Annotated in this window: 241 protein-coding genes, 4 pseudogenes, 4 riboswitches and 1 other annotated feature (2 of these 250 only partly in view); of the genes and pseudogenes, 55 read left to right on the top strand and 190 right to left on the bottom strand. The window is 41.4% G+C overall.

The window, feature by feature from the left end:
• The 7 genes from AC0VZ9_RS17010 to AC0VZ9_RS17040 form a co-directional block, all read right to left on the bottom strand.
• Nucleotides 1-663 carry the 5' portion of an MFS transporter gene (locus AC0VZ9_RS17010; protein ID WP_475396522.1) on the bottom strand. The gene continues 588 nt to the left of window position 1, outside the view, so only the first 663 of its 1,251 coding nucleotides appear in the window; its start codon is at nt 661-663; the stop codon falls past the left edge of the window.
• A 23-nt stretch (nt 664-686) separates the two neighbouring features.
• Complete coding sequence (locus tag AC0VZ9_RS17015) at nt 687-896, bottom strand: hypothetical protein (protein ID WP_034296789.1); 210 nt, start codon at nt 894-896, stop codon at nt 687-689.
• Between the two features lie 39 nt (nt 897-935).
• Nucleotides 936-2,315 (bottom strand): FAD-dependent oxidoreductase, encoded by a 1,380-nt coding sequence (locus AC0VZ9_RS17020; RefSeq protein ID WP_475396523.1) that lies wholly within the window; start codon nt 2,313-2,315, stop codon nt 936-938.
• A gap of 72 nt (nt 2,316-2,387) precedes the next feature.
• Nucleotides 2,388-2,837: a MarR family winged helix-turn-helix transcriptional regulator gene (locus AC0VZ9_RS17025; protein ID WP_009333752.1), complete on the bottom strand. Its 450-nt coding sequence runs from the start codon at nt 2,835-2,837 to the stop codon at nt 2,388-2,390.
• A 121-nt stretch (nt 2,838-2,958) separates the two neighbouring features.
• On the bottom strand, nt 2,959-3,273 hold the full coding sequence (locus AC0VZ9_RS17030; protein ID WP_009333751.1) for a DMT family transporter: 315 nt from the start codon (nt 3,271-3,273) through the stop codon (nt 2,959-2,961).
• Entirely contained in the window at nt 3,273-3,608 is a 336-nt protein-coding gene (locus AC0VZ9_RS17035) for a DMT family transporter (protein WP_009333750.1), read from the bottom strand. The genes AC0VZ9_RS17030 and AC0VZ9_RS17035 overlap by 1 nt, the downstream gene beginning before the upstream one ends.
• 75 nt (nt 3,609-3,683) lie before the next feature.
• Nucleotides 3,684-4,268, bottom strand: coding sequence for a TetR/AcrR family transcriptional regulator (locus AC0VZ9_RS17040; RefSeq protein ID WP_009333749.1), 585 nt, complete (start codon nt 4,266-4,268; stop codon nt 3,684-3,686).
• Between the two features lie 192 nt (nt 4,269-4,460).
• Between AC0VZ9_RS17040 and AC0VZ9_RS17045 the strand changes: the two genes are divergently transcribed.
• Nucleotides 4,461-5,195: an SDR family NAD(P)-dependent oxidoreductase gene (locus AC0VZ9_RS17045; RefSeq protein ID WP_475396524.1), complete on the top strand. Its 735-nt coding sequence runs from the start codon at nt 4,461-4,463 to the stop codon at nt 5,193-5,195.
• 97 nt (nt 5,196-5,292) lie between these two features.
• On the opposite strand, the gene AC0VZ9_RS17050 is transcribed toward AC0VZ9_RS17045, so the two are convergent.
• Nucleotides 5,293-6,042, bottom strand: a complete 750-nt coding sequence (locus AC0VZ9_RS17050; protein ID WP_475396525.1) for an SDR family NAD(P)-dependent oxidoreductase — start codon at nt 6,040-6,042, stop codon at nt 5,293-5,295.
• 75 nt (nt 6,043-6,117) lie between these two features.
• Here AC0VZ9_RS17050 and AC0VZ9_RS17055 point away from each other — a divergent pair, with 75 nt between their 5' ends.
• The 5 genes from AC0VZ9_RS17055 to AC0VZ9_RS17075 all read left to right on the top strand — a co-directional run bounded on the left by AC0VZ9_RS17055 (nt 6,118) and on the right by AC0VZ9_RS17075 (nt 10,291).
• Complete coding sequence (locus tag AC0VZ9_RS17055) at nt 6,118-6,630, top strand: PadR family transcriptional regulator (RefSeq protein ID WP_475396526.1); 513 nt, start codon at nt 6,118-6,120, stop codon at nt 6,628-6,630.
• A gap of 238 nt (nt 6,631-6,868) precedes the next feature.
• Nucleotides 6,869-8,059: a CynX/NimT family MFS transporter gene (locus AC0VZ9_RS17060; protein WP_475397512.1), complete on the top strand. Its 1,191-nt coding sequence runs from the start codon at nt 6,869-6,871 to the stop codon at nt 8,057-8,059.
• A 269-nt stretch (nt 8,060-8,328) separates the two neighbouring features.
• A complete protein-coding gene (locus AC0VZ9_RS17065) occupies nt 8,329-8,838 on the top strand; it encodes a COG4315 family predicted lipoprotein (protein ID WP_475396527.1) in 510 nt (169 codons plus the stop codon).
• 129 nt (nt 8,839-8,967) lie between these two features.
• Nucleotides 8,968-9,552 carry an RNA polymerase sigma factor gene (locus AC0VZ9_RS17070; RefSeq protein WP_009333743.1) on the top strand — a complete coding sequence of 195 codons (585 nt, stop codon included), beginning with the start codon at nt 8,968-8,970 and terminating at the stop codon, nt 9,550-9,552.
• Nucleotides 9,542-10,291, top strand: coding sequence for an anti-sigma factor (locus AC0VZ9_RS17075; protein ID WP_009333742.1), 750 nt, complete (start codon nt 9,542-9,544; stop codon nt 10,289-10,291). The genes AC0VZ9_RS17070 and AC0VZ9_RS17075 overlap by 11 nt, the downstream gene beginning before the upstream one ends.
• Before the next feature lie 49 nt (nt 10,292-10,340).
• Here AC0VZ9_RS17075 and AC0VZ9_RS17080 read toward each other — a convergent pair whose 3' ends face one another.
• From AC0VZ9_RS17080 to pdxR, 3 genes are all read right to left on the bottom strand, one after another.
• A complete protein-coding gene (locus tag AC0VZ9_RS17080) occupies nt 10,341-10,784 on the bottom strand; it encodes an outer membrane protein assembly factor BamD (RefSeq protein WP_019382361.1) in 444 nt (147 codons plus the stop codon).
• 115 nt (nt 10,785-10,899) lie between these two features.
• Nucleotides 10,900-11,694 carry an extracellular solute-binding protein gene (locus AC0VZ9_RS17085; protein ID WP_475396528.1) on the bottom strand — a complete coding sequence of 265 codons (795 nt, stop codon included), beginning with the start codon at nt 11,692-11,694 and terminating at the stop codon, nt 10,900-10,902.
• Nucleotides 11,695-11,877: 183 nt separating this feature from the next.
• A complete protein-coding gene (gene pdxR, locus AC0VZ9_RS17090) occupies nt 11,878-13,269 on the bottom strand; it encodes a MocR-like pyridoxine biosynthesis transcription factor PdxR (protein WP_009333739.1) in 1,392 nt (463 codons plus the stop codon).
• Between the two features lie 101 nt (nt 13,270-13,370).
• Here pdxR and AC0VZ9_RS17095 point away from each other — a divergent pair, with 101 nt between their 5' ends.
• The 3 genes from AC0VZ9_RS17095 to AC0VZ9_RS17105 all read left to right on the top strand — a co-directional run bounded on the left by AC0VZ9_RS17095 (nt 13,371) and on the right by AC0VZ9_RS17105 (nt 16,405).
• On the top strand, nt 13,371-14,300 hold the full coding sequence (locus AC0VZ9_RS17095) for a DMT family transporter (protein ID WP_009333738.1): 930 nt from the start codon (nt 13,371-13,373) through the stop codon (nt 14,298-14,300).
• A 116-nt stretch (nt 14,301-14,416) separates the two neighbouring features.
• Complete coding sequence (locus AC0VZ9_RS17100) at nt 14,417-15,460, top strand: YeiH family protein (RefSeq protein ID WP_019382364.1); 1,044 nt, start codon at nt 14,417-14,419, stop codon at nt 15,458-15,460.
• 57 nt (nt 15,461-15,517) lie between these two features.
• Nucleotides 15,518-16,405, top strand: a complete 888-nt coding sequence (locus AC0VZ9_RS17105; protein WP_009333736.1) for a selenium metabolism-associated LysR family transcriptional regulator — start codon at nt 15,518-15,520, stop codon at nt 16,403-16,405.
• Between the two features lie 656 nt (nt 16,406-17,061).
• Here AC0VZ9_RS17105 and AC0VZ9_RS17110 read toward each other — a convergent pair.
• The 7 genes from AC0VZ9_RS17110 to AC0VZ9_RS17140 all read right to left on the bottom strand — a co-directional run bounded on the left by AC0VZ9_RS17110 (nt 17,062) and on the right by AC0VZ9_RS17140 (nt 27,452).
• Nucleotides 17,062-18,549, bottom strand: a complete 1,488-nt coding sequence (locus AC0VZ9_RS17110) for an APC family permease (RefSeq protein WP_475396529.1) — start codon at nt 18,547-18,549, stop codon at nt 17,062-17,064.
• 143 nt (nt 18,550-18,692) lie between these two features.
• Nucleotides 18,693-20,357 (bottom strand): amidohydrolase, encoded by a 1,665-nt coding sequence (locus AC0VZ9_RS17115; RefSeq protein WP_475396530.1) that lies wholly within the window; start codon nt 20,355-20,357, stop codon nt 18,693-18,695.
• Between the two features lie 16 nt (nt 20,358-20,373).
• Nucleotides 20,374-21,834 (bottom strand): sodium:solute symporter family protein, encoded by a 1,461-nt coding sequence (locus tag AC0VZ9_RS17120; RefSeq protein WP_019382714.1) that lies wholly within the window; start codon nt 21,832-21,834, stop codon nt 20,374-20,376.
• 277 nt (nt 21,835-22,111) lie between these two features.
• Complete coding sequence (xsc, locus tag AC0VZ9_RS17125; RefSeq protein ID WP_475396531.1) at nt 22,112-23,881, bottom strand: sulfoacetaldehyde acetyltransferase; 1,770 nt, start codon at nt 23,879-23,881, stop codon at nt 22,112-22,114.
• Nucleotides 23,882-23,975: 94 nt separating this feature from the next.
• On the bottom strand, nt 23,976-25,337 hold the full coding sequence (locus AC0VZ9_RS17130; protein ID WP_475396532.1) for an aminotransferase: 1,362 nt from the start codon (nt 25,335-25,337) through the stop codon (nt 23,976-23,978).
• Nucleotides 25,338-25,400: 63 nt separating this feature from the next.
• Nucleotides 25,401-26,534 (bottom strand): alanine dehydrogenase, encoded by a 1,134-nt coding sequence (gene ald, locus AC0VZ9_RS17135; RefSeq protein ID WP_009333730.1) that lies wholly within the window; start codon nt 26,532-26,534, stop codon nt 25,401-25,403.
• A 192-nt stretch (nt 26,535-26,726) separates the two neighbouring features.
• Nucleotides 26,727-27,452 (bottom strand): GntR family transcriptional regulator, encoded by a 726-nt coding sequence (locus tag AC0VZ9_RS17140; protein ID WP_071155675.1) that lies wholly within the window; start codon nt 27,450-27,452, stop codon nt 26,727-26,729.
• 212 nt (nt 27,453-27,664) lie between these two features.
• On the opposite strand from AC0VZ9_RS17140, the gene AC0VZ9_RS17145 reads away from it, so the two are divergent.
• Nucleotides 27,665-28,117, top strand: a complete 453-nt coding sequence (locus AC0VZ9_RS17145; protein ID WP_475396533.1) for a nucleoside deaminase — start codon at nt 27,665-27,667, stop codon at nt 28,115-28,117.
• A gap of 44 nt (nt 28,118-28,161) precedes the next feature.
• Here the strand turns inward: AC0VZ9_RS17145 and AC0VZ9_RS17150 are convergent, their stop codons facing one another.
• From AC0VZ9_RS17150 to AC0VZ9_RS17170, 5 genes are all read right to left on the bottom strand, one after another.
• Nucleotides 28,162-28,728, bottom strand: coding sequence for a hypothetical protein (locus AC0VZ9_RS17150; protein WP_009333727.1), 567 nt, complete (start codon nt 28,726-28,728; stop codon nt 28,162-28,164).
• A 38-nt stretch (nt 28,729-28,766) separates the two neighbouring features.
• Entirely contained in the window at nt 28,767-29,129 is a 363-nt protein-coding gene (locus AC0VZ9_RS17155) for a MarR family winged helix-turn-helix transcriptional regulator (protein WP_475396534.1), read from the bottom strand.
• Nucleotides 29,116-29,259, bottom strand: a complete 144-nt coding sequence (locus AC0VZ9_RS17160) for a hypothetical protein (protein ID WP_475396535.1) — start codon at nt 29,257-29,259, stop codon at nt 29,116-29,118. The genes AC0VZ9_RS17155 and AC0VZ9_RS17160 overlap by 14 nt, the downstream gene beginning before the upstream one ends.
• A gap of 98 nt (nt 29,260-29,357) precedes the next feature.
• Nucleotides 29,358-29,594, bottom strand: coding sequence for a hypothetical protein (locus AC0VZ9_RS17165; protein ID WP_009333725.1), 237 nt, complete (start codon nt 29,592-29,594; stop codon nt 29,358-29,360).
• A gap of 66 nt (nt 29,595-29,660) precedes the next feature.
• Nucleotides 29,661-30,281, bottom strand: coding sequence for a YitT family protein (locus AC0VZ9_RS17170; protein ID WP_251156123.1), 621 nt, complete (start codon nt 30,279-30,281; stop codon nt 29,661-29,663).
• Nucleotides 30,282-30,553: 272 nt separating this feature from the next.
• Between AC0VZ9_RS17170 and AC0VZ9_RS17175 the strand changes: the two genes are divergently transcribed.
• Complete coding sequence (locus AC0VZ9_RS17175) at nt 30,554-31,198, top strand: 2OG-Fe(II) oxygenase (protein ID WP_071155686.1); 645 nt, start codon at nt 30,554-30,556, stop codon at nt 31,196-31,198.
• A 133-nt stretch (nt 31,199-31,331) separates the two neighbouring features.
• Here AC0VZ9_RS17175 and AC0VZ9_RS17180 read toward each other — a convergent pair whose 3' ends face one another.
• The 3 genes from AC0VZ9_RS17180 to AC0VZ9_RS17190 form a co-directional block, all read right to left on the bottom strand.
• Nucleotides 31,332-31,463, bottom strand: a complete 132-nt coding sequence (locus AC0VZ9_RS17180; RefSeq protein WP_256815916.1) for a hypothetical protein — start codon at nt 31,461-31,463, stop codon at nt 31,332-31,334.
• Nucleotides 31,464-31,623: 160 nt separating this feature from the next.
• The gene (locus AC0VZ9_RS17185; RefSeq protein WP_217025545.1) at nt 31,624-33,102 is read right to left on the bottom strand and encodes a flavin monoamine oxidase family protein; all 1,479 of its coding nucleotides are present in this window, start codon (nt 33,100-33,102) and stop codon (nt 31,624-31,626) included.
• A 197-nt stretch (nt 33,103-33,299) separates the two neighbouring features.
• Nucleotides 33,300-34,061 (bottom strand): SDR family oxidoreductase, encoded by a 762-nt coding sequence (locus AC0VZ9_RS17190; protein ID WP_251267099.1) that lies wholly within the window; start codon nt 34,059-34,061, stop codon nt 33,300-33,302.
• A 182-nt stretch (nt 34,062-34,243) separates the two neighbouring features.
• Here AC0VZ9_RS17190 and AC0VZ9_RS17195 point away from each other — a divergent pair, with 182 nt between their 5' ends.
• Both AC0VZ9_RS17195 and AC0VZ9_RS17200 read left to right on the top strand, forming a co-directional pair.
• Nucleotides 34,244-34,846 (top strand): TetR/AcrR family transcriptional regulator, encoded by a 603-nt coding sequence (locus AC0VZ9_RS17195; protein ID WP_009333715.1) that lies wholly within the window; start codon nt 34,244-34,246, stop codon nt 34,844-34,846.
• A gap of 230 nt (nt 34,847-35,076) precedes the next feature.
• Nucleotides 35,077-38,766: a polysaccharide deacetylase family protein gene (locus AC0VZ9_RS17200; protein WP_475396536.1), complete on the top strand. Its 3,690-nt coding sequence runs from the start codon at nt 35,077-35,079 to the stop codon at nt 38,764-38,766.
• A gap of 100 nt (nt 38,767-38,866) precedes the next feature.
• Here the strand turns inward: AC0VZ9_RS17200 and AC0VZ9_RS17205 are convergent, their stop codons facing one another.
• The 3 genes from AC0VZ9_RS17205 to AC0VZ9_RS17215 form a co-directional block, all read right to left on the bottom strand.
• Complete coding sequence (locus AC0VZ9_RS17205) at nt 38,867-39,484, bottom strand: hypothetical protein (protein WP_071155687.1); 618 nt, start codon at nt 39,482-39,484, stop codon at nt 38,867-38,869.
• A 270-nt stretch (nt 39,485-39,754) separates the two neighbouring features.
• The gene (locus tag AC0VZ9_RS17210; protein ID WP_009333711.1) at nt 39,755-40,282 is read right to left on the bottom strand and encodes a DUF3189 family protein; all 528 of its coding nucleotides are present in this window, start codon (nt 40,280-40,282) and stop codon (nt 39,755-39,757) included.
• Nucleotides 40,283-40,466: 184 nt separating this feature from the next.
• The gene (locus tag AC0VZ9_RS17215; RefSeq protein WP_341001556.1) at nt 40,467-41,903 is read right to left on the bottom strand and encodes a glycoside hydrolase family 1 protein; all 1,437 of its coding nucleotides are present in this window, start codon (nt 41,901-41,903) and stop codon (nt 40,467-40,469) included.
• A gap of 231 nt (nt 41,904-42,134) precedes the next feature.
• Here AC0VZ9_RS17215 and AC0VZ9_RS17220 point away from each other — a divergent pair, with 231 nt between their 5' ends.
• From AC0VZ9_RS17220 to AC0VZ9_RS17230, 3 genes are all read left to right on the top strand, one after another.
• The gene (locus tag AC0VZ9_RS17220) at nt 42,135-42,860 is read left to right on the top strand and encodes a MurR/RpiR family transcriptional regulator (protein ID WP_009333709.1); all 726 of its coding nucleotides are present in this window, start codon (nt 42,135-42,137) and stop codon (nt 42,858-42,860) included.
• A gap of 63 nt (nt 42,861-42,923) precedes the next feature.
• Nucleotides 42,924-43,307, top strand: a complete 384-nt coding sequence (locus AC0VZ9_RS17225; RefSeq protein ID WP_282139473.1) for a VOC family protein — start codon at nt 42,924-42,926, stop codon at nt 43,305-43,307.
• Nucleotides 43,308-43,443: 136 nt separating this feature from the next.
• Nucleotides 43,444-44,679 (top strand): Bcr/CflA family efflux MFS transporter, encoded by a 1,236-nt coding sequence (locus AC0VZ9_RS17230; protein ID WP_217032027.1) that lies wholly within the window; start codon nt 43,444-43,446, stop codon nt 44,677-44,679.
• Nucleotides 44,680-44,711: 32 nt separating this feature from the next.
• On the opposite strand, the gene AC0VZ9_RS17235 is transcribed toward AC0VZ9_RS17230, so the two are convergent.
• Together AC0VZ9_RS17235 and AC0VZ9_RS17240 are read right to left on the bottom strand one after the other, a co-directional pair.
• Nucleotides 44,712-45,053 carry an avidin-fold protein gene (locus tag AC0VZ9_RS17235; RefSeq protein WP_475396537.1) on the bottom strand — a complete coding sequence of 114 codons (342 nt, stop codon included), beginning with the start codon at nt 45,051-45,053 and terminating at the stop codon, nt 44,712-44,714.
• A gap of 68 nt (nt 45,054-45,121) precedes the next feature.
• The gene (locus AC0VZ9_RS17240; protein WP_009333705.1) at nt 45,122-45,664 is read right to left on the bottom strand and encodes a GNAT family N-acetyltransferase; all 543 of its coding nucleotides are present in this window, start codon (nt 45,662-45,664) and stop codon (nt 45,122-45,124) included.
• Nucleotides 45,665-45,809: 145 nt separating this feature from the next.
• On the opposite strand from AC0VZ9_RS17240, the gene AC0VZ9_RS17245 reads away from it, so the two are divergent.
• Together AC0VZ9_RS17245 and AC0VZ9_RS17250 are read left to right on the top strand one after the other, a co-directional pair.
• Nucleotides 45,810-47,231 carry a vWA domain-containing protein gene (locus AC0VZ9_RS17245; protein WP_475396538.1) on the top strand — a complete coding sequence of 474 codons (1,422 nt, stop codon included), beginning with the start codon at nt 45,810-45,812 and terminating at the stop codon, nt 47,229-47,231.
• Nucleotides 47,232-47,377: 146 nt separating this feature from the next.
• On the top strand, nt 47,378-48,334 hold the full coding sequence (locus tag AC0VZ9_RS17250; RefSeq protein WP_217025535.1) for a 3-oxoacyl-ACP synthase III family protein: 957 nt from the start codon (nt 47,378-47,380) through the stop codon (nt 48,332-48,334).
• A 53-nt stretch (nt 48,335-48,387) separates the two neighbouring features.
• Here the strand turns inward: AC0VZ9_RS17250 and AC0VZ9_RS17255 are convergent, their stop codons facing one another.
• The 4 genes from AC0VZ9_RS17255 to AC0VZ9_RS17270 form a co-directional block, all read right to left on the bottom strand.
• On the bottom strand, nt 48,388-48,588 hold the full coding sequence (locus tag AC0VZ9_RS17255; RefSeq protein ID WP_475396539.1) for a hypothetical protein: 201 nt from the start codon (nt 48,586-48,588) through the stop codon (nt 48,388-48,390).
• A 413-nt stretch (nt 48,589-49,001) separates the two neighbouring features.
• Entirely contained in the window at nt 49,002-49,511 is a 510-nt protein-coding gene (locus AC0VZ9_RS17260) for a hypothetical protein (RefSeq protein WP_009333701.1), read from the bottom strand.
• Nucleotides 49,508-49,981: a hypothetical protein gene (locus AC0VZ9_RS17265; protein WP_019382701.1), complete on the bottom strand. Its 474-nt coding sequence runs from the start codon at nt 49,979-49,981 to the stop codon at nt 49,508-49,510. The genes AC0VZ9_RS17260 and AC0VZ9_RS17265 overlap by 4 nt, the downstream gene beginning before the upstream one ends.
• A gap of 367 nt (nt 49,982-50,348) precedes the next feature.
• Nucleotides 50,349-51,311, bottom strand: coding sequence for a LacI family DNA-binding transcriptional regulator (locus tag AC0VZ9_RS17270; protein ID WP_019382698.1), 963 nt, complete (start codon nt 51,309-51,311; stop codon nt 50,349-50,351).
• An 89-nt stretch (nt 51,312-51,400) separates the two neighbouring features.
• On the opposite strand from AC0VZ9_RS17270, the gene AC0VZ9_RS17275 reads away from it, so the two are divergent.
• Entirely contained in the window at nt 51,401-51,577 is a 177-nt protein-coding gene (locus AC0VZ9_RS17275; RefSeq protein ID WP_157380214.1) for a hypothetical protein, read from the top strand.
• Between the two features lie 117 nt (nt 51,578-51,694).
• A complete protein-coding gene (locus AC0VZ9_RS17280; RefSeq protein WP_019382696.1) occupies nt 51,695-51,937 on the top strand; it encodes a DUF2164 domain-containing protein in 243 nt (80 codons plus the stop codon).
• Between the two features lie 149 nt (nt 51,938-52,086).
• Here AC0VZ9_RS17280 and AC0VZ9_RS17285 read toward each other — a convergent pair whose 3' ends face one another.
• Nucleotides 52,087-52,215: a hypothetical protein gene (locus AC0VZ9_RS17285; RefSeq protein WP_256815919.1), complete on the bottom strand. Its 129-nt coding sequence runs from the start codon at nt 52,213-52,215 to the stop codon at nt 52,087-52,089.
• 207 nt (nt 52,216-52,422) lie between these two features.
• Between AC0VZ9_RS17285 and AC0VZ9_RS17290 the strand changes: the two genes are divergently transcribed.
• Nucleotides 52,423-52,911, top strand: coding sequence for a J domain-containing protein (locus AC0VZ9_RS17290; protein WP_282139463.1), 489 nt, complete (start codon nt 52,423-52,425; stop codon nt 52,909-52,911).
• A gap of 4 nt (nt 52,912-52,915) precedes the next feature.
• Here the strand turns inward: AC0VZ9_RS17290 and AC0VZ9_RS17295 are convergent, their stop codons facing one another.
• The 6 genes and pseudogenes from AC0VZ9_RS17295 to AC0VZ9_RS17320 form a co-directional block, all read right to left on the bottom strand.
• On the bottom strand, nt 52,916-53,242 hold the full coding sequence (locus AC0VZ9_RS17295; protein WP_475396540.1) for a GNAT family N-acetyltransferase: 327 nt from the start codon (nt 53,240-53,242) through the stop codon (nt 52,916-52,918).
• Nucleotides 53,242-53,379: pseudogene (locus AC0VZ9_RS17300) on the bottom strand (GNAT family N-acetyltransferase); the annotation flags it as partial. The gene AC0VZ9_RS17295 and the pseudogene AC0VZ9_RS17300, both read right to left, overlap by 1 nt.
• Nucleotides 53,380-53,446: 67 nt before the next feature.
• Nucleotides 53,447-53,893: a hypothetical protein gene (locus tag AC0VZ9_RS17305; protein WP_475396541.1), complete on the bottom strand. Its 447-nt coding sequence runs from the start codon at nt 53,891-53,893 to the stop codon at nt 53,447-53,449.
• A 370-nt stretch (nt 53,894-54,263) separates the two neighbouring features.
• Nucleotides 54,264-54,713 carry a hypothetical protein gene (locus tag AC0VZ9_RS17310; RefSeq protein ID WP_475396542.1) on the bottom strand — a complete coding sequence of 150 codons (450 nt, stop codon included), beginning with the start codon at nt 54,711-54,713 and terminating at the stop codon, nt 54,264-54,266.
• Between the two features lie 100 nt (nt 54,714-54,813).
• Nucleotides 54,814-55,554 carry a class I SAM-dependent methyltransferase gene (locus tag AC0VZ9_RS17315; protein WP_475396543.1) on the bottom strand — a complete coding sequence of 247 codons (741 nt, stop codon included), beginning with the start codon at nt 55,552-55,554 and terminating at the stop codon, nt 54,814-54,816.
• Nucleotides 55,551-56,009, bottom strand: coding sequence for an NUDIX hydrolase (locus AC0VZ9_RS17320; RefSeq protein ID WP_475396544.1), 459 nt, complete (start codon nt 56,007-56,009; stop codon nt 55,551-55,553). The genes AC0VZ9_RS17315 and AC0VZ9_RS17320 overlap by 4 nt, the downstream gene beginning before the upstream one ends.
• Nucleotides 56,010-56,213: 204 nt before the next feature.
• Between AC0VZ9_RS17320 and AC0VZ9_RS17325 the strand changes: the two genes are divergently transcribed.
• A complete protein-coding gene (locus tag AC0VZ9_RS17325) occupies nt 56,214-57,431 on the top strand; it encodes an MFS transporter (RefSeq protein ID WP_475396545.1) in 1,218 nt (405 codons plus the stop codon).
• 52 nt (nt 57,432-57,483) lie between these two features.
• On the opposite strand, the gene AC0VZ9_RS17330 is transcribed toward AC0VZ9_RS17325, so the two are convergent.
• From AC0VZ9_RS17330 to AC0VZ9_RS17370, 9 genes and pseudogenes are all read right to left on the bottom strand, one after another.
• Entirely contained in the window at nt 57,484-58,395 is a 912-nt protein-coding gene (locus AC0VZ9_RS17330; RefSeq protein WP_258752563.1) for an SDR family oxidoreductase, read from the bottom strand.
• Nucleotides 58,396-58,613: 218 nt separating this feature from the next.
• Nucleotides 58,614-59,015, bottom strand: a pseudogene (locus AC0VZ9_RS17335) (YnfA family protein); the annotation flags it as partial.
• Nucleotides 59,016-59,070: 55 nt separating this feature from the next.
• A complete protein-coding gene (locus AC0VZ9_RS17340) occupies nt 59,071-59,796 on the bottom strand; it encodes an MOSC domain-containing protein (protein WP_009333688.1) in 726 nt (241 codons plus the stop codon).
• 198 nt (nt 59,797-59,994) lie between these two features.
• Nucleotides 59,995-60,204 (bottom strand): DUF2187 family protein, encoded by a 210-nt coding sequence (locus AC0VZ9_RS17345; protein WP_009333687.1) that lies wholly within the window; start codon nt 60,202-60,204, stop codon nt 59,995-59,997.
• Nucleotides 60,205-60,307: 103 nt separating this feature from the next.
• The gene (locus tag AC0VZ9_RS17350) at nt 60,308-60,592 is read right to left on the bottom strand and encodes a YrhK family protein (protein ID WP_009333686.1); all 285 of its coding nucleotides are present in this window, start codon (nt 60,590-60,592) and stop codon (nt 60,308-60,310) included.
• Between the two features lie 76 nt (nt 60,593-60,668).
• Entirely contained in the window at nt 60,669-61,397 is a 729-nt protein-coding gene (locus AC0VZ9_RS17355) for a ZIP family metal transporter (protein WP_475397513.1), read from the bottom strand.
• Between the two features lie 119 nt (nt 61,398-61,516).
• Nucleotides 61,517-62,107, bottom strand: a complete 591-nt coding sequence (locus tag AC0VZ9_RS17360; RefSeq protein WP_009333684.1) for an NADPH-dependent FMN reductase — start codon at nt 62,105-62,107, stop codon at nt 61,517-61,519.
• Nucleotides 62,108-62,130: 23 nt separating this feature from the next.
• On the bottom strand, nt 62,131-62,979 hold the full coding sequence (locus AC0VZ9_RS17365) for a VOC family protein (RefSeq protein ID WP_475396546.1): 849 nt from the start codon (nt 62,977-62,979) through the stop codon (nt 62,131-62,133).
• Between the two features lie 17 nt (nt 62,980-62,996).
• Nucleotides 62,997-63,402 (bottom strand): annotated as a pseudogene (locus tag AC0VZ9_RS17370) (DoxX family protein).
• 147 nt (nt 63,403-63,549) lie between these two features.
• Here AC0VZ9_RS17370 and AC0VZ9_RS17375 point away from each other — a divergent pair.
• Nucleotides 63,550-63,855, top strand: coding sequence for a winged helix-turn-helix transcriptional regulator (locus AC0VZ9_RS17375; RefSeq protein ID WP_475396547.1), 306 nt, complete (start codon nt 63,550-63,552; stop codon nt 63,853-63,855).
• A gap of 424 nt (nt 63,856-64,279) precedes the next feature.
• Here the strand turns inward: AC0VZ9_RS17375 and AC0VZ9_RS17380 are convergent, their stop codons facing one another.
• Together AC0VZ9_RS17380 and brnQ are read right to left on the bottom strand one after the other, a co-directional pair.
• Complete coding sequence (locus tag AC0VZ9_RS17380; RefSeq protein ID WP_475396548.1) at nt 64,280-65,149, bottom strand: 5'-methylthioadenosine/S-adenosylhomocysteine nucleosidase; 870 nt, start codon at nt 65,147-65,149, stop codon at nt 64,280-64,282.
• Between the two features lie 129 nt (nt 65,150-65,278).
• Nucleotides 65,279-65,382: riboswitch (purine riboswitch) on the bottom strand.
• 140 nt (nt 65,383-65,522) lie between these two features.
• Nucleotides 65,523-66,875, bottom strand: coding sequence for a branched-chain amino acid transport system II carrier protein (gene brnQ, locus AC0VZ9_RS17385; protein ID WP_009333679.1), 1,353 nt, complete (start codon nt 66,873-66,875; stop codon nt 65,523-65,525).
• 294 nt (nt 66,876-67,169) lie between these two features.
• Between brnQ and AC0VZ9_RS17390 the strand changes: the two genes are divergently transcribed.
• Nucleotides 67,170-67,829: a GntR family transcriptional regulator gene (locus AC0VZ9_RS17390; RefSeq protein ID WP_009333678.1), complete on the top strand. Its 660-nt coding sequence runs from the start codon at nt 67,170-67,172 to the stop codon at nt 67,827-67,829.
• Nucleotides 67,830-67,874: 45 nt separating this feature from the next.
• On the opposite strand, the gene clpP is transcribed toward AC0VZ9_RS17390, so the two are convergent.
• The 9 genes from clpP to AC0VZ9_RS17435 form a co-directional block, all read right to left on the bottom strand.
• Nucleotides 67,875-68,456 (bottom strand): ATP-dependent Clp endopeptidase proteolytic subunit ClpP, encoded by a 582-nt coding sequence (clpP, locus tag AC0VZ9_RS17395; protein ID WP_071155714.1) that lies wholly within the window; start codon nt 68,454-68,456, stop codon nt 67,875-67,877.
• A gap of 26 nt (nt 68,457-68,482) precedes the next feature.
• Nucleotides 68,483-69,157 (bottom strand): sigma-70 family RNA polymerase sigma factor, encoded by a 675-nt coding sequence (locus AC0VZ9_RS17400; RefSeq protein ID WP_071155715.1) that lies wholly within the window; start codon nt 69,155-69,157, stop codon nt 68,483-68,485.
• 193 nt (nt 69,158-69,350) lie between these two features.
• Complete coding sequence (locus AC0VZ9_RS17405) at nt 69,351-70,550, bottom strand: phosphoglycerate dehydrogenase (protein WP_019382676.1); 1,200 nt, start codon at nt 70,548-70,550, stop codon at nt 69,351-69,353.
• A gap of 67 nt (nt 70,551-70,617) precedes the next feature.
• Nucleotides 70,618-70,696: riboswitch (ZMP/ZTP riboswitch) on the bottom strand.
• Between the two features lie 282 nt (nt 70,697-70,978).
• Nucleotides 70,979-71,209, bottom strand: a complete 231-nt coding sequence (locus AC0VZ9_RS17410; RefSeq protein ID WP_475396549.1) for a hypothetical protein — start codon at nt 71,207-71,209, stop codon at nt 70,979-70,981.
• A gap of 132 nt (nt 71,210-71,341) precedes the next feature.
• Nucleotides 71,342-71,698, bottom strand: a complete 357-nt coding sequence (locus tag AC0VZ9_RS17415) for a hypothetical protein (RefSeq protein WP_475396550.1) — start codon at nt 71,696-71,698, stop codon at nt 71,342-71,344.
• A 13-nt stretch (nt 71,699-71,711) separates the two neighbouring features.
• Complete coding sequence (locus tag AC0VZ9_RS17420; RefSeq protein WP_009333673.1) at nt 71,712-72,335, bottom strand: YhbD family protein; 624 nt, start codon at nt 72,333-72,335, stop codon at nt 71,712-71,714.
• A gap of 199 nt (nt 72,336-72,534) precedes the next feature.
• A complete protein-coding gene (locus AC0VZ9_RS17425; RefSeq protein ID WP_475396551.1) occupies nt 72,535-73,293 on the bottom strand; it encodes a GNAT family N-acetyltransferase in 759 nt (252 codons plus the stop codon).
• A gap of 428 nt (nt 73,294-73,721) precedes the next feature.
• On the bottom strand, nt 73,722-74,213 hold the full coding sequence (locus AC0VZ9_RS17430; protein WP_475396552.1) for a tetratricopeptide repeat protein: 492 nt from the start codon (nt 74,211-74,213) through the stop codon (nt 73,722-73,724).
• 106 nt (nt 74,214-74,319) lie between these two features.
• Entirely contained in the window at nt 74,320-74,658 is a 339-nt protein-coding gene (locus tag AC0VZ9_RS17435; RefSeq protein ID WP_019382671.1) for a YolD-like family protein, read from the bottom strand.
• Nucleotides 74,659-74,799: 141 nt separating this feature from the next.
• Between AC0VZ9_RS17435 and AC0VZ9_RS17440 the strand changes: the two genes are divergently transcribed.
• Nucleotides 74,800-76,980 (top strand): FUSC family protein, encoded by a 2,181-nt coding sequence (locus AC0VZ9_RS17440; RefSeq protein WP_475396553.1) that lies wholly within the window; start codon nt 74,800-74,802, stop codon nt 76,978-76,980.
• Nucleotides 76,981-77,112: 132 nt separating this feature from the next.
• On the opposite strand, the gene AC0VZ9_RS17445 is transcribed toward AC0VZ9_RS17440, so the two are convergent.
• The 9 genes from AC0VZ9_RS17445 to AC0VZ9_RS17485 form a co-directional block, all read right to left on the bottom strand.
• Nucleotides 77,113-77,382: a DUF1450 domain-containing protein gene (locus AC0VZ9_RS17445; protein WP_009333667.1), complete on the bottom strand. Its 270-nt coding sequence runs from the start codon at nt 77,380-77,382 to the stop codon at nt 77,113-77,115.
• A 36-nt stretch (nt 77,383-77,418) separates the two neighbouring features.
• Nucleotides 77,419-78,270 (bottom strand): 2OG-Fe(II) oxygenase, encoded by an 852-nt coding sequence (locus AC0VZ9_RS17450; RefSeq protein WP_009333666.1) that lies wholly within the window; start codon nt 78,268-78,270, stop codon nt 77,419-77,421.
• 788 nt (nt 78,271-79,058) lie between these two features.
• Nucleotides 79,059-79,490, bottom strand: a complete 432-nt coding sequence (locus tag AC0VZ9_RS17455; RefSeq protein WP_009333665.1) for a MarR family winged helix-turn-helix transcriptional regulator — start codon at nt 79,488-79,490, stop codon at nt 79,059-79,061.
• Between the two features lie 84 nt (nt 79,491-79,574).
• Entirely contained in the window at nt 79,575-80,924 is a 1,350-nt protein-coding gene (locus tag AC0VZ9_RS17460) for a TrkH family potassium uptake protein (protein WP_019382667.1), read from the bottom strand.
• A gap of 64 nt (nt 80,925-80,988) precedes the next feature.
• Complete coding sequence (locus AC0VZ9_RS17465; protein WP_026041776.1) at nt 80,989-81,645, bottom strand: potassium channel family protein; 657 nt, start codon at nt 81,643-81,645, stop codon at nt 80,989-80,991.
• A 78-nt stretch (nt 81,646-81,723) separates the two neighbouring features.
• Nucleotides 81,724-81,874: riboswitch (cyclic di-AMP (ydaO/yuaA leader) on the bottom strand.
• 111 nt (nt 81,875-81,985) lie between these two features.
• On the bottom strand, nt 81,986-83,149 hold the full coding sequence (locus AC0VZ9_RS17470) for an endonuclease (protein WP_475396554.1): 1,164 nt from the start codon (nt 83,147-83,149) through the stop codon (nt 81,986-81,988).
• 167 nt (nt 83,150-83,316) lie between these two features.
• Nucleotides 83,317-83,841 (bottom strand): DinB family protein, encoded by a 525-nt coding sequence (locus AC0VZ9_RS17475; protein ID WP_019382664.1) that lies wholly within the window; start codon nt 83,839-83,841, stop codon nt 83,317-83,319.
• A gap of 64 nt (nt 83,842-83,905) precedes the next feature.
• Nucleotides 83,906-84,925, bottom strand: a complete 1,020-nt coding sequence (locus tag AC0VZ9_RS17480; protein ID WP_475396555.1) for a serine hydrolase domain-containing protein — start codon at nt 84,923-84,925, stop codon at nt 83,906-83,908.
• Between the two features lie 137 nt (nt 84,926-85,062).
• Nucleotides 85,063-85,512 (bottom strand): GNAT family N-acetyltransferase, encoded by a 450-nt coding sequence (locus tag AC0VZ9_RS17485; RefSeq protein WP_475396556.1) that lies wholly within the window; start codon nt 85,510-85,512, stop codon nt 85,063-85,065.
• A 115-nt stretch (nt 85,513-85,627) separates the two neighbouring features.
• On the opposite strand from AC0VZ9_RS17485, the gene AC0VZ9_RS17490 reads away from it, so the two are divergent.
• From AC0VZ9_RS17490 to AC0VZ9_RS17515, 6 genes are all read left to right on the top strand, one after another.
• Nucleotides 85,628-85,993 (top strand): hypothetical protein, encoded by a 366-nt coding sequence (locus tag AC0VZ9_RS17490; RefSeq protein ID WP_475396557.1) that lies wholly within the window; start codon nt 85,628-85,630, stop codon nt 85,991-85,993.
• A 404-nt stretch (nt 85,994-86,397) separates the two neighbouring features.
• Complete coding sequence (locus AC0VZ9_RS17495) at nt 86,398-86,583, top strand: hypothetical protein (protein ID WP_009333656.1); 186 nt, start codon at nt 86,398-86,400, stop codon at nt 86,581-86,583.
• Nucleotides 86,584-86,717: 134 nt separating this feature from the next.
• Nucleotides 86,718-86,863: riboswitch (cyclic di-AMP (ydaO/yuaA leader) on the top strand.
• A gap of 152 nt (nt 86,864-87,015) precedes the next feature.
• Nucleotides 87,016-88,239 (top strand): dicarboxylate/amino acid:cation symporter, encoded by a 1,224-nt coding sequence (locus AC0VZ9_RS17500; RefSeq protein WP_475396558.1) that lies wholly within the window; start codon nt 87,016-87,018, stop codon nt 88,237-88,239.
• A 176-nt stretch (nt 88,240-88,415) separates the two neighbouring features.
• Nucleotides 88,416-88,787 (top strand): MerR family transcriptional regulator, encoded by a 372-nt coding sequence (locus AC0VZ9_RS17505; protein WP_009333654.1) that lies wholly within the window; start codon nt 88,416-88,418, stop codon nt 88,785-88,787.
• 134 nt (nt 88,788-88,921) lie between these two features.
• On the top strand, nt 88,922-90,232 hold the full coding sequence (locus AC0VZ9_RS17510) for a hemolysin family protein (protein WP_009333653.1): 1,311 nt from the start codon (nt 88,922-88,924) through the stop codon (nt 90,230-90,232).
• A 338-nt stretch (nt 90,233-90,570) separates the two neighbouring features.
• Nucleotides 90,571-91,176, top strand: coding sequence for a DedA family protein (locus tag AC0VZ9_RS17515; RefSeq protein ID WP_009333652.1), 606 nt, complete (start codon nt 90,571-90,573; stop codon nt 91,174-91,176).
• Nucleotides 91,177-91,225: 49 nt separating this feature from the next.
• On the opposite strand, the gene AC0VZ9_RS17520 is transcribed toward AC0VZ9_RS17515, so the two are convergent.
• From AC0VZ9_RS17520 to AC0VZ9_RS17595, 16 genes and pseudogenes are all read right to left on the bottom strand, one after another.
• The gene (locus AC0VZ9_RS17520) at nt 91,226-92,041 is read right to left on the bottom strand and encodes a lipid II flippase Amj family protein (RefSeq protein WP_034296771.1); all 816 of its coding nucleotides are present in this window, start codon (nt 92,039-92,041) and stop codon (nt 91,226-91,228) included.
• Between the two features lie 45 nt (nt 92,042-92,086).
• On the bottom strand, nt 92,087-92,272 hold the full coding sequence (locus AC0VZ9_RS17525) for a hypothetical protein (protein WP_009333650.1): 186 nt from the start codon (nt 92,270-92,272) through the stop codon (nt 92,087-92,089).
• A 39-nt stretch (nt 92,273-92,311) separates the two neighbouring features.
• Entirely contained in the window at nt 92,312-92,854 is a 543-nt protein-coding gene (locus tag AC0VZ9_RS17530; protein ID WP_009333649.1) for a DUF1572 family protein, read from the bottom strand.
• Between the two features lie 587 nt (nt 92,855-93,441).
• Nucleotides 93,442-93,651 (bottom strand): hypothetical protein, encoded by a 210-nt coding sequence (locus AC0VZ9_RS17535; protein ID WP_159345725.1) that lies wholly within the window; start codon nt 93,649-93,651, stop codon nt 93,442-93,444.
• A gap of 13 nt (nt 93,652-93,664) precedes the next feature.
• Complete coding sequence (locus AC0VZ9_RS17540) at nt 93,665-94,018, bottom strand: VOC family protein (RefSeq protein ID WP_475396559.1); 354 nt, start codon at nt 94,016-94,018, stop codon at nt 93,665-93,667.
• Nucleotides 94,006-94,875 (bottom strand): aminoglycoside 6-adenylyltransferase, encoded by an 870-nt coding sequence (locus AC0VZ9_RS17545; protein WP_159345723.1) that lies wholly within the window; start codon nt 94,873-94,875, stop codon nt 94,006-94,008. The genes AC0VZ9_RS17540 and AC0VZ9_RS17545 overlap by 13 nt, the downstream gene beginning before the upstream one ends.
• Nucleotides 94,876-94,914: 39 nt before the next feature.
• A pseudogene (locus AC0VZ9_RS17550) lies at nt 94,915-95,285 on the bottom strand (cytidine deaminase).
• Nucleotides 95,286-95,305: 20 nt separating this feature from the next.
• Nucleotides 95,306-95,788 (bottom strand): general stress protein, encoded by a 483-nt coding sequence (locus AC0VZ9_RS17555; protein ID WP_396116531.1) that lies wholly within the window; start codon nt 95,786-95,788, stop codon nt 95,306-95,308.
• A 168-nt stretch (nt 95,789-95,956) separates the two neighbouring features.
• Nucleotides 95,957-96,322 carry a DUF805 domain-containing protein gene (locus AC0VZ9_RS17560; RefSeq protein WP_475396560.1) on the bottom strand — a complete coding sequence of 122 codons (366 nt, stop codon included), beginning with the start codon at nt 96,320-96,322 and terminating at the stop codon, nt 95,957-95,959.
• Nucleotides 96,323-97,098: 776 nt separating this feature from the next.
• Nucleotides 97,099-97,578, bottom strand: a complete 480-nt coding sequence (locus tag AC0VZ9_RS17565; RefSeq protein ID WP_251156836.1) for a hypothetical protein — start codon at nt 97,576-97,578, stop codon at nt 97,099-97,101.
• Nucleotides 97,579-97,790: 212 nt separating this feature from the next.
• Nucleotides 97,791-98,291, bottom strand: coding sequence for an RNA polymerase sigma factor (locus tag AC0VZ9_RS17570; RefSeq protein WP_019382559.1), 501 nt, complete (start codon nt 98,289-98,291; stop codon nt 97,791-97,793).
• A gap of 16 nt (nt 98,292-98,307) precedes the next feature.
• Entirely contained in the window at nt 98,308-100,527 is a 2,220-nt protein-coding gene (locus AC0VZ9_RS17575) for a sensor histidine kinase (protein WP_019382558.1), read from the bottom strand.
• On the bottom strand, nt 100,505-101,197 hold the full coding sequence (locus tag AC0VZ9_RS17580) for a response regulator transcription factor (RefSeq protein WP_009333640.1): 693 nt from the start codon (nt 101,195-101,197) through the stop codon (nt 100,505-100,507). The genes AC0VZ9_RS17575 and AC0VZ9_RS17580 overlap by 23 nt, the downstream gene beginning before the upstream one ends.
• A 266-nt stretch (nt 101,198-101,463) precedes the next feature.
• On the bottom strand, nt 101,464-102,591 hold the full coding sequence (gene dnaN / locus AC0VZ9_RS17585) for a DNA polymerase III subunit beta (RefSeq protein WP_475396561.1): 1,128 nt from the start codon (nt 102,589-102,591) through the stop codon (nt 101,464-101,466).
• Nucleotides 102,592-102,955: 364 nt separating this feature from the next.
• Nucleotides 102,956-103,111 carry an NUDIX hydrolase gene (locus AC0VZ9_RS17590; protein WP_252245155.1) on the bottom strand — a complete coding sequence of 52 codons (156 nt, stop codon included), beginning with the start codon at nt 103,109-103,111 and terminating at the stop codon, nt 102,956-102,958.
• 20 nt (nt 103,112-103,131) lie between these two features.
• Nucleotides 103,132-103,944 (bottom strand): pentapeptide repeat-containing protein, encoded by an 813-nt coding sequence (locus tag AC0VZ9_RS17595; RefSeq protein ID WP_252246547.1) that lies wholly within the window; start codon nt 103,942-103,944, stop codon nt 103,132-103,134.
• Between the two features lie 159 nt (nt 103,945-104,103).
• Between AC0VZ9_RS17595 and AC0VZ9_RS17600 the strand changes: the two genes are divergently transcribed.
• Nucleotides 104,104-104,445: a hypothetical protein gene (locus AC0VZ9_RS17600; protein WP_009333636.1), complete on the top strand. Its 342-nt coding sequence runs from the start codon at nt 104,104-104,106 to the stop codon at nt 104,443-104,445.
• Nucleotides 104,446-104,482: 37 nt separating this feature from the next.
• Here AC0VZ9_RS17600 and AC0VZ9_RS17605 read toward each other — a convergent pair whose 3' ends face one another.
• The gene (locus tag AC0VZ9_RS17605; RefSeq protein ID WP_252245156.1) at nt 104,483-105,271 is read right to left on the bottom strand and encodes an aminoglycoside adenylyltransferase domain-containing protein; all 789 of its coding nucleotides are present in this window, start codon (nt 105,269-105,271) and stop codon (nt 104,483-104,485) included.
• Nucleotides 105,272-105,495: 224 nt separating this feature from the next.
• On the opposite strand from AC0VZ9_RS17605, the gene AC0VZ9_RS17610 reads away from it, so the two are divergent.
• Both AC0VZ9_RS17610 and AC0VZ9_RS17615 read left to right on the top strand, forming a co-directional pair.
• Nucleotides 105,496-106,425: an ABC transporter ATP-binding protein gene (locus AC0VZ9_RS17610; RefSeq protein ID WP_009333634.1), complete on the top strand. Its 930-nt coding sequence runs from the start codon at nt 105,496-105,498 to the stop codon at nt 106,423-106,425.
• Entirely contained in the window at nt 106,385-107,548 is a 1,164-nt protein-coding gene (locus AC0VZ9_RS17615; RefSeq protein ID WP_251264771.1) for an ABC transporter permease, read from the top strand. Before AC0VZ9_RS17610 ends, AC0VZ9_RS17615 begins: the two co-directional genes overlap by 41 nt.
• Before the next feature lie 107 nt (nt 107,549-107,655).
• Here AC0VZ9_RS17615 and AC0VZ9_RS17620 read toward each other — a convergent pair whose 3' ends face one another.
• Nucleotides 107,656-108,822, bottom strand: coding sequence for a TraB/GumN family protein (locus AC0VZ9_RS17620; protein ID WP_251156831.1), 1,167 nt, complete (start codon nt 108,820-108,822; stop codon nt 107,656-107,658).
• Nucleotides 108,823-109,045: 223 nt separating this feature from the next.
• Between AC0VZ9_RS17620 and AC0VZ9_RS17625 the strand changes: the two genes are divergently transcribed.
• Nucleotides 109,046-109,672, top strand: coding sequence for a metal-dependent hydrolase (locus AC0VZ9_RS17625; protein ID WP_475396562.1), 627 nt, complete (start codon nt 109,046-109,048; stop codon nt 109,670-109,672).
• A 28-nt stretch (nt 109,673-109,700) separates the two neighbouring features.
• On the opposite strand, the gene AC0VZ9_RS17630 is transcribed toward AC0VZ9_RS17625, so the two are convergent.
• From AC0VZ9_RS17630 to AC0VZ9_RS17645, 4 genes are all read right to left on the bottom strand, one after another.
• Entirely contained in the window at nt 109,701-110,147 is a 447-nt protein-coding gene (locus tag AC0VZ9_RS17630) for a GyrI-like domain-containing protein (RefSeq protein WP_475396563.1), read from the bottom strand.
• 349 nt (nt 110,148-110,496) lie between these two features.
• Nucleotides 110,497-110,706, bottom strand: coding sequence for a helix-hairpin-helix domain-containing protein (locus tag AC0VZ9_RS17635; protein WP_475396564.1), 210 nt, complete (start codon nt 110,704-110,706; stop codon nt 110,497-110,499).
• Between the two features lie 13 nt (nt 110,707-110,719).
• Nucleotides 110,720-113,938: a DEAD/DEAH box helicase gene (locus AC0VZ9_RS17640; RefSeq protein WP_475396565.1), complete on the bottom strand. Its 3,219-nt coding sequence runs from the start codon at nt 113,936-113,938 to the stop codon at nt 110,720-110,722.
• Nucleotides 113,939-114,057: 119 nt separating this feature from the next.
• Nucleotides 114,058-114,522, bottom strand: coding sequence for a hypothetical protein (locus AC0VZ9_RS17645; RefSeq protein WP_009333627.1), 465 nt, complete (start codon nt 114,520-114,522; stop codon nt 114,058-114,060).
• A 102-nt stretch (nt 114,523-114,624) separates the two neighbouring features.
• On the opposite strand from AC0VZ9_RS17645, the gene AC0VZ9_RS17650 reads away from it, so the two are divergent.
• Nucleotides 114,625-115,371, top strand: a complete 747-nt coding sequence (locus AC0VZ9_RS17650) for a uracil-DNA glycosylase family protein (protein WP_251174957.1) — start codon at nt 114,625-114,627, stop codon at nt 115,369-115,371.
• Between the two features lie 75 nt (nt 115,372-115,446).
• Here the strand turns inward: AC0VZ9_RS17650 and AC0VZ9_RS17655 are convergent, their stop codons facing one another.
• The 4 genes from AC0VZ9_RS17655 to AC0VZ9_RS17670 all read right to left on the bottom strand — a co-directional run bounded on the left by AC0VZ9_RS17655 (nt 115,447) and on the right by AC0VZ9_RS17670 (nt 118,857).
• Complete coding sequence (locus tag AC0VZ9_RS17655; protein ID WP_071159460.1) at nt 115,447-116,067, bottom strand: LysE family translocator; 621 nt, start codon at nt 116,065-116,067, stop codon at nt 115,447-115,449.
• A 100-nt stretch (nt 116,068-116,167) separates the two neighbouring features.
• Nucleotides 116,168-117,118, bottom strand: a complete 951-nt coding sequence (gene trhO, locus AC0VZ9_RS17660) for an oxygen-dependent tRNA uridine(34) hydroxylase TrhO (protein ID WP_251174958.1) — start codon at nt 117,116-117,118, stop codon at nt 116,168-116,170.
• A gap of 134 nt (nt 117,119-117,252) precedes the next feature.
• Nucleotides 117,253-118,278, bottom strand: coding sequence for a DUF2332 domain-containing protein (locus AC0VZ9_RS17665; protein ID WP_217025520.1), 1,026 nt, complete (start codon nt 118,276-118,278; stop codon nt 117,253-117,255).
• A 15-nt stretch (nt 118,279-118,293) separates the two neighbouring features.
• Complete coding sequence (locus AC0VZ9_RS17670; RefSeq protein WP_019382547.1) at nt 118,294-118,857, bottom strand: histidine phosphatase family protein; 564 nt, start codon at nt 118,855-118,857, stop codon at nt 118,294-118,296.
• Between the two features lie 68 nt (nt 118,858-118,925).
• On the opposite strand from AC0VZ9_RS17670, the gene AC0VZ9_RS17675 reads away from it, so the two are divergent.
• Complete coding sequence (locus AC0VZ9_RS17675; RefSeq protein ID WP_019382546.1) at nt 118,926-119,066, top strand: hypothetical protein; 141 nt, start codon at nt 118,926-118,928, stop codon at nt 119,064-119,066.
• Between the two features lie 18 nt (nt 119,067-119,084).
• Here AC0VZ9_RS17675 and AC0VZ9_RS17680 read toward each other — a convergent pair whose 3' ends face one another.
• The 12 genes from AC0VZ9_RS17680 to AC0VZ9_RS17735 form a co-directional block, all read right to left on the bottom strand.
• The gene (locus tag AC0VZ9_RS17680) at nt 119,085-119,690 is read right to left on the bottom strand and encodes a GNAT family N-acetyltransferase (protein WP_251174960.1); all 606 of its coding nucleotides are present in this window, start codon (nt 119,688-119,690) and stop codon (nt 119,085-119,087) included.
• Nucleotides 119,687-120,175, bottom strand: coding sequence for an NUDIX domain-containing protein (locus tag AC0VZ9_RS17685; RefSeq protein ID WP_251156823.1), 489 nt, complete (start codon nt 120,173-120,175; stop codon nt 119,687-119,689). Before AC0VZ9_RS17685 ends, AC0VZ9_RS17680 begins: the two co-directional genes overlap by 4 nt.
• Nucleotides 120,176-120,197: 22 nt before the next feature.
• Complete coding sequence (locus AC0VZ9_RS17690) at nt 120,198-120,944, bottom strand: class I SAM-dependent methyltransferase (protein ID WP_019382543.1); 747 nt, start codon at nt 120,942-120,944, stop codon at nt 120,198-120,200.
• Nucleotides 120,937-121,413 carry a GNAT family N-acetyltransferase gene (locus AC0VZ9_RS17695; RefSeq protein WP_019382542.1) on the bottom strand — a complete coding sequence of 159 codons (477 nt, stop codon included), beginning with the start codon at nt 121,411-121,413 and terminating at the stop codon, nt 120,937-120,939. Before AC0VZ9_RS17695 ends, AC0VZ9_RS17690 begins: the two co-directional genes overlap by 8 nt.
• Nucleotides 121,414-121,428: 15 nt before the next feature.
• A complete protein-coding gene (locus AC0VZ9_RS17700) occupies nt 121,429-122,088 on the bottom strand; it encodes a hypothetical protein (protein ID WP_475396566.1) in 660 nt (219 codons plus the stop codon).
• 13 nt (nt 122,089-122,101) lie between these two features.
• A complete protein-coding gene (locus AC0VZ9_RS17705) occupies nt 122,102-122,254 on the bottom strand; it encodes a glycine zipper domain-containing protein (protein WP_019382541.1) in 153 nt (50 codons plus the stop codon).
• Between the two features lie 90 nt (nt 122,255-122,344).
• Complete coding sequence (locus AC0VZ9_RS17710; RefSeq protein WP_026041765.1) at nt 122,345-122,866, bottom strand: DinB family protein; 522 nt, start codon at nt 122,864-122,866, stop codon at nt 122,345-122,347.
• Nucleotides 122,867-122,928: 62 nt separating this feature from the next.
• Nucleotides 122,929-123,402 (bottom strand): GyrI-like domain-containing protein, encoded by a 474-nt coding sequence (locus AC0VZ9_RS17715; protein ID WP_019382539.1) that lies wholly within the window; start codon nt 123,400-123,402, stop codon nt 122,929-122,931.
• 14 nt (nt 123,403-123,416) lie between these two features.
• On the bottom strand, nt 123,417-124,577 hold the full coding sequence (locus AC0VZ9_RS17720; RefSeq protein WP_475396567.1) for a pyridoxal-phosphate-dependent aminotransferase family protein: 1,161 nt from the start codon (nt 124,575-124,577) through the stop codon (nt 123,417-123,419).
• A 53-nt stretch (nt 124,578-124,630) separates the two neighbouring features.
• Nucleotides 124,631-125,635 (bottom strand): nuclease-related domain-containing protein, encoded by a 1,005-nt coding sequence (locus tag AC0VZ9_RS17725; protein WP_009333611.1) that lies wholly within the window; start codon nt 125,633-125,635, stop codon nt 124,631-124,633.
• 229 nt (nt 125,636-125,864) lie between these two features.
• Entirely contained in the window at nt 125,865-127,586 is a 1,722-nt protein-coding gene (gene cysI, locus AC0VZ9_RS17730; protein ID WP_475396568.1) for an assimilatory sulfite reductase (NADPH) hemoprotein subunit, read from the bottom strand.
• Between the two features lie 25 nt (nt 127,587-127,611).
• Nucleotides 127,612-129,423 (bottom strand): assimilatory sulfite reductase (NADPH) flavoprotein subunit, encoded by a 1,812-nt coding sequence (locus tag AC0VZ9_RS17735; RefSeq protein ID WP_475397514.1) that lies wholly within the window; start codon nt 129,421-129,423, stop codon nt 127,612-127,614.
• A gap of 195 nt (nt 129,424-129,618) precedes the next feature.
• On the opposite strand from AC0VZ9_RS17735, the gene AC0VZ9_RS17740 reads away from it, so the two are divergent.
• Together AC0VZ9_RS17740 and AC0VZ9_RS17745 are read left to right on the top strand one after the other, a co-directional pair.
• Entirely contained in the window at nt 129,619-130,518 is a 900-nt protein-coding gene (locus AC0VZ9_RS17740; protein WP_019382535.1) for a LysR family transcriptional regulator, read from the top strand.
• Nucleotides 130,519-130,639: 121 nt separating this feature from the next.
• Nucleotides 130,640-130,849: a hypothetical protein gene (locus AC0VZ9_RS17745; protein ID WP_009333607.1), complete on the top strand. Its 210-nt coding sequence runs from the start codon at nt 130,640-130,642 to the stop codon at nt 130,847-130,849.
• A 53-nt stretch (nt 130,850-130,902) separates the two neighbouring features.
• On the opposite strand, the gene AC0VZ9_RS17750 is transcribed toward AC0VZ9_RS17745, so the two are convergent.
• Both AC0VZ9_RS17750 and AC0VZ9_RS17755 read right to left on the bottom strand, forming a co-directional pair.
• Nucleotides 130,903-132,081, bottom strand: coding sequence for a M20 family metallopeptidase (locus tag AC0VZ9_RS17750; RefSeq protein ID WP_251264785.1), 1,179 nt, complete (start codon nt 132,079-132,081; stop codon nt 130,903-130,905).
• 97 nt (nt 132,082-132,178) lie between these two features.
• Complete coding sequence (locus tag AC0VZ9_RS17755) at nt 132,179-132,694, bottom strand: YbaK/EbsC family protein (RefSeq protein WP_009333605.1); 516 nt, start codon at nt 132,692-132,694, stop codon at nt 132,179-132,181.
• 200 nt (nt 132,695-132,894) lie between these two features.
• Between AC0VZ9_RS17755 and AC0VZ9_RS17760 the strand changes: the two genes are divergently transcribed.
• A complete protein-coding gene (locus AC0VZ9_RS17760; RefSeq protein ID WP_475396569.1) occupies nt 132,895-133,998 on the top strand; it encodes an aromatic acid exporter family protein in 1,104 nt (367 codons plus the stop codon).
• Between the two features lie 44 nt (nt 133,999-134,042).
• Here AC0VZ9_RS17760 and AC0VZ9_RS17765 read toward each other — a convergent pair whose 3' ends face one another.
• The 3 genes from AC0VZ9_RS17765 to AC0VZ9_RS17775 all read right to left on the bottom strand — a co-directional run bounded on the left by AC0VZ9_RS17765 (nt 134,043) and on the right by AC0VZ9_RS17775 (nt 136,479).
• Entirely contained in the window at nt 134,043-135,104 is a 1,062-nt protein-coding gene (locus AC0VZ9_RS17765; RefSeq protein ID WP_475396570.1) for an SDR family NAD(P)-dependent oxidoreductase, read from the bottom strand.
• Nucleotides 135,105-135,249: 145 nt separating this feature from the next.
• A complete protein-coding gene (locus AC0VZ9_RS17770) occupies nt 135,250-136,017 on the bottom strand; it encodes a hypothetical protein (protein WP_251156813.1) in 768 nt (255 codons plus the stop codon).
• 255 nt (nt 136,018-136,272) lie between these two features.
• Nucleotides 136,273-136,479 (bottom strand): response regulator, encoded by a 207-nt coding sequence (locus tag AC0VZ9_RS17775; RefSeq protein WP_475396571.1) that lies wholly within the window; start codon nt 136,477-136,479, stop codon nt 136,273-136,275.
• A gap of 189 nt (nt 136,480-136,668) precedes the next feature.
• Here AC0VZ9_RS17775 and AC0VZ9_RS17780 point away from each other — a divergent pair, with 189 nt between their 5' ends.
• Nucleotides 136,669-138,717: a molybdopterin-containing oxidoreductase family protein gene (locus AC0VZ9_RS17780; RefSeq protein WP_475396572.1), complete on the top strand. Its 2,049-nt coding sequence runs from the start codon at nt 136,669-136,671 to the stop codon at nt 138,715-138,717.
• Between the two features lie 30 nt (nt 138,718-138,747).
• On the opposite strand, the gene AC0VZ9_RS17785 is transcribed toward AC0VZ9_RS17780, so the two are convergent.
• The gene (locus AC0VZ9_RS17785) at nt 138,748-139,281 is read right to left on the bottom strand and encodes a DNA topology modulation protein (protein ID WP_019382527.1); all 534 of its coding nucleotides are present in this window, start codon (nt 139,279-139,281) and stop codon (nt 138,748-138,750) included.
• 116 nt (nt 139,282-139,397) lie between these two features.
• Here AC0VZ9_RS17785 and AC0VZ9_RS17790 point away from each other — a divergent pair, with 116 nt between their 5' ends.
• Nucleotides 139,398-140,417: a DUF3231 family protein gene (locus AC0VZ9_RS17790; RefSeq protein WP_475396573.1), complete on the top strand. Its 1,020-nt coding sequence runs from the start codon at nt 139,398-139,400 to the stop codon at nt 140,415-140,417.
• A 37-nt stretch (nt 140,418-140,454) separates the two neighbouring features.
• Here AC0VZ9_RS17790 and AC0VZ9_RS17795 read toward each other — a convergent pair whose 3' ends face one another.
• Nucleotides 140,455-140,958 carry an NUDIX hydrolase gene (locus AC0VZ9_RS17795; RefSeq protein ID WP_009333596.1) on the bottom strand — a complete coding sequence of 168 codons (504 nt, stop codon included), beginning with the start codon at nt 140,956-140,958 and terminating at the stop codon, nt 140,455-140,457.
• A gap of 156 nt (nt 140,959-141,114) precedes the next feature.
• Here AC0VZ9_RS17795 and AC0VZ9_RS17800 point away from each other — a divergent pair, with 156 nt between their 5' ends.
• The gene (locus AC0VZ9_RS17800; protein ID WP_051005566.1) at nt 141,115-141,975 is read left to right on the top strand and encodes a YitT family protein; all 861 of its coding nucleotides are present in this window, start codon (nt 141,115-141,117) and stop codon (nt 141,973-141,975) included.
• Nucleotides 141,976-142,026: 51 nt separating this feature from the next.
• Here the strand turns inward: AC0VZ9_RS17800 and zupT are convergent, their stop codons facing one another.
• From zupT to AC0VZ9_RS17840, 8 genes are all read right to left on the bottom strand, one after another.
• The gene (gene zupT / locus AC0VZ9_RS17805; RefSeq protein ID WP_009333594.1) at nt 142,027-142,836 is read right to left on the bottom strand and encodes a zinc transporter ZupT; all 810 of its coding nucleotides are present in this window, start codon (nt 142,834-142,836) and stop codon (nt 142,027-142,029) included.
• Between the two features lie 257 nt (nt 142,837-143,093).
• Complete coding sequence (locus AC0VZ9_RS17810) at nt 143,094-144,446, bottom strand: glycosyltransferase family 2 protein (RefSeq protein WP_019382523.1); 1,353 nt, start codon at nt 144,444-144,446, stop codon at nt 143,094-143,096.
• 146 nt (nt 144,447-144,592) lie between these two features.
• A complete protein-coding gene (locus AC0VZ9_RS17815) occupies nt 144,593-145,012 on the bottom strand; it encodes a DUF1801 domain-containing protein (RefSeq protein ID WP_475396574.1) in 420 nt (139 codons plus the stop codon).
• A 121-nt stretch (nt 145,013-145,133) separates the two neighbouring features.
• Nucleotides 145,134-145,979 carry a pirin family protein gene (locus AC0VZ9_RS17820; protein ID WP_019382521.1) on the bottom strand — a complete coding sequence of 282 codons (846 nt, stop codon included), beginning with the start codon at nt 145,977-145,979 and terminating at the stop codon, nt 145,134-145,136.
• A 64-nt stretch (nt 145,980-146,043) separates the two neighbouring features.
• A complete protein-coding gene (gene wrbA / locus AC0VZ9_RS17825) occupies nt 146,044-146,655 on the bottom strand; it encodes an NAD(P)H:quinone oxidoreductase (RefSeq protein WP_019382520.1) in 612 nt (203 codons plus the stop codon).
• 111 nt (nt 146,656-146,766) lie between these two features.
• Nucleotides 146,767-147,369, bottom strand: coding sequence for an alpha/beta hydrolase (locus AC0VZ9_RS17830; RefSeq protein WP_009333589.1), 603 nt, complete (start codon nt 147,367-147,369; stop codon nt 146,767-146,769).
• Between the two features lie 20 nt (nt 147,370-147,389).
• Nucleotides 147,390-148,328 (bottom strand): ring-cleaving dioxygenase, encoded by a 939-nt coding sequence (locus AC0VZ9_RS17835; RefSeq protein WP_475396575.1) that lies wholly within the window; start codon nt 148,326-148,328, stop codon nt 147,390-147,392.
• An 87-nt stretch (nt 148,329-148,415) separates the two neighbouring features.
• Nucleotides 148,416-148,844, bottom strand: a complete 429-nt coding sequence (locus AC0VZ9_RS17840) for a MarR family winged helix-turn-helix transcriptional regulator (protein WP_252245171.1) — start codon at nt 148,842-148,844, stop codon at nt 148,416-148,418.
• A 278-nt stretch (nt 148,845-149,122) separates the two neighbouring features.
• Here AC0VZ9_RS17840 and AC0VZ9_RS17845 point away from each other — a divergent pair, with 278 nt between their 5' ends.
• On the top strand, nt 149,123-150,322 hold the full coding sequence (locus AC0VZ9_RS17845) for an iron-containing alcohol dehydrogenase (RefSeq protein ID WP_475396576.1): 1,200 nt from the start codon (nt 149,123-149,125) through the stop codon (nt 150,320-150,322).
• Between the two features lie 55 nt (nt 150,323-150,377).
• On the opposite strand, the gene AC0VZ9_RS17850 is transcribed toward AC0VZ9_RS17845, so the two are convergent.
• From AC0VZ9_RS17850 to AC0VZ9_RS17900, 11 genes are all read right to left on the bottom strand, one after another.
• Nucleotides 150,378-150,512: a hypothetical protein gene (locus AC0VZ9_RS17850; protein WP_019382515.1), complete on the bottom strand. Its 135-nt coding sequence runs from the start codon at nt 150,510-150,512 to the stop codon at nt 150,378-150,380.
• Between the two features lie 340 nt (nt 150,513-150,852).
• Nucleotides 150,853-151,521, bottom strand: coding sequence for a molybdate ABC transporter permease subunit (gene modB / locus AC0VZ9_RS17855; RefSeq protein WP_009333585.1), 669 nt, complete (start codon nt 151,519-151,521; stop codon nt 150,853-150,855).
• Between the two features lie 216 nt (nt 151,522-151,737).
• Nucleotides 151,738-152,265 carry a GNAT family N-acetyltransferase gene (locus AC0VZ9_RS17860; protein WP_009333584.1) on the bottom strand — a complete coding sequence of 176 codons (528 nt, stop codon included), beginning with the start codon at nt 152,263-152,265 and terminating at the stop codon, nt 151,738-151,740.
• Between the two features lie 158 nt (nt 152,266-152,423).
• Nucleotides 152,424-153,380, bottom strand: coding sequence for a magnesium/cobalt transporter CorA (gene corA / locus AC0VZ9_RS17865; protein ID WP_009333583.1), 957 nt, complete (start codon nt 153,378-153,380; stop codon nt 152,424-152,426).
• A gap of 262 nt (nt 153,381-153,642) precedes the next feature.
• Nucleotides 153,643-153,883 (top strand) — a binding site (T-box leader).
• Between the two features lie 88 nt (nt 153,884-153,971).
• On the bottom strand, nt 153,972-154,415 hold the full coding sequence (locus AC0VZ9_RS17870; RefSeq protein WP_009333582.1) for a GNAT family N-acetyltransferase: 444 nt from the start codon (nt 154,413-154,415) through the stop codon (nt 153,972-153,974).
• 27 nt (nt 154,416-154,442) lie between these two features.
• On the bottom strand, nt 154,443-155,252 hold the full coding sequence (locus AC0VZ9_RS17875) for a GNAT family N-acetyltransferase (protein WP_251156804.1): 810 nt from the start codon (nt 155,250-155,252) through the stop codon (nt 154,443-154,445).
• Between the two features lie 17 nt (nt 155,253-155,269).
• Complete coding sequence (locus tag AC0VZ9_RS17880; protein WP_019382510.1) at nt 155,270-156,211, bottom strand: hypothetical protein; 942 nt, start codon at nt 156,209-156,211, stop codon at nt 155,270-155,272.
• Nucleotides 156,212-156,322: 111 nt separating this feature from the next.
• On the bottom strand, nt 156,323-157,000 hold the full coding sequence (locus AC0VZ9_RS17885; RefSeq protein ID WP_019382509.1) for an NAD(P)H-dependent oxidoreductase: 678 nt from the start codon (nt 156,998-157,000) through the stop codon (nt 156,323-156,325).
• Between the two features lie 104 nt (nt 157,001-157,104).
• Complete coding sequence (locus tag AC0VZ9_RS17890) at nt 157,105-157,575, bottom strand: GNAT family N-acetyltransferase (RefSeq protein ID WP_475396577.1); 471 nt, start codon at nt 157,573-157,575, stop codon at nt 157,105-157,107.
• A complete protein-coding gene (locus AC0VZ9_RS17895) occupies nt 157,575-158,429 on the bottom strand; it encodes an alpha/beta fold hydrolase (protein WP_009333577.1) in 855 nt (284 codons plus the stop codon). Before AC0VZ9_RS17895 ends, AC0VZ9_RS17890 begins: the two co-directional genes overlap by 1 nt.
• Before the next feature lie 5 nt (nt 158,430-158,434).
• A complete protein-coding gene (locus tag AC0VZ9_RS17900) occupies nt 158,435-158,836 on the bottom strand; it encodes a VOC family protein (RefSeq protein ID WP_475396578.1) in 402 nt (133 codons plus the stop codon).
• 130 nt (nt 158,837-158,966) lie between these two features.
• On the opposite strand from AC0VZ9_RS17900, the gene AC0VZ9_RS17905 reads away from it, so the two are divergent.
• A complete protein-coding gene (locus AC0VZ9_RS17905) occupies nt 158,967-159,596 on the top strand; it encodes a flavodoxin family protein (RefSeq protein WP_009333575.1) in 630 nt (209 codons plus the stop codon).
• 56 nt (nt 159,597-159,652) lie between these two features.
• Here AC0VZ9_RS17905 and AC0VZ9_RS17910 read toward each other — a convergent pair whose 3' ends face one another.
• From AC0VZ9_RS17910 to AC0VZ9_RS17940, 7 genes are all read right to left on the bottom strand, one after another.
• Nucleotides 159,653-160,684: an STAS domain-containing protein gene (locus AC0VZ9_RS17910; protein ID WP_475396579.1), complete on the bottom strand. Its 1,032-nt coding sequence runs from the start codon at nt 160,682-160,684 to the stop codon at nt 159,653-159,655.
• Nucleotides 160,685-160,938: 254 nt separating this feature from the next.
• On the bottom strand, nt 160,939-162,360 hold the full coding sequence (locus AC0VZ9_RS17915) for a sensor histidine kinase (RefSeq protein ID WP_475396580.1): 1,422 nt from the start codon (nt 162,358-162,360) through the stop codon (nt 160,939-160,941).
• Nucleotides 162,344-163,030 (bottom strand): response regulator transcription factor, encoded by a 687-nt coding sequence (locus AC0VZ9_RS17920; protein ID WP_019382505.1) that lies wholly within the window; start codon nt 163,028-163,030, stop codon nt 162,344-162,346. Before AC0VZ9_RS17920 ends, AC0VZ9_RS17915 begins: the two co-directional genes overlap by 17 nt.
• A gap of 72 nt (nt 163,031-163,102) precedes the next feature.
• Nucleotides 163,103-164,116: a hypothetical protein gene (locus AC0VZ9_RS17925; protein ID WP_475396581.1), complete on the bottom strand. Its 1,014-nt coding sequence runs from the start codon at nt 164,114-164,116 to the stop codon at nt 163,103-163,105.
• A gap of 141 nt (nt 164,117-164,257) precedes the next feature.
• A complete protein-coding gene (locus AC0VZ9_RS17930) occupies nt 164,258-165,628 on the bottom strand; it encodes an MATE family efflux transporter (protein ID WP_009333570.1) in 1,371 nt (456 codons plus the stop codon).
• A gap of 118 nt (nt 165,629-165,746) precedes the next feature.
• Complete coding sequence (locus AC0VZ9_RS17935) at nt 165,747-166,073, bottom strand: ArsR/SmtB family transcription factor (RefSeq protein ID WP_019382502.1); 327 nt, start codon at nt 166,071-166,073, stop codon at nt 165,747-165,749.
• Complete coding sequence (locus tag AC0VZ9_RS17940; protein WP_475396582.1) at nt 166,073-166,489, bottom strand: SRPBCC family protein; 417 nt, start codon at nt 166,487-166,489, stop codon at nt 166,073-166,075. Before AC0VZ9_RS17940 ends, AC0VZ9_RS17935 begins: the two co-directional genes overlap by 1 nt.
• 172 nt (nt 166,490-166,661) lie before the next feature.
• Here AC0VZ9_RS17940 and AC0VZ9_RS17945 point away from each other — a divergent pair, with 172 nt between their 5' ends.
• Nucleotides 166,662-167,462: a DUF169 domain-containing protein gene (locus AC0VZ9_RS17945; RefSeq protein ID WP_033196598.1), complete on the top strand. Its 801-nt coding sequence runs from the start codon at nt 166,662-166,664 to the stop codon at nt 167,460-167,462.
• Between the two features lie 99 nt (nt 167,463-167,561).
• On the top strand, nt 167,562-168,164 hold the full coding sequence (locus tag AC0VZ9_RS17950; protein ID WP_475396583.1) for a class I SAM-dependent methyltransferase: 603 nt from the start codon (nt 167,562-167,564) through the stop codon (nt 168,162-168,164).
• Nucleotides 168,165-169,008: 844 nt separating this feature from the next.
• Here AC0VZ9_RS17950 and AC0VZ9_RS17955 read toward each other — a convergent pair.
• The 7 genes from AC0VZ9_RS17955 to AC0VZ9_RS17985 all read right to left on the bottom strand — a co-directional run bounded on the left by AC0VZ9_RS17955 (nt 169,009) and on the right by AC0VZ9_RS17985 (nt 177,155).
• The gene (locus tag AC0VZ9_RS17955; protein ID WP_019382498.1) at nt 169,009-170,181 is read right to left on the bottom strand and encodes a phenylacetate--CoA ligase family protein; all 1,173 of its coding nucleotides are present in this window, start codon (nt 170,179-170,181) and stop codon (nt 169,009-169,011) included.
• Nucleotides 170,181-170,969: an ABC transporter ATP-binding protein gene (locus AC0VZ9_RS17960; protein ID WP_009333564.1), complete on the bottom strand. Its 789-nt coding sequence runs from the start codon at nt 170,967-170,969 to the stop codon at nt 170,181-170,183. Before AC0VZ9_RS17960 ends, AC0VZ9_RS17955 begins: the two co-directional genes overlap by 1 nt.
• Before the next feature lie 241 nt (nt 170,970-171,210).
• On the bottom strand, nt 171,211-172,389 hold the full coding sequence (locus AC0VZ9_RS17965) for an ABC transporter substrate-binding protein (protein WP_251174985.1): 1,179 nt from the start codon (nt 172,387-172,389) through the stop codon (nt 171,211-171,213).
• Nucleotides 172,390-172,472: 83 nt separating this feature from the next.
• Nucleotides 172,473-173,534 carry a branched-chain amino acid ABC transporter permease gene (locus AC0VZ9_RS17970; protein ID WP_019382495.1) on the bottom strand — a complete coding sequence of 354 codons (1,062 nt, stop codon included), beginning with the start codon at nt 173,532-173,534 and terminating at the stop codon, nt 172,473-172,475.
• 4 nt (nt 173,535-173,538) lie between these two features.
• Nucleotides 173,539-174,423, bottom strand: coding sequence for a branched-chain amino acid ABC transporter permease (locus AC0VZ9_RS17975; protein ID WP_009333561.1), 885 nt, complete (start codon nt 174,421-174,423; stop codon nt 173,539-173,541).
• Nucleotides 174,423-176,324, bottom strand: coding sequence for an AMP-binding protein (locus AC0VZ9_RS17980; RefSeq protein ID WP_192908963.1), 1,902 nt, complete (start codon nt 176,322-176,324; stop codon nt 174,423-174,425). The genes AC0VZ9_RS17975 and AC0VZ9_RS17980 overlap by 1 nt, the downstream gene beginning before the upstream one ends.
• Nucleotides 176,325-176,384: 60 nt before the next feature.
• A complete protein-coding gene (locus tag AC0VZ9_RS17985) occupies nt 176,385-177,155 on the bottom strand; it encodes an ABC transporter ATP-binding protein (protein WP_009333559.1) in 771 nt (256 codons plus the stop codon).
• Nucleotides 177,156-177,828: 673 nt separating this feature from the next.
• Between AC0VZ9_RS17985 and AC0VZ9_RS17990 the strand changes: the two genes are divergently transcribed.
• Both AC0VZ9_RS17990 and AC0VZ9_RS17995 read left to right on the top strand, forming a co-directional pair.
• Nucleotides 177,829-178,293 (top strand): hypothetical protein, encoded by a 465-nt coding sequence (locus AC0VZ9_RS17990; protein ID WP_009333558.1) that lies wholly within the window; start codon nt 177,829-177,831, stop codon nt 178,291-178,293.
• 99 nt (nt 178,294-178,392) lie between these two features.
• On the top strand, nt 178,393-178,767 hold the full coding sequence (locus AC0VZ9_RS17995) for a nucleotide excision repair endonuclease (protein WP_019382492.1): 375 nt from the start codon (nt 178,393-178,395) through the stop codon (nt 178,765-178,767).
• Nucleotides 178,768-178,968: 201 nt separating this feature from the next.
• On the opposite strand, the gene pssA is transcribed toward AC0VZ9_RS17995, so the two are convergent.
• The 20 genes from pssA to AC0VZ9_RS18095 form a co-directional block, all read right to left on the bottom strand.
• A complete protein-coding gene (gene pssA / locus AC0VZ9_RS18000) occupies nt 178,969-179,664 on the bottom strand; it encodes a CDP-diacylglycerol--serine O-phosphatidyltransferase (RefSeq protein WP_009333556.1) in 696 nt (231 codons plus the stop codon).
• A gap of 223 nt (nt 179,665-179,887) precedes the next feature.
• A complete protein-coding gene (locus AC0VZ9_RS18005; protein WP_217025707.1) occupies nt 179,888-181,006 on the bottom strand; it encodes a CaiB/BaiF CoA transferase family protein in 1,119 nt (372 codons plus the stop codon).
• 20 nt (nt 181,007-181,026) lie between these two features.
• Complete coding sequence (locus AC0VZ9_RS18010; RefSeq protein ID WP_251264807.1) at nt 181,027-182,595, bottom strand: fatty acid--CoA ligase; 1,569 nt, start codon at nt 182,593-182,595, stop codon at nt 181,027-181,029.
• A gap of 19 nt (nt 182,596-182,614) precedes the next feature.
• A complete protein-coding gene (locus tag AC0VZ9_RS18015; protein WP_475396584.1) occupies nt 182,615-183,766 on the bottom strand; it encodes a thiolase family protein in 1,152 nt (383 codons plus the stop codon).
• A gap of 12 nt (nt 183,767-183,778) precedes the next feature.
• Entirely contained in the window at nt 183,779-184,924 is a 1,146-nt protein-coding gene (locus AC0VZ9_RS18020; protein ID WP_009333552.1) for an acyl-CoA dehydrogenase family protein, read from the bottom strand.
• Nucleotides 184,925-185,092: 168 nt separating this feature from the next.
• The gene (locus tag AC0VZ9_RS18025) at nt 185,093-185,860 is read right to left on the bottom strand and encodes a 3-hydroxyacyl-CoA dehydrogenase (protein WP_251174987.1); all 768 of its coding nucleotides are present in this window, start codon (nt 185,858-185,860) and stop codon (nt 185,093-185,095) included.
• Nucleotides 185,861-186,010: 150 nt separating this feature from the next.
• On the bottom strand, nt 186,011-186,532 hold the full coding sequence (locus AC0VZ9_RS18030; RefSeq protein ID WP_019382486.1) for an RNA polymerase sigma factor: 522 nt from the start codon (nt 186,530-186,532) through the stop codon (nt 186,011-186,013).
• Between the two features lie 33 nt (nt 186,533-186,565).
• Nucleotides 186,566-188,542: a DUF6449 domain-containing protein gene (locus AC0VZ9_RS18035; protein WP_251156796.1), complete on the bottom strand. Its 1,977-nt coding sequence runs from the start codon at nt 188,540-188,542 to the stop codon at nt 186,566-186,568.
• Nucleotides 188,496-189,392 carry an ABC transporter ATP-binding protein gene (locus AC0VZ9_RS18040; RefSeq protein ID WP_252245181.1) on the bottom strand — a complete coding sequence of 299 codons (897 nt, stop codon included), beginning with the start codon at nt 189,390-189,392 and terminating at the stop codon, nt 188,496-188,498. The genes AC0VZ9_RS18035 and AC0VZ9_RS18040 overlap by 47 nt, the downstream gene beginning before the upstream one ends.
• Nucleotides 189,376-189,774, bottom strand: coding sequence for a GntR family transcriptional regulator (locus AC0VZ9_RS18045; protein WP_009333547.1), 399 nt, complete (start codon nt 189,772-189,774; stop codon nt 189,376-189,378). Before AC0VZ9_RS18045 ends, AC0VZ9_RS18040 begins: the two co-directional genes overlap by 17 nt.
• 156 nt (nt 189,775-189,930) lie before the next feature.
• Nucleotides 189,931-191,721, bottom strand: a complete 1,791-nt coding sequence (locus tag AC0VZ9_RS18050) for an L-lactate permease (protein ID WP_475396585.1) — start codon at nt 191,719-191,721, stop codon at nt 189,931-189,933.
• A 255-nt stretch (nt 191,722-191,976) separates the two neighbouring features.
• Nucleotides 191,977-192,753, bottom strand: coding sequence for an IclR family transcriptional regulator (locus AC0VZ9_RS18055; RefSeq protein ID WP_009333545.1), 777 nt, complete (start codon nt 192,751-192,753; stop codon nt 191,977-191,979).
• 44 nt (nt 192,754-192,797) lie between these two features.
• Entirely contained in the window at nt 192,798-193,577 is a 780-nt protein-coding gene (locus tag AC0VZ9_RS18060) for a fumarylacetoacetate hydrolase family protein (protein WP_019382483.1), read from the bottom strand.
• 81 nt (nt 193,578-193,658) lie between these two features.
• Nucleotides 193,659-195,836: a malate synthase G gene (locus AC0VZ9_RS18065; RefSeq protein WP_019382482.1), complete on the bottom strand. Its 2,178-nt coding sequence runs from the start codon at nt 195,834-195,836 to the stop codon at nt 193,659-193,661.
• 235 nt (nt 195,837-196,071) lie between these two features.
• Nucleotides 196,072-197,532, bottom strand: coding sequence for an FAD-linked oxidase C-terminal domain-containing protein (locus AC0VZ9_RS18070; RefSeq protein WP_475396586.1), 1,461 nt, complete (start codon nt 197,530-197,532; stop codon nt 196,072-196,074).
• Nucleotides 197,529-198,887, bottom strand: coding sequence for a (Fe-S)-binding protein (locus AC0VZ9_RS18075; RefSeq protein WP_009333541.1), 1,359 nt, complete (start codon nt 198,885-198,887; stop codon nt 197,529-197,531). Before AC0VZ9_RS18075 ends, AC0VZ9_RS18070 begins: the two co-directional genes overlap by 4 nt.
• Nucleotides 198,888-200,210: an FAD-binding oxidoreductase gene (locus AC0VZ9_RS18080; RefSeq protein ID WP_427037076.1), complete on the bottom strand. Its 1,323-nt coding sequence runs from the start codon at nt 200,208-200,210 to the stop codon at nt 198,888-198,890.
• 61 nt (nt 200,211-200,271) lie between these two features.
• Nucleotides 200,272-200,964: a FadR/GntR family transcriptional regulator gene (locus tag AC0VZ9_RS18085; protein ID WP_475396587.1), complete on the bottom strand. Its 693-nt coding sequence runs from the start codon at nt 200,962-200,964 to the stop codon at nt 200,272-200,274.
• An 840-nt stretch (nt 200,965-201,804) separates the two neighbouring features.
• Complete coding sequence (locus tag AC0VZ9_RS18090) at nt 201,805-203,130, bottom strand: C40 family peptidase (RefSeq protein WP_217025496.1); 1,326 nt, start codon at nt 203,128-203,130, stop codon at nt 201,805-201,807.
• Nucleotides 203,131-203,461: 331 nt separating this feature from the next.
• A complete protein-coding gene (locus AC0VZ9_RS18095; RefSeq protein WP_009333537.1) occupies nt 203,462-203,821 on the bottom strand; it encodes a Na-translocating system protein MpsC family protein in 360 nt (119 codons plus the stop codon).
• A 181-nt stretch (nt 203,822-204,002) separates the two neighbouring features.
• Between AC0VZ9_RS18095 and fdhD the strand changes: the two genes are divergently transcribed.
• Nucleotides 204,003-204,800: a formate dehydrogenase accessory sulfurtransferase FdhD gene (gene fdhD / locus AC0VZ9_RS18100; RefSeq protein WP_251264813.1), complete on the top strand. Its 798-nt coding sequence runs from the start codon at nt 204,003-204,005 to the stop codon at nt 204,798-204,800.
• Between the two features lie 138 nt (nt 204,801-204,938).
• On the opposite strand, the gene AC0VZ9_RS18105 is transcribed toward fdhD, so the two are convergent.
• The 5 genes from AC0VZ9_RS18105 to AC0VZ9_RS18125 form a co-directional block, all read right to left on the bottom strand.
• Nucleotides 204,939-205,262 carry a hypothetical protein gene (locus AC0VZ9_RS18105; RefSeq protein WP_019381201.1) on the bottom strand — a complete coding sequence of 108 codons (324 nt, stop codon included), beginning with the start codon at nt 205,260-205,262 and terminating at the stop codon, nt 204,939-204,941.
• A gap of 17 nt (nt 205,263-205,279) precedes the next feature.
• A complete protein-coding gene (locus AC0VZ9_RS18110; protein ID WP_019381200.1) occupies nt 205,280-206,176 on the bottom strand; it encodes an HD domain-containing phosphohydrolase in 897 nt (298 codons plus the stop codon).
• Nucleotides 206,177-206,401: 225 nt separating this feature from the next.
• Nucleotides 206,402-206,968, bottom strand: coding sequence for a helical membrane plugin domain-containing protein (locus AC0VZ9_RS18115; RefSeq protein WP_019381199.1), 567 nt, complete (start codon nt 206,966-206,968; stop codon nt 206,402-206,404).
• Nucleotides 206,961-209,927: a formate dehydrogenase subunit alpha gene (fdhF, locus tag AC0VZ9_RS18120; protein ID WP_475396588.1), complete on the bottom strand. Its 2,967-nt coding sequence runs from the start codon at nt 209,925-209,927 to the stop codon at nt 206,961-206,963. Before fdhF ends, AC0VZ9_RS18115 begins: the two co-directional genes overlap by 8 nt.
• A 158-nt stretch (nt 209,928-210,085) precedes the next feature.
• Nucleotides 210,086-210,679: a TetR/AcrR family transcriptional regulator gene (locus AC0VZ9_RS18125; RefSeq protein ID WP_019381197.1), complete on the bottom strand. Its 594-nt coding sequence runs from the start codon at nt 210,677-210,679 to the stop codon at nt 210,086-210,088.
• Between the two features lie 89 nt (nt 210,680-210,768).
• Here AC0VZ9_RS18125 and AC0VZ9_RS18130 point away from each other — a divergent pair, with 89 nt between their 5' ends.
• On the top strand, nt 210,769-211,326 hold the full coding sequence (locus AC0VZ9_RS18130) for a membrane protein (protein WP_026041657.1): 558 nt from the start codon (nt 210,769-210,771) through the stop codon (nt 211,324-211,326).
• A 110-nt stretch (nt 211,327-211,436) separates the two neighbouring features.
• Here the strand turns inward: AC0VZ9_RS18130 and AC0VZ9_RS18135 are convergent, their stop codons facing one another.
• The 15 genes from AC0VZ9_RS18135 to AC0VZ9_RS18205 all read right to left on the bottom strand — a co-directional run bounded on the left by AC0VZ9_RS18135 (nt 211,437) and on the right by AC0VZ9_RS18205 (nt 228,048).
• Nucleotides 211,437-212,795 (bottom strand): LVIVD repeat-containing protein, encoded by a 1,359-nt coding sequence (locus tag AC0VZ9_RS18135; RefSeq protein WP_217025491.1) that lies wholly within the window; start codon nt 212,793-212,795, stop codon nt 211,437-211,439.
• A gap of 494 nt (nt 212,796-213,289) precedes the next feature.
• Nucleotides 213,290-213,961: a hypothetical protein gene (locus AC0VZ9_RS18140; RefSeq protein ID WP_009333528.1), complete on the bottom strand. Its 672-nt coding sequence runs from the start codon at nt 213,959-213,961 to the stop codon at nt 213,290-213,292.
• Between the two features lie 20 nt (nt 213,962-213,981).
• The gene (locus tag AC0VZ9_RS18145) at nt 213,982-214,650 is read right to left on the bottom strand and encodes a GNAT family N-acetyltransferase (RefSeq protein ID WP_009333527.1); all 669 of its coding nucleotides are present in this window, start codon (nt 214,648-214,650) and stop codon (nt 213,982-213,984) included.
• A gap of 3 nt (nt 214,651-214,653) precedes the next feature.
• The gene (locus AC0VZ9_RS18150; protein WP_009333526.1) at nt 214,654-215,529 is read right to left on the bottom strand and encodes a carbon-nitrogen hydrolase family protein; all 876 of its coding nucleotides are present in this window, start codon (nt 215,527-215,529) and stop codon (nt 214,654-214,656) included.
• 126 nt (nt 215,530-215,655) lie between these two features.
• Nucleotides 215,656-216,006 (bottom strand): nuclear transport factor 2 family protein, encoded by a 351-nt coding sequence (locus AC0VZ9_RS18155; RefSeq protein WP_226280783.1) that lies wholly within the window; start codon nt 216,004-216,006, stop codon nt 215,656-215,658.
• 103 nt (nt 216,007-216,109) lie between these two features.
• The gene (locus AC0VZ9_RS18160) at nt 216,110-216,565 is read right to left on the bottom strand and encodes a hypothetical protein (RefSeq protein ID WP_251174992.1); all 456 of its coding nucleotides are present in this window, start codon (nt 216,563-216,565) and stop codon (nt 216,110-216,112) included.
• A 142-nt stretch (nt 216,566-216,707) separates the two neighbouring features.
• Complete coding sequence (locus AC0VZ9_RS18165; RefSeq protein WP_019381191.1) at nt 216,708-216,848, bottom strand: hypothetical protein; 141 nt, start codon at nt 216,846-216,848, stop codon at nt 216,708-216,710.
• A gap of 330 nt (nt 216,849-217,178) precedes the next feature.
• On the bottom strand, nt 217,179-218,555 hold the full coding sequence (nagE, locus tag AC0VZ9_RS18170; RefSeq protein WP_192908902.1) for an N-acetylglucosamine-specific PTS transporter subunit IIBC: 1,377 nt from the start codon (nt 218,553-218,555) through the stop codon (nt 217,179-217,181).
• Between the two features lie 146 nt (nt 218,556-218,701).
• Nucleotides 218,702-219,961, bottom strand: a complete 1,260-nt coding sequence (locus AC0VZ9_RS18175) for an exo-beta-N-acetylmuramidase NamZ family protein (protein ID WP_192908903.1) — start codon at nt 219,959-219,961, stop codon at nt 218,702-218,704.
• Between the two features lie 188 nt (nt 219,962-220,149).
• Nucleotides 220,150-222,264 carry a glycoside hydrolase family 3 protein gene (locus tag AC0VZ9_RS18180; protein ID WP_251267129.1) on the bottom strand — a complete coding sequence of 705 codons (2,115 nt, stop codon included), beginning with the start codon at nt 222,262-222,264 and terminating at the stop codon, nt 220,150-220,152.
• A gap of 69 nt (nt 222,265-222,333) precedes the next feature.
• Entirely contained in the window at nt 222,334-224,073 is a 1,740-nt protein-coding gene (locus tag AC0VZ9_RS18185) for a serine hydrolase domain-containing protein (RefSeq protein WP_475396589.1), read from the bottom strand.
• A gap of 337 nt (nt 224,074-224,410) precedes the next feature.
• Nucleotides 224,411-226,126, bottom strand: a complete 1,716-nt coding sequence (locus AC0VZ9_RS18190; protein WP_034296753.1) for an ABC transporter ATP-binding protein — start codon at nt 226,124-226,126, stop codon at nt 224,411-224,413.
• Nucleotides 226,127-226,298: 172 nt separating this feature from the next.
• Nucleotides 226,299-226,742: a threonine/serine exporter family protein gene (locus AC0VZ9_RS18195; protein ID WP_009333516.1), complete on the bottom strand. Its 444-nt coding sequence runs from the start codon at nt 226,740-226,742 to the stop codon at nt 226,299-226,301.
• A gap of 29 nt (nt 226,743-226,771) precedes the next feature.
• On the bottom strand, nt 226,772-227,524 hold the full coding sequence (locus tag AC0VZ9_RS18200) for a threonine/serine exporter family protein (protein ID WP_475396590.1): 753 nt from the start codon (nt 227,522-227,524) through the stop codon (nt 226,772-226,774).
• Nucleotides 227,525-227,724: 200 nt separating this feature from the next.
• Nucleotides 227,725-228,048 carry a MerR family transcriptional regulator gene (locus AC0VZ9_RS18205; protein ID WP_009333514.1) on the bottom strand — a complete coding sequence of 108 codons (324 nt, stop codon included), beginning with the start codon at nt 228,046-228,048 and terminating at the stop codon, nt 227,725-227,727.
• A gap of 182 nt (nt 228,049-228,230) precedes the next feature.
• Between AC0VZ9_RS18205 and fbpA the strand changes: the two genes are divergently transcribed.
• The 4 genes from fbpA (at nt 228,231) to AC0VZ9_RS18225 (ending at nt 230,207) form a co-directional block, all read left to right on the top strand.
• Nucleotides 228,231-228,395 (top strand): Fur-regulated basic protein FbpA, encoded by a 165-nt coding sequence (gene fbpA, locus AC0VZ9_RS18210; protein WP_009333513.1) that lies wholly within the window; start codon nt 228,231-228,233, stop codon nt 228,393-228,395.
• Between the two features lie 13 nt (nt 228,396-228,408).
• Nucleotides 228,409-228,546, top strand: coding sequence for a hypothetical protein (locus AC0VZ9_RS18215; RefSeq protein WP_019381184.1), 138 nt, complete (start codon nt 228,409-228,411; stop codon nt 228,544-228,546).
• 150 nt (nt 228,547-228,696) lie between these two features.
• Complete coding sequence (locus tag AC0VZ9_RS18220) at nt 228,697-229,005, top strand: PadR family transcriptional regulator (protein ID WP_019381183.1); 309 nt, start codon at nt 228,697-228,699, stop codon at nt 229,003-229,005.
• 11 nt (nt 229,006-229,016) lie between these two features.
• Complete coding sequence (locus AC0VZ9_RS18225; protein ID WP_475396591.1) at nt 229,017-230,207, top strand: chromate transporter; 1,191 nt, start codon at nt 229,017-229,019, stop codon at nt 230,205-230,207.
• Between the two features lie 45 nt (nt 230,208-230,252).
• Here AC0VZ9_RS18225 and AC0VZ9_RS18230 read toward each other — a convergent pair whose 3' ends face one another.
• On the bottom strand, nt 230,253-230,686 hold the end of the coding sequence (locus AC0VZ9_RS18230; RefSeq protein ID WP_475396592.1) for a PAS domain-containing sensor histidine kinase. The gene runs 1,294 nt beyond the window's last position; only the last 434 of its 1,728 coding nucleotides appear in the window; the start codon falls outside the window, past its right edge; the stop codon is at nt 230,253-230,255.

The following is a 230,686-nucleotide window of genomic DNA, read 5'->3' on the forward strand; positions in this document are numbered from 1 at the left end:
GCCTGAAACAATTATCGATGCTTTATATCCGGCCTTTCCAATGAAAGGCGTCTCTTTAGCCATTCTATCTTTCTTTTCAGGAGTTTTAACATCCTGATTTATTTTAGAAATCAGCATTAAAGGCAGCCCCAATAGGGACAAAAACCCAAATGCAATTGAAACCGTGCTCAAACCTATAACCGGAACGAACAAGCCCCCAATCAGCATTCCAACCAGGCTTCCAGTACGGTAAAGCCCGTTATATAACCCCATGGAACTTCCCCGCTTATTGTTATCCGCATATACGGCAACAGCTGATAATCCGCCTATTCGAAAAAATGACCAGGCAATCCCCCATAATGCACGGAGGATCACCCATGCCGCAAATCCTTCGAAAACACCATAACCAATCGTTGTGAATCCGCCTAACAGAACAGCAACGATCAGGCCAGCCTTTAATGAAATATGTTTATATATCCAGCCTGCTATTGGATTAAAAGGCAATCGTATGAAACGGTTTATGGATAGGAGCACACCCACTTGCCAAATTGAATCAAGGCCTGCAGTTTCCCAATAGACAGGCAAGGCAATATAAAGGATGGAATCTCCTAATAGACTTAAAGCTGTGACGACGGCGACTATTATAATAGGCTTTGAAGATAATTGATCTTTAATAGTCACCATGATTCATCCTCTCCGGAGTTTTCTTAATCATTGGGATGTTTCATTAAATCCCGATAAGCCAAAAGAAATTGTGTATACGTTTCCTGCCCCATTTCACTTTCGCGCAATCGAAACAGCCTTTCAAAGGTTCTATCTTTGGCTTCCTCAACAGAACATCCAAATGCATTCATGAGTAATTTCATATATGAAATAAAATATTCTTTTTTGAGCGATCCAGCATGATTGATGGTCATTGGCATCACCTTTATTAGGGAACTAATTCTCCCCTTTATTTAATTGCAGCAAGTAGAAGCAGGTTCATCACAGGAACTTTTTAGATTAACGCTGCAAACACCCGTTTCCGGCAAATCGAGTTCCACTTTTTCAGCAGCGGCGAAATCACCGCTTAGATAAGCTGCCACTGACCTAACCTGCTCATAGCCTGTCGCCATCAAGAAGGTTGGAGCACGGCCATAGCTTTTTGAACCCACGATATAAAAATTCTTCTCAGGCTGTCTTAACTCCTTTTCTCCATGGGGGCGAACTGTACCGCAGCTATGAATATTAGGATCAATTAATGGTGCCAAAGCTTCTACACTTTCAGTTGCAGAATCTATAGAAGTACGGAGTTCGTTTATCATTGCAAAATCCGGACGGCTTCCTGTATTGACAATCATTTCATCGATTCCTTCCAGGCTGCCCGGCTTGCCGTTTTGGCTGCCTATTAACTCGATTCCCGTTTCTGACTTTTTGACCAGCTGGATGCGAAATGGAGTAATGGCCTCCACTTGGCCGTTATCAACCAATTGGCGGATTCTGCTTCCGAGGCGGCCGCGTGCTTCAAGTGCATCTTTTTCTTCTCCTCTGTAGGAATCCTCAACCTGATTCCTTCTCATAATCCATAGAATCTCTGTTTCAGGATAGGTCTCTTTCAATTCGGCTAAATCCAGCAAGGCATTAATGGCTGAATGGCCACCCCCGACAACTGCTATCCGTTTATTCCTATAGCGCTGCTGCTCACTCCCTAATATATCGGGTATTCCATAATATATTTTCTCCTTCAGCTGCTGTTCTTCTGCCAGCCAAATTCCGCTTGACGAAGCTGGATTAGGATTTCCCCAGGTGCCTGCAGCATCTATTACTGCTTTTGATTCGTATGTTTTGTACTCTCCATTCTCCTCAGCATGGATAACAAAGGGAATATTTTCCCGGTTTGCGGTTTTCATTTTATCGGTGTCTTTTCTGCCAACTGACAAAACTTTCGTATTTAGGTGAATGAAAGGCTTTATTTCAGGTAACCTGGACAGCGGCTTGAGATAGTGTTCAACAAGCTCTTCCCCTGTAGGCAAAGCTTCCAGCTGCGGCTGTACCCAGCCATTGGCGCTTAATAACCTGGCAGCCGCTTTATCAATATTGTACCGCCATGGTGAGAATAACCGAATATGACCCCAGCTTTTAATATTGGCTCCTGCTTGCTTCCCTGACTCCAGCAAAATAAATGATTGCCCCCTGCTTGCCAGATGTGCAGCTGCTGCCAGCCCAACCGGCCCCGCGCCAATTATAGCCACAGGCAACTCTCTTCCATCATCCCTATTTAGCGACGCCTTTTCTGATACATCTTTCTTAGACGTGCAGCACCCTTTGACAACAAAAAGATCATTCTGATTCGTCATGCTCTCTCCTCTTTCTCCAAATTAGGATTGATTGCTTTTACTTGCAATATACAAGTATTATACCCAGGGGATTCACCCCTGTATTGGCTTACAGCATGCACTGGACTTTGCCATTGCATTATTTAACAAATGAATCGAGCGGATGACTGTTTCTTTTTCAAACTCATTCATTTGTGAAAAAACCTCATGTAAAAATGAATTCATCTGCTGATCTATTGAACCTGCAATATATTTGCCTTCTGCAGTCAGCGAAAGAATACTGATTCTCTTATCAGCAGGATCCGGTGTTTTCTTAACTAAGTTCATCTTGACTAAAGATTGAACCTGCCTGCTGAAAGTAGTAATATCCGTCCCTAACGTATCTGCAATCTGCTGCATGGAGGGGTTATGCTGATTGTCAATCTCATAAAGAATATGGCTTTGAATGAGGGAAATATCGCAACCGCCGACATTGCAGCAATTTTTATTGAGTAAGCCAAAACGGCGCGTCATTACTTGAAACAAACTGCGAAGATTTTCCATTATTTTCACCTCTTGGTTACAGTATAGTTCTTTTAGTTGTATTTTGCAACTAATTTCTTTTTCAAAAAAACAGACCATCACTTTTAAGGTCTGCTTCTGATATTAATAGCCTAAGGAGTTCTTAAGATGTCATCCCCAGTCCAATAACACCAACTAAGATGAATGCCAGGGATAAATATTGCTTATAACCAAATTTTTCTTTAAACCAAAACAAACCAGCCAGCGTAATGCCAATGCTCCCCACTCCTGTCCAAATAGCATAGGCCACACCGGCTGGAATCCTTTGCATGGCCATAGATAAACAGAAGAAAGAGAAAATAAAACCAACTGCCATTATAACGATCGGCCATTTCTTTCTCGTTCCATCCATGTATTTCATGGCAATTGTAGCGACCACTTCTTCTATGCCCGCCAGAATCAATAATCCCCAAGCCATTATAATTCACCTCTCACTTCAGTGTTTTCCTGTTTCGTAAAAGTCTTCATGCCAATGATCCCTGCCAATAATATCACCAGAAAAAATACTTGAGTTACCGAAAAAGGCTCCCCCATGATCACACCTAAAATATAAGTGCCTACAGTTCCAATCCCGACAAATACGGTATAAGCTGCCGCAACAGGAATTACTTTATATGAGCGAATCAATAGTATAAAGCTTGCTGCTATCAGTACAGTGGTAATCGTCCATTCCAGAAATGAATCTGCATATTTTAAACCTGAAGCCCACATCACTTCAAGGATGCCGGCTGTAAATACTAACATCCATTTCATTTGCTCTCAACTCCTTATGAATGACAGTCAGTCATTTTTCTTTAAAGAAAAATTATTGGAAGCAGTCCAATAATTTTAGTCCGTGATTAATGATTTCCTGATAAATTTAAAAAGCTCTTCCTTATAAACAGTCAGGGACTCATCCCGCTCGCCGCCAATATAATATCTTTCAGCAGCATTTTCGATAAGGTTAATGATGGTCCTTGAGGTCCACTTCACATTAATGTCTGGTAAAATTTCTTCTTTTTGAACCGCCTTGCTGATTTCAACCTCAAGCCATTCGTAATATGGCCGGTATACCTCTTCCCATTTTTCCAGGGAATGGTTGACAGCAAGCCCTGAGTATACAAGTACGATGATATCTTTATGTTCATCTGTAACCTTAAAGGTCTCATCAATGACGGCATCTAAAGTGCTCCAGAAGCTTTCTGCTCCCTGCACCTTCCTCTTCATCCGATCCAGTATTTTGGTGAGAAGTGAATTGGCGATCGCAGGAACCAAATCACTTTTTGAAGAAAAATATAAATAGAACGTTCCCTGAGCAATGCCTGCTTTCTTAACGATCTCTGATACCGAGGATTTTTCAAGGCCTTTTTCAGAAATAACCTCAATAGAAGCGTTCAGTATTCTACTGTATTTATCATCCGGCCGATCCTGCATGTATATATCCTCCTTGTTCAAAGTGACTGACTGTCATTCATTATACCAATCCTTTCCCTTTCTATCAAGAATAATGAAATGTCCCTTAAAACTTGTTATTTTCCCAGAACTAATTACTTTGCGCAAAGTATATTTTCGATTATACTTAATTTGCAAACGCATTTTAAAAAGATACATCAAGGGGGAATTGTAATGGGGAAATTTGATAATAAAATTGTATTGGTTACTGGCGGAGCATCTGGAATGGGAAAACGAATGACTGAGCTTTTAGTCGAAGAAGGCGCTTATGTTATTGCAGCGGACATTAATAAAGAGCTCTTGAACGCTGTCAGCCAAAATGCCTCAGTGGAAGGCAAATTGCTGAATGTCATGTCAGAGGATGATTGGAAAAAGGCAGTGGAAGAAATCGTTGCCGATCATGGAAGAATCGATGTTCTTATTAATAATGCCGGCATTTCAAGCGAGAAGCATATGGATGATGTGACCATTGAAGATTGGGATCTAATGATGCGCATAAATGGTTTCGGGCCATTTGCAGGAATGAAGCATGTATTGCCGCAGATGGTCAAACAGCAAAGCGGTGCAGTTGTGAATATTTCAAGCTACACAGCCATGGTGGGGATGGGGACAAACACGTACACTGCTTCAAAAGGTGCTGTCAGAGCCATCTCCAGAGCGGCAAGCACACAGTATGGCCGTTTCGGTATCAGGGTTAACGCCGTCTTCCCTGGCGTCATTAAAACGCCAATGACAGAAAACCTGTCAGAATCCAGTGAAGTGCTGCAAAGATTAATTCAGGCCACTCCGCTCCAAAGACTTGGTGAAGCGGATGACGTGGCACGCGCTGTATTGTTCCTTGCTTCAGATGATTCTTCATATATTACAGGAGCAGAATTAGTTATTGACGGCGGCTTTTCTGCACAATAGAAAAGCGGAAGGGTCTTTAAGCCAGACAATTAACTAACTTCAGAGCAGGTAAGCCTATCTCAAACAAAGAAACTGTCCAAGGAGACAGTTTCTTTGTTTATGTTAACTTTTGCGTTCCGCCGTCTACCATTATTGTCTGTCCGGTAATATAAGAGCTGCTTTCGCTGCTTAAGAATACAGCCGTTTCCCCAATATCCTTTTCCGGATCCCCCATGCGGCCAAGCGGAATTCCATTGAGTACCTGCTCATATTGATCAGGGAAGTTCTCGCTCCAATTTTTCACGCCTTCAGTATAAGCGATTGGTGAGATTAAATTCACATTAATCTGATCCTTAGCCCACTCATTTGCAACGGTTCGCGTCAAACCGCGAATCGCTTCTTTTGCAGATCCATAGGAAGCCTGGTTAACCTGGCCCGAAATACCGGCACCTGAAGCAAAGTTAATCACGAATCCTTTATTTTTCTTAAGCTGTTCGTATGAGGCTTGCATTAAATGGACAGTAGGGTAAAATCCTGTATTAAAGGATAATTCAAAGTCTTCCAGTGTTGTATTCACAAATGGCATCTGTCTGGAAACATGCGCGTTGTTGACAAGGATATCCAATTTTCCATACTGTGAGATAGTCTCCTGCACAAGCTCTACGGCATTTTCCTTCCGGGATATGTCTTTTTCAATAAAAAGAATCGATCCAAACTGGCGTAATTGCTTTACAGCCGCTTCTCCGGCTTCCCGGTTGATATCTGCAATCACAACGTTAGCGCCATGTTTCAGCATAGCTGTAGCTATTCCCTTGCCAATTCCGCCGGCACCGCCTGTAATTAATGCAACTTTGTCCTTTAGATTCATATGATCTCCTCCTCACCTTTATTATAAATCATTCACTACTTTGCACAAAGTAATTATTTAAAAGGAGCTGCTATTATGTCCATGCAAATCGTGATTCTCGGTCTTTTAAAAGAGAAAGAATATCATCCATATGAAATGAAAAAAGTTATTTTAGAACACAAATGGGATCAGCTATTCCCCGTTACGGACGGCAATTTATATCATGCCATCCGCAAACTCGAAAAACATAAGTGGATCCAGGCGGAAAAGCGGGAACAGGTGAATAACCGGCCAAACCGCACTGTCTATCAAATTACTGAAGAAGGAAAAAATCAGCTTTCAGAAGAGATCATTGAGGTGTTTAAAAAACGGATGCCTGAACCTCGTTCCCTTTATCCAGCCCTATTATTTATCGAATCACCCGAAGTCCCTGCAGCAGCAGAGCATATTAAATCCTGGATCTCCGATCTGAAGACAGAAAGTGAAGTGAAGCATGATTACCAAGACGTCATTCCGAACCTGATCCAGGAGCATTATAAAGGGTTAAATGAGTTTTATATGAATTGGCTTTCTAAAATTCTTGATGCATTAGAATCAGTATTAAAATAGAAGTAAGGGGTACCTCCCCTTGCTTTTTATATATCCGGCTGTTTCCTCAGATTTATCCCCATCTAATAAACTGTAAAAATATTGCCATTTTGCTTAAAAGCTATGTACTTTTAGCTCAAAAGCAATTATACTATTCTGAATATTGTCTTTTCGTTACGCGAAGGATTTTCGAAATACCTTTAAGGAGTGTCTTTAGTTGAGAAGTTCAGCAAAATTTGATTCAAAAACCTTTTTCCTGATGGCCGGCATTATTTTTGTTGCTTTTAATTTACGCCCTGCGATTACATCAGTTGGGCCATTGATCGGAGCAATCCGGGATGAAACGGGAATTTCCAATGGTGCAGCAGGCCTTCTGACTACCCTTCCGCTCGTTGCCTTCGCCCTGCTCTCTCCTTTTGTTCCGAGGATTGCCCAAAAGCTTGGAAGTGAATGGAGCATTCTATTGGGTTTGACTATTTTGGGATCCGGCATTGCTGCACGTTCTGTAGGGATGCTTCCGCCTCTGTACATAGGAACTATTTTAATAGGTTTAGGCGTAGGTCTTTGCAATGTGCTTCTTCCTGGAATGGTCAAGGAAAAGTTTCCGCAGAAGGTTGGCCTGCTTACAGGCATTTATACATTTTCAATGGGGATTTGTGCAGGGCTTGCGCCAGGATTCAGTATCCCGATTGCAGAAGATCTTGGCCTGGGATGGAGGCTTTCACTTGGTGTATGGACCATCTTAATCCTTATCGCCATTATTGTCTGGCTTCCTCAGATCAGATTGCGAAAGAAAAAAACGGAAGCACCTAAAGGTTCTGCACCAAAGGGTTCTATCTGGTCCTCACCCATCGCCTGGCAGGTCACACTGTTTATGGGATTGCAATCAATGGTCTATTTCAGCATCACCACCTGGCTCCCCGAAATTCTTCATAGCCAGGGGCGGGAAATCGCTGCTGCTGGATGGATGGTAACAGTTTTCCAGTTTTCGGGACTCCCTGTTAATTTTATTATTCCGGTTCTTGCCGATCGGCTGCCTAACCAAAAGGGGATTGCTCTTGGCATCGGCATTTTCACTTTTGCCGGCATAACGGGACTCCTGATGAATATCAATGCCATCATCTCTAACATCAGTATTGTTCTCCTCGGGATTGGTCTTGGGGCTGCAATCAGTCATTCCTTAACCCTGATCGGCCTTCGTGCTGAAAATGCCAAACAGGCAGCCAGTCTTTCAGGAATGGCACAATCCGTCGGCTACCTGCTTGCCGCGGCAGGACCGATACTCATCGGCTCACTGTATGACCTGTTTCACTCCTGGACCGTTCCACTTATCTTCCTTATGGCCATTACTGCCATCTTTACTATTTCCGGAATTGGGGCAGGGCGTAATCAATTTGTTTTGCAGGATAAGCACAATAAACAGGATAAAACTGCATCAACTATAGCATAATGCAAAAAAACAGCAGCCGGTTCACATAAGACCGGCTGCTGTTTCATTAGTATTATTTCCCCTGATTCATCAGCGCACTCAAATCAGGCTAGTCAGATTAGAAAGTTATATACAAATATAAAATTGTTAAATTTATCAATGCCACAATACGCGTTGTTGATTCCGCCCTGTTTTAAGGAATCTTAAAAAATTTTAATTTTGTTTAAAACCGTTTACCCCTCCCCTGCGTTACCTGTATTTGATAAGAAAAAATAACGGAGGGATTAAACATGAAAACAAAAATTTATTTTTGGACAATTCTTTTAGCTGGCATACTTTTTGCAGGATGCAGCTCTCAGGAAAAACCAGAAAGCACAGGTACAAAAGAACAAGCACAAGAAACAACAACAGCGGTTAACAACGAGTCAGAAAAAGATCTTGCAGAATCGGATGCGAAACTTCAACTGATGGAAAACAAAAAAATTGGTAAATATCTTACAGATGCTAAAGGTATGGCACTTTACTTCTTTGCAAAAGATCAGCCAAATACATCAAATTGCAGTGGAGATTGCCTTGAAAACTGGCCTGCTTTCTACTCTGAAGATTTTGCCGTTCCGGAAGGATTTAATAAAGAAGACTTCGGAACGATTACTCGCGCTGACACTGGTGAGAAACAAACGACCTACAAGGGCTATCCGCTTTACTACTTCGTAAAGGACGGAACATCTGGTGATGTAAAGGGACAAGGCGTCAAAGATGTTTGGTTTATTGTTAACAGCGAAACATCATTTGCACAATAATGGATACTGCCGAAGGAACTGCCTGGTTTATCGGCAGTTCTTTTTTTCCTCCCCCATCAAATTTTCCCGTCAATCTATGTTAACATCTATACTAAATAATTTCGTTTAACAAGGGAGCGATTTCCGTCAATGAAGTCTAAGTCAGATGAAGAACTTATAGAATTAATTGTTCAAAATCATCGGCCAGCACTTGAAGAGCTATATGACCGATATGTAAAGCTTATTTATAGCTTCTCCATAAAAATAACCAAAGGCGATACGGAAAAAACGAAAGAAATTGTTCAGCAGGTGTTCCTTCGGCTTTGGACGACAAAAAGCACCTATAATGCATCCCAAGGACAGTTTGTGAACTGGCTTCTCACCATAACTCGAAACATTTCCATAGATCTCATCCGTAAAGAACAAAAATATAAAGGAACGGTCCAATTGGAGCTTGAGGACTGGCAGCAAATGCAAGGTCTGCCAGCTGATGATGTACAGCAGCAAGTTACCAGAAATCAGCTAAAACAGCAGATTCAAGAAGCAAAACGACATCTCTCTGAACCTCAGCAGCGCCTGATCAACTTATTATATTGGGAAGGGTACTCCTTAAGTGAAATTGCAGAACTTGAACAAAAGCCGCTGGGTACGATTAAAAGCCGCCTGCATCAGGCCTTAAAGAAACTGCGGAATAATTTCAGCGGGAAAATAGGAGGTGTTCGGCATGGAGAATAAATGTGATAATTTATCTTTATATATTATAAATGAACTTAATAACCAAGATAAAAAACAGTTCGAAGACCATCTGCTAAAATGCGCAAAATGCCAGCAGGAACTCAAATCTATACAAGAAACATGGCAAATGCTTTCTTATGATGTAGAAGAAACAGAGGTACCGGAATCATTGAAGTCACAAGTGATGGATTTTGTCTTTGAAGAAAATAAATTTCTTAAACACGAAGAAAAAATAGAAGCCGAACCGATTAGCTTTAAAGAACGAATTTTATCAGTTACCAAAAGGCATTTCTCACCCCTATCCACTGCTGTAACAGCTATTTTAATCATTTGTTTAATTGGGTTTTATTGGAACAGCCTTCAATTGAAAGATACTATTAAGTCATTAGAGAATAAAGCTGCTGATCCGACACAAATTGTTACGACTTATTCCTTAACAGGGCAAAGCTTAGCTGCTTCTGCAACCGGCAGCGCATACCTTCTTCAGGAAGGTACGGAAACAAGTCTTGTCATTGCCTTGAATAATATGCCTATTACGAAGGGTAATGAGGTTTACCAAGTATGGCTGTTAAAAAACGGAAACCGGCAAAGTGCTGGCACTTTGATACCTGATCAAAACGGCAGCGGACTTATCACCTACCGCCTGCCTCCAGAATATTCGTTTGAAGATATTGGGATTACATTGGAACCTAATCCGTTTAACACTCAGCCGCAAGGACAAAAAGTGCTGGGGACCTAATATAATGAAATAAACCTGCCCAATAAAATTTAGGGCAGGTTTAAACTCATTATTTTTCAGCTAATTTCTCATTAAATGACTCTAATTTTTCCTTTGTTTCGGTAACCAGATCTTTCATTTTTGCTGAGTCACCCTGATCTTTCTGAGATTCACTAATTAGCGGATATAAGCTCTTTTCAATACTTTCGTAGTCTTCTGGAAAATTCTCCTCCACTTTCTTCTCAATCTCATCCCAGTTTTCCTCAAGGTCTTTGCCCTTTTTTTGTATCAGTTCCGAGTTTTCCGCCTTATTTTCCAAATTAGCTTGTAAATCATCCAGAACCGCCATTACCTCATCACTGCCATTTAAAAGCTCATCAGCCATTTGTCCGTCTGCGTTGTTTGCTTTTTCGCTGTTTGCATTTTCCTGCTTCTCATTCTCTCCATTGGAACTGCAGCCCGCTGCCAATATAATAATCACCAAAATGGATATAAATGAAAGTATTTTTTTCATTTGATCCCTCCTCGCCCATTTCATTCCCTCTTGTATTCATATCAAACTTGATAAGAGGTCACAGCCTGTTGTTTTTCGATAGAAAAATAGGCATGTTTAATAGCAGCTTACTCACTTAGTTCCATCCCCATTTTTGAAAAATCTTATGGGCTGATTCCGTTTGCAGATACTCTATGAATTTTTTAGCCTCTTTTTTATGCTGCGAAGCTTTGGCAATAGCAATAGGTGTTCCTCTGTAAATCTTTTCATCTTCCGGCATTTGGATTAATTCTGTTTCCTCTTTCAAGCGATAATGCCAGGACTCATATGTGATCCATGCAACCAGCTTTGAATTAGTCTTCCAAAGATCAATGGCTTCAGCACTGGTTTTGACTGAAATATCCATGTTTTGATTTAAACCAGCGATCAGGCCCTTTCTTCCTGCCAGGTCTTCCCAAAGACCAAGCTGGCCTGCACCGTTAACATCCACTATTTTAACTCCTGGCTTTGTTAAATCCTCTAGGGATTCTATTTTTTTGGGATTTCCTTTTCTCACCAGAATACCAGCAGCACGAGTATACAGCTCTGTTCGTGATTTTTCGTCTATCATTCCAGGGTGGTTAAAAACAAAGCTTTGCATCATATACTCTGAACCTCCGTAAATCAGGTCAGCATCCTCCTTTGCCTGCTGAATCCAATTGGATTCCGGTCCAGCCGTTACGTTCACCCTGATACCTGTTTCAGCTGAAAACTTTTCTGCAGCCTCCTTTATCGGGCCCAAAGGACCACCTGGACCATAAACTTGAACAGCTTCAGTCTGTGCGGCTTCAACTGAAGAATTTGCCGGCTCTGCGGAATTCGAAAATGCCGTAAAACCCGCTGCACCTGCCATAACAAATAGACAAACCATCAGGAAAGAAAACTTTTTCATTCAAGAAAACCTCCATCTAATTTTTCAGGCTAAGCCTGTTATAAATGGAAACGTACTGAATGGACAAACAGTTCGCTTTACTTGATAAAATGAGCATTAATAACTACTTTAAAAATCCTGCAACTGTTCTCCACATTATGGGTTTTGATAATCTACGAATGCTAAATCACCATTTTTCAGGTTTTACAATTCAAACCATGCCCTGGCCAATACCCTTATAGCTTCAAATAACTCTTCTTCAGATAGTAAAGCAAAACCAAGCAATACAGTGTGACCGTCATTTTCTCCAAATTGAGATACAGGATAAATTTTTATTCCTGCCTCTAAGGCTTTCCTGATCAGCTGTTGTTCATTCATTTCATTATTCGGCCGAAGTAATATGTGCAAACCTGAGTCCTGTCCGATTACTTCAGAACCTGGTGGAAAATACTTCGATATGGCAGCAATTAGGATATCTCTTTTCTTTCGATAAACGACCCTCATTTTCTGGATATGCTTATCCCAGTAGTCCTCCTGAAGAAATTTTATTAAAATCTCCTGATCTGTCCGGGAAACAGTTTGCGCATAAAAGAAATAATCTTCCTGATAAATCTTCAGCAAAGGTCTTGGAAGGACCATATAACTAATCCTTAGAGAGGGAAGCAGGGCTTTCGAGAATGTGCCCATATAAATTACTTTTTCATCCTTATCCAATCCCTGCAGGGCAGGAATCGGCTTGCCCGTGTAGCGGAATTCACTGTCATAGTCATCTTCAATGATATAACGTCCAGGTTTTTCCTTTGCCCATTTTAAAAGCTGCATCCTTCTGGCAATAGGCATAATCATTCCGCAAGGGAATTGGTGAGATGGAGTGACAAAGACGATGTTTGCTCCTGACTTTTTCAGCTTTGATAAAACAAGTCCATCTTGATCGAGAGGAATGTCCCTCACATTGTCCATTCCTTTTTCAAAGATGATGAGCTTGCGGTGATATCCCGGATTTTCAACAGCAAAAGTACTTCCATCCAGCAGCTGTAATAACGTTTTCATTAAATATTGTGTTCCAGATCCAAGAATGATTTGGCTTGGGGAACAATTTACACCCCTGGATTTATAGAGATACTTCGCGATCTGGTTCCGCAGCTCCTGCTCGCCTTGAGGATGGCCAAGCATTAGAACCTCGCCATTATCCCTTGTCAGGACTTGATTTGTTAATTTCCGGAACACAGAAAATGGGAACGTCCTGATATCCACCCCGGAATGAGTAAAATGATACATGAACTTACCCTCTATATGCTGCTTTTCTTCAGCGAGAGGCTCTTCATTTTCTGAAGCAAAATGATATTGTTCAACTTCACACACAAAATATCCTTTGCGTGCCTTCGATTCGATGTATCCTTCAGCCATAAGCTGTTCATATGCAGATTCAATTGTATTCTCACTAACCTGAAGATAACGGGCAAATTTCCTTTTGGATGGGAGCTTTGCATTTACCGCCAGATTGCCTGTCTTAATTTCGTTTTTAATATATTTATATAATTGCACATATAGTGGCTCACCGCTTGTAAAGTTTAGATTTGGCGTTAACTCGGACATTAATCTGGCCCCCTTCTATAATAAAAATCTGACCCTTCTAACAACACCAGTTATTATCTATAATACATGATAATTACATATATAGTAAGGAGACATACAACATGAGCAATTCACGCAGGCTGGGACTGGCCATGATTATAAGCGGTGCTTCTTTGTGGGGATTATCTGGTCCAATGCTCCAGTGGTTTTTTCAGGAGACCCACTTATCATCAAGCGATTATTTAGTTATCAGATTGATTGCGGCAGGCATTTTCACGCTCATTTTCTTATCATGCCGAAAAGTAAATGTATTTGCGATATGGAAACATCCCCGCCACTGGATACAGCTACTTCTTTTTGCTGTTTTGGGGATGCTTGGAGGGCAATATGCTTTTATTGAAACCATTCAGGTGAGCAATGCCGTTACAGCCACCCTGTTTCAATTTGCTGGTCCGGTGCTGATCACGATTTATGTGGCAATCGAGTCCAGAAGATGGCCATCCAAGACCCATTTGCTGGCCATTGTCACCGCTTTATCAGGAATTTTTCTGCTTATTACCAATGGATCTCTGGACCAAATTCTCTTGACAGATAAGGCTTTATGGATCGGATTTTTAACTGCGCTGGGATTTGCCTTTTATACATTGCAGCCTGTTTCCCTCATTAAGACCTGGGGAACGATGACAATCATAGGCTGGGGAATGCTGCTTGGCGGAATCGTCCTATATTTACTGATGCCATCATTCAGCTTTGCCAGCATGGCAGTTGCCCTTAATATTGGTACATTATCTATGTTAATTGCCATTATTGTGATCAGCACCCTCTCCTTTTTGTTCTATATAGGAAGTCTGAAGTATCTTTCCCCCACAGAAACCAGTCTTTTATCCAGTATTGAGCCGCTTGTGGCAGCTTTGATATCCTTCCTGTGGCTAAAAGAAACCTTCGGAAGCTATCAACTGCTCGGCGGTGTTTTCATCATTGCTGGAGTACTTTTCCTATCAATGAAAGAAAAAGAAGAGGAAGTCATGATTTTGCAGCAAAAAGGGGCTTAAGCGATACCATTTTGAATCATTAAGAAATCCAATAAGCCTTATTAAACAATCGGTGAAGCGGTTTTCCTTTCCTATGATACGGTTAAGGTATCAAATGAACGAAAGGGGAACTTTCTGTGGAAGCACAAAAAATTCAAGAATATGTAATAGAAGAACCTAAAAAAAAACAAAAGGCTATCGGGTTTGCGAAAGGATTATTGCTGACCCTCATCCTTGCGGTTCTGGCTGGCCAAATTGCCAATCTTCCCTTTTTCTCCATTCTCGGAATCATGATCCTCTCCATTCTGATGGGAGGCATTTGGGGAAATACGCTATCTGTACCTGCGGACGCTCATTCAGGTATTCAGTTTTCAAGCAAGGTACTGCTTCGTGCAGGGATTATTTTACTGGGCTTTAGGCTGAATTTGCAGGAAATTATATCAGCAGGTTTTTCAATCATGATCATCGATGTTGTGGTCATCGTCTTTACCATGAGTTTCATCCTGCTTTTGGGCAAAGCGTTCAGAATCAATAAGAAATTGTCAGCTTTGCTTGCTGCAGGTACTGCTATTTGCGGAGCGGCAGCCATTATTGCGATTGCGCCTATTGTCAAAAGCAAGGAAGAGCAAACCGCAGTTGCAGTTTCATGCATAGCGGTTTTAGGAACCATTGGGGCCATTTTGTATATTGTTTTATTTCCCTTGCTGCCTATTAGCGAGCAGGAATATGGTGTATTAGCCGGCGCAACACTGCACGAACTTGCCCATGTAGTGGCGGCAGGTGTTCCAGGCGGAGATGCCAGCAGTGACTCTGCCATACTGGTTAAACTCGGAAGAGTCTTATTGCTGATACCAGTTGCCCTTATTATCAGTTTTGTTTACAGCAGAAAAAACACCGGCAAAAGCCGGAATATAGGGAAGCTGCCAATTCCATGGTTTATTTTTGGATTTCTGCTTACCAGCCTGATCAATACTCTTTTCTCCATCCCCGGCAGCATCATCAGCATCTTCTTATTGCTTAGCACCTACCTCCTCGCAATGGGAATGGCAGGGCTTGGGCTTAATATTAAATGGAAAGACTTCGTGAAAGTAGGCTTTAAACCAGTGGCTGTTGCCATAGCAGGCTTTCTGGGTCTTCTTGCCATAACCCCTCTGTTGCTCCTGCTATATAAAATTTTTTAAATGTCCCTCTATCGATTACAATAGAGAGGGAAGTTACAGGATTGAAGGAGAATACTTATGAACCTCGACTATTTGAAAGTATTTTATGTCACCGCAAATAATAAAAGCTTTTCCCAGACTGCGAAGGATCTTCACCTCTCTCAATCAAGTGTCAGCCTTCAAATCAAACAACTCGAAGAACAGTGGGATTGTCAGCTCTTTGAACGGACAACAAAAAAAATCTCGCTGACTCCTGCAGGCGAAATCCTTTATCATAAAGTCAAAAAGCTGATAGCTTTAATGAATGAAACTGAAAATGAACTTGAAGAACTAAAGGGAAGTGTACATGGGGACTTAAAGGTCGGAGCCAGCTTAACCATCGGGGAGCATGTCCTCCCCTTTTTATTAGCCGACTTTTCGAGTCTTTATCCAAAAGTCAGCCTGCATTTAAATGTATACAACTCCAGGCATATCGTTGAGAAGCTGTTAAATCATGAAATCAATTTAGGATTCATTGAATCCATGCTCTCCTACCCAGCCTTAAAACAAGTTCCATTTGCCAAAGATGAGTTGATTATCATAGCCTCTCCTGAAAATAAATTCATTAAGACGGACAATATAACCATCGAGGAGCTGCTCTCAGTTCCTATTATTATCCGTGAAAAAGGATCAGGAACAAGGCAAGTGATGGAGGATTCCTTTAGAAGATGCCATGTAGATGCATCCAAATTGAATGTCATTATGGAACTGAAACACACCGAAGCCATAAAATCCTGTGTAGAAGCAGGATTAGGAATTTCCATCATCTCAAAATCTGCTGTAAAAAAAGAACTTCGGCTCGGTACTTTAAAGCAATTAAATATAGACGGAATTACAATGCAGCGGGACTTTTACATGATCTATCATGAGGAAGCCCTGAAACATACCAGCAGGAAGCTGATGGAATTTATATCATCAAGACAATAAAGACATTGGCAGGATTATAGTAGAGCTGCAGGCTGTGTAGTTAAGTTTTTGTGATTAAACTTTATAAATAACAATTTGCCCCAATCACATAATGATTGGGGCTATACTTATTCCTGTATGAACTTGCCCTTTCTTCGGACACAAACAGATTATTTCTCGTTCTTCCTGTCTGAACTCGCCCCTTCTTCGGACAAAAGCAGGCTATTTCTCGTTCTTCCTGTCTGAACCTGCCCCGTCTTCGGACACAAACAGTCTATTTCCGGTTCTCCTTGTCTGAACCTGCCTCTTCTTCGGACAAAAGCAGTCTATTTCTCGTTCTTCCTGTCTGAACCTGCCCCGTCTTCGGACACAAACAGTCTATTTCTCGTTCTTCCTGTCTGAACCTGCCCCGTCTTCGGACACAAACAGGCTATTTCTCGTTCTTCCTGTCTGAACCTGCCCCGTCTTCGGACACAAACAGGTTATTTCTCGTTCTTCCTGTCTGAACCTGCCCCGTTTTCGGACACAAACAGGCTATTTCCGGTCTCTCCTGTCTTAATCCGCCCGTCTTCGCACTAGAATTGGAATCCAGCTCTTGCCCAAAACTTCATACCCTGTTAATTGACAGACCAATTTACGGCAGTTTAATAGATTTATCAGCGGCTGACCTTAAGCACTTAAGCATCTATTTTGATACTAACCTGGGTATCAGTGTCAGTCTTATCCTCCTTCCCAATTTTCTCTGTACTCCCTAAAATATAATAATCAAGTGTACTTTTAGGTATTTGCTTATATTCTTTCCTTTTATATAGATAGAAAGCTAATCCTAATACTGTCCAAACAAGTAAGGCGATCAGTGAAGGTGCTCCAAGTGCTGATGGAGACCCAGGAATGAGCAGCAATCCAAGAAATGAAAGACCGCTTAGTGCACCTATCAGAGCAACCAGTTTTTTGCCGGGTGAGACCATTTTTCCATCGGCTGCATCTGTCCAGCTGAATAGCTTATAGGCTGTGAAACAAGTATAAAAGTAGGCAATGGTTACTCCTGTTGCTGACATGTCAACAATCCATAATAGGACGGGACGCCCAAACCATGGGGCAAACAGACACACGGCACATGTGAACAGAACTCCTGCATATGGGGTGCCATGCTTCGGATGAAGCCTGGAAAATACTTTAGGAACTACTTTAGCTCTCCCCATCGCAAACAATAAACGGCTGGAAGATACATAGAATCCGTTAAGCCCTGTGAATACACCCATACAAAGGGAGATTGCGAGCAGAAGTACTCCGAAGGCACCTAAAGTATCAGAGATGACATCACCTGTCCCCCAAATCGGCTTTCCGGCAACAAGGTTTTGCCATGGCATTGCCACTGCTGTTGCAATAATCATAAAGGAGTATAAGATACAGGCTACAATTAACGAATATATGATAAGCATGAATGCCTTCTTAGGAGGAAAATTAAACTCTTCAGCCGCCTGCGGAATGTTATCAAAACCAACGTATGCCCATGGAGCAATAGCGATGATTGCGATGATTCCAGTTAGGGCAGGAATCTCGGGCTTAAAAAAAGGCTGAAGATTTGACAGATCTGAAGATGGACTTAATAACATACTTAAGGTAAGCAGAAACACACCGGCAACAAGGATAATACAGAATATATATTGGAGTTTACCAGATATGGAAGCACCCTTTATATTAAAATAGGCAAAGATCAGGAGTGCTGCTGTCGCTATTGCTACTTCACCCAGATAAACCTGCCAGCCGCCTATTTCATATAACAAACCGATATTTGTAAGCGAGGGAAGCATAAACTTTCCGAGCAAGGCCAATGCAGATGCATTCAGGGCGACAATACAAATATAGCCAAGAGTCAGAAACCATCCGCAAATAAAAGCATGATTCCTCCCAAACCCGATATATGCATAAGCAAATTCTCCGCCGGAAACAGGATACTTTTCAATTAAAACCCCATAACTGACAGCAATCACCATCATTAATAAAGCACCAATGGTTAACCCGATCACCGCACCGATCGGCCCTGCTTTCCCCATCCATTCAGTTGGCAGAATAAATGCTCCCCAGCCAATGGCAGAACCAAGCGCGATAGCCCACACCCATTGCGGCTTAAACGTTTTTTCCAGCTGTACCCTTTCTTCCATGTTTTCCCCTCCATTATTAAGGCTTCTCTCAAATCTATTAAGGACTGCTTAATCTTGTTGAGCTAATGCCTCATCCTTAAACGGAGCAAAAGCTGACCCCCGGCTTTTGCTTCAGTATTAAGGAGTTTTTCAATAGTGGTTATCTATGAATGAATATAAGCTTTTTCTGTATTCTCCCACACAACCTTACCGGAAATAATCGTCGCCAAGATAGGAATATCTTTTAATTCCATTGCTGGACAAGTTAGAGGATCGGCCTCCAGGACAACAAAATCTCCTCTTTTTCCTTCTTCAATGGTGCCAGCAGAATCTTCTTCAAAGTTCAGAGCTGCCCCGTAAGATGTCATCGCTTTTAAAGCTTCCAGAACATCAATTTTTTGATCATCTCCAAGCACTTCACCTTCTAAAGTGATGCGGTTCACAGCCGCCCATATGGAAAACAGGGGCGAAATTGGGGTAATAGGACAATCAGAATGCAGTGTGAACAGCAAATTGCGGTCAACCGCATCAGCCAAAGGATTAATTCTAGCCGCTCTCTTTTCACCCAGGAATATTCTGCGGTGCCGATCTCCCCAATAGTAAACATGATTGATGAAAAACGAAGCTGCTACACCTAATCTTTGCATGGCATCAAGGTCTTCACTTCCGGCAGTCTGTACATGTTCAATCCGATGCCTGTGGTCTTCCATCGGACTTTTTGACAAAACATAATCGAAAGCCTCAAGGATAGATCCGATTGCCCGATCTCCATTTCCATGAATCGCAATCCTAAATCCTCTCTTATGGAGATCCAGCATTTCTTCTGCAAATTTGTTTTGATCATGCAGCAGCTCACCATATACAGATTCATCACAATGATAGGGTTTGCGGAGTGCACCTGTAAGTCCCTGGATGGATCCATCCTGAAATAATTTGGCACTATCCAGTGAAGCTCTGTTTTTAGTGCGTCTTTTTAATTCAAGATCCAGCTGATCTGCAGTATAACCGGAAAAAGCACTTCCCTCTCTTAAAAGATGATGCAAGATCATTAGCCGCATATTCATCGGATTCTTTCCTGAATTAATGGCCGCTATATGCGCATTTAATTCCTCTATTCCTCTGTCAAGGCCCACACCGGCATCTGTACATGTGGTGATCCCCTGAGACAGGTACACCTTCGCCGCATTCCCAATATTTTTGATTTGTTCATCACTTGACGGAGAAGGCAGGACTGGAAAAATAAATTCCAGGGCAGGTATTTCATGAATGACACCATCCAGCCTTCCATTATCATCGCGTGTAAAGTACCCGCCATGCGGATTCGAAATGCTTTCGTCGATTCCAGCCAATTCAAGAGCTTTGGAATTGGCAGCACCAAAGTGCCCTGAAATATGCCGGATAAAAACGGGATTGTCCGGAGCTGCCTGATCTAAATCAGACCTGTTCGGATGTCTCTTGTCCTCCAAGAGGGTATCATCATAACCCCACCCCATGATCCATGCCCCAGGTTTCGCTTTACCGGCCCGTTCTGCTATTTCTCCCTTTATATCACCAATGTTATTATTCCGTGGGGATCTGCAATCAACATAATTCAGCATTTGACCGTACATTAATAAATGACTATGAGTGTCTATAAAACCAGGAAGCAGCGCAGCCCCTTTCAAATCCAGGATCTCAATATCAGGACCGTCTGGAACTTCCGTACGATGCGGCTCGTTTTTATTCCAAATTTTTTCGATGATGCCATTTCTGACAAGCAGTGATTTTGCCTTAGTATTATGTGGATCAAGCGTGATGATATTTGCATTTTTTATGATAAGGATACTCACCCTTATCCCTCCTTATTTAGACAGCTTTGTTTTCTGCTGAATCGATAGCGTCTATCTTTCTATTTGCTGAAGGAAGGTCTTCCCAGTAAACAGCTATTACATTTTCTGATGATGAATGTTTTGTCCAGAGACTAATTATGACAAGCGAACAAAAAGAGATGATAAAGCCAGGTATGGTCTGATCTATTCCTGTATGGAGAAGAGGCCATAGAATGGTCGTGAAACAAGCAAGAAGCATGCTGGAAATGACAGCGGTGTTGGTTGTCCTTTTCCAAAACATAATAGCCAGAAACGGAAACACCAGAGTGGTTGCTGACAGCCTGAGTGCCCATTGATACATACTGACTATATCTGTTAATGCAAAGGCAACTGCCAGTGATAATACCGATATAATCACTACACTCAAGCGGGAAACAAACATCATTTGCTTTTCTGTTGCATTGGGATTTAATAGCCGGTGATACAAATCCTGAGTAATATTAGAGCTTCCCTGTAAAATGAAGGAGTCTGCACCTGTCATAAGTGCTGATAGGAGTCCGATCAGAATAATGCCGCCAATATACGGAGGAAGCATTTCCACGGTTACATAGGAGAAAATTAAATCTGGGTGAATATCGGCTGGCACAAATTGCCTTGCCATAATTCCTATACTATAAGGAAGCACAGAAATACATAAAGTAATGGCATAACCGGTTAAGCCTGCTTTAATGGCGATATCTTCTGTCTTAGAAGCAAAGATCCGCTGCCATGTAGATTGCCAGACCAAGTAGAACGGAGCCACAGAAAGAGCAAAAAGCAGTACATCCCCAAGGCCATTCGCACCAAGCGGAGTCAAAAAATCTCTCGGCGTGTTACTGAGAATGTGTTCCATTCCTCCGCCAAATTGCAAGGCGGCATATGCAAGCATAACAATCCCTGCAATCAGAATTACGCTTTGAATGGCATCCGTTACAATTGTCGCTACTAAGCCGCCCAAAATCGTAAAGCCGAGAATCAAAATAAAAGACAGCACAATTCCAGTTTTCACATTCATATTAAAAGCAATGCTGAATACGGTACTCATCCCTACAATCTGCAGGGCAGTAGTGGGTACTGAGTAAATGAAAGCAGATAACACTGATGGAATGATACCGGTTTTTGATCCAAATCTTTCACTAAATAGGTCCGCCAGTGTATATAATCTCTGTCTTCTTAATGGACGGCTAAAGAAGAAGATCAAGAGCATACTGACAAGCATGGCTGGTAAAGCAAATTTAAAAAATCCCGATACGCCCATTGTGAATCCCATTCCAATCCAGCCAATAAAAACAGCAGCGCCGCAATTCGTGCTGATGATTGTGCCGACAATATTCCAAAAACCCATATTCCAGCCTGCAATTAAATAACTGTCTGAGGTTTTTATTTTTGTAAAATAATAGATTCCAATTGCAAACATGAATATGAAATACGCCAAAATGTATCCAAAATACCAGCCCATCGACTGCCCCCTTTATTTTTTCTTAATATTCTGTAAATTATTGACAGTAATATCTTTTATTTGGATTCCACTATATTGGTCACTTCCCTATGATTATAGGTCAGATTTAGGATTTATCGGTCATTTTTTATTTTAATCGGCCATCTTTTCTAATATATCGGTCAGTCCGCGTCATAGGAACTTTCTAACATCAGCATAATAACGATCTCTTCAAACTCGTAAGCTTTCCTTTAAAAAGGAGCTTAATCAAAAATCTATTAAGCTCCTTCCATTTTACCTACCAGTTTTTATGATCAAGGTGAGCATATTTCGGCAGAAGGCGAGTCGGCATCTTTAACGCATCTTTGCGGAATGGAGGTGCCAATTGAGTGCCATCCACCTGAATATCAATGACTGTCGGTTTATTGGATTTTATAGCCCGGAGAATGGCTGGCCCTACATCCTCAGGTTTATCTACACTAATTCCTTGTGCCCCCATGGACCTTGCTACCTCTGCAAAGTCGGGATTCTGGATATCTGCTCCTACAAAGCGATTATTATAGAAATCTACTTGGTTCTTCTTTTCTGCACACCAGGCATTGTTATTAAAAACACATGCCACTACTGGAATGTTTTCCTCTACAGCCGTACTTACTTCATGCAGGCTCATTCCCCATGCGCCATCCCCTACGATGGCCACTACAGGGCTATTCGGATTTGCAAGCTTAGCGCCTAATGCTGAAGGATAGGCAAAGCCTGTATTCCCAAATGTTAAGGCTGCCACATGCTGGCGGCCGGAATTGAATTTTAAATAGGCATTTGCGGTAGAAGATACATTCCCGATATCTGTAGTAACAATCGCGTTTTCCGGAAGGACCTTAGTAAGCTCCAGGAGCGCCCTGCGCGGATTGATTGGATTTCCTTCCACCATGGCCAGATCCACAAGTTCTTTATCCCATTGCTCTTTTTCATTTGTGACTCTTGCCATTCTTTCAGAATTGAATTGCTTACTTGGTACTTTTTCTTTTAGCCGTTTTGCGATTTCAACAGAAGCTGCTTTTGCATCTCCAATGATCCCAATTTCTACTGGATGGGTCCTGGCGATATTGCGTGGATTGATATCAATTTGGATAATCTTTGCGTTTTTCGGAAAATAATCAATGTCATAGCATGGCAATGTTCCAAATACAGATAATCTAGTACCGATAGCCAGCACCACATCTGCATCCTTTAATGTGTTCATAGCTGCTTTTGACCCCATATATCCAATAGGTCCTACCGCTAAAGGTTCATTTGCCGGGAAAGCATCATTATGCATATATGAAACAGCTACAGGAATCGTTAAGTGATCGGCAATTTCCTTCACTGCCTCTATTCCATCTGAATCCACTACTCCCCTGCCGGAAATGATGACTGGGTTCTTGGCAGAAGCAATCAAATCCACAGCCTGATCAATCTGCTCTAATGATCCGCAGCCCCTATTATCAACACGATATTGATGCGGTTCAAGAATGACATCTTCTACTTCCCCATAAAAATAGTCCCGCGGAATATCAAAGAGCACTGGACCTCTCTCTGCGTAAGCGATTCTAAAGGCAGTCCTCAGGCAATCTGCCACACGCCCCGGATGTGTGACCCGAACGGTTTCCTTTGTAATTGCTTTAAAAACTGAAACCTGATCACACTCCTGGAAACCGTCCCATCCGACTGTAGGTGTTCCCGCTGATGGAGAAATAACGACCATAGGGGTGTGTGCCTGATTCGCAGCGGCAACAGATGTTACCATATTGGTGATTCCTGGCCCATTTTGGCCAATCACTACTCCTGCAATTCCGCTAACTCGAGTATAGGCATCTTCCATGTGGGCAGCGCTTTGCTCATGCCGCACACCGATGAAGCGGATCCCGGCAGTTGGAAGCAAGTCTAATAGATCCATAAATGCCGATCCCAAAATCCCGGAAATATGTGTGACACCTTCCTTGACCAAAGTTTCTACAATAGCCTCACTTGGTGTCATTTTCACCTTTTTTGTTTTGATTTCTGCTAATTCTTTTTCTGCTTTTGCCATTACGAGCACTCCCTTTCCGGTTTTAAAAGTTCCATATATTTAAATGGATAGAAGCCCTGTAAAAAAGAGCTCTCATCCAGATACAACTTTTTGTCTAAATCTCCTTAAATGCACTTTCGACCGTCCTGACAACGAATTTTAAATCTTCTTCTGTAGATGAAAGTGGCGGAGCTATAATAAGGACATTATTGAAACCAGGCACTGTATCCCCATTTCTGCCAATGATCAGGCCTTTTTCTTTACATAGTGCAATGACCTTTGCCATTAATTGATCTGATGCCGGCTGCTTTGTTTCCTTATTTTCAACCATTTCAATTCCATACAAGAAACCGGCGCTTCTGACTTCGCCTACATTTTTATGAGTCTGCAAATCTTTTAAGCTGCCTAAAATGCTTTCACCCAGAATCTCTACCCTGCTGACAATATTCTCTCTTTCGATTATTTCGATATTTTTCAATGCAACCGCACAGCTTGCCGGATGTCCGCCATATGTTGAGACATGGCGGAAATGGTTATCTGTACCTTGCTCTTTAAATTTCTCATAAATTCTGGAATGCACTGCCGTAGCACCAAGCGGGAGATAGCCGCTTGTCAACCCTTTTGCCATCGTTACGATATCAGGCTGAACCCCCGCCGAATGCATAAATCCAAACATTTTACCCGTTCGCCCGAATCCGGATACAACCTCATCCATTATCAGGAGGACATCATGTTTTTTGCAGATTTGTGCCACTCTCTGCAGATATTCAGGAGATGGGATAATAACTCCCCCGCCTGATATGAATGGCTCCATTATGACCGCAGCAACGGTTTCGGACCCTTCCCATTGGATGACCTGGTCAATCATATCAGCTGCGACTTTATCGCAATCCTTCACATCTTCGCCAAATGGACAGCGATAGCTGTAAGGAGGCGGAACATGCAGGAATCCCGGCATGCCAGGATCGTATTTCACTCTCCTGTTGGCCTGTGCAGTAGCACTTAATGCACCTAAAGTTGAACCATGATAGGCACGGTAGCGCGAAATAAATTTATATTTACCCGGATTGCCATTCTGATTATGGTATTGCCTCGCTATTTTGAATGCGGTTTCATTTGCTTCGGAACCGCTATTTGAGAAAAATGTTTTATAGGAATCCCCCAGCAATTCACTAATTTTGGCAGATAACTGAATGGCTGGCGCATGACTTAATGTGAGAGGGAAATACGACAGCTGCATCATTTGCTCTGCTGCGGCCTCTGCAATTTCTTTCCGTCCGTGTCCCAGATTCAGACACCAAAGACCGGAAACACCATCCAAATATCGATTGCCATCCATATCAGTAAACCATGAGCCTTCACCTGATTTGGCTATCATCGGACTGCTTCCTTCTGTATGCCGGCTCATCGCATGCCATAAGTGTTCCTGATCCTGATCAGTTAACTTTTTGTTATCATTCAGTTCTACTGTAGACATATTGCTTGCCTCCTTCTATTTAGTAAAGATTCAGGTATGCATTGTGTCTCTTCTAATGGGGAATCATGTTGCGGCTGGAATTTTGTTTATTAACTCATGGGTGGATGTATAAGGGTAGTTATGCGCCTCTGCAACTCTCTGATGAGTGACCTTTCCATTCATGGTATTGACCCCTTTTTCAAGAAAAGGATACTTAACAATAGAATTTTCAATCCCTGTATTAGCGAGCATTAAGGCATATGGTGCTGTAGTATTAGCGAGGGCATAAGTGGAAGTTCTTGCTACAGCGCCCGGAATGTTTGGAACCGCATAATGCAAAACACCATGCTTTACATATGTTGGAGAATCGTGTGAGGTAATATGATCTATGGTTTCAATTGAACCGCCCTGATCAATGGCAACATCAATAATGACCGAATTCTTTTCCATTTGCCTAACCATTTCTTCGGTTACTAACTGAGGTGCTTTTGCACCGGGGATGAGAACAGCCCCTATCACTAAATCGGCATGTTTTACTTCCTGGGCGATATTGAACGGATTTGACATGACCGTCCTTACCCTGCCGGAAAAAAGATCGTCCAGCTGGCGGAGTCTTTCAGCACTTATGTCAATGATGCTAACTTCTGCACCGAGGCCAACTGCCATTTTTGCGGCATTCGTCCCAACCACTCCACCGCCGATAATCACCACTTTTCCTGGCTTCACACCGGGAACTCCGCCTAAAAGGACTCCTTTCCCGCCATGAATCTTTTCAAGAAATTGGGCTCCAAGCTGGACAGACATCCTGCCCGCAACTTCGCTCATAGGAGTAAGGAGAGGCAATGATCTGTTATCCAGCTGAATGGTTTCATAAGCAACCGAGGTAACTTCTTTTTCGAGCAAAGCCTTTGTCAATTCAGGTTCGGCAGCCAGATGCAAATAGGTAAAGAGAATCAATCCTTTTCGAAAATATTGGTATTCATCAGGCTGCGGCTCCTTCACCTTCATGACCATATCCGCAGACCAGGCCTCTTCTGCACTTGAAACAACTGCTGCACCTGCTTTTTCATATTCCTGGTCAGAGATCCCGCATCCTGCACCTGCACCTTTCTCAATCAGGACTGTATGGCCGGCATCTGCAAACGCAGAAACACTTGCCGGTACAACGGAAACCCGATTTTCATTATTCTTTACTTCCTTTGGCACACCTATAATCATGTCATCACTCCATCCTGCAAAATAAAAATAGTATTCATCACATCATGACGTCATGTCGTCCGTACCAGTTGTTGTATGACTAGCCTCAGTTGTAATTAAAACACAACCATTACTTCTTTTCAATATTTTCTAAAAATTTTATATTATCGGAATTATCAATAGGTATCATTGCAAAATTGCATAACACTGTATTTAACTAGAATTCTTTGATAGTTTTATTCTAAATGAGTACATATCCGAACGAAAATAAGCAGAATAATATTCTATTAAGTTTCCATTAATGTCTGATAATAACCGTTCAATGTGAAGCACACTTAAGGAACATGGAACACCAAGCAAATCGGCTTCTTCTTTAGATAAATAAGTGCTTGTAATCATCTGTTCGGCTTCTGCAAACTTTAAGTTCAGACTCTGCTCAAGCAGATCATACAGTGTTCCCTTTTCAATATCATATTGGGCGAGACTTTCACCAATTTCAATAGGGTAATACTGACTTTCAAGGGCCAATGGCTTATCGTTAGCATAGCGAATTCGCTTTATAAAGTATGCCTCTGTAAGTCCGCTGGCTTCCACAATTTCTTTTGCGGGAACAACGATGCCATTATCCAATAATTTTGCATCCGGCTTCATACCCATTTTTTTTATCACTTCTGTTGTACTGGTAATATTCCCAAGCCACTCCTCAATCGGTTTCTTTGATATAAAAGTGCCTTTTCCGTGGACTTTCTTTAGCACACCTTCGTTTACTAAATGGGAAACCGCTTCTCTCACAGTGCTTCTGCTCACTTTATAGGTATCCATCAACTCTCTTTCACTTGGTATTTTTTCATTGAAAGAACGATTGTCTATTAACTCCTGCAGCTCATTCTTTAGCTGTATGTGAAGCGGAATAGGACTATTGGAATCTAACTCTGTCATAATGGATGCCTCCTTATTATTTTTCTGTAAAATGTATAATTAATTATATAGATTACCTGAATGAATATCCATCCTTTTACAGCAGATCCTGATGCACGAATTTGAAAATTTTGCTATTGCCAGGCTGTAAAGTCAGCAGATTATTTGGATAACCAACGAAAAAATGATATTAATTTAATTAGAGTCAATTAATTGAAAAAGGATGATTAATAATGGATCACTTCATGAAACGGGCTATAGAACTGGCCATTAATAATGTAAAAGACGGCGGCCAGCCCTTCGGTGCAGTTCTGGTGAAAGAACAGGACATCATTGCTGAAGGAGTGAATGAATTGCATAAAAAGCATGATGTCAGCGGCCATGCGGAACTGCTTGCTATCCGGCGGGCACAGGAGCAGTTTCAAACGAATGATTTAGCCGGCTTTACGATGTATGCAAGCGGGGAACCTTGCCCGATGTGTTTAACTGCCATGTATTTCGCTGGCATCGATAAGGTATACTATTGCCAATCAGTAGACGACGCTTTTCATGCAGGCTTAGGCAAGTCTAAAATAATTTATGAGGTTTTGAAAAACGCAAGAGATGACAGGGGACTCAAATTGGTGCAAATGCCATTGCAGGAGGATCAAGACAATCCAATGAAGCTTTGGAAAGAGAACGTTTAACAACTAGCCTCCCATCTCTAAGCAGATGGGAGGCTAGTTTCTTTTCACCCTTTGATATTATCACTCATTCTTTTTACAAACATCGTTAAAAAATAGGCAGTATAAGCAATAGCGATATCAATCAGAAAAATATAAAATTGATTCATTCCTTTGTTAAAATGGACCATACCAGCCCATTCTTCGACCGTGGCAAAAACAAAGGCAAAAACCGCACTTGCTAAAATGGTGTAAAGAAGAAAGCTTTTATTGCGGTTCGTGCAGTACTGATAGATCAGAAGGAAACCGACCGGCAAAGCAGAGGCTGTCATATTCATGGCATAGGGAAACATGGGCAATATAAAATAGGTGTGGACAAAATAACTGTACCTCTCCAAAAAGCTATCAGCGTACGTCCATAGAATGTGCACGGTATATCCAAAAAAGAAAATCTCAAATATCCTGGTCCGGTCTACTGATAGATATACAATAACAAGAGGCAGCACCATTAGTGCCAACACCGCCCAAAACTGCCAGGTTCCAAGACCTGAATATTCTCTCCAGTATGAAGAAATGAGGACATTCATCTTTTCGCTTCGTGAATATATTTGCTCCCAATATTCGCTATAACTCATAGAATCACCTCCCAAAATGCATCATCAGCCTAAAAGAATTATGCATAATCATAATTTTCTACCCGTGCATCAATCAGCATTTTTCTAAAGGCATCTCCTTTTTGAACCCCTGCTATCATCTGACCATATTCAAGGAAAGACATAAGCTCGTTTTCGGATAAATGACTCAAATTCAGCGGAAATTGTTCCATCTCTTTTACCTCATCCATAATCTGATCCAATACTTCCTTTCCGCTTTTAGAAATAGCGACAAATTTATAGCGGAGATGCTCTTTATTGGCCGTGATTTCGACCAGCCCTTTTTCCTTTAACGGCTTTAAAAGCCTGGTTACAGTCGATGGATGCCAGCATCCCAGAACACTTATTTGGGTCGGGGTTATTTTTTGATTATTGAGTGCCAAGCAGAAACAGAATATGCTGCTGAGCGGGCGTCAGTTTAAACTTCTTTTCAAGCTCCGCCCACTTCTTTTCCCTGCAGAAGTATAGTGCCCTTATGACAAGCAATGTCTGCTGTTTCAATAGAATGTTCACCCTTTTCCCCCTCACTTGCAGATACAATTGTATTTACAAGTATTGTTTGAGAGAGGGTTTATTTTATGCAAAAAAAATAGAGGTTCAATTTCCTGCCTCTATTTTCGTCCTATTCTTTTTTTCACAGAGTTTCTGATTGACTCTATCATCTCCTCAGACAAATTCGCGGGAAGCGATGAGCCATCATTAAATACCCAGGCGTTGATCACCTCAAGATCTGCTTTTTTAAATGTTATGCTAAAAGTATTATTTTCCTGGAGAAATTCTGTTGTGACATATTCTTCTCCATCAAATTCATCATCAATAATCATGCTGGTAATTTCGTATGGATTCACAGGAAATCTCCTTCAGCTTTTTTACGACTTAGGATGCACCTGGCCCATCAAATTATTCGAAAATGTTTAAGTCTTCATTATAATGGTATCTATGGTTTTATAAGCAACAAAAAATGTTGCAAGGGAGTATGCGGCTTCAGTAATGCCGAATAAAAATACAGAACTTCCAAAGATAAAGGTATTCATTATAAGAATGCATTGTCCGATGGTTAAGGGCAAACGTTCGCTGAATAAAATCGCCAAAACTTCTGTTCCATCCAGGCAGGCTCCAAACCGGATAATGAGGCCCACTCCCATTCCGAGCAAGAGGCCTCCCAGAATTATGATCAGCAGCGGATGGTTAGTCACTTCCTCAAATGGGGCCAATATGTATGTCTCCCCTGCCAGCACTGAACTGGCAAACAGGCTTAACACCAAAAATCTTCCCCCTAAAAAGAAAAAGCCTGCCACTAAAAATGGGAGATTCATCAGCAGGATCAAGGCACCCACCTCTACACGAAAGACATGTGAAAGGATGATGCTCAATCCAACAATTCCTCCATCAATAACATAATTTTTCACAAGGAATAATTGCAGGGAAACAGCCACAAGTGTTGCTCCGAGTATGATAATCAGTCCATTTTTAAAGGTGGAAAAATTGCCCTTTCGTCTTTGGCTTAAATAGTATTGAACCCTATTTCTATACACTGGCCATCTCCTTTTGTTCAGACTGGCTTATGTATTGAAATATATTCCGGAAAATCAATAAAATGCAGAAGCCTCCTTTCTATTTTAATAGCTTACCAGTAAAAAAAAGATAGAATTCCTTCATATCAGAGTGTAAAATAAATTCAGCCAGTTGAAAAACTGCTGCAGACATCCATTTATTTAGGAGGAAGGAACACACAAATAGGAATACTTCAAGCAGCCCCTTAATATATCGAATTTTCAGAAAACTAAATAAAAAGAGGTTGATGTACATGGCAATGGATGCATCTAATAAAGAACTAACGATTTTTGATCATGTTGGAAATAAAATAATTACAGAAGATCGGGAAATTCATATAATTGCCAAATTAGCAGAGCCATTGATCGTGATTCTGGGAAATGTGCTGAGCGATGAAGAATGTGACCAGCTGATTCAGCAATCAAAAGATCGCATGCAGCGTTCAAAAGTTGCCAACTCCCTTGAAGTTGATGAACTGCGAACCAGCAGCAGCACTTTTTTCCATGAAGGGGAAAATGAAATTGTCGCCAGAATCGAAAAAAGAATATCTCAAATCATGAACATTCCAGTTGAGCATGGTGAAGGGCTGCAGATCCTTAACTATAAAATAGGCCAGGAATATAAAGCTCATTTTGACTTCTTCTCTTCGACCAGCAGAGCAGCAAGCAATCCTAGAATCAGCACGCTTGTCATGTACCTGAATGATGTGGAACAGGGCGGGGAAACGTATTTTCCCAAGCTTAACTTCTCCGTTTCTCCACAAAAAGGCATGGCTGTTTATTTTGAATACTTTTATAATGATCAGAACTTAAACGACCTGACACTTCATGGAGGAGCACCTGTTGTCATGGGTGATAAATGGGCTGCTACGCAATGGATGAGGAGAAAGAAATTATAGATAGAAAAACACTTGGGAAAAATTTTCTCCAAGTGTTTTTTAACATACAACAATTTGTAATTGTCCAGCTTCAGCACCTGCCCCCCCCCCCCGAGGTCTCAAAACGGGGGCGGGCAAGGCGCTTTCGCTTTTCTTAGAACCACAGTCTCTTATGATAGTCATAATCAGAGGTATCGTAACTCTCTTCCCCTTCTGGATTAGGGGCACACTTTTCACAAGGTTCTTCCTGCTGGCCATGTTCACATTTTTCCATTAAAAGTTCCATTTGAACGCATCCCCCTTTCCTATCTGTTATTTCAATTATATTGAAAGCGTTTACAGCTGTCTTGTACAATTTGTTGGAAAATCGTTAAAAAGTGCCTATCCAATGGCACATTTTAACGTCAAAAACAGACATTCCTGTCGCATTTTAGCTTTTGCCTCCCCTAATAGCTGCGGGGCAAATCGGTTACTTCACGTGCAACCCTTATTCCTGATTGAATTGCCCCTTCAATCCATCCCGGGGCTAGGGACGTGTGATCCCCGGCGAAATGGACTCTTCCCTCCGGAACAGGAATAAATGGGAATAGCTCAGTTTCCTGGTTCGGTTTGAACATAGAGAAGGCTCCGCCAGAAAACGGATATTGTGACCAGCTATGGGAGGCGCCTGTTAAGAAATACTCGTAAACCTGATTGCCATGAACGACAGCCAAGTTGTCAAGGGCATTCCGAATCCGATCTCCTTCTTTAAGGTTATCCCAGGATAAAGTATCATCTTCCCATGTATAGCTTGCCATAATGATGCCGGAACCTGAAGATCCAATCAGATGGCTCGGATAGGCAGCGAACCGAATGGGCAGATCTGTCATCAGCTTTCCTCCCTGCAAACCTTCGCGTTCCCAAAACCGCTGTTTAAACTGCAGCCCAATTTTCGTGGAGGAAACATAATGCAGTTCCCTGATGGCTTTCCATTTATTTGGGGAAAATGATTGCCGGGGAACGATTTCAACGAAGGACAGCAAGGAGAAAGGTATAGTTAAGATGGCAAGATCACCACTGACCGTCAAAGGTTTTTGACTCAAGGTATGTCTGGCATGGATTGTAACCTGCTGAGGATCCTGTTCTATTTTTGTCATTTGGTAACCGAAATAAAGGTCTTCTTTTAACTGGGGCAAAAAAGCATTTGGAAGCTTGTCATTCCCTCCTTCTACTTCATAAAAATGAATGTCCGGGCTAAATAAAGGAAGCAGTTCCCGCAGAATCGCAGGAAACGACAACTCCGGGAAGCCTTCCAAACCAAGCAAAACTTTAATGCTTTCAAGGGCACCAGGTGATAAACTCGGTCCAACCGGGTTGTATCTGAGAAAGAAGCTCATCGGATACCGGTCAAATTCTCTTACTATAATATTCCAATTCTGAGCAGGGTTTTGATTAATAAAATCTGCTACTGGCTTAATGGCCATCGTAAGCAGCTCCTCCGCCGTCTTCCCCTTTTCATGCGGAGCAACAGGATAACGCAGGATATCAGGGTTTTGCTGATATATGGTGCGATTTATTTTAATGCCATTGGCAAAGATAAGATCCTGGGGAGTTGTGTTCCGGAATTCATTTACCTTTAAGCGGAATTTTTTTATATATTCCAAAACTAAAGGGTGGGTATGAGGAATGCGCATGGCTCCCACATCCAGATACATTCCGTCCATAAAAGGCTCTCTCATTGTAAATATTCTGCCGCCAACCCTTTGTGTTGCCTCTAAAACCGTCACATCATGCCCTGCTGCCTTCAGCAGGGAAGCGGCAACAAGACCTGACATACCGGCTCCGACAACGATTATTTTTTTTTGGACCTTAGAAATGCCGAGACCGTTTCTGATGATGGATAGCATTTCTTCTATATTTACCTGTGGATCCCGATAAAAGACCATACCTATTCTCCTCCTGGGGATCTGCCAAAAAGTTATTACTTTATCATACTGCCGGACAACTTCAGATTATGATTCTTTTATGAATTTGGCAGCTATGCATGAATCAAGACACGCCAAACCAGTTAGCTTATTTGTCGCAAAAAAAGGCACCAATCATCATGATTTAATGCCTCACCATTTATAAATATGATTACCCTTTAGAATGCTGCAGTCCACCCGCCATCAGCAACAATCACGGATCCATTAACAAAGCTGGAATCATCAGATGCCAGGAATAATGCGACCTGTGCAATTTCCTCCGGCTTTCCGACTCTTGGCATTACACCCTGAACAGCTTTTGTACGGCCGAATCCAAATTCGTTCAGGTTTTTCATTGAAGCAGCGATGTTTGTTTCCACTCCGCCTGGTGCAATGGCGTTACAGCGGATGCCGCTGTTTGCGTACATATAGGCAGTGTTTTTCGTAAGCCCTATAACTGCATGCTTTGAAGCCCCATAAGCAGCTCCCGCATGGGCACCATTCAATCCGCCTGTAGAAGCAGTATTAATGATTACCCCTTTCCCTTTTTCTAAAAAGAGCGGGATGGCTTTTCGCATGGCGCGCATGACGCCCTTCGTATTGATATCAAATATTAAATCCCATCGTTCGTCCTGGATGTCTCCAATGGGTTCAAATCCGTCCATAATTCCTGCGTTATTCACCAGGATATCCAGCGTTCCAAATTCATGTACTGCTGCATCTATCATTCCTTCAATATCTGCTTGTTTTGAAACATTAACCTGAACAGCTTTGGCTTTTCCGCCATTCTCAGTAATTCCCTTTGCCACAGCCTCTGCCCCTTCCAGGTTCAGGTCAGCTGCAATGACACTTGCACCTTCCCTTGCGTACAACTCCGCAATCGCTTTTCCCATTCCTGATGCTGCACCTGTTACAATCGCTACTTTATCCTGAAGCTTCATAAAGACTTCCTCCGTTCGGTTGAATGTTTTAGTGAACACTTGTTGATTATCTCTTACACCTTTATAATATGGTAATAAAACCTTCCATTCAATCAGCAAATTAACGGCAATTTGTCTACTATTGAACACATTCATTGTATTTTGATCATTTTTTCATCCAATTTCTACAATGGAGGCCATTTATGTCCAATAAGCAAAATCTCCCTATTGACCGAAGAATAACTAAATCTAAACAAGCCTTAATGGATGCCCTATTATCCTTAATGCAGACGAAAGAATTCAAGAAAATAACTGTAACAGATATCGTGAAGACAGCCAATCTCAACAGGGGGACCTTTTATAAGCACTATGAATACAAAGAAGATCTCCTTGATGAAATTGTCGATGATGTTATAGCAGACCTAATCTCTTCCTATCGCGAACCATATAAGGACACAGAAACCTTCGAGTTAAAGACCCTTACCTCTTCTGCCATTAAAATCTTTGAACATGTCAGTCATAAAAAAGAATTCTATTCCCTAATGGTAAAATCCAATGCATTATCTGGATTGCAGAGCAAATTGTGCGATGTACTGAAAGAGGTAACTTTGAGAGACCTTAAAGGTGTACAGTTTAACCCCAAAATTAATCGTGAACTGCAGGCAAGCTTCTATGTACATGCCATGCTGGGAATGATTACGGAATGGATAAATCATGGGTTTGAATATGACTCAAATTATATGTCGGAACAGCTGCTGGAAATCTTACAGAGCAGACAAGGTGATAAGGTGTTCAAATTAACTTAATTGAAACAATTATCACTTACTTACATTAAACCATGGTAAATCGCGTTAAGTACCATAAAAAAGCAAACACATTTTTTTATCCCACCCCCAAAATTATAGAACCACAACCTAAATTTTTGTTGATGGTCATTTTTTGTCGAAAAATTGACCCATTGGATGTTTGGAGCATACACTCCAAAAGCTATTAAATTATTATAGATAATTCGACATTACTTTTGGGGGGAATGAATGTGGATCGTTTTTTCAGGTGGATTGTCAGATCTTTGTTTGCACCTGTCTCCGGAAATGCAGGAGCGATTGCAAGCACTCTAGGGTTTTTTCTGGCATTTTTACCTTTGGAAAGTTTTAGTATTCCATTATTGTTTGTTTGTTCACTGCTGCTGCGCCTAAATATTATTGCCTTATTCCTGGGCACTCTGATTACTGTTTTTATACCCTACATACACGAGCTGCCTTTCATGGATTTTGGCCCATTTGAAGAGTACTGGTTCATTTCATCACTTAAAACCAAAATAGTAACCTCGGAATCAATTGCATCAGGAGTCTTAGGAGGCTTGGTTGGACTAGTCTGCTATTTTTTCTTCCACTGGTTTTATAACCTGGGTCTGAAAAAAAACGAGGGAAAGCAGGAATATATATTTCTTGATCCTGCTAAAATGCGATGGTCCCTGATTAAGCGAATGAGCGCTGGCTTCATCCTATTAATTGCTGTTATATCGACATTTTTCATACAGAGTTTAAATACAGCTCCAAAGCTTCCTGAACTGCATCTAGATCAAAGCGTATCAAGTTCCGGGATCAATCCGATAAATAAGCCCTTCAATGAAGAAGAATTGGCATCACAGATTCAAAAGACAACTTCTTCAGCGGCTATTTCAGAAAAGCCAAAGATGGCACAAATTGCACGAAAGCAAGAAGTGTATGGATTCTATGTCAATTGGGACAAGAATAGTAAAACATCCTTCAAGAAAAATAAAGAGTCCATAACCACTCTAGTCCCTGAGTGGATGCAGGTTACTCCAGATCTAAAGCTCAAGTCTTCAATTGACCGGTCCATAGTAAAAGAAGCAAATAAACATGAAATTAAGATTCTGCCATTAGTGAATAATTTTATAGACAACAAATGGGATTCAGATGTTCTTCACCGGTTATTCACTGCCCCAGGTGCTGACGATCTCTTTATTAAAGAAATGCTTTCTTATGTGATAACAAATGGCTTTGATGGTATAAATATTGACTTTGAAGCAATTAAACCAGCCGACAGGGATCATTTTACTCAGTTCATGAGTAAAGTTTATAAAGCCTTCCACAAAGAAGGCTTAATGGTGACATTGGATGTTCCGCCCAATGACGAAAGCTACGATTATACTTCTTTAGCAAAATACGCTGACCGAGTGATTGTCATGCTCTATGACCAGCATTATTCCATGAGCACACCAGGCCCTGTCGCTCAAACCGATTGGGTTAAGGAGAACTTGAATCAAGCTGATATTCCATCCGGAAAATTGGTAGCAGGCTTAGGAACATACGGTTACGACTGGGAAGAAGGTTCGGATAAGCCCGCAGCTGACATGACATTTGGAGATATCATGAAGCTGGGCAGCGAGGCGAACCTTAATATCAATTGGAGTATGGATGCTGGAAACCCCTACTTACGCTATAAAGAAAATGGAAAAAATCATACTGTCTGGTTTCTGGATGCTGCTACTTTTTATAACCAGATGATCCTTGCGATTAATGGCGGCTCTACCGGAATAGCAATATGGAGGCTCGGTTCGGAGGATCCCTCTATCTGGAGTGTTATTAACAAGCCTAAGGAAATCATTAATCCATCTCAAATGTTAAGTGCCTTTGAAAGTCATATCTCACCACTTCATACAGGGAACGGAGAGATATTGAAAATCGCCTCACAAACTGAAAAAGGAAATAGGACTTTCGAGATAAATTCCAATGGAATGATAAAAAAGGAAACCTATATCAAATATCCAAAGCCTTTTGAAGTAATCCGCCATGGAAAATCCAGCAAAAAAGAAATCGTTCTTACTTTTGATGATGGTCCTGACCCAGCCTACACACCAAAAATATTGGACATATTGAAGAAGTATGAGGTAAAAGGCACCTTTTTTATCGTTGGAGAAAATGCATTGATGCATCCCCAGCTGGTTAACAGAATTTATGATGAGGGACATGAAATCGGAAATCATACCTTTACACACCCTGATATTACATCCATCACACCATCTCGTTTACGAATGGAATTGAATGCAACACAGCGCTTAATTCAAGGCATAACAGGTCATTCTATGACTCTTTTTCGCCCTCCATACATAGCAGATACGGAACTGGGCACAAGAAACGAACAGCTTCCTATTATGGAAGCTCAGAATCTGGGCTATACCATGGTCGGCCAATCCATTGACTCGGGTGATTGGCAAGGATCTTCAGCAGATGAACTTGTAAATCGAACATTGGATCAGCTGGCCGAAGGTAACGTCATTTTGCTTCATGATGCTGGCGGTGACCGCTCCAAAACAGTGGAAGCCCTTCCGGTAATTATTGAAACTCTTAAAAATAGAGGCTACACATTTACGACAACTGCCGGTTTAATTGGGAAAAGAGATACCGAAATCATGCCTTTTGCTGATCAGGAAAACCCTTATTCTGTTTATGATATGGCGGTATTTAAGGTCATTAAAAGCTGGAACACTGGACTTAGCTTTTTGTTTTACTCAGCCATCCTCTTAGGTGTTTTGCGCATTCTATTTCTTGTTTTCCTATCCTGGAAACAGGTCAAAAGGTATAAAGAGACCCGGATTGACCCTGGCTTTACTCCTTATGTCAGTGTTGTAATTGCAGCTTATAATGAAGAAAAAGTAATTTGCAAAACTGTAGATTCTATTTTATCCAGTGACTATCCGGATTTTGAGATACTGATAATCGACGATGGCTCAAAGGATCATACTGCTCGTGCAGTTGAAGAAACTTTTGCGGACACTCCTTGCGTCCGGTTAGTTAAAAAACCCAATGGCGGAAAATCCTCGGCTGTAAACCTTGGATTTAAGGAAGCTAAGGGGGAAATAGTAATTGCATTAGATGCCGATACACTCATTGCTGAAAACGCCATCTCTTTACTTGTTAGCCATTTTAAAGATAATCAAGTGGCTGCTGTTTCAGGTAATGTAAAGGTTGGGAATAAGGGGAATCTCCTGACGAATTGGCAGCATATTGAATATGTGACAGGCTTTAATTTGGAAAGAAGAGCCTTTGCGGCTCTTAATTGCATTACCGTAGTACCAGGTGCCATCGGTGCATGGAAAAAGTCTGCGGTTGAAGAGGCTGGTTACTTTAGAGAGGATACCCTTGCAGAAGATACGGATATCACACTTGCACTATTGCGCAAAGGTAAGAAAATTGAGTTCGAAGAAAAGGCTTATGCTTATACAGAGGTGCCTGAAGATATTAAAAGCCTGGCAAAGCAGCGCTACCGATGGGTATATGGCACTCTCCAATGCCTTTGGAAACATCGCGCGGCATTATTTAACAAAAAACATCATTCATTAGGATATGTAGCCTTGCCTAACATGTGGCTTTTTCAATATGTTTATCAAACCATTTCTCCTATTGCAGATATATTGTTCATCTTTGCCCTTTTCAGCCCAAACCCTGAAAAAGCAGCCATTGGATTTGTCCTATTCTACTTGATGGATTTCTTCGCCTCCCTTTATGCGTTCAGGCTGGAGAAAGAAAGCCCTAAACCACTGGTCTCATTGTTTCTGCAGCGAATTTTATATAAACAGCTGATGACTTATGTTGTGGTAAAATCGATCTTCTCCGCTATAAAAGGAGTAGCCGTTGGCTGGAATAAACTTAAACGAAAAGGCAATGTAACTCAGGATAATTCCATTATGAATATTAAATGAATTCAAGAGCCTTTCCCATTTGGGGAAGGCCTTTTTGCTGTATAATCTAATACCTATAAAGGAAAAAGGACCACCGTCTCCTGATGATCCTTCCTGAGGTTTAATGATTTTTCCCATTGTTTTCTTTGTCTTCTTTTCCTTTGCTAACCCGATTACTCTCAGCTTTTTCTTTTGCGGCTTGGGAAACCTGCTGGCCATGGTTAAGTGTTTTTGCAGCAGGATTTATTATGCTTCCTCCTCCCGTGCCAGAGGCAGGTGTGTTTGGATCTTGTGTGCTGGTCTCAGGTTTTGATGCTTCAGTTGTTGTCTTGCTTCCCGCAGGTGCAGAGGCAGGCTCCGGTGCCGAAGGTTTTTCGTTTGAGACAGATACAGCTTTTGAAACAGGATTTACAGCAGGTTTCCGATTGGATTTTTCGGTATTCGTATGAACAGCAACAATCATCTTATCGGTATTCTTTTCCTTTTTTAATGATTCTTCAAAATCAGGAGCATCTTCTGTAACCGTTTTTTGTTTCGCATTCTCTTGCACAGCCAGTATGTTTGCTTCTGACTTTTCATCAATTTGTCTGTTTACTTCAGATTTTTGTTGAATACCTGATAAAACAGAAGAGTGTTCCTCTGAAAAAAGTTTAGTAGCTTTCAGCATGCCATTGGCAACAGAAAACGTTATAGCCCCTGCAAATACCATGGCAAGGGCCCCCTTAGCTGGTGATTTCATATTTTTCCCCTCGAGACTTTTGATTGATTATATTCAAAGAATACGAAGGAGATTCTTTATATTATGGGGGTTTAATAATACTTTTTATTATTTGCTTACTCCTGCAAAACTAACATTCCATAAGTTTTTAAGAGCTGTTAGAGCTGCTGCTGGAAATTTTAAAACCGACAGACTGATACTATATTTATATTAAGAAACTAGGCTTTTTCTGTCCGGATAGTTACCTGCAAAAGAAAAGAACCATCTGAATATCAGGGTGGTTCTTACTGTCTATGCCTGAAACTCCTTATTATCAATTTTAATTATGGCAGAATTAGAACCGGCGGCAATTTTTTTCGTTTCGTTCACCAGCTCCAGAATATTTCCACTGCATTTCTGTGCTCCTTTAATAACCAGTGGAGTCCCTAATCTGTCCAGTCCTAAGCCTTTGGATATGAATCCACCTATAGTCAGAGAAAGCGGTACTGCAGGTGAAGTATCAGAGAGGACGATTTTATCATTAATTCCTTTATGACTATTTAATAAATGGCAAAAGTGATGCAGTGTTTCAACTGCCAGCTTAGAAGATCTTCTTCCAAGGGTGTACACCGGATTTCCTTCCTCATCTTCACCATGAAAAATAAATTTTCCTGCATCTTTCTTTGTCAATTTATTAAAATATGGCAGCTCACTTATTTCTTCTTTTTCGAGTTTGCGGTGACGAATGATTTTTAGATGGTATGCCGCTGCCAGAGATGTTGTATGAGTCCCCCCAAAATCATGGTAGATATAAATCACCTGCTTCATCTCCCTATTCATTAGACTTCCTGAACACCAGGATTATTTATTAGCTCCTCTGAAATATCATTTTCCTGGACTTAATTCATATTTTACTCCATAAAGATTTTTTCATTAGTTCATGTGTAAATTTCTCATAATAACACCTGCACATTTAACTTTCTAAACAAGTAAAGACTGCCCTCAGGCAGCCCGCTTAAATATTCTATAGTTTTTCTCCGTTTGACTCGATCACATCTTTATACCAATAAAAAGATTTCTTCTTTTTCCGTTCCAATGTTCCACTGCCATCATCATGCTTGTCCACATAAATATAGCCATAGCGTTTTGAAAATTCACCTGTTGACATGCTGACCATATCGATGCAGCCCCAGCTTGTATAGCCCATTAGCTCGACGCCATCCTCTATAGCTTCACCCATTGCTTTTATATGCTCGCGAAGATAGTCAATCCGATAGTCGTCATGGATGCTGCCGTCCTCTTCTTCCTTGTCATAGGCCCCAAGTCCGTTTTCTACAACAAATAGCGGTTTCTGATAGCGATCATATAACTTGTTCAAGCTGATCCTCAAACCTTCAGGGTCGATTTCCCAGCCCCAATCACTTGTTTCAAGAAAGGGATTTCTAACCCCGCCAATGATGTTCCCTTCCGATGAGTCTGCATCTGACTTTACCTTCTTTTCGGTGCGGGACATATAATAGCTGAAGCCAATATAATCAACAGTGCCGTCCTTTAACAAATCCAGGTCGCCTTCCAGTATTTCCAGGCTGATACGATGTTCCTTAAAGTACCTTTTAATAAAAGCCGGATATTCACCGCGAACCTGTACGTCACCACAAAAGTAATTGAAAAGCTGCTCTTCCTGCAGGGCATACATGACATTTTCCGGGTTGCTGTCATAAGCATACACAGGCGCAAATAGAAGCATGCAGCCAATTTTTGACTTAGGAATGAGCTCATGACATGCCTTAACCGCGATTGCGCTTGCGACCAATTGATGGTGATAGGCCTGGAAGGTCGGCTGGTATTTATCTTCTTCACTTTGATAGGAAAAGCCGAGCCCATTAATCGGCATGACCAATCCGCTATTGATTTCATTAAAAGTCATCCAGTACTTTACTTTATCTTTATACCGGCCCAAAATCGCTTTAGCATACCTCTCAAAGAAACTGACAACTTTGCGGTTTCTCCACCCACCATACTCTTTTACTAAATGAACAGGCATTTCATAATGGGAAATCGTTACAACTGGCTCAATTCCATATTTCTGCAATTCATCAAAAACACGATCATAAAAAGCAAGTCCTTCTTCATTTGGCTCCGACTCATCACCATTAGGAAAAATGCGGGTCCAGGCTATCGACAATCGGAATGCCTTGAAGCCCATTTCGGCAAATAAGGCAATATCTTCTTCATATCGATGATAGAAATCGATTGCTTCATGATTGGGATAAAAAAAAAGATCCTCATGAATTTCGAAGTCAAACCCAGGCTTCATTAAGATATTGTATCTTTCTTTTCCTCCGGGAAGGACATCCGCAATATTCAAGCCTTTATTCCCTTCCTTATAACCGCCTTCAATTTGGTTCGCTGCAGTGGCGCCGCCCCACAAAAAACCTTTAGGAAAATCGTATTTTTTCATTTCATTACCTCCAATACCCGCTATTTTTTAATATTTGTTTAAATGGAGTTTTTATGTTACCCGAAAAGGGATATAGAAGAAGCTTAAAGCGAGTCAAAGGGTATGTAAATAAATAGAGTTAATTAAGTCTTGTTTAACGGCATTTTGATATTTGTTACATAAAAGTAACGTATTGTTTCTCCTTGTGATAAAATGAGCCTATCTATTTTTTCAACGGAGGATTACTGAATCATGTTTTCAAATGAAATCATCGCATCTTTCAATGATTTAGAAACATCCATATATCATTACATCTGTCAAAACAAAGAAAAGATACCTTATATGCGGATTCGTGAACTTGCAGATGAAACCCATGTTTCGACGGCCACCATCCTGCGGTTCTGCAGGAAGCTGAATTGTGAGGGTTTCACTGAATTTAAGATAAAGTTTAAATTATATTTGCAGGAAAATAAAAAGACCTCTATAAAAGGTTCCAAGCAATCCATCGTCGAGTTTTTCGAGCGAACGCTAAGAGGTGATTTAGACGAAAAAATCATCGAGGCAGCAGAACTTATAAATACGGCAGATAACATTATATTTATAGGGATCGGAAGCTCAGGCATACTGGCTGAATACGGAGCCAGATATTTCTCGAGTCTTGGCAAGTTTTCACTGTATATCAAGGACCCCCATTTTCCGATCCATTCCAGCATCCGCAGCAGCAGTGTCACGATTGCCCTATCTGTCTCAGGGGAAACTCCTTTTACAGTCACCCATCTTAACCAGCTGAAGCAGGAAGGCAGTAAAATCATCAGCATCACAAACAGCCGGCTTTCAACAATTGCGAAAGTTTCAGATTTGAATATCGCCTATTATGTGACAGAGGAAACGTTTGAGCAGTCCAATATTACGACTCAAGTTCCAGTTGTGTACATTTTGGAAGCTGTCGCCAGGGAAATACACAGGCTGAACCCTTAAATTAAAGGAGATTTCCTGCGTATGGAGAATTGGTAAAATAATCACAATGAAAGCGGTGAGTATATGAAATCAATTGCTTCCCCGATTGCAGGCAAAGTGAACAATGTTTTTATTCATGTCAGCGACCTGGAAAAGTCGGCTGAATGGTATAGCACACTGCTTGGATTGCCTTTTCATAAGGGTTCAGTAGAATCCCCGGTATACAACATTCCTGTCACCTCTGAAACCGGTCTCACACTGGATGATCACACCTTTGATCCAGCCTTTACCTTAAATCCTTCCGGTCACGTTTTATTTAATTTCTTCGTCCAGGATATTGATGAGGCATACACGTTTGTTAAAAATCAGGGAATCACCATTGTAAAGGAAATTGAGCGTATTGGAGATTTTGCCTATTTCAACTTTCAGGACTTGGATGGAAATGTATTGATGATCTGCAATTGTTAATGATTAAATCTATGGCTATTCCGCCATGGATTTTTTTATTTACAGCATTCTCCGCTGGACATCACCCTGCACCTGGCGTATACTAGCCATATTTATGTAAAAGATTAACAGCTTCATAGAAAGAAAGGTGTTTAACATGATTCACAACCCTACTGGAAAAGAGAGGCTTGCGCTGGCATTTCTCCTCAGCATGCTTGGAATATTGGGGCCATTTAATATTGATATGTATTTGCCAGGCTTCCCAGAAATCGCTGATGATTTCAGTGCCCGGGCTTCACTTGTTCAGATGAGTTTAACAGCCTGCTTGATTGGACTTGCGGCTGGACAGGTTATTGTCGGACCGCTCAGTGATTCCCATGGAAGAAGAAAGCCTCTTCTTATCGGGATCTCTCTCTTTGCCGTATCTTCCCTTTTATGCGCCATTTCACCAAATATCGCAGCCTTTATTGCAGCCCGATTTCTGCAGGGATTAACCGCCTCTGCTGGAATTGTCCTATCCCGGGCAGTTGTCCGTGATGTGTTCAGCGGTAAAGAGCTCACGAAGTTTTTTGCCTTGCTTATGGTCATTAATGCAACAGCTCCGATGATCGCACCAATGACAGGCGGTGCCCTGCTTCTGATTCCTTTCGCAAGCTGGGAAACCATATTTTATTTTCTAAGCTTTTTGGGATTATTTATTACCATTGTGATCTATTTCCGATTAAAAGAAACCCTTCCTCCAGAAAAAAGGGTCCCAAGCTCCATTGGAAATTCCGTTAAAAGCATGGGGGGCCTTTTCAGGGACCGTTCCTTCATCGGGTATGCCCTTATCGTAGGATTTATACATGGTGGAAGCTTTGCTTATGTTTCGGGGACACCTTTTGTCTATCAGGGGATTTATGGTGTATCGCCTCAGGTGTTCAGCATCCTGTTTGGCATTAATGGATTGGCCATCATTACGGGGAGTTTTCTAATTGGCCGCCTGGCAGGTGTCATTCCGGAAAGAAGCCTGCTCCGGACAGCCGTCTGCATTGCCGTCAGTGCCACTTCGTTACTTTTAATCATGACCATCATTAAAGGTCCGCTATTCATGCTTGTCATTCCGATCTTTATCTATATGACTTCAATGGGAATGATCATTACCAGCTCGTTTACATTGGCCATGAAAAATCAGGGGCATCGTGCCGGCAGTGCCAGCGCCGTTATTGGAATGCTTCCTTTAGTGCTGGGTTCAGCTGTTTCCCCTTTGGTGAGCATTGATGAAACCACTGCCGTACCAATGGGTGCCATCTTGTTTATTACATCATTCATCGGCTTTGTTTTCTTCTTCACATTAACGAAAGAAAAAACAAAAAGAAGCAGACAGAACCTGAAGCTGCATGCGGAGGGATAATTCCCTCCGGCTCCCATGCCGCCTATTAAACTTTAATCTTTTACTTCCTCGATAATCGAATGACCTTCCGTCCCTTCATCATCCTGCCATTGCCATTTTTCATATAGCCTGATGCGGCCGTCTTGCAGCTTTTCAGGTTTTGAATGACATTTTCCTCCGCGTATTTCATATTTGTTATTCACATGGTTATATCTAAATTCTAAACTGCCATCTTCATTTACAATTCCAATAAGTGTCCCCTGAATAATCTCTCCCCCGCCATAATCAGCAGATATAATGTTTCCCTCCTGTTTATACTGAAAAAAGGTTTTTGATGATACTTCACCATTCTCAGTATTTTGAACAGAAACAAAGGTACGGCCATTGTAGTTCATAAAAATAATCCTCCCAGCAGATTGGTTTTTTCACTCAAACTCAATATGTATTCCAAACTCCAGCCCTTCTACAAATCCCCTTTTAAAATAGAGTACATATACAAATCATCAAATTTTCCATTTGTATATTCATAGTGCCTCAGCAAACCTTCTCTCGTGAATCCCTGCCTTTCAACCAGCTTCTGGGATGAGAGATTTTTAGGTTCTATCAGGGCTTCAATCCTTTCAAGCTCAAGGTGTTCAAATCCGAATTTTAAAACTCTCTCAAGAGCTTCATTGGCAATCCCTTTTCCCCAATGCTCTCTGCTTAATTCATAACCGACTTCACTTCGGAAATGTCTGGGATTCCTGTTTAGGAAACCGCAGCTCCCTATGACCTTCCCGGAATCCTTTAGGGTTATGCCCCAGCGCATTCCTGTGCGATTTTTGTAAATGGATTTATACCACTTTATTTCATCCAGCACCTCTTCGACAGATTCACAGGCCGAGATTCCCATATGCTTTACAACCAGTTGATCTGACAGGTATACAAACATATCTTTTGCATCTTCTTCAGTTGCTTCTCTTAAAATTAATCTTTCTGTTTCAAGGATCGGAAATACTGTTTCCAACGGATTGCCTCCTCTGCATTATATCTTCCTTCAACTATACCAAAATGCTGTAAAAAAATCCTATCATATGGAAATTACTTCAAACCCAGCTTTATCCATGTTAAACTCTATTATTAGTAAAACTTAAATAAAGAGGAGAATTTATGTGAAACGTTATGCGTTATGGCTGCTGTTTGCCGCATTGATTCTTTCAGCATGCAGCAATGACAAAGAGAAAGCGGCAGCTGATTCATCGGGTAAAGAAGAACAAAAACAAGAAGACAAGAAAGAAAAAAAGCAGGAAAGCATTTTAGCAGAGTCTGAGAATATTAATTTGGAGGTTTCAGAAGAAAGCCTGCTGAAATTGACCCCTGGAACACTAATGGAAGGGCTCACATACGAGAAGGACATTGAGGCCATTGAATTCAATGTGCCTGAAACTGATCCTGAGCTTATAAGCAAGATGACCCCCAAACTTGAGGAGCTGACGAAAGAAGCCAAAGATACAGACTCGATTAAAAAAGGGCTTCTTTCCCTGTTGGCGAGTCCGAATTATAAAAACATCATTGAAAAGTCCAATTCCTACAAACCAGATTTTGAAGAGCCTTACCTGCCGGATCCCACTAAATCAGAACCTGGGGAAGAAAAAAAGGCATCAGAGCAGGCTATTATTCTTCTTGATGCCAGTTCAAGCATGCTGCTGCAGACAGGCGGCAAAATGAAAATGGATATTGCTAAAAGTGCCGTAAAGAGTTTCGCACAGACAATTGGCCAAAGCAGCGAAGTTTCCCTAGTTGTATATGGCCATAAAGGCTCTGAAGCGGACGCTGATAAAGAAATTTCCTGCTCAGGAGTAGAGGAAGTCTACCCGATGGGGAAATATTCCAAGAAAGAGTTCCACGAAGCGGTGGATTCATTTGAAAGCAAAGGCTGGACACCTCTTGCCGGTGCCATTCAAAAGGCTGCAGAAATGAGCAGCGGTTATGATGGATCCACAACGATCTACATTGTCAGTGACGGTGCCGAAACATGTGATGGCGACCCCGTCTCGGCCAGTAAAAACCTTGTAAAAAACAACAGCAGCAATAGTGTGAATATCATAGGGTTTGGTGTAGATGGAAAAGCCGAGAACCAATTAAAAGCAGTAGCCGAAGCCGGCAATGGGGAATATTTAAAAGCGGATAACCCGGATGAATTGAAAAACACGATCCAATACGAGTGGCTTCCTTCTGCCGGCGACCTGGCCTGGGCATTTACACTGTCGCCAAGCCCATGGGAAATGATGGATGAGTATGAACTCGGAGAAGTTTATCCCCGCCAATTATTTACGATCGGCAGACGTGAAGCACATCGAATCCTTGATGCTGTTACAGTCATGGGAGACAATGGCTGGATCACTGATGAGCAGCGATCAGAGCTGCGTGATTGGGGCTATGAACGAAGCGAGCAAATGAAGGACCTCTATTTAGAACTCTATGAAAAAAACCGAAATACAGCTGAGGCGGAAAGTGATGAGATCAAGCTGAGAGTCGACGAATGGGTTGAAAAAATGAAGGCTCTAAAAAAAGAGCGCGGTGACATCTGGTAAAAGAACTTATGAAATGAAGATTGCTCAGGGCGAAATGCTCTGAGCATTTTTTTATAAAATTCTAAAACTCTCAATATTGCAAAATTTGTCCAATAATGTGATAAAATGTAATGGTAAAAATTAACTCATCCGAGGAGGTCATTGCTTTGTTCAGTGCAGGTGTTTTAGGAATCGGTGTAAACATTCCAGAAAATATTATAACAAATGAGATGATTGCCAGACGTTTCGGTATTACACAAGAAGAAATATGCAGAAAAACGGGCATACTGGAAAGACGCTACGAATCTCCAGACTCATCACTTACAGATATGTGCGAAATTGCTGGAAAACGTGCGATAGAAGACGCAGGGGTCAACCCGAAGGATATTGACATGGTCATTATTGGAACAAACACACATGACACCCACATTACGGCTGCGCTGGTTCAGGACAGAATCGGCGCTGCACATTGTGCAGGGCTGGACCTTCATTCAGGCTGTTCCAGCTTTATCACTGCCCTGGCAACCGGGGCCCAATTTGTTCAGACAGGATTGTATAAAAACGTATTAGTCATTGCTGTCGACAAATGCTCCTCCCTCTTGAATCCGATGGATAAAAAGACTGCGCTGCTGTTTTCAGATGGAGCTGCTGCTGTTGTCTTAGGTCAGGTGGATAAAAGCAATGGTATTCTCGGCATCCATATGCAAATGGATGGAAGCGGGGGAAAATATCTTCATCTTGATGAAAACAAGCACATCAAGATGGACGGTAGAGCCGTTTTTGAATTTGCAGTAGACAGATTTCCCAAAGCGGTTCATAAAGTTTTGGAACTCTCTGGCCTGAGCCTGCAAGAAGTGGATTTCATCATCCCTCACCAATCCAACTTGCGTATCATTGAAGCAGGTACAGCACGCCTCGGCTTTCCTATGGAAAAAGTTCATACCAAAACCATACAATATTACGGAAACTCTTCTGCACCTACGATAGCTATTGGGCTTCATGAAGAAGTGAAGGAAGGCAAAATAAAAGACGGGGATGTAGTTGTACTGGCTGGATATGGTGCAGGTCTCGGCTGGGGAGCCATTGTCATGCGCTGGGGTCAAACATCGAAAGTACTAATTTAAGGCCGCCTATACGGGGCTTTTTTATTATGTTACAGCACAATAAAGTGGAGGAATTATTCCTCTTTGGATGCATAACTGTGCATTAAAGTAAAATGCCTGTTCAGCTCGCTTTCATTAATAGAAATCCTGACCGCTAAGTCTTTTGTCCGCAAAACATACTCTTTTATGCCAATAAATTCAGATTCAGCAATCAGGTAAAAGTGCGTTCCCTTCTTTAATCCTTTAAAATGGTTCTTTAATTTATATTTTTTCATGATCTTATCTTGGTGCTCCTATAGCTTTTCAGATTAATTGAGATTGAATCTCTAGAATAGTTATTATACACCTTAGAATTTTAACTTTCCTGGTAAGCATTTTTCATAAATTAAAAAGCCGTTAAAAAACTTTTTAAAACAATGTACTTTTAAATTTTTCCGGCTTCTTCACGTACCCTTCAATGATAAAACCGCAGCTGGTGCAAATAAGATATCAGAACCGATGCTCATCTTGTTGACAGGGAACATAACTCCTTAACCCAAATGGTTCCCTTTCCCCAATTCACTAGATCCGCACTTAGGACATTTTCCCCCATTCTGCTACTGATAATATTAAATACGAGCAGAAGCCGGAAAAGGTTTCATGAAAAACAGAAAATGCGGCCATCCCTGATGTGGCCGCCTTCATTTGTCTATTCTCCTGCTGAAAGCTGTTCTTTGGATTTGAGCACCTGGATATAAACTCCTGTCAGTGTTTGAGTCAGCAGAAAGATAGGAAAAGAGTGCGCGATCCGATACTCTTTCTGCAGGGTAATGATACCTGCAGCAGTTAACACCCATTGAAAGAAAACACCTGATAACGCCCATACCAAAACATATATAATGAATGTTTTTTTGCCGATCTTCATTTTTTCATAAAAATAAAAAAAGAAGTAGCCGAATGGGGCGAATAATAAATAATAAAGAACATCTGTCACTTCATAATTATTTAAATCGTTTATCTTATAAAAATCAGTCCTGCCTCCGCCTATTGTGAAATCATATAGAATGCCAATGGACATTCCCCAAAGCAGGCTCAGGATTCTGATTTGTTTGGCCAGCTTATCCGGCCTTCTTATAAGTAAAAAATATACAAGATAGGCAGCAGCAGCAGTTAATAAGAGAAAGAGCTCATTGCCGCCGAAATCCTCCCATAATTTCATGCTTCGTTCACCCCTTTAGTTTTAAGCTGTCCAAAATACTTCAGCAGGGATTGAACCACTAAATGCAGGAGGAATAAATATATTATTTCATAACCGATATTCCACTTTCTATAATCCACAATGTCAAAATAAAGGGCAATCACCACTGCCAAAACAAGGAACAACACTGACAGGATGGTTTTAAAAATTTTTGAACCAAAGGAAGGCGCTGTCCTGAATAAATTCAGTGTGATAGCAACTGTGAGCGGAAGGGTTATACTTCTATGTATTAAGAACGCGGAATTATCTAAGATCTGCTGGGAAATCTTCGCCATATTCAACTCTTCATACACAATCCATGTAAAATTAATATTAATGACTAACGCCACCAAATAGACGAAGGTATTTTCAATAAATGTCAGATTTTTATTCATCGATGTAAACAGCATTAGCACCAGCCAGGCTAGAAAAACTATAAGTACAAATCCCATGTAACATCAGTCCCATACTTTTTTGTTAGTATTGGCTTGGAAATTGACAATTATTCTGATGGTTGTTTTGTGGTTCGACCCGTTCTATGGATTTCTCTCTCCCACGGATTTCTTCTTCCCCTGTCCGAAATTGAGCCTTCTTCGGACTCACTCCCAGGGATTTCTTCTTCATCTGTCTGAAGATGTGCTATGTTCGGACTCGTTCCCTCGGATTACATCTTCTCCTGTCCGAAGATAAGCATTGTTCAGACTCATTTCATAAGACTTCTCTTTCAGCTGTCAGAATGGACACCCTCTGATATCTTTAAATTGCAAAAACAAATAAATAAAAAAACGGCTGAGCGCAGCCGCTTCAAACAACTTAATGCTATACGGTTTGCCGTTCGATCAGCTTCACCGATATCTCCTGATGTGTGTGCTTTTTACCATCAATCGCTTGAAGAAGCAGCTGCCTTCCCATTTGAACCAGCGGAATTTCAAGTGTTGTAATGTGCATGATTTTGGCTATTGGCTGGTTATCAAATCCCATGATTGCCAGATCATCCGGAATATGGATGCCGTTTTCCCTGCAGGAAGTTACTATTCCGGCAGCAGCAAAATCATTTGTTACCAGCAGAGCAGATGGGGGATTATCCATGTTCGATAATCGCCGGACCACTTCTTCGCCATGCTCAAAATGCAGACATTCATAGAAGATAAATTCTTCCTTATATGGTTCGTCAATTCGTTTTAAAAAATCAGCATAAGCCTTTCCGCGCTGCCTGCTGTTGGCACCAGTCTTTCTTCCAATGCAATACCCGATTTTCTGATGCCCTTTGTTATGCAGATACTCTAAAGCATTAGAGAAACTCATGTAATGGTCGATAAAAGTAGATGATACATTACGATTCCTCGCATCTTCACAGAGAACAATGGGGCCATACTCGGTAAACTGATTGATGACATCCCATTCGCAGATTCTGGAACAGATGATTAAAGAGTCGATTTGTTTATGCTGAAGCATTTTTAGAGCTTCAATCTCCCTGTCTTCCTCGTAATTTGTTTGAAAAAGAACTAATTTATAGTTGTTTTTCATGGCCTCATTTGCAATCCCTTCTACCAGCTGGCCGAAATAAGGATGATTGGTAAAAGGAACTACGACCCCTATAAGAAGTGTTTCCCCTTTACTTAAATGGACTGCATTAATATTTCGCTGATAATTGAATTCCTCCATCACCCGCAAGACAGCTTCCCTTTTATCCTCACTTACATAAGGATGATTATTCAGCACTCTGGATACGGTCGTAACTGAAACTCCTGCCTTTTTAGCGATGTCTTTTATATTTGCCATAAAACCACCTAATTTTTTTTCATTTTTTCTTGCTATGAAATGCGTTTCATAATTTAAGCTTTTTTTAACAACTCAAGGAGGTATCCTAAATGTTCATTCTATCTGGAATATTATATCTGGTTCTATTATGCAGCTCGATTCTTGCCTTGTCATCTATCCCTATTTCTCTCTATCCGAAAAAGAAAGCTGCAAACAAAGACATTTATGTAAAAGATTATTACAGCCTTCTCTTTGATGTCTATGGCGATGAATCATCACATAAGTAGTTGGCAGGAACTCTCCATTTTCCTGCTGTACATATTTCTATTAAAAATAACAGCCTCCCTTTTGATAAAATTTCCGTGTATAGTAACATGTATCCAAAACCGAAAGGAAGGCATGGCATGTTTTTAAAAATAACAAAAGAGCAGCAGCAAAAGATGATCGAGGATATCCAGATTTTTTTCTCTGAAGAAAGAGATGAGGAAATATCTGAGTTCGGTGCAGAAAGGGTGCTGGATTTTGTTAAAGAGTCATTGGCCCCGCATTTTTACAATGCAGCAATTTCAGATGTTAAGCATGTAGTGGAGCAGCAATATGCTTCAATGGAGGATGAAATCCTTACTCTCGAGCGCCCTATAAAGTAATTGTTTGTTGAAGTTTCACTTTACAGCAGTCTAACGGGCATAAGACTCCCTCACTCAAAGGTTCAACTGAGGATGTACGGGAGTCCAGCTGCCCATACGGTCCGATTGGTTCAGCTAACAATCAAACTTAAACATAGGATTTCTTCAACCTATTTTTTATCATTTAATACATCATTCACAAACATGGCAGAGTTTCCGCTCGAATCAAAAAAGATTGTCCACAGCAGAATAAACGGTAAAGCAGCGACCCATACTGCAAATTTAAACATTTTCTTCAATATTATCCCCATCCTTCCTCATCCATTTTTTTACATTATACCAAGATTCCACCTAATTTTCTAATAATTCCAGTTCTTCGAAATGATGGCGTTACCAGTGTAAATAAACTTTAATACTATGTTATCTGCTTGTTATTTTTCTTAAAGTGTTCAGTGATATGATGTTTTTGAATGCTAAATAGATTTTATAGAGAGTGAGCATGAAGCATGAACATTACTGATGCTGTGGCACAATTACATAAAGCTGGAATAAAGGCGAATGGGGCTGACATTGAGCGCTGGATTGAAGAAGGAAAAATGAAAGCGGAACGAAGCCCCAGGAGGCAAATCAGCTACACAATTAAGACGAAGGATCTCAATGATTTCATCATCAAAAAACATGAAGAGCTTTATCAGCAAAAACTAGAAGGGATCCTCGTGCAAGTTAAAGACCTTAAAGGACAAATAGAGATCCTGAATACCAGAGTCCAAATAGAGGAATCCAAAGTTAGATCATTGAAGAAAATGATACAAGCCCAAAATATGATTGCTGATGAAGAAATCAAGCCTGGAAAGCTTCTGGGCTTGAAACCTGATGAGGATATGCAATTGATCCGTAAAGAATTCAAGAAACTGCTAAAAGCCCTCCATCCAGACCGAGGCGGTGATGAAAGGCTTTTTAAGGTATTTAATGAACATTATAAAAACATCTTCTAAAATGCTAACCGTTTGATATGGAATATACATACATCTTATTTCCCGCTCTGAGAAATGTTTTTTCCTTTTTCATGCCAGCTTTTTCCGCAACACGGATAGAAGCAAGATTTTTCACATTTATAATGGAAACCAGCTTTTTATATTTTAAGCTTTTAAACCCATATTCCTTACAGGCTAATGCCGCTTCAGCCGTATAACCTTTTCCCCATTCACGCCTGGCAAACAAATAGCCAATCTCCATTTCTGTAACGCCGCCTGTATCCTGGGGGGTAATTCCGCACTGCCCCAAAAACCTGCCGGATGTTTTTTCATCCGCAACCCAAAGGCCCACACATGCGTCCGATAATTATGCAAGGTCCAGCTGATCCATTCTTCGGCCTGTTCTCTTGTTTTTGTTGAGCGATAAAATCTCATGGCCACCGGGTCAGAAAAAATTTCCATTAAATGAGACAGATCGCTTCCCCGCATTTTTCTTAAATTTAATCTGTCTGTTTTGATAATAGGAGCAGTCACCCTTTATTCCCCTTTCGCTGCACTAAAGACCGTTTCTTTCCTTTCTAGCAGGCATTAACATTTCAAACTCAAATAAATAGTTCAGGAGCTGGTCAAATTCGTCCGTCTGAAAAACTAATTCCTTATCATTAAATACATAAACAGCAGCATCTGTGATTGCCTCTCCATTTTTTAATGTTAGTGTCTCTTGAATCTCTATATTTTCCACCAGCTTGAAGTCTTCCTTATTTGGAGATTTAAACTGCTCAGTAAAGGCAGATGGTCCAATAGCAAGAATAGAAACCTTTTCAGCATCCTTCGCTAGCCATTTAGCAGCGGAAAAGACCGTGTCAGGAGCTTTTATCACATTGATGTTTTCGATTACTCGATAGTAAGGGATGTCCTTATTTAGCTGAATCACCTCTAAAGAGATTTTCTGTCCAACTTTAACCTCTTCCATATCTGCAGCAGTAAAAATTTTATCATCCACTTGGATTACCCCCAAATTACGATCCAGTTTTGTAACATTTCCCTCTATTGTCCTTTTTTTAGAATACGTATTTTCTTTCATATATTTCAATAACTCTTCTAGAGAAGCTGCGCGAAATACTTCCTTCGTTTGATCAAATAAAATATAACTTGGCACTTCCTTTACTTGTAATTCAGGATAAATATCATTTACATCCTTTAGACCTAATGAATTGCTTGTTTCGAAAAGAAAGTGCAATGGTTCTGAATAGAGTTCATCAATTACATTTTTATCAGTATCTCCCACAATCAGAAGTGAATGATACCCTTTATTCCTTGCCAGATAGTTCTTTTCCGGACTAACCTCTTTAATGTTAACAGGTATGATATATTCAGCCCGCTTGCCATCCTTCCAGTAGGCTTTTATCTTTGCGGGATTCGTTTCCTAAAAGTGTAAATCCAAGATACAGAGTTTGATAGGGCTCTACTTGAATCCCGCCATTATAGTAATTTCCTCTAGCAATGGAGATGGGCTGCTGATCTCTAGGAAATTCTATGTTAAGATTCTCGCGAAATTCAGCATGCTGATATTCAATCAATTTGGTAAGATCTTTTATCTCCTTCTCAATTTTTCCTGCGTTCCATGTATAAGTGCTTAAGATTGGATGTAACTCCTGCTCCCCTAATAGTACAGTGGGCATTGGCGGTTTTTCTTCCTTGTATACCTTTTGCTTATCTATATAGAACATCGCTAAGAGGATCGAAATAATCGTTATTCCCCACATGATCTTTTTATTCAGCCTCAAACGTTCAGATGACTCCCTTTTTTCTTCCAGTTCCATATGAGCACCCCTCTCTGATGAATGCTGGCACTTAGTAATTTGATAAAAAACCCGTTATCCCGCCAACAAAGCTGAAAAAAGCCGTCATGAAGACAGCTTATTATTTCATACATTCATAAACAGGAAAGGATTGTCCATCCCCATACCCATCTCTAACTTCATGAACAGCGATTTGCCTAAACCCGCTATCTTTGAGGACCTTATTGAATTCACCTGGATCATAGAGCCGGATAGGAAAATCCATCAATTCTGTTTTTTCCACAATTCCCTCTCCAACGGCATCATACTTCAGCTGGATATGCAGGATTTTCGTTTCGTTATCATAAGCTATTTTTCTATTTTCAATAATGGTCTGCCCCACTAATTCCTTCCTGTTCGTTTCTGTCCATTCTGCAGCTTCTTCAATTTCATTACCTTTTTCTACAATGGTAAGAAGCATTTTTCCTCCTTCATTTAGGGCATTCTTTAAATTTTGAAGACTTATATTTACCAGGGAGTCAGGCAAAAGTGAAAAAGAACCATACGGGATCATAATTAAATCGTATTTGTTAGTACTTTTAAACTCTTCTATCTTTTCCTGAAAAACATTAGGATTTAAGTTTAATTTCTCAGCTTTTTCCTTACAGACTTTCAGCATGTCTTGTGAAACATCAAAACCATCAGTCTCGATGCCATGCTGAATAAAAGGTATGAGCATTCTTCCATTTCCGCACATCGGCTCCAATACTTTCATCTTCCTGTCTTTTACATATGACAGATAAAAGCTCAACTCTGGACCCTCTGCCATTGATTTATCACTTTTATACATCTTTGTGCAGAGTTCCCCGTAGTAGGCAATCATTCATCTTCCCCCTCCTGCTTTTTATATCCTATCCCTTTCTGGACCGCCCATATGTGGTGACTGTGAACCAGCAATTCTGCTATTCTTTCAGTTTCAATCCACTTTATTGCATGGTCTTCTTCAGTCGGCTCTTGTATTTTATCCGCCAGATCAGCCAGATAAAAATACCCGTCACTTAGCATTGGCCTTTTCTTGGTCTGCGGCAAATAGCTCTTTGCATTACCGATAAAGAATAAATTTGAAATCTCATAGCCGGTCTCCTCCAGTACTTCCCTTTTCAGACATTCGATTTCCCCTTCACCTTTTTCTATTCCTCCGCCTGGGAGAAAGTAATGGCCAGACTGAGTTTGCACAGTTAATACTTTTTCATTTTCCGGGTTGAATATGACAGCGTAAGCACCCTTGCGTATTTTATAATCAAGTCCTTTTTTTTGATTCCCGAATATATTGCTCATTCTCTTACCTTCTTTGTATAATGTGCTTTTAAATTCAGTCTTGCTTTCAAATTTGACCAATCATGTATTCCACATTCTTATGTGATTATCCTTTATAAAGAATGCCAAATCAGCAAATTAAAGATCTGAAGTTTCGTATTGCGAATTAAATTCAAAATCTTTAAAATAAAACAGAAAACATCATTGAAAACTAGGGAGACACGCATGAACCGTAAAATTTTTCTGTATGTAAAAGCCTTTTCCGATTTGGGTAGGTTCATGGACCTGATTGCCATTAATGTGCTCATGTATGCGGCCACCGGAAGCTCTGCCTGGCTTGCAGCGACAATGGCCATCAGGACACTTGGCGGCGTTTTATCAAGTCTTTTCTCAGGGGTTCTGGCCGATCGCTTTGACCGCCGAAAAATTATGATTTGGACAGATGTATTCCGGGCAGTCATCATTTTAGCCTTAATACCTTTTCCAAATCCAATCATGATTCTCATTGTCTGCTTCTTTATCGGATTGACATCAAGCTTTTTTGCAGTTAGCTACAGCGCAGAAATCCCTCAGATTTTTGGCGAGGATAAGGTACTTGAGACGAATGCGTTAATTTCCCGATTAACATCTGTCAGTCTGGTGTTTGGTTTTATCGGGGCTGGGGTCATAACTGATTTCCTCGGATACCAGATAACTTTAATCATTGATGCCGCCACATACGTCATTTCAGCACTCGTTTTATTAAAAATGAAATGGCAAACGTCGGAATCGGCTGTGAATAAAAAAATCAGCAGCGGCCTTAAAGAAAAACTGGCCAGCATTGGCAGGGATTTGAAAGAAGTTTATTCGTTTATATTACTTAAACCGATGCTGCTTCTGGTGAATATTGTCTTCCTCTCAGGCGCATTTGCAGGAGCTTCACATAACTTAGGGATTCCGCTGCTCGCTGAAAACATCGACAGCAGCAAACAAAGTTTCTATTACGGGTTGATTTGGGGCGTTTGGGGGATTGGTTCCGTACTGGCAACCATGATTCTGCCAAAGCTGAAAAGCCTGCAGGGGAGCCGTTTATATTATGCTTGTTTTTTTACAGCGATGCTTATGTCAGCAGGATTTATCACCTTCCTCTCAAATAGCAGCTTATGGATTATCCTGCCGTTTGCCTTTTTAACCGGTATTTTTGATGCCTGCTTTACTACTCTGCATGCGACAATCCTGCAAAAGACAGATAATCATATTAGAGGGAGAATTTTTGGAGTAGGCATGCTCTTAAAATCTCTAGGTTTTGCCCCCGGATTCGCTGTCGCTCCTGTTTTATTGGAGTCTTTATCTTTGTCTAAGATGGTATGGATATTCCATGGGTCCCTGATTACCACAGTCATTCTGGTGATTTTCTTTTCGAGAAAGCCGGTAAAGGCTGAACAGATGGGTCAAAATGTTTAAGAAGGAGAATTTAAGAATGGGCCTTCCCCTTAATCCTGGGGAATGGCCCATTTTATGAGGATGTAATCTGTCCTCCATTAACATGAAGGGTTTGCCCGGTTACAAATCTTGAATCATCTGATGCAAGGTATACAAAAGTTGGCGCAAGCTCAAATGGCTGTCCCTGCCGGTCCATCGGGTTGCCGGCTAATGTGACCTCGTCCGCGGAGAAACTGGACGGAATAAGCGGTGTCCAGAAACGGCCTGGAGCCACCGCGTTTACGCGAATCCCCTTTGCTGCCAAATTATTGGCAAGTGCCCTGGTAAAGCCAACATTAGCTGCTTTTGTCGTGGAATAGTCGATTAATTGCTCATTCCCATAGTATGCGACTACTGATGATGTATTTATAATAGAACTTCCGGCTTTTAAGTATCTGAGAGCTGCCCGCGTTGTGTAAAAATGAGAATAAACATTCACTTTAAAGGTATCATCGAATTGCTCATCCGTAATATCTAGCAGGCTTAATTGCTGGAACTGAATTCCGACATGATTGCAAAGGATATCCAGCCGCCCGAAAGTTTGGATTGTTTTTTCCACAATGTCGGCGCAATGCTCTTTTTCCCTCACATCTCCCGGAAGCAATAAGCAGCTTTGCCCGATTTCTTCGATTCTTGATTTAGTCCGATTCGCATCCTCATGTTCATCCAAATACGAAATTGCTACATTTGCCCCTTCTTTTGCAAAAGCTATTGCCGCCGCAGCACCAATGCCGCTATCTCCTCCCGTGATGAGCGCCACTTTTCCCGCAAGTTTGCCTGTACCAATATAATTGGGATTCTCAATGATTGGTCTCGGAACCATTAGTCCTTCTGTCCCCGGCTGCCGAAATTGCCGCTGCTCCGGTACTGTAATCGCCACTTCTTCATAACGGGTTATTTTCCCATAATTAGGGTGCATGGGATATTCTTTTTTCCGATCAGGCATAGAAACCCTCCTAATATTCCACTCCCGACTAAAATATGCGGAAAATGCCCAATTTGTTCTCCCGATATACGGGAATTTGCATCAAACCGTGCAGAAGTGCATAAAGTGAATGGAGAGATGCCGAGGAGGAGAAGGATATGGAGCCGTTTTATTACTCACCGGAAGTAAAATTTTTATTAGTCAGCCAGTCAGATGAAAAAGTGAAGATTATGTATAATTCAAATGCTCAGAGTCTGCGATTGCCAGTGATAGGGATGAGGCCTCCTTTCCATTGTCAACCCACATATAAGCAATACTACCCTGTCATTTAAAATAAAAAGGTATAAAAAATAGCCTTGATGATTCGGTGCGAAGAGGTTCATGGAAGCCACCGCCAGACAAACTAATGCACCATTCCAGTCATATAGATCCGGTGCCTTCTTGTCTATGCCCCTACCCCTGAGGATGGATAGAACTATAAAAACCCCATTACATGCGGCATACACTCTTCCAAAAAACGGGAAGGCCAGGAATCGCCTTATGATGCCAAAGATGAACCCGCTTTGCCGATTCACCAGGAATAAGCTTACTTCCCATATCCATTCCCAAATTAAATAGCTTCCGCCAATTTCTGCAAAACCAGCCCGTACATATTTTCATTCCCGGAAACATTTATTGCTTCCAGTTTACATGTACTTAATCAAAAAGATAAACCTCATCCCCTGCCGAAATTTCACCTGTCTTCCTGACTGAGGAATACACACCGAAGTGATTATCCCTTTCACTGATAACCTTTTTATGCAAACTGGGATCCCTCTTTCCGCTCTCTGGATCTACTGTAATAATCATACACCGTTCGCAATGCCGCTTAACTTGAATCTCAACGCTGCCAATCTTCATTGTCTTCCCAAACCAGCTTTCCTCAATAAAAGGTTCATCTCTTAATAGGGAAATGACTAAATTCGGGCGAAACCGCTGGAAGTCCAGCTTGTCCTTGCCCCATAGCTCCTTCATTCTTTGCAATGACGCGTCTGTCACTAATAGAATATTTTCTTCTTCAATTGCCCCTTCAGGTACATGGGCAGGACTATATTTCACTGGAGTGATTTTTCTGGAAGAATGCTCTTCCATTTCTTTTAGCAATTCTTTATTATCCCAGGGAATCCGTCTGCCGTCCGGAGTAGTAATTCTTACTGGAGGAAACATGTTCTCATTTTCCTCTCCCATAAACCCTGCTTTATACATGACCATTTCCGGAAACTGAGTAATCGTCAAATACTTCCCCGGCCTTGATTCATCCAGGTAGGCATGGCTGCGATCCCCATACAGGCCATAATTCATTACTTTTGTTTTTTCCACACTTTCCCCGTAAAAGCTTTTCACCGGATAGCGGACAATCTCTTTAACATGTCCTATTAGCACCTTCCACTCCACTCCCTTCAGCCAACAGAAAAACCCATGACAGCGTGTTGGGCTGTCATGGATATCATTTACTGCGGCCGTTTTGTTTGCCGCTTTGCTTTCTCATCCTTGTCCGATTGAATAATCTTTTCACGGACGTCAGGAGGTATGGACGCAGATGTTCTTTTTGGCTCAGATTTCATCTTTAACACTCCCTTTTTATTTAACGACTTTATAGCGCTTGTGGCTGATCACCGTTTTTATGGGCTCATCCTTTTTCGGATTAATTCCAAGCTCAACAATGACTGAGTTATCCCGTACCACGATTACCCTGCCTTTTTTTCCTTTTTCAGAACCGCTTAAAATGCTGATCGTATCGCCGACATCCGCTTTTTTTCCTTTGCTTACCTTCTCTGTTTCTTCAGTCATCGCCATTCTCCTTTAAAAACTTTTATTTTTTAGCTGGTTTTCGCTATGTCGCTAGTATTGCCGTTTCGCCCTTCCGTAAAACCCAATTCATGTTCAAATGGATTTACTCTCTCTTTGTTCCTGTTATCTTTTTAACATGAAGGTCCTTCAATATATTCAAGCCTGCCCTGATGATCATCATAATGCTTCCTGCAAGGAAAAACGATATCGAAACCGCCTGGCTGATATCTGTTAAAAATAATATACTTCCGATAAAATATAAAACACCCAGAAGCAGATCATTAATAAATGATACTACCCTATATCGCTTTTCAATGATCATTTCGTAGGCACCTATCTCAATATGCACATCTTCCTGCTGTTCCTTTACAATATTTCTAATCTTCATGAATAACACCTCTGTTTTGTCTTTTCCACATAAGGTGTCAAACATTCATGATATAGGTGTTGTTTTCTGGGAAATTTCAAGAAAAATGATCAAGCACCAATGAAGCCAGCAAACCGATAGCTGCAATGAATCCGGTCATCGGACCACTGTCCTCAAAGGCTTCAGGCATCATCGTGGAAGCAACCATGGCAATAATTGCACCACCGGCAAATCCTGCAATTCCTGATATGACCTCTATTGAAGCTCCATCCAAAAATATGTATCCAGCCATCGAAGCAATTCCCGCAATGACAAATACCGAACTCCAAAGGAGGATCATTTTCTTTTTTGAATAGCCGCTCTTTTTCATTCCCGAGGTACTGGAATGGCCTTCTGGAAAGTTGCTGATAAAAATGGCTGTCACCAATAGAAAACTCACCTTACCTCCTTCAAGCAGACTTGTCCCGATCATGATTGATTCTGGTATGGCATCCATGATGGTCCCCGCAAAAAGGACTATTCCGCTGCTGGCTGCTGCTTTATGGCCGGATCTTTTCCGGTTCTTAGCTCCCCTGTTTGAAATCATGATATCAAACAGGGTAAAGACAATGGCTCCAGCCACAAATCCAATGCCTGTCGGCAGTAAGCCGCCGTTATGGACTGACTCCCCAAGAAGCTCATATGAAGCAGCACCAATCAGGACACCTGTTCCAAATGCCATAATGTAACCAATCATTTTGTTTTGGATGGGCAAATACATGGCTGCCAATGCGCCTAAAAGGACAGCTGATCCAGAGACCCCTCCCCATAGTGCAGCATTCCACATCATGATCACCCCTTCCATTTTCTCTTGTTTCTTTAGTTATTTCCTTTTGATCCTTCCTAAAAACCGCTATTCAGAATAAGATTAAAAAAGCAGAACCTCGAAGGTTCTGCTTATAATCTCTATCTAATAGTTTTTAATGCACCGCTCCAGGATATCACCTGGTCAATCATTGCGTTCACATTATCGAGATGAAGATCTTGAGGTTTAAATACTGTGCCATTTTCAAAATCAGTAAATAATGACAATGTTGGATGCACTCGCACATCAGCTATCATCAATTCACCCATGATTCCGCGCAGATGTTCAGCAGCTCTCGCACCGCCGGTTGAGCCATAGCTTACAATTCCTGCAGCTTTATTGTTCCAAGGTTCACGAGCTAGATCAAGTGCATTCTTTAATGCCCCTGTAATACTGTGGTTGTATTCTTGAACGATGAATATAAATCCATCCAGACTGTTAAGCTTCTCATTCCATGCAGCAATTCCCGGTGAATCCGCTTCACCTAAGAATGGCAATTTGAAATCAGCGATATCTATAATCTCATAATTGGCATCCCCGCGTTTATCGGCAATTTCTTTAACCCATGATCCGACCTGAGGGCTAACTCTCCCCTGACGTGTGCTTCCTAAGATAATGCCAATGTTTAATTTCTCGTTCATTTTTTGTTCCTCCTTAGATTTTCTTCCAAATAATTGATTAAAAAAACCCATTACTCACACCACCTGATGACAATTTAAAATCCTAAAACAATTCGATTCCCCGAAGGGTCTTCGGTAATCACCTGATTATTTTCAACTGCTGCAGCCGCACCTATCTTTTTCAAATTTCCTACGGCCTGATCCCTGGCTGCTTCATTTTCAAAAATGAGTTTGAAGGATTGAAGCCCGACACTATTCGATGAAGGCTGCGGGGCTCCTACTCCATTCCATGTATTCAAACCAATATGGTGGTGATATTTTCCGCTCGAAATGAAAAGTGCCTGTTTGCCATATCGGCAGACTGCTTCAAATCCCAGCCCCTCTGTGTAAAACGTTTCGGTATTCGCCAGTTCAGCCACATGCAAATGGATATGCCCCATGACCGTACCGCCGGGCAGTCCTCTCCAGGACTGCTGCTGCCCAATTGACAGCAGATCAGGGAAGTCCAGGGGATCAACAGTCATATTTACTTCCCCGTTTTTCCATGCCCATTCGGAAGGGTTACGGTCAGTATAGATTTCTATCCCATTGCCATCAGGATCCGAGAGATAGAGCGCTTCGCTGACCAGATGGTCGGAAGATCCAAATTCTAGCCCAATCTCGACGAAATGACGCACGATCTTAGCCAAATCAGAACGCTTAGGGAGGAGCAGGGCGAAATGATACAAACCTGTTGTTCTTCCCAATGCAGGTTCAACATTTTCCGGCTGTTCGATGGTCAGTAAGGTACTATTGCCATCTGCAGTAAGCTGGGCAGTTCTGTCAGTCTTTGTTAACACTTTAAAGCCAATTGCTTCTTGATAGAAGGCCAGTGACCGTTCCAGATCCTGTACTTTCAGATTGACCTGAGCTACAAAGGTAATCGGTTTTTGATGAAAGTTCATGTAAATTTCTCCTCTCATTAGTTTGCCTTTGATTGTGTTAATTTGCTCCCAAGAGACAGTGGTGATTCCTTTGCTAATACAAAATAGATCGATGCAGCAAGCAAGATTAAATCTAATTCATATCCTGCCATTTGGCCGTTCCCAAGCAGGCCAGCGGGCAGCTTAGCTGTAAAGATAGCTCCCAGCATGATGAAAGCAAATAGTACAGAAACCATTTTTGTACCAATGCCCAAAATAAGCGCTATGCCTCCTGCCAGCTCGATTACAGCAACGGCATAAGCCATAAAACCAGGAATACCGATACTATCGAAGAAACCGGCAGTATTGCTTATTCCTCCCTGAAATTTTGAAAATCCATGAATAAAGAAAATAAATCCTAAAATCACCACGCAGAATGAAATGACCTAATTCGTTTTTGTTCATGTTTTCCTCCTTGAATCATATGTTAGTTACTTACTTTATGTAAGTTAGTATAATATTGATATTTATTTTCGTCAAGTAATCATTTTATAAAAAGTGATTTAATTATTTCTAGTTTATGACTATAATAAGAAACAAGGAGTGATTATTATGGAAAAGTCGCTAATTTGTCCAAGATTTGAAAAAGCCATTGGCATATTGAGCCAGCGCTGGACCGGATTGATCATTTATCAATTGCTTAACGGGCCGCAGCGGTTCTGCAGTATAGAATCCTCTATCGGGATAAGCGGCAAAGTTCTTTCAGACCGGTTAAAGGACCTGGAGAATGAGGGGGTCGTAAAACGCGAGGTATACCCTGAAACTCCTGTTAGAATCGAATATTCCCTGACAGAAAAAGGCCTGGCCATGGAGCCGCTGATGACGGAAATAGAAAAATGGTCGCAGAACTGGTTATAGGCTTAATTTATATATGAATATCAAAAAAGAGTCTTCCCTATTTGGAAGACTCTTTTTTGTGTTATCTCTTTGATCGTGTTTATTCCTATTTTGACTGGCGAGCGAGTTCGGACTCATCCTCTCAGAATCTTTCTTCTTCTGTCCGAAGGTGGGCCGTGTTCGGACTCATTCCCTCGGATTCTTGCTTCTTCTGTCCGAAGGGGGGCCGTGTTCGGACTCATTCCCTCGGATTCTTGCTTCTTCTGTCCGAAGGGGGGCCGTGTTCGGACTCATTCTCTCGGATTCTTGCTTCTTCTGTCCGAAGGTGCCTCGGCTTCGGACTCAATTCCTCGGATTCTTGCTTAATTCTGTCCGAAGGTGCTCCGACTTCGGACTCATGCTCTCGGATTCGTCCTTCTCCTGTCCGAATAAGTAAATAGCCAATTTACTTTCCTTTTATCTCTGAAATATACTGTTTTACGACTTCATATACGTAATCCTGGTTTGCAGCAGCAGTGTTGGGGTCGTATTGGCCTCCGTTTGTTTTGTTATTAGAAAGAATACGAATTCCCAGGAATGGAACATCGTATGCTCCGGCAATCTGCGCTGCTGCTGCGCCTTCCATTTCTTCAACCGATGTTCCGTAGTTTTCATGAAACCATTTGATGCGGTCAACTTCATTATTCCATAGGTCCGCTGAACCGATTGTCCCCTCGACTACTTTGCCCTTCATGTGCTTATCTTTTACTGCTTTGGCAGCAGCAAGAAGGTCTTCATTTCCCTCATAATAACGAATCTTTTCTGCATCAGGGTCTTCACCGGCACTTCCCTCAGAAGCCATCAGGTCCATCGGGATCCAATTGGTTGGTTCAATCCCTTCCCCTTCTTCCAAATGACCAGTCTTCAATGATCCGATATTGACTGTTCTTTCTCCTAAAACGATATCATACACATTCAGGCTTGGGTCATGGCCGCCTGAAGTCCCCTGATTGATGATTGCGGCTGGATCATACTTTTCGATGGCGATTGCTGTGGCAGCCGCCGTATTTTCCATGCCTTTTCCGGTTTTAGCAACGATGACTGGGTACTTGTCCAGCTTTCCTTTATAAAAAACAAAGTTCCCTGATTTTTCTATTTTAACTTTATCTAATCGTTCAGCAAACTTTTCGGCCTCGATTGGCATTGGCCCTTGGATAAGAATTGGCTTTTGGGCACCTTCAGCCTCGGTTTCTAATTTTGCAGCCGAAGAGCATCCTGCAAGCATTGCTGCAGACAGTGCTGCAATCGCAGCGAGTGAAGCTAATTTCTTTTTCATTGTACGTTCTCCCCTTTTCTTGTTGTCTGATACACCCGAAGTTCTAACCATAGAAAAAGGCCTGTAAAAGCAGAATGATATCTACCTTCCAGACCATAGAGTTAAAGCAGCTGACATAAAGAATGCAGCCTTTTCTATACTTTAACCCGTAGTCCGGTTCTTTCATTGGGAACCAGGTAGAAACACTCAGACCATATTACCGAGCATATACGAGTGATGAAATTTGTAAGATTACAATGACAATATAACAAATAGCACGTGGGTTTTCAACTAAAATACGAACATTTAGTTCATATTAACTATTTAATATTCGTAATTCCACTATATTCATCCATAAAAAAAACCTCCAGTATTAAACTGGAGGCTGTGATCATTATGCTGCTTTTTTTGCTTCAGCCGAAGGTGATTGGCTGTCATTCTTTATGGCAGAAGCAACGAGACCGATCAGACCGCCCGCGATAGCAGGGACAATCCAGCCTAACCCAACATCATATAAAGGAAGGATCGCACCGAATAGGTCATTGATTGGCGCAAACGAAATGCCTGCTGCATTCAAACCATCAAACAAACTTACCACAAATGTGAAAAGCATGCTTCCCTGATAAACTTCTTTCTTGCCTTTAAAGATTGGGTGCAGGAAAGTAAGAGCCATCAGTGCAATAGCCAATGGATAGATTCCCACCAAGACAGGCACGGAAATGGCGATAAGCTGGCTTAAGCCAAAGTTGGCAAAAACTGCGCTGAATAAAGATAAAACAATCACGAACATTTTGTAAGAAACTCTTGGCATCAGTTTATTGAAGTATGAAGAACAAGCTGTAATTAAACCGATGCTGGTTGTCAAACATGCTCCAAAAACAATGACACTTAATAGCAGCGCACCAAATGAGCCAAAGTAATGGGAAGATGCACCAGATAGAACCGCACCGCCATTATCCAATGTTCCTAGACCGCTGACACTTGAAGCCCCAATAAAGGAAAGCGATGTATAAATGACTGCTAATAGACCAGAAGCAATCACACCTGCTTTCGCAATGGATAACATGATATCCTTTTTAGTTACTGCGCCTTTTTCCTTCACAGCATTTACAACGATAATACCGAATACAAATGCTGCCAGTGCATCCATTGTCAGGTAGCCTTCCTGGAACCCTTTAAAGAACGCACCATTTATATAAGCTTCAGTCGGAGCCTGGAATGCACCCATTGGATTGAAAAATGCAGCACCGATTAAAACTGCGATTACAATTAGAAGAATTGGTGTTAAATATTTCCCCACGATATCAACAATCTTTGAAGAATTTAAAGAGAAAAATGCGGTAATTCCAAAGAAAATAACTGAACATACGATTAAGCCGATTGAACCGCTTCCTTCGGATAGATATGGCTTAATTCCAATTTCGTAAGACACTGTAGCTGTTCTCGGAATGGCAAAAAGCGGACCAATTGATAAGTACAGGGCCACTGTGAAGGCTAGTCCGAACAATGGATTGACGCGGCTCGCCAGTGATTGCAGATCACTTTTTCCCGAGAAGCCCAATGCCAGTATACCAAGAAGAGGCAAACCTACACCTGTGATGATGAAGCCAGCGTTCGCTGACCATACATTCGTTCCTGCCGATTGGCCAAGCATCGCAGGGAAAATTAAGTTTCCTGCCCCAAAAAACAAGGCAAAGAGCATAAAACCAACTGTTACAATATATGAGAGTGGTATTTTGCTTGTCATTTCAATTCCTCCTATTAATCTGTCTGTCTTAAAAGATTTACTTATTTTGTTAAATTTAAATTTTCCGAAAAATTATTGCGCTGTAACATTATTATTTTTGTACGCTAGTAATATATTGCATAACTCAAGATAACATATCCAAAATACTTATGCAATATATCGCACAAAACTTTTTGTCGAATCATGCGATATATTGAATTTTTCAAGATACTTCTATATACTAAATTTATAATCTATTGGAAATAACTATAATTTCACAGATAAATTGCATGAAATGAAAAGGTGGTTACAGCTATGCCGATACCCTCCAATTATTCATCACCTACCCGTGTGTCAGCAAAGGATCGCGCCTTCTCCCAAATCCAGGAGTGGATCATTGACGGCACACTCCAGCCGAAAGAAAAATTGAATGATGCCGATCTAGCAAAAGCATTAGGCGTCAGCCGAACTCCCATCAGGGAAGCTCTTCAGCTGCTGAATGTTCAGGGGTTCGTCGAAATGTTTCCCGGAGTTGGAACGCAGGTCACTTCAGTTAATCCTGAGGATATTAGTAAAATCCTGCCCCCTTTAGGCGTATTGCAGGCACTTGCTGCAGAATTGGCTGCTCCTGTTATCAGCCAGGAAACGATTAATATACTCAGGGATATTAATCATAAATTCGCTAAAGCTCTAATTGCAGGAGATACCTTCACAGCTTTGAAGCAGGACGAGAAGTTTCATAATATTATTATAGATCTTGCTCAGAATCCTTATATCTCGAATACAGCTTCCATGCTTCAGGCTCATGTCATGCGGCTTTACTACAATAAAACAATTATTTTGAAAGAACGTTCAATAGAAGAACATGAAGATATATTAAAAGCTTTTGAACAAAAAGACAGAGAAAAAGCCGGACACATTGCACGCGTCAACTGGCTTCGGGCAATTGATGAGTACTACTCCGAGGAAAAATGATCAAACTGAAAAAAGCAGCCTTCATCGGCTGCTTTTTCTTTTTTTCTAGCTTTTATAGATAATTTCATCGATAATCCCGTATTCCTTTGCTTCTTCGGCAGTCATGAAATAATCGCGGTCCGTGTCCCGTGCTACTTTTTCTATAGGCTGGCCAGTTCGTTCAGCAATAATTCCATTAATATGCTCCCTAAGCTTTATGATCCGTTTTGCAGATATCTCGATTTCGGTCGCCTGGCCTCTTGCTCCGCCAAGAGGCTGATGAATCATGATTTCACTGTTCGGAAGGCTGTAGCGTTTTCCTTTTTTTCCTGCCAGAAGAAGCATCGCACCAAATGATGCGGCCATTCCTGTACAAATCGTTCTCACATCAGGCTTTATATATTGAATCGTGTCAAAGATGGCAAACCCTGCGGTTGTCGAACCGCCTGGACTATTAATATAAAGGGAGATATCCTTTTCAGGAGATTCAGCTGCAAGAAATAGCAGCTGGGCAATCACACTATTGGCAACCACATCATTAATCTCTTCTCCTATCATTATAATCCTGTCTTTCAACAGCCGTGAATAAATATCATAAGAACGTTCTCCCTTGCTGGACTGCTCAATGACATATGGTATTGCTGTCACCTGTATCCCTCCTGTTCATTGCGGATCTATGCCGCCATACAGAGAGTATTAGAAGAAGATGGAACAGGCAGTACAGGCTTCTGGGCATGACTTTCAAGGGATCGCAGAAAAGGTATGGTTTTTATCAGGATGGACGGGTCTTCCGCTGCCACTGATTGCTGCAGCAGCTGAAATAACTTTTCTTCTTCCTCATTTGCAAAAGAATCCTCAGCCTCATCTTCCACTGGGTGCTGAAGCTGCTTCCGTGCACGGTTCAGCGAGGACTTCACTGCAAACTCAGTGGTCCGAAGTATATCAGCAATCTCTTTTGTTTGATATTGAAACCCTTCCTTCAGCGTGAAAACTACAGCCTGCTTTAATGTCAGCCTATTGAGGAGATGGGTGATTGCTTCTGTGCCATCAGGGCTGAACTCCTTCATTTCCCGTTCCGGCGCCTCTTGAAGCTTTTCCCGCTTTCTGTTTCTAAGAGTGTCAATCCAGCAATTATAGACAATCTTCTTTAAAAGAGCCTGATTAATTTTCTCAGGCGAATAGCTTCTATAAGCGCGGATGATTGCCTCATGGGCCAGATCGTCCCCGTCCCAGCGGTTCTGTGCAAGAAACCGGCTATAACGCTGCAGTGAAGGATAGATATCTGCAATACAGCTTTCCTTCTGCTTTATGGAATCCCTTGATTCAGCCTGAACTTTCCCTTGCTTCATAAACCTGTTCACTCCTTTAATACATCTCTGCTTCTATAACGGAATAAGAGAACAAAAAGATACGGGTGATTAATATTTTTTATCAGTTTATTCTAAGGATAGCTGATTTTATACTTGTCATATACCTTTTTTGATTTCATTCCTTCGTGCAGTTAAAAAAAGCCCCAATCCCTGCGGAATTGAGGCTGTATTTTTATATAATTCGTGACTTGATAATGCCTTCAATTTGATTAATCTGTTCAAGCAGTCCAGGGATGACATCACCATTAACTTTATTATCGATATCGATCATGGTATACGCATATTCACCGCGGCTGCGGTTCACCATGTCCGCAATATTCAGCTGGTAGCTTGAAATAGCAAGTGTGATTTGGCCGACCATATTAGGAATGTTTTTATGAAAAGCAGTGACACGCCGCTTGCCTGTGTAAGGAAGAGCAGCATTTGGGAAGTTAACTGAGTTTTTGACATTGCCTGTTTCAAGGAAGTGCTTCACCTGTCGTGCTGCCATGACAGCGCAGTTTTCCTCAGATTCTTTTGTTGAAGCGCCAAGGTGCGGAATTGCCACTGCGTTTTTCATTTTCAGGATATTTTCATTTGGGAAATCTGTAATATACTTGCCCACTTTTCCGCTTTCAAGGGCGGCTGCCATATCTGATTCATTCACTAGCTCCCCGCGTGAGAAATTCAGAATATGAACACCATTCTTCATCATGCTGAATGTATCTTCATTGAACATTTCCCTTGTATCATCGGTTAATGGAACATGTACAGTGATATAGTCAGATTCTGCAAACACCTGCTCAATGGTCATGGCGCGCTGAACATTACGGGACAAGTTCCAGGCAGTGTCAACCGAAATGAATGGGTCAAAGCCCACGACATCCATATCAAGTTCAAGTGCATCATTGGCCACAAGGGCCCCGATTGCCCCCAATCCGATCACACCGAGAGTTTTCCCCTTAATTTCTTTTCCGACAAATTGCTTTTTCCCTGCTTCTACAAGCTTAGGAATTTGGTCTCCTTCATCTTTCAGCGTTTTGGTCCAGGAGATGCCGGCAAAGAGATTGCGGGATGAAGCCATTAAGGAAGTAAGCACCATTTCTTTTACTGCATTCGCATTGGCACCAGGTGTATTAAAAACAACAATGCCCTGTTCAGTGCATTTCTCAACCGGGATATTATTCACACCCGCGCCTGCACGGGCAATTGCTTTTAATCGATCGCCCAATTCCATTGAATGCATATTAAAGCTCCGAAGGACAATCGCATCCGGATTGCCGCTTTCATTATCGATTGTAAATTGATCCTTGTTAAACACCTCAAGACCGCTTGGCGCAATCGCATTCAGCGTTTTAATCGTCTTCACTCTGTCTAAAGTCATGGTACTCACTGGATTCTCCCCTTTTCAACTAACTTTGTCAGATTTTAAAACAGAAAGAGGCAAGGGTAGAATCCCTTACCTCTGCCCAGGCGAACGGCTTCGACACTATGTGCTCCCTCGCGGTGATCCGCGTCTCGCCAGTTACACATAGCCTTTTCGGTTTTTTAAATCTTATCAAAGTCTTCTGAAAACTTCAACCCTTTAAAGCGCTTACATTATTAAAATTATTTTTTATTTTTCTACAGTATATTTTTCTTATTTTGTACACTATGCTTTTCGAAGTTAGTTATTAGGATAACATTTTCATTTCTGCAATGTGCGCAAATAATTTCTGTTATCCAGTCATAAAAACAGCTTATAACATTTTATCTGTAAATAAAATTTGACTATCCGAAAGAAAATGTAAAAAACTGCTTCCCTGCACCTCTCTCCTTTTATCAGATTTTGCGAAGTTCTTTAACTTCCGCTTCTGCTGCACATTCATAAACACCAGAGTATTCCACAAGTCCGATCTCGCAATTTTTGCCGATTTTTACATTTTTCCCTCTTACGACAAGAGCTGCTGTGCCTTCGAGTTCGATGTCATCGCCTTCTATTAAATCCGCCTCCAGTTTCAAGGGAAAGATGGATTTGATTAATTTTAATAGGGTTTCTCTATGCTGTGTCACTTTAATTTTTCTACCGCCGATTTCTTTCGCTTTACTGTCTCCAAAAAGCTTAATATCGATCGTTTCTGCGTTCAGTAAACCATCTACTGAAAATGTCCCTTCAGCACGGAAGACCTCCGCTTCACAGTCCCCTTAAATAGTTACTTTCCCATTCACAGCGATTACTTCGCATTTTACAGAGCCTCCGATAGTGGATCTTCCGGCGACTTCAAGGTTTTGACAGCTGACAGCTTCAGAAATGTCGGCAGAGCCATTGATAACAAAGGATTCAGCTTTAACAGCTCCATGGATCTTTGCAGCACCACTGATCTTTCCCTTTTCAGTTTTTACGTTTCCATGGATAGTGGCCGTACCGTTACAATGGAATCTCTTGCACTCAATATCACTGTTTACCGTTCCCTTGCCATTTAATCCAACCTTTTCAAATGAACCTCCATTAGACGATCCCACTCCATTAATTATTAAGTTCCCTAGTGTTTTCATATTCACAGCAAAATTCCCCCTATACCAATTTGGATTTTAATTCCTCTGCACAATGTTCTAACGATAAAGTGGCGGCCACTTTTGTTCCTTTTTCAAGCAGGACTTGTTCCCCGTTTACCGAAATCAGGCAGCTGGACATTCCAAGTTTGCGAATAAAGCAGATAACAGCTTTTGGCTGTTGCAGGATACTTTGATGATCACTCAATAACTGAAGAAGCATTTTCCCTTCCTCGATATGGATATCTCCGGATTCAAGCAGGATGGAAAGGATATAAAGCTTCAAAATCTCATGGTAATTGAATTCGTTAAGCTCTTCCTGTGTCTCGAGAAAGATATTCATAACCGGTTCAGAAGCTATCCCTTTAGCAATCAGGCTTTCCTTTGTCAGCTTCAGATTTGAAGCATTCAAGGAAAACAAATCTGCCAGCTCATCCAGTGAAAGGCTATCCTTCATCTTTTGTATTTTATCGACCCGCTCCAGAATTTTCTCCTTTGGGAAAAATGTCTCCTGCCCTGTAAAAGTTGATTTTCTGACAAACCAATCCTCCGGTATCAGGCTTTTCCTTTTCCACCGATAAAGCTGCCCATAAGAAATTCCAGTTAAATCAAGGACTTCTTTTTTTGAAATTAATTCATCGCTCAATTCCAGGTCTCCTTTCCGATGGTATGATTGTAACATAACACTGTTACGTTAAGAATATTGTATTATTCATTTTTTCCCGAGGTTTTTCGACAAAATCCCGATTTTACACCATGAAATCAAACCAGGATGAACTCCCCTTTATAAAACAGTGTTCTATTTAAACAAAAAGACCTGGCTCTCTATAGAACCAGGCTTCTCTTCATTCGTATATTTTTAAAAGGTTATACTGCTTTCCAATATACTGATAATTTTGCCTGCGGTACATTTCCTTTGGAGTATCTTCACCATCTGCAACAAGGATGATGGTTTTATCCTTAAACTGATCCATTACCGATTTCTGCAGGCGCCTGCCGATGCCCTTTTTCTGAAAATCCTCATGGACCATCAATCCATCAATTTCAGCTGTGTATTCCTTGATAATTACATCTACTGATCCGGCAGCTTTCCCTTTATAATATGCAATGAACTGCTTAATCCTTTCATCGTTAAAATTCCTTAAATGCTGATCTTTCTTTTTCTCGGCATAATTAATCCCGTAAACCGAATCCTGCTCATGCTGAAATTCCAGATAATCATTCCATGTTTCATCCGTAACATTTTCGACTGTAATTTCTTCCTTTTCCTGAACTTCAGGAAAATCAGCTGGATGAATCGCAAATAGCTCTAAATAACCAACCGTAAAATCATCATCCTTCTCAAAGCTGGCCAGAAGTTCTCCGGTAAGCTCCTCGTCATCAGGAAAATAAAATCTTTCATGCTTTTGGCCATATTTTTGATGAAAAGTTCTTAAATATTGATGTGCCTCCTCAAACTCTTGAACAGAAGGCATTCTTTTAAAAGCAATAAAGTTGCTGTCATACTGAAGGAGCATGTCAGGGTTATGGTTGTGAATAAAAAGTTCATTTTCCAGTACTGTGTGTCCCGGTTTATGGATATTATTAAAAGTGATTTTTTCCATCGGCTTCTCCTAATATAGCAAACACTTTAGTTTTGCAAAAATTTATATTCTTTATCTGTAATAAGCACATCATGGCAGCGTATTAATTATTCTTTAATTCAAAGGGTACTGCTGTTATCATAAGCACACAGAAAATTCCGGCCATGTTGAGAAATAACCTTGGAAACCTTCTTTTCATACTCTTCCACTTATCAAATTGGAGGAAACTACGGTCATTTTCCGCTTTTGGCACCTGCAGATATATAAGAGACTGCATTTTGAAGATAGCAGTCTCTTTCATCGAATGGATAAAGGATACGGCCGCCGTCTGACCTTTTAAGATCATCTATTATAGCAATTAACCATATTCATTAAAATTACCTCTAATAAATCAGAGATGTTTGAATTATTCTCCGCCGTCATATCATGTATTTTGGGAAATCCTTTTTCTAATCTTTATCAAATATTTCATCAAGTTTGTCTGCATAAAAAGTGATTGCTTTTTTATATTGCAAAACTTCCGGGTCATCAGAAGTTTCGGCCACACACTTTAGGAGCATCTCCATTGCCTCGCTGTGCTGGCCTAAATTATGGAGCGTCATGGAATAAAACACCTGGATTGCACGATTAGCCGGAAACTGGGAGATTCCTTTCTCGAACACCATCTTTGATTTTTCATATTCCCCAAGAGTCCGGTATGTGCTCCCAAGACCCAAAATGGCACCTGGCAGATCAGATTCAGGCAGCCCAAGTTCGATCGCTTTTTCATAATGAGAAACAGCTTTCGATTCCTCCCCTAGAACGTCAAAACTCCAGGCACAATGATAATGAATCACTGGGTTTAAGGGATACTCTTCAGCCAATTTCACAAGCAGAAGGCTGGAATCTTTGTATTTCCCGAGATTGCGAAGTATAATCGCTTTTTCTAAGTCCGTGCTCATATGTACCTCCGATCACCGCTTTCTTTCTATTATATCTAAAAATTGCAAATAATGGGTATGGTAAAGCTTTAACTTTTCTGCAAAAATTAAATTATGTCTCGCTGCACTATTCTTTCACTTCAACCGAAGCTATTTCATCAAACATGACCTTCTCAAGAAACCCATCTTCCAATTCCAGATAAATTTTTCTGCCGATGCCGTCCAGCCTGTTTACCCTCCCTGTATATTCGTGGAATAATCCCTCCCGCCAGACTTTTACTATTAGAAAGAAGGCATATTCCATTGCATAGTGAATTTTGTTTTCATAGTCCTCCAATTCATATTCATCTATAAGCGGCTTGTCTTGTGCCATTTGTTCAGTTTCCAATTTTCTTAGCATCGCCCGGTGTTCCGGCATGAAGTGGGCTGGCTGCCATTTTATTTTCCCTCTGTCTTTTAGCGGCATAGTAAATCCCTCCATTCTTATTATAGAACATTTGTTCTGTTTTTAAACCTGTAAAGCACCAAATCTCAAGCTGGTTCATTTGGATAATAAAAGTACGAGTGGTAAAATAATCTTTAACTCTCTGAAAAGATTGGTGAAACAATGAAGCAGTTTCCTATAAAACACCGGTGGCTCGGACGTTTGCTGGCATCCGATCCCGGGCTTATCCGATTTCAAAAAGCAGGACGGGCCACTTTAAGTTTAATGGCTTCAGTCTTTACGACTTTGTTCATCATGCAATTGGCTGGTGCTGATGCCGCTCTCACTCCGGCGATAGTGTCCGGAATGGCAGGCATGCTTGGCATCATGATTGTCATGGATGACTCCAAAAAAGGTAAAATGCTCACAACTGGCCTGCTTGGACTTTCAGCCATGGCAGGGGTATCGATCGGTTCCCTATTGGCGGAAAGCACGGTCTTTATCGATATTGCAATGGTTCTGTTAATCTTCTTAAGCTTTTATTTGACCCGCTTTGGAGTGCGGTATTTTTCTCTATGCATGATTGCATTCATGACACTTTATTTCGCGTCTATTTTAAAACTATCAGGCAGTCAGCTTCCATCCTTCTACTTCGGCATTTGGATTGGGATCGCGTATGCTTTCCTGTTCAATTTCATCCTTTTTCAGGACACCGCGAAAAACCTGAAAAGAAGCATTCGCTCCTTTCATTTCCAAAGTAATTTTACGTTCAATCTCTTAATTGAGGGGATGCAAGCCAAGGAAATGACTCCTCAGCAGCGGGAGGAATTGGGAAGAAACGTGCTGAAGCTCAGGGATTATGCTGTCATGGTTTCGGAGTATATAAATGATGAAGATGTTCAAAAATTATGGCCTGGGCTGACCTCTACTCAGCTGAGGTTATATATTTTTGATGCAGGTATGCTGATTGAAACACTGACAGACTCAATTAGAAGCTTAAAAAAAGCAAATGCCCTTGAAATTGATGAGCTGAGAAAACTCCTGGTTTGGGTAACCCGTTCTCTTCGCGATGCTGAAGTTCTTGCCCAACAATATGAAGAACAAAATCTGCGTGAAGCAGAGCTTGCTGTACAGGCCCTCCGCCTGCTTATTATTGATTTGTTCAGCCGGGAAGACAAACCTGCAGGATGGCTGTTTCTGATCAGGCGGATCGAGTCCATTGCGAACCATGTCATCGAGGGCGGCATAACCATACAGCAGGCACTTCATAAAATGAAAGACAATGAGATTAAATTATCTGAAGAGGCAGCTGAAGGCGAAAGTGAAGATGAACCATCTGAAGAAGATAAGGGCATCAAACCTTCCACCAAAAAAGCTTTTCAGGCATTGACTGCTGCAATCATTTCCATCATTGCCGGCCAGATTCTTTCGCCTGACCAGCCTTATTGGGTTCTTTTAACAGCTTTTATTGTTTTGCTCGGTACCGAATCGATCGGGCGCATTTATACGAAAGGTTTTCAGCGGTCGGTTGGAACAATTATTGGAGCAGTAATTGGATTTACACTTGCAAGAGTGGTCAGCGGCCATTCCGTCCTGGAAATAACGCTGATTTTTGCAGCGGTTTTTTTCGCCTTTTATTTGTTTGAGGTCTCCTATACGTTAATGAGCATGTTTATAACGATGCTGGTTGCTTTTATGTATGACCTTTTACTTGGAGGAATTACATTTTCCCTTATCAGTGCAAGGGTAATCGATACAATTGCCGGTGCCGGCATTGCATTCGGAGTTTCCTTATTTATTTTCCCAAAGAAAACGAAGGAAAAAGTGGCGGATACCTTAAATGACTACTTACAAGAACTGAAACCGTATGTCACTGAGTATGTGAGAAGCTTCCGGGAAGATGTGAACGTTAAGGAGCTTTCAGGCAAAGGCTTCTTATTGGATCAAAAACTTAAAACCATAAACGTTGAAGCACAATCTCTGATAAAAAAACCCGGATCCCCGCGCCATGCTGACGTTAACAGATGGATTACACTATTTTCAGCCATCAACTATTATGCAAGACACCTTGTGGCTTCCTCCTACCGAAAAGGATTCGACTATCCCGATGAGCTGGTCGATGTTTTCATAAGGATTGAAGAAAAGCTTGAATTAAATATTGAGACATTAATGGATTTGATTAAAGATAGCGGAGACGGCATGCTTGTGTATAGTCTTGAAAATGAAAGGGAACAAATTGAACGATTGGCACCAGCAAGGCAGCAATCCCAGCGTGATTTGATTCATCACCTTTATTTCGTCTGGAGAATCAATAAAGCGATTATGGAATTGGCAGAAGATCTTGGTGCAGGGAAGGAGCAATAATCCTCCTTCTCTTTTATATGAATAGGGAGATGCTATTTCAGGATCAATACTAGATTAATTTGCACATTCACATTCTCAATGTACATCAAAAAAAAGAGTATGAAAAAAGGAATCGGATTGCTCCGATTCCTTTTATTTCTTTACTTCTTCTTTCAATTTTATCAATAATTCATCCGAATTCTCCGCTGCAATCAGCTTCCCGTCCACCAGGGCATAAGGTGATTGCCTGCATTCTTTGCATCTGCTCTGGCATTCGTATTCTTTATAGTTAATATTCTTCTGGCTCAGAAATTGATTAAATGCAGCCAAACTCTCTTCTTTTAAAAATTCATCCAGATTCCGCTGACAAAATTCAATCGAAGCCGTTTTTTGCTTTGAGAATAGTTTGTTGATGAGTTTCACCTGATCAAACTTCCTTCTGATTATTCTTTAAAAACTCTAATGGCAATATATATTGCTTTCCCTAATCCATTTGGTAGCAGCCCATTTTTCTCCCTTTCTTACAGGCACACTGCTATGGACTGACAATCGGTCCAGCTGACCCTGAGCATTGCCATAATGGAAGTAAATGGCCGCTCCCTTTTTGGGAACAAATGAAAGTCCAGCTTTAGAAAAGACCGTTTCACCGCCATCCTCCACATCATTCAAATAGATGAGGAACGTTCCAACCCTCTGTCCGCCTTTGCTGGCATCCGCCATGTGGGGGGGAAAGAAATCAAAGTGAGGCTTATATTCTTCACCCAATCCATAGTTTAAGATCTGAAGGCCTTCACCATTTTCTGCAGGATAACCGGTCAATTCAGCAATCCTCGTTTCGATTCTTTCGACCAGTTCATTTTCTTTAAGCCGGAAAGCCATGCTCTTGCTTGTCCTTCCTGAACCCGCCCGTTCTTCTCCAGAACCCCTATCCACCACCAGGGATGGCTGCAGCCGGCTCCTTGAAAGACTGATAAGCTCATCACATTCTTCTGAGCTGAGCACCTGATCCAAATGGAGCACAAATGGCTTTTCATTTCTGGAAAGCACTTTTACGTCCTTATCACTCGTATGAAGGATATTCCCCTTCCTGCCTATTTCGGGGACTTCATAAGTATATCGAATCTGCTGCCCTTCTGTCGTCTTAATTGCTTCATTTCCAACAATTTTAAATAAAGTCTCATATGCAAACCGGTTATCGAAACCCTTCTTAATCAAAGCGTTCGCAAGCGCAATCGGACTCACATCACTTTTTAGCGCACCCACAATCCAATCCTTTAGTTCATCTGATATCTGCATAATCTTCGTCATCATCTTCCCCCTGTATGACTCAATGAAAACATCCGTTAGCCAGATATAGAAATATATGTATTTTATTATACTATTATTAATGAATGAACTGAATCGATTTACCTGGTAACTCAGATAGTTCAAATTTGCATCATATAAACTGATTCTCTTTAGAGTGCCGTTTTAAATTCTTATAGATTCATGGCAACAGTTTTCTCGGCGCTGCTCCCATTTTCGGCTTCATGACTGCCTCATGGCGACCGTTTTCTTACCGCTCTCTCTTTTTCGGCTTCATGACTGCCTCATGGCGATCGTTTTCTTCTCGCTCCACGACTTTTCGGCTTCATGAAGCTTTCATGGCGACTGTTTTCTTCTCGCTTCACGACTTTTCGGCTTCATGGAGCCTTCATGGCGACTGTTTTCTCAGCGCTGATCACTTTTTCGGCTTCATGACTGCCTCATGGCAACGATTTTCTTATCGCTTCACGACTTTTCGGCTTCATGGAGCCTTCATGGTGACTGTTTTCTTAGCGCTGCCCCCATTTTCGGCTTCATGACTGCCTCATGGCGACCGTTTTCTTACCGCTGCTCTCTTTTTCGGCTTCATGACTGCCTCATGGCGATCGTTTTCTTCTCGCTCCACGACTTTTCGGCTTCATGAAGCTTTCATGGCGACTGTTTTCTTCTCGCTTCACGACTTTTCGGCTTCATGGAGCCTTCATGGCGACTGTTTTCTCAGCGCTGTTCTCATTTTGGGCTTCATGACCTTCACAAAAAAACAGGATAGAAGCATCCCACTCTATCCTGCACCGCTAATTACCCTCCATATTTCTTCTCATTTTCATTAAAACATCGTCAACAATTCTCAGCTCTTCCTTCGTAATACCCGATGTGACGATTGAGTGAAACTCCTCTGTGATGGGATATACATGTTCACTGAGATTTTTGCCGTTTTCGGTTAGATAAACATTCAGAGATCTGCTGTCCTCTTTATTCATGCTTTTTTTGATAAAGCCTTTCTTTTCAAGACTGCTCAGCATTCTGGCAATGTTAGATTTATCTTTATCCAGCCGCCTGGCGATTTCATTTTGGCTTAATCCGTCTTCTTCCCAGAGAAGCATTAGAATCAGGTTCTGCTCCGGGGCAATATTTAAGTGGGCTAATTTAGTCTTAATATAGCTTGTTAAGGTCAGGTCTATTTGATGGATCTTAATGCTTATATAGTCATTAAATCTGGTTTTCATTTAAAATCCCCTATCCTATTTATGGTGGAAAATTTTATTGAAACTAAATTATTCTGTCCTATACACCAGATAACTTTCCTTCACTTATCCAATCATGATTTTCTCTTCTGCAAATTTATATTTGGCCTTTCCTTTTCTTCGGGCAAGTGCAAAAGCGATTGTGATTGGCCCTACTCTTCCTGCAAACATCATAAATGCAATTACCCCTTTTCCTGTTGCACTTAATTCAGGTGTGAGCCCCATCGACATGCCTACCGTGCCAAAAGCGGATATCACCTCGAATAAAAGGACGTTCAATGGAGCATTTTCTGTTATGGATAAAATAAATAAGATAAAGAAGATGAATCCTATTGAATAGACGGTTATTGTAAAAGCTCTGACAATAAGATCCTTTGGAATTCGCCTTCCCATAAGGCTCACTTCATCTTCTTCCTTTATCAGCGCTCTGACTGCAAGAAAAATCAAGACAAAGGTAGTGACTTTAATGCCGCCGGCGGTACCTCCTGATCCCCCTCCAATGAACATGAGCAGCATTGTTACCAGCTGCGAACCTAAAGTTAATTCGCCAGTATTCAAAGAATTAAATCCAGCCGTTCTCGGGACCACACCATGAAAAAAAGCCCCCAATAGTTTATCTTTTAAAGGCAAATTGGCAAGTGTCCCAGGATTATCATATTCAAGCGCAAAGATAAATACTGTTCCGAGAATGTTAAGGATCAGCGTCATCAGGAGGACCAATTTTGTATGCAAAGAGAGCTTTTTCAAACTCTTGTTTCTTTTTACATCAAGTACAACGATATAGCCGATACCTCCGATTATTAACAGGAAGCTGAGTGTCATGATGACAGTAAAATCACCAGCATATTCAGTAACGCTCCTGAATTGGCCCATTATATCGAATCCGGCATTATTAAAGGCAGAAACCGAATGGAAAATGCCATAATACAATGAGCGGGGGAAGCCAAAATCGGACGACCAGCGAATGGCCAATATCAATGCACCGATCATTTCAGCGATTAATGTAAAGCCGACAACGAATTTAACCAGCCTGACCATCCCTTCAATCGAAAGCTGATTTAAAGATTCCTGGATCATCAGCCTTCCTTTCAAACCAATGTTCTTTCCAAGCATGATAGCAATGAGAACCCCAAATGTCATAAATCCAAGGCCGCCAATTTGTATGAGGACCATCAGTACAATCTGGCCAAAAACAGTAAATGTGGTTTGGGTATCCACTACCACGAGACCTGTTACACATACAGCAGAAGTCGCCTCAAAAAGTGCATCGATAAACGATAAATGATGTCTGTCTTTCGTAGCAAAAGGCAGCATCAGCAGCAGTGTGCCTACACCAATTAAGATTAAGAAACCGACCGAAAGCATTTGTGCCGGATTCATTTTTATCCAGTTATAGGAACGTCCCATTCTCCTCATTCTTTTATGCTCCTTATACATATAGGGCTAACCCCTTGTATTGGTATTTTTTTATCGGCAAGGCTTATACTCCATGCCTCTCAAATCTGCCAATCCCTTTATTGTGTCCCATTACAATCAGGACGTCGCCCTTTAAAATAACCTCTTCAGCTGACGGAGTAACGATTATTTCCTTCCCGCGCTGAATCCCCACAATATTACAGCCATACTTAGCCCTAATATTCAATTCAGAAAGGGATTTTCCGGCAATTTTATCTGTAGCCACAATCTCAACCATACTGTAATCTTCAGACAGCTCAATATAATCAATCATTTTTTCCGAAACAATATGGTGGGCAATCCGCTTAGCCATATCCCGCTCCGGGTGGATAACACGATCAACGCCAATTTTTTCGAGCACCCTGGCATGATACTCATTATGTGCCTTTGCCCACACCTTTGGAATCCCCATTTCTTTTAATAACAAGGATGTCAATATACTGGACTCAATGTTTTCACCAAATGAAACAAATGCATGATCGATATTTTTTATCCCTGATTGCTTTATGGCAGCTTCATCAATGCCATTGATTTGAACTGCATATGTCACAAACTGTGCGTATTGATTTACTTTCTCCTGGTCTACATCAATTGCGAGCACTTCCACTCCCAATTCATGAAATTCCTTTACGAGACTTCCGCCAAAGCGGCCTAAACCAAATACTGCATACTGTTTTTTCATTGAAGAAATTCCCTTCTTTTTGAAAATGAACACAAAAAAACCACTCTTAAAAAAAGAATGGCCAATGGTTTCCATCAACCCTTCCCTCGATTCGGCTTACGGAGTTAGCTGTCGGATTAGGGATTGAGAGTATCCCTTCTTAGCCTTAATATGCTAAGATTCACCCCAAGATAAACCAGGTTTATCAAAATTGGTTCCCCCGCTCATAATGATTCAGCAAAAAGGTTACTATGAAATTAATAAATATAAATTACTCCCATGGAAATCTCTTGTCAATCTTTTTTTCAAAGTAAGTAAAATAAAAAGCACTTCCCAGTAACGGAAAGTGCTTTCCTGAAGATTATTCCCAAATTGCTGATGCCCACTCGGGATGATCTATAAATGGATTGCGGTTATGCTGGTAATCAGAATAGATGATTTCGTTTCTTCTCCGCTCGTTATCGTCTACCGGATCTTCCTTATGCCACTCAAGCAGGACAGACATTTTGCCATGATAAGGAGCAGAGCCATTATTGACCTGATTGTTTAGCTCCAGATCCACTTCTCCGCTGTCTCCTTCATAACGGACAGCCATATAAAAAAGCATCCTCGCAACATCGCCTTTTACTGTATCCCTGGGTTCCCAGGAATCTGAATCATAGTAGTTTCCCAGTGCCTCTGAATGCTGGGTGCCCCCATCGTCAAAGTCAAGATTCCCTCTCGAGCTATTTACTGAAGCATCTGTTGGCCGCAAATGATGCAAGTCTGTTCCCGGACCCATAGCTGTTCCAAAGTCCCCGTGAGATTTTGCCCAAACATGCTCCCTGTTCCAATCATTGACGCCAGAACCATTGGTGAATTTCCCCTGAGAGCGGCCAGTATACAAAAGAATGACGTTATTGGGATTGGCAGGATCTTCATCTGTCTCGCGCAGTGCTTCCCATACATTCGAATAGGAAATTTCCGTGTGATCATCAATGATAGTATGGAGGGCTGTTTTTAAAGCCTCCCCTGTTTTTCCGCTTGCAGCATCATAATATCCTCCTGGTTCAGGGCCGGGGTTGGCTGTTCCATCACCAGCTTGTTCGAAGGCCGTCCCATCTTTTAGCCCGGGATGAGAAAAATAGGCGGTAAGCGTTCCGGTTACCTTAATTTTTTCTCCAATCAAAGATGGATTGGATTTTAAGCCGAAAGCAGAGCGAAACGTGGAAGGAATTTGAACATAAAGCATCTTAGCTGTGCTGGTCTCTGATGGACTATCCGCCAGGGCCAAAGCATAGTCATTTGGAAACTGGCTTGAAATAACCGTATTTGCCGCAGTCGGCTGTCCAACCACATAGCCTTGAACAGTTTTGGAAGAGTTGTTTTGAGTATTGATTCCCTGTGAAACGGAATAAGGTGATGTCCAGGAGCCATCCCCGGCAGCTGCCCTAGTTATAGAATTTTGAATGGGCTGCATCACGATCAGAATGACAGTAACCAGAATAAAAGTTAACAGCAGGCCTTTTTTCTTACGATTCAGCATTCATTCGCCTCCATATTTTTTTGAATGGACTTAAATAATCAGAAAAGTCACAATTCCACACAAGTATAAATGAACACCTTCGGCCATATCATGAGGTTTTGGTCCCAAAAGTTTACTTTTCACACAGAATTTACAAACTTAACTTTGATGCAATTTTTTTAAAGTGCTTACTTTTTTAAAATGCCCAGATACTCAATCCAAGGACCAACATCAGTTCTGTATCTATTTGCCAATACTCGAGAAATCTGTGAAATATGCGTAAGGTCATGCACAGCCCAAGTGGAAATCAATTCCCTGACTCTGACTGGTCCAAATGCTGGATGAAGCCCTGTCTTTTCGAAATGAATTTCCAGATCAGTTATACCCCTAAGCATGGCCAAATTTTTCATTCTAAGGGTCTTAAAGACTTCAAGCTTTTCTTCAAGTGATAGACTCTCTGACACATTTAAATGAGCAAAGCGGTCAAATGGGGGGAAGGGCTTGCTTTCCCCTTCCTGCAGAATAAATTTCAGCCGTGGAATCCAATTTTTCTCCTCGCCATCAATCAAATGATCAACCACTTCGGCAGCATTCCACGTGCCTTCCCCTTCATTGCCATTAAGCCATTCCGAAGATAGACCGCTTAGTAATGCATCCAGCGTATGGGGTGTACGTTCAAGAATCTCAATAGCTTCTCTTAAATTAAAATTCATATAACCGCTCCTTTATAAACAGACCCGATTAGATACAAAAAATAAGCACCTGTACTTAGCTCATCTAAAAGTCCTTTTCAATTTCTTTCATTACAGTAAATGGCCCATATGATTTATTTGATGGCACCACAAGGGTTATCCCGCTTTCAGGGTAATAGGCAGAATGAAAGCTGACTCCCGGGTCATAGCCCATGAGGTGATATTTGAAGATGGCTTCGTTTTTCTTTTTGATCCATAATCCGTAGCCGTAATACTCATTCTCATCTGCTTTGGCATGCGGGGACATCAGCTTTTCAGTATACTCCCCGCTTATGAGCTTATCATTACACAATGCTTCCCAAAATAAGATCATATCCTGAGCAGTAACATAGGCTCCTCCGTCAGAACCGCCTCTGATGGGCAATGAATAAATATTGGTTCTCCATGTCCCATCTTCTTCATTATCTATATAACCAATTGCTGTATTTTCAGGAAGATTGTCAAATCGGAAAAAGCCTGAATCCTTCATTCCACATGGTTCAAAAATTTGGGAATGGATATAATCCTGGAAACTCAGTCCTGTCTTCTTCTCTATAATTAAACCCAAAAGTATATATCCGGCATTATTATAATGAAATTTCTCCCCCGGCTTAAACATCATCTTTTTATTCTGGAACATAGGAAGAAAATCTCTCAGATGATTTAATAGATACATTGGCCTTTCTTTCCACAGCTCCTCAAAATCATCCATAATTGACTCATCAAAATAGTCGGGCACTCCGGATGTATGGGTTAACAGGTGATGAATGGTAATTGTCTCATCAAATAAGGGAAAAACATCCTCCAATACATCATTAAGTCTTGTTTCGAATGATATGAATCCATTCTCGGCCAATTGACAAATGCCAACCGCCGTAAAAATCTTACACCCGGAGGCGATGCCAAACCTGGTACCCGGATTATTTGGGGTTTCATTTGCTCGATCAGCATCCCCCTCTGCTAATTGAAGGATCAATTCCTCCTTTTCTTTAACAAGTACGACACCGGAAAAACCAACATTTTTAATTACAGAACTTAACCTTTTATCATAATCCCTAATTAACATGAGTACTCCCCTTTAAGTAATATTCCAATGACCTAAAGCAATTGCGGGACAGTAATAGCAGTCTCTATAAAAGCATATAACGGATTTTAGAGAGGGTGATTCCTCCAAATGAAAGAGTCGCTTAATCTTTTAGTATTTTATAAATATTTTTCAAAAGCAGTAATAGTCAGTGATTCATTTATTTCTATTTTCTTCAGCTCTTTAAAACTATTCTTTAAATAAAAAGCGACAGCAGGGGTATTCTTAGAGCCTGTTGTGACAATCATTTTTTCATTCATCGGCCTCAGTTCAATGAAGTTCAGCAGCTTTTGTGCAATTCCCTTTCTAAAATGTTCAGGATGCACAATCAGTCTATGAATATCTAAAACATTATTTTCCTCTTTAAAAGAAATCACACCGCATAATTTTTCACCTATAAAATACCCAAGGAAGGTTTCTCCGGTTATTCGCAAGTCATCAGCCGTATCCTTCAAAGGCGGTAAATCAGGACATCCAATGATTTCAGCCTCAATTTTATACGCAGGAAGCTGGACACTTAGAACTTGCACAGCAGCTTTTCGATCTTTAATATCAATTTCCCTAATCATTATGGTCCCTCTTTTTATATTAGTTTTAAAATAAACTTCTCTATCAAGGATAAATTCCCTCCTTTTTGGACGAATGAAGACCTTCCAATTTAAAATTTAACTAGGGGTGAATAGGATGAATTTAAAATATGAAGTGATAACAGAAGAGAAAATCAGACTTTGCCGGGATTTATGCAATAAGCTGATGGCTTTTCAGAAATCTAAGGCACATATAACACCTGAGCGTTTTGACAGCATGAATTTTGAAACTAGAATGATTCCATCCGTAAAATCAGCTTTACATAATTATATTGAGATCGTTAAGGACGATGAAGAAATCGTGGGCTATGTCTATTCCAATGTTTCTCCTAAGGAAGCCTGCTCCAATGATTTCGCCTTTTTTTTTGATCTGACTTCAGTCGGGAAAAGCCATGTTGGCTGCTTATCTCAATTCTTTATAAAAATGCTACAGACCATATGGAATTGGATCAGTTCTTTTTAACATGCCGATGGAATGGTTAATCCAATTTAAAGATGTGGAAGATTATTTTATCTATGTATCAAATAGGAATACAGAGGCTCTTGAATTTTATACTCTCAAAGGGGTTACTGTTAGTCATGAGATTCTCGACGGCTTTATTACAGTTCCCACGCAGATAAGAAAGGCCATTCCCCCTGGAACAGACAACAGGCAAAACTTTCCCAGTAATCAATAAGCTGCCGGACCAATTGGATAAATGCAGAAGCGACAATAATTCAGCGGATATCTTACCTGAATTTTTTCAGGCATATTATCATCAGCAATACCCCCAAAGCCAATATACTCATAATCCAAAAAAATAATGGTGGACATTGTCATAAATCTTGTTATAATTCTAAAAGAAATTACTTTGAAAAGGGTGCTTTATGGGAAATACATGCAGATATGTTGTAAGTGCCACTGGGAAAAACGGCGAGACTTATTATACGCAATGCAAGGACAAAGAAGAGTTAAAAGAGTGGCTGGCCGAACATGAAGACAAGCTGAATAAGAAGGAATTGAAAGTGAAAGACAAAAAAAGACATCCTCTTTTAAGCTGGCTTAACTTCTAATCTTATTGCTAAAAAACCAAATTGACCTTTCCTATTAAATTACTATTTGAATTATAGTAACCTTAGTAAACCTAGATAAGAAAATCGTATGATTTACAACTTTTATGATTATTGTTAATATATTAAAAAAACATTAATAATTTTCGCTTAATCTTAATTGAGCGGGGGAACCAACTGTACTTTTTTAATAAAAGTACCTGGGGTGAATCCTTTTATAGGTAGGGTACTCTCAAGACCCGAACCCGACAGCTAACCTCGTAAGCGTGTTGAGAGGGAACACTGCATAAATGCACAGTGGTTATTACCTCTGTGTTTTTTTGTTGCCTTTTTTAGTTAGGTTTATGTTTTTTGGGGGTATTATAGGAAAGGCAAAATATTTTTTGTGTCCATTTTACATTTTTTTACATCTTTTATTTCATTGGAGGAACGTGTATGAAATTATCTACTAAAATTATTCTTGCTTTGATCGCGGGGGGAATCACAGGGCTGTTGATTAATTTATTTGCACCTGGCATTTTCCCCGAGCTTGACAAGTTTTTGTTTACTCCGCTGGGAAAAATCTTTTTAAATCTCATCAATATGCTGGTTGTTCCGATCGTCTTCTTTTCCATCACTCTTGGAACAGCAGGCCTCGGTGATCCTAAGAAGTTGGGAAGAATTGGGATTAAGACAATCTCCTACTTCCTGGTTACCACCAGCATTGCAATCGTCATAGGTCTTGCTTTGGCAGCTGTTTTCCAGCCAGGAAACGTTGGTGAATTTGACGTCACAAACGTGGAGTACGAATCGAAGGAAGCTCCTCCTGTCTCAGAGACACTATTAAATATTATTCCAACCAATCCGGTAAAAGCCTTCACGGAAGGCAATATGCTTCAGATTATCACTTTTTCTATTTTTGTCGGATTTGCATTAACCATGCTCGGCAATAAAACAAAAGGCATATTAAACCTTATTGAACAAGGCAATAACATGATGATGTACCTTGTTAACCTGGTTATGAGATTTGCTCCTTATGGAACATTTGGACTTATCGTTTCTGCTGTAGGAAGTCAGGGTCTAAGTGCCATTAAAGCTATGGGACTTTATATGATCGTAGTTCTTCTTGCGTTATTTATACATGCGATTTTAACCTATGGAGGTTCAATTGCTTTACTCGCAAAGAAAAACCCGCTATGGTTCTTTAAAGGCTTTGCGCCGGCCATGGGTGTTGCTTTCAGTACATCAAGCAGTAATGCGACTCTGCCGATTTCCATGAATACGGCCCAAAAAAATCTGAAAGTTCCTGAATCAATCAGCAGCTTTGTTCAGCCTCTCGGTGCAACCATCAACATGGATGGAACAGCCATCATGCAGGGAGTTGCAACTATTTTCATTGCCCAAGTATATAATGTTGATTTAACATTGACACAGCTAATCACGGTTGTCCTTACTGCCGTTCTTGCCAGCGTTGGTACAGCTGGTGTGCCTGGTGTCGGTTTGATTATGCTAGCGATGGTTCTTAACTCTGTCAATCTTCCTGTTGAAGGTATCGCATTAATCATTGGGATTGACCGTCTGCTTGATATGACGAGAACAGCAGTTAATATTACAGGTGATGCTGCATGTGCAGTAATTGTAGCGGAAACAGAAGCAAAGAAAGAGGCCGTTAAAGCCTGAATGCAAAATAGCACCGGTTATCTGGTGTTATTTTTTGTGGAAATTTCCTCCTCCCTGCTTGTTTCATTATTCAAATTCATTGATTTTCTATTATTTTTTAGTATAATTAGATTCATAACCATCACGTAACAGTTTGGAGGAATCCTCATGGGGCTGAGAAGTTAAGAATAGGAGAATTGGCTGAAAAAGCAAAGGTTACTAAGAGAACGATTGATTACTATACTTCACTCGGACTGCTAAAAGCAGAACGTTCCCCTTCAAATTATCGCTATTATGATTATTCCGCCATCGAACGTATTGCTTTTATCGAAAAATGTAAAGCGGATGGTTTGTCGCTGGAGGAAATAAAGAAAAAAGTTATCGGCCGATTTTCTGAAGAGGTAGATGTTCTTGAACTAAGGCTCAAAATTCAGGATCTGGAGGAAGATGTGACAAAAGCACTTTCACAGCTTAAAAAATCTGATCCCGAAAAATACGAATATGTCAAAAAGAATATTTCACATGAAAGCTTATCATTAATTCAAACATTGCTTTTATTGCTCAACTGATATCCTGTGCCAAAACGTTTTTTTAGGTTTTTGGAGCATTATGGATATCTATTTGGGCACAATTTAAGTAGTGAACTTTATAAGGATTATAACCATTTTAGGAGGTGTATGTCTTACTTTAGTAAGACTGCTCGTTGACAACCATAAATTTATTACTGATTGCACTATTAATAGCATTAACCGCATTCTTCGTAGCAACTGAGTTTGCGATTGTAAAAGTACGTGTTTCCCGAATTGATCAACTGATTGCTGAGGGCAATAAAAGGGCTATTTCAGCTAAGAGAGTCGTCACTCACCTTGATGAGTATTTATCAGCCTGTCAATTGGGAATAACCATTACCGCATTAGGGCTGGGCTGGCTTGGTGAGCCTACTGTCGAAAAGTTATTGCACCCGGTATTTGAAAGATTTGAGATTGCCGAATCGCTTACCCATATTTTATCCTTCGGCATTGCCTTTGCTTTAGTCACCTTCCTGCATGTGGTTGTAGGTGAGCTTGCACCAAAAACCGTTGCCATCCAAAAAGCTGAGGCAGTTACAATGGCGTTCGCAGCGCCGATTATTTGGTTCTACCGTTTGATGTTCCCTTTCATTTGGTTCTTAAACGGATCTGCTCGGGTACTGGTTGGCATATTTGGTTTAAAACCGGCTTCTGAGCATGAGATCGCCCATTCCGAAGAAGAACTGCGAATACTTTTATCCGAGAGTTATAAAAGCGGTGAGATCAATAAAAATGAGTTAAAGTACGTGAACAATATCTTTGAATTTGATGAAAGAATTGCAAAAGAAATCATGGTTCCGCGTACTGAAATGATTACGATTGCTTCTGATGACACAATAGAAGATATTATGCAAACAATCCAGAGAGAGAATTACACACGATATCCAGTGGAAGATGGGGATAAAGACAATATCCGAGGGTTTATTAATGTAAAAGAATTTCTGACGGCCAGTCTTACAAACAGGATCACCCCGGAGAATCTTGAGCTTGACTCGTTTATTAACCCGGTTATCCATGTAATTGAAAGCATTCCGATTCATGACCTGCTAGTCAAAATGCAAAAAGAACGCATCCATATTGCCATTTTAATGGATGAATATGGCGGAACTTCCGGATTGGTGACTGTCGAAGACATTCTTGAAGAAATTGTCGGAGAAATCCGTGATGAATTTGATGAAGATGAGGTTCCTGAAATTAGAAAGCTTAACGATAACCACTATATTCTGGATTCCAAGCTTCTTATAGACGATGTCAATAATCTGCTTGGCACAGATTTTGAGCATGAAGACGTCGATACAATCGGCGGCTGGTTCCTGACACAGCATATGGAAGCAGAGATAGGAACAGAGATTGAAGCAGATGGATTTACATTTAAAGTCCACGAAAAAGATGGGCACCAGCTGCATTATCTGGAAGTTTTTAAAAGCAAGCCCCAATTAAGCTAGGAAAAACGGCGGCTCCGGTTACGGCAGCTGCCGTTTCTTTTTTGCCTGTCTATATAAATACTTGATTGTTTTCCTATTACCCGTTAGACTGACTTATGTACGTTTTATATCTTTTAATTTCGTGAATTGTCCAGCGCAAGCAGCCTGCCCCCTCGAGGTCACAAGCCAATCCTCCCCAAAAGGCAAAGCGAACGCCTTTCCGTGAGGCTCGTCTTGTGCTTGAGGCCCACAGGATGTGGGTCATGCAGACGTTGCCACAGGACGTGGCGTTCTTAGTCTGCGTTCATTCGTGGGCAAGGCGCTTGCGCTTTTCTTATTAATCAACAGGATGTGTGGCTATGTCAGAAATTATTATCAGCTTTATTGATTTCTTAAAACAGTTTTCTTACTTTGGTATTTTGCTTTCATTATGCTTTGAATTTATCCCGGCAGAAGTGGTTCTTCCTTTGGCGGGCTTTTGGGTCTTCCAGGGAGACTTTAATTATTATTTAGTCGTATTAGCAGGTACAGTGGGAGGAACGATTGGACCGCTGACTTTATATGCATTGGGCAGATATGGCGGCCGTCCAATGGTTTTAAAATACGGAAAATATTTCTTGGTTTCTCAAAAACAGATTGATGCATCGGACAAGTTTTTTGAAAAATATGGCGCAGGGGTAGCTTTCTTCGCCCGATTTATGCCAGTTGTCCGTACTGCGATTTCCATTCCATGCGGGATGGCCAAAATGAATGTGTGGAAGTTCTCTATCTATACATTCCTCGCAATGCTGCCGATTACCGCATTCTATGTTTATTTAGGATATAAACTGGGCCCTCACTACAAAGAAGCAGAGGAAATTTTTAATAGCTATGCCCTGCCTCTAGCCCTGATCATCATTGCAGCAGTCATTATAGTGTTCACTTACAAATATGTAAACAAGCGCAAAAAAAGCCAAAGTATATAAATTTAAATGGAAACGGCACTGGATGGACAGTGCCGTTTCTATTTATGTTTTATACAAAAAACTTTGAAGCCCAGGCTATGTAATATGCACCGGGTATAAACATGATTTGTGCAAGGACTGTTCCAATCAATCTGGAGGTAACCATCATAATCGAAATTCCTTTTAAATTCGAATACTTGGCCTTCCCGTGCACCACATTATCTGACATAACAGAAATTTTCGGGTCCACAAAAATGGATAGAAGAATCGTTGCCACACCGTTTATGAGTCCGGATGCCATTACAGCAGTATTTGAGCTAGCCGTTGTAAGCAGGGAAGCATATAAGGCTGCCAGTACTCCAATTGTATATATGGCTGTTACAAACATATTGAATAAAAATAGCCGTTTTGGAATTTCACTAAGTTTAAGCCCATTTAAATAGGAGATTCTCGGAATTTTAAAATGTTTAACCATTCTCTTTGCCGATTTCCAATTAAACCCGATTTTCAGTAATGAAGGAACCGACCCTTCCTCATCGGCAAGACGGATAATCGCTCTTGAGAAAATGGCTATGAATGTTGGGAGCAATAGAATTCCAATTATGGTTCCTATTGTGGATGCCCCTATTAACACCCTGAATTGGCTTTCCACATAAACGAGAAAGTTTTGTTCAGGCGCTGTATCAATAATACTGCCAAGCAAAGGCTGCTGCCCCATGTTTGCCATTCGTGAAACAATGACAATGGTACTGAACAAAGAAAGCCCTGATGCTATCAGCTTGACCCTGGCACCCGATAATCGGACTGCATAAGCCAGTGTTTCAATACTATGTATAAGGATAATAAATAAAGAAGTAAACACGATTTTCCCCGTCATAAGATCCAAAAAGAACACTTCTTTCGATTTTTCCTTATTATACCATTAGGCTAATTATGTTTGAAGCGTGATGAAAAAGAATCCCCTTTTGCCTTTCTTCAGCTCTTCCCAGCCTATCACCAGCATTAACATGCCTAAAAGAAAAGAACTAAATGGAATCCAATCAAAGCTTTGGGTGATTAACATATAAAGGGAAATTAAAATGTTGCCTGCCGCCAGCGATATTCTTAGTTTACTCAATGATTTCCCTCCTCAATTGCAAATAATGCACTGCCTATCCTATTTTCCGGCATCGTGCTTGTCGAGCATTTCCTTAAGAAATTCATCGGATTTCCCTCTCGGAATACTGAGACTTTCCCACTCTTCGTTTTTTAATAGCTTGCCGATATAAACAATCTGTCCAACATGGTAAGAATAATGGGCCATCTGCCTTTCTATTGCATCCATAACTAGATGGCTCTCGCCTCGAATAGTGATATTTTTAAGCAGATCCTCCTCTTTTAAACTATCTAAAGCGGAAAACAGTACCTTCCACCCTTTTTCCCAAATCAATAATAGTTCATCCTTTGTGGCTGTGGCTGTTGAAAACTCCTCATCCCTGTTTCGATAAGGCTTTTCTCCATCTGATGTCAAAAAATTGGTCCACCGTGAAACCATATTGCCGCTCATATGCCTGATAATTACCGCTGTACTATTGGACTCTTCATTGCAAGCCCAATTCAATTCCTCATTGGAAAGCCGCTGAATGGTTATATCCGCTAATTCCTTCACTGCCTGGAATCTTTTCTTTACGATCATTAGATAATTTGCACCTATACTCATAATATGGCCTCCTTTTTAACTTCAGTAAGATTGGGACTCATTAGGACCTATACCTGTGAAATCGTTTTTTGAAGAGACGCAGGATTAACTACCATTTCCTTCTACCCTTGTCTTTTTCGTCATTATTCTTCTTGATTAACTACATTTTCCTTCGACACTCGGATTTTCGCCGTTATTCTTCTTATTACTTCCCATTTTCCTTCGGCCCTCGTCGTTTTGGGCATTATTCATCTCGACTAACTACCATTTTCCTTCTACCCTTGTCTTTTTCGTCGTTATTATTCTTAATTAACCCCCATTTTCCTCCGACCTTCGTCTTTTTCGTCGTTATTCCTCTCGATTAACTACCATTTTCCTCCGACCTTCGTCTTTTTCGTCGTTATTCCTCTCGATTAATTACCATTTTCCTTCGACCTTCGTCTTTCTCGTCGTTATTCTTCTCGATTAACTCCCATTTTCCTTCAACACTCGTCTTTTTCGTCGTTATTCTTCTCGATTAACTCCCATTTTCCTTCGACCTTCGTCTTTTTCGTCGTTATTCTTCTCGATTAACTACCATTTTCCTTCGACACTCGTCTTTTTCGTCGTTATTCTTCTCGATTAACTCCCATTTTCCTTCGACACTCGTCTTTTTCGTCGTTATTCTTCTCGATTAACTCCCATTTTCCTTCGACCTTCGTCTTTTTCGTCGTTATTAGTTCTTGAATCATGTATTCCGCCATTCCCATGGAATCGTTACCAGGCGGCTGAATATTGAAAACCTCCTTTATCATGACAGAAAGCAAGAGGGACGCCACTAAAACATCACTCTTATCCCTTTTTCTGTATAAGCCCAAACCCAAGCCCGACCGGATCCACCAGATAGGCAAGATAGAAATCATCAAATTCCATTTTGTCCCTTACCACCATTGCCCCATTTTCCTTTGCAAGAGAAATGGATTCGTCAATCGATTCCACTTCTATCTGAATACGGGTTCTATGAGGGTAATCTTTTGGCCCTTTACTGATGCCCCCATTTACAGCTTGATTTTGGTCATTCCCTGTCTTGACTGGCCAATATCCCCAATTCGGTTCTTCAATCTCCCATCCGAAAACATTGGAATAAAACTCAGCTGCTTTTTCCGGTTCCTGGCTGTTTAATTCAAATCCGGTTACTTTCGCCATTGGTCTCGCCTGCTTTCTTTGTCTAAATTTACCATTCCTAGTACCTTTTCCGCCAAAACATCATTTTCTTCCAGCCCAACCTTGTGACAAAGACATGCATGAACTCTTCTGAATTCCGGGAACATGCTTGTCATTACCTTCATAATTTCAGAGGGTTTCGGACTGCTGAACCATTCCTCCAGTAGTTTTAGCTGCCAGGTTTCCAGTTTGCTCCTTGTTCCCTGCAATCTGGCCCAGTCTCCAAAGGTATTTGGCTGCAGCCCTGCTTCCATATGCCATGCAGTTACTATGGATAACCGGAGATTGTCCAGGCAGTGCAGAGCATAATATATCTCCCCCCGGCTCACTCTTCTGTATATCTCATGTACATAGGCAAAAAATTTATTTCTCCAGCTTTCTACTTCCTCAAGAGCTGGCTGGTAAGTTAAACCTTTTGACTTTTCCGATAATGCAAGCATTACTCCAGCCATATCATGAACAATCTTAATATTCTGAAGCCATACAGATGGCTGGAGCTGTTGTGAACGATAATAAAATGCATCTACTTTAATAAAATTAATATAGTGTGCAACTGTATGTGATGCGCGGGGATTATCTTCGAAGAATAATACATTTCCCCATTTTTTCGCCCTTTCCTTTTTATTAAGCCTATATTCCTCAAATACCTTATCATTCACGATAATCCGCAGATCAATGTCTGAAAATAAATCCGTACTGTTTTCTCCTATGGAACCGCCATAAAAAACAGATAATACATTTTGATCAAGTATCAAATCCTTTTCAATAGAATGCATGATTTTTTCTCTATGTCGCGGAAGTTCAGAATCTCTTCTTTTGTATTTAGCATATAATCCCATTCATACAAATCAGCCTCCAATATACTAAATTCTTTTATACTAATCCGGCAGCAATTCCATTACCCCAAATTTCCTAAAAACATCGCCTTTACCTGGCAGAATCACTTGTATATCTTCCCCATAATCGCTCATCAGTTCCCTGCACATTCCCATGGGGAGACCACACGGGAATCAGACCCTTCACTGTTTGATAGTACGGCAACAATAGTCTCAAATTCCCGATCGCCTTCTGATATGGCTTTTCCAAGTACAATTGCTTCAGCACAGACAGCAGCTCTTCCAATATAAGCTTCAAGATTCACCGCAGTATAGACCTTGCCGGATTTGGTTCTGACTGGTGCGGCAACATGATGTTTTCCTTCCTGGTATAATTTCTTCATTAATTTATTTGCTGATTCTATCATTTCCATGTCATGTGTGTTCAGTATGCTCACCCTAAATTCCTGCTTTTTGCTTTTAAATTTTTCAGTCTTTTAAAGTCTTTGCTCAAGCATGATTGTTTAAAGCGCTTTGACTGCTTGAGGCTGTTAATGTCAGAGCGATTATCATAAGATAACTGAATATGAAAATAGTTAACATACTCGAGGATGGCAAAGATATAGATAAAGGCGGCAATAGTCAGTCCCTGAGATGTTGATGGTTGCCACATATAATAATCTGCTATGAAGGCAGCAGGAATAATTATTATGATAGCAATGTTCCATTTTTTTATGGCCCTTAACTGTTTAATCAGCCTTATCGGTGCAGCAGCTGTATTTTCTTTTTTTAACCGCTTCCATTTTACAAACCAATAAATGGAGCCTTGAAGGAGTAAAAACTCCAGCAGCAGAAACGATGACCAGAAAGAAAAAAGTGAATATAAATGGAGATCAGGATAAGCATAATTCACCATATAACTAACAAAAACAAACATTATGAGACTCGTTGTTTCACCAGTAAAAAGATAGGAAAGTCTCTTCAATATTCGATTCCTCACCAAAATTCCTCACTTCCAGGTAAAGAGTACCACTTATTAGTAATACGAATTTTCTAAAAAAAGGTTTCAAAAAAAAACTCCAGCCAAGGCGGCTGAAGATTTTTATTATACTGCTTTTTTAGGATATGGCCCGTATTTATTTGATCCAGGTTCACTATCCATTAGAGTAAAGATGAGGATTATAATCCCTCCGATTAAAGGAATCAAAGAAATTAGAATCCACCAGCCGCTTTTCCCGGTGTCGTGCAGCCTTCTGACAGTTACAGAAAGACTCGGAATTAACATAATCAGAGAGAAGAGAGTTGTAAGGATTCCAATGTCCTCTGTAATCTCCCATCCAAAAATCATCTCAATAATAGTTAAAATGATTGAGATGAGAAATGTAAACAAAATAAACATCCAATATTCTCTTCGTCTGGATCTTCCGCTGAAATTGAATGATTCTTTAATCACATTAATAAATGCATTCATGCTGTTTTCACCTCCGCTGTACACATCCATCTATTATATCAATAATAAAAACCTTTTTTCAGCAGGGGAAAATATGGATTATTTATCGAAAATTGAATAATGTTCTCCCCCAAAAATGAAATAAAAAACTCCTGCCTCTAATTAACGGAGCAGGAGTCTTTTGTTCCTCATCTTAGCAGATATAAGGACTTGCACTGAATGATTTTTGCGGCATATTTCTATAGTGGTGATAAACATGAAAATACTGACAACACTTCGAGGTGTGATAAAGCACGAGGCCAAAAAATTGTTCGATAACAGAATGGCCAGGCATAAAGATAGGCTCCCAAACAGATAATGAGCTTCCGGCACAAGCAGGAAGCTTTAATTTCACCTAATAATATGCAAATCAAACACATAAAAATAGGGGGCATGATACCACTTTTACAGGAGAAATAATTCTTGACTGTAACCCAGTCGAAAAGAAGTGAAAAAATGACCCAGGCTGCTGTATAGAAGAAAAAAGAGGCTTACTTTCTGGCATGAAATTTAAAAAAATAATCCCAAATGATGCTTTCAAGAGTCAGTTCAATGATACGGACTCCCAGCTACGCTTCCCCGCTGTTTAGCTTATATAGGCGAAAATATAAACTTAGCATTGCATCCGTTCTTAAGTTAATTAAAGCAATGACAACCCAGCTGACGTAAATTTCTATTTTCGATAAGAGCTTTTATCAGATTATTTGGCAAGGAAAGATAAGGAAACCAATACATACAATGAACCGCCTTTTATTGTTTCAATACTTTTGATGGAAAGAACTTTTCTGCTCTAATAAAATCATAAATTTATAAAATAAAACGAGAGACAGCAGAAGAAATGGATCTACCATAATCGAATACCATATTTTCCATGTACCATAATTAAAGTAACCCCAGGGTTCAGGAAGCAGAGCCGCCATTTCATAAAGGATAATTGCCGCAACAAAGAAAAGCATATAAACCATTTTTTTAATAATCCCTTTTGAAAAAGGGTATCCGTTCAAAAAAATGATGTTTACCGGCGGAATTAAAAATAACCTCGGCAGCAAGCCTGCCCATTCAACACCTGGAGAAAAGTACCAATAATGATGATGTTTAAATTCAACAACTAAATCAAATAACATCTGAAAAGCTATTGTAAAAGTCCAGATTTGCAATACTTGGCTGGGAGTCATTTTTTTATTTATTTTGAAGGCAATCATATTAAAGGCGATTATTGAAGCTATAAGTAAGATCATAGTTATTCCTTATATCTCTTTCTCGAAAGTTTATATTATTATTATTTACTAATTCGGACGTCTGCTATGCAAAGGAGGCGAAGACAATTGACCTGATATGAAGAAGTACAAGTCCATCGGATTCGAGTCTGCTACGACACCCATGCCGGAAGGATAAATGTAAAAGAGAGCAAGCGGCCAATCTTATTGGCCAATTGCTCTCTTTTTCGTTATTATGCCCCCATTTTCACCATCATTTTCAGCTGCTTTCGAGCCCTGAAGATTCTGGTTTTTACAGTTGAAGGATTTAAATTAAGCATAGCCGCTATTTCCCTTTCCTTTAATCCCCGGTCTATTTTCAGCAAAAGAATATCTCTATAGCTGCCTGTCAGCTTCTTTACAGCCCCGGTGATTTCCTCAGCAGCAAAGCCGGATTCAACTTCCTGCTCGACATTCTGTTTTGTAGCAACACCGAGACATTCGAGCATGTCCTGCTCCATCGGCACAGCAGCCTTCCGCCTTTCTCTCCGAATAGCGTCCAGGGCAGTCCTTCGGGCAATGACAGACAGCCATGCCCCCGCTTTTTCTTCATCGATAATCGTTTCCGCTTTCTTCATGGCTTTAATAAAAGTTTCTTGAACGATATCCTCCGCAAGATAAGCGTCTCTTGTCATTGAGAAACATATATGATAAAGGCGTTTATAATGACACGTATACAGCTCGGTAATATCCATAATCCATCCTCTTCCCTTACTCCTCTATATTCAGTGAAATGCTCACCTTGAACAAGTCACCATCTGTATCTATTTCAAGATTTCCATCATGAAGATCAATAATCGATTTGGCTATGGCAAGCCCCAGGCCTGAACCATCTGTATGCCTTGATTTATCTCCTCGTTTGAAACGCTCGAACAGTTCTTCGCTTTGATCGTCCAATTCATATTTAGAAACATTTTTAAACGTTATAACTGCCTGGCCTTTCACTTTCGCTATCGCAATATAGACCCTTGAGTTTTCCAATGAGTATTTCAGTATATTGCCAATTAAATTATCAAAGACTCGCCAGAGCTTTTGGCCATCTACGAATGCGATTGCCGGATGATCAGGTTTGGTTACTCTGAAATGCAGATTGGATTCATTAATAGCGTTATTATGCTCCGCGAGAGCCTGCTGCAGCAGCTGGATAAGATCCACTCTTTCCTTCCGGAGCTCAATATTGCCGCTAGCCATTTTCGAGACTTCGAATAAATCATCAATCAAAACCTTTAGACGTTTAGACTTCCGGTCAATGATTTCAAGGTAGGCAGAGCGATCGTCCTCAGAAACCTCACCTGACTTCAGCAGCTCCGTGTACGTAATAATGGAAGTTAATGGTGTTCTTAGATCGTGACTGACATTTGTTATCAGCTCCGTTTTCAGCCTTTCGCTTTTTGCCTGCTCGCTAAGGGAAGTTTTGACGCCCTGCTTCAATACATTAATATTTCCTGCGAGTGAAGCCAGAACACCTTTTCCTTTAACCGGCAAGTCCTGGCCCATGTGACCCGTTGCCAATTCATTTGCGGTCTCAACAATTCGGTTGAAATAGCCTAAGCGCCTGATTAGTGCCATAACCAGCGGAATACCTGCAAACGCTAAGAGCATTACATAAAACAGGGCAAATAGCGGATGGAAGAACATGACAATTGAACCCATTCCCATTCCAAAGATGATTATTAGAACAACAAACAGCTGCGTTCCTGTACTCCGGTTTAAAAAGGCTTCCTGCAGGCTGGTTTTCAAACCGCCAGCCGTTCTATAAACCAGACTCTTTTTCAAAACTGCCTTTGCGTTTTCCAAGTCCTTAAATTCACCCGCGATATATTTGAGCTGAACAATTGTCAGACCGCATAGAACAGATGCTCCAAGTAGCACAATAATCAATTCAATAACACGCGGCAGGATATTGTAGGAGTCTATTAGAAAATCATTTATCAGAAAAAGAGCTAAACTGCTCCCTATTACTGTCAATCCCAAGAAGATTATTCTTAAATCAATAGGGAGCTTATTATATAAAGGCTCCCACCTTTTGATTTCAGCAGACAGGGCCTTTGACCTTCTGCCAGCAATCAATGCAGCGATAACAGCCAAAACCGCTGAGCCGCCATAGATTAATAATACAATCTGCTTTTGTTTGAAAAGATTATTTTGGTCAATGAACATATTTGAATCAGGAAGATTTTTAGCCAGGCCAATTTGTCCTTTAAAGTAGCCTGATTGCGATTCTACCAGCGACTGTTCAAACCCCTCATACCCCCCCATAATAATATGAAGGAAGTAATTTTTGTCCATGGTGTAATCGGTATGATAAACCATCTCTTTTTTCATTACTTCATCCGGAGACTCATTTTTGGACAAAGTTAAATTGGTGTATACTTCACCAGTGGAAGTGTCCTCAAAATAATAAGTAAATGAATCCTCATAAAAGTCATACTGATCCCGCAATTGTTCTTTTTCCTTGAAAAACTCTTCTATTTTTTCTTCTTTTTCTTTTATCACTTTGGGGCGTACGTGTTCATCGCTCTCAAAGTTCTTCGTAATATCCTCGATTCTTTTGTTCATCTGATCGGTTAAAGCCTTGGCAAATTCATTATTTTCAGTGTCCTTTGCCTCTTGGATTCTATATTCATATTGGCTTCTAATATTATCTATTTGTTCAGGCAGAGTCCCATAACGATAGCGATGTTCATGGATGTCCTCTTCCGACACCTCGATGGCTTCCTTAGCTTTTTCGAGGGTAAGGTTATTCAGTTCGAACATTTCCAGGTATCCGGCATATTGATCCAAATCACTTCTAAACTGATTTGTGTGAAAATAGTCCGGGTTTGCATATTCCCTTCCGTTTATTAGAACAGACAAAACGCCGCTCGCTCCGTAAGCAAATAAAACCGTTATCATCGCAATGATGAATTTATTTTTCCATCTTGTATCCAATTCCCCATACCACCTTTAAATATCTCGGATTTTTCGGGTCGATTTCAATCTTTTCACGGATTTTCCGAATATGGACTGCCACCGTATTTTCTGCGTTATAGTACGGCTCGTTCCATACCCGTTCATAAATTTCATTAATGGAAAAAACGCGTCCGGCATTCGTCATTAAAAGTTCCACAATTTTATACTCGATCGGAGTCATTTTCACTGGCTCTCCATTAACACTCACTTCTTTTGCTTCCTTATCCAGCATGAGACCGTTCAGATCAATCACTTTTTTGACTCCTTCAAACGTTCCGAATGTCACATATCTTCTCAGCTGTGATTTCACACGGGCAACCAATTCCATAGGATTGAAAGGCTTGGTCACATAATCATCAGCTCCAACCTGCAGCCCCAGGATTTTATCTGTATCCTCTGTTTTGGCACTCAGAATAATAATCGGGATGTTTTTCTTTTCGCGAATTTTATATGTAGCTGAAATGCCATCCAGCTTTGGCATCATGACATCCAAAATAATCAGATGCACCTGATTCTCATTCAATATCTCCAGAGCTTCGATTCCATCTTTCGCTTTTAATACAGTAATGCCTTCATTTTTAAGATAAATTTCTATAGCATCTCTTATCTCTTTTTCATCATCTACGACGAGTACATAATAGTTATCCATAATCCCCCTGCTTTCAAGGTGCTCTTTTCATATTTTTATACTAAACGCAAAATCTTAACATTAATGTAATAGAAATCTTAAGAATTTCTTAAGATTGAATCTGCATTTCTTAAGTTTTACATCCCTTCTATTTTATAATGGATGGAAATGGAAATATAGACTTGTAATTGTAAGTCATAAAAAAGCACCATCCGCCAGCTGTCCCAGCTGGTGAATGGTGCAAAAAGTGATTTAGAAATGTCATTTATTCTGTAAGAAGACTGCTCTCAATACGAACGGACGGGCGAAACAAGCTGAATATAAGATTCGCCGCTGACAGGCTTGATTATAACCGGCTTCATTGAACCGCTGAAGCTTAAAAGTACATGCTCTTCCTGAATAGCTTTTAGGGCATCCATTAAAAAGTTCCCATCAAGTGATATGGATAGTTCCCGCTCGCCGGTGATTTCTAACAGAGGCTGTGTTTCTTCAATTTTTCCAATGGCAGAGGAAACTGAAGATATTTTCAATGCCCCTTCTTTTATCTCCAGGAGGACATTGTTATTCTTCCATTCGAGGGCAAACAGGCAGGCACGGTCAATTCCCTTTAATAGTTTTTTTGCGTCCAGTTTTATAACTGTTTTCGCTTCATTCGGTATGAGTCCAGTTACATCAGGATACTTGCCTTCAATAAGCCGTGAACAGAGCATGATCGATTTTGTTTTGAAAACTAAATAGCTCTCTGATGAGAAGATTTGTACTTCACTTTCTTCCTGATGAGCCAATAGCTTTAAAAGTTCCTTTAGGCTCGAGCCTGGAACAATGAAAGACCTTTTGGAAGCAGAAGCAATCCTTGTCTGCAGAAACGCTAAACGATGTGAGTCAGTTGCCGCACACGAAAAGTGATTTTCTTTAACAATCATATGCACTCCTGTGAGCACCGGCCTTGTATCATTCTTCGAAGCTGCAAACACGGTCTGCTTTATTATTGCTGATAATTTTACAGAAGAAATTTGGATCTTGTGCGAATTATCAAATTCAGGAAGTTTTGGATACTGTTCGGCTGGAAAACCATTTATGTATGTGATAATTTCATCTGATATGATTGTCACGTTATGCTTTTCATTCACTTTGATATGTATGTCACCCGGCAGCTTTTTAATTAGCTCTGTCAGGTATCTGGATGTTACTACAACACTGCCAGTCTTTACTATTTCCAGTACAGCCCCTTCATCAGCAGCAGGAATGACTTTTTCAATCACAATATCAGAGTTGCTTCCAGTGAGTCTTAAATGGTTCTCACAAGCAGTCAGCTTTATCCCGGTTAAAATCGGAAAAGGTGTCTTGGCAGAAATTGCACTGCTTACTTCTCCAACGGCTTTATTAAAATATTCATTCTTAATTTTAAACTCCATTCATACCCCACCTAATTTTATCGATAGGATATTCTTTCGACAAAATTCCTGAAAATTCCTTTTACCTTATCAGCATAACTTTGTTTGAACAGCTCCAAGGGAAAAAGTTTATCAGCTTTTACGGCATGGAGGATTTGCCTTATGACTTTGGCATCGCGAAGTTCCTCGTCTTTTAAGCGATTAAGGTTTGACAGGTTCACCAAGCTATCGGCAATTTCCTCTTCCTGAAGGTTTAAAAAGCCCCCTCTTATTTGAGCAATAAAAGGGAATAAGATGACTGATGGTTTGTACTGCTGGTAAAGTTATAGATACCAGTTGTATGGGTCAGGTTTACGTCCAAGCCCGTTTCTTCTTTTACTTCTCTTCAGGCAGCCACAAGGATATCTTCCCCTTTTTCAACACGGCCGGACGGGAAATTCCATTTATTCTTTACCATGGGTTTATTCTCTTTTATCATCAGCACTTTGCCTTCCTGTAGAATTGATGTGCTGGCAGCAAGCACGATTTCGTTCTGTGTCATTCGGTATCTCTTCTTTCCTTTTAATTCACCCAGTGCTGAGGTCTCTGTAAACCCTTTGGCAGCTTCGTATACATGTCCCCTTTTGCTGAATTAACCTGAGCCTGTGTAAGAAAAATACTTCCCATTAGATTGGCTCCGCTTAAATTCGCGTCCCTCAAGTCTGCACCAATAAGATCCGTATATCTCAAGTCAGCTTTGCGCAGGTCAGCAGCAATAAACAGGGAACCTCTTAAATTCGCTCCGCACAACACCTCACCGCTTAATCTGGCTCCGATAAAATCTCTCCGGCCGCTATATTTTTTCGCGGATTTTTGATTCAATCCTGAATTCTTCCTGACAAGCTCACTGGCTTTTAGAAGCAGCTTATTAACTTCCCCCCTATGTGACTGGACATCAGTACCCATAATCACACCCGGTTCCATATTAGTTAAATCCTCTGTTTTGTCCAAAATTTCTCTGACTTCACCATGAATAGGCCTAGCGGCTTCCAAATATAGAATTTCTGTTAAGTAGAAAAGCATTTCATGAAGCTGATGCATAATGGGAAACACATCAAACATCTCTTTCTTAAGTCCGGGATGTGTGCGCCAGTCTCTATTCATAAAAGTGTTTTGGGATACTTTTTGGCCTGCTCCAAAGCATTCAAATGAAGTGCATCCTCTGAAGCCTTTTCCCCTTAGGTCTGCATGTATCTGACAGCGAAAATCAGCTTGCAGATTGGGACATGGTTTACCTGCTTCCTTATCAAAAGCAAAGTCAGCAGATTTTGCATATGGGAGGGCCACACAGCAAAGCCCAAAACAATTTTCACAATCGGGTATTAAATGACTCATCTGTTTAGGCAAAACGCCCACTTCCTATCGTTCATAGTACAGGAAAGATTTCAGCAATATTTTTTCAGTTGTTACTGTTCTTGACTTTCCTGCCGGTAATGTTTATTCTTTCTGCAAATGGAAATTATTCTTAATATCTCATTATAAAGGAGTGACTTCATGTCCAGGAATAAATATAAAGAAAAGGCAATGAGTGCCGTAGGCAAGCTAAAAGCCAGCCTTAAAGGAAGGCTTTATGAAATGGCAGAGATTCCTTCAGTTTCTGTTAAGCAGCTGTCAGAATTCATCCAGCAGCATCCCGATACGCAAATAACAAAGAAAGAACTCCTTGGAAACACCTACACTTTCTATCGTCTAAATGCGAATGATGACTTTCTGTATATGGAAACAATTAATGAAAGGATTCTTCAATTGGATGGATCCTCACACGGAAAAAGATTTGTCTCTTATCGATCTTATCGGGATTCCCATAACTTGAATACTCCAATGAGGATAACGTAACGGCCTTCAGTCAAGTGAGCTTCACATCAAGGGAAGCTCACTTATTTTTGATTGTTGCTGATTGGCTTATAAGATATTTTGACAGTTTAATTGTCTCCTCAATTCGATCACGCTTACTTGCATAATGTCTATTTTCCTCACCTCTGCGAATATTGATGGCATCCACTATGATCGGGTGCCATTTTTCCGGCAAATGCTTTAAGGAGTACTCCCCAGCCCCTTGCTTAGAGATAATATCCTTCTCTCTCAATGTGTAAAACTGACGCAAAATGCCGAGCACCGTCCATTCAACTTCTCTATCAATCGCAGAGTCGGCTATTTGTGTAAGTTCATCAATCGATTCCTCGAATGTCTGGATTCGATTTGCCCAATATGTATTCATGTTCTCATAAGTGTACGAAACCAAATCATTGGCATTTATCTCTATAACCGGAACATCCCCATAAATGACAATACCATTCTTCTTTAAAAGCCACCAGGTGACTGGATTCAGAAAATGCCCATAATTCATTGTCCCGTTATTATAGTAGAAACATTCACAAAGCGTTCCCAGGTCATTTTGAGTTAAATAAACCCCATCCATCTCAGGAAACTGATATTTATCTGCTAGTATCCAATGGATTTCCTTAGCTTTTTTTAATTCTGATTCAGTTAAACCGCTATGTGTGACCGCAATAAAATCAAGATCGCTTGATCCTTCCACAAAAGCATCCAGTGCAAGCGACCCGTGCAAATAAAGGCCTTCAAGCTGAATGGGCATATATTCATTTACTAGATCAATGTACTCATTTAATAAATCATTAACCACTATTGGAAGTTCTCGCATTTACACTTCTCCCCTAACTTCTAATAGAAAAAGCCTTCTCATATCATTTTCAAACTCAGCATTCATCTTTTCTATATCGGTTTGTCCCACATTATGAAACCAGTATCGATATTATTAAGTTTACTAAAAAAATGAATTTTTTCAAAAAAAGTAACGTATTAAATAAAAGGTTATAATTTTGCATGATGCTGATATCCAACTTGTCATGAAAGCGAGGAAAACGAATGACTGTGTTAGAAGTAAGAAATCTGCAAAAGTCCTTTGGCCAAATAAAGGCTGTCCAGGATATAAGTTTCTCGGTTAATGCCGGGGAAGTCTTCACTATTATCGGTCCAAACGGAGCTGGCAAAACAACTACACTGGAAATGATTGAGGGCCTTGTTTCACCCGATAACGGTGAAATCCATTTTGGCGACCTCGATTGGAATAAGCATGCAGTTTCAATAAAGAAGAAAATTGGCGTCCAGCCACAGTCAAGTGCCATGTTTGATTTATTAACACCAGAAGAAAACCTGAACCTTTTTGCATCCTTTTACGACCATGCACGGCCAGCCAAAGAAATCCTGGAAATAGTCAATCTTACGGAGCACCGGAACAATCATGTAAAAAAACTTTCAGGCGGTCAGAGGCAAAGACTTGCCATTGGACTGGCGCTGATTAGTGACCCTGAAATCATTTTTCTGGATGAACCGACTACCGGCCTTGATCCCCAGGCCAGAAGAAATATTTGGGATATCATTCTTCACCTTAAAGAACTAGGCAAAACAACCATTCTTACCACTCACTACATGGAAGAAGCAGAGAAATTAAGTGATCGTGTATGCATCGTGGATCAGGGGAATGTGATCACACTTGACTCCCCTTCCGCACTCATAGAGAAGCTTACAGATGAACGGGAAATAAGGTTGAGTTTTCTTGATGGCGTAAGTGCTGCAGAGGATGCTGATATGTTCTCGAAGGATCTGGAATCTGTATCCAAAACGGAACGGGAAGGGGCAACTCTAAAAATATGGGCAGCAAAGCCTGAAGAAACCCTTTTGGACTTATTTAAGTTTACAAAAGAAAAATCATTCGGGGTGGAACAGGTCTCTATACGGGAAATGAGCCTGGAAGATGTGTTTATTGCGTTTACCGGCAAAGAATGGAGGGATTAAGATTAATAGATACCATCAATTTAAAATGATGTTTTTGGCACAGCTGAAATTAACTCTTCGCGAAAAACAGGCATGGTTCTGGGGCATCTTTTTCCCGGTTATTCTAATGGTTATCTTCATGGTCATCTTCAGCGGAAATTCAGATGAAGAGTTTAAAACCGAAGTGGCTGTTGTGGATCCAAGCCCGAATCCAGCTTCAGAGATGATGCTTTCTCAAATCAGCGGACTTCCCGTTTTGGAAGTCAAATCAGGAAAGCCTGTCACGAGGGATAAAGCGGAGGAATGGGTAAAAGATCAGGAAGTGGATGCCGCCATCATCCTGCCGGAGTCGGCAGAGGCTTCCTCTGTTTTCCTTGTAATAAACAAAGAAAATGAACAGGGTGCCGCAGCCCAGGCAGTATCCGGCATTCTGGATAAGTTTGTCCAGCAGGCCAATTTAATGGCTGCAGGTGCTTCTCCGAAATATGATTTGCAATATGAATCGATAACCTCCGGCACCAATGAATTGGATTATACAGATTTCCTATTAACTGGGATGATTGCTTTATCCATTGCCCAGGGAGGGATGTTTGGCATGGTGGACCTGGTGGATATGCGCAGAAAGGGATTAATCAAAAGGCTGCGGATGACACCGGCCAATATGGGCATCTTCGGATTAAGTGATATGGTTATGAGGCTGTTGTTCAGTATTGTGCAGATCATCCTGCTTTCATTAATAGGTGTCCTCGTATTTGGCGCCAATCTTTATATTAATCCTATTACCTTGATTATCGTATTCCTGATCGGTGCTTTATCCTTTAATGCACTTGGCTACTTCTTCTCATCTTTCAGCAAAACAACAGAAGCTTATATGGGAGTAGCCAATATCTGCAGTTTTCTCATGATGTTTTTAAGCGGAGTGTTCTTCCCTATTGAAACGATGCCTGAATGGATCCAGCCAATATCCAGCATCCTGCCGCTAACCTATTTTGCTGAAGGCTTAAGGGAAAGCATGGTGTATGAAACCGGCATTGCTACAGCAGCACTTTGGGCAGGAATTGGCGTGATGGTGATATGGGGAGCCGTTACTTTTCTTTTGGGGTCCTTGCTTTATAAGAGAAAAGCGATTGCTGCTGACAGATAATGAAAGAAGTGCCATCTGGCCTTCTTCATTTTTTTTTGGAAGTATAAAAAATTCATTAAAATTGAAAAAGGATGAAATCATTTTGATTTCATCCCAGAAAAGATTTCTTATAAATTTTCAAAAAACACTCTGATTACATCGGCTCCCCCAATGAAGGTTCCCAGCGAACTGCCCAGATTGGACAGGACAACAATCAATAAAATCCGGCTCACTTTGTTTCTCCAGAATCCTTTAACACTGAAGACATCTTCAGATAAGGTTTCAAAATCCCTTACATTCGGACGCCTTATATAAGCCTGAGTCAGTCCGGCAAACCAGCCTGCTGCAAGAAGGGGATTCAATGATGTAATTGGCGCTGCAACAAAGGCAGTTAAAATGGTGAGCGGATGTCCCATTGCAATGGCAGCCCCCAGTGCTGACAAGGAGCCATTCCAAATAATCCAGCTAATAGTCTGTGCAAGACCCGCAGAAGGATTTGCGAAGAATGTATAGGCGATTATGGCTAAAATGAACACCGGAATACTCCAGCCAATTATCTTTGGAACATTGGATTTTGGAGGGCGCTCAGTCAATTTGGCCATGTCCTGTTCTTTTTTGATTTCCTCTTTGATCCCCGGTACATGGGCTGCCCCAAGCACCGCTACTATTTTTTCTCCTGGTGCATCTTTAATTTTTTGTGCCAGGTACTGATCCCGTTCGTCAATGAGCGGTTTCTTTAATCGCGGAAAACTATCTGTAAATTCATTTAGAATCGCATTTATCGTATCCTGATTTTTCATTTTCTCAAGTTCTTCTTCAGTTATCGTATCCTTGCTGAAAATACTTGCTATTACTTGACTAAGAAGCAGGGATTTTCCTTTTAATCCGAGGTTGCCCCAAATCCTTGCAAAGGTAATCTGGATATTCCGGTCGGCCAGAACAAGCTTTGCCCCGGCAGCCTTTGCTGATTCAATTCCCTGAATCATTTCCTGGCCGGCTTTAATGCCGAATTGGTCAGCCATACGGTTTTGAAAGGATGAAATCGCCAGATTCATTAAAAGCAGTGATGCCTTCTTCTCCTTAATTACCTGGATGATATCCATTTCCTTCCACTTGCTGCCTTCTGTAATCGATTGATATCTCTGTTCATCCAATTCCACACAAACAGAGTCAGGCTGTTCAGCCTCTATGACTTCCTTCACTTGTTCCGCGCTGTGCTTTGAAACATGTGCTGTTCCTATCAGTATGTATTCCTTGCCGTCTAAATGAATCCTCGTTATGTTTTCCTCTGACATAAATACCTTCCTTAGATACAAATTCTATTTTGTATGCTTATAGCTCAATGTATTGTTCATTATACCATGAACTGTTTTAAGTATGCCCAGGATAATGAACTCTGAGGGGAATTTAGCCCTAAATAACAAAATAATCTATTAACGCCTAAACAGAACAAATGTTTTGATATAATATAAGAATGCATGAAAAAAATGCAAATATATTATAAAGGTGGAAATTATATTGAATGGTACCGCCCATGCAGCTATTGGAGCAGCAGCAGGATACGTGGTTGCGAACACTGTTCATGCCAGCCCATCCACAACTCTATTATTAGTAGGACTCGGCAGCGTTTCTGGATTAATTCCGGACCTCGACATTGATGGAAAACTTCGTGACCGGCTTACACTTTCACATGAAGTCGTTCGGACAGTTGCACAAATCATAGGAATTCTAATGATCATCTATAGCTTATATGAAGGCTCGCCGAAAGAGAAATGGCTGGGAATCGCTATAGGGATCAGTATGACCGCCATTTCTGCGAAAATCAGGCAAAAGCATATGCTGACCATTACCGGAATTGGCGTCCTGGCGGGAGGCATCTCTTTGCAGGAACTTTGGCTGATATTATTTGGGGTTTATATATTAATAGCTTCCTTCGTTTCCCACCGGAGTTATACTCATTCCATCCTGGGTGTTATTTTTTTTGGATTCATCTCTGCGAAATTTGAAGCATCACTTGGCATAGAGGGTGTATTCTATACATGCCTTGCGGGTTATATAAGTCATTTGATAGCCGATTTTAAATTGCTTCCATTTAATAAAAGGGGCATAAAGCTCTTTCTCCCGATCTCGTCGAAAGAGATCTAAGACAGACAACCGCTCAGAATTTGAGCGGTTAGTTTTTGACTGGAATGTATACTTCTACATCCTCATCCTCATTTTCAACCGGATAATAAACTTCCAAAATATAATGATCAGCGGAATCCTGCGTATTGCCCTGCTCCTTAATCCAATTGTTAAGACGCGCATACAGGCCGCCCATGTCAGCTCCCTTTCCTCTGATTGATGCATAAGTATGCTGTACCTCTATATATTCCATCCCATCTGGCAGCGTATCAGGTTTCTCATGAACTAAGTAACCGACAAAATATATTCCCTCTAAGTGGTCTTCCCCTCTTTTAGGTTCATAAATGGTCACTTCCAGTCCGCTGCTATGCTGTACAAGATGGCCATGCTTCAAGAAGCTCTGAGCTGCTTCAGGCACCAAGCCGGCATAATCCTTAAAAAGACCCTTGTTTTTTATGACTACTGCTTTAAACTCCTTTGAAACAACTTTACACATAGGAATCCCTCCAAACTTTTAATACTAAGAGTTTCTCTAACTATTGGAAAATTCCTCCTTTAATCTGATAGATTAAGAAGGCTTTTTCTCATAGATTGTTGTTGTTGTCTATGAATTCTGCCCGTTGATTTCAGCACGGGGCACTTGCTTTCTGCGGGGCGTGCGGTGATCCCGCAGGACATTGAATAAACTCCTCGAATCAACACCGCACGAAGGAAATGCGTCAGCATTTTCGAGATCAAGTGCCCACAGCGAAGATCAACTCAGCAAATTAAACTAAGTAATTAAAAACAACCCAAATATACGACAGCCAAAAAAAAGACGCGCCTCAAGAGTCGCGTCTTCCATACTAACCTTTAAATGACAAACCATTGTCCGCCATTGCCTTGCGAAGTTTTCCCATGGCATTCGGTCCCATTCCGTGAAGTTCCAGCAATTCTGCTTCAGTGGCAGCGGCTAGCTGTTCCAGTGAAAAATAGCCTGCCCCTTCAAGTGCACGTACTGCTGGCTTTGCCAGCTTTTCAGGGAATCTGCTCCCCTTTAGATTATTTTCTGGCATGGGGTCTCTCCTTTTAGATCATTAATATTTCGCGTATATCTTCTTCCGTCAGTCTTCCGGCTGCACTTTCATTCGAATCGATGATTTCTTCAATTAAGTTTTTCTTTTTATCCTGAAGTTCATTCATCTTCTCTTCGATGGTGCCTCTCGACAATAATTTTATTACCTGGACGGTATTTTTCTGTCCTATGCGATGAGCCCGATCGGCTGCCTGTTCCTCAACGGCGGGGTTCCACCACAAATCATATAAGATGACTGTATCTGCACCAGTCAAATTTAGTCCCGTACCGCCTGCCTTCAATGAAATCAGGAAAAAATCGCGTTCTCCCTCATTAAATCGGCGGCAGATTTCCACCCTTTCCGCGGAAGGTATCTGTCCATCAAGGTAGAAAAACGGCAGATCCAGAAGGGCAAGTTCTCGGCCAATAAGATCAAGCATTTTAGTGAACTGCGAAAAAATAAGTACTCTTCTTCCAGACAATCTGGATTCTTCGATAATTCTCTTGAGCTGTTCAAATTTTGCTGAACTCCCTTTATATCCATCCACAAATAAAGCAGGGTGGCAGCAAATTTGACGGAGCCGTGTCAAACCAGCTAGGATTCTTATGCGGTTTTTTCTGAGTGTATCTTTATTTAAATGCTTTAAGGTATCTTCTCTCAGTTTTGCCAGGTAAGCTGCATAAAGCTTCTTCTGATCCGGCAGCAATTCAGCAGAATCAATAAGCTCCATCTTTTCAGGCAGCTCTGAAAGAACATCTTCTTTCAGCCTCCTGAGCATGAAGGGACGAACCCTTCTGGCAATCGTCTTCCGTGTTAAATTTCCGTAATCCTTTAAGCCGCCAAATAATTCAGGGAAGACAACATGAAAAATAGACCACAGTTCTTCCGCTGAATTTTCAACGGGTGTGCCTGTTAAAGCAAAGCGATACTTGGCTTTAATTTTCTTTACTGCCCTCGCTGTTTGGGTTACCGGATTTTTAAATGCCTGTGCTTCGTCGAAAAAAACAGTGTAAAAATCCTGCATTTCATACCATTTAATATCTTTAAGCACCAAGGGGTAGGAAGTAATCACCACATCAATGCCAGATAAATCCGTTTGAAGCTCAGCCCGTTCATTTTGAGTTCCATCGATGACAATAGCCTGGATGTCCGGTGTGAACTTCGTCAGTTCGCTTAACCAGTTATATGTTAAGGATGAAGGGCACACAATAAGTGCAGGAGCGGTATATTCCCGAATCTCCTTAAGGTCAGACTGAATAAAAGCAATGCTTTGCAGCGTCTTCCCCAGTCCCATATCATCAGCCAAAATGCCGCCAAATCCATAATGCGCCATTGTCTTTAACCATTTAAAGCCGTTTTTCTGGTATTCCCTCAAAATAGGGTTCAGGATTTCCGGCACAGGAGTCTGGAGGCATGATGGATTCTGAAGCTCTTCTAAAAACTCCCTGAAGGATTCCTCATGACGGAACATCTCCTGATCACTAGCTGCCTCCAGCATTCTAAGACCAGATACAATCGGCATGTTCAAACCGCTCTCCAGATCCTCAGCCTGTTCAGGCACAGCTTTCAGAAAACGCTGGATTTCCTCAAATTCTTTTGTTTCCAAAGAAAGGAGCGCGCCATTTTTCAGGCGATAGAATTTCCGTTTCTCCTCAAGTGCAAATAATACATCCCGTATCTCCTGATCAGCTATACCGGTCAATTCAAACTTGAATTCCAGCCAATTCGTCCGCTCTTTTTTCATTTTTATCCGTATCTGCGGTTTGGCATTCTCCCTGAAAATACGGTTTCTGACAGACGTAGTGGCATATATTTGCACCAGTTTTTGCAGTTTAGGGACAACATGATAAAGGAATTCATATTCCAGCTCTTCATTTTGCAGAAAGTAGCCGCCATCCGTCTTTGCAAAGGAGCTTTCCTCCATAAGCTGAAGGATCTCATCCTCTAATTCCACATCTCTGATAATCCGCGTACCGCCTTTCGGCTCTCTGCTTTCAAGCGGATTGATCACGATATTTTCATAGTGAAATTCAATTCCTGCCAGAAGCCGGTTCCGCAGGCGATCTAAGTATAGCTTGGCAACCAAAGGTGTTTTCATAAATTTTTGTGACATGTCTTCAGAAATATGGACATCCCCCAGCTTTCTCAGTCCAGGGACCACTTTTTCCAGAAACAGTTCCATTTGTTCAGCAGCAATCGGAATCTGGCTTCTCCCGGCTGACTCCAGCATTTGTGTTAAATCATATAAACGCTGGCAATCTTCTTTATTGAGCGTGATTAATTTGCCGCCAGATAGAACAGCATAATACGAATCCAGGATCAGCATTCGATCCAGGCCAAAAACATTTAAATAACATTTCTCTTCTTTTTCGCTAAGCTCAAACCTTAAAGGCAGCCGTTCCTTTGAAAAAGCCATCCTTTCAAATGTTTTTCCCATTATCTCAAGCCTTACTTTCTCAGCGAGCGCCAAAACAGGCTTCAAACGTTCCCACGATGATGGAGGGATTAAGAGCATATGCTTGGTCGCAGTATAATCGAAATCATCCATTAAAGCATTTATATAAATGGATTCATCGTGTATCAGCTGTATCAGCTGGTGAAGGACTGCATCAGATTCTGGCGGGAAACAATGCAAAGCGGGGTCATAGGTAAATGATAATGATAATAGGCTTGGTTCACCCTCTTTAACGGAGTGAAGAAATTGCCGGATATCAAGGACAGCGGTTGGGCCGATGGTACATTTTATTGCTAACAAATAATGCCCCTTCCCCAAATGAACAGGCACACATGTGAATTCCGGATGTAGCACCTGCCTGTTTTCAAAATGAAGCTGGTGACCGCTTGACCTTCTTGGCTGTTCACTGAAAAGTGTCATGAGACCATCCGTTAAGGCGTGTTCGGGAGAAACCCCAAGGGTGCCTGCTGAATCCTTTATCATGGGCGATCTGTGCTGCTGCATATCATAAATTTCCAGCAGCACAGCCGCTGCATGCTGGCATTCTTTATCAAACGAAGCTAGCTTTGGACAGCTGCACAATGTCTTAAAACTGTTTCCGGATGTTTTCTCGACCGAAACGAAAAAATCCTCACCAGCAGATACTGTTGCTTCACAAATATCATCATTGTATTTCTTTATCGTTACCTTCTTATTACGGAAAAAAGCGTCCCCTCTTTTGAAGGAGACAGTACCGCACATTTCTTTTATCAATTTGTGACTCAATTTAATATCCACAAATGTTCTCCTTCCGGGAATATGTATACTTAAATTGTATCACAGTCATCTGCCATAAATCATTTCATCTAACACAAAAAGGGAGAGCACATCCCCCTTATAGATCATCCTTTATACTGTTATTTAAGTTCCCCTTCAAACCTCGTAATCAGCTTATAGAATTTGACCATCAATAAAAGCAGCATCGGATCAAGTAAAGCTGCATGCCATAATCTCCACCAGCCATAATTAAAATATCCCCAGGGCTCGGGCAATAAAGCGATGACTTCATACAGCAAAATGGCAACTACCCAAAAGATAATATAAGAAAATCGTTTAATGAGATCCCCTCTGAAAGGATACCAATTCAGAAACATCATGTTAACCGGGGGTACAAGAACAATATGTGCCATCAATCCTGCCCAGTTTGGCTCCTTGTCAAAGTACCAGTATCCCCAATATTTAAACTCAATCATGACATCAAATATCAGCTGAGCTGAAATTGTGAATGTCCATATATGTAAAATTTGATTTTTAGTCAGACGCTTTTTTGTTGTAAATGCAATGAAATTAAAAAGAATGGCAGCTATTATCAGTCCAATCATGAGCAGAATCCTTTTTATTTGTTAATGTCTCTTAGATGGCTTTTATTATTCATGATTTGGTAACATTATTCATATACCAATTCATATTAGAAGGAGATCTTGATGGAGTGTTCATTACTTTCAAAGTATCTTCCGGCCATTGAAAAGCTGCCAAAAGGCGAGCCGCTGACAAAGGATCAATTAATGACTGAAGAGTTCTTAATAAGTCAGGGTGGGGATTTGGACATATATTATGCTCCGCACAACGAATATATCAATAAAGACGCAAAAATTGTGATCGTCGGGATTACTCCTGGATGGAGCCAAATGAGGATTGCCTTTGAATCATTCATGAAAGGACTGGCTGCTGAAAAAGAGCTTAATGCAATCCTGAAGGAGACCAAAAAGGCAGCCAGCTTTTCAGGAGGGATGAGGAGAAATTTAATAAGCATGCTAGATCAATGCGGTTTATATGAAGCACTGCACATTGATGGCTCTGATACACTTTTCGAGCGAAATAGACCGCTCCTTCACACCACATCTGTTCTAAAATATCCGGTTTTCTTCCGTGGCAATAATTATACCGGACACCAGCCTGATCTTTTAAAAACAGCGATGCTTGCCGAGTACGCAACAGAAGTATTCCCAGAAGAGCTGGCTCAAATCAATAGCCATGCACTCATTATCCCGCTGGGAATAACCGCCGAAAGGATCATCCGTCATCTATACACAGCCAAACAACTTACAGGACATATCATAGTATCAGGCTTTCCGCATCCTTCTGGCGCAAATGGGCACCGGGCTAAGCAGTTCGAACAGAACAAATATGCTATGACAGATTTAATTAGAAGATGGGGAGAACAGCTATAATCAAAGGTATAATTCCTCCTTTAAAACATAAAAAAAACTGCTTTAACCTATATTAGAGGTTAAGCAGTCCCTTCCTTAAGGCTGTTTCTCAAGTGCCAATTTAATGCCAAAGCCCATTAAAACCACACCAGAAACGCCTTGGATGGCATTATTAACAGAAGGTTTTTTCAGCCAGGCCCTGAAGAAGTCAATCAAATATACGTAGAAAAAGAACCAGATAATTGTGATAAGACTATATATTAAGCCCATCGCAAGAAACTGCGCAAAGTGATTCCCTTCCGTACTTAAAAATTGAGGAAAAAATGTTAAAAAGAATACAGCTACTTTTGGGTTGGACACACAAGTGAAAAATCCTTGAAGAAAATGGGACTTGTTCTTCTTATGCTTTCTCACCATGTCCGCTGATTCTTGTTTATCTGATAGAGACTTTAACGAAACGATGCCCAAATAAATAAGATATATCGCACCAGCATACTTAATAAAAGAAAAAATGTAAGCAGACTTTACAATTAATGCCGATAAGCCAAATACAACGGCCATTGTATGGACCATCAGCCCAGCGACAGATCCGAACATCGTTTTAATGCCGCTTTTTTTCCCGCTCGAAATCGTGTTTTGAATTAGGATGCCAGTATCAGGTCCCGGCAAAATGACAAGCAGAAACGACATAAACAGAAATAACAGTAAATTCTCCATATCCCACCCACCTAAAAATTTTAAGAATATTATATCAGTTTTCATGAAATTTCCAATAAAAAAAGAGCAGATTCCATAAAGGAAAATCTGCTCCAAACATTTATGCTCTTACTTCTTCTAATCTTTCTTCCACTTCTGACTCGGAAAGGCCGTGTTCAGCAACATAACGGTTCCGAGGATGCGTGCGGCATTCATCAGAACAGCTGCGCATATATTTATGCTCATTTTCTTCAGAGCATAGGATTTTTTTATTGCATGCAGGATTTGCACAGTTGACATAGCGTTCACATGGCTCGCCTGTGAAGTAGTCCTTGCCTACGATTACATGCTCCTTTTGGTTAACCGGAATGCCAATGCGATCGTCGAATACATATAGCTGGCCGTCCCAAAGCTCTCCCTGTACTTCAGGATCTTTTCCATAAGTGACAATTCCTCCGTGAAGCTGGGCTACATCTTCAAATCCTTCTTTTACAAGCCATCCGGAGAACTTTTCACAGCGGATGCCGCCTGTGCAATACGTAATGATCTTTTTATCACCAAGCAATTCTTTATTTTCACGGACCCATTCCGGCAGATCGCGGAAATTTTTGATATCCGGCCTGATCGCACCTCTAAAGTGGCCAAGATCAAATTCATAATCATTTCGTGCATCTAACACAATTGTGTCTTCATCCTGAAGTCTTTCGAAGAACTCTTTTGGCTCCAGGTATTTGCCTGTAACCTCGTTCGGGTTCACATCGTCTTCAAGGCGAAGAGTTACAAGCTCGGGACGGGCACGAACCTTCATCTTAGGAAATGCATGTCCATCTGCTTCATCTATTTTGAAAACCATTTCCGCAAAGCGCGGATCCTGCTTCATTGCTTCCATATACCTGTCGGTCTGTTCCACTGGTCCGGAAACAGTCCCGTTTATGCCTTCATTCGCAACAAGAATACGCCCCTTTAGGCCCAGCTCATTGCAAAAAGCTTTATGCTCCTCTGCGAACTCCTCAGGGTCCTCAATCGGAACATACATGTAGTAAAGTAAAACTCTGTATGGTTTTTGACTCATTTGTATTTCCACCTATCACTTAATATTTGCAAGATATATCTGTTAATAGGTTAAAACAATATATACTTACCTAGATAAGTATAACAGATGCTGTCAAGTTTCAAAATTTTAGAGGTGCGAAATAGTAAGGAAGCTTAATTTAATTCCCATGTGAACCAGTGTCCATGCCCCTCGGTTTGGCCGACCAATTTCTTATATTCTTTGGAATCCAGATAATAATCCAGATGCAAATTCCGGTCCTGGATATTGTTATAAATATGAAAGATATCCCTACTTTGTCCTCTTGCTTTTATTTTTCCAAGCAGATTCTCCTTTACATCAGCGGGCATTTGATTCGCCACATGGGTGTGGAAAACACAGATTGTGTGTTCATCAGGTATACCTTCAATCAGACTGGGCAAAAGCTCAACACCATCTCCTTCAAACAGGCTGATTGGATTTTCTTTCACACATTGGGCAGCTTTTTCGAATAAAGTTCTTCTCTCCTGGTGTTCTGGCCAGATAAGTGATTTCAGCCATAGAAAGTCTTCCCCATTATTCAGGTCATTTATATGCAGATCAACTCCAGTTCTTGAAGCTACCGGCGGCATTTCTGGCGGTAAAATCGGGACATGGCCTCCTTTAATTTCAGAGGATAATTGAACATTCGAGGCTGGATTTCCAAAAGTTTCTTCTGTACCATATGTGTAGCAGTATTTATCCCAAAGAAGCTGCAGGCCCGCGCTTGTTCCTATTTCAATCAAGGCCAGGGGCTTTTCGGTTTGCTGAAAGATCCAGGCAAACACAGGGTATAAGTAAGCACAGCGCCTAACTTCATTCGTCTGGACTAATTTTGCTTTTACTATTTCTTTAATTTCCTGTGAATTTAGCCTGCAGAAATCTTTAAAGCTTTGGAAAGATTCAAGAGGGTTTCTTGGATTCTCCACTAAGCTTGAATAATATTCCTTAAGTTCATGCTCTTTCCCGCTTAAAAGCAGATAATGAATGGCTCCAAGAAATAAATTCGGCACAGGCTGGCCTTCTCTCGCTTCAGATGCCAAAACCAGCAATTCTTCATCCTCTGCAATCTTGTAAGACAAGAACTCATAAAGCCCACTGGATCCATGACATTCATATTGTCCAAATGTTTTGAATCTGGTTGCCAGATTAGGTTTTACCATTCTACTTCCCCTCCGTTAAAAGATGTAAGTATCCGCATTCCAATGCTTTGAACCTGTTTTTCTCTTCCCGATCCACCCGGCTTCTTGAAGTTCCCTCGCAATTAAATGGTTGAAAAAACCGTGACCTACGAGAACAGCAAAGTGATGTTCTTTTGCAATAGAGGTTAATGTTGATGATGCATGCTTTGCCCGTAATTTTGCATCCCTGTATGATTCACAGCCCTGTGAATAGCCGCATAACCATAGTAGCCTTAATACCACAGCCCAGGTATTTGGCTTCAATCTCATACCCGGAAATTTATCGGCAGGTATGGGCAATTCAGTTTCCCTGAATAATGGATCTGTCTGTATCTTTGCAGAAGGATTTATGCTTTTGGCCGACTCGATTGACCTTTTTAAATCACTTGTAAGTAAAAAAGATGCTGAACTCCCTTTTTCAATTGCGTCAGAAGAACAAGTCTCACCCTCAAGAATCCCTAAGCGGTTGTATATTTCAACCCATTTTTTAAATTCACGGCTATTCATGCGGTGATTATCCATTTGCGATGACCTGCCATGTCTGATAAGTGTTATTTCCATTTAAAAACCCCAAAATTTATATATTTTTTTCCTTTATGGATAATTTAATTAACATGGAGGTGAATACCATGCAGGAACAAGAATATCCAAACGTAAAACTCGGCGGCAAAAAGGTACACGAAAAAGGAAATGGCGGAGACCAGGTCCGTGGACATGAACAGGAAAACAGAAATGGCACATTTAATACAAACTCTAAATCAGATAGATAATGGAATGACGGGACACCCTCACAGTGGATGGAGGGTGTCTTTGCAGTTACGGCTTTTTTTTGAATTTGATGCCCAATCCTTTTTTCTGATGATGTAATGGAAATATCGCTCTCCGTCGATTTCCATTTCTCCAGCATGCTGAAATCCGCACTTTTGCAGAACGCGAATGGAACTGGAATTGCTTGTTAATGCAACGGCATTCAGTTTTTCAAGAACTGTTTTTTCAAAAAGAAATCCCATTAGCCCTTTTGCAGCAAGCGTGGAATATCCTTTATTTCGGTAGTGTTTTGAGATGGCATAGCCAATTTCCCTGTTCGGCTCAGGCAATTCATCTTTTATTCCTGTATTGCAAAAGCCAATAAACTTTCCAGTTTCCTTTAGTATGATTCCCAAATTCAAATATCCTGCATCTTTCAGGGCAGGCATCGAGGACCTGAATTTTTTATTCGCAGGAATTTCATAATCCTCCATCCAATTCATACGCTGTTCAAGCGTAGCCTGTGCACCCGGAATAAACTTATATACTTCCGGCTGTAAAGTAATTTCATAAAGCTCTGGCACATCTTCCATCCTGTATTCCCTAAGGATGACCTCACCGCAATCGATCATTATTTCTTCGTTCATTTTTTCTTCTCCATTGCGTACACATCCAGTGTGTGTTCTTCGATCAAATCTATGTTTCTTTTATGTTTAACATATTCCAAGATGTGAGCTTTCATATTAGGATACAATACTATATTGGACAGTTCAGAAAGCGGCACCCATCTAACTCCTGTCTGGTTAGGATCCGGGGCTGAAGGCATTTTAGGCAATGAGCCTTCCCTTAACTGACATTCAAACAGTAAGCCCAATGAATGTATCTGCCCATACCTGAATTCATTTAAGTGAGGGGCATATTCATAAACGAATGCCAATGGGCCGACCGTCACATCTACAGATGCCTCTTCTTTCGCTTCCCTTTTCACTGCATCAATAACAGATTCTTTGGGTTCAACCCCTCCTGCAGGCAAATTGTAATGAAGGCCTCTGTCATCCTGAAACTCAATCAGCAGAATCGAATTGTTTTCTATAATGACTGCACCTGCTCTGACTCTAATATGATAGGTCATTCGGTCTCATCCGCCTTTTCTTCTATAGCTTTCTGCATTTAATAATAAAAGCAGCGGGTATAGCTTTCGTTTTTTCATAGGAATACCACCGGTTGGAATGCCGCTGAACATCTTCTTCAGTAAGGCTGGCATCTTCAATTACCCTTTCAATCGCAAACCCGTTTTCTATTAATAAATTGATATATGTACTTAGTTTATATTGCTGCATAATGGCAGGCTGGTTCCAGGCTATATGCTGATAGGAGCCTTCCTCATGATAGGATTTATCCATAATTAATGCTCCATTTTCAGCCTTAATCCGGTTATACATCGGATGTTCCCAGCTGAATATAAACACCCCGCCTGATTTTAGGTAATGATGAATGTTTTTAAGCGTACAGTCTAAATTCGTGGTCCAGCCAATCGCATAAATGGAAAAAACGAAATCGAAGTAATCAGCAGGGATTCCCGGATTTTGTTCCATCGGGGATTCAAACAACTTTACTCGTGAAGATGAATTTACCAGAAGTTCCTTTGCGGATTCGATTTGCCTGGAAGACAGATCCAATCCCCATAATTCACCCGCTCCGCGCTGGTCCAAATATTTTAGGGAATGCCCGCTTCCGCACCCAATCTCCAGCATCTTTAAGCTGCGCACATCTCCGAACAATTGAAGATCATCTTCAGTTGGTGCCAGCGGTCCATATTCAGGCAGCGGATTGCGCCCATAAAACCTTTCAGCCGCTTCATCCCAGCTTTGCTTATTTATTTTTAGTGTTTCATTAATCATAAATATCTCCTTTTACAGAAAAATAGTAAACTTCTTCCTCTCCCCAAATCTCTCCAGTCGGGGAAAATCCGAAGTTTTTATACAGATTCCTTGCGTGATGATTATCTTTATGAACAGTCAAGCGGATTTCCTCGCATTGCGGAAATTTAGTTTTTATCCAGCCGATCATCTCGGCTAATGCTGGCCGTCCATATCCCCTGCCCTGATAATTTTTGTCAATAAAAAAACCGTTAATCCAATACATGTTAGCCGTGTCCGGTTCATAGGCATGCATGATAAAACCGACCATTTGTTCATTGTCATATATAGAAAATGGGATATACTCTATTGCATCCCCATCTGGTTTAATATATACCTTTGCAAGTGAAACAGCCGCTGAAGGAACGAAGTCACGCTGCGATTCTTTTACCTTCATCTTAATGGCTTCTTCCCAGTTGTCTCTTGTGACGGGTTTTAATCTTATGTTCATTTCTTCAGCACCTTCTTATAATTTCCTGTTTTTATCACCTGACTTAATAATGATGCTTACATAAGCGGCCTCTCCATTTTCAACGTGGTTTTTGATTTTTGACACATCGATCTCTTTCTCAATCCGGACAACCTTAGCTTCGTTTGGGAGCAATTTAACGTTACTAGGTTTACCGCTGTTCATCAGTGAAAGCATCTTTACATCCTCTTCAAATAAATATGTGTCATAAAAGCCGATAGTAAAAGACACTTCATCATTGCTGTAATTTTCAAATGGCAGCTCACAAGTTCCCTGCAAAGTATCTTCACCAATCATTACAAACTTACATTGACTTTCATCTTTTAAATAGGAAACGGCATTGATGCCATTTGCCAGCGTTTTTTGATAAGCCTCTGCCAGAGAAGGAGGAAGAAGGGAAACGATGATGATAACGGCAAAAAATGATCGCAAATGATATTTTTCGAGTGAACGATGAAGCAAGACCATACCCAGCAGAAGTAAAAGGAGAATAAAAATCCCTGTATAATGAAATCCATCCGCTGAATTAATTGGAATATTTAAAATCATAACCCCTGCATTACCTAGTCGATTTTCATGTGGAAAAGGAAAGTTTAATGCCATGGAAATAACGATTAGCACAATTGAAGTCAGAAAGAGCTTTTTATTTTTAATCAAGGCAGATCCTCCTTTACTTCTTTTCTGAGGATCCAAAGGATGCCCCAAAGGCGACTCCCACGGCAATACCCAATGCCCAATTTTCAAATAGCATTCCAAAAACTAGTCCCAGCGACAGACCGTATGCCATTCCGCTTGTTGAAAGGGCCCAATTTTTTTTGTTCATAACTTTTAACCGCCTTTAAATGTTTTACCTTATATACGAACAAAAGGAACTATAGTTTCATATTTTTGGAAAAACCAGACGGTCAGCTTATCACCTCTGAGTTGCCAGCTGTCTTTTTATCACCCGGATTTGTCCGCGATGGCTAATTTCATCCTCCATGACGTGATACCAGAACCAATAATTATTAAAGGCTAATCCGTTGCTCCACTTTCCTTCTTGGTATAGCCAGCTATCCTGTTTAGATGTTAAAAGTTTTAGCGTTTTCTCTCTAATTGCTGACAGTTCCTCCAAGTAAAATTCAAGAGGATGATTATTAATTTCATTCCTTGCTTTCTCACCTAATTCATAAGCGGCGGCCCATTTTGAAAGTTCTTTTTCGTTAAGATCTCTATTTTCAAAAGTAATGATTTGGTGAACATATTCAACAAAAGCAATATGCTTCAGAAGTGCTCCTATTGAATTAATGTTTTCATCGGGAAGAAAATCCAGCTCTTTCTGTGTCAACCCAGCAACATCTTTGAGAGTCACAGACCTGGCATGTTCAAGCATTGATACAAGATTTCCTATTTTTTCATCGTAGCCCTTCATATGCTTAATTCGATAATCTATCACTTTTAAATTCTCCATTCTTCTTTTTTCAGGGAAAAGACTGCCGGGAAGGCAGTCTTTTAACATTATGATATCGTGTCCAGTAGCTCTATATCTAAATCCTCCATACTCTCCCAGCTATGATGGATTTCTATGTGCCACTTATTTTTCAGCCGCTTGTATCCCTTTTCTTCAATCCAGCTGTGCAATTCCCTATAGGTATTTCCAATCTCATCATTAGGTCCTTTGTGCCGGACAGAAGCATATTTTTGCGGTGGAATTTCTAATGAGAACATACCATCAGGTACACTTATAAATTCCTTCACCTCAATGCCAATCCAATATCCGTCTTCTTCAGGAGAGTCTTCCTCCACTTTGAAGGCACCAACAAGCCGATTTGGATTTACAGCTCCCTTAATTTCTGTAAGGCAGCCCAATAATAGATTTATAGCCTGCGGAATTTCGGCTAGATACTGATCCGGCGGGCATAAGACGCGGATCCCTATAAGTTTCAATTCTCCAAGTTCTGTCTCAGCCGCTCGCAAAGTCAAATCAGACATCTTTTCCCTCCTTATCAAGCAACAGGCAATGCAAGTTCTCTAAACCTATCAACTGCTTTTTGGATATCTGCTTCAAATCCCGCTTCGTTCATTGTTTCACCGATCAGCACAATGGCTTTTTCAAGCATATCTTCAGACGTATTCCCCATATGGCCAATTCGGAACGCTTTTCCTGCCAGATGAGCCAGTGCTCCCGCAACAATCACACCTTTTTTCGCAAGAGATGCACGGAATTCAGCATCATCCATTCCTTCAGGGTAAAGGATACAGCTGAGAGTTGCTGCTGCTGCATTTTCATCGGCAATTGCCCTCATTCCATATTCAGCAAGTGCAGCCCTGACCGCTTTACCATATGCTTCATGGCGCTTGTAGCGATTGTCCATTCCTTCAGCCAAGACCAGTTTCATGCCCTCATCATAGGCATAAATCAGATTAACAGGCGGTGTAGCAAAGTATTTTTGGGGGTCATGCATAATGGGAATCCAATTATAGATATCGCAATAGTAGGCAGGAACCCGTTCCATTTGTTCCCTTGCAGCCAGTGCAGTCCCATTGAATGCCACAACAGCGAGACCTGGCGGGACACCAATCGCCTTCTGTGAACCTGTCAAAACGACATCAATTTTCCCTTCGCCATACGATTTGCTCATATCCTCCTCCATTGCCGCTGTCGCACAGACCCCATCCAAAATAACAAGAGCCCCGTGCTTTTTAATGATAGGCACTAATGTATCCAAATCTGCCGCAACACCAGTTGAAGTATCAGCATGGGTAATCGTCACAGCTTTATAGGAATGGGACGCAAGTTTTTCCTCAACAGCTGCGGGATCCACCTGCTTTCCCCATTCGGACTGAATGATATCTGCCTGGATTCCGAACGCCTTGGCTAAGTGCTGAAAACGATCACCAAAGAAGCCCTGACTTATAATCAAAAGCCTTTCTCCAGCTGCAACCGTGTTGACCAGAGCCATTTCCATTGCTATCGTTCCTGAGCCAGAGATTACAAACACTTCCCCATCCGTCTTCAGCATCTCCCTGGTCTTCTCAATCGCACTTTTATAAATTGCAGCAAACCTGGGATCCGTATGCCCCCGTGTCTCTTGTGCCATTGCTTCATAAATCGAATCCGCAACAGGCGTCGGCCCTGGAATCAAAAGCATTTCCTCGTTTGGCATGAATATTCCTCCTTGATAGGTTTATAGATATCTAAATGTTTCGACATTTACTATCAAATACCTCTTTTAATTACCTTTTGATTGGTGTTTCCTTCGGAGAAAATCAGTGTATATCTTCTATTTTTATGAGCGCCGGTTTGCGGGAGGTTGAGGGATTGGAGGAGTCGGGTTGCGGTATAGGAAGAAGGAATATGCAGAAAGTTTCTGAGCTCCTTGTTCGTGATGGTATCCCCCAGCAGAAGGCTATAGTCATGCAATGCTTTGATATGCGCTTCTTTGCTGGTTATCTTGCATTTAGGACATCTCCAGGTGCGAATCACTCTTTCAAGAGGCAGATAGGTGCAAGAAGGGCAGAATACGCCCGTAAGAATTTCAGATTGATTAATCTGGAATCTTGATAGTATTGAACTTTCCTGTTCTGTATTTTGCTTTTTAAATAAACGAATGACCTTTTTAAGGAGTTTATCACTGATTTCTCTATTAATGGATTTTTCTATTTGCTCAATTTTTATAGGAAGAGTATTTCGGTGTATAACTTTATGGCTGAGGTCAATATGAGGAGGAATGACTTTAATTCCTGTATGCGGATTACTTATGACTACAAATGAATAGACCGGTAAATTTTCAATACTGACATTGGCATTAATCCAACTTCTAAGCTGCGATGCCTGTCTATTCACCTGAATTAAAGGGCAGGGAAAAACTTGCTCTTTTCCATTCTTTATACGAATCAATTGATTATATACCGTATCAAAATGCAGGATACCTGTTATATTTTTCACTTCAATTACTAGAGCAAACTTTTTTGTAAGTATAAGAGTATCGATTTGGAAAAATCGATCATTATCTGGCAGGCGGAGATCATGAAGGATAAAATATACCTTATTATCTAGAAAATCAAGAGGAAAATCCAATGAAACTTCTCCTTTATAGCCTGCAAGTCTTTTATTCAGTTCTTCGTTAATGATAGGAATTTTTGGGTGATGAGCTGGAAGCCTGCGGAGGAGAGCTTCTGTTTTACGGATTAAAAGAGGAACTTTTCGTTCTTTGAGGATCATTTTTTCACTCCATTCTTGTTTTATACTAAAAAATTCTGCAATACTCCTTCAAATCCTCTAAGAAAAAATCCGAAGGGAATGTTTATGTGCCGATAGCCAAAATTTATGTGCGGATAGACAATTTTGTGTGCTTATAGACAGAAAATATGTGCGGATAGAAATATTTACGTGCATTCGGCCCCGCACACAAACAAAAAAAGACAGGGCCCCCGCCCCATCTTTCTTCAGCTCAATCATGAAAATTAGTCCCGTCCGTTGTCGCTTCAATAATCCCTGCCCGGACCACGAAATCGCCAAAATGCTCGCCGTCCTGACGTTCACGGGCGTAGCGCGGCAGAATGGCACGCAGCTCGTTCAGGATTTCTTCTTCGCCAATGTTTTCGCGGTACATTTTGCTGAGGCGGCTTCCGTCAAATGCTGCCCCGAGATACATATTGTACTTGCCGACCGCCTTGCCGATAAAGCCGATTTCGCCGAGCGCGTGACGGGCGCAGCCGTTCGGGCAGCCCGTCATGCGGATAGTGATTTCTTCGTTCCGCAATCCTGCTTCGTCAACAATCTCATCAATTTTATCGACCAATACAGGAAGATAGCGTTCTGCCTCGGCCATCGCCAGACCGCATGTCGGAAGGGCCACGCAGGCCATGGATCCGCGGCGCAATGCACTGTAGCGGCTTCCGTCAGTTAAGCCATACTCCTTAATCAGCGCCTCGATCTTTGCCTTATCTTTAGTTGATACACTTCCGATAATGAGGTTCTGATTGGCGGTCAGTCTGAAATCGCCTTTATGAACTTTGGCAATCTCACGCAATGCTGTCTTCAATTTATATCCGTAGAAGTCTGCCACACGGCCGCCTTCTATGAACATCGTAAAATGCCATTTTCCGCGGACACCCTTTACCCATCCGTAGCGGTCTCCGTTGGAATCAAACTTGAATCCCCGAGCTTCATCCAGCTTCCAGCCCAGACGATTCTCCAGCTCTACAATAACTGTTTCAAGACCAAGGCGGTCTACCGTATATTTAAAACGGGCATTTTTCCGGACTGAGCGGTTGCCGTAATCACGCTGAATCGTTATGACCTTCTCAGCCACTTCGTAAATCTTATCAGGTGTCACAAAGCCGATCACTTTCGAAAGCTGCGGATAGGTCGCCTTATCTCCATGGGAGAAGCCCATTCCGCCGCCGATTGCCACGTTAAAGCCTGACAGCTTGCCGTTTTCCACAATGGCAATGAAGCCGAGATCCTGGGAAAAGACATCTATGTCATTGGAAGGCGGTACAGCAATCCCGATTTTAAATTTACGGGGCAAATAAAGCGGGCCATACATCGGCTCAACCTCTTCATCCACTTCAGGAGAGCCCGCTACTTTTTCTTCATCCAGCCAAATTTCATGATAGGCACGTGTGCGGGGCAGGAGGTCGTCACTTAGCATCTTTGCCAGCTCATACACTTCTGAATGAATTTCCGATTGATCGGGATTTGAGATACACATTACATTACGGTTCACATCGCCGCATGCCGCTATCGTATCAAGCATCGTCGAATGGATTGCCTGAATTGTCTTTTTCATATTCCATTTTAAGATTCCATGCATCTGGAAGGTCTGGCGTGTTGTCAGTTTTAATGTGCCGTTCCCATATTTCTCAGCTAAATCATCCACCACAAGCCATTGTTCAGGTGTTGCGACCCCTCCAGGAAGGCGCAGCCGGAGCATAAACTGGTAGGCAGGCTCAAGCTTTTGTTTCTGGCGTTCATTCCGCAGATCCCGGTCATCCTGCAGATAGCTCCCGTGGTGCTTCATTAATCTATTATCATCATCGGGAATTCCGGCGCTGATCCTGTCCTGCATAACTTCCGCCAGCGTTCCGCGCAAATAGTTGCTTCGATCCTTAATTCCCTCTACATCACTCGGAGGGCCATCCGGTGCTTTTAAGTTTGGGTTTACCATGCTGTAAAACTCCTTTCCTTCCAAATCAATATACGTCGCGCTGGTAGCGTTTATTTTTCTGCATGTCGGCAAGATATTCAGAAGCCTGGTCGCGGCTTATACCGCCTTCTTTTTCAATAATATCTATAAGTGCATTATGGACATCATGCGCCATGTTTTTCTCATCGCCGCAGATATAGACGGCTGCTCCTTCCTGAAGCCACTGGAATAATTCCTTGCTATTTTCCTGCATTCTTTGCTGAACATAAACCTTCTCATCACCATCACGGGAAAAAGCGACATCCAGCTTCGTCAAGACTCCATCCTTGAGCCACTTTTGCCATTCAGTCTGATAAAGAAAATCAGTCACAAAATGCTGGTCGCCAAAGAATAGCCATGATTTCCCATCAGCGCCGCTTTCTTCACGCTCCTGCATAAATGATCGGAACGGTGCAATTCCGGTTCCAGGACCAACCATAATGATTGGTGTGTCCGGATTCTCAGGCAGTTTAAAGTTTTCGTTGTGCTGAATAAATACTGGCAGTGTATCGCCAGGCTGGAGACGCTCTGCACATAATATGGAGCAGACACCTTTGCGTTCACGGCCATGGGCATCATAGCGGACAGCACCGATTGTTAAATGGACTTCATCGGGATTCGCCTTGAAGCTGCTGGAAATGGAATAAAGACGCGCAGGCATCTTACGCAGTATAGAAACAAACTCCTGTGCCGAACCGTTCCATGGTTTAAAGTCACGGACTAAATCAATTAAGTCCCGCCCAACCATATAAGATTTCAGTTGATTGCTGTCTGACACTAGCTGTTGCAGTTCTTCATTTCCAGAAAACTTTGCAGCCTTTTCAACAAGCGGTTTAGTCAGGACAGTAATCTCAAAGTGAGCCGTAAGCGCTTCTTTTAACGTTACTGTTTCCTCCTTCACTCTGACTGTTTCCTCTGGATCCCAGCTCATCTCAGCTAAAAGCAGGTCAACCAATTCAGGATCGTTTTCAGGGTATACCCCAAGGCTGTCACCAGGCTGATAAGTCAGACCGGAACCTTCTAAAGAAATCTCGAGATGGCGGGTTTCTTTATTGGAGCCGCGTCCATTAAGATTCAGATTTTCCAGAACTTCTGCCCGGAAAGGATTGGACCGGGAATAGACTGACTCAGCAGGTGCTGAGGCTGAAACTGAAGCTGCTGCTGCAGGAGAAGGATTGCTGCTTTCCCCTTCGCTCAATCCGGCTAAAACTGCTTCCGTCCACTCTGCTGCAGGCTCCTCGAAATCAAGATCACAGTCCACTCTTGGCGTTATTCTTGTTCCGCCAAGTTCCTCCAGACGTTTATCAAAATCTTTTCCCGTTTGGCAGAAGAATTCATATGAGCTGTCGCCAAGTGCCAAAACTGAGTATCGGAAGTCTTCCAGTTTGGGCGCCCTTTTTCCGTGAACAAATTCATGGAATGTCAAAGCGTTGTCAGGCGGATCTCCCTCACCATGGGTACTTACGACAATTAACAGGTTTTTGACCTTTTTAAGATTATTGGGCTTAAAGTCACTCATTGCTGAAACCGTTACTTGAAAACCTCTCTCCTCAAGCGTTTTTCCAGCTTTCTTTGCCAGATTCTGCGCATTCCCGGTTTGTGATCCAAATAAGATGGTCACTTCTTTTGGAATGGCCCTTACCGCTGCAGGTGCGGGACGTTCTTCCACTGCCGGGGCAGCCTGTAATGATGAAGACTGTATTGCGGCAAGATACCCGCTCAGCCAGAGAGATTGTGTCTCTGTCAGAGTCGGAAGAAGACGATTAAGGAGCTCTGTCTGCTCCTGATTAAACGGACTGTTCATTACCTGAAGTTGCAACATGATCCACCTCGCAAACCAGCGCAAAAGGCTGGTTTTATAGTATTTCTTTAAATTTCCTCTTTTCCTATAAAAAAAGTCGGTTTTATACACAAAAAATATATATCTATTACTTTACCGAATGATATTCCATTAGTAAAATAAATATTAATTATCGCAGCTATTAATATTATTAATTATAGAAAGGGTGATATTTTGTACTATGATGCGTTAAAAACATTCGTCACATTGGCTGAAGTTAAAAATTTTACGAAGACGGCCGAGCTCCTTCTAATGTCACAGCCCAGTGTCAGCCTGCATATTAAAAATCTGGAAAAGGAATTTCAGACCAAACTATTTCAACGCTCTCCAAAATACTTGAAAATTACGCCCAGCGGTGAAATATTATATGACCGGGCCAAGCAGATGATTACCATTTACGAGCAAACCAGGCAGGAAATTTTAGAGCAGCAAAACACCATTAAAGGAGACTTGAAAATTGCGGCCAGTTTCACTATAGGGGAGTACATCCTGCCTCCCCTCCTGCTTGATTTGCAGAATCAGTATCCTGAGCTTAATCTCCAGGTGACGATTGCCAACACAGAGGAAGTTGTTCAGTCAACACGGTCCCATCATGTGGATATAGGGTTAATAGAAGGCCAGACAAATGAAAGAGAGCTTATCGTGACTCCCTTTTTAGAGGATGAATTATTTATTGTGACTTCCAACCAGCATCCATTGGTACAAAAAGAGGAAACAACCATTGCTGACCTTCAAAATCAGCAATGGATCATGAGGGAAAACGGGTCAGGGACACGTGAGTATTTTAACCATGTAGTCAGATCAAATGGCCTTAAGGTGAAATCACTTTTAACGATCAGCAGCAACCAGGGGATAAAAGAAACACTCATCAACGGGCTGGGAATAAGCATTCTTTCCGGAAGCGTCGTCGAAAGGGACGTTAAACAAAATAACCTGTCTATAATCAAAGTGAAAAATCAGGAATTCAAACGCACTCTTTCCTATGTTCTATCCCCCATCATGCAGGAAAAAAAGAATGTCAGCATTTTTATCGAAGCACTCGGCGAAAAATGGAAGCACCCTAAGGGAAAATAGTCATTTTTAGAACAAGCTTTTTTTCACACTAGTCCCACATTATTCATATACTATAGTACCGAAGTGTATAAAATCTGCCCATTTTATTCAAAATAAGGAAAAAATGGCTGAGGTGAAAAAGATGGGATTATTGAATGCCTTTAATGAATGGCGCGAAAGCAGATATCAAAATCATGTCAATCGCATGAAGGAAGAAAACAAGTGTCCTGACTGTTACGGCAGGGGTTTTTCACTCTATCCGGGGAATGAATTCGCTTATCATGCCAACCAATTTGACTGCCAGGGCTGTAATGGAACCGGACTGTATTCAGAATGGGATAGTTTATCATAATATAATGGCCATGATCCGTATGTTTCTTATGGATCATGGCCTTATTTTGGATTTTAAGCTAATGCCTTGTTTGACTTGAATTCTTCTTTAATCTGTTTTAAAAGGTCCTGATTGGTTAACACTTCATACCCCGTAAGTGCCATTGCCTTGGCCCCGAGGATCATGGCTTCTTTAGCCTGCTCACTCATAGCAGCTTCCCGGAATTCATGGGTGTGGCAAGCATATGCCTCATTGCATATTTTAATATAAGGATGAATGGAAGGGGCTGCCTGGCTGACATTCCCCATGTCAAGAGAACCTGACCCATTCTTCTGTTCCAGTATTTCCTCCTCATTCACACCAAGAGAAAGCAGTTCTTTATTGAATGCTTCTGATAAAGGGCTGTTCGTAACCATATCATCATAAGAAAACTCATAAAATGACCACTTCATTTCGGCACCAGTCTGCAAAGCTGCCCCTTCTGCACATTTCTTGACCTTTTCTACAAGTTCATTCACATACTCACGTTTGGATGCACGAACATAAAATTGGGCAACCGCATAGTCCGGAACCACGTTTGCGGCTTTGCCACCTTCCGTAATAATGCCATGGATTCTGGCATCAGGTTTGATATGCTGACGCAGAGCGTTTATGCTGTTGAACGTTTGCAGGACAGCGTCCAACGCATTAATTCCTAAATGAGGGCTGGCAGCTGCATGTGCTGATTTGCCAAAAAACTCAAACTGTATAGCATCCATTGCCAGTGATGTCCCGCTTTTCACAAAATTGTCAAGGGGATGAACCATGATCGCTGCATCCAAAACATCAAAAATACCAGCTTCAGCCATGGTCACCTTACCGCCCTTCGTCTCCTCTGCAGGCGTGCCAAAGACAATAACCTTTCCTCCAGTTTCACGAATCACTTTACTTAGTCCTATTCCTGCAGCAATCCCCATTGTCCCGATTAGATTATGACCGCATGCATGCCCCACTTCAGGCAATGCGTCGTATTCAGACATGTATCCAATCACAGGACCTTCTTTTCCGCTGTCATAAGTTCCGGTAAAAGCAGTCGGTAAACCGCATATGCCGATTTCTACAGAAAAGCCATGCTTTTCAAGCTCCTCTGTCAATACTTTGCATGCCTTGTACTCTTCATGGCCCAATTCGGGATTCTCGCCGATATAAGTGCTTATTCTATTAAAGTCATCCTGAAGTTCATCAATATGTTTAATAATCAGATTCTTTCCCATGAATTATCTGCTCTCCTAATCCGCAAATCTATATATTTATTCATTAATAATTATAATCATACAACACATTTTTGATTTCGGCACGTAAATATCACTTCTATTTCGTTATTTTTTCCAGTGGCCGTTCAATGATCAGCGCCTCTTCCCAGTCCTTGCACACATCCACCCAGGCTTTTGCATCTGAATATGTATTAATTTCAGCAGGTGTCAGTTCAATGGCGGAATTGCTGCTTCCGCATGCAGGGAAAAGGGTCTCGAATCTTTTCATAGATTCATCCAGATATACATCCAGATTATTTTTCAGTCCAAATGGACACACTCCGCCTACGGCATGGCCCGTCTTTTCGAGGACTTCCTCCGCTGAAAGCATCCGGGCTTTGAGACCGAACGTTTTCCGGAACTTCTTGTTATCCACTTTGGCGTCGCCTGCTGCCACCACAAGAATTGCTTCATCCCCATCACCCCTGAAGGAAAGAGTCTTGGCAATTTGTGCAGGGCTGACACCGATTGTTTCAGCAGCCTGTTCCACTGTTGCACTTAAAGAATCAAACTCCATTACATCCTGTTCCCGATCCCATTTTTTGAAATGGGCTTTCACACTTTCAATTGACATTCAAACTCACCCTTCCTCTAAGTCCGTAAAATCTTATATATATTCCGTATTTATACTTTATAGTTGTCTATTTTAACATACTATCAGATGATGTCACCGGGATAATTTCTTTTTATCAGAAGATTCGCATTTGCTCTTATTGGTTTCTTGCACTAATATAAATTTACTATTGAAACCACGGATTTAAAGAAGGATTATGTATGAAACAGACTATTCCATATAATTTTATTGGAGGAAGAATCGCCAAAACCGGACTGGCTGTTTTTATAACAGCTTTTATTTGCCATATGCTGGATTGGCCAGCCATGTTTGCTGTGATTACGGCCATCGTAACGATTGAACCTACTGTTGCGGACTCCATTCGGAAAGCATATGTCAGATTTCCTGCGGCAGCCATTGGTGCGGGCTTTGCTGTATTATTTACGTTCATTTTCGGGGACAGCCCATACAGTTATGCTGCCGTTTCGCTTGCGACAATCATAGTCTGCCATAAGCTGAAGCTTCATGATGGGATGCTGGTGGCTACATTAACAGGTGTCGCTATGATTTCAACGGTACAGGACCATTATCTGTCCTCTTTTTTCATTCGATTGGGGACTACCACTACCGGAATTGTCGTTTCCACAGCAGTTAACTTTTTTGTCATGCCGCCCAATTACTCAACATCCATCATAAAAAACATACATGCCCTTTACAGACGATCCGGTGACATTTTACATAAAAGAGGACTTGAAATTTTCAAATCACAGGGATCTGACGGCACTGTCCGTTCTGATTTTCAAAGACTTATTAAAGATATCGATAAAACGGAAACTTTATGCCATTATCAAAAAGCTGAATATAGGTATCACCGATTTAGCCGTGAAGACATGCGCGACTTTCATTATGAATATAAAAAATTGACTATTTTAAGGCAGATTACCTATCACGTGGGGAACTTGATCTTTCTGCCAACTGGCCTTCCGGAGCTGGAGGAAGACAGGAAAAAGGCTGCCGCTGCTGTTCTTGAGGATATAAAAAACAGCCTATATGACCCGGTCTTTCTTATTACAGAAAGCCATCATAAAAAAATCAGCGAGGTAACACAGTGGTTTATTGACCAAAAACAGCTGAACCCTGCGGGGGGCTTAAAACCGCGCACACACCACCATGTCCAGCCCGAAACTGCCATTCTATATGAGGTTCTCTCCATCCATGACTTAATTGAGGAATTGAATCAAATTCAGACTATGGAAATTAAGCACAAGAAGCTTTTAAAAGCCTCCCTTGAAGCAGGTGCCCAAAAAGACGGGGAACAGACATGAATGATAAAGGAAGACCGGGAATTCAATCCCCGGTCTTTCTTTCGTCAGGAAGGTTTACCCGCTTCATCGAGTAAATATCCTGCTATTATTCTTGTTAATACATCACGGTCCATTTGCAGCATGTGAACTCCTGCATCTGCAAGCATCCTTTCCGTATTGTCTGATGGAAAATCAATGGTCCGCTGGAAATAACTGTGGAAAATGCTCATTGAATTATGAAAAGCCTTTTCCTCACTAGTCATTTCTGCAGATGATCCTGGGATACACATCTCCAATTGCGAAAAATTCAGTACCTCTCTTACTATTTCATATACATCTGATTGCAGAGGCGGATTAGGATTTGTAATGTTGAAGATCCCGCCATTTTCTGCATGAATCAGGGCGGCATCCAGTGTATCTATAACATAATTCACCGGCACAAAATTCTGGGCAACTTCAGGATCCAAATAGATTCTGCACGTTTGGCCGTCTTGTCTTCGCATGGCCCGTTTTTTCAAGATCTTGATGCCTTTTAGAAATCCATATAAGCCGAAGTTTGTATCAGCTTCACCTGTTCTGGAATCACCAATGATAATACCGGGACGGAGAATAACAATATCCAGTTTATCCCGGAATGTATATACGAGGTGTTCTGCCTCGCACTTGGAAGCTTCATAGGGATTTACAAAACGCCTGTCCACAGAGTAAAGAGCCTCCGCCCCCTGAGTATCTGTCCCAACCGTATAGGCGGTACTGATATATAAAACTTTTGGACAATTTATTTCCAAAGCAAGATTCAGAACATTTTCTGTTCCTCCCACATTCACTTTATAAGTCTTATCCCGATCCTTTTCATCAAATGATAGAAGTGCTGCACTATGGTATAAGGCATCCAACTTTCCTTTTAATGAATTCATAAGTTCTCTATTTAATCCAAGATGTTCTTCTGTAACATCGCCTTCCAATATATGAATCTGTCTGGAAAAATCGCTTCCTTCGCCTTGCATGAAGGCATCCAGCCGCTTTCTGCTCCTGACTAATAAATAAAGTTCATGCCCCTGTTCCAAAAGCTTTAATGAAAGCTTTTTCCCTAAAAAACCGTTTGCACCTGTAATTAGTATATTCAAAGAAGAATCTCAACCTTTCTATCTAACATCCCTGTAAAAACTTTAGCGGGAAATTCAATTAAAAGCAATGGAAATACATTCACCCTAAATCGGTTCTGCATATTCATAAACAACAGAAGCGCCTGGTTTTCCCCAGGCGCCTTTTTTAAGATAAGTATTTTGGTTTTCTCTCGTTCTTTTCATCCCTGTCACAGACTCCCTGAAAAGGACAGGCTGGACACTCATTCATATTGTACAAATCCGAAAACTGCTTTGTGTCTTCAAGAAGCGTCTTCATCATCTGCAGATAGTTTAATCCCGCTTCAAGGCTCTCTTTATTTGGATTGAATACATGCCTCTCACCATCCATTAATGTCACGACCTCAATTCTGGCCGGACTTATTCCAAATACCTTTTCTGAAAAAACCACTGTTAAGTGACAATAAAGCTCAAGCATTTGCTCATCAGCATCTACCAGGAATTTCTTCACTATAAAAGAATCCTGCTGCCATTCCGCGACATCAAAAGTTAAAGAAAGATCTGCATTCAGTTCTTTAAGATTCATTCTGAACTTTTCATACAAAAACAGCGGCTGTGCTATTTCAGATTCACTGCTTAAGTTTCTCATTAAACCATCAGTTATAGCTGCTGCAGCCATATAATATTGGAGCTGGGAATCAAACATACGCAGCTCCAGCCTTCCCCAATATTGATCGATCAGCATCAAAACGTTTGCAGGGGTACGATGGCTTTGCGGCAGCTGAAAATAGGATGAAACAACTTTATTGATAATATGCTGAATGGCCTGACGCCAGCCAAGAGGATGTTTTTTCTTTTCAATATGTGCGTAATAAAATTTATAAGGACACCGGATAAAATCCGTTAAATTCTGGTCAGTCATTGTGCGGACGGATACTTGAGGGTTTTTGATCAACTCCTCGCCTCCTTAAAATCAAAACTATGTATGATTGAAAACGATTATCACCTATCTTCATTTTAATTGATAATGATTATCAAAATCAATATGTTTTATAAAATAAATAAAAAACACCTCCAGCTTGAAGGCGTCTCCTTATGTGTATGACTCATCCTGCTTTTCATAAGGAGAGATCATCTCTTTATCCAGGCACCCTCGTGACATAATTCTCATCATCATAAAAAAATAAACTAATGACTGTATTCATTCAGCTTATCCACTGCTTAGATGCCATTCATAATAGGCATATCGAATATTCATAATCATAACGTCAGGCCTATAATTCTTATCAATTATGAGAGCATCACGGCCATTTTCCCCTTCAGCAGCTGCTTCAAGGTCCTCTTCCATTTCCAGTATCCGTTTGACCCCTTCTCTGAAGAGCTTATGATCATCTGCAATCGCAATTTTTATCGCCATTTCCCTGTTCACCTGCCCGGATGTATTCTGAATCTACCAACCTATTTTATAAAATTTTTTACAAAGAATAATTTCAAATATGAGGCTTGGTGTTTCACTATAAAAATTTGATGGATGCTCCCAGACACCCATCAAATAATCTGAATTTTATGTTATGATCGAAATACTATGAGGAAGGAGTATGTGGACATGAACTCTTACAGCAAAACATTAAATGGTGTTTTCCCATCCGTTTGCTCCCTGGATTGCCCCGATCAATGCGGCCTTCTCATTCATAAAAAAGAAGGAAGAATCGTAAAAGTTGAAGGAGATCCCAATCACCCCGTAACACAGGGGAATATATGCAATAAGGTCCGCAGCATGCCTTCAAGGATCTATGATAAGGATCGCCTAAAATATCCAATGAAGCGTACTGGCACCAAAGGTGATGGTCATTTTGAACGGATTGGGTGGAAAGAGGCGATAGACACAATTACCTCCAGATGGAAGGAGCTAATTGTCAATAATGGCCCTGAAAGCATCATGCCATATAGTTTCTACGGAAATATGGGCAGATTAAACGCAGAAGGAATGGACCGCCGTTTCTTCCATAAAGTCGGAGCATCACGCCTTGAGAGGACGATTTGCCAATCTGCCGGTACAGCTGGATATACGTACACAATGGGCGGTAGCTTTGGAATAGATCCAGAAGATACCATCCATTCAAAGCTCATTATTCTATGGGGCATTAATGCAGTCAGCACGAACATGCATCAAATGATTCTCGCACAAAAAGCAAGAAAGAGCGGTGCGAAAATCGTTGTGATTGATGTCCATAAAAACCAGACTGGAAAAATGGCCGACTGGTTTATACCGATTACTCCCGGCACTGATGCTGCTCTGGCCCTTGGCATGATGCATGTCTTGTTTGCCGAAAATCTGGCCGACGAGAACTTTCTGAAAAAGTATACGGTTGGCCACCAGGAACTTCGTGAACATGTGAAGGAGTATGATCCTGAAACAGTAGCCGGCATAACAGGTGTGCCCAAAGATGATATTTTGAAATTAGCCCGTATGTATGGAAAGACTTCCCCTGCTTTTATCCGAATCGGCAACGGGCCACAGCATCACGACAATGGCGGAATGTGCATCCGCACCATTTCATGTCTTCCTGCAATTACAGGACACTGGCTCTTAAAGGGCGGCGGTGCCATCAAGGGAAACTCCGGCTATCTTGCTTTTAATACTGGAGCCCTTCAAAGGCCTGACCTCCTGCACAAAAAGGATACACGCATCATTAATATGAATCAGATCGGTTCGGCACTCCTTGAACTGGAAAAACCGATTAAATCTATGTATGTCTATGGAACCAACCCTGCTGTTGTTGCACCAGAGGGGAATAAAGTCCGTCAAGGGCTGCAGAGGGAGGATTTGTTCCTTGTTGTCCATGATCTGTTCTTAACCGAAACGGCCAAGTATGCCGATATTGTTCTGCCGGCAGCTTCTTCTTTTGAGAATACGGACATCTATTCATCCTATTGGCACCACTACATGCAAATTCAGGAGCCAGTCATAGAACCATACGGCGAGTCAAAATCCAATGTCGAAGTGTTTCGGCTTCTTGCAGAAGGAATGGGCTTTCATGATGCCGTATTTAAAGAAACAGAAGAAGAAATGATTGATGCCGCACTAGATTTTCCAGCTAACTCCTTAATCAAAGAAATCAATGCTGAATCCCTGAAGAAAAACAAGTTTATCAAAGCGAGGGTAAAACCGCTTTTTCCTGGCAGGCTGCCTACTCCTAGCGGAAAAATAGAATTATACTCGCAGAGAATGAAAGATGATGGGTATCCTCCTCTGCCGGCATACATACCGCTGAAGGAAGAAAATAAATTCCCTTTTCTGTTTGTGCCTGCACCGAACCATAACTTTTTGAATTCAACTTTTTCAAATAATACAAAACATGCAGCGATGGAGAAGGAACCGCGGCTTCACATAAATACAAGGGATGCTGCAAATGCTGAAATTAAAGATGGTGACTTGGTTCGTATTTGGAATGAACGAGGAGAATGCGAACTCAAAGCGGCTGTCGGAGAACTTGTCCTTCCTGGTACAGTTGTTTCACAGGGGTTATGGGCTGACGCCCCAGGAACAAAACATCTGGTCAATTCGCTGACTCCGGACCGGCTTTCCGATATGGGCGGCGGTGCCGTGTTCTTTTCAGGCCGGGTAAATGTTTCGAAATTCAGGAAAGAATAACCCCTGCAAAAAATGCAGGGGTTTTTGTTTCTATGAAGCATTGTTAGTCTTAACATCAAAATCTTCTATGAATGAATCAATATCCGGTTTATTTTTCAGTACAATGACTTTTTTACCTTCTGCTGCAAATCTGTCAAGCCGTTCAGCCATTTTCTTTTTGCGGGTTCTGTATGTTGTCAGTATGAATTTAATAAATTTCCAGTCCATTTTCTCCTTGCACCCGGCTGCCATATCCGGACGTGTTTTACCAAGATTGGTCAGCCACCTCTTTAATACCCTGTACAGGCAGAGATACAGGGGAAGTTCCAGATATATGACTGTATCACAAGCAGCTGCCCTGATTTCAAAAGTATTGCTGTAATTGCCTTCAATAATCCACTGCTGTTTTTTCACAAGTTCACGCTGGGCATCCGAAAATTCCGAAAGTCTGCTTTCCACCCAGCCGGGCTTCCAGAACACAGCATCCAGATGATGTACCTCAATGCCTGTTTTTTCTCCCAACTTTCTGGCAAAGGTTGATTTTCCTGCGCCCGCTGAAATCCCAATCACCATAATTCTTCTCAAATAATCAGGCCCCTTTCAAAATGCTGATTGATGACTTAATCCGGAAAAAGAATAAGAACCACTTTAAAGGAAAAAATATCAACCATAGTCAATAATCGTATAATGGAGGCAATCCAATGCAAAAGAATAAGACACGTCTCACAGCCGCTGAAATTGCATCTTTGTGGACTTCCTATATGAATGACAGCATGGCTAAGTGCATTTTAGGGTTTATGCTTAAAGATCTCGATGACAAAGAAATTAAGGGAGTGGTCCAATACGCATATAATTTGACCACCACCCATTTAAAAAAACTTGTCAAGTTTTTTCAGCAGAATGAGATGCCGGTGCCTAATGGTTTTTCTGATAACGACGTCATTATGTCTGCCCCATGGCTCTTTTCTGATATGTTCTGTTTAACGTATATTAACCATATGGCTCGGACAGGTCTTATTTCTTTTGGCGGCTTTCTTTCCATGAGTTCAAGGGAAGACATGTGTGAATACTTTACAAATGGGCTTCATGAAACTTCCGTTTTATATAATAAATCAACCCGGATTGCCCTCAGCAAAGGCCTGCTTGCAAGGCACCCTTATATTGAAACTCCGGATGTGACTGAATATATAGATAGCAAAAATTATTTAAGCGGGCTGAATCCTTTGGCGAATAAAAGGCCTTTAAATGCAATAGAAATATCTCATTTGTATATGAATGTCATGACCAATGCCATGGGGGTAAACTTAAGCCTCAGTTTTGCTCAGACCTCATCGACAAAAGAGGTCTCAGATTTTATGCTTAGAGGTGCAGAAATAGCCAACAAACATATTAAAATCTTCTCAGATATTCTGCTGCAAAATGATATTCCAACACCCCGTCTGCCTGATGTCAGTGTCAGCAATTCGGTTACACAGACTTTTTCAGATAAGCTGATCATGTTCCATATGAGTTTAATAAGTGCAGCAGGAACCGGAAATTATGCTACGGCAGCAGCTGCCAGCCAGCGCAGCGACCTGGCCATGAATTATGAACGCTTGTCCATTGAGATTGCCAAATATGCCAAAACGGGAGCAGACATTATGATTAAACATCATTGGATGGAAAAGCCGCCCGGCACAAAAGACCGAAAAAAATTGGCCCAGAATAAAAACGGATCATAATGGAAAAAGGAGCAGTCATGCTCTATTTCGTTTTGGTTCATAAAATGGAGGAACTCCTTTTCATTGCTGAGTTTAAAGCCTCAGCAAGTGTTTCATGCCATCCCTTGCAAAACTCAGTTATTTGCAGAGGATCGACCAGCTTCCTTTCTGATGACTCATACCGGGCTTCAAAGTCGTACATTCTTTCTATTTCCATATGATAAAAAACCTGATAGCCTATTTTGGGATATACGCTGCTTTCAGTCCACTGCAGATTCTCGCTATGGTCTACGATAATATATCCCAATTGTGTGCACTGCCCTTCGGCATAGCCTTCTTCCATGGCTTCTCTCTTAAAACATTGCTTCGGGCTTTCACCCTTTTCTATGTGGCCGCCGGGAATATCCCACCCCCGGTTCTGCAAATTCACTAATAAAACCTTTCCCTCTAAAAAGCAAAACCCATGAGCGCTCGTAATAAATTCTCTCTCTGGAAGATAGGCTGCCTCCTTCCAGGTTAATTTTATCCTTGCTCCGCCCCAATCCACGTAAGCAGCAGTCATATTTTTACCTCGCTTTTTTTTAATCCAATTAATTACATTCAACGCTTCCCGTATTATTTCCTTTTTTGCAGCTAAGTGGTTCCTGCTTAAAGATTTTTCTTTATAAGTGCTATAATATGAAAGTATTTAAAAAAGAAGGGCTTGATCATATTGGCAATGACAAAGAAAAAACGGGTAATAAAAGAGATAAGGCAGCTCATCATGATTACGCTAGGTGCGGTGATTGCAGCGGCAGGACTTGAGTTTTTCCTTGTTCCCAATAATATTCTCGATGGCGGGGTTATCGGTCTTTCCATTATCGCTGCTGAACTGACCGGGTTAACCATGAGTATATTCCTGATTGTTTTAAATCTGCCATTTCTCTATATTGGCTTCCGTAAAATAGGAATGAAATTTACGATACATACGTTATACGGTGTTATTGTTTTATCTGCCAGTACCGCTTATCTGCATCATTTTGAGCCGGTAACCAATGATTTATTTTTAGCGACGGTCATTGGAGCTGTCATTCTCGGTACAGGGGTCGGCCTTGTGATCAGGACTGGCGGAGCTTTGGACGGTTCAGAAATTATCGCCATCCTAGTCAGCAAGAAGCGCCCAGTGTCTGTCGGCCAATTCATCATGATTGTCAACGTATTTATATTTATTCTTGCGGCCTTCCTTGTTTTCAGCTGGGAAACTGCCATGTACTCCATTATCACCTATTATATTGCATATAAAATGATTGATATCGTTGTGGAAGGTATGGAAGAGCTGAAGTCAGTTACGATCATTTCCGATATGCCTGAAGAAATCTCTGCAGAGCTTATGAAGCAATTAGGGCGGGGGATGACCTATATTCAGGGCCAGGGTGTTTTTACCGGGGAGCCGAAAAAAATCATTTATACCATCGTAACACGGATTGAATTATCTACGCTCCGTTCGATTGTGGAAGATATCGATCCGAATGCATTAGTGGCTATAGAAAATATTGCCGATGTCAGCGGCAGCAACTTTGACAAAGGCACAGCTCATTAATTGTGAAATGAAGAAAGCAGCCTCCTGCACAATAGGAGACTGCTTTCTTTGTTATAAAAACAGCAGCAAGCTGAGCGCCATGACGGCCATTCCTGCCACAAGTCCATAAATGGAAGTATGGGCTTCATCATACTTCTTGGCAGCCGGCAATAATTCATCTAGAGAAATGAACACCATTATTCCGGCAACTGCAGCAAAAATGACACCAAACATTACATCGTTTAAATATGGCATTAAAATCAAGTATGCGACAAATGCGCCAATTGGCTCTGAGAGCCCTGATAAAAATGAGAGCTTAAAAGCCTTCTTCTTGCTCCCAGTGGCATAATAGACAGGAACTGAGACAGCAATCCCCTCTGGGATATTATGGATCGCGATAGCCGCCGCAATGGCGATTCCAAGCGATGGGTCCTGAAGTGCAGATGTAAAAGTTGCAATTCCTTCCGGGAAGTTATGAATCGCAATCGCCAAAGCAGCAAAGGTCCCCATTTTTAAGAGTGCCGGATCTTCGACAACCTTGCCTGCATCATTCATCTCTTCAACTGTTCTTACTTCATGCGGGTTATCCTTTTTAGGAATAAACCGATCTATTAGTGCAATAAGGACTATCCCCCCAAAAAAACCTCCAACAGTTGCCCAATTGCCGTTTACTTGACCTAATGCTCCTACAAGCGCATCTTTTGCTTTTACAAATATTTCAATCATAGAGACATAAATCATTACACCTGCCGAAAATCCAAGTGCCAATGATAAAAACTTCGTATTCGTTCTAGAAGTAAAAAAAGCCATTAAACTGCCAATACCTGTCGCTAAGCCGGCAAACAATGTGAGACCTAATGCAAATAATACTTCCTGCGACATTTCACTCTCTCCTTTTTCACTGTTGCCAAAAAGTTTCACTGGGGCAACTTTTGCGTTAAAAAAATATATATCCTAGATTACTAAAAGTATATGCGCCTAACTTAAAAAGTTTACTTTGGTAAACATTTTATCTCCAACGCAAACCAAAAGCAATAAAAATGACTCTGCAATTCTTTTTTCTTCAATATTATAAGAATGATTGAGGAAAATGTGCATTAAAAAATCAAAAAAACCTCCGCTACTTGCCACAGCGAAGATCAATCCCAGACACGCTTTAACTTGAAAAGTTCCTGAAAGTATCCGCATACAGATATGGGCGACATAATCATTTGATAAAAAAGGATAAATGCAAAAAAACCTAATATATTTTTTCTTACTTTCAAATTAAGATTTTTAAAAACATAATGCTTTTGATACATATATAAGATACCGTAACTTAGAATTGTAAGCGGCAGGACAAATAAGGTCATTGGACCAACTACCCAGAAATAACCGAAGAATGCCAGCATTAATCCAGGGATCCAGAAGAAAGTATACACCATGTCCAGATATGGCATAACAAGGTTAACGCCCGTTAAATATTTTGTGTAAATTTGGGGCTGATTCCATGGTTTAATTTCATTCAGGCCTTCAATCATTCCCCTTGCCCACCTGGACCTTTGCTTTGCAAAGTGTGATAGATTGGAAGGAACATCCGTAAATGCTGCAGCCAGCGGCTCAAAATACACTTTCCATTCTTTCTGAAGAAGTCTCCATGTCAAGACAATATCTTCGCCAATGGCATCGGGCCAGCCATTTACCTGGCGGACGGAATTTGTTTTGTACAAACTGAAGGCCCCTTGAGCAACCAGTGTTCCCTGATATAACCCCTGCAGCCTCTTTATTGAAGCAATCCCCAGATAATAATCCCACTCCTGTATTTTAGTCAATAGGTTTTCACGGCTATTGCGCACAAGCATGGAGCCTGCTACGGCACACACTTCTTCAGGACTGCTTTCCATGCGTGCCACTAAAAAGCGGACCGCTGAAGGATGAAGCAGGGTATCGGCATCAAGCGAGATAACATACTCTGTTGTCACATGCTGCAGCCCTTTGTTTAACGCATGGAATTTTCCCGGCTTAGATTCCTTTAAAACCTTGATTTCAAGGTTAAGCTCTTTTTGAGCCCTTACTAATTCACAATAGGTATTGTCTGAAGAACGATTGTCTATGACAATAGCTTTAATTTTGCCTTTATAATCCTGGCTTGCCACATAGCTTAACGTCTGAAAGATTGTATTCTCTTCATTGAAGGCAGCTACCAGCAATGTCACTTCCTTATCAGGATCCGGATTTTTAAATGAAGGCTGCCTGTCCAAAAGCAGGCTCATCACCAGAAAGGCATTCATATAGCCAGGTAAATAGGCAATACCGCCAATAATAAGAATACTGATCGGGAGTGTGACAATTTCCGATAAGTCCTTCAGCCATGGCAGCGATAGATATATAGAAAAAGTCAGCCATACTGCTGAAGAGAGGTGGCTGAGTACAAACTTTTTATTAATGGAGACATATAATTTTTTTCTTCCGTGTCTTGCTGCCGGCTCGATGGGTGTTAGACTTGGCTTCATAGGCTCACCTTCAAAATGATATACTTAATTAAAAAATATATCATTCTGAGAGTCAAGTAACCTGGTAAATAACACCAGATCTCCGGGCGGATGAATAAGTGTTTCTGCCTCATGGATCCGAGAGTATTTACATACTGGACTTCCTATTACTCCGGGTAAGTCCCTCTTAAAAAATCAATTGATTGAACAATTAATTCCTTTAGCACTTCTACATCGATATCTGCAATCTTATTTATGTAAACACAAGCTTTTCCGGTGGTATGTTTCCCAAACCTTTCAAGCAATTCATCTCTTTTTCTATCCCCGGGTGCAAAATAAAGGCTAATTTTTGCCTTTCTTGGCGAAAAGCCAACAAGTGGTGCATCCCCTTCATGACCAGTTGCATATTTATAATGATACGAACCAAAGCCAATGATGCTTGGTCCCCACATTTTTGCCTGATAGCCTGTCGTTTCTGTAAAGATATCCAGCAGCCTATATGCATCCTCCCTCTTTTTAGGACTCTCAACTTTTTCTATGAAATCAATTACACTGTTATCGTTCTCTTTGGTTTTAACTTCATACATTATAGGCCAACTCCTTATTTGGATTTGATTAGTACTTCTCTAAAATACAGGTAATGTCCTTCTGAAAACCAATACTCCCGGCAAAAAAAGAGCAACCATATGATTGCTCCTCACCCTCTTCTTATTTTAGAAAGGTACCTTCCATATACTCCTTATATGCGGTTCGTATTTCTTCTTCCGTGTTCATAACAAACGGTCCACGGGCAACAACCTGTTCTTTGACTGGCTCGCCTGCATATAGTAAAAAGCGCAAAGGCTCTTCGGCTTTGATGAAAATTTCGCTTCCAGCGTCCCCGCCATCTCCCAATTCAAGAACCTGGCCTTTTGCTGCATATGCTTCATTTTCTCCAAAAACCCCGCTGCCTTCTATAATATAGATGAAGCCCTTGTAGCTTCCAGGCAGATCTTGCGAGGCTTCCGCTCCTTTTTTCATGTTAGCTTCAACCATCGTTACAGGCACATGATTTAAGGCAGGAGATACAACCCCCTTTGAGGATCCGGAGAAGACTTTAAAAATAACGCCATCTTCCTCTCTGACAGGAACTTCACTGCCTTTAAGATTTTGATATCTAGGCGCTGTCATTTTCTTCCCGCTGGGCAGATTGATCCACAGCTGCAGCGAATGGGCAGTTATTCCTTCTGATGGCACTTCGTTATGAACGACACCGCTGCCTGCTGTCATCCATTGAACATCTCCTGGCCCTAACACTCCTCCTTCACCGGAATGACTATCGAAATGTTCAATAGCCCCTTCAATAACATAAGTTACGGTTTCTATACCGCGATGGGGATGGATGTCAAACGCACCTTTTTGAAATTTATCCTCCATCATCAGAAGGAATGGGTCAAACTTCTCCCAATTCCCTGGTTCTATCACAGGGCCTGCTGCATGAATGGGGCTATGCTCCTGCAGATATACTTTCCTGATTGAAGCAATTTCCCGCTTAGTAATCTCCTCATTTTCCATACGCCATTTCTCCCCTTTACATGTAAAGGGAGCAATTGAATAACAATTGCTCCATCTTTTATGTTTACTGATTACCTTTTTTAATCCACCCGGCAACTGTGACGGTTCTTTTCGCCTGATGCTTAACAGCTTCCTTCACATCTTCAATCATTTTTCCATCCTGGTCAACTGTTACGCTAGTTCCATACGGATTGCCTCCTGCTCCGAAGAGAACCGGATCTGTATATCCAGGAGCAGCGACAATCGCTCCCCAATGATACATTGTTGTATAAAGGGAAAGAATTGTTGCTTCCTGCCCCCCATGAGGATTTTGGGCTGATGTCATTGCACTTACTGCCTTATTCGCAAGCTTTCCTTTCGCCCAAAGACCGCCAGTTGTATCAAGGAACTGCTTCATTTGGGAAGGCATATTGCCGAAACGGGTCGGCACGCTGAATATAATGGCATCTGCCCATTCAAGATCGTCCGGCTTGATTTCAGGCACATCCTTTGTTGCCTCGACAGTTGCTTTCCATACAGGATTGCCTTCAATTGCAGATTGCGGTGCCAATTCTGGAACCTTAAAAACCCTGACTTCCGCACCAGCTTCTTTGCCGCCTTCCTCCGCCCATTTAGACAATTGATAGTTTGTTCCGCCCATGCTGTAAAAAATTACGGCCAATTTCACATTTTCCATATTAATCGTCTCCTTTTTAGTTGAATTTCCAAATAACCTTGATAGGATACCCATATCAGCACCGCCTATTCTTTCATACTCTTCCCTATTAATTCATTGCCTTAACTAATTTTATATTTGTTTATACCAGCGGGCTGCAGCTTGAACCTCACCCATGGTTAATTGGTGTCCAAAACTTTCCCAGTGAAGCTCGACTTTCGCTCCTGCACTTTCCAATAAAGACTGTAAATCAGTAGATTCTTCTGCGGGACAAATCGGGTCATTGGTTCCTGCAGCGATAAATACTGATGTTCCGCTAAGATCAGGCAATTCAGCACCACGCCTTGGAACCATCGGATGGTGCAGAATCGCTGCTCTTAAGGAGTTTTCATGATGGAATAATAAGCTTCCTGCAATATTAGCTCCATTGGAATAGCCAATTGCCACTATGTTTTCACGCTTAAATTTGTATTTCTGTGCAGCTTCATCTAAAAATCCGTTTAATTCTTTAGTGCGAAAAATCAAATCCTCTTCATCAAAGACACCTTCTGCCAGTCTGCGGAAAAATCTCGGCATACCATTTTCCAGCACATTTCCGCGCACACTTAGAACGGAAGCCTCCGGATCAATATGCCCTGCAAGCGGAAGCAGGTCAGTTTCTGTACCTCCTGTTCCGTGAAGCAGCAATAATACAGGTTTAGAAGGATCTTTTCCTTGTTGAAAAATATGTTTCATAGTATCTTCCCCTCTTCGTTTTAATCCAGTTCCCTAACTTCAATTGGGATTAATTTCCGCTCGATGCGATTTCTCATATCCTCATATTGTTCAGGAAGCATCAGCTTCTCTCCCATTTTCCCAGGTGATTCGTCATGCGCAAATCCAGGAGGGTCGGTTGCAATCTCAAACAGAATTTCCCCTTGCTCCCGAAAATAAATGGCATTAAAATAATTCCGATCCCTGACTGGCGTCACACCATATCCATTTGACCTCATATACTCCTGCCACTCCAATTGATCCTCATCATCTTCTGCCCGCCAGGCGATATGATGGACTGTACCGACACCCATCTGGCCGCGCTTGCCGGAAACCTTTTTCAGGTCTATGACATTGCCGATTTGGGCAGTGGATTGGAACCGGATCATTTCTTCCTCTTCCCCAATACGTTCAAGGCCCATTACCCTTTCAAGCAGATGTGCCGTTTGTTCAGGCTGGGATGAATAAAGAGTCGCCCCAGCAAATCCCTTTATTGCAGCATCTGGAGTGATGCCTCCAAAAGACCATGTATTTATTTCTCCCTCATCTCTTTCTACCAACTCTAATACAAGGCCATGTGGATCAAGAAGCTTTATCGATTCTTCTCCGAATCTTTTTTCCCTTGTGTAAGAAATATTAAATTTCTTAAATCTGTCTTGCCAAAATCCAAGGGCACCTTTGGGAATGGCATAGGAGGTGACCCCAACCTGGCCATCCCCTATAACTCCCTGGAAAGCATTTGCCCATGGAAAGAAAGTAATGATTGTCCCCGGCTTTCCTTCTTCATTGCCAAAGTACAGATGATAAGTGCCGGGGTCATCAAAATTTACGGTCTGCTTGACCATTCTCAAACCTAGTAATCCTGCATAAAAATCGACATTCTCCTGCGGATGGCCGACGATGGCAGTGATATGATGGATCCCGCTAGTTTTTCTGCCCACTGTAAACACCTCTTCCTATTTAATGTATCCTAAATTCAGCCAATAAAACTCATTTCAATTCAAATATTTTTAATTCAAGATATTAATTTAAATCTCTGTCCGCTTTTTAACTTTTTCAAGTAAATTTATTAAATCATCCAGCTCATCTGAATTCAGTTCTTCAAAAAAAGTGTTCACCCTTTGCTGGTGTTTCGGCATAATCTCTTCCAATAACTTATTTCCTTTGTCAGTTAAACCAATATGAATCGCCCGGCGGTCATTCGGACATGCGATTCTTTTGGCATATCCCTTTTCCACAAGCTTATCAATTACATAAGTCATCGAGCCGCTCGTAATTAATATCCTCTTTCCAATTTCGTGTATCGTCTGCATATCATTGTGGTATAGAGCTTCCAGCACTGAAAACTCGGTCATGCTAAGGCTATAATTGGTGATACTGTCTTTTATGCATTCATGAATGGATTTGGATGTCTGCATGAGAATCAGGAATGCCGGGTTAGGGCAAGGCCTTTTCATATTATCACCTGCCAATACTTCGAATTAATTTATCTTGATTTCGAGATAATTATAAAATATATTTATGATTGTGTCAATCATCCGGATTGAACTCTTTCATCATTCCGTATTGAAAACGAGAAAGGCAGGGAAGAAAGCTGAATTAATTTAGCCAAGTGTTTTAACTCATTTTTAATCACTGATAATTTTACATCATTCAGCATATTGACTTCTTCTTTAACATAAAGGTATATATGATTTCGTAATATTAGAATTTTCCGATAAGTAGGGGTGAGGGAATGTATAAAATATACTGCCGAATGGTTCAAAAAACCTTCAAGCTGGCATCGCCTTTTCTGCCATGGCGGGAACCGGAATTATTAGAAGGTCCCAATAGCCTGGACAAGCTTCCTGATGTTATTAAGAAGAATGAGATCAGCAGAATTCTGATTGTAACTGACACCGGCATCAGTGGTCTTGGCCTAATGGATGGTTTGCTTTCAAATTTACAGAAAAAGAACATTGAGTTTTATATATATGATAAAACCATTCCAAATCCTACAATTACGAATATAGAAGAAGCACTTGAGGTATATAAAAAGAATGACTGCCAGGGGATTATTGCTTTTGGCGGGGGTTCTCCGATGGATTGCGCCAAAGGAGTTGGTGCAAGAGTTATGAGGCCAGAGAAAAGCATTTCACAAATGAAAGGCCAATTTAAGGTTAGAAAAGAGCTCCCTCCCATTTTTGCAGTCCCGACCACGGCAGGTACTGGAAGTGAAGCCACCGTTGCAGCGGTCATTACTGACAGCAGCTCACACGAGAAATATGCGATTATTGATTTGAACTTAATCCCGCATTATGCAGTTCTTGACCCGTTGATTACATTAAAAATGCCTCCTCATATCACAGCTGCAACCGGTATGGATGCACTAACCCATGCCATCGAAGCCTACATTGGCAGAAGCAATACAGCAGAGACTAGAAAATTCAGCATAAATGCAGTCCGCCTAATTTATGATAATCTTTATGAAACATACCAGAATGGCGAAAACCTGACGGCAAGAGCCAATATGCAGAAAGCTGCGTATCTTGCAGGATTGGCTTTCACCAGGGCCTATGTTGGCAATGTTCATGCTATTGCCCATACACTCGGAGGTTTTTATTCGGTCCCTCACGGTTTGGCAAATGCCGTCATCCTTCCATATGTCCTGGAGCATTATGGAGAGGCAGTATGGGACCCTTTGGCCGAGCTGGCAGTGGCCGCAGGTATCGGCAATGTGTCAGATTCGGCTGAAGAAAATGCTAAAAATTTTATTCTTAGCATAAAATCCCTAAACAGCAGAATGGGGATCCCGCCAAAAGTAAGCGGAATTCAAGACAGGGACATTCCAATCATGGCTGAACGTGCCTTAAAGGAAGCCAATCCCCTGTATCCTGTTCCGAAAATCTTCAGCAGAGATGATATGTTTAGACTGTACCAGCTGATAAAAGATTAAAAAGGGAAATTCCTGTGCCTTTCTTTATTTAAAAATCAATTTGTTAAAAGTTTATTTAAGAAATACCAGTTTCAATATACCTTCTTATAAACTGCCACTCACCAGGAGCACCTTCGCTCTGAAAAAATACATTGGCTGTTAACAGGCTTATCCCTGTGATAATAATGCTTTCGTATATGTATGCAAGCATTTCTCTCTCCCTTAGCTTGGCTATACGATTCAAGGTTCAACAATAAAGAACGAATGGCTCTCTTATGATTAGATATTGCCTATCAAGCAAAATCAGCTTGTGTGTGGGGCGCTAATCTATTCCCAATAGCACCCTTTCAGGCTGAATTAACAGCAGTCAATGACGCTTATGAATGAGAATAATGCCTTTTGGACTGAATCATCATCAGCCAATGGCGCTTATCACTAGGAATAGTGCTTTTCAGATAGAATACTCATGAACATTGGCGCTTATTGATGTGAATTAATCCAATTGCTCACACAAAAAAAAGGAGGTTTGCACATGACTGCATTCCGCCTTTCTAGAAACGTTTCTTAATAAAATTCATGAACACAAGCATGGAAGTTGAAATAAGTAATATAATTGAAACCCACATCCAAGCCAGTTCCATATCCCCTGAATCCATAGCAACGTAGATCGCGGTGGGAAGTGTTTGTGTCTTTCCGGGAATATTGCCTGCAAACATTAATGTGGCGCCGAATTCCCCTATTGCCCTGGCAAAGCTTAATATTGCTCCTGTCATGATGGCTTTAGAAGCCAGCGGCATCGTTACATACAGAAAAACCTTTAAATCTGATGCACCATCGACTCTTGAGGCGTCTTCAATCTCATTGTCAATGGATTCAAAACCAGCCCTGGCAGATTGATACATCAGTGGAAATGCTACAACGGCCGCGGCAATGACAGCAGCCCACCACGTAAAAATGACTGGCCCGTTAAACAGCGATTCAATCCCTCGTCCGACGAAAGATTGCTTTCCAAAAACCACAATAAGCAGAAATCCTACAACGGAAGGCGGAAGGACCAATGGCAAAAGCAGCAAAGTATCTATAATTGCCTGGCCTTTAAACGTCCGATTTGCCATCAGTTTTGCAGCTAAAACCCCTATCACTAAAACAGCGAGAAGCGATATAGAGGCAATTTCCAGTGAGAGTTTAACCGGTGACCAAAAGTATTCGGATTGAATCATTTCAGCAGGTAAGAAAAACCGTATTGCTCCATTTAGAAATACCTTGTTCAGATTGCATAAATACGTAGAAAAGCTGTTCCGTATCCCGGTTTTTACTCTCTTTTAATACTCCCAGCTGATTGAAAATAATCATATAAACTCCTTTGTAAATAGAAATACATCTGTAAATATAATATACCTTATCATTATAAATGAAAAATTTAGTGAAGCATTCTATTAACTTGAAGTTTTTGTGTCATAAGTCACGTTTAGATTTTTATAATAAATCACTGTCGCCTCCAGATTGCCTTGTTCAGACTGTGCGAAGCCTGGTATGATGCCTGCTTTAACATATCCTGCTGATTGATAAAGGATATTGGAAACATCACCTTCTCTTGTATCAAGTACAAGCAGGCTTCGGCCCTCCTGTTTCGCTTTATCTTCTGCCGCTTTTAATAGCAATCGTCCCAAACCCTTTCTGCGGATGGAGGGGTCAGTCATTAATTTTGCAATCTCCGCACGATGGCTTCCATTTTCTTTCTGGCATAAATGGAGCTGGATTGTTCCGGCAGCTTTTCCATCCATTACAGCTAAAAACAAAACCACATCATTGTTTTTTAATAAATCCTCCCAATATTCCTCTGCCTTAGCTTGATCAAGCGGAGGCAGAAACCCTATTGACGCTCCCTCATTTACCACCTCAATTAATAGTTTGGACAGCTCTTTTTTATATCCTTCAATGGATTTAACCTCGAAAATATCCATACCCGTTCACCCGTTTCTTAATTTTTCTATCCAATCCGCCTCTGGCGAATCTATTACATTAACATTCCATATAAGTAAAAAGTTCTCCTCCCTTCCTCAAAACAAAACCAATAAAAAAAGCTCTGCCAAAAATTTCAGGCAAAGCTTTCATTATGCTTTTATCGAAACCAGCCCTTCTTCTTAAACCACCAAAACATGCCTAAGGCAATAATAAACATTAAAAACAGCGTTTCAAAGTAACCATATTTCCATGTTAATTCCGGCATGTTTTCAAAATTCATTCCGTAAATGCCCGCTATGAAGGTTAATGGCATGAATATGGTGGTTATCACGGTAAGGACTCTCATCACCCGGTTTGTCTGATGGGAGTTGATCGATAAATAACTGTCACGGATATCGGTCGTCAATTCCCTGTTTTCATCAATCATTTCAGTCAATTTCAACAAATGGTCATGAATATCAGCAAAGTATTCGTATCTTTCCTTTACGCCTTTAAGCCTATGAGAATTAATGACACGGTATATTAAATCCCGCATCGGAATGACTGTATATCTTATCTGCAATAAATGATGACGGATATCAAATAATTTCTCCAATAATTCTTCCATGGTTTCATCATTTGGATTATCTTCAATGAGACTCAAACGATCTTCCAGGTGATAAACGATGGGAAAGTAATTATCCACTATTTTATCAATGATATGATACATGACCAAATAGGGGTCCCATTTATTGATTTTCTTACTCTGGCTCAGCCTTTCCCAAACATCATTCATTTCTTTGGAGAGCTCATGGTGGTACGATACTATGTAATTTGAACCGATGAAAAAGTTGATTTCCTGCTTATCTTCGTTAATATGATTTAAGCTATGGGTGACAAAAAAGCTGTAGTCTTCATAATAATCCATTTTAGGACGCTGGAGTTTAACAACACAATCCTCTATTGCCAGGGGATGAAAATGAAAAGTCTTGTCGAGTTCAGCTGTTTCCTCCTCGTTTGGCTGATCAAAATCAACCCAAAACCACTTATAACTTTCCCACTCTGCTTTCAGCCTCTCAAATGTAATATCTTTCTGCAGTTCATCTTTCTTATTTACAGCTTGTATTCTAATCATGATTGTCTCCTAGTCTTTCCATTCTGTAAACGTATTTTTTCCACTTTTGATAACGATATCCTAATGAGCACTCTTCCAATTGAATATTTATTATTTACCTCTTCACCTTGCACTGTTAAACAAGAAAATACTTTCTTATTCTAGTCAGTCTACTGTAATAATTCGGTAAATACCTCTATATCCGTCTACTTTAACGCTTTTATCCAAAAAAGTAATTTTAATTAACAAAAAATATTTACTTGTCAACTAATTAATTTCAAATAATAAGTCGATGACGAGAAGAGTAAGACAGGAATGCTTTTCCAAAGAGAGCCGGCATATGGTGAAAGCCGGTGTCCAGTACCTGATCCGAAGATCATCTCTGAGATGCAAAGCTGAAATACATTAAGCTTTGACGGGTTTTCCACCGTTACATTGGAACGCGTATGATTGTACGTAGCTGAGTGCTACAGTTTTGAACTGCGGAATTAGAGTGGTATCGCGAGTATAGACTCGTCCCTTTCTGGGATGGATGCAAAAGCTTCTTTATAAAGAAAAACCAGGCTCTTTAACAGCCTGGTTTTCCTATTCCTTCACCTCAATTCCCGCTGCCTAGTTGAGAGTTTTCACAAACCCGGTACTGTTTGCCTGATACCCTAAACTTAAATAAAAATGATGAGCGTCTTCACGCTCAGTCCTGTTTCCGCTATTTAGTACGATTCCGGCAGCCCCCAATTGTTCTGCAAAATCTTCCACAGCCAGCATCAGCTTCTTGCCTGCACCAATCCCTCTGTAATTACTATCAGTAACTAAAGCAATAACACGGATATGAATGCCGTCAGTATTGTATAAAAGACCTGTATGGAATCCAGCCATGCCAATAACCTTATCTTTTAGACATGCCACTAATGTGCAGTAATCAGGATGTGAGCCGATGTTATTAAGTCTTGTTTCCATTTGCTCTTGCGATACAGGATAACCCAAGTCTCCCATTAAACGGGCAAGCTTGGGAATATCCTCAATAGCCGTTTTCCTGATATGTATCTTATGCTTCATTTTGCACCTTCCTGCCTTCAAGCGGTTTTATTCCCTTATCCAAATTGCTTTTGTATATCCAATTTTCAAACCTGCTTTTTCCATATTATTCTGGCTTACCGAACCAAACCTTGCCTGACCAGTCAGCAGCTCGGCATTATTTGTAATCGCTTGGCAGATTCGGGCTTGAATAAGCGCGCTGTGGACTCCCATGTTTCTGAAAGAAGGCAAAACAGCCGCGGCCGCAAGATTTGCCACCCCTTCTTCCATAAAAATGACACCTATTCCAGCTGGTTCGTTGTTTACAAATGCTAGGTAAAAGGCCCAGTTTTCATTGCCATAAAGCACCTCATTATTTTCAGCTATCCCCTGGCTAAGGAAACCAGGCATGCCAAATCCCTTTGTATATACCTCGCCGAAAAGATCAAATTCCTTTCTTTGTATCCTGCGTATATCAATGCCAGCATGAATGGGAAGATCCACAAGATCTGAAGGCTCCGCAAACAAAGTGGTATGGAAATCACATTGATAAAATCCTTTTTGATGAAGCAGCTTCAGTAAATCTGATGATCCGTTTGATGGTGTGATCTCCAATCGAATTGGGATTCCTTTTCCCTGGTAGAAATCAACTATTTGATCCAGAACTTCTGTATCGGCTTCCTTAAATCCTTTAACGAGATTGAATGATGGACCCGGAATATTCCTGGCAAAAAAAGCGGTTGTCTGGCCAATTCTTTTAATCTCAACGCCCATTGGGTTTTCATCCCGATTTTTAATAGCTGTCAATCTGGAGTGCAGCACATCTGTCTCTGCCTGGTCCAGCCTCTCAGCTAAGTCACTTTTCATCACTAGATTCATAATTTTCACCTCATTTATTAAACGTCAAGCCTTCCAAAAGAATGCAATATTTTATATCGCTTAACTGCAAGTATTCCTTTCCAATGATTGCGTGCAATTTGGAATTCATTATCAAATTGTCCCCAGCTCCAGGAAATATCCCATGTTCCTTCATTTGAGATCTGCTCAATATAGAAATCAAGATTATCATCAATTAACGTTCCAAATTTCATAGAAAGAGAATCTTCTGGATGCTCAGCAAAATCCAAGGGAGTGGCTGTATAGCCTAATCCCCAATCTCCTTTGTTCTTCCCGGCAGCTTTGTATGCAAGAGCATTCACTTTCTCAGCCGTATGCTTGAGAGAGTAATTAATTCTGGAATCAAATTCAATTTCCTGCTTAGACATTAGCTTTACCAGCTGCTGAAAATTGTTAATTTCATGTCTATCCATCTCATCGGCTTCCATTAAGTAATCAGATGCATTCTTAATTGTTTTCCACCCTATTTCAGCAGCACGGCTTCCAGACGATGACCAATGCAATAAGAACCCGGCAAGCTCCGCACTTGGGTTATAAGACCAATTTTCCTGGACATTCTCTGTCCAATGCCACCATGGAGCATGTGGGTACTCGTTGTTTGAAGGCGTAACTGATGGCCACATTTTCTTCTCATGCATATAGCTGTGTTCTAAATAATTGACTAGTTTTTGTACAACATTTAACTCGGGTTTTGCTTCAATGTCCATCAAAATTTGTCCGGCCGCCCATGAAGCCATCGGGGAAGAGTAAGGGGACCAGAAATCAGGTTCAATGCCATGGCCGAATCCTCCATCGTCATTCTGAAAAGCTTCAATACATTTTATTACCCCTTCATCATTACGATCCTCAAAATGGTATGACCATAAAGCTGATTCAAGCGGCCTTGCATTTCTTTTAATCCATCTGCCTGTATTCTCAAATCTTTCTTTCGTTATCTTCATAAATTATTTCCTTTCATAATTAGGCGTATTTGATTTCTTATTAGTTTTCTAGCTATAATTTCAATTTCCTTTCTTAAGCAATAAAAAAGGAAAAGAGTCAAAGCTCTTTTCCTAATCAATCCACTTTACAATATCATCGAATGGTCTGCGTGTTTTCGGCCTTGGGTCTTTCACTCTGTACCCAAATGCACACATTACCGACAGCCCGAAGCTTCCTTCTTCAAGCAAACCTTCCTCATTCAGCAGCTTATTCATTTTCTCGATATCGAAACCTTCAATTGGGCAGGAGTCTATGCCAATTTGTGCAGCAGCGGTCATCATATTCCCCAGTGCGATGTAGCTTTGCTTACAGGCCCAATCAAAGAGAGGGCGGTCTCCTTCCAGAAGATCAAAATCTGACTTCTGGAATTCCTCTATCCGCTGCAAATATTTTTCCATCATTTCTTCGGGCATCCCCAGAGTATTTCTAAAATGATCCTGCAGATACTGGGAATCATATTTAGTATCTTTTTTCGTTCTTGCCAGGACTAAAACAAAGTGACTTGCTTCAGGCAGTTTACCGAATGCTCCCCAGGAGGCATTCTTAATTTTCTCACGGAGCTCCTGATTCTGAACAACCACAAAACGCCATGGTTCAAAGCCAAATGAACTTGGTGACAGACGTCCTGTCTCCAATATAAATCGAAAATCTTCTTCGGGAATTTCTTTATTTGGATCAAATTCCTTTGTCGCATGCCTGAATTGATAGGCATTCAGAATGTCTTCCTTTAAATTTTCCTTTTCACGCAAAACCAAACACTCCTTTTCTGACTGTTCTAATTTTAACGTAACACATTACAGCATAACATTCATGAAATCAGCTTTTAGTTTGCCCTTTTCATTGCCCTCCCTAATCATTTTGGGCTCTGTCTTTGTAAATCCATAGACAGTCTGATCATATCCCGGCAATGAATTCCATTTTCATGGATATCTTCTTTGTAATGCCGCACAAAAAAATCTCTATCGACCCCAGTGATTCTAAAACCGCATTTTTGGTAAAGAGCCAGCTGCCCGATACTGGAATTCCCCGTACCAATTTCAAGGGTTTTATTTCCACCTTGAAAAGCAAGCTCTATTGCATGCTGAAGAAGTTTTTTGCCGATGCCCTCTCCCTGATATTTTTCACTAACGGCAATATTAACAATCTCACAGGTTCCTGGCCTTGTGGCAAGAAGGATATAAACGCCGACTGCTGCTCCGTTAAGTTCAGCAATATATGTTTCCCCTCGATTTAGATAATCCTCAATAAATTCAATTGAAGGATCTGCCAATAATAGCAGGTTCATAGGAGGGGGCTCTGAATGGCCAATACTTCGAATCTTCATTATGTCCTCCTTTTTATGTCAAGGCTTTCAAAATAATCTTTGAAAATACTTTCTGTTTGTTCTTTCGGATCAAAAACGGAATGTCCTGCCCCTGCAATCAATTCTTCTTTTAATGAAGGGTGATATCTTCTAAATTCCTGCACCTCTTCTTCCTTTATCAGAGTGCCTTTTTCCTCTCCGCGCAATAAAAGGACCGGCCCTTCAATTTGATCCAGCCCATAGGTTAAGTCCAAATCCTCTGAATCCATCTGAAGTTTCATGGGGAGATCTTTATGAACCCTTGCGTGAATTCCATCTTCTTTTTTCACATAGAATTCTTCCTTTCTTTCTGCAAATTCTTCCGGGCTGATTTCCTGATTAGGGGAGATAGCCTGATAAAGCTCCTCCCATGTCTGATGAACTTTATATCTGGCGATTATGTTTTCAACCCATTCCTTTTTCATAACAAAGCTTTTTGCAGGAAAGTCCCCTACCACAAAGCCCTTTATTTTGCCCGGATAATCTACTGCAAACTGCACAGTATTCGGGACTCCCCTGGAAAATGAAATAAAGTGTGCTTTCTCAATTCCGGCGTGCTGGAGAACCGCCTCAATATCACTGGCCAGATGCCGGATTGTAAAGCCGGTCTTCGGAAGGCCGCTGTCCCCGCACCCTCTTAAATCAATTGAAATGACCCGTCTTGGTTTTCCCCATTTTCCTTGAGATAGTTTTTCCCCAATCCACCTGAACATTCTTCCATTTGAAAGGTTCCCATGAATGCATATTACAGGAAGGCTGTCATTCTCGAATGCAGGTATCCATTCCAGATAATGAAGGGTAAAGTCTTCCTCTCTTTCTATAAAATGATGATCCATAGCTGTCATCTCCCCAGTTCATTTTTGATTACCTTTTTTATTTGAGTTTCCCTTTCATGCTTATCGATATATTCAAAATATCCAATTCTATTTCCCCAGGGATCCGAGAATGTTGCCCACTTAACAGGGACTTCTTTCCTCGTATGGATATCAAATGGTGTTATTTTTAATGCTGTGATCAGCCTTTCACGTTCCTGTTCAAGATCAGGCACACCCAGCCTAATTGGACCGCTTCCTATACTGGGAGTTCCCTCAGCTATCTGAAGCCAGCACCCTGTGATGAGTTCCCACTCTGCAAATCCTTCATGCGGAATGAAATCAGGTTTTTTATTAAGCAAAGTTTCGTACCACCACAGTCCCTTTTTCATGTCCAGCACCCTGAATTGAATCGTCATTTCATAGATCATTTTCAGTCCTCCCATCCCATTCCAATTTATGTAATTCGTTAAAATCATCACATTTCCTTTATTTTATTGTTTTTGAACCAAAGTAAAGGGAATTAAGAGTATTGGATAATAGAAAGGGAGTTGATTAACCATGACAATTAATGCTTTAGTATTAAACTGTACGCTAAAAAAGAGCAGTGAACCCTCCAATACCGATGCACTTATAGATGAGGTTATTAAATTTTTTGATGAAACGGAAGTGGAAACAGAGGTCATTACAGCTGCAGACTTTAAGATTGGATATGGCATTACTTCTGAAGCTGTGGATCAGGAGGATGAATGGCCGGATATTTTTAAGAAGGTTGAAGAGGCAGATATCCTTATCCTTGGTTCTCCGATCTGGCTTGGCGAGCAAAGCAGCATCACCACTAAAGTGATCGAAAGATTATATGGAGGGAGCAGTCTGACCAATGAAAAAGGGCAGTATATTTATTACAATAAGGTTGGCGGCGTAGTGGTGACTGGCAATGAAGATGGAGCCAAACATGTTTCGCGTTCTGTGCTATATTCACTCTCCCATATGGGATTCACCATACCGCCAAATGTTGACACCTATTGGGTTGGAGAGGCTGGTCCCGGCCCATCCTTCATTGAAGCAAAGGGCTATGAAAATGACTTCACAAGACAGCATGCCAAAATAATGGCCTATAATTTAATCCATTTTGCTAGAATGTTGAAAGCTCATCCGATACCTGCAGAAGGAAATATCGTTAAAGTCTAGTTGCATTAATAAGCAGTAAAAAACCAGCATTGGCCCTAAATGCTGGTTTTTCCTCATTATCTTTTAGGAGAAATCTCCAATCCCAATTGATCCAGTGCGTGGGTGATACCCTGCTGCAGAATAGAAAAACAAGGAATTTGTGTTTCTTTATTTCCGCTCTCTATTATTTGGAGGCTAAGTTCTGGTGAAATCCCGACAAATATGCAGTTGCTGCCCAATAGGGAAGCGGCTCGGACAAATTTCTTCAGGAAATCCAGAGTATATTGATCTACCCCTTTTAATGCAGTTAAGTCCAGTATTAGATACTCAGCTTTATATCGGGGAAGATTCAGTAATGTTCTGTTCAGCAATTCCTCTGCCCGCAGCTCTTCATATCTTCCAACCAAAGGGATGACTAAAATGGAATCGATCACAGGTATAATAGGAGAAGAAATCTCTTTAATGATTTCAGACAATACTCTGGTCTGCTCAGCAATTTCCTTTTCCAGCTCTTTCTGGGAGCTTTGTGTCCGCTCTTTTATCATTGCGCTAATATTCTGGGAAGGTGTAATTTCGGATTCGAAAAATTCGTATTCGGAATACTGGCCCCCCTGGACCTGGCTTTGCCTCACTTTATACCATATATTTGTTTCAAACAGGCCGCTTAACACCCCTGCCCAATGTCCAGGCAAAAAAGTGCCTTCTGTTTTTTTCTTTTGAGCAATATTAATCTTATATTCCCAGCCGCTGTTAACACGTACAATGGCTTTCTTTTCTTCGAGACAGAAGGAAACAATGTCTGTTTTTCCCCAACCAGCAGTTAGATAAATATTGGGCAGATGATTGATAATGTCTTCTTCTTCTTTATTCGATTCCAAATAAAATTTGCTGACAATTTTCCCTGTACGGTACCCTGCTGTTTCCAGCACAAGCTTGGCCGACTCTTCACCAGAGATTTCTTCAATGGAGTCCAGCAGTGTCTTGAAAGCTGTGTTTATCCAAAATACTACCACATCGTCGTTCTCAAATCTAAACGTTGCATCATCCAAATCCCAATCGAATAAAGATCCATTTACATTTATTTCATATTTGGAAGATTTAGTCTCCATCGAATGCCCCCTCATTTTATACTTTCGTTGCTGTCTAGTCATCTATTTAAAGAACATTATTATTCTACCCTCAAGATTATTTCGGAGTCAAAAATGTATATGCTTCTGTTAAACCCTTATTAAATATGAAAAAAACCTTTGAAATATAGCTGCTGAAATTTGCCGCCTGCGAGTCAAAATCCATTCAACTTTTCGCACTTTCTTTTTATTCACCTCCAAAAAAAAGATAGGCAAGCAAGTCTTCCCGCTTATACCTACCCTTCTTCTTCCCACATAATCGTAAATGTACTGCCTTTTGCCGAACTTTCTTTTAGAAATAAATTTGCGTGCAAAGCACCAGCCAGCAGTTTGCTGAATGGAAGCCCCAAGCCAATGCCTCTTACTTTCAGCTTTTTCTGTTCACCCCTGTAAAAACGCTCAAAAATATAAGGCTGCTCCTCTTCCGCTACTCCTGAACCAGTATCATGAACCTCAATAAATTTCTCACTCAATATAACAGTAATGCTGCCATCTTCATCAATGGCATGATAAGCATTATTCAATAAATTAATCATAATCTGCTGCAGACGGTACGGGTCTGTTGATCTGCAGATGGTTTCAGAGGGCACTTCTACACGATAGTGAAAATGGCCTTTCTGAGCCAGTGCCCATTGTCTTACAATATCCTGCACGAGCTTATTCATATCACAGTTTTCGGGCCTGATTGAAAAAGCACCGGACGAAAGAGAATTAAAATCGAGCAAGTCCTCAATCATTTTCTGCAAACGGCTGACTTCTTTTAAAGAAATATCAAGAAATTCCTCTTTTTCTTCCCCGCTTACAACATCATCACGCACTGCCTGAATTAGACCGCTTATAGATGTGACAGGTGTTTTCAAATCGTGTGTGACCCCAGCCAGCAATTCTGCCCTAAGTTTTTCAAGGTGCATAAGCCGCTCAGTCATTTCTTTAAACGATATGATTAAATTATGAATCTCTTCCTCATTGGCCCTGGCTTTCAGTTCGATTTTATAGTCACCTTCGCTGACCTTCGAGGCAGCTTGAGCCACTTCCTGAATGGGTCTCGAAATTTTCCTGGAAAGAAAATAAATGACACTCCATCCGAGTAAACCCAATCCTGTGAGCATGATAAATAACAAGGAATATTCCTGATTTACATTCGTCAAATCATCTGCGCTTTGGACCACCACGACCCATCCAACCTGGTTATTATCGAATGATATCTCCGACTTAACCGCATACACTGCCTGACCATCCTCTGTCTCCAGTTTTTGGACGTTCTTTTGGTTCTCAAGCAAATCTGCAGGCAAAGTTCCGAGATTGGGACCAGCCTGGTTATTTCTCTGCATACGTCCAGATTTTTTATATAATATCTGTCCATTTAAATCGCTTATAAAAACCTGGGGATCAAACTTAAATTCCAGCAGCTTCGCTCTTTCCTCCAGCATTCTATTAAAAAATGGATCAAATTCGATGCCGCCGTCCTGCTGTACGACACGATCTGCTGTTTCAACAGCAACGTACTGCAGCAAATTCAGCCGGTTTTCAAGTGTTGTCTGCCTGATCCACCACATAGATCCCGCTGCCAGTAAGATAAGTCCGATGACAAGTGTAATAAGATAGCGGGTTGTCCAATAGCGGAGCAGTGTTGTTCTTTTGTTATTTTTCATAAACATGGAATTGGTACCCCATTCCTCTGAGCGTCCTTATTTCACCTTCTGTTTCCGGCCAGTCTGTTAATGCCTGCCGTATCCTCTTTACGGCCAAATCGACAGCACGGTCGCTTCCGTCATAATCCATTCCCCAGACATGTTCAATCAACTGATCCCTGGTGAAAGTTCTGTTAGGCCGTTCAGCCAAAAACAGAAGCAATGATAAATCTCGCGGAGTCAAACTTACTTCCTTGCCATTCAGGAAAATGGTATGCGCATTAAAATTTATCGTTAAACTTCCATATTGATTTATATGTTCATCCGTGTACACATTTGCTGATCGCCTCAATACGGCATTCACACGTGCAATAACCTCATCTCCGATAAAAGGCTTTGAAATATAATCATCTGCACCTGTATTCAAGCCCTTCAGCTTGTAATCAATATCCCCCAGCGCTGTAAGCATGATAACAGGACATGCGCTTTTTTCACGAATTTTTTCAAGCACACTCCAGCCATCCATGCCAGGCATCATAATATCCAGGATCACAAGCTGTGGTGAGTGACTGAAAAATTGCTCAAGAGCACTGGTGCCGTCATATGCTGTTAGAACTTCAAACCCTTCTCGCTGCAAATAGGCGCTTAAAACCCTGGAAATAGCCAATTCATCTTCTGCCACAAGGATCTTTTTCATTTTACTTTCCTCCAATATGTTAACTATACAAGAAAAATCCCCGGATTTGTACACGGGGATTTTTAAAACTTATTACAAAGAGCCTGAGTCTGTACCTGTTTCAGTTAGACTTTCTTTAGATACGCGCTGCTTCATGCTGCCATCTTTCCCATGCCCATGACTGCCTCTCATTTCCTTCATGCCCAACCCTTTAATATCCATAAAATTTTCTCCGAGTACATCCTGTAATTTAGCACTGTCCTTCTCTTCTATTTCCGAGATAAGTTCTGCTGTTGATTTATTATTGGTGGAAATACCCAAGTCCTTAGCGAGGTCAGTCACTTTTTTCTCCCTGACCTCTTGAGCAATTTGCTGAATAAATTTCCCATCTATTGATATGCCCAGTTCCTTCGCTTCTATTTTGACCATCACGGAAAACACCTCTTGCCAAGCTTCCCTGATATCTTTGCCTTCTATGGAGATTCCCAGCTTTTCTGCCTCTTTTTTTACGGACGCTGTGTATATTTCTTCTGATAAGGTCTGCAAGTCTTTTCCATCAGTAGAAATCCCAAGCTCTTTTGCCTTCTTATTTAAGGAAGCAGCCTGTATTTCTTTTTTAAGAGTATCCAAATCTTTGTCTTCAGTCGATACTCCCAGTTCTTTGGCCTCCTCTTTCAGTTTTGCTGTACCGATTTCTTCATGAAGAGCTTCTGCATCTTTTCCTTCTGTCTTGATGCCCAATTCTGCAGCTTCCTTTTTCAGCTTAGCAAGCATTACTTCCTTCATAAGGTCTTCAGTATCTTTTCCATCCGTTTTAATCCCAAGCTCCTTCGCTTCTTTCAGAATTTCTTCTTCCCTGATTTCACCAATTAAAGTTTCGGCATCTTTTCCTTCTGTTTTAATGCCGAGCTCTTCAGCCCTTTGAAGGACAGATTCAGAGTCATTAGTAAACCCCCTGCCATGATGTCCAAACCACTTGTTTTTAAATTTCCAGCTTAACTCGCCTTTTTCTGCAGAAGTTACTGTATCAGATGCAAAAGATGTTGTCGCATATCCACCTGCCAATAATAAACCTGCAAGGCTAAAACCAATGATTGTCTTTTTCATTCCTATACCTCCTGAATATTTTCAAGGCCAAGCATTCTTAACCTCGACTTTACTATATCCGGGCAATATGTCAGGTAGATGTCAAAAAAACTTAACAAATAAAAAAAACCGTCAATGCCGCAATAAACGGCCAGACGGTTTTTAGCCTGCTTCCCGAATTTCTTCATTGATAAATTTCCTCTTCTGGATAAAGATAAGCCTCATTGAAAGACAAACACCTGCAGCAAGAAGCCCGAAGGTAAGGCCAAGCCAATATCCAGTAGCCCCGAGGCTGGTATGATGTGCAAGAACGTAGCCAGCAGGCAGACAAATCAGCCAATAAGCAATCAATGTGATAACAAACGAAATATTCACATCTTTATATCCTCTTAATGCAGCTTGTGCAGTAGCTTGGATGGCATCAGAAATCTGGAAAAACAGGGCGTAAATCAGAAAATGGGCAGTTAAGGCAATAACGGCACTATCAGTAGAATAAAAACCTGCAACTTCATAGCGGAAAAATACGACCAGCAGCCCAGTAAACAAGGCAATCAATACGGCTAAATAGATGCCAAGCCAGCTGTAGGCTTTTGCATCCTTATACCTGCCTGCACCCACTTCAAATCCGACTAACACTGTCTGCGCCATGGAAATGCTGATCGGGATCATATACAGGAAGGAAACAATGTTTAATGCAGACTGATAAGCGGCAATAGTTGTCACATTGAATTTACTGATTAAGATGGTCACCACTGCAAACATACTCGTTTCAAAAAAGATTGACAATCCCATGGGTACTCCAATCTTTAAGATTTCTTTGCATTTATCCCATGAAAAATCATTAAGACCGCTGAATATCGTATAGTTTGAAAAAGGCTCCTTCGTTTTTATAATAAAAGCAGTCATGACAAGGATGAACCAATAAGTAATAGAAGTTGCATACCCTCCACCTGCTCCTCCCAGTTCAGGAAATCCCCAATAGCCAAATATCAGGACATAATTCAGAAAGAAATTGATTGGAAGCGAACAAAACAAAATCACCATTACAACTCTCGTTTTGCCGAGTGCATAGATGAAAGATCTTAAAACATTAAATATGAATAAAGGAACGATTCCAAAGCTGAGTCCCACAAGATAGCCCCGAGCCGTTGCTTCCACAGCATTAGTCAGATTCATGCTATCTAGCAGCGGGTCAAGCAAAAATGAACCCAACAGAATGACTGCAAAGGCAATAACAAAGCCCAGAAATATTCCATTTTTTACGATAGAAGTTACTTCCTTGTTCTTTTTCTCTCCAAACGCTTGAGCCGCAATTGGAGATACAGCCATTAAAATTCCGCTGAGCCCGGTAAAAACAGGATTCCAAATGGAGGAGCCTATCGCTACGCCAGCAAGGTCGGAAGCATTATATCTTCCCGACATGATCGTATTAAAAAAGACCATTGCAAACATGCCAAGCTGCGTGATTAAAATGGGAATTAACATGATGGTAATTTGCCTGATCTTCTCCTGTAAAGTAAATGTCTGATACATCCTAAGTACTCCTTCTCAAAATATTAATCATAAATATCATTATATTATATCTTTAAGAATAAAGACCTTACTTTTAGACAAAAGAAAAAAGAGCTGCAGAAGCTCTTTTTTCAGGACATCACTCATTTTCTTCTTCAACTATATATTTAAGTTTTTGCAGCTTATTATTCCAGAATTGTTCATAGTAGGAAAGCCATTGCTTCAATTCTGTCAGCGGCTCAGGCTGGAGATGGTAGATTCTTTCTCTGCCTGCCTTTTTCCCTTTTACTAACTCAGCTTCAGAAAGGATCTGAAGATGTTTTGATATGGCGGTCCGGCTTATGGGAAAATGAGCACTTATCTCTGAGATCGGGCGTTCTTTTTCAGCCAGCAGCCTTAATACTTCTCTCCTAGTTGGATCGGCGATTGCCTGAAACACATCATGTTTCCTGGCAGAAGCACCCATTATTCCTCAACAACCTTGCCAAGCTTCGCAAGAATTCCAGTCCATCCATGTGACATTCTTTCACGGATAACCGCACTCTCAGCTTGAGCCTTCTCAACCAGTTCATCTGACTGTTTCCAGCCGCCATGTATAAGAGTAAATTCAGTTTTGCCGCCCAAATCTTTCAATAGGAAAGATACAAACCATCCATCTGTATCCCATTTAAAAGAAAGCCGGTTAGGCTCATCCAGTTCTGTGACCTTACATGGGGACGGACCAAATGGGGACTGAATATGAAATTCATAGCCCAGCTCAGCCTTAAAATCATTTGGCATAAACCACGCTTCGATCCCTTTCGAAGTAGAGACTGTCTTCCAAACTTTTTCAATCGGCGCATTAAGTATAACTGTTTGTTTAATATCCTGAAGTGTTTCCATTTACATACTCTCCTTTAATTATAAAATACAACCTTTTGGTTTCATTTAAATCATATACAACCTTTTGGTTTTATGTCAACTGGAATATTATGATGTTTTCTAAAATAAAGCCTAAATATGCAGGTTAATCCATATAATTTACAGAATTAATCTAATATCTAAAGGAGGGATCATGATGCAGGAAACGATTCAAGCCCAAAAACTTTCTGATCTGGAAACTGCGATTCTTACATATGTGAGACCCGATACTTTTCCGCTGGCTATAAGAGTTTTGAAAAAAGAGGAGGAATTGCCTGTCAGGGTAAAACGTCCGGCAAGAGACTTTGGCAAAACATTCAGCATCTGTCAGGGTGTGACAATGTCTAGAAGATATGGCTGGTCCATTGCCATGGGCAAAGAAGACTTATCATGCCCAATTGCCAAAATCGCTTTTGGATTTGAAGAGGAACTCGACTATTACTCAAAAGGCAGCTTAACAGATGGCATGTATACTAAAACCTGTGACCTTGGCGCCTTAACCGAAGCGGCAGTTCCTAAATTTTCAAAAGAGGAAGCCGGAACTGTATTAATGGCTCCTCTGGGGAGAGCAGCATTTGAACCGGAAGTAATCACTGTTTATGGTAATTCAGCCCAAGTCATGAGAATGGTTGCGGCTGCCCTCTATCATACGGGCGGTGAAATTACATCCACTTTTACGGCTAGAGCTGACTGTGCCGATATCGTTATTAAGACCATAAAAACCGGTAAGCCGCAAGTGATCCTGCCATGCTATGGAGATCGGGTTTTCGGGCAGACACATGATCACGAAATGGCCTTTACCATTCCTTTTTCCATGGCAGATGAGTTTGCTGAGGGATTACAGCAAACCCACAAAGGCGGTGTGCGCTACCCAGTTCCAACCTACCTTCAGTATGAGGCAAAGTATCCGGACACGTATGAGAAGCTTAACGAGATGTTCGACAGCCTCCCCTGATTATTTGATGCTGGTGCCCCTAAGAGAGGTACCGGCTTGTTTCATTTTATGATAAGAGTAAAATAGAAAAAGACAGCTATTATGAAAAGAGTGAATTTTTTGAGCAGCTTATTCCCATCCCTATATGATTTGGCCATGCAGCCTCTAGAAAAAAGAAAATTCCGGAAAATCAGAAGTGAAATTCTTTCCATGGTGGACGGCCGGGTACTCGAAGTTGGTGCCGGCACAGGCATTAACTTCCCTTTATACAAAAAGGCGGATCGGGTCGATGCCATTGAACCAAACCAGGCAATGATTGAAAAATCTATTCCTCGCAAAAATGCGGCCGCAGTACCTATCCATATCCACCGGCAGTCAGCTGAAGATCTTGAATTTGCGGACAAAACATTTGATTCAGCAGTTGCCACTCTTGTTTTCTGCACGATACCAAATCCTGACAAAGCGCTAGCGGAGATCAGACGAGTATGTAAGCCAAAGGCAAAAATACTATTCTTTGAGCATGTTAAAATGGAGCAGCCCGCTCTGGCATTTGCCCAGGAAGCCCTGAATCCTCTATGGAAACGAATTTGTGACGGCTGCCACCTAAACCGTGATACACTTCTGTCTATTCAGAAATCCGGCATGAAGGTTACGAATGTGGCTTCCTATTATAAAGGATTGTTTCTGGTAATGGAGTGTGAGAATAGCGATGGCAGCCTTTAATGTTTAATTAGCGGCATCATTGGGGATTGCTACTCTATCTTTGTTGTTGGCAGCTGAATAGCTACCGTTTTTTCCCTCTTAACATTTTCGGCTTTAATCCGGCTGGTTAACTATCAGTTTCTTCCTCCCCTCTACATTTTCGGCGTTAATCCAGTCGATTAACTACCAGTTTCCTCCTCCCCTCCACATTTTCGGCCTTAATCCAGTCGATTAACTACCATTTTCCTCCTCCCCTCCACATTTTCGGCGTTAATCCAGTCGATTAACTACCAGTTTCCTCTCCCCTACCACATTTTCGGCCTTAATCCGGCTGATTAACTATCTGTTTCTTCCTCCCCTCTACATTTTCGGCGTTAATCCAGTCGATTAACTACCAGTTTCCTCCTCCCCTCCACATTTTCGGCCTTAATCCAGTCGATTAACTACCCTTTTCCTCCTCCCCTCCACATTTTCGGCGTTAATCCAGTCGATTAACTACCAGTTTCCTCTCCCCTACCACATTTTCGGCCTTAATCCGGCTGGTTAACTATCTGTTTCTTCCTCCCCTCTACATTTTCGGCGTTAATCCAGTCGATTAACTACCAGTTTCCTCCTCCCCTCCACATTTTCGGCGTTAATCCAGTCGATTAACTACCAGTTTCCTCCTCCCCTCCACATTTTCGGCCTTAATCCGGCTGATTAACTACCAGTTTCCTCTCCCCTAGCGCATTTTCGTCATTAATGTGAAAGATTTACTCCCATTCTCTTATTCATGATCCACTTTCGCCTTTATTCATAGTTCAAAATTAGAAATCCTTTTCAGTTCTCTATAAAAAAGAAGGCCGATTCAATCAGCCTCCTTTGACTACACCTTCTTTAATTCGTAATTCCGGTTATCCACCAGCTTCTTATCATCCTTTTTAATTGAGCCTGCCGCTGTTAATTTCAGGATTGGCTTGACCCGGATCACATCCTGAATTTTTGCTGAAAGCTCAGATTCCAAGCCTTCCTCAGACTCTATGAAAATGGCAAGCTGATCCTGCCCGTTCTCATTTGTGACAACAGCCTGGAAAATCGAATACCCTGCTTCATTCAAGATCTTTGCAAGCTGTTTTTCTCTTACAAACATTCCTTTTACCTTTACACCATCACTAACACGCCCCAGCACTCCTGCAATCCTTTTTCCTTCGTACCCTTTAACCCAGCGGGAGAGGTCGCCCGTGCCAAAGCGGATGAGCGGGTAGCTCTTATCAAATAGAGTGACAACCACTTCCCCTTCTCCATCTGAAACCTCCCATCCAGTCTGCGGGTCACAGATTTGCACGATGGCAGAATCAGTTATTCTCAACCCCGGGCCCTGCTTGTCTTCAAAAGCAATACATCCGCAATCCGCAGTCCCATAGCCTTCATATACCGAAATTCCATTGTCTTCACACCTTTTCCGCATTTGTTCAGTCAGCATTTCAGCAGTAAAGAAAGCTTTGTTCAAGACAACATCATTTCCCATCTTCCATCCCTTTTCTTCAAGGGCATCAAGTAAAAGGCTAAAGAAGCTGGGAGTTCCCACATAGCCGGTTACCCTGGTATCCTTCATGATCTGAATCTGCAGTTCCCGATTCCCGGTTCCTGCCGGGATGACAGTTGCTCCTAATTCTCGGAGTGCCGAGTCAAACATAAAGCCTGCCGGTGAAAGATGATAGGAAAATGTATTCTGAACAATATCATTACTGTTAAAACCAGCTGCCCTGAGAGCTTCTGAGAAACGCCAAAAATCCTTCTCGGTGGTTTGCGGATCATAAATTGGTCCTGGTGACATAAAGATTCGTGCCATCTCATTAGGCTTTACAGCTGAAAGGCTTCCGAAGGGCTGATCTGCAGATTGCAGTTCCGGCAATTGGTCTTTTTTAAGCACGGGAATTTTTTGTAAATCCTTTAGAGATAGAATGTCACTTGGAGAAATATGTGCCTCATCAAGCTGACTTTTAAAGCCTCTTGCATTGTCATAGGCATGCTGGATCACTTCCTTCAGCTTTTCCACTACAGCCACCTCTTTCTTCTTTTATAAGATTTAATATCTTTATAGCTTTTCCGTCCCTTATCCCCCATTCCCAGGTAAAATTCACGCACATCCTGATTGGAAAGGAGCCGGTCCACCGTTCCATCCATCACAATCCGGCCGTTTTCCATGATGTATCCATAATCGGCAATCGATAAGGCAACATTGGCATTTTGTTCAACTACCAATATCGTGGTCCCCTCTTCTTCATTGATTTTTTTTATGATCCCGAAAATCTCTTTTACTAATAGTGGGGCCAGTCCTAATGAAGGTTCATCAAGAAGCAGCACCTTTGGCTTTGCCATGATCCCCCTGCCAATGGCCAGCATTTGCTGCTCTCCTCCTGACAGATAGCCGGCCTGCCTGTGCTTCAGCATTTCAAGCTTTGGAAAATAATGATAGACTTTTTGAATATCACTTTTAATATTCTTCCGGTCTTTCCTGGTATGTGCACCCGCAATCAGGTTATCTTCCACAGATAGGTGCTTGAATACGCGCCTTCCTTCCATGCACTGAAAAATGCCTTTCTTTACGATGGTTTCAGCATCGCTTACATCAATGCGCTCCCCATAAAGCTCGATAAATCCGTCTGTTACTTCACCATTCTCACTTTTCAACAGTCCGGAAATGGCTTTAAGGGTAGTCGTTTTCCCGGCGCCATTACTGCCGAGCAACGCAACTATTTTCCCTTTGGGCACCACCATTGACATCCCCTTTAGTACAAGGATGACCTTATCGTACATCACTTCGACATTGTTTATTGTCAGCATTCATCTGTCCTCCCAGCTTTATAAACTCTTTCTCTATTTATTCGTCCCAAGGTCAAGTTCTGAATCATTTGTTGTTTGCTGGTTTTCTCGGTTTATTTGCAAAATCTGAGATTTGTTTGCGGATTCAAATCGTTTGTTTGCCAAATTTCGAGTTTATTTGCCAAGTTCTCAATCTAGTTAGTAATGATCCAAGCCTTTAAAAGTTAACAGGAGGCGGGTATAAAACCTCGCCCCCACCATTTTAGTAGCCGATATAATCAGTGAACACTTCAAACTGGCCGTTTTTGACTTCTGCCAACCGAATTTGGTTTGTACCAGCATGATTGTCAGGTGAAAATGTAACTGGGGCAGCTAGACCGCCAAGATCAAGATTTGAGATTTTCTCAAGGCCAGATCGGATCCCTTCGCCTGAAGTCGGGTCTTCAGCAAGTTTTAGGCCTTCAACCATAATTTTTGCGGAAACCCATCCCTGGATAAATTTCTGGTTTTTGTCTTCCAGCTTTTCTCCCTTGCTTTCTACGAACTTCTTGATTTCTTCCATTCCAGGAAGATCTTCATAAGGGAATGCATGTGTGACAACCCCGATAAATCCTTCAGCCGCATCGCCCGCAATTGGAAGCAAGCCTTCTCCGGTAGCCCAGTTTAAACCGATGAATTTTGTATCAAGGCCAAGCTTTTTAGCATCTTTGAGAATCGTTGCGGTTGCCCCCCAAGTTTGGTTGATAATCGCATAATCAGGATTTTTCTTTTCCATGTTCAGTAATTGGGAGGTTGCATCAAGTGTTTTCAGGTCAACTATTTGCTCATCAACAATTTCAATGCCATTTTCCTGTGCATAATTTTTGGCATCTTCAATTGGGGATTTTCCAAAAGCCGTATCGTTGTAAATTAAGGCAACAGTAGGTGTGCCGCCAGTGTGATTGTCTTTTATCCATTTCAGTACAGATCTTGCCTGGTCGGAGTAAGAAGCGGCGGCCAGGAAATTATATGGACTTTCGTCAATATTTTTTAGATTCTCTGAGTATGAAGCCGAGATGAATGGAAGCTTGTCGGCTGCCACCTGCTGGCGAAGAGCTTCTGTGTCACCTGTTCCCCATCCTAAAATAGCCGATACTTTATCCTTTGATTTTAATTTCTGATAAAGTTTTTGAGCTTCAGGAATTTTATAAGCATAGTCATCACCGATTAATTCGAGCTTATAGCCATTGATCTCCTCACCTGCAATGGATTCAAAAAATGCTTTTTCACCTTCTGCATATGGTGTTCCTACATCACCGGTACCGCCCGTTAGGTCAAAGATACCGCCGATTTTGACAGTGCCTTTCTTGTCACCGGATGCTCCCTCGCTGCCTCCTGAACAGCCAGCAAGCATTCCAGCCATTAATGTTGCTGCCAATAAACCTTTCCACACCTTCTTCATAATGTTCCCCCTCATTTTTACCTCTTTTTTATAAAAATTTGAAAGTTTTGCTTTCAAAATTTTCAGAAATTATTACCCGGGAATTAATAAGAAAACGGCCACAGCTTAAAGTAGTCTTTAATATTCTTCCATATTTTTGCGAGCCCCTGCGGTTCATAAATCAGGAATAAGATAATCACGAGGCCAAATACCACCTCTTTCATTCCTATTAAGACTGCAGATAAGTCTGGGAAAACCCCGCTCATCATTTCTACACCTGACCTGAGGACAACCGGAAGCAGTGTAATAAAAACGGCTCCGTAAATCGACCCGAATACACTCCCTAAACCGCCTACCAGTATGATTGCCAAGTATTCAATGGACACTGTGATGCTGTAAAGCTCGGGACTTACAACCATCGTATAGTGACCCAGTAAAGCTCCGGCGATGCCGACGAAAAAGGAACTAACAATAAATGCCAATACCTTATACTTAAACAAATCGATTCCCATAACTTCTGCAGCGACATCACGGTCACGGACTGCTATGAATGCCCTGCCGACCCGCGATCGGAAGAGGTTTAAGGTAAAGGCGGCTGTAATAATCAGCACCGTAAACATCAGATAATAATAGCTCCGCTCACTGTAAAAGACAAAACTGCCAAGTTCAGGCCTGGATAGGACCATTCCGGCTGTTCCGCCAGTCAGCGCATCCCAGCGGGAAATAACAAACAGGATGATTACCTGTGCTGCCAGGGTGGCAATGGCTAGATATAATCCTTTTAGCCTTAAGGAAGGCAATCCGAATAGTCCGCCTACAATCGCCGTCACAATGCCGGCTGTCGGCATAGCAATCCAGAAGCTTAACCCCAGCTTTGCTGTCAGAATGGCCGATGTATAACCGCCTACCCCCAGAAAGGCGCCTACCCCTATGGAAATCTGGCCGGTAAAACCCGTCAGGATGTTCAAACCAATAGCACCAATCGCGGCAATTCCGCAAAGCGTAGCCAGTCCAATAATATAATCGGATGCCAACATCGGGAATACTGCAAATACAGCCAGAAGAATGAAGACACGCATCCTTACTCTGGTTATTTTCCAGATAGCCATATCTTGTTTATAATTCACATGGAATTCTCCACAATCCATTACAAAAGGATTTCTCACTCGGCTACACCCTCTCGATTTCTTTTTTTCCGAACAAACCATATGGCTTGAACATAAGGATAAATACGAGGATGACAAACGGCATAACCTCTTTCAGACCGCCACCAACCAATGGATCCAGATATCCCCCGGTCAGGCTCTCAAGAATGCCGATAATCAGTCCGCCGATGATGGCCCCTGGGATACTGTCAAGTCCCCCAAGGATGGCAACCGGAAGTACCTTTAACCCGATCGCTGAAAGGGATGCATTAACACCATTTATGTTCCCGAGAAGGATGCCTCCAACTGCTGAAACAATGGCAGCAATCGCCCAGGCAACTGCGAAAATCATTTTTACGCTGATTCCCATCGACATCGCTGCCTGCTGATCATCTGCGGTTGCCCTCATCGCAATTCCCAGCTTCGAATATTTGAAAAATAGAGTGAAAATGATTAGCATAGCCACAACGATTAAAAGTGACCATAAATAGACGGGCGCAATGACAATTTCACCCAGATTAACAGGCTGCTCTGAGAAGATTTTTGGAAACACACGTGTTTCATGGCCCCAAATAATATGGACAATCCCGGCAAGAACACTCGATAAACCGATCGTCGCCATTATCATGGATATGACCGGCTCTCCGATAAACGGCCTCAGAACAATCCGTTCAATGACAAATCCCAAAACGGCACTGAACATAAGCGCAATTAAAAGGGCTGCTATAAACGGGATGTTGTAGGCTGTAATAAGCGTTAAACATACATACGTTCCAATTAAAAGGAACTCACCCTGTGCAAAGTTGATGGCGTCACTGGATTTATAAATAAGCACAAAGCCCAATGCCACAAGTGCATAAACACTTCCTACCACGATTCCTGTTACAAGCATCTGCAAGAAAAAAGTCATTAAGCTGCCCCCTCTCCTTCATCCATAAAAATGACTTGAAGCGTTGTTTGGATGGTTTGTTCCATGCCGTCACGATATTTGATCGTGCCATTTACACGTATTTTTTTGTCCTCTGTATAAAGCCCGTCGATCAATGCCTGATATTTTTTAGCAACAAATTGCCTGCGGACTTTCTTTGTTCTTGTAAGCTCTTCATCATCGGCATCCAGTTCTTTATATAGAAGTACGAATTTCTTAACCCGGGCTTTTTCAGGCAGGGTCTGGTTGATTTCCTGCACCTGTTTTTCGATTAATTCCAGCACTTCAGGTTTGGAAGATAAATCGGTATACGTGGTATAGCTGATTTGATTTTTCTCGGCCCAGCGCCCTACATTTTTCATATCAATATTGATCATGGCAACCACATATGGGCGATCCTTCCCGATTGCTACCGCTTCCTGTATGAACGAGCTGAATTTAAGCTTATTCTCGATAAATTGCGGGGAGAACATCTCACCTGTATCAAGACGGATGACATCTTTAATCCTGTCAATGATATACAAATGCCCTTCCTTATCCAGCCTCCCTGCATCCCCTGTATGCAGCCAGCCTTCCTGTATGGTTTCGATTGTGCTTTTCTCGTTTTTGTAGTACCCTTTGCACACACTCGAGCTCCTGATCAGAATTTCCCCTTCATCAGAAATTTTCACTTCTGTTCCCGGAATAGGAATTCCGACACTATCAAGCTTAATGTCGCCATCCCTGTGCACAATGGATATGCCGGCAACTTCTGTCTGCCCGTAAATGCTTTTTACATTGACTCCAATACTGTGAAAGAATTCAAATACATCCGGACCCAAAGGAGCACCGCCGGTATAAGCACGCTTGATCTTCAAAAGTCCAAAGTGATCGCGAATTGCACTGAACATCACATAATCAGCAATTTTATAAAGAGCCTTCGTACCTGCGCTGACAGGTTTATTCCCAAAATGGGCTTTAGCTACCTTCTCGCCTATCGGCTTGCACCAGTTATATATCTTTCTTTTCAGCCAGCCGCTATCCTGAATTCTGACCTGAAAGCGCGACACCATATCTTCATAGATTCTTGGCGGCGAAAACATAACCTGTGGCCCAATTTCCCGCAGATCTTCCAAAACGGTTGCAGGCTCTTCAGGGAAATTAATTGTCATTCCATTGTATAAGCCCATCGCAAGGGTCATCATCTGCTCCCCGATCCAGGCAAGCGGAAGGAATGAAACATATTCATCTTTGTCCGTCAGCGGATCAATGTCTGACAAATTTTTAGCCATATCCAGCAGATTCCGGTAGGTAAGCATCGTTCCTTTCGGATTGCCTGTTGTTCCTGAAGTATATGATAAAATCGCCACGTCATCTGCAGTGCCTTTATCAACTTCCTGCGAAAATAAATCAGGCTGCTCCGAGTGACAGCTTTGTCCCATTTGCAGAACCTCTTCAAATTCAAACAGGAAATCCTCCCGATAACTTCTCATGCCCCGTGAATCATAATAAATAATCGTTCTGACTTTAGGAATGGAGTCTTTAATCTCCATCAGCTTATCCACTTGCTCCTGATCTTCCGCAACTATTATAGTTGCGTCACAATTATCAATAATGTAACTAAGTTCTGCAGATAAGGATTCCTGATAGATTCCAACTGAAATGCCGCCCAAGCTTTGCACAGCAAGCTCACTGATTACCCATTCAGGTCTGTTATCGCCGATAATGGCTAGCTTATCCTCCCTTTTTAGTCCTAAAGAGGCCAATCCCAAGCTGAAATTCTTAACTTTCTCCAAGAACGCTTCATACGTTATCTCATTCCAAATTCCAAATTCTTTTTCTCTTAAAGCAACTTGTGACCCATTTATGTAAGCCCTTTCAATAAGCAGCTGCGGAAATGTCATGCTCAAAAGAATCTCTCCCCCCTACAAAACTATTAATCTACCGTTTAGACGAATCATCTTTTATACGGCATTCTCCTCTCCCAGATAAGCTTCTATGACTCTAGGATTATTCTGAATCTCTTCAGGCGTCCCGTAACCAATCAGCTTACCAAAATCAAGAACTGCAATGTGATCGGATAAATCCATTACAACCCCCATGTCGTGTTCAATTAATATAATAGTTGTATTCATTTCTTCATGAATGTCGATAATGTATCTGGCCATGTCCTCTTTTTCCTCACTATTCATGCCTGCCATCGGCTCATCCAGAAGAAGGATGTCAGGTTCCAGTGCCAGAGCCCTGCCGGTTTCGACTCTTTTCTGCAATCCATACGAAAGGGTACCCACGGGAGTATTGCGGATATCCTCAATTTCAAGAAAATCGATCACCTGCTCAACTTTTTTCCGATGTTCAATTTCCTCTCTTTGCGCCTTTCCCCAATAAAATCCTCCTGCAAGGAGTCCGGTTTTCATTCTCACATGCCTGCCAAGCATCAGATTGTCCAAAACAGATAAATGCGGAAAAAGTTCGATGTTCTGGAATGCCCTGGCAATGCCCATACTGGCTCTTTTGTGAGGTTTATAGCGGGTGATATCTTCCCCCTTGAAATGGATGGAACCAGATGAAGGCTTGTATAGTCCGCTAATGCAATTCAGCATACTTGTCTTCCCTGCGCCATTTGGCCCAATAAGTGAAAAAATCTCTCCTTCCTGCACTTCATATGAGACGTTGTCAAGCGCCACTACGCCTCCAAACCTCAAAGTAGCATCTTTAATCTCTAATATCCCCAACTTGCTAACCCCCTTTATTTCGAAACACAAAATATTTTTTATAAAATTATGAATAGTTTTAATATTCTTTACATATTTATTTTCTCCTTTTTATATTTAAAATATTTTTTAGCCCTTAGCTATTTTTCATTTTTATGTGAAATGGAATATTGATATGACAATTTCCTTATGTGTAAGTATTTTTCACTATAAGCTAAGTAATAATTATGAGGGAAACTCTTTATGTAAAAAGAACGAAAAAAAGCTAACACAGATGTGCTCAGCTTAGGAATTCACCCGTTCAATGTTAATTTTTATTAGAATATACCCATTTTGGTTTACTATAATCAGGAAAAAACACGATTAACTTCTTAAAGTGCCGTTAACCAGGCTTAGCTGAAAGTGTGCTGGAAAGCCGCTGTGCATATGAAAGTTTGGTCTCGAGCAACCTTTACCCCTCCATGAAGGCTGCTGAGGCCCCGCTTTTGGATTACTAGTTAAATCACACCTAAATTAATTACCTTGCAGATTTTCTTGAAATGTATCTGCTGCCACGTTTTTGCATCATACTGCCGCATGGCAGTTTGCAAACAAATCCATTCATTTCTTTATTTTTTTATAGGCTGGTGATTAAAAAAGTGCCGCTTACATAACAATGCTAGTAAACCGAAATTAATTAAAAGGAGAATCTGACTTGATCTGTTTGTGTGAAGAGCTTTCCTTATCCTATTGCGGCCTGGACGGAATAATAGCCATTTTAGAAGATAAACATACTGTTTTAAAAAACTTTGGTCTAAACGATGGAAGCTGGCTGAACTTGTGGAATATTGACTGCAGACTCCTGACTATGTTTTATCAATCCCTGGATGCGCATTATGACTGGTTTATTGTCGTCTATGATTATGAAAAGTTCTGTTCAGACAGAGAAATAAAAGAAGCGATAATCTGGCATGAAATTGGACATATTACCTATCCTGCTGGAAAGAATATAATTTGTACAGATACTGAAGTTCAATGTGATCGGGTTGCTATTGATTACGGCCAGAAGGAAGGAATCAAAAAGATTTTGGATCTTACCCTTAAAATGGCACGCTCGCTTAATAATGAAGTGCTGCTGAATATGACAAAAGAAAGACAAAAACAATTACACTTCATATAAGGAGCTTCTGCGGCAAGGCAGGATCCAATGATACTTTTTAATGTAGATTACATATGAAATTTATGGTACTCTTTAATCTTAGAATAGGAAGTGATGATATTGATAAAAATTGAAATCCCTCAGCCTGATCTCGTAATTACAAGAAGCAGGCAAACGGGACAGGCAGGAGAAAGTGACCTTAGCAGTGTCTATGGTTTCACAGATTATCATAAAATACCAAGAGACAAGGGCGGCATGATTCTGTTTTTCGATGCGAATGAAGATCTGCTATTTGTAGGGAAGGCACGAAAATTAAGGCAGCGCGTGAAAAAACATTTTGAAGATAATGTTTCTCCAATAAAAAATCATCGCGATGATATCTATAAAATTGCGGTCATTTACGTGGAAGACAGCATGGAGCGCGAAATTTATGAAACTTATATCATTAATACCCTTCATGCAAAATTTAATATAGACAAGGTATTTTACAAATAAAAAAGGCCATCCCGGCCTTTTTTTATTTGTAAAAAAGTATAACTTTGAACTCTGATAACTGTTTGCGCAAGCAGCCTGCCTCCTCGAGGTGAGGCCCCAGGGCGTCAGCATAAACATCACACGACCGAAAGCAACAGCTTTTGGGAGGGTGGCGGTCTAAGTCTGCGTTCCTTCGCGGGCAAGGCGCTTCCGCATTTCTAATTAATCGATTTCTTTTTTGTTTTTACCTTTAATGAATCGGTATGTCAAATACGCTATGTAAAGCGGAATCGCAATATAAATTAAATCGGGAAATGGTCCATAGGAGCCCTTATAAATAACGTACAGAACACTTCCAAGAAAAATGGTAACAATCGTCCCGTATTTTGGAAGAGGAACTTCCTTAAAGCTGGGAATCCGAATTCTGCTTACCATCAGAAAGCATAGTGCTGTGAACACAACAGTTGTAATGATATTGGGAATACGGTCACCAAAAAGGGTCAGTATGGCCATTATCCCTCCTGCTGCTGTTATTGGAACTCCTATAAAATAATTTAATGAGGACTTTGGGGGACTGATATTGAATCGGGCAAGCCGATATGCCCCGAATAGAGGAAAAAGACCTGAAACGATTAATCCAAGGATTCCAAATTGAAAAAAGTATGTATAAAAGACCAAAAATGAAGGGGCAACCCCAAATGTAACAATATCTGCCAGTGAATCAAGTTCTTTTCCAAGCGTACTATCCGCTTTCAGCATTCTTGCCAGCCTGCCGTCCATGCTATCAAGCATCATGCCGATTAAAATTAATATTGCTGCATTTTTAAATTCGCCATTGGCAGCCATTCCGATTGAAAGAAAACCGCAATATAAGTTACCCAAAGTGACCATATTGGGAATTGTTTTAATAAAACGCACTAGTGACCATCACACTCCAAAAATAGAAAAAAGTTTATTTTATTATATATTCCCTTTCATTATACCATTTAATCTTCTTTAAAGCCCTCCTCTTTCATAGAAACATTCGCCGCCAAAAAAGAAAGAGCCATAATCCATCATATGGATTTAGGGCTCTTCATGAATTCATAAGTTACAGATCGGCTATCTGAAAGACAAGTTCGCCGACTTTTATTTAGAATATTTATTTTGCTGTCAGAGCTTTAACATTCTCCGCTGACATTCCAGCAATATTGCTTAAAACTTCCTCATTATGTTCTCCCAGTTTTGGAGGGCCAGTCAATGCTGAGTCAATTCCTCCATGCATTTTAACTAAAGGGTAATTCCCGTCTTGTTCATAAATCTCCTTAAAAAGTTGAAAGTCTTTTAATTCACCCGTCTCCAATACCGGAGTCAGGCAGCAATCAACTCTTTGCCCGAATTCAGTCCACTCTTTTAATGTCCTGCTTTTAAATAATTCGGTCATCTCCAAATATACAGGATTATTGCCAGAAGCACGGGAGAAATGGGAATCAATCCAATCCTCCCTGCCGGCACTCTTGCAGAAGTTAATCCAAAACTTCGGCTCTAATGCAGCAAGAGCAGCAAACCTCGCATCCTTTGTTTCATAAATAGAGTAGGCGACGATCTCCCCGCTTAGTACCGATAGCCCATTTGAATAACCCGTTTCGTTTTCAATCAGCAAATGGTTTCCCATGATGGAAGCCATCACTTCAGCAATGGAAATGCAGTGATGCCCGCCATTTCCGGAAATCCTGCTGGAAAGCAGGGCTGCCAGTATCCTTTCACTCGCGGCCATTCCTCCCATAAAGTCCGCTATTGTATTGGACGGGTGAACTGGACGGCCGCTGGGGTCCTTCAGCTGGGAAAGGGCGCCGCTTACTGCCATATAGTTTAAATCATGGCTGCCTAAATATTGATAGTCTTCATTGCCCCCGTAGCCTGTAAGGGAGCAATAAACGATAGCGGGCTTGTGTCTTTTTACAGTCTCATAATCAAGTCCGAGCTTTTTCATGACTCCTGGCCGAAAGCTTTCCAGCACGGCATGACTTTCAGAAATCAGCTTTAGGGCTGCATTTCTTCCATCCTCACTCTTCAGATTGAGTGTAATGCTTTTTTTACCGCGGTTGTTGGCGGCAAACACGGCTCCTGTACCCTCTATTTTAATATCCAGCTGCCTTGCGGGGTCACCAGTCAAGGATTCAACCTTAATCACTTCAGCTCCAAGCTCTGCAAGTCTCTGGGAAGCAAACGGACCGGGGAGATAATTGGAAAAATCAATTACTCTAATGCCTTTTAACATCATGCATCCCTTTCTTCCGGCTAAATTTTTCCGTCAGCGAACAGATCCTCCAGCTGCTTTCTGAGCATAAACTTTTGAATCTTGCCGCTTGCATTCCTTGGCAGAGCTTCACAGAATACGTATTTTCTCGGCCGCTTATAATTAGCAAGTTCATCACTATTCCTGCACAGTTCATCCAGCTCATTTTCAGATAGTGCCGGATCTTTTTTAACTACAAATGCTGTGACCGTCTCACCCCAGCGGTCATCAGGCTGGCCGATCACTGCCACATCCAGTACGCCATTATGCGTATATATAATATCTTCCACTTCCCTAGGGTAAATGTTTTCACCGCCGCTAATGATCATATCATCGACTCTGTCTTTAACGTACAAGTAGCCTTCGTCATCCAGATATCCTATGTCACCTGAATGGTACCAGCCCCCGTGCATGGCAAGATCGTTTGCCTCATCCCGATTAAAATAACCACTCATCATGCATGGACCTTTTACGATGATTTCACCTGTTTCCCCTGTCGGCACCACATTCTCAGGATCTGATGGACCATTTTCATTCGGCCTTACAATCCTAATCTCATGATTTAAACATGCCTGCCCGGCAGACCCTGCTTTCCGGATTTGATCATTTTCAGATAAAAACGTGATCGCTGGCCCCATCTCGGTCATTCCATATGCCTGTACGAGGGATATGCCTAATTTTTCCCGGCAGGCATAAACAAGTGCCGGAGCCATTGGAGCTGCTCCATACAGTCCCAGCTTCAGGCTTTCCAGGTTATAATGGCTTAAGTTTTCCTGCAGCAGCATATTCCACATGGTAGGTGCTGCAAAAAACTTTGTAATCTTCTCATCTGAGATTAACTGTAATACTTCTTTTGCATCAAAGTGATGGAGGATGGTATTTTTTGCCCCCACATGCACCCTTGGCAAAAAGGCACAGTGAAGCTCTGCACAGTGGAACATTGGTGCAGTCACGAGACCATTGTCACTGCTTTCAAGCTTTGTGGCTCCTATTACGATTAAACTTTGTTCAGCCATATCCCGGTGCCTGTGGACAACTCCTTTTGGCCTTCCCGTGGTACCGCTTGTGTACATGATCGCGTATAAGTCATTTTCGTCCATTTCTATTTCAATTTCATCGTGTGATGCTGCATCCACTTTTTCCCGATAGGATGAAGCATATCCGGGTGCCTTGTCATCAATGTACCAAAAGGCTGTATGCGGAAAACGTTTAGCAATTGGGGTAATGCCGGATTCCAGCATTTGTTCAAATAACACTACTTTTGGCTCTGCATCCTGAAGGATATAAGCAACTTCTTCTGACATCAGCCTAAAGTTGATCGGATTAAAAATGGCGCCGATTTTTGCACATGCAAAAAATGCTGTTGCAAGCTCCTCAGTATTAAAAAGGTAGGTTGAAACCCTGTCACCCTTCCTGACTCCCTCATTCATTAAGGCATTCGCCAATTTATTGATCTCAAGGCTCCATTCCTTATAGGTAAGACGCAGATTTTTTCTGACATCATACAGGGCTTCTTTATTCGGAAATTTTCCGGCAGTTAGATCGAAAATTCTTCCAATAGTAGTAGTCATTTTCATTCCTCCCCATTCTTCAGTCTAAACGTTCAATAATAGTCGCATTTGCCATACCAAGGCCTTCACACATGGTCTGAAGTCCATAGCGCCCCCCTGTTCTTTCTAGTTCATGCATCATGGTGACCATCAGCCGTGCACCGCTGCCTCCCAAAGGATGGCCGAGTGCAATGGCTCCGCCGTTTGGGTTAAGCTTTGCAGGGTCGGCTCCAGTTTCTTTCAGCCAGGCAAGCGGAACAGGAGCGAACGCTTCGTTCACTTCAAACACATCGATGTCCTCAATAGCCAGTCCAGCATTCTTTAACACTTTCTCGGTTGCAGGTATCGGTCCAGTCAGCATTAAAGTAGGATCAGAGCCAACTGCTGTGCGGGAAAGTATCCTGAATCTCGGCTTCATTCCAAGCTCCTCTGCTTTATCGCGTGACATAATTAATAGTGCTGCGGCTCCATCACTGATTTGACTTGAATTTCCTGCATGAATGACCCCATTCTCCTTAAAAACAGCCCTTAAACTTCCAAGTTCTTCCAGCGACGTTTCCTTTCTGGGGCCAGAGTCCTCCGAAACCGTCATGAGCTGTCCATCAGGCAATTTCACATTTAATGGTGCAATCTCTCTCTCAAAACGTCCTTCGTCCTGGGCTTTTAAAGCCTTTTGGTGGCTCTCTAATGAATAGCGATCAAGTTCTTCTCTTGTAAAACCATATTTTTCAGCAATGCGTTCAGCTGATAAGCCCTGGTGGATGATTTCATGTTTGTCTGTCAGTTTTTCACTGAATTCTACACCCTGATAACTGGAGCCGATTGGGACACGGGACATGCTTTCGACACCGCCTGCGATAACAATTTCCATATCTCCCGCCAAAATCGCCTGAGCTGCAAAATGGACAGCCTGCTGGCTGGAGCCGCATTGACGATCAATGGTGGTACCTGGCACTTCAATCGGAAACCCTGCGATCAAAGCTGCGACCCTTGCAATATCCCCTGTTTGTTCGCCTATTTGCGAGACACACCCAAGAATGACATCATCAATAATTTGCGGATCTATACCTGCACGTTCGACAAGTGCCATTAGTGCTTCAGCAGCCAGATCATCCGCCCTGATATCTTTTAAAAAGCCGTTTTTTCTTCCTACTGGCGTTCTGACACCTTCGACGATGACAGCTTCACGCATGTTTACTCCTCCTTATAAACCCATGTTCTTCGCAATAATGGTTTTCATGATTTCATTTGTACCTGCATATATGCTGGCAACCGGTATATCCCTGTATCTCCTTGCAATCTCGTATTCTTCCATATAGCCATAGCCGCCATGAAGCTGCATGCATTCTGCGGCAATATTCCGGGCATTTTCTGTAAGCTTCCATTTCGCCATGGAGACTTTTGTAACTACATCTTTGCCTGCCATATGTTCTGTGATCAATTGATCAAGGAACGACCTTCCCATCTCTATATCTGTTGCCATTTCGGCAATCTTAAATTGAGTGTTTTGAAATTGGCTGACCGGTCTTCCGAATGCCTCACGATTCTTAACATAATTCATTGTTAAATTAAGCATTTCCTCTGCAGCCACCTGTGCAGCGATTGCTACGACAAGTCTTTCCTGCTGCAGCTTTTCCATCAAATAAAGAAAACCTTTCCCTTCTTCTCCAATCAGATTTTCTTTCGGAACCTTACAATCTTCAAAAATTAACTCTGCCGTATCCTGACAGTGAAGTCCGACCTTGTTTAATTTTCTTCCCCTTGTAAACCCCTTGGTTTCCCTCTCGACCGCAAGCAAGCTTACTCCTTTATGCCGGGGAACTGCATTGGGATTGGTTTTACAGGCAATGATGATTAAATCGGAATGAATTCCATTGGTTATAAAGGTCTTTTCGCCATTCACTATGTAATGGTCCCCTTCAAGTCTTGCTGTCGTTCTGATGCCGGCTAAATCAGATCCGGCGCCAGGTTCAGTCATTGCGATAGCAGTAATGATTTCTCCTGCCGCACACTTTGGCAGCCACCTTTCCTTTTGCTCATCTGTTCCATAAGCAGTAATATACGGAACAACGATATCATTGTGAAGCCCAATTCCCACCATGCCTGAGCCAACACGTTCAAGTTCTTCATTGATGACTACTGAGAAGCCCCAATCAACGCTGCTTCCGCCATATTTTTCTTCAATATCAGGGCATAAAAAACCCTGCTCCCCCATCTTGTACCAAAAATCCCGGGGAATGATCCTGTCCTCTTCCCATTTGTCATAATTCGGATAGGCTTCCTTCTCTAAAAACTTACGCAGTGATTGCCGAAAAATTTCATGCTCTTCCTGTATGTATGAAGCAGCCATATTATGATCCTCCGAATCTAAAATTTTTTTGACAAAACACAAAGTACTATTCCTCACCTTTGAAAAGGCTTACATTTATATTGTACAATAATTATCGATATTTTTAGAACATTAAAATATTTTTTCAAAAAAAGAACCTATTCTATGCAGAAAGGGCAGGTTCTCTATTTACTTTGGCTGCATACGGATGCCGCCATCCAGACGGATCGTTTCTCCATTCAGCATCGGATTCACTAAAATACTCTCAGCCAGCCTGGCATACTCCTCAGGATATCCCAGTCTTGAAGGAAAGGGCACCATTTTCCCCAATGAATCCCTTGCCTCATCAGGCAGTGAATCAAACATAGGTGTATTAAACAATCCAGGGGCAATCGTCATAACACGAATCCCATAATCCGCCAGCTCTCTGGCAATTGGCAAGGTCATGGCAACCACACCGCCTTTCGATGCACTATATGCAGCCTGGCCAATTTGTCCTTCAAAGGCTGCTACGGAAGCAGTGTTAATAATGACGCCTCTTTCATCTTGATCATTCGGATCATTCTTTGCCATTTGTTCAGCAGCCAGGCGAATGACATTAAAAGTCCCGACCAGATTAATCGTTATGACCTTTTGGAACATATCCAGTGTGTGGACTCCCTTTCTGCCAAGCAGCTTGGCGGCAATTCCGATGCCGGCGCAGTTAACGGCAGTATTAAAGCTGCCAAATTTTTCAGAAGCGAATGCAACTGCTCCCTGCACGTCTTCTTCTTTTGTTACATCCGTTTTAAAAAAATAAACATTCCCTCCCAGTTCCTTGATAAGATGGCTTGCCCGATCTTCCGCCAAATCTGCAATAAGAACTTTTCCGCCGCATCCGGCTATTTTTCTCACAGTCGCCTCGCCAAGCCCTGAGGCGCCGCCAGTGATTATGGCCCTGCAATCTTTCAATTCCATAGTGAACCTCCTTTTATTAATCAGGTTTTCTATGAAGACATTTCCATTAAGAATGGAGATTTTCCTGCTGACTGGCCGAATTCCCTGCTGATTATTTATCAATTCCTTGTAATTGCACAAAAAAACAGCTCCTTTTCAGAAGCTGTTTTTCTATGCCAAATACCGATCGCCAAGAATTTCTCTAAGGTGCTGCCTGACCCGATACAATTTAGTTTTGACAGTGTTTGGGTTGAGATGGAGAATGTCCGCTATTTCTTTCTCTTTCAGCCCGTGCTTTGTTTTAAGCAGGAAAACCCTTTTCTGTTCATAGGAGAGGGAATCCACATAAGCGTATATCTGCTCCTCAAGCAAATTAACTTCTGCTTCCTGCCCAGCATCAATAAATTTACTTTCCATGCAGTTTTCAAAATCAAAAGAATCCTGTATTCTCTCATTTGTCCTTCTTTCTTTCCGGACAAAATCAATCGCAGTTCTGGTTGCAATCGAGGATAACCAGGCCCCCAGCTTTTCCTGATCATCAATGCTGTCCATTTTTTTATATGCTTTGAGCAGGGATTCCTGCACAACATCCTGTGCAAGATAATGATCCCGAGTTATATTATAAGCAATATGATAGAGCCGTTTATTGTAGAGCCTGCAGATCTCTCTCATATCCATTGAAGGTTTAATCACTTTAATCCCCCTCTCCTATAGGTTTCTAACCTTTTATTGAAGCCGTTCTTTTATAAAGGCTGGAACTGTTTTTTCCGTGAAGCTTTTAATATCAATTGTCCTTTGCTCATCAAAATAGAACGCAATAATATAGTCTCCATCCACGAATCCTTCTGAATTCTTCAAGCTGCTTTCAATTTGTTCCTTATCCGTTAATTTGACGGCAGATTTGCTATCTCTCATTTCTTCAAAAACTTCTTCATACGAGTACCCTGCTGCAAAGTTGATATCGATATCCTTCGCTTTTGCAGCCAAAGCATAAGAGATATCATTGCTGTTCACTCTTGCTTCATTCAGCAGTGACTTTTCTTCCAGCCATTTCTCAAATCTTGAATAAGAAGGATACCAGGGCATATAAGCTTTATTGCTGTCATTATAAAAAATCTCAATGTGCGCATATGGCTCGTCACTTCCCTGGAGTTCTTCAAAGGAAGCAGAATCAACTTCTTCAGTTAATATCTCAATAGCCTCTTTTAGATCTTTATCGTCTGTAATGACCGCCCGCTTCGTAACTGGGCCAGTTGGAGTAATCGTCAATTTCGTTGCAGCATCTGCTGAAACCTGATAAATTTCATTTGTTGCCTTTTTATATTCATCTGATTCATAAATCAGCTTAAGAAATGGCTTGTATTCCTTTTTATTAATCCTGTAATCACGGATTAGCTTTTCACCATTCTTCAGTTCATACACGATAAAAACTGAATCGCGGCCCGGAATCTCCGCAAGCCTGTTTTCATCCTTTACAATCGTCTCATGAAATCTTCTGACCAAATCAATATTCTCGTATTCTTTCAAATATAAGGGTTCCTCAGTATCGATATCACTATAAAGGTAAAAACTCTCGCTAAAATGAACCCGCTCAATCTCATTGCCCCGTGGTATGCTTTTTTCATATTGAGTAAAGTCAAATTGGAATAAGGCGAATAAAGCCGCCATTAAAGCTGTGTATGCCAGCAATCCTTTCATATTAATGGTCACACGCCATGATTTTTGCAGAACCATTTCGGCAGCCGCATATCCAATCAATGCTCCAAACACGTAGCCAGCTATAAGCCAGCTCATGCCGCCGCGCATCTCACCGAAATATCCTCCCCCTAAAAGCATCGTGCAAAAAGTTACACCATATTTAAAGATGGGTTTTGTAATCGGAAAAACCAGGGCATGGGAGACAGCCTCCATCCTTCTCCTTTTATAGATCTGCAAACCAAGACAATACAGAGACAAAATAAGAAAGAGATAAATAACAGCCTCTGCGCTTGAGGGAGTGCGCATGTTCATCTGAGTTAGTGCAATTAAGGGAGAAAACTTCTCAAATTTGCTTGCCATATAATATTGGTCTGGATAGCCAAATAAATAGAATGGCAAATTAATAGAAACTAAAATGATCAGGCCTACAGGGAGCAAGAGGAAAATATACGTTAAGGCACCTTGAACGGCGGATAATCCCGTCAGCATTCCCACAGAAACTCCTGCCAGGTAAATCACAATATTAAACAAAAGGGTGATGCCCACCCAATTGAATATCTCCCCAATTGAATAGAACTCCTGCAAATTCATGGGCTGGTACAGTATCAGAACTATCAAAGCAATGAGTAAAACCGGCGAAATTAATAGCATGATGCCAGTTAAAGCATACTGATGAAAAATGGATGCCCGCTTGACTGGGAGACTGTGCATTAAATCGCTATATTGTTTTACCTGTGTGTATCTGAATAAGAACACTGACAAGATCACCGGCACTGATATATTAAAAATAAACTGGATTTGGAAGTTGTGTTGAAACAGATTGTCAATGTCCAAAAATTTCCGCTGTTCCTCTGAAGAATTCATTATTATATCAAGTGGAATAGCGAAGAACAGACCGAGAAAATATACAATGGAAACCCAGCCTACACTTCTGAAAATCGTTTTTAAAATTTCCCTTTTAACCAAGGATGTTCTGGACTGCATATCCAATATCCCCCATTTCATAGATGAAGATCTCCTCTAATGTAAGGGGAAGCATATCGAAAATCACAGGCTTAAATTGTTCTACATATGATGATATTTCCTTCGCATCTCCCTTTACAATGCAGATCATAATGCTGCCTCTTTTTTCTTTATGAAGGATTTTCAGCGGATCGAAAATGGCTGGTACAGATCCTTTAAAAGCCACTTGAATCTTATGTGTATCTGTTTTAAGGTCATCCAGGTCTTTTTCCAGGATCATACGCCCTTTATGCATGATGCCAATAAAATCACATAAATCTTCCACTTCACGCAGGTTATGAGAGGAAATAAGGATGGTCATTTCTCTTTCGGCAACCTCATCTATAAGCAGGCTTTTCACTTTTTTTCTCATGACCGGGTCCAGCCCATCCATAGGCTCATCCAAAATTAAAACTTCCGGCCTGGCAGACAAAGCCAGGATAAAAGCAGCCTGCCTCTGAATGCCTTTTGAAAATCTATGAATCTTTTTATGTATGTCCATTTCAAAAATAGCAGCAAGTTCTTCAAAGCGGCCGTCATCCCATCTGCTGTAAATATTTTGATAAAATTGTGCCATTTGCTTAACTGTATATTGAGGCAGAAAATAGGGATGGTCCTGAATAAAAAAGATCCTTTCCTTAATTACCGGATTTTCGAAGACCGGCTGGCCGTCAATGGCAACATACCCCTCATCCTCCGCATAGATGCCTGCCAAAAGCTTCAAGAGCGTTGTTTTTCCGGCTCCATTGGAACCAAGCAAGCCGTATATGGACCCTTTATTGACTTCGATGGAGACATTTTCAACAGCCTCCATCTCCTCGAATGATTTACGTACATTACGGATTTTGATCATCTTCTATCCCTCCCCCTATAGCTGCTTCTAATTCCTGAATCATATTAAATAATTCATCTTTTGTAATTCCAAGATATATAGCTTCTGATAAAAGCTTTGAAAGTTCACTTTTCACTTTTTCTATTTTTTCTCTGTTCAGATTGGGAGTTGCTGGACTGACAAAACTGCCCTTCCCCTTTATAGAATAAATATAGCCCTGAGATTCTAGTTCCCTGTATGCCTTTTGAATCGTATTGGGATTGATTGTCAGCTGATGGGCCAGCGTTCGAACGGAAGGCAGCTGTTCATCTGCTGTTAAGACCTCGGTGATGATCAGCTCTTTAAGCCGCTCAACCAGCTGTTCATATATAGGCTTTCGGCTCCTTACGTCCAATTCAAACATGTTTACCCTCCCATCTGTACGTAGTGTACTATCATTCATAGTACAGTTAATACAGTTAGATTATATTACAAGTAATTGGAAAAGAGAAGAGGAAATTTAAATTTTTATAAAAAGAAAAAACTGGCTCAGCCAAAGGGCTAAACCAGTTATAATTAATTATTTAGCTGATTTCACATTCACCGGAGGCGGAGGCAAAATCATGTTGGAACGTCTATTGTTTGTTGCGATAATATAAACAGCTGCGAATGCGATGCCAACCGCAATGAAGGATCCGAGATTGAAGATCCCTTTTTGCGAATACCATACAATCGAGTAGCCCACTGACCCAGCCAGCAAGGCATAATAGAAGAATGGGAAAAGGGTTTTCCGAATGACAGTGCCTTCTTTTCCGACAAGACCAACAACAGCTGATGCAGCAACTACGTTATGGACACAAATCATGTTTCCAGCTGCTCCGCCGACTGCCTGAAGAGCTACAATCCAGGTTGCATCCACTCCAATCTGTGAACCAACATCATATTGGAATAGAGAAAACATCATATTACTGACAGTATTACTTCCCGCGATAAAAGCACCCATGCCTCCTATAAACGTTGCAAAGAACGGCCAGAATTCCCCTGCAAGTGCTGCAGCACCGTTTGCAAGTTCGATCGGCATCTGATTATAGCCTGCCTCTCCCCCGCCGGTATTGATGAAAACCTGTACCATCGGAACAGTGAAAATTAATGCGGTTGAAGCAGCAACGGTTGTTTTTCCTGAATCTGCCCAGGCTTTTTTGTATGAACCAGAATTCATTCCATGAATAAAATAGGTGATAACGGATACAAGAATAAAAATGGTCCCCGGCAAATACAGCGGCTGGAAACTTGAGGTGATGCCGGAATCGAAAATGTTTTCAAACTTAACCGTCCAGGCCTGGAGCCACTCTAGGAATGGAAGCGATTTCAATCTGGACAATACTAAGAACAGGCCAACTAAAACATAAGGAGTCCAGGCACGCAGCATGCTCATGCTTCCGCTTTTGTGGGCAACTGCTTTGATTTCAAGTTTACCAGTCCACTCCGGATCCCACTTGGATTTCTCTTCAAAATCCCAAACCTGATCCTTAGGAGGCATAAGAAATCCTTTTTTTGCCGCAACAACAACAATTGCTAAACCAGTTAATCCTCCAATCATAGACGGGAATTCAGGTCCAAGAACATTGGCAACAATTACATAAGGGATTGTCATGGCAAAAGATGCGAACAGGGCAAACTTCCAAATCTTTATCCCTTCTGTAAACGATTTGTTCTTGCCAAAGAATCTTGTCATTAAAGCTACTACAAATAAAGGAATTAATGTGCCTGCAATCATATGGAGAATAGCTACTTGTCCGGCAATTTGCGTTACCAGGCCAAGCAGATTATCTGTAAGGCTCGCATTGCCAGATAAACCGGACTGCACACCAACGAGCATCGGAGTGCCTACTGCACCGAATGAAACTGGTGTGCTTTGAATAACCATCCCGGCAATTACAGCTGTCATAGCCGGGAAGCCCAGACCCACTAATAGCGGTACAGCTACTGCTGCAGGAGTCCCAAACCCGGATGCGCCTTCAATGAAAGAACCGAATAGCCAGGCAATGATAATCACTTGAATTCTGCGGTCAGGAGAGATATCGGTAAATCCCTGGCGGATGGTCTTTAAGCCGCCGCTTTCCTGCAGAGTATTCAGAAGCAGTATTGCACCAAAAATAATGTATAGGAGTGTTCCGGCGACAACCAGGCCATTAATGGATGCAGCCGCCACTTTTGCACCCGACACCTTCCAGACAAATAGCGCCAGGACAACAGCTACAAGGTACGAGATGGGCATGGCCTTACTTGCCGGCCATCTTAGTCCGACAAGGAATACTGCAACTGCAATAATTGGCAATAATGATAATAAAGCTAACATTCCAGTACTCATTACTTACTTTTCCCCCTTTTGTTTTGTAATAGCGAACAATAATTGCACTTTGTTGCGGACTGCGAAACATGTTATATAACTATAATTGTTTTGTTATACAACAATGAATCAAGCTTATTTTTATTATACAAACATTTTTCATAATTTCAATAATATTTGGAAAATTTAATCTATGCATTTACACAAAAATATTTGTATGTATATACAAAAAAATTAGCCCAATATATCTTTTTATCAAGATATATTGGGCTAATCCTAACTTATTCGGCTGACATGTCCGAGCCGGGCGGAAATCCCTTGTCCGGTTTTTACCATTATAGACTTTAATGCATCAAGTCGATCACTAGTCATCCGCATTGTCGGGCCTGAGATACTGACTGCAGCAATAACTTTGCCGAGGTGGTCAAAAATAGGAACGGCAACACAAGTAATCCCATATTCATTTTCTTCCAGATCAAGGGCATATCCATTTTGCCTGACCTGCCCCAATTCTTTCATAAATTCATCTTTATCCGTTATGGTTTTATTTGTATGAACCGGCATCCCTTTTCTTTCAAGGATATCAAAAACAACGCTTGAAGGCAGATGAGCCAGAATGGCTTTTCCGACAGAAGTGCAATGCATCGGAGCTCGTTTGCCAACTTTAGAATGCATCCTTAAAGTCTCATTGCCCTCAAGCTTTTCGATGTACACAACCTCTCCCTGGTCGTAGACGACCAAATGAATGACTTCATTTGTTTCATTTTCCAGCTCCTGAAGAAAAGGTCTTGCCTCTGCACGCAAATCGATTGATTCAAGCAGTTTTGAACTGATCTCCAGGAATTTATACCCTAATTTGTACTTGCCGGTTTCGCTATCCTGCTCTATATATCCGTACTGAACAAGAGTAGAGAGGATACGATAAACAGAGCTTTTATTGATATCAATCTGATTGGCAATTTCCGTTACGCCAAGACCGCTTTTTTTCAGGCTGATCAATGTAATAATATCCAGTGCCCTGCTGACGGACTTGACCATGTTTTCTCTTTCCACAATACTCACCTCTGGTGCAAAAACCTTAATCCATTACAAATAGATTATACCGTTTTTGCGCTTTCACGTGCCACTGCAAAGGTATTCCGCAGCGTTCCAATCTCTTTGATCTCACATTCGATAACATCGCCTGACCTAACCATTTCAGCCCCAACAGGGCTTCCTGTAAGGATTACGTCACCTGGCATCAGCGTCATGACATTAGTCAGGTAGGAAATCATTTTTCGAATTGGGATAATCATTAATTCTGTGCTGCTGCTCTGCTTCTCTGAGCCGTTTAATTTAGCCTCAACTTTAACCTGAAATGGATCCAGGTCTGTTTCGATAACCGGACCAAGCGGAGTAAATGTGTCAAAGGATTTGCCAATTGTCCAATGTCCATCATTATGGAAGAATTGCGGTGCAGTAACATCATTCCCAACTGTGTAGCCAAAAACATAATCAAGCACATCTGACTCTGCTACATTTTTAGCTTCCCTGCCAATGACCACTGCCAGTTCTGATTCAAATTTCACCTCTTCAATGCCTTCAGGAATGATAATATCCTCATCAGGCCCTATAACAGAAGATACAGGCTTAAAGAAGAATACAGGGATTTCCGGGAGTGTCTCAGGCAAATCTGATTTCACTGACACATAGTTAGCTCCAATACCAATAATCTGATTTGGAACCAGCGGAGCAAGCTGCTTAACTTCATCCTGCGAAAAGCTCTGGCCAGTATACTCCCAATCTCCGAAAATATCACCTTTAATTTCTTTAAATATGCCCCCCTCTGCTACTCCTGTATGTACTGCCCCTTTAACTTCAAATCTAGTAAATTTCATCTTTTTCCCTCTCCCCTCAATTACTTTAAGTCTGCAGATCTTTAGAAAAACAGGGCACATGCATGCCCTGTTCTAAAACTATTACTGTTTAACAGCATACCTGGACTTAGCTTCAAGACGGCGGCGGTGCAAAATAGGTTCTGTATAGCCATTTGGCTGATCATAACCTTCAAAAACGAGGTCACATGCTGCCTGGAATGCAACTGATTGATCAAAGTCAGCAGCCATTGGGCGGTATGCTGGATCTCCACTATTTTGTTCATCCACAACTTTAGCCATTTTCTTAAGTGTCTCAAGCACTTGCTCCTTCGTGCAGATTCCATGGTGCAGCCAATTCGCAACATGCTGGCTTGATATTCTTAATGTCGCACGGTCCTCCATTAAACCAATATTATTGATATCAGGAACTTTGGAACAGCCGATGCCCTGCTCAACCCAGCGGACAACATATCCCAGGATACCCTGTGCGTTGTTATCCAGTTCTTCTTGAACTTCCCCTGGAGTCCATTGCGGATTTTCAGCAACTGGAATCTGCAGGATTTCATCACGAAGGTCCGAAATTTCTTCCAGCAGCTGGTTTTGTACCTTTTGAACTTCCACCTGATGATAGTGTAAAGCATGAAGGGTTGCAGCAGTTGGAGAAGGTACCCAGGCTGTATTGGCTCCAGCGTTCAGATGGCCGATTTTCTGCTCCATCATATCAGCCATCATATCAGGCATAGCCCACATACCTTTTCCAATCTGCGCACGGCCTTGGAAGCCTGTTTCAAGGCCTGTATTGACATTGGATTTTTCATAGCCTTTTAGCCAAGCTGTTGCCTTCATGTCATTCTTGCGGATCATTGGGCCAGCTTCCATGGAAGTATGCATCTCATCCCCAGTCCGGTCCAGGAACCCAGTGTTTATGAAGACGATGCGCTCCTTTACTTCACGAATGCAGGCTGCCAGGTTCAAAGATGTACGGCGCTCTTCATCCATTACACCAATTTTAAGTGTATTCCGCTCAAGTCCGAGCAGATCTTCTGTCCGGTCAAACAACTCGTTTGCAAAAGCAACTTCCTTGGAACCGTGCATCTTTGGCTTAACGATATAAATGGAACCTTCTGATGAGTTTTGGTATGGGCCATTTCCAAGCAATGTATGCTTGCCAATCAGGCTGGTAATTACCGTATCCAGAATACCTTCCTGTACTTCATTTCCATCCGCATCTAAAATCGCATTAATGGACATTAAATGTCCGACATTCCTGACAAACATTAATGAGCGTCCAGATAATGAGAACTTCTCTCCATCTGGAGAAACATACGAACGGTCGGGATTTAATGTACGTGTCATTGATTTAGCACCCTTTGTAAAGGCGGCGGAAAGGTCTCCCTTCATTAAACCAAGCCAGTTGCGGTACACAAGGACCTTGTCTTCAGCATCAACTGCTGTTACTGAGTCTTCACAATCCATAATTGTGGTAATTGCAGCTTCAAGCAAAACATCCTTTACTCCGGCATCATCCGTTTTTCCAATTGGGTGGCTTCTGTCAATTTGAATTTCAAAATAAAGGCCATTATTCTTTAGAAGTACCGCAGAAGGCTGATCCTGCTCTCCCTGGTATCCGGCAAACTTTGCTTCTTCTTTTAGATTTGCAGTTTCGCCATTGTTAAGTACAACAGACAGCTTATCGTCTTCCACTTTATATTGAACAGCGTCTTTGTGAGAACCTCTTGACAAAGGAACGGTTTGATCAAGGAATTCCCTGGCAAACGCAATAACCTTTTCTCCCCTTACAGGATTATATCCGCCATCTCTATTTGCCCCGTTTTCTTCACTGATTGCATCTGTGCCGTAAAGTGCATCATATAAGCTTCCCCACCGGGCATTTGCTGCATTAATCGCATAACGCCCGTTATTAACTGGAACGACCAATTGCGGTCCAGCCTTCACAGCTACTTCATCATCCACGTTTTCCGTAGTAATCTTAAAATCTTCGGTCTTTGGCTCAAGATAGCCGATCTCTTCTAAAAAAGACTTATAGCTATTAAAATCAAAATCTTGATTTTCTCTGTGCCAATTGTTCAGCTTATGCTGAATTTCATCCCGCTTCGCCAGCAATGCTTTATTTTTAGGTGTCAGATCATTTATAAGCGCTTCCAAACCTGGCCAAAATTGTTCCTGATCCACTCCGCTTCCCGGCAGAGCCTCGGAATTGATAAATTCATAAAGCTCTCTTGCAACTTGCAGGCTTCCTGTTTTTACATAGTTTCCCATATTCATTTCCTCCTTTGGTTGCTGCTTTTACCATTTCTAATTTTAATGCGGCTGCCGATCCTTGTTTCTTATTACAAAACGGCGTTTCTAACTTTCTCTTAAAAAAATAATAGCATGTTTCCAAATGGATTTTCAATAATTTTCACACAACTTTATTCTTCTAATTGATAAGGCTGAATTTAGTTTTTCAACATTCGGTAACTGCCCAGCCTTCTATTGAAGGCTGGGTATTCTGTTATGAAATTGCCTGGGCCTTCATCTCTTTTTTGATTTCAGCACATCTGCTCGGCGATGGGAACAGTTTTCCAGCATTCAGCAGATTATGAGGATTAAAGACTTCCCGGATATCTGTCTGGGCAGCAATTTCTTCTTCTGTGAAAACAAATCGCATTTCTTCCCGCTTTTCAATGCCGACTCCATGTTCTCCAGTTATGGTCCCTCCAACATCGGCGCAGACTTTTAGGCACTGGCTTCCAGCTTCAAGTGCTTTCTCTGATTCTCCTGGTTTCCTTGCGTCAAATAGGACAAGAGGATGCAGGTTTCCATCTCCCGCATGAAAAATATTAGCAATCCTTAATCCCGATTCACTGCTAATCTGATTGATTCTGCTTAAAACTTCAGGCAGTTTGCTTCGAGGAATGACCCCATCCTGAACCAGATAATCGGGAGAAATGGCTCCCATGGCACCAAAGCCTGTCTTACGGTTCGCCCACCATCTTGCTCTTTCCTCTTCACTTCCTGCCGCACGGACTTCACGGACATTCCTCTTTCTGCAAACCTCAAGGATTTGGTCGATCTGTTCCTCAATTCCCGCTGCAATTCCATCCACTTCAATTAAAAGAACTGCTTCTATATCTTTTGGATGGCCTACCGGAAAAGCTGCAGCTTCCACACCTTCAATAGCAGTCTTATCCATCATTTCAAGAGCTGCTGGTACAATACCCGCAGATATTATATCTGATACTGCCTGGCTCCCATCTTCAACCCGATCGAAGTAGGCGAGGACAGTCTGCTTTCCTTCAGGGTTTTTCAGTACCCTCACAGTTATTTTTGTTACAATTCCAAGGGTCCCTTCAGAACCTGTAATCAGACCAAGTAAATCATATCCGGGAGCATCGGGAATACCGTCCTTGCCAATTTCCACTATCTCACCATTAGGCATGACCACTTCAAGTCCAAGAATATGGTTTGTAGTAACTCCGTACTTCAGACAATGTGCACCGCCGGCATTTTCTGCAACATTTCCGCCAATTGTACAGCAGTACTGGCTGGATGGATCCGGTGCGTAATAATAGCCTTTATCGGATATTGAATTTGTGAGTTTCAGATTTACAAACCCAGGCTCCACAACGGCGCGGCGGTTTTCAAGATCAACGCTAATAAGTTTTTTCATCCTAACCATACTGATTATTATTTCTCCATTAAGAGGTATGGCTCCTCCGCTCAGCCCCGTACCTGCCCCCCTGGCCAGGAAGGGAAGATTGTTTTCCGAGCAGTACGTGACAATCTCCGACACTTCTTGTGTATTCTTTGGAAAAACGACTGCCCTTGGCAAGTGCTTATGGATCGTAAAGCCGTCACAGTCATAAGCAACAAGATCTTCTTTCTGGTAAAGAATGGAACGGGAACCTCCCACAATTTCAGCCAAATTTAAGATGTGTTGGTCCTGTGATTTAACCCGATCTTTCGTTCTCACTCTTTTCCCTCCTTCACACGGTCTTCCTTTTGGTAAGCCCAGTCAAGAAGCTGGACAGTATGGACAATTTTCTGATTCCTGCCGTATTTTTGAACTCCCATGGCCATTTGAAGCATACAGCCGGGATTTCCCATTGAGATCATTTCCACATCATCTGGAACATTTTCCATCTTGCTTTCAAGGACCGCATTGGCCATTTCCGGATTGGTAATATTGTATATTCCTGCACTGCCGCAGCAGCGGTCTGAATTAGGCATGTGTACCATCTCAACACCAGGAATATCAAGGAGAATATCACGCGGCTGCTGCCGGATTCCCTGACCATGTGCTAAATGGCAGGCATCATGGTAAGTAATTCTGGTTTTCATTTCTGCCTTTGGTTTTTCATAGCCTGTTTCATGAAGAAATTTTGAAATATCCTCTACCTTTTCAGAGAACTCTTCCGCTTTTGCATGCATTTCAGGGTCTTCCTTAAATAATTCTGCGTATTCCTTCATCATGCACCCGCATCCGGCTGCATTAACAATCACTTTATCAAAGTCTTTGAATGCTTCCATATTCTGCTTCGCCAGCTTCCTGCCCATATCACGGTCTCCCGCGTGAACATGCAGGGCTCCGCAGCATGTTTGGTTTTGGGGAATGACGACATCATTTCCATTTCGGGTCAGTACATTTATGGTGGATTCATTAATATCACTGAACATGACATCCATTACACAGCCGGTCAGCATCGCAACTTCCTGCTTTGTCTCCCCTTTTGCTTTGATTACTTTTACGTCTTTATATTTCTTTTTTACAGGCTCTTTCACTTCAGGCATGATGGATTCCATATCGGCAAGGTGCTGCGGCATAATATTGATTAATTTGGTTTTCCGGACTGCTTTTTGCATGCCGCTTTTTTGGTAGAATTTCAGAAGGCCGCCCAGCGTATTTAAGCGATTCTGGTGAGGGAAAAGGTCATGAAGAAAAAACTTGCTGATGGCTCCTTTCACACCAGTTAATGGCATTGCCTGCCGAATCTGGCCGCGTGCTTCCTCAATCAAACCGCCAACATCGACATCAGCTGGGCATGCAGTTGTACAGGCACGGCAATCCAGACATTGAAATACCGGGTCCATGAATTGCTCATTTACTTGAAGCTTCCCTTCAGCCACAGATTTGATCAGGTGTACACGCCCCCTTGGAGAATGCTGTTCCTGACCTGTCTGTTCATATGTCGGGCATGATTCCAGACACATGCCGCAATGGACACAGTCAGCCCATTTCTTTTCATCTGGCGGATCGCTCCATAAATAGTTTCCCAATCCCGAGGTACATGGCGGCTCTTGCTTTAAATCGAGTTCACGGACACTCATTTAAATCCCTCCTATGAATCTGTTTGGGCTTACTGTTTTATTTGGGTCGACTTTTGTTTTAATCCCCTGAAGCAAAAAGAAATGAGAAGGTTTATTTCCCCAAACATCCACTTTTTTCCGAAGCTCAAATGGCAGGTGCTTTGCAACCGCATATCCCCCTGCTCTTTCAGCGATCTGCCTTACATGTAAAGCGGCATCGGCGACATCTGGCTCTGCTCCTCTAATGGTCACTTGGCTCAATCCATGGCCCAGACCTCCGTGTGATTCGACTTTCACATTGAATTTATCTTGAAGCAGTTCAGTATCCTTTAATATTCTCACCGCGTCGAGATTAACAGTTCCAACCTTAAAGGAGGCTTCTGTTTGAATTGGCAATTCCTTGTCTGCCCCATTCGGAATATGCCTGTAAAAGCGATCCCAAAACAAATCCGCTTTTTCCTTAGAGCTTATACTCAATTTCGCATCTTTCGGCAGCATATTTCCCACAAAAATTTCCTGATAACGTACAGAGCTTTCAACATCTTCAAAACTCATAGCTATCGTGTAAGAGTTTATTCCGCTGAGTCTATCTGAAAGTGCCGGATTCAGCAGTTCAAGCGAAACTGGTTCAATCATAGAATCCAAAACCTTCACTCCAAACGCCTTTATATCCTCCAGATTTCCGGCTGGAAACGAAACGAGAACCAGACTCTCACATTTAGGGATTGGGCGAAGCTTTAAGGTAATTTCAGAAATCACACCAAGTGTGCCCATCGATCCTATAAACAATTTATTCATATCATAGCCGGCAACATTTTTTACGACTCTGCCACCCGAACGTATTACCTTTCCATCCGGATAAACAGTCCTTAATCCAATAACTGCATCACGGGCTGAACCGTAGCCCAACCTTTTGGGTCCGCTTTCATTTGCTGCAATGATTCCGCCTATTGTGGCATTTTCGGGCCAAAAAGGATCGAGAGATATCTTTTGATTATGTTTGGCCAGATAATCCTGAAGGTCTTTAAAGCGAGTTCCGGATCTTACTGTTACTGTCATATCACCAGGTGTGTGTTCCACAATCCCTGTATATTTTTCAAGTGATAAAAGAAAATCCGCTTTTTCATTTAACCCTCCGAATCCACGTTTTGTGCCACCGCCCATAATGTTGATGGTTAGACCATTCAAATCTGCATGCTTAATTGCCGCTGCAATCTCATCTTCTGTTTCCGGTAATATAATCATTTCTCCTGAGTTGCCAAATGGGCTTGAAACTTCATTTTTAATTATCTGGTCTTCTCTAAAATAAGTTTTTAAAGCACTTATCGATTCTGCTGCAATCAACATATCCACCCCGTTTGTTTCGTAATAGCAAACAACGTTTCTGATAAATTTCAAAAAAACATTAACGTTCTTGCAGGATACTCATTTGCAAAAGTTTCTCAACCAGCTCTAAATGTTCAATCATATTCTTATGCGCCTGATCCGGCTGCTTATTTTTAATAGACAAATAGATACCCAGATGCTGCTCTTCAATCTTTTTTGCGATATCATCCCGTGTTTGAAGATAATGATGGAAATCGATCATGGATTTTTTCAGTGTTTCAGATATAAATTGCACAAATTGGATAAGTATATCATTGCCTGCTGCATGGGCAATCGCCATATGAAACTGATAATCCTCCTCCCATCCATGGATGGCTGCATCGGAAATCAGCTTATTCATCTTCGCCAAATCCGCTTCAGACCGATTTGCGGCTGCCATTTCAGCGAGACCTGTCTCAACCATTTTTCTTGCCCGGAATAACTCGTGGATATCTTTTATATCCGGGTGCAAATGTGGATTATTAAACAGTTTAGAAGAATCAAAGCGGGTTATGTAAGTGCCTTCTCCTTGCTTTACCTGCACAATCCCCTTGCCCTGCAAAGAGGTTAGCGCGTCTCTGACAGCTGACCGTCCAACACCAAATAGTTCACACAACTCCCTTACAGAAGGAAGCTTATCCCCAGGTTTAAAGGAACCTTTTGCAATCATGTCTTGAATTTGCTCAGCAGCAACCTCAGAAATTTTGCGCGTTGAGATCTTTTTTACATTCATTCTTACGCCTCCTCCCTTTGCAGACATCACATATCTGATAAGTTAATTGTTATTTACTATTTAAGCACGCTTAATTGTAATAATCAATAAAATATTTAGAATTTAATAAAAATTATTTTATCTTGATGGGCGGGATGAGTTTGATTGCTGGAGAACTTCGGATTTTTGAGGAGATGGAGTCTCAAACTTGAGGTATCTTTAAACTCAGTTTGAGGTAGTTTAGTAAACTGGGTCCGGACTTGATGGCACTTTGGACTCTGGTAGAGAGGATTCTGTTTTTTGGCTCCGAACCTGAGTCTACTTCAGATTCTGGTTGAGCTCATCCTGAAATGTGAGTCCGAACCTAGTACAACTTCGGACTCTGGTTAAGGATATCACGTATTTTGGGTCCAAACCTGAGACTACTTCAGACTTTGGTTGAGCTCATCCTGGAATTTGAGTCCGAACCTAGTGCAACTTCGGACTCTGGTTGAGGTTATCCCGTATTTTGGGTCCGAACCGAGCCTACTTCAGAATCTGGTTGAGCTCATCCTGAAATGTGAGTCCGAACCTAGTACAACTTCCGGACTCTGGTTGAGGATATCACGTATTTTGGGTCCAAACCTGAGCCTACTTCAGACTTTGGTTGAGCTCATCCTGGAATTTGAGTCCGAACCTAGTGCAACTTCGGACTCTGGTTGAGGTTATCCCGTATTTTGGGTCCGAACCAGTCAAGTTATTGCAAGCAGCACGGCCCAAAAAAATATAAATCCCCAACTCTGATTTGGTAATAATCTAAAAGTGAGTTCAACATAAAAAACCTGACTTCCACGTTTTAACATGGAAGTCAGGTTAATTTTACTATTCTATAACGCGTACAACACGGCCACTAAATTTGTTTTTCCAATAGCCACTGGACATATTAGCAATCGCGACACCCGTTGAGTCTTGAGAACCGATGAACTTACCGCCGCCAAGGTAAATGCCTACATGGCCGTCTGTTTTATAGGTGTTAAAGAAAACTAGATCTCCAGCTCTCATTTCGCTTGCTGAAACCTGTCGTCCTGCAAATTTAAGAGAGTCTGTGCTGGCTCCAACACTAATTCCAGCCTGGGAGAATGCCCAATGCACAAAACCTGAGCAATCAAATCTTCCATTGGCTATATCATAAGCGTTTCTGCCGCCGCCAAAAACATAAACAGAATTACCGATATATTTATTGCCTGCAGTTGTAACAATGCTAATTGCGCTTCCGCCCTTGGCGCTTGGCTTAGGAGCAGAGTTGCTGGATCCTTTGGTTTTCTGTGCAGCAGTTTTTTGCTCTTTGACAGATGATGAACCTGTTGGTGCAGAAGTCACTGAAGCCGAACCTGCTGATGATGAAGTCGATGCAGCTGTCTGTACTACTGGCGCTGTCTGCGCCGCAATGCTTTGTTCGATTTGTGCAATCATAGAAGCGTATTTAGCATCTTCACTTTGCAGCTTCGCCTTTTTATCAGCAATCGTATTTTCCTTTTCTTTTAACTGCTGGATTAATGAACTATTTTGCTTTTCTTGCTGCTCCATGGCAGTTTGCATGCCTTTTAATTCGGTCATCATGCTGTTCAATCCCGCCAGTTCTTCTTCCACTGCAGCCTTCTTTTCTTCAAATGCCTTTTTATCCTGTTCCTGTTCTTCCAGTAACTGTTTATCTGCCTGAACAAATGTAGTTACTGCTCCGACACGGTCGACGAAATCACTAAAGCTGGATGCACCAAGAAGAACATCTAGATATGCCACTGTTCCGCCGCTTTCCTGAAAGGATTGTGCACGCTGTTTTAAGATCGCGCTTCTCTTTTCGATTCTTTCCTCAATGATAGCCATTTCTGCCTTCAATTGATCGACTTCGGCTTTAGTGCTAACAATACTCGTTTCCGTTTCTGCTATTAATTTATTATTATCTTCAATTGCTTTTTTAACTCTAGCGATTTTAGCATTTAGCTCAGCAACCTCTTTAAGGACACTTACCAATTCATTATCTGCTTCAGCCAGTGTGGCCTGCAGGCTTGAACGCTCCTGCTGGATTTGGCTTTTTTGACTTTCCAGTTTATCGATCGATTCTGCATTCACACCAGGGATTGAAAAAGCACTTCCAAGCCCTAGGATAATTGTCGTATTTAAAACGAGGAGTCTTTTTTTCAAAATCATTACCCTGCTTTCTAATATGTACTTGGTCTGTTAAACGGCCTTAGAATATATAAAACTTTTTATCTATGTATTTTCCAGTTTTGGTTTCTAGTAAATTTGTCTTTCCATGGAGGATTATACCATCCTTATTTGACAGACTTGTTATAGAAATATTACAAAAATATTTCAAACGTGACATTAAACCCCTTTTTTCGCCATCCTTATATGACATAATTCCCTATTTTACTCAGAGAAGATATCCAACAACAGTTGTGTGCTGTATTCCGGAAAGAATAAAAAAAGACTGGAATCCGGATTCTATCTTCCAGATTTCAGTCTTTAATGAATACTTTTAATCCATAAACTTGCTTTGGATATCCTGATCGAACACAAATACCGACATTCCAAAATCCCGTTCGATATCTATATCCACAAACAGGTCAATTAGTCTTGCCTGCAAAAATTCTTCCATTTCAGCCGGCCGGTTCTTTTTATACATCTCCTTGACCATTTCTGTTCTGGCAGCCCGAAGCATTTGTTTCCCTTCGTCTGCACTTGCTATGAATTTTTCCACAGGAGATAAATTACCTTCCATTTCACATATAGCCCAATGTTTGCAGAAAGTTGTCCTAACTTTGCTAGGTCCTTTGCCCATATGTTTTTTTCGGAAGGAGCGCACTAAATTACTGAATTCAGCTTCATACTTGTTCATATTCCAACCCTCATTAACCTATTTTCATGTATAATCCCAATTATACATGTCCAATGCAGGTTTCACTTTAATAAGTTAATCAATTAATACAATTATTGTCAAACTAAACAATCTAAATTTCTTGTTTAACTGAATTATATGCTACTATTTTGTTAGTTGAAAGGTTCTAGGAGGAAGAATTATGGATATTCTAAGCAGCAGAAAAATTGTCAGATTTCAGAATGGAGTTCTGCAGGATGCAGAAGATTCAATTGTTTCCGAACACCCTCTCACAATTCATCTAAATGGAGAAGAGTTCGCAACAATGGTCTGCAGCCCAGAGAATATTCGGGAATTAACAATCGGCTTTTTGGCTTCTGAAGGCTTCATCAGGAGTATTGACGAAATCAAGGATATACAAATAGATGAAAGCAAAGGATTTGCATATGTGGAGTTACATACCCAAACTTCAACAGCAAGCCATGAGTTCCACTCCAAACGGTTTATTGGTTCATGCTGCGGGAAAAGCAGGCAATTTTATTTTCACAATGATGCCAGGACAGCCAGAACTTCTACATCAAAGCTGACCTTGTCTCCCAGCCAATGCATCTCATTTATGAATCAGCTGCAGGAAGGCAGTCTGACTTTTCAAGAAACCGGAGGAGTACATAATGCCGCCTTATTTTCTGCAGATGAAGTGATTGTCAGCAGAACAGATATTGGCCGGCATAATGCTCTAGATAAAATCCTTGGGTATTGCATTGAAAACAGGATTCCTGTAAGAGATAAAGTTATTGCATTCAGCGGCAGAATCTCTTCGGAAGTTCTTCTAAAAGCCTCCAAAATCGGAGTAGGCATAATTCTATCAAAATCAGCTCCGACTGATCTGGCCATAAAACTGGCAGAAGATCTTAATATCACAGCCGTTGGCTTTATACGCGGTCAGTCTTTTAATGTTTATTCTCATCCTGAAAGGATCGTTTCAGGGGCGGAAGATTAATAAAAGAGGAACCTAATTATTATTAGCTAGCAAACCAAGGTGTTTGTACACACCTTGGTTTCAATTTTATTTTAATTTTTCAGACAAAAAAACCAATCAAGTTCTGATCGGCTTTTCACACTGAAATCAATTTATAATTTAATTATACAATGGAACGGGAGGATCAATTCCTAATACAGGCTGTCCATCGACTGTTAACCATACATAATAATGGTCAATCTCTGTTTTAAGTATCACTTCAATTTTAGCGATTAACTTTTCTTGCATTTCAAATGATAACCTTGCTGTTTCCTCTCCTAATGGTATATCTTTCAATCCCAGCAAATCAGCAATTTTCCTTGCATCTTCATAGGAAACTTCGACATATTTATCATACTCCGGTAAATATGCAGCCTCCGCGGTTTTAATTCCTAATGCGGCAGTCAAGATTACTGCCATTAAAATAAACCCTATCTTTTTCATTTTTTTCCCCCATAAATTTAAATTTGATCTATAAGCCCCAGGAAAACATCCAGAATTTCAGGATGATACATGGTTCCACGGTAATTCAATAATTCTTTTTTAGCTTCTTCCTTACTCCTGCCCTTTTTGTACACTCTATCCGTGGTAATAGCATCATAAGAATCAATAATCGAAATGATCGAAGCTTCAATAGAAATCTCGCTGCCTTTCAATCCAAGAGGATAACCTTTTCCATCAAATCTCTCATGGTGCTGTTCGACTACTTTTCCTGCATCTATCAAGAGCGGCAATCCTGTTTCCTCAAGTATTTCTCTTCCGAAAACAGAATGTTTCTTCATTATTTCCCATTCCTCTGGAGTGAGTTTACTCGGCTTTTGCAATATTTCCAGGGGTATGCGCAACTTCCCCACATCATGAAGAAAAGAAGCTAAATTCAAGTTTACTAGTTGCTTAGAATCTAACTCTAATGTTTTTCCAACCAGCATAGAAAGCTTATTAATTCTTTGGCAGTGATCTCTGGTATATCCATCTTTTTCTTCAATTGATATTGATAACTCCATCATTTCCTTTGTTACTTTACTATAATGAAAAAAAACTGGCCTTGATGTTACATAAAGAAATTCAGTGGTAGCTGCTGCTTCAAAAACATAATGTTCTTCTACTGGTGCCCTAAAAAAAGAACTCCCTGTTTTTATTTTCTTGGTTTCATTTCCATTTCTAAGAATTAATTCCCCTGAAAGTACACATAAATATTCTAGTGCTTCCCAGCCTTCTTGGGGTTCAATCCCCCACATTATGCCCGGATCAAGCTTATGATAAATAACCTCTGTCCCGTCCCCCGAAGCAATCAGGGAGATTTGCAAGCCTTTCATGTGGACTGTTTCAATGAAACTATCTTCATTTATAATGCCCACTTTATTACCCTCTTTCTTATACTTCGCAAATGATGTATGTATTGGGTGGCAAATTAATAAACTTTCCTATATTGCCATTCTAGTACATGATTTTCCATTTTTCCACAAAAATTTTGCTATTAAATTGATATTAAAGAGAATATTGACAATATTTAAGGCTATTTGCCTGATTTTATCATTTCCAATAAAAAACCAGTGACCTTAAATGGGGTCACCGGCTTGTTGTCATTCTCTTTTGTTAGGAGGAACATCTCTTTCGTTTTTCTCCATTTTGTGTATTTTCTGGTCTTCTGGAAGCTGGGTGTTCCTTTCCATGGCGCTTGTATCTTCTCCCATCCCTTTTAGGAAAGTAATCAGAAGTGTAACCGCACGATTGACTTCTGGATCTTTTAATGCCTTTACCAGTTCAAAGTAGCTTGTTTTTTCATCCGTTTCTTTATGTTCCGCCACCCTGGCAATACCGGAGTTTAATTTTAACAGCAAGGGTTCAAGCTGCTGAACATTAATGGTGCCAAGAGTTCCAACCATGAGAAGCAGGTTTTTGATTGTATTGGTAGCTTCCGGTTTATCCACTGCTTTAACAAGGACATTCAATACTTTATCTCCCTGTCCAAATAAGCCATTTAATAATGAAAGAACTCCCCGATCATGCATATGTCCTACTGCTTTCAGTAGCTCAAGAATGGAATCCTTATTATCTATCAGGGCATTCTCCACTTCTTCCAGGTCCTTTTTGCGTTTATCCTCTGGGCTTAATTCAAAACGCTTGATGTTATTAATCGCTTTAGCCATGCTGCTTCCGCTCCTTTTTCACCATTTCTCCCGGGAAAATATAATCTTTTCTTGCCCATTTCTTTTGCACGTTTACACCTATCTGCGGCTGCGGATTGCCATAGCGGTGATTAATTCTTGGAAGCGGGTTGCTTCCTTCTTCACTCAGGATTTCAAGCTTTACCTTCGTTTCCTTATATGCTGGTGTATCGGTATCCTTGTCGGCATAGCTGCTTGTTAATAAATTTATGGCGGCATCGCCCCTATCATTCATAGGAAGGTAAACTTCCTTTTCTTTAACCCTATCCGTTATATGGCACTTTACTTTCACATTGCCATATGGCGATGTCAAACGAACAAGTGTACCATCCTTCAACCCTCGTTCTTCGGCTAATTCAGGTGATACCTCCAGGAAAACTTCCGGTGTTTTCAAGCTGATTCCTTTTGACTTGTAGGTCATATTACCTTCATGGAAGTGCTCCAGAAGACGCCCATTATTGACATGAATATCATATTCCATTGGGTATTCAAGAGCAGGAGTCCAATCTACCGGAAAAAGTCTTGCCTTGCCATCCGGGAAAGGAAAGCCTTCCGTATAGAGGAGAGGACTGTCCGTTCCATCTTCAGCCACGGGCCATTGCAGACTATTGTATCCTTCCAATCTATCATAAGTAACTCCTGCGTATAATGGCATAAGTCCAGCTGCCTCGTCCATTACTTCGCTTGGGTGCGTATATGTCCAGCCTGCTCCCAGCCGATTTGCAACTTCAATGATAATCTGCCAATCCGGCTTCGAATCCCCAAGCGGCTCGAACGCCTGGTAAAGACGCTGAATTCTCCTCTCTGTGTTAGTAAATGTTCCTTCCTTTTCCAAACTTGGACTTGCAGGAAGCACCACATCCGCAAACTCAGCTGTACGGGAAAGGAAAATGTCCTGTACCACAAAGAAATCAAGCTTCTCAAAAGCAGCCTGCACATAATTAATATTTGAATCCACAAGTCCCATATCTTCACCCTTCAGATACATCGCTTTCAGCTGGCCTTCATGAATCCCTTCTACCATTTCGTGATTATTCAGTCCGGCCTTTTCCGGAAGCTTTACTCCCCATGCATCTTCAAACTTCTTTCTCACATCAGGGTCTGAAACCTGCTGATACCCAGGCAAATTATCGGGGCTGCTTCCAAAATCACCTGCCCCCTGCACATTGTTGTGGCCCCTTAAAGGATACGCACCTGCACCAGGTTTAGCGTAATTTCCTGTTACAAGAAGCAGATTTGATATGGCTGTACTTGTATCACTGCCTCCAAGATGCTGTGTGACACCCATTGCCCATAAAGCAGAAACACTATTGGCTTCATGAATCATTTTCGCCATTTTGATTAAATTGTCTTTGGAAATCCCGGTCGTTTCTTCTGCAAATTCCAGCGTATATTTCTCCAGGTTTGATACAAATTCTTCAAGTCCATTTACTTTTTCCTGCAGAAACTTCTCATCCGCCCATCCCTGGTCGATAATGTATTTGGTAATGGCAGAAAGCCAGACCATATCCGTACCTGCACGAGGACGCACAAACAGATCAGACCGCTCTGCCATTTCATGTTCCCTTAAGTCAGCCACAATTACTTTTTGGCCGTTAAGCTTCTGGGATCGTTTCACCCTGGTAGAAAGAACCGGATGGGATTCAGACGTATTGGAACCAATAATCAGCACTAATTCGGAGTTTTTAATATCTTCGATTGAACCAGCATCCCCTCCATATCCCACAGTTCGAAATAACCCTACAGTTGCAGGGGTCTGGCAATATCTTGAACAGTTATCGATATTATTTGTCCCTATGACTGCCCTGCCAAGTTTCTGCATTAAATACGATTCCTCATTGGTACATTTAGATGATGTAATAAAGCTCAATGCATCTGGGCCATGCTGTTCTTTAATTTCCGAGAATTTTCGTGTAATCAGTTCCAATGCTTCGTCCCATTCTGCTTCACGGAATGAATCGCCTTCCCTGATTAGCGGCTTCGTTAATCGTTCCTCACTATTCACAAAGTCCCAGCCAAATTTCCCTTTTACACATGTAGAAATTCCATTGGCAGGTGCTTCTGCCTGAGGCTCCACCTTCAGTATTTCACGGCCCTTTGTCCATACATCAAAGCTGCAGCCGACACCGCAATATGTACAGACTGTTTTGGTCTTTTTAATTTTCTCTTCCCGCATAGCTGCTTCCATATCAGATATAGCCAGAATGGACCCATATCCTGTTTCAACATTTTTAGTGATTTCAATCATTGGACGAAGAGTGTCTTTGGCAATTCCAGTCAGAAATCCGGCTTCCCCCTCCATTCCTTTTTCCATCATGGCATTACATGGACAAACCGTAGAACAGTGTCCACAGGATACGCAGGAGGACTCGTTAATGGGCACATCGTTATCCCAGATAACCCTTGGTCTCTCCCGCTCCCAATCAATGGTAAGGGTTTCAGTAACCTGGACGTCCTGACAGGCTTCCACACATCTTCCGCAAAGAATGCACTGATCGGGATCGTATCTGTAAAATGGATGAGATTCATCCTTTTCATAAGGTTTTTGATCAAACGGGATGCTTTGGTGATTGATTTTCATCGCCTTAACCGTATTATGTATTTCACATCCCCCGTTGTTATAATCACAAACCGTACAATACAATTCATGATTAAAGAGAATCTTATCCATGGCAATGGTCTGCGCCTGTTTTACATCAGGATCCACAGTATCAATTACGTCTCCATCTTTAATTTTTGTGGAGCACGAACGTACAAGTTCTCCATTGACAGAAACAATGCAGGTATCACAGGTCTCTATTGCTCCAAGGCTCGGATGGAAGCAAACCTGAGGAATTTCAATCGAACTATCGTTTAATAATTGCAAAACGGTTTGATCCTGCTTTGCCTTCATTTCTATACCATTTATCTTTATATTGAGAGATGCTGGCAACTCAATCATCCTTTCAATGAATCGGTTTCTTAGGTTTTCACTACCCTTGCAAGAAAAAGTTAAACGTTTAGTTAATGATATTGGCAGATAACTCCAGGCATTCTAACAAAAATAGATTTTAATGGACACAAAAAAAACGGCTGTAAATTCAGCCGCCTTTAACACATTTATTTTTCCAGCAATGACAACAAATGATTTCTAAGAATCGCTTTCATTTTTTCTTCATTAAATTGATCTGGTTTCATTACTGCATGGAGGGCGAGGCCATCAATAAGGGCATGCAGACGACCTGCTTCTTCCTCAATTTTCATTTCAGTTCCGGACAGTCCTAATTTAACTAGTCCCTCAATGATGTTTCTGATGCCTGTCTTCATTTCTTCGTATACACGGCTGCTAAGTTCAGAAAGATGCGGGTCTACTAAAGCCTTTATATTAAATGCTATCCAGACTTCCATTTCCAATCGCCGTTCTTCATCTAGAGGAAGTAATTCCCCCAGCACGAGAATCATATTTTCGAAATGATCATCTGTAAAAGCCGCATTCTGAATTCGTGTTTTCACCCTTTCTGATACTAAGTTCATTGAATACGCCAACAGTTCATTTTGATTTGAAAAATAATGGCGCAAAGACCCAGCAGATAGACCTGCTTCCTCCGCAACTTTACGAACAGAAGCACCTTCAATGCCCTCTTTTTTAATCACCCGCCATGCTGCTTTTCCTAAAATATGCTTTTGCTCTTCATGGTTAACTTTTTTTGGCATAATTATATTATACCACCTATTGCTTTTTTAACACAGTTGTATTACAATATTTTTATAGTACAACTGTGTTAAAAAGGGATGTGGAAAATCTGATTGGCTGGCTAATTATCGCATGTGAAATTGGTTTTTGGATTTTTGTTGCTGCAGGTTTAACAGCAAGATATATAGTAAAGAAAAAATCATTAGGTGGTTTCCTTCTGCTTTGTACCCCGCTAATTGATTTAATTCTAATTGCAGCAACGACCATTGATTTGCACAGTGGAACAGAGGCAACCATTTTCCATGGCTTTGCAGCAATTTATATTGGCGTAACCGTAGCCTATGGAAAACCTATGATTCAATGGGCAGACGAAAGATTTGCCTTTAAGTTCGGAAATGGACCAAAACCTGAAAAGCCAGCAAAATACGGCAAAGAACATGCAAGGAGAGAGAGAAACGGATGGTATAGGCATCTTCTCGCATGGATAATTGGTTTGGTTTTATTAATGGCTATGATCCTTTTTATTGACAATCCCCAGCAAACGGAGAGTCTCAAAGGATTAGCAGGAATATGGACATTGGTTCTTGCAATCGATTTTGCCATCAGCTTCAGCTATACTGTTTGGCCGAGAAAAATGAAAGCTGAAAACTCAAAAATAACTCTGTAGTTTCACAAAACCTGCTTCTTGTCAGGTCAAAAGTTTATCATTATAACCGTCCTTTTTTAGGAGATATCAAAAAACAGGAGCCTTCTTCGGGGACTCCTGTTTTTTAATTATTATTGGCTGCCGTTTTTCTGCAGGACTTTCAATCCAGATCCCATATCGGATGCAAGTACATAATTGCGATCTACGAATACACCCCAAATGTTAGATTTGCTTGGAATATAGACACCAATTTCTTCCGGATTCGACGGGTCTGTAATATCAACTGTCCTTACACCCCCTGCATAATGTGAGAGATACAATGTGTTCCCCTGAACCTTTGGATCATGGACAGTCGCTCCTCCAGGAATCTTCTCAGTGAAGTCGGTTCTAAAAGTGCTTAGAAGCTTTGGATCTGTCTTATCTTTGATATCATAAATCATTGTGTAGCCATAGGCACTCTCAAAGCCCTCTCTGGTTGGACCAAATACCTCCCTTGTCTCTATAAGGACATTTCCTCCTTTAGCTAAATCCATCGAATGGGCGGCTCCCTGAACATCATTGGCGAAATCCGTCCTGCCCAGATAAACTGGATTTTTGGCATCGCTAATATCAAGTATGATTGTTCCTAAATCCCAGTACGAAAGGAAAGCTGTTTTCCCAGTTCCATCTGTTTTGACGCTATGAGCAAACGCTGCCCTTTGAATTCCGTCTTCATCAGTCCAATTATATCCATCATAATTATCATCGTTCACTTCAGATATATAATTGCGCGGATTAAATTCATAAATTGTTTCAGGCGTTGAGGGATTAGTAACGTCTACAATATTAACATCCATTTTATCACCATGAGAATACAGATCTGCATAGCAATTTGCAGTCAGCACATAAACATTATTTCCTTGAACGGTTAGGTAAAGTTCATGTGTTCCCCGTGCCCCCGATGTATCTTCCCAAAATCCCAATTCCTTTGGTTCCCGAGGGTTTGTTACATCGTATAATACAAATCCTCCTTTTGCATTTGGGTTGGTTCGATCTACCTTTTGAACGCTGACTGCAGCCAAATCACCTTTAAAGTGCTTCGTATTAACAGTTTTTACAATTACTTTTTCCTGCCATGTCCCTGGAATATGAGCAAATGACGACACTTCTACTGGATTTGAAGGCTTTTTCATATCAAATACACGCACTCCGCCTTCACCCCCATTTTTGGTATGTGTGCCTACATAGGAAAAGCCTTTATGCGCATAAACATCACCCGATGAATTTTGTACTCCCTCTTTTACTTCTTTTAGTGGAACAGACGCTACTTCTTGAAGATTACCTGTATTTTTGCTGCCATCAAGCAATGGAACAGCTAATTCAACACCTGCCAGACTATCACCTTTTTCAATACCTCCGCTGAATTCATCATGTGCAAATGCTGTTGGGCCACCAGCGGATAGGACAAGAGCTCCGGCTAAAGCAGTTTTAATTAAGATTTTCTTCTTCAAATTTATTCCCCCTAATATAATTTAGCTATGTAGTCGGTACGCTAAGTTTAAGTGTCCCGAAATACTGCATTTTTTATATTAAAGAAAATTCAGAATTTTTAATATCAGAAAATTTTCCTATATTTTCTACAATATATGACTGATTCTCTTCCATCCTATATAACTAGTGAACATAATGGAATATGATATTTACACTAATTGAACCAGTCTTTGCGTATTTCTTTTGCCCTCCCCCAAAAAAGAAAACACCTTCCAATGGAAGATGCCTGAATAAATTTATCTCCTGCTTTTCAGCTTTCTTTTTACAGCCGGAACAACATATTTTTTCACTAATGAAGCACCGTTTTTTACAATGACTGCTTTTATTAATCTTTTCAATGCCATGAAAGGATCCCTCTTTTCGGTTTGAACATTACTTTATATTCTTTACCTTTTTAGTATGTCCGTTAAACATTGAATGCAAAAAAGCCCTTGAGGCAAGGGCTTTCTGCTGATTATAAAGGAAGCAGGGATATTTTCTCTTTTTCTTTCAGCTGTTCAATCATTCCATACCACTCCTGCGGTTTAGCCGATAGAACAGCGTAATATTCTGAAAGGAAATTAATAACCAAGCCAGAAGGAATCTCTGTGATTTCTTCATCTGCTGGCATGAAGCAAAAATCAAGTCCCTTAACTGCTTCCCCATCATTTTTCCAAGAAGGATGAAGATATGGGAAATCAAGCTTCTTATAGCCCATATGAGACAAAACCTCCCGGCGGACGAATGGGTTCATTGGCTTGGCACCGCCAAATTCATGGTCTTCAATTCCATAAGGATCATAAATTTCTGCAAACATGCCAAATAGCTCTTTACCGTTTTGGCCGGCAAGCTCGTCAAGATCCTTGGATCGATTTCGTGCAAGGAAACGGCCAAGGCTTAGGCCCTGACGGCCAATGATGGTAAAATCAGTCATGGCAATATTCCATTGCGGATAGTAGCGATATTCGGTAGCACCGACCACATCACCTTCATGAACAGCCGCAAACACACGAATTCCAGAATCTTCAAGAGGTTCCTTCCACAATTCAAACTCCAGTACTTCTTCAGGAGGAAAGACTTCTTTCATCAACTCATGCATTTTAACAAAAAGAGGATCATGAATACTCGTAATTCTGATATATTCCAATGTACTATCTCCTTTGCCGCTTATACCTTAAATGGATTGTTCCACTCCATTAAGGCACCGTAATTAAGTGACTCCTCATCTTCTAAATAATTTTCTGCAACAGTAAGCGGAGTTCGGCCGCACCTCAGCAAAAATGTGATAACCGGATCTTTCTTCTTCCCATCGATCAATTGCTGAAGATATTCCTGGGCAGTCAATTCATGGGCGAATTTATGGTAGCCAGGCATCCGCCCCCCTCCAAGCAAGCGATCGAGACCTAATCTAATGACAACCTGATACATAGCCTGCATCATTAATTTGCCCAGCCCAAGTTTTCGGAACTTGGGTCGGACACTTATATCAACAATATATAATGTTTTGCCTTGAGGATTATGATTGCGAATATAGCCGCTGTCGGTTATTTCTTCCCATGTATGCTCCGGGTGGGAAGGATCAAAATCAACAATCAGCCCAGTTAAAGACCCTGCTAATATTCCTTCAATCTCGATGCAAAGTGCACCATCCTGAAAGAGCTCCACATGGTTAGTTAATTGCTCCTTATTCCACCATAAATCCGAAGGAAAAGGGGGCGGAAAGCATTCAGCCTGAATGTCAATTAATTGATCAAAATCCGCTTTAGTATAATTCCTGATTACAGCAGGCACCGGCTTATCCCCATCAAACACATAAAATTCGCTTCTATATGCCATTTTTCATCCTTCGATATTTTCTTTTTCCCAGTCGACATACAAATCCGTTCTGCGGTCGCGCCAAGTCGTAACAGAGCCGCGTTCTCGGACTTCATATAAAAGGCTAAGGTCAAGGTCGGCAGTCACAATCATATCGTCATTCAACTCTCCTTCCACCATAATCCCTTTTGGCGGAAATGGAATATCATTCGGTGTAATGACAGCTGCCTGGCCGAAATTGGCACGCATAAAGTCGACAGTAGGCAGGGAACCAATTGTTCCTGTGACCACAACATATACCTGATTCTCAATAGCTCTTGCATGGCTTGTATAGCGGACACGGTGGAAACCATGCCGGTCGTCCGTGCAGGAAGGACAGAAAATAACATCTGCTCCTTTTGCTTTTGCCATACGGACGATTTCCGGAAACTCAATATCATAGCATGTCAGGATGGCTATTCTGCCTTTATCTGTATCAAATACACGGAGGCCTTCGCCAGGTGACATATTCCACTCATGGACTTCAGTAGGAGTGATATGCAGTTTAGCCTGCTCTTCAATCCGCCCATCCGGATAAAATAAATGAGCCACATTATAAAGGCGGCCATCTCTGTTAATAACGTGTGTACCGCCAATAATATGCATTTTTGTATCTTTAGCAAAATTGGAAAATAGCATTTTATACTGTTCTGTAAAACCAGGCAATTCATTTATCGTCAGACTTGTTCCCTGCTCGCTTCCAATGGACAAAAGCTGTGTGGTAAAAAATTCAGGAAATAAGACAAACTCCGATCCGAACTCCTGTGCAGTTTTAATGTAATGCTCACATTGCCCGGCAAACTCTTCAAACGAACGAATGGTGTGCAGATGATACTGCACAGCAGATACACGAATTTTCAATGTAATCCCCCTCATCAGAAAATGTATAGATGAGTATCACTCTATCTTTTAAAAATTATCAATGATTTTCCTGCATAGCACAATACTTTTTTAATCGGAATACGAAATTTTTTAATTAACACTATTTTATTTTACAAACCAGACTTTTTGAATTTTATCTTCTTCAATTTCATACATTGCTATTGCATAAATAGACTGACCGTTTGCCCTTCCAGTAACATATTCATAATCAATAACTATATTTCCTTTTGCCATTCTGGAAATCAGCTCAGCATGCTGATTTGGATTGTTTTTAAAAAGCTGGCTGTACCTCTCCCTCATTTTTTCTTTTCCTTTATACATAACCTCGTCCCCAGGGAATGTCATAACTGTTACATCATCACTATATACTGCTAAAAATTCATCAATGTTCTGCCGGTTATAAGCATCAAGCTGCTGCTGAGCAATCCTTCCTGTTTTTTCTTCCAATTGGGACACCATCTTTCCATCGTTTTTCTTTCTATCCTAAGGTTTTATAGCATGCCGGTCTAGTTTTGTGCCATAAAAAAAGCATTACCCGTAAAAGTAATGCCTTAAGTCTCTATTTTAATAATTTGCTTAATCCTGATATAAGCCCAATACCTTTTTTAAAATCATTGTTTGCTGCATTAAGTACTTTTAAATATAGGCTTAAAAGGGAAGCGTTTTGTTTCTTTAATTCAGCTACCTCTTTTCGAGTTGTTTTTAATTCGGATCTTATTGCCTCCATTTCTTTTTGCAAGGAAACAAGTTCTCTATTTTCGATGTCTGGAATCTCTTCGATAGCTGCTCCATCTTTATCTTCAGGCGGCTTTTGAGAGATTTCCCCGACCAGTCCCATTAGGGAATCATCCTTCAATATCTTATTGGCCATTTTAAATAAAGATCCGAAATTGATATTATTTTCATCCTTCAGTAAATTTGCTGCCAGTTTTTCTACAGCCTCGGAATTATACCGATTCTTATTGCTTGCCGTTTTTTCAGATGAATTCTGCTGTTCTGGTTTATTTTCCTCCATTTTTATCCCGTCCTTCTTCGTTTTCACTCACTATTCTATGAAACTGCAGTATATTTGGAATGGACAAACATACAGGATTAAAAGATTTTATTTTTTCATACGAAAAACCCTGGAAATATACCAGGGTTTCTGTAATTTTTCTTTAAGCGTCATTTGCAGAGCATCCCAAAAGGCTGCAAATTGCCTCCACGATGGCACCTTCTGCTGAAGGTACAAGAATGCTTGCCAAAAGTAATACAACGGCTAAAAGAATGACAATTAACACCGTTAATGGTTCTACCATGATGATATCCCCCCTTTAAAGTCATTTAGCAAGGGAACCCTTACGTAGACATGTTATGTTTAAAATTTGGACATGCTTAAACTACTATCCTATACTGAGAAAAAAGGGCGCTTGTCCATGGGGGATAACACTTAAATTTGAAAAAATGTCCATCCTATAAATTTAATTTTTTACTGTAAAGCTATTAAAATTATGATTTGCAGAGATCATTAAAACTTAATTACTATATGAGAAAGCATATATTTCATCAGTTTCTAAGGGAATTGAGGCACCCTTGTAAAACTATATGTAACAAAAGCTGGCCCCCGTGACAGCGAGCCAGCTTTTCATTTACTTCTTTTTCAATTCATTTGCCAGAAATTCAACATCCGTTCCAACAATAACCTGCAGACTGGTTTTGCTGAGCTTTATTACCCCTTTTGCCCCCAGCTGTTTTAAACGCCCTTCATCAACCATAGCTATATCTTTCACCTTTAAACGAAGGCGGGTTACACAATTATCGATTTCTTCAAGATTTTCTCTGCCGCCCAGAGCCTCCAGATAAGCATCTGCAGCTTCAGCATAGTTGCCTTTTAGAGCGGAATTCCCTTCAAATTCACCTGCAATTTCATCTTCCCTTCCCGGCGTTTTTAAATCCAGTTTCTTAATGAGGAAATAGAAAACCACAAAATACAGAAGGCCATAAAGGAGACCTATTCCCGCAAGCAGCACTGGCTTCTGGGCAATGCCGAAGTTTAGAAAATAATCCAGGGCACCTGCTGAAAACCCGAACCCATGATGAATATCCAACAAATAGGAGATGGACATAGCCAAACCTGTTAAAATAGCATGAATAAAATATAGTACCGGTGATAAGAACATAAATAAGAATTCTATCGGCTCTGTAATACCGGTCAGGAAGGAAGTAAATGCGAGGCCTGCCATCGCCCCTGCCACCGCTTTCCTTCTTTCCTTTTTAGCAGCTGCAACCATGGCAAAAGCAGCGCCCGGCAGACCAAACATCATAATCGGGAAGAATCCAGTCATGAAAATCCCTGCAGATGGATCTTTTGCAAGGAATCGCCATAAGTCTCCTTTAATGACATCCCCGGCTGCATTAGTAAACTCACCAAACTCAAACCAGACAAGCGTGTTCAATATATGATGGAGCCCAACCGGAATTAATAATCGGTTGAGGAATCCGAAGACTCCAACACCTGCGGCACCTGCACCAATAATCCAATCGCCCACACTGTTAATGCCTGCCTGGACCGGCGGCCACACATACCCGAACAAAAATGCAATGACAATCATAACAAGTGATGTGATAATGGGCACGAACCGTTTTCCTCCAAAGAAACCAAGCCATTCCGGCAGCCTAATATCATGATATTTATTGTATAATAGCCCTGCAATAATACCGGAAATGATTCCCCCAAAAACACCCATATTGACCGTTTCGTTTATCGCCGCGGCACCTTCAGTCAGCACAAAATAACCTACTGCACCGGCTAGGGCAGCGGCCCCGCTGCCATCCTTAGAAAAACCGATGGCAATCCCGATGGCAAACAATAGAGCCAAATGTCCAAACACAGCATTCCCGGCTGCAGATATAAACGGAATGCCTAAAAGGTCATCCTGTCCCAGCCTAAGCAAAAGTGCAGCAGCAGGCATGACTGCAATCGGCAGCATTAAAGACTTGCCAATCTTTTGTAAAAACCCCAACATTTTTACACACCTCTTTCTGCATGGATTATTACATAATATGAACAGGCTTTATAATTCAGTACCAGACACCATCAGTATTATGCCGACCCGCCATATAATAAAAAAAGAACCTGGGGCATTTTGCCGCCAAGTTCTTTCCTGCGAGTTTAATAGAGTAAATATTCTTCACGTGTCTTATTGAATTGTTTTAATTCTTTCTGCCATTTGGAGGAGATTTCTTCAACTGGCTTCCCTTCCTCAATGTCTTCACGGACCCAGCCATTGCCCATCAGATTGTCAAAGAATGAAATTCCTGCACTGTTTTCGGCACGGAATTCGAAGTCTTCCGGATACATATCATGGATCGCCTTCACGATATGAAGTCCGGTCTCGACAGGCTTGAATGCATCGCGATGTGTAACATGAATTTGAATCCCATGTGAAAGCTTTCCTGCATGCTTAGAGAAGCTTGGTGTAAACGAAGCAGCTCTGAAGGTTACCCCCGGAAGATTATGACTGTTCAAATGTCCAGCCAAATCATCAGCGTTGATAAATGGAGCACCAATTAATTCAAACGGCTTCGTTGTTCCACGTCCCTCAGAAACATTCGTCCCTTCAATCAATGCAGCTCCCGGATATACTAAAGCAGTTTCTAAAGTGGGCATATTAGGGGACGGCATGACAAACGGAAGGCTGGTGTCATCATAATACATTTCCCGCTTCCAGCCATTCATTTTGACAACAGTTAACTCTGCACCAATTTCGAACTCTTCATTGAATAATTCGGCCAGTTCACCTACTGTCATCCCATGCCGGAGCGGGATCGAATAATTCCCCACAAATGAGGAATACTTCATATCAAGCACAGGTCCTTCAACCTTTGTTCCACCTTGAGGATTTGGCCTGTCCAGCACGATTAAAGGAATATTGTTTTCTTTTGCTGCTTCCATTGCATATGCCATTGTATAAATATACGTGTAGAAACGTGTTCCTACATCCTGGATATCAAACAGGAGCACATCGATATTTTCCAGCATTTCAGGTGTAGGCTTCTTGGTTTTTCCGTATAAGCTGTAAACAGGAAGCCCTGTCTTTTCATCGATATAATACTCAACATATTCTCCCGCCTGTGCACTTCCGCGGACTCCATGTTCCGGGCCATATAAAGCTGTTAACTCCACATCGGGATCATTGTGCAGAATATCGACAATGCTGTTTAAATTCTGGTCTACCCCAGTCGGGTTTGTGATTAAGCCCACTCTTTTCCCCTCTATGAGATCCTTCTTATCATTTAAAAGAACTTCAACTCCAAGTTCGAATTTCTTTTTCTTGCCTTTTCCTTTGCCATTGCCGTTATCTGCAAGCACAACAGTTAAAGAAGAGAGTACGAGAATCATTGTCAAAAACCCCATAAACCATTTCTTCATATATTTTTCCCTCCTTGATCAGAAAAGCGGAAGCTCCTTGCCCATCCCCTACATCTTGGTGGGGAAGGGGGTGGAGCTAGAAAGTTTCTAAAATTCCAACGATAAAAATTCTACTAATATTAAGAATGAAGGCACAGGCAAAACCCTAGGCTGCCTGTACCCCTTCCTATTTAAAAATAGCAGTGTGCCTAATAGCTCAATCCATGGCCAAATTCAAATAAAACACTGCCATCTGGACCCGGAATTGTTACAGGCAATTTACCTGAAGGATTAACCTGGCCAAAAACAACACCTGCAGATGCATCAAAGCTTGCCGTCCTGAATCCGTATTGCGCAATGTAGGCATCAACTTCCGGATAAGCCATGATGTCATATGGGTTACGGATGCCAACCGAAATGACTGGAGCTTCTGACTCAGCAATGATGGAATTAACCATTTTCATCTGAGCGCTGTCCGGTGAGCGGCCTGATACATTAAACGTATAGGAGCCCACAATAACAGCACTGGCATTCCTGATTAGCTGCTTCTGCTCTTCCGTTAATGCATAGCTTGAGGCTTGGATGACCGTTGTGTTTGCATGAAACTTGCTGATTGCGTTCTTTAAGTCTGCAATATACGTATTGCCGACAACGACTATATTATCTTCAGGAGATAATTGCAGCGGCAGTGCATCTCTTTCATTTTTAACCAATGTGACTGAACGTTCAGCTGCTTCTTTTTCTATTTGTTTATGTTCTTCTGATCCAACAATCTGAAGTGCGTTTGCAATTTTTTCATCGATCGGCTGTGGTGTCTCTTCTTTAATAATTCCTCGCTTTATTTTCAAAGTTAAAATTCGTTCAACTGATGATTCAATGCGTTTTTCTGATATTTCTCCATTCTCCACAGCATTCACTAGCCCTTCTGCAACTTCTTGAAGCCCAACAGGCATTAGCACAATATCTGTTCCAGCTTTTACTGCTCGAATGGCCGCGTCAACTGGTCCAAAATGTTCGGCAATGGCATTCATATTCATCGCGTCTGTTGTAATAACACCATCATAGCCCATTTCTTCCCTCATAAGTTCTGTCAGCACTTTATGGGAAAGAGTGGCCGGAACTGCAATTTCCTCACCAGTTTTTTTCGAGATTGCTTTTGTATCATCAATCTTAGGGAAGGTAACATGTGCTGTCATGATCGCATCGATCCCTGCTTCCATTCCCTTTTGGAAAGGATACAATTCAACTTCTTTTAGACGTTCTTTGTCATGTGGTACTTCAGGCAATCCAAGATGGGAGTCTACTGCTGTATCTCCATGTCCGGGAAAGTGCTTTGCTGTAGCGGCAACACCTGCTGATTGCAATCCTTCGGTATAAGCAACACCCATGTCAGCGACAAGCTGCGGGTCCTCACCAAATGAACGAACGCCAATTACCGGATTGTCGGGATTATTATTTACATCCATAACAGGTGCAAAGTTCATATTTATGCCAAGTGATGCCAGTTCCTCTCCAATCGCCTTGCCGACCTTTCGGGAAATTTCTTCAGAACGGGCAGCTCCTAACGCCATATTGCCAGGCATGTCTGTTCCTGATTGAAGACGTGTTACAATTCCGCCTTCCTGGTCAATCGTCATTAATAAGCCGAATTTATCTGCAGCTTTCTGATAGTCGGAAACCAGTGTGGCTGTCTGTTCTGTTGTCACCACATTTTCACGGAATAATATGACCCCGCCAAGATGATAATCTTTTACCAGCTTCTCAATTTCCGGCAGCATTTCAGTGACATTTTTCCCCTTCCAGGTGCGGAAATCAGGCATCAGCATCTGGCCGACCTTTTCTTCAATAGACATGTTTTTCACTGCTCGGCTAATGAGATCATACCGTTTCCCATGCTCCTTAATGATTTTCACTTTAAAAGCTGGCTTGCCCTTGCTGTGCTTTTTGCCGTCAGGTTTTATTTGAAGTGCAATACGGTCCTTATATACTCCGTCCGTTACACTGATGAAGGTTTTTCCTGGCTTCCCCATTAAGGTGATATTCCCCGCCTGATCAACTGCTGCAACATTTTTATTTGAAGATTTCCATTTCACACCATCTGAAATTCCCATGAAATGTCCTTCTTTATAGACATGAAGCGCCTTTAATTGAAATGCTTCTCCACTAATTTCCGTACTGACATCAGGCACATTCTGAAGGATGATTAAATCCTTTGCTGCACTTTCTGCAGAGGCTTGTTTCAAGGTTCCTCCGATCCATAACTGCGAAACGGCAAGTGTAATTGCGAGAAGGGAAATGAACATTATTTTACGGGCTTTAACCATTTCTTCCACCGTCCTTACTGCATTTATTTCATATGCTCTTAAGCTTACTTTTCACTAAAAAATCGAATGCTAGTAATTTCTTTTTTTCCACCCGTTTCCTGAGAAGGCAGGCGTCACTTTTTTGCCATCTGAAAGTCTGAGTTTTACATTATCAACATACCAGCCTCTGCCATTTACTGTACTGTCTGTCTGGTATCGGAATCGAATGTGGGAGGTTCCTTCAGGAATCGTTAGTTTTTCGTTTTTCCAATCGATGCTGCTGCCTGTTAATGGCTGTGCCGCATGTGTCCAATTGACGCCATCCTCTGATACCTCTACAAAGGCCATATCCGCATTGGTTTCAGTTCTGTACCAGGTATCAAACGACAGGACCGCCTCTTCATTGAGATCCACTTTAGCCGTTAAATTGTGCTGAATTTTATCTCCATATCCTGAGAACCAGGCATCTCCTTTTCCAGGGATTGCAACAGGAATGGAATCTGCTACCTGTCTTGCAAATGCTCGCCTTGCAATATTCGTTGTAACCGTATTTCTTGATGGATGGACGCGATTTGTTAAGAGAATCGCAATCGTGCCATTATTCCGGTTTATTACAATAGATGTACCAGTGTACCCTGTATGCCCAAGCGAAGTTCCCTCTGATAAGGCATCCATGAACCATCCCTGACCAAGCTCCCAGCCAAGGCCATGATCATTTCCAGGAAATTGAGGAATCTGGTTTTGAATCAGCATTTTCACTGTCTCTTCCTTTAAAATCCGCTTGCCGCCATAACGCCCGTCATTCACATACATATGGGCAAGTTTAGCAAGATCGGATGCAGTGGAAAAGACACCTGCATGTCCGGCAACGCCATTAAGGGACCAGGCATTTTCATCATGAACCTCCCCCCAGACAAGGCCCCTGCCGATAGCAGGCTGGTATTCCGTTGCCGCAATCCGGTGTTTCAAAGATTCAGGAGGATTATACATCGTATCCTTCATACCGAGGGGTTTGGTTATGCGTTTTTTCACAAACTCATCCAGGCTTTGTCCTGACAGGCGTTCGATTATTGCGCCGAGCGTAATCATATTCAAATCGCTGTATGTATACGCTTCACCCGGTTCATTGGCCAATGGATGTTTAAAAACGATTTGCATCCGATCGTCTCTGCTGCTCCCTTGTGAATATAAAGGAATCCATGCAGTAAATCCTGAAGTATGTGTCATCAGCTGGCGAATCGTTACATTTTCCTTGCCGTTTTCAGCAAACTCGGGGATATATTTCGCAACCGGATCATCCAGTTGAAAGCGGCCATCATCATACAATATCATCGCAGCAGTAGTTGTGAAAATTTTACTGATTGAAGCCAGATCAAAGATTGTATCTTCCGTCATTTCAATCGGATTCTGCGCTTCAGTAAATTTATCATCCGTATAACGGTAGGAATATCCGTATGCGTCTTGTTTGACAATATGGCCCCGCCTTGCGACAAAAGTGACAGCACCAGGCATGACTCCTTCTGAAATCATACCTTCCATCAGCGGATCGATTTCATTGAGCGGCTGCTGAACCATTCCAGCTCCCGCCGCTGAACCTGGATGAAGAATAGGAGAAATCGGCCCAGGGCGATCCCATGAAAAAATCGGATGACTTTTGTATTTCACCTCTTTATGATCCTTCCTTTCCATTGTTGGCTTAACTCCTTCCGCGCTTTGCGCAGATGCCGGATATGCTGCCGGAATAAAGAGTGATGTGCTAAGTGCTGCTGATAGCGCAATAAGCTTGGTTTTATGTTTCATACTGCCTCCTTTAATTTTATGAACTTTCATCAGCCAATAACCTCCTTTATGTTTGAAAGGGTTTACATACTGTAAGATTAATAGAGTTAGAGTATAGTTGTCTATACCACATAAGTCCTGTTCTAGTTAAAAACTTCCATATATTTAATTAAAACGATAGTTCTTTTTGACTGTTCTGAAAATTATGCATTTCATTTATTGACTCCATGATTTGTTTGCAGATTTCCCAAATTTCATTTGTAAAAATGAATGCTTGTTTGCTAGTTTTCTACTATTCTTTAATTTTTTCCAGGTTTGTTTGATGAAACAGTATTTTTGCAGAGGTCTCCATTTAGACAAAAAAGCAGAATCCATTACGGATTCTGCTTTATCTTTGGAATTGCACATTATGGAGGCCTGCGAAGATCCCGCCCTGTTCTATTAACTCATCATGTGTACCTTCTTCGGCTATGCCGTCTTCTGTGACAACCACCACTCTGTCTGCATTTCGAATGGTTGCAAGCCTGTGGGCAATCACAAGTGTAGTGCGGTTTACGGCAAGCTCATTCAACGCAGTTTGAATAATCTGTTCGGTTTCTGTATCCAATGCCGAAGTTGCTTCATCCAAAATCAAAATCGGCGGATTTTTCAGGAACATTCTTGCAATGGCAATTCTTTGTTTTTGTCCGCCAGACAGCTTTAATCCCCGTTCCCCAATTTGAGTTTCATAGCCATCCGGAAGAGATGCAATGAAGTCCTGCAGGTGGGCTTTTTGAGCTGCGTCCGCAATTTGCTCGTCTGTTGCCCCAAGCATTCCGTAAGCTATATTTTCTTTCAGTGTACCGGTAAACAGGAAGACATCCTGCTGAACAATGCCGATTTGCGATCTCAGTGATTTTTTCGTCATGTCCCTGATATCCATGCCATCGATCTTAATGCTTCCGCTATTTACATCATAAAAGCGTGGAATCAAAGAACAAATCGTTGTCTTTCCGGCACCTGAAGGTCCAACAAAAGCAACTGTTTCACCTGCTTTTATTTGAAGGTCAATCCCCTGAAGCACCGATTTATGCTTGTCATAACTAAATGCTACATCTTGAAAGCGGATATCACCCCTTAAGGATTCAACCTCAATGGCATCTTTTGCATCCTCAATCTCTGGCTCAGTATCAATAATTTCCAAAAAGCGTTTGAAACCAGCCATTCCTTTTGGATACAGTTCCATCAGGGCGCTAATTTTATCAATCGGTTTTAAAAGTACATTCACATAAAGCACAAATCCGACCAATTCTCCATATGATAGCTGCCCGTTGAAGCTCAGCCAGGAACCGTACACTAGAACAATCAGCGTAACTAATCTGGTCAGCATATAAACTCCGGAAGCACTAAAGCTCATAATTTTATATGCTGCAAGCTTGGCAAGACGGAATCTGCCATTGTTTTCTCTAAATCTTTTAATTTCATAGCTTTCATTTGTAAAAGACTGAACCACACGCACTCCAGATACACTATCCTCAACCTGGGCGTTCACATCAGCAATTTCACCGTACATCCTTTTCCATGCTTTGTTCATTTTAATATTGCAAAATGTAATCAGCCATACAAGAAAGGGAAGAACAAATATCGTTATAAGAGCGAGCTTCACATTGATCGTCAGCATAATCCAGAAGGCACCCGCAAACGTCATGACCGCAATGAATAAATCCTCGGGGCCATGATGAGCGAGCTCTCCGATATCCATAAGATCATTTGTCACCCGGCTCATGATATGCCCTGTTTTGGTATTATCAAAGAAGCGGAAAGACTGCCTTTGAACGTGCTGAAAAAGCTGCTGCCGCATATCTGTTTCGATATTGATGCCCAGCTTGTGGCCCCAATAGTTAACAACAAACTGCAGAAGTGTGCTGGTCAAATAAAGAGCAAGCAGGCCGGCACTTACAGAAACAATCATGGACCAATTCCCGCTTGGAAGCAGGCTGTCGATAAACCACTGAACCGCAAGCGGAAAGCCCAATTCAAGAATTGCCACGAATACCGCCGAACTAAAATCAAGAATGAATAGGCGCTTATGTGGCCTATAGTAGCTAAAAAACCGTCGGATCATCATAATCTCCTTTTTCTGAAAAAATCAAACATAATAGGATTATAAATTCACCAGGAATATATTACAAGAAAAACCCGTCCCTATTTATTTCCTGAAACGAGTCTGATAGTTAGAGGTTATATTACGGCTTAATTCCTAAGAAAGGCCGATGTAATCGTACTTCGCAGTTATTTTAGATTCTTGATTTAAACTGAACTTTACGGATCATTTGATTGATTACCTCTGAAATGACAAGTCCTACTGCGATTGCCCCTGATATCATGAATGCTTTCGCAGCCAGCTGAATTGCCGTATTATAATCATTTTCAACAAAATTCCGCATTGCATTATAAGCAATCCCCCCTGGGACCAATGGAATGATGCCGGCAACACTGAATATAATAATAGGTGTTTTATACATTTTGGCAAAAATCTGGCTGATCACTGCAATGGTAAAAGCAGCGATTAATGATGAAATGACAGCATCATACTGCCAATTGACAAGCCAAATATAAACAAACCAGCCGACCATCCCGACAAACCCGCATTTCAACAGTGATTTTTTCGGAGCGTTGAAAAGCACTCCGAACCCTGCTGAAGCAATAAAGCTTGTAATCATATGTGTCAACATAAACATACGCATATTCCTCCGCTAATGCATTTCATTTAGAAAGTGAATACAAGAGCAATCCCAGCTCCAATGGCAAATGCCGTCAAAAAGGCCTCAGCCCCTTTTGACAGACCAGAAACAAGGTGCCCGGCCATTAAGTCCCTGACTGCATTTGTTATCAGCAGCCCCGGAACGAGCGGCATGACTGAACCGATGATGATCTTATCAAGTTCTGTTCCCGCTCCTGTGTACACAAAGAAATAGGCGATAAGGCCAATTAGTAATGAAGCAATAAATTCAGAGAAAAATTTAATCTGGACCACTCTATGTACGTATATAAAAGAAACAAAACCAAGACCGCCTGCAATCATGGCTGGAATAAAATCTGTCCAGCTTCCAAGGAACATAATTAAAAAGCACCCGCTTGCAATGGAGGCTGCAAGAATCTGCTGATAAACAGGGAAAGTATAGTCGGCACTTTCAATTTCCCTCAGCCTTGCCAAGGCTCCCTTTCCATCCAGTTCACCGCTGCTGATCCTGCGTGAAACTCCGTTCACTAATGTTACTTTATACAAATCCGTTGACCGTTCTGAAATCCGAATCAGCTTTGCCGGTTCAGTTCCATCCGTTGAAAATATGATTCCGGTTGGAGTCACATAGCTATGGGAGTGCGGTATACCCAGGGAGGCTGCAATCCTGGTCATTGTGTCCTCTACCCGATAGGTTTCTGCACCGCCCTGAAGCATGATTTTCCCGGCAAGCAAGCAGATCTCTATTACTTCTATTGTTGGAGGAAATTCTTTCCCCATTCTTTCACCTGCTTTACAGATCAAAATTTAAAACCTTCATATATAGGGTTACATCTTAACGGAAATGGTAAACGAAAGAAAGACCTTTTGTCTAAAATTTATATAAAAATGTTTCGTAAACTCCGGCAGCATATTCTAAAAGGCAGAATTAAAGCTGAATAAAAAAAGCGATTATCCCTTGCAGAATAATCACTTTCCCATTATTTCTTCCGGATTCCAAACTGCGCATTAAGCTGACCCTGAATCATTTTTGAACGTGATGCCTGATCGTCTTTTTTCTTTTTTCTCTTTAATTCCGAGCGGATTTCTTCCGTTCGGACTCCCTCCTCCCTTTTGTTGGCTATGTCGATGAGCGTCTCTACATCGCTAAAAGAATACTTCCTGCTCCCGCGTTCTGATCTTTCAGGGAAAATCAATTTCCTCTCTTCGTAATACCGTATCTGCCGTTCACTAAGTCCTGTCAGTTCGCTGACCGTCCCAATCGAAATGACTTTTCTGGTTTTGTAGGATGATTCACTTTCCAATCATGTCACCTCAATCTAACCATTTTCTTTCATTATACTAATCTTTCAAACATTTTCATCAATCCTGTCAGAAAATCTAACAATACAGCAAAAACAATGTAAGAAAACTTAACATAATACATGAATATGAGCTAAATTTCTTTTAGAATAAAAAAAACATTAAAGGAAAGGGGAGATAGTGAATGCAATATTTACGGAAGGCGATTGAGAAAAAACGGCAATATCTAATCGGCCTGCTGGTCAAATCTGGAAGCGAATATCAGCATTCTGAACCGGCTCTGCAAAAGCTGACCTTAACAGAACTTGAGGTAATATTTAAAAAACACAGCAATCGAAACCGTTATTAATCAGGGGGCCCGTATGGAAACTAAAAATACAATAGATTTGGCGAGAAGAATTATTGAACTCGATTTATTGCGTGATCAGCTATGGGAAAGTTTAACGGCAGCAGCCGGTGATTATGCTTATGAAATTTTAAGAAATGAACAAAATAGTTAATACTGGAACGCTTGGAAAAGCGTTCTTTTTTATGTCTATGTTAAAGTTTTGTAAATTTATAATTCCCCCTTTTTTTGTCCTCATTATTTTGGTATCATCCTATTATCGAATTCCGATATCGGTTTTCGAAATTAATAAGGAGGCATTTGCTTGGAAGATAAAATATTGCGTAAGCTGTTCCTGGGGTTTATTCAAATCCATATACTTCACCATGCAAAGGAACATCCTGTTTTCGGCGCTTGGATGGTGGAAGAGCTGAAAGAGCATGGATATAGCATCAGTTCCGGAACATTGTATCCTATCCTGCATTCGATGGAATCAGACGGGCTGCTTCATCAGGAGAAGAAAAATGTAGATGGCCGAATCCGAAAATATTATACTGCAACAGAAAAAGGAATTTCGGTGCTGGAGGAAGCCAGAAAAAAAGCTTATGAGCTTTTTAAAGAGATTAAAGACTAAAGGAGATGCATATGAACAAAAACAGAACTGGCTTAAAATCTTTACTGGAAATATTAATGGTTTCAACAAGGCTTGGACTTACCTCTTTCGGGGGACCTGTAGCTCATCTCGGCTATTTTCACGATGAGTATGTCCGCAGAAGAAAATGGATGGATGAGAAAAGCTACGCAGACTTAGTTGCACTTTGTCAGTTCCTGCCCGGACCGGCAAGCAGCCAGGTTGGCATTGGCGTTGGTGTCATGAGGGCCGGAGTAGCCGGCGGAATTATGGCTTTCCTTGGTTTCACATTGCCATCTGTTATTGCTCTGATTATTTTTGCCATTCTTCTTCAAGGCATTAATCCTGCGGAAGCCGGCTGGATCCATGGACTCAAAATTGTCGCGGTGGCTGTAGTGGCTCATGCGGTTTTGGGAATGGCACAAAAACTTGTACCTGACCTGCCGCGAAAAACGCTGGCACTGTTCGCGATTATCATCACACTTTTATGGCAGACAGCCATCACTCAGATAGCGGTCATCCTTATTTCTGGGTTTATTGGATTTTTACTCTACAAGAAGCATGCAGATAACAGCGAAGCCCGTATGGATTTCCCCATTTCAAAAGGGTTTGCGATTGGCTGTTTAGTGTTGTTTTTCGCCCTTTTAATAATTCTTCCAATTTTAAGGGAGTTAACCGCATTGGATTGGGTTGCTCTTTTTGACAGCTTTTATCGCTCCGGATCTCTGGTTTTCGGGGGCGGCCATGTTGTCCTTCCTTTGCTGGAACGTGAATTTGTCCCAACAGGCTGGCTAAGTGAAGAAGCTTTTCTGGCTGGCTACGGTGCAGCCCAAGCAGTGCCAGGGCCGTTATTTACTTTTGCTGCCTATCTTGGGGCAGTGATGAATGGCTGGCAAGGCGGTTTGCTTGCAACGGCCGCGATCTTCCTGCCTGCCTTTCTGCTGATATTAGGCACCCTCCCATTTTGGGACACACTTCGCCGCCATCCTAACATAAAGGGTGCATTAATGGGTGTAAATGCTGCAGTTGTCGGCATTTTAATCGCTGCCTTTTATCATCCAATTTGGACCAGCAGCATCCTGGAGCCGGCTGATTTTGCCTTTGCAGCAGTACTATTCAGCATGCTTGTTTATTGGAAGCTGCCGCCATGGATTATTGTTGTGACAGGTGCCATCGGCGGAACGATATTAGGATCAATATTTTAGAAACGCATCTAATGAGAAAAGCTGCCTGGATTAGGCAGCTTTTTTCTATAGCGGTATTTCAAGTACAATTCTTGTCCCTTTAGCTTCTGCTGAATAAACATTTATGGAACCGCCTGCAGCTTTTGCTCGTTCTTCCATGCTAAAAAGACCAACTCCTCTGGAGACTTCATTAACATTGAACCCTATGCCTTTATCTTCAATGACTATACGGATTTCTTCTTCCATCTGCCTGATTGTGACTGCTGCCTCATCTGTTTCAGCATATTTCCTTATGTTTGTCAGGGCTTCCTGAATGATCCTGTAGATGGTGATTTCTTTATTAGAACTAAGACGGGTAGCCAAGTAGCAATCAAAATGGACGTTGATATTGTGATGTTCTGAAAATCGGACCAGGTAGGATCGAATCGCTGGTATCAGACCAAGATCATCAAGCACAGAAGGACGCAGTTCCCATGAAAGGTCTCTCAGCTCCTCAATGA

This window comes from Cytobacillus sp. QJM3NY_8 (assembly GCF_056173585.1).

What these genes read in the sequence shown, in the direction of transcription:
- AC0VZ9_RS17015 (WP_034296789.1), bottom strand. Translation starts at nt 896, where the DNA reads ATGACCATCAATCATGCTGGATCGCTCAAAAAAGAATATTTTATTTCA.
- AC0VZ9_RS17020 (WP_475396523.1), bottom strand. Translation starts at nt 2,315, where the DNA reads ATGACGAATCAGAATGATCTTTTTGTTGTCAAAGGGTGCTGCACGTCT.
- AC0VZ9_RS17025 (WP_009333752.1), bottom strand. Translation starts at nt 2,837, where the DNA reads ATGGAAAATCTTCGCAGTTTGTTTCAAGTAATGACGCGCCGTTTTGGC.
- AC0VZ9_RS17030 (WP_009333751.1), bottom strand. Translation starts at nt 3,273, where the DNA reads ATGGCTTGGGGATTATTGATTCTGGCGGGCATAGAAGAAGTGGTCGCT.
- AC0VZ9_RS17035 (WP_009333750.1), bottom strand. Translation starts at nt 3,608, where the DNA reads ATGAAATGGATGTTAGTATTTACAGCCGGCATCCTTGAAGTGATGTGG.
- AC0VZ9_RS17040 (WP_009333749.1), bottom strand. Translation starts at nt 4,268, where the DNA reads ATGCAGGATCGGCCGGATGATAAATACAGTAGAATACTGAACGCTTCT.
- AC0VZ9_RS17045 (WP_475396524.1), top strand. Translation starts at nt 4,461, where the DNA reads ATGGGGAAATTTGATAATAAAATTGTATTGGTTACTGGCGGAGCATCT.
- AC0VZ9_RS17050 (WP_475396525.1), bottom strand. Translation starts at nt 6,042, where the DNA reads ATGAATCTAAAGGACAAAGTTGCATTAATTACAGGCGGTGCCGGCGGA.
- AC0VZ9_RS17055 (WP_475396526.1), top strand. Translation starts at nt 6,118, where the DNA reads ATGTCCATGCAAATCGTGATTCTCGGTCTTTTAAAAGAGAAAGAATAT.
- AC0VZ9_RS17060 (WP_475397512.1), top strand. Translation starts at nt 6,869, where the DNA reads ATGGCCGGCATTATTTTTGTTGCTTTTAATTTACGCCCTGCGATTACA.
- AC0VZ9_RS17065 (WP_475396527.1), top strand. Translation starts at nt 8,329, where the DNA reads ATGAAAACAAAAATTTATTTTTGGACAATTCTTTTAGCTGGCATACTT.
- AC0VZ9_RS17070 (WP_009333743.1), top strand. Translation starts at nt 8,968, where the DNA reads ATGAAGTCTAAGTCAGATGAAGAACTTATAGAATTAATTGTTCAAAAT.
- AC0VZ9_RS17075 (WP_009333742.1), top strand. Translation starts at nt 9,542, where the DNA reads ATGGAGAATAAATGTGATAATTTATCTTTATATATTATAAATGAACTT.
- AC0VZ9_RS17080 (WP_019382361.1), bottom strand. Translation starts at nt 10,784, where the DNA reads ATGAAAAAAATACTTTCATTTATATCCATTTTGGTGATTATTATATTG.
- AC0VZ9_RS17085 (WP_475396528.1), bottom strand. Translation starts at nt 11,694, where the DNA reads ATGAAAAAGTTTTCTTTCCTGATGGTTTGTCTATTTGTTATGGCAGGT.
- pdxR (WP_009333739.1), bottom strand. Translation starts at nt 13,269, where the DNA reads ATGTCCGAGTTAACGCCAAATCTAAACTTTACAAGCGGTGAGCCACTA.
- AC0VZ9_RS17095 (WP_009333738.1), top strand. Translation starts at nt 13,371, where the DNA reads ATGAGCAATTCACGCAGGCTGGGACTGGCCATGATTATAAGCGGTGCT.
- AC0VZ9_RS17105 (WP_009333736.1), top strand. Translation starts at nt 15,518, where the DNA reads ATGAACCTCGACTATTTGAAAGTATTTTATGTCACCGCAAATAATAAA.
- AC0VZ9_RS17110 (WP_475396529.1), bottom strand. Translation starts at nt 18,549, where the DNA reads ATGGAAGAAAGGGTACAGCTGGAAAAAACGTTTAAGCCGCAATGGGTG.
- AC0VZ9_RS17120 (WP_019382714.1), bottom strand. Translation starts at nt 21,834, where the DNA reads ATGGGCTGGTATTTTGGATACATTTTGGCGTATTTCATATTCATGTTT.
- xsc (WP_475396531.1), bottom strand. Translation starts at nt 23,881, where the DNA reads ATGGCAAAAGCAGAAAAAGAATTAGCAGAAATCAAAACAAAAAAGGTG.
- AC0VZ9_RS17130 (WP_475396532.1), bottom strand. Translation starts at nt 25,337, where the DNA reads ATGTCTACAGTAGAACTGAATGATAACAAAAAGTTAACTGATCAGGAT.
- ald (WP_009333730.1), bottom strand. Translation starts at nt 26,534, where the DNA reads ATGATTATAGGTGTGCCAAAGGAAGTAAAGAATAATGAAAATCGGGTT.
- AC0VZ9_RS17140 (WP_071155675.1), bottom strand. Translation starts at nt 27,452, where the DNA reads ATGACAGAGTTAGATTCCAATAGTCCTATTCCGCTTCACATACAGCTA.
- AC0VZ9_RS17145 (WP_475396533.1), top strand. Translation starts at nt 27,665, where the DNA reads ATGGATCACTTCATGAAACGGGCTATAGAACTGGCCATTAATAATGTA.
- AC0VZ9_RS17150 (WP_009333727.1), bottom strand. Translation starts at nt 28,728, where the DNA reads ATGAGTTATAGCGAATATTGGGAGCAAATATATTCACGAAGCGAAAAG.
- AC0VZ9_RS17175 (WP_071155686.1), top strand. Translation starts at nt 30,554, where the DNA reads ATGGCAATGGATGCATCTAATAAAGAACTAACGATTTTTGATCATGTT.
- AC0VZ9_RS17180 (WP_256815916.1), bottom strand. Translation starts at nt 31,463, where the DNA reads ATGGAACTTTTAATGGAAAAATGTGAACATGGCCAGCAGGAAGAACCT.
- AC0VZ9_RS17185 (WP_217025545.1), bottom strand. Translation starts at nt 33,102, where the DNA reads ATGGTCTTTTATCGGGATCCACAGGTAAATATAGAAGAAATGCTATCC.
- AC0VZ9_RS17190 (WP_251267099.1), bottom strand. Translation starts at nt 34,061, where the DNA reads ATGAAGCTTCAGGATAAAGTAGCGATTGTAACAGGTGCAGCATCAGGA.
- AC0VZ9_RS17195 (WP_009333715.1), top strand. Translation starts at nt 34,244, where the DNA reads ATGTCCAATAAGCAAAATCTCCCTATTGACCGAAGAATAACTAAATCT.
- AC0VZ9_RS17205 (WP_071155687.1), bottom strand. Translation starts at nt 39,484, where the DNA reads ATGAAATCACCAGCTAAGGGGGCCCTTGCCATGGTATTTGCAGGGGCT.
- AC0VZ9_RS17210 (WP_009333711.1), bottom strand. Translation starts at nt 40,282, where the DNA reads ATGAATAGGGAGATGAAGCAGGTGATTTATATCTACCATGATTTTGGG.
- AC0VZ9_RS17215 (WP_341001556.1), bottom strand. Translation starts at nt 41,903, where the DNA reads ATGAAAAAATACGATTTTCCTAAAGGTTTTTTGTGGGGCGGCGCCACT.
- AC0VZ9_RS17220 (WP_009333709.1), top strand. Translation starts at nt 42,135, where the DNA reads ATGTTTTCAAATGAAATCATCGCATCTTTCAATGATTTAGAAACATCC.
- AC0VZ9_RS17225 (WP_282139473.1), top strand. Translation starts at nt 42,924, where the DNA reads ATGAAATCAATTGCTTCCCCGATTGCAGGCAAAGTGAACAATGTTTTT.
- AC0VZ9_RS17230 (WP_217032027.1), top strand. Translation starts at nt 43,444, where the DNA reads ATGATTCACAACCCTACTGGAAAAGAGAGGCTTGCGCTGGCATTTCTC.
- AC0VZ9_RS17235 (WP_475396537.1), bottom strand. Translation starts at nt 45,053, where the DNA reads ATGAACTACAATGGCCGTACCTTTGTTTCTGTTCAAAATACTGAGAAT.
- AC0VZ9_RS17255 (WP_475396539.1), bottom strand. Translation starts at nt 48,588, where the DNA reads ATGAAAAAATATAAATTAAAGAACCATTTTAAAGGATTAAAGAAGGGA.
- AC0VZ9_RS17260 (WP_009333701.1), bottom strand. Translation starts at nt 49,511, where the DNA reads ATGAAATTATGGGAGGATTTCGGCGGCAATGAGCTCTTTCTCTTATTA.
- AC0VZ9_RS17265 (WP_019382701.1), bottom strand. Translation starts at nt 49,981, where the DNA reads ATGGGATTTGTACTTATAGTTTTTCTAGCCTGGCTGGTGCTAATGCTG.
- AC0VZ9_RS17270 (WP_019382698.1), bottom strand. Translation starts at nt 51,311, where the DNA reads ATGGCAAATATAAAAGACATCGCTAAAAAGGCAGGAGTTTCAGTTACG.
- AC0VZ9_RS17275 (WP_157380214.1), top strand. Translation starts at nt 51,401, where the DNA reads ATGTTCATTCTATCTGGAATATTATATCTGGTTCTATTATGCAGCTCG.
- AC0VZ9_RS17280 (WP_019382696.1), top strand. Translation starts at nt 51,695, where the DNA reads ATGTTTTTAAAAATAACAAAAGAGCAGCAGCAAAAGATGATCGAGGAT.
- AC0VZ9_RS17290 (WP_282139463.1), top strand. Translation starts at nt 52,423, where the DNA reads ATGAACATTACTGATGCTGTGGCACAATTACATAAAGCTGGAATAAAG.
- AC0VZ9_RS17310 (WP_475396542.1), bottom strand. Translation starts at nt 54,713, where the DNA reads ATGGAACTGGAAGAAAAAAGGGAGTCATCTGAACGTTTGAGGCTGAAT.
- AC0VZ9_RS17315 (WP_475396543.1), bottom strand. Translation starts at nt 55,554, where the DNA reads ATGATTGCCTACTACGGGGAACTCTGCACAAAGATGTATAAAAGTGAT.
- AC0VZ9_RS17320 (WP_475396544.1), bottom strand. Translation starts at nt 56,009, where the DNA reads ATGAGCAATATATTCGGGAATCAAAAAAAAGGACTTGATTATAAAATA.
- AC0VZ9_RS17325 (WP_475396545.1), top strand. Translation starts at nt 56,214, where the DNA reads ATGAACCGTAAAATTTTTCTGTATGTAAAAGCCTTTTCCGATTTGGGT.
- AC0VZ9_RS17330 (WP_258752563.1), bottom strand. Translation starts at nt 58,395, where the DNA reads ATGCCTGATCGGAAAAAAGAATATCCCATGCACCCTAATTATGGGAAA.
- AC0VZ9_RS17345 (WP_009333687.1), bottom strand. Translation starts at nt 60,204, where the DNA reads ATGACTGAAGAAACAGAGAAGGTAAGCAAAGGAAAAAAAGCGGATGTC.
- AC0VZ9_RS17350 (WP_009333686.1), bottom strand. Translation starts at nt 60,592, where the DNA reads ATGAAGATTAGAAATATTGTAAAGGAACAGCAGGAAGATGTGCATATT.
- AC0VZ9_RS17355 (WP_475397513.1), bottom strand. Translation starts at nt 61,397, where the DNA reads ATGTGGAATGCTGCACTATGGGGAGGGGTCTCTGGATCAGCTGTCCTT.
- AC0VZ9_RS17360 (WP_009333684.1), bottom strand. Translation starts at nt 62,107, where the DNA reads ATGGGTTTTTTTAATCAATTATTTGGAAGAAAATCTAAGGAGGAACAA.
- AC0VZ9_RS17365 (WP_475396546.1), bottom strand. Translation starts at nt 62,979, where the DNA reads ATGAACTTTCATCAAAAACCGATTACCTTTGTAGCTCAGGTCAATCTG.
- AC0VZ9_RS17375 (WP_475396547.1), top strand. Translation starts at nt 63,550, where the DNA reads ATGGAAAAGTCGCTAATTTGTCCAAGATTTGAAAAAGCCATTGGCATA.
- AC0VZ9_RS17380 (WP_475396548.1), bottom strand. Translation starts at nt 65,149, where the DNA reads ATGAAAAAGAAATTAGCTTCACTCGCTGCGATTGCAGCACTGTCTGCA.
- brnQ (WP_009333679.1), bottom strand. Translation starts at nt 66,875, where the DNA reads ATGACAAGCAAAATACCACTCTCATATATTGTAACAGTTGGTTTTATG.
- AC0VZ9_RS17390 (WP_009333678.1), top strand. Translation starts at nt 67,170, where the DNA reads ATGCCGATACCCTCCAATTATTCATCACCTACCCGTGTGTCAGCAAAG.
- AC0VZ9_RS17400 (WP_071155715.1), bottom strand. Translation starts at nt 69,157, where the DNA reads ATGAAGCAAGGGAAAGTTCAGGCTGAATCAAGGGATTCCATAAAGCAG.
- AC0VZ9_RS17425 (WP_475396551.1), bottom strand. Translation starts at nt 73,293, where the DNA reads ATGGAAAAAATCACTTTTAATAATATCCATAAACCGGGACACACAGTA.
- AC0VZ9_RS17430 (WP_475396552.1), bottom strand. Translation starts at nt 74,213, where the DNA reads ATGAGCACGGACTTAGAAAAAGCGATTATACTTCGCAATCTCGGGAAA.
- AC0VZ9_RS17435 (WP_019382671.1), bottom strand. Translation starts at nt 74,658, where the DNA reads ATGCCGCTAAAAGACAGAGGGAAAATAAAATGGCAGCCAGCCCACTTC.
- AC0VZ9_RS17440 (WP_475396553.1), top strand. Translation starts at nt 74,800, where the DNA reads ATGAAGCAGTTTCCTATAAAACACCGGTGGCTCGGACGTTTGCTGGCA.
- AC0VZ9_RS17450 (WP_009333666.1), bottom strand. Translation starts at nt 78,270, where the DNA reads ATGATGACGAAGATTATGCAGATATCAGATGAACTAAAGGATTGGATT.
- AC0VZ9_RS17455 (WP_009333665.1), bottom strand. Translation starts at nt 79,490, where the DNA reads ATGAAAACCAGATTTAATGACTATATAAGCATTAAGATCCATCAAATA.
- AC0VZ9_RS17460 (WP_019382667.1), bottom strand. Translation starts at nt 80,924, where the DNA reads ATGAGGAGAATGGGACGTTCCTATAACTGGATAAAAATGAATCCGGCA.
- AC0VZ9_RS17465 (WP_026041776.1), bottom strand. Translation starts at nt 81,645, where the DNA reads ATGAAAAAACAGTATGCAGTATTTGGTTTAGGCCGCTTTGGCGGAAGT.
- AC0VZ9_RS17470 (WP_475396554.1), bottom strand. Translation starts at nt 83,149, where the DNA reads ATGCTGAATCGTAAGAAAAAAGGCCTGCTGTTAACTTTTATTCTGGTT.
- AC0VZ9_RS17475 (WP_019382664.1), bottom strand. Translation starts at nt 83,841, where the DNA reads ATGAATTTTAATTTAAGAGAAGCTATTGAGATTCTTGAACGTACACCC.
- AC0VZ9_RS17480 (WP_475396555.1), bottom strand. Translation starts at nt 84,925, where the DNA reads ATGTTAATTAGGGATTATGATAAAAGGTTAAGTTCTGTAATTAAAAAT.
- AC0VZ9_RS17485 (WP_475396556.1), bottom strand. Translation starts at nt 85,512, where the DNA reads ATGATTAGGGAAATTGATATTAAAGATCGAAAAGCTGCTGTGCAAGTT.
- AC0VZ9_RS17490 (WP_475396557.1), top strand. Translation starts at nt 85,628, where the DNA reads ATGAATTTAAAATATGAAGTGATAACAGAAGAGAAAATCAGACTTTGC.
- AC0VZ9_RS17495 (WP_009333656.1), top strand. Translation starts at nt 86,398, where the DNA reads ATGGGAAATACATGCAGATATGTTGTAAGTGCCACTGGGAAAAACGGC.
- AC0VZ9_RS17500 (WP_475396558.1), top strand. Translation starts at nt 87,016, where the DNA reads ATGAAATTATCTACTAAAATTATTCTTGCTTTGATCGCGGGGGGAATC.
- AC0VZ9_RS17515 (WP_009333652.1), top strand. Translation starts at nt 90,571, where the DNA reads ATGTCAGAAATTATTATCAGCTTTATTGATTTCTTAAAACAGTTTTCT.
- AC0VZ9_RS17530 (WP_009333649.1), bottom strand. Translation starts at nt 92,854, where the DNA reads ATGAGTATAGGTGCAAATTATCTAATGATCGTAAAGAAAAGATTCCAG.
- AC0VZ9_RS17540 (WP_475396559.1), bottom strand. Translation starts at nt 94,018, where the DNA reads ATGGCGAAAGTAACCGGATTTGAATTAAACAGCCAGGAACCGGAAAAA.
- AC0VZ9_RS17545 (WP_159345723.1), bottom strand. Translation starts at nt 94,875, where the DNA reads ATGGGATTATATGCTAAATACAAAAGAAGAGATTCTGAACTTCCGCGA.
- AC0VZ9_RS17555 (WP_396116531.1), bottom strand. Translation starts at nt 95,788, where the DNA reads ATGTTTGTTTTTGTTAGTTATATGGTGAATTATGCTTATCCTGATCTC.
- AC0VZ9_RS17560 (WP_475396560.1), bottom strand. Translation starts at nt 96,322, where the DNA reads ATGAATGCATTTATTAATGTGATTAAAGAATCATTCAATTTCAGCGGA.
- AC0VZ9_RS17565 (WP_251156836.1), bottom strand. Translation starts at nt 97,578, where the DNA reads ATGATCTTACTTATAGCTTCAATAATCGCCTTTAATATGATTGCCTTC.
- AC0VZ9_RS17570 (WP_019382559.1), bottom strand. Translation starts at nt 98,291, where the DNA reads ATGGATATTACCGAGCTGTATACGTGTCATTATAAACGCCTTTATCAT.
- AC0VZ9_RS17580 (WP_009333640.1), bottom strand. Translation starts at nt 101,197, where the DNA reads ATGGATAACTATTATGTACTCGTCGTAGATGATGAAAAAGAGATAAGA.
- dnaN (WP_475396561.1), bottom strand. Translation starts at nt 102,591, where the DNA reads ATGGAGTTTAAAATTAAGAATGAATATTTTAATAAAGCCGTTGGAGAA.
- AC0VZ9_RS17590 (WP_252245155.1), bottom strand. Translation starts at nt 103,111, where the DNA reads ATGACACAGAACGAAATCGTGCTTGCTGCCAGCACATCAATTCTACAG.
- AC0VZ9_RS17595 (WP_252246547.1), bottom strand. Translation starts at nt 103,944, where the DNA reads ATGAGTCATTTAATACCCGATTGTGAAAATTGTTTTGGGCTTTGCTGT.
- AC0VZ9_RS17600 (WP_009333636.1), top strand. Translation starts at nt 104,104, where the DNA reads ATGTCCAGGAATAAATATAAAGAAAAGGCAATGAGTGCCGTAGGCAAG.
- AC0VZ9_RS17605 (WP_252245156.1), bottom strand. Translation starts at nt 105,271, where the DNA reads ATGCGAGAACTTCCAATAGTGGTTAATGATTTATTAAATGAGTACATT.
- AC0VZ9_RS17610 (WP_009333634.1), top strand. Translation starts at nt 105,496, where the DNA reads ATGACTGTGTTAGAAGTAAGAAATCTGCAAAAGTCCTTTGGCCAAATA.
- AC0VZ9_RS17615 (WP_251264771.1), top strand. Translation starts at nt 106,385, where the DNA reads ATGTGTTTATTGCGTTTACCGGCAAAGAATGGAGGGATTAAGATTAAT.
- AC0VZ9_RS17620 (WP_251156831.1), bottom strand. Translation starts at nt 108,822, where the DNA reads ATGTCAGAGGAAAACATAACGAGGATTCATTTAGACGGCAAGGAATAC.
- AC0VZ9_RS17630 (WP_475396563.1), bottom strand. Translation starts at nt 110,147, where the DNA reads ATGTGTAAAGTTGTTTCAAAGGAGTTTAAAGCAGTAGTCATAAAAAAC.
- AC0VZ9_RS17635 (WP_475396564.1), bottom strand. Translation starts at nt 110,706, where the DNA reads ATGCCAGAAAATAATCTAAAGGGGAGCAGATTCCCTGAAAAGCTGGCA.
- AC0VZ9_RS17645 (WP_009333627.1), bottom strand. Translation starts at nt 114,522, where the DNA reads ATGATTGGACTGATAATAGCTGCCATTCTTTTTAATTTCATTGCATTT.
- AC0VZ9_RS17650 (WP_251174957.1), top strand. Translation starts at nt 114,625, where the DNA reads ATGGAGTGTTCATTACTTTCAAAGTATCTTCCGGCCATTGAAAAGCTG.
- AC0VZ9_RS17655 (WP_071159460.1), bottom strand. Translation starts at nt 116,067, where the DNA reads ATGGAGAATTTACTGTTATTTCTGTTTATGTCGTTTCTGCTTGTCATT.
- trhO (WP_251174958.1), bottom strand. Translation starts at nt 117,118, where the DNA reads ATGAGTCAAAAACCATACAGAGTTTTACTTTACTACATGTATGTTCCG.
- AC0VZ9_RS17665 (WP_217025520.1), bottom strand. Translation starts at nt 118,278, where the DNA reads ATGGTAAAACCTAATCTGGCAACCAGATTCAAAACATTTGGACAATAT.
- AC0VZ9_RS17670 (WP_019382547.1), bottom strand. Translation starts at nt 118,857, where the DNA reads ATGGAAATAACACTTATCAGACATGGCAGGTCATCGCAAATGGATAAT.
- AC0VZ9_RS17675 (WP_019382546.1), top strand. Translation starts at nt 118,926, where the DNA reads ATGCAGGAACAAGAATATCCAAACGTAAAACTCGGCGGCAAAAAGGTA.
- AC0VZ9_RS17680 (WP_251174960.1), bottom strand. Translation starts at nt 119,690, where the DNA reads ATGAACGAAGAAATAATGATCGATTGCGGTGAGGTCATCCTTAGGGAA.
- AC0VZ9_RS17685 (WP_251156823.1), bottom strand. Translation starts at nt 120,175, where the DNA reads ATGACCTATCATATTAGAGTCAGAGCAGGTGCAGTCATTATAGAAAAC.
- AC0VZ9_RS17690 (WP_019382543.1), bottom strand. Translation starts at nt 120,944, where the DNA reads ATGATTAATGAAACACTAAAAATAAATAAGCAAAGCTGGGATGAAGCG.
- AC0VZ9_RS17695 (WP_019382542.1), bottom strand. Translation starts at nt 121,413, where the DNA reads ATGAACATAAGATTAAAACCCGTCACAAGAGACAACTGGGAAGAAGCC.
- AC0VZ9_RS17705 (WP_019382541.1), bottom strand. Translation starts at nt 122,254, where the DNA reads ATGAACAAAAAAAATTGGGCCCTTTCAACAAGCGGAATGGCATACGGT.
- AC0VZ9_RS17715 (WP_019382539.1), bottom strand. Translation starts at nt 123,402, where the DNA reads ATGTCTGATTTGACTTTGCGAGCGGCTGAGACAGAACTTGGAGAATTG.
- AC0VZ9_RS17720 (WP_475396567.1), bottom strand. Translation starts at nt 124,577, where the DNA reads ATGCCAAACGAGGAAATGCTTTTGATTCCAGGGCCGACGCCTGTTGCG.
- AC0VZ9_RS17725 (WP_009333611.1), bottom strand. Translation starts at nt 125,635, where the DNA reads ATGATCCTCAAAGAACGAAAAGTTCCTCTTTTAATCCGTAAAACAGAA.
- cysI (WP_475396568.1), bottom strand. Translation starts at nt 127,586, where the DNA reads ATGGTAAACCCAAACTTAAAAGCACCGGATGGCCCTCCGAGTGATGTA.
- AC0VZ9_RS17745 (WP_009333607.1), top strand. Translation starts at nt 130,640, where the DNA reads ATGGGATTATTGAATGCCTTTAATGAATGGCGCGAAAGCAGATATCAA.
- AC0VZ9_RS17750 (WP_251264785.1), bottom strand. Translation starts at nt 132,081, where the DNA reads ATGGGAAAGAATCTGATTATTAAACATATTGATGAACTTCAGGATGAC.
- AC0VZ9_RS17755 (WP_009333605.1), bottom strand. Translation starts at nt 132,694, where the DNA reads ATGTCAATTGAAAGTGTGAAAGCCCATTTCAAAAAATGGGATCGGGAA.
- AC0VZ9_RS17760 (WP_475396569.1), top strand. Translation starts at nt 132,895, where the DNA reads ATGAAACAGACTATTCCATATAATTTTATTGGAGGAAGAATCGCCAAA.
- AC0VZ9_RS17775 (WP_475396571.1), bottom strand. Translation starts at nt 136,479, where the DNA reads ATGGCGATAAAAATTGCGATTGCAGATGATCATAAGCTCTTCAGAGAA.
- AC0VZ9_RS17780 (WP_475396572.1), top strand. Translation starts at nt 136,669, where the DNA reads ATGAACTCTTACAGCAAAACATTAAATGGTGTTTTCCCATCCGTTTGC.
- AC0VZ9_RS17790 (WP_475396573.1), top strand. Translation starts at nt 139,398, where the DNA reads ATGCAAAAGAATAAGACACGTCTCACAGCCGCTGAAATTGCATCTTTG.
- AC0VZ9_RS17795 (WP_009333596.1), bottom strand. Translation starts at nt 140,958, where the DNA reads ATGACTGCTGCTTACGTGGATTGGGGCGGAGCAAGGATAAAATTAACC.
- AC0VZ9_RS17800 (WP_051005566.1), top strand. Translation starts at nt 141,115, where the DNA reads ATGACAAAGAAAAAACGGGTAATAAAAGAGATAAGGCAGCTCATCATG.
- zupT (WP_009333594.1), bottom strand. Translation starts at nt 142,836, where the DNA reads ATGTCGCAGGAAGTATTATTTGCATTAGGTCTCACATTGTTTGCCGGC.
- AC0VZ9_RS17810 (WP_019382523.1), bottom strand. Translation starts at nt 144,446, where the DNA reads ATGAAGCCAAGTCTAACACCCATCGAGCCGGCAGCAAGACACGGAAGA.
- AC0VZ9_RS17815 (WP_475396574.1), bottom strand. Translation starts at nt 145,012, where the DNA reads ATGTATGAAGTTAAAACCAAAGAGAACGATAACAGTGTAATTGATTTC.
- AC0VZ9_RS17820 (WP_019382521.1), bottom strand. Translation starts at nt 145,979, where the DNA reads ATGGAAAATGAGGAGATTACTAAGCGGGAAATTGCTTCAATCAGGAAA.
- wrbA (WP_019382520.1), bottom strand. Translation starts at nt 146,655, where the DNA reads ATGGAAAATGTGAAATTGGCCGTAATTTTTTACAGCATGGGCGGAACA.
- AC0VZ9_RS17830 (WP_009333589.1), bottom strand. Translation starts at nt 147,369, where the DNA reads ATGAAACATATTTTTCAACAAGGAAAAGATCCTTCTAAACCTGTATTA.
- AC0VZ9_RS17840 (WP_252245171.1), bottom strand. Translation starts at nt 148,844, where the DNA reads ATGAAAAGGCCTTGCCCTAACCCGGCATTCCTGATTCTCATGCAGACA.
- AC0VZ9_RS17845 (WP_475396576.1), top strand. Translation starts at nt 149,123, where the DNA reads ATGTATAAAATATACTGCCGAATGGTTCAAAAAACCTTCAAGCTGGCA.
- AC0VZ9_RS17850 (WP_019382515.1), bottom strand. Translation starts at nt 150,512, where the DNA reads ATGCTTGCATACATATACGAAAGCATTATTATCACAGGGATAAGCCTG.
- modB (WP_009333585.1), bottom strand. Translation starts at nt 151,521, where the DNA reads ATGATTCAATCCGAATACTTTTGGTCACCGGTTAAACTCTCACTGGAA.
- AC0VZ9_RS17860 (WP_009333584.1), bottom strand. Translation starts at nt 152,265, where the DNA reads ATGGATATTTTCGAGGTTAAATCCATTGAAGGATATAAAAAAGAGCTG.
- corA (WP_009333583.1), bottom strand. Translation starts at nt 153,380, where the DNA reads ATGATTAGAATACAAGCTGTAAATAAGAAAGATGAACTGCAGAAAGAT.
- AC0VZ9_RS17870 (WP_009333582.1), bottom strand. Translation starts at nt 154,415, where the DNA reads ATGAAGCATAAGATACATATCAGGAAAACGGCTATTGAGGATATTCCC.
- AC0VZ9_RS17875 (WP_251156804.1), bottom strand. Translation starts at nt 155,252, where the DNA reads ATGAATCTAGTGATGAAAAGTGACTTAGCTGAGAGGCTGGACCAGGCA.
- AC0VZ9_RS17880 (WP_019382510.1), bottom strand. Translation starts at nt 156,211, where the DNA reads ATGAAGATAACGAAAGAAAGATTTGAGAATACAGGCAGATGGATTAAA.
- AC0VZ9_RS17890 (WP_475396577.1), bottom strand. Translation starts at nt 157,575, where the DNA reads ATGAAGATTCGAAGTATTGGCCATTCAGAGCCCCCTCCTATGAACCTG.
- AC0VZ9_RS17895 (WP_009333577.1), bottom strand. Translation starts at nt 158,429, where the DNA reads ATGGATCATCATTTTATAGAAAGAGAGGAAGACTTTACCCTTCATTAT.
- AC0VZ9_RS17900 (WP_475396578.1), bottom strand. Translation starts at nt 158,836, where the DNA reads ATGATCTATGAAATGACGATTCAATTCAGGGTGCTGGACATGAAAAAG.
- AC0VZ9_RS17905 (WP_009333575.1), top strand. Translation starts at nt 158,967, where the DNA reads ATGACAATTAATGCTTTAGTATTAAACTGTACGCTAAAAAAGAGCAGT.
- AC0VZ9_RS17910 (WP_475396579.1), bottom strand. Translation starts at nt 160,684, where the DNA reads ATGGAGACTAAATCTTCCAAATATGAAATAAATGTAAATGGATCTTTA.
- AC0VZ9_RS17915 (WP_475396580.1), bottom strand. Translation starts at nt 162,360, where the DNA reads ATGTTTATGAAAAATAACAAAAGAACAACACTGCTCCGCTATTGGACA.
- AC0VZ9_RS17920 (WP_019382505.1), bottom strand. Translation starts at nt 163,030, where the DNA reads ATGAAAAAGATCCTTGTGGCAGAAGATGAATTGGCTATTTCCAGGGTT.
- AC0VZ9_RS17925 (WP_475396581.1), bottom strand. Translation starts at nt 164,116, where the DNA reads ATGAAAAAGACAATCATTGGTTTTAGCCTTGCAGGTTTATTATTGGCA.
- AC0VZ9_RS17930 (WP_009333570.1), bottom strand. Translation starts at nt 165,628, where the DNA reads ATGTATCAGACATTTACTTTACAGGAGAAGATCAGGCAAATTACCATC.
- AC0VZ9_RS17935 (WP_019382502.1), bottom strand. Translation starts at nt 166,073, where the DNA reads ATGGGTGCTTCTGCCAGGAAACATGATGTGTTTCAGGCAATCGCCGAT.
- AC0VZ9_RS17940 (WP_475396582.1), bottom strand. Translation starts at nt 166,489, where the DNA reads ATGGAAACACTTCAGGATATTAAACAAACAGTTATACTTAATGCGCCG.
- AC0VZ9_RS17945 (WP_033196598.1), top strand. Translation starts at nt 166,662, where the DNA reads ATGATGCAGGAAACGATTCAAGCCCAAAAACTTTCTGATCTGGAAACT.
- AC0VZ9_RS17960 (WP_009333564.1), bottom strand. Translation starts at nt 170,969, where the DNA reads ATGCTGACAATAAACAATGTCGAAGTGATGTACGATAAGGTCATCCTT.
- AC0VZ9_RS17965 (WP_251174985.1), bottom strand. Translation starts at nt 172,389, where the DNA reads ATGAAGAAGGTGTGGAAAGGTTTATTGGCAGCAACATTAATGGCTGGA.
- AC0VZ9_RS17975 (WP_009333561.1), bottom strand. Translation starts at nt 174,423, where the DNA reads ATGACTTTTTTCTTGCAGATGCTTGTAACAGGAATCGTGGTAGGAAGT.
- AC0VZ9_RS17980 (WP_192908963.1), bottom strand. Translation starts at nt 176,324, where the DNA reads ATGACATTTCCGCAGCTGCTTATTGAAAGGGCTTACATAAATGGGTCA.
- AC0VZ9_RS18005 (WP_217025707.1), bottom strand. Translation starts at nt 181,006, where the DNA reads ATGTTAAAAGGCATTAGAGTAATTGATTTTTCCAATTATCTCCCCGGT.
- AC0VZ9_RS18010 (WP_251264807.1), bottom strand. Translation starts at nt 182,595, where the DNA reads ATGACTACTACTATTGGAAGAATTTTCGATCTAACTGCCGGAAAATTT.
- AC0VZ9_RS18015 (WP_475396584.1), bottom strand. Translation starts at nt 183,766, where the DNA reads ATGCGTGAAGCTGTCATCGTCGAAGGTGTCAGAACGCCAGTAGGAAGA.
- AC0VZ9_RS18020 (WP_009333552.1), bottom strand. Translation starts at nt 184,924, where the DNA reads ATGGCTGCTTCATACATACAGGAAGAGCATGAAATTTTTCGGCAATCA.
- AC0VZ9_RS18025 (WP_251174987.1), bottom strand. Translation starts at nt 185,860, where the DNA reads ATGGAATTGAAAGATTGCAGGGCCATAATCACTGGCGGCGCCTCAGGG.
- AC0VZ9_RS18035 (WP_251156796.1), bottom strand. Translation starts at nt 188,542, where the DNA reads ATGAAATGGGGGATATTGGATATGCAGTCCAGAACATCCTTGGTTAAA.
- AC0VZ9_RS18040 (WP_252245181.1), bottom strand. Translation starts at nt 189,392, where the DNA reads ATGATCAAAATCCGTAATGTACGTAAATCATTCGAGGAGATGGAGGCT.
- AC0VZ9_RS18045 (WP_009333547.1), bottom strand. Translation starts at nt 189,774, where the DNA reads ATGTTTGAATTGGACGTAAGGAGCCGAAAGCCTATATATGAACAGCTG.
- AC0VZ9_RS18050 (WP_475396585.1), bottom strand. Translation starts at nt 191,721, where the DNA reads ATGAGTACTGGAATGTTAGCTTTATTATCATTATTGCCAATTATTGCA.
- AC0VZ9_RS18060 (WP_019382483.1), bottom strand. Translation starts at nt 193,577, where the DNA reads ATGAAATTTACTAGATTTGAAGTTAAAGGGGCAGTACATACAGGAGTA.
- AC0VZ9_RS18065 (WP_019382482.1), bottom strand. Translation starts at nt 195,836, where the DNA reads ATGGGAAACTATGTAAAAACAGGAAGCCTGCAAGTTGCAAGAGAGCTT.
- AC0VZ9_RS18075 (WP_009333541.1), bottom strand. Translation starts at nt 198,887, where the DNA reads ATGAGTGTCCGTGAACTCGATTTAAAGCAAGAGCCGCCATGTACCTCG.
- AC0VZ9_RS18085 (WP_475396587.1), bottom strand. Translation starts at nt 200,964, where the DNA reads ATGAATGTAAAAAAGATCTCAACGCGCAAAATTTCTGAGGTTGCTGCT.
- AC0VZ9_RS18090 (WP_217025496.1), bottom strand. Translation starts at nt 203,130, where the DNA reads ATGATTTTGAAAAAAAGACTCCTCGTTTTAAATACGACAATTATCCTA.
- AC0VZ9_RS18095 (WP_009333537.1), bottom strand. Translation starts at nt 203,821, where the DNA reads ATGAACAAGTATGAAGCTGAATTCAGTAATTTAGTGCGCTCCTTCCGA.
- fdhD (WP_251264813.1), top strand. Translation starts at nt 204,003, where the DNA reads ATGGATATTCTAAGCAGCAGAAAAATTGTCAGATTTCAGAATGGAGTT.
- AC0VZ9_RS18105 (WP_019381201.1), bottom strand. Translation starts at nt 205,262, where the DNA reads ATGAAAAAGATAGGGTTTATTTTAATGGCAGTAATCTTGACTGCCGCA.
- AC0VZ9_RS18115 (WP_019381199.1), bottom strand. Translation starts at nt 206,968, where the DNA reads ATGGCTAAAGCGATTAATAACATCAAGCGTTTTGAATTAAGCCCAGAG.
- fdhF (WP_475396588.1), bottom strand. Translation starts at nt 209,927, where the DNA reads ATGATTGAGTTGCCAGCATCTCTCAATATAAAGATAAATGGTATAGAA.
- AC0VZ9_RS18125 (WP_019381197.1), bottom strand. Translation starts at nt 210,679, where the DNA reads ATGCCAAAAAAAGTTAACCATGAAGAGCAAAAGCATATTTTAGGAAAA.
- AC0VZ9_RS18145 (WP_009333527.1), bottom strand. Translation starts at nt 214,650, where the DNA reads ATGGCATATAGAAGCGAATTTTATGTGTTTGATGGGGATAAGCCGGTG.
- AC0VZ9_RS18160 (WP_251174992.1), bottom strand. Translation starts at nt 216,565, where the DNA reads ATGGAGGAAAATAAACCAGAACAGCAGAATTCATCTGAAAAAACGGCA.
- AC0VZ9_RS18165 (WP_019381191.1), bottom strand. Translation starts at nt 216,848, where the DNA reads ATGGTAGAACCATTAACGGTGTTAATTGTCATTCTTTTAGCCGTTGTA.
- nagE (WP_192908902.1), bottom strand. Translation starts at nt 218,555, where the DNA reads ATGTTGGGGTTTTTACAAAAGATTGGCAAGTCTTTAATGCTGCCGATT.
- AC0VZ9_RS18175 (WP_192908903.1), bottom strand. Translation starts at nt 219,961, where the DNA reads ATGAAGAAATGGTTTATGGGGTTTTTGACAATGATTCTCGTACTCTCT.
- AC0VZ9_RS18180 (WP_251267129.1), bottom strand. Translation starts at nt 222,264, where the DNA reads ATGGTTAAAGCCCGTAAAATAATGTTCATTTCCCTTCTCGCAATTACA.
- AC0VZ9_RS18185 (WP_475396589.1), bottom strand. Translation starts at nt 224,073, where the DNA reads ATGAAAGTTCATAAAATTAAAGGAGGCAGTATGAAACATAAAACCAAG.
- AC0VZ9_RS18190 (WP_034296753.1), bottom strand. Translation starts at nt 226,126, where the DNA reads ATGATCCGACGGTTTTTTAGCTACTATAGGCCACATAAGCGCCTATTC.
- AC0VZ9_RS18195 (WP_009333516.1), bottom strand. Translation starts at nt 226,742, where the DNA reads ATGTTTATGTTGACACATATGATTACAAGCTTTATTGCTTCAGCAGGG.
- AC0VZ9_RS18200 (WP_475396590.1), bottom strand. Translation starts at nt 227,524, where the DNA reads ATGGGGAAAGAATTTCCTCCAACAATAGAAGTAATAGAGATCTGCTTG.
- fbpA (WP_009333513.1), top strand. Translation starts at nt 228,231, where the DNA reads ATGCAATATTTACGGAAGGCGATTGAGAAAAAACGGCAATATCTAATC.
- AC0VZ9_RS18215 (WP_019381184.1), top strand. Translation starts at nt 228,409, where the DNA reads ATGGAAACTAAAAATACAATAGATTTGGCGAGAAGAATTATTGAACTC.
- AC0VZ9_RS18225 (WP_475396591.1), top strand. Translation starts at nt 229,017, where the DNA reads ATGAACAAAAACAGAACTGGCTTAAAATCTTTACTGGAAATATTAATG.